The organism is Ruegeria sp. YTSC003, assembly GCF_059609785.1.
Genome location: NZ_JBXWMK010000005.1, coordinates 54,142 through 275,847, shown reverse-complemented (window position 1 = coordinate 275,847; position 221,706 = coordinate 54,142). Strand labels below are relative to the sequence as shown.

The following is a 221,706-nucleotide window of genomic DNA, read 5'->3' as shown; positions in this document are numbered from 1 at the left end:
TAGGGCAGCAGATCAGCAGAATCGATGCCAATCTTAGCGCCGATTTCCTGAATAGGCTTCTTCTGCGCCTCGCGCGCGATTTCAATGTCCGATTTATAGCTCATTGGGCAAAACCCCCGGTTGAATTCCCTGCTAACCGGCGCAGCTGGGCCGGTGCTGGTCAATCCATACCGTTGTGTACAATCCCGATGGATAGAGATTCCGACATATTCAAGCCATGAAACGGCGTAGCGTCATTTCACCGGTTTCAAATCAAAAACGCTTGACGCTTAGGGCGCCCAAGCCCGCTGATCTGGCACGAACAGGCTCATCTGGTCCCCCAACAGCAGCTGTCCGGGTCGTTCCACCCACGCAGTCACACCCCTTCGGCCCTTTGCCGCAGGCTTGAAGGACGCCCCGTACCCGGGTTGATCGGCTTCGATCTCACGCCCGGGAATGACACAGGGGCGGTTTTCCATATCCACGGTTATCGTGACACCGTCGCGGACCTGCAAACGCGAGGATGGCGGAAGGTATGTAAAGTCCGGAATGCCGCGCAACAGGATGCTGACGCCCAGAAACGAAGGGTCCAGCCGATCCAGCCCCATCTCTTTAGCAGTGGCGTCCATTTCCTCGGCGGACAGAACAGACAATTGGCGCACGTTGCGGATTTCAGTGCCTTGCGGATACAGATTCTTGACCCTGACACATGAGGCCCGGTTGAGACCCTCGTGCCGCTCGCCTTTGTCTCCTGAGAAATCCAGTTTCAAAGCATCGACCGCTTTGGCCCGGATCGAGCCACCCGCGGGCACATGACCCAGCCAAACAACTTCACCCGTGAATTCTGTCTCTCGCAATACCGGCATTTGAAATCCCCTTCGGCTGCGGGCCGTCAAAATCGTACTAAAAGTCAAACCAGCCCATTTGAAAAGCTGAAAAGAAAAGACCCGGGACTTGGCCCGGGTCTGATTTCTTTATGCCGAAGGTTCCGGCTCCATCCCACCGTCGGGCGGGGTCTTTTTGACCTTGGTCTTGGGAATGGCCGTAACGCTGGGCGCGCTGCCCTCATCCGGCTTGTCACCCTCGTCATCACCATCGGTCGGCGATTCGCCATTCATGACACGCTTGATCTCATCCCCGGTCAGGGTTTCGTATTCCAGCAAGCCTTGCGCCAGACGTTCCCATTCCTCGTTCTTGTCGGACAGGATCTTGTGCGCGCGCTCATAACCCTGCTGGATCAGGCGTTTCACCTCTTCCTCGATCAGCTCTTTGGTATGCGCTGAAACCGAGAAGCCAGCAGTGTTGCCCGAATAGCCATCATGCGCCTCGGCATAATCAATGTTACCGACTTTGTCAGACATACCCCAGCGCATCACCATGGCACGCGCCAACTGGCTGGCCTGCATGATGTCACCGGCGGGACCGTTCGAGACGTGATCTTCGCCGTATTTGATCACCTCGGCGGCTTTGCCTGCCATGGTCATGGCCAGCTTTTGCTCGCATTCGTCGCGGTGATAGTTCAGACGGTCCATTTCCGGCAACGACACCACCATACCCAACGCGCCACCGCGCGGAATGATGGTCGCCTTGTAAACCGGATCGCACAGCGGCAGCGACAGTCCGACGACCGCGTGACCAGATTCGTGATAGGCGGTCTTTTCCTTTTGGTCTTGCGTCAGCACCATCGAACGGCGCTCGGCACCCATCATCACCTTGTCCTTGGCGTTCTCGAAGTCTTCCATTGTGACAAAGCGACGGCCAACGCGCGCCGCCATCAATGCGGCCTCGTTCACGAGGTTCGCCAGATCAGCGCCCGAGAAGCCCGGAGTACCACGCGCGATGATGCGCAGGTCGACATCGGGACCCAGAGGTGTCTTGCGCGCGTGCACACCCAGGATCTTCTCGCGGCCTTTGATGTCGGGGTTGCCGACGGTCACGTTGCGGTCAAAACGGCCGGGGCGCAGCAGCGCAGGGTCCAGAACGTCCTTACGGTTGGTGGCCGCCAGAATGATCACACCCTCATTGGATTCGAACCCGTCCATCTCAACCAGCAACTGGTTGAGCGTCTGTTCGCGTTCGTCGTTCCCGCCGCCATACCCGGCACCACGATGACGCCCCACGGCGTCGATTTCATCGATGAACACAATACAGGGCGCATTCTTTTTGGCCTGTTCGAACATGTCACGCACACGGGATGCACCGACACCCACGAACATCTCAACAAAGTCAGAACCTGAGATTGTGAAGAACGGAACACCCGCCTCACCCGCAATCGCACGGGCCAGCAGCGTTTTACCGGTGCCCGGAGGGCCAACCAGCAGCGCGCCTTTCGGGATCTTGCCGCCAAGACGGCTGAACTTCTGCGGGTTGCGCAGGAATTCCACGATCTCTTCCAGCTCTTCCTTGGCCTCGTCAATGCCTGCGACATCGTCAAATGTCACGCGGCCATGCTTTTCGGTCAGCATCTTGGCCTTAGACTTGCCAAAGCCCATCGCGCCACCTTTGCCACCGCCCTGCATCCGGTTCATGAAATAGACCCAGACACCAATCAGCAGCAGGAACGGCAGCAGCGTGATCAGGAACGACTGGAAACCGGATTGCTGCTGTTTCTCGGCGCGAACGGGAATGTTCTCGTCGATCAGCAGTTTGGTGACCTCGGCATCGCCGGGTTTGATGGTGACATAGCTGGCACCGCTTTGCGTGGTATAGCGAATCTGTTCGCCATCCAGAGTCACATTCTTGACTTCGTCGGCTTGAACGGCCGTTACGAAATCAGAATAAGTTCTTTCATTGCTCTGAAGTGTCCCGCCTGGTCCGCTGAACAAATTGAACAGTGCAAGGATCAGCAAAAACAGAACGACCCAGAAGGCGATGTTACGAGCGTTGCCCAAGGAAAGTCTCCCAAAAGATTTCGGCAGATGGGGGTCTGCCGGGTTGCTCTATAAAATAGAGATGATTCAAGGAGGTTCAATGCGATAAAAAAGAAGAATGAAACTCGGGCGTTCCGGGGGCCAATTCAGCCGTCCATCCATTCAACAATCTGGCGGTTGGAGCTGACACCAGTTCATCCCCCAGCCAAACAGCGGGTGAAGCCAACAAGACCTGACGTGGTTTACCCAAGTCCCGCCAATCTGGAACCCTAGGCAGGCCTTGCTCGCCTAACGGTCGGATTTGTACACCAGCGGTCGAAGGCCCTGACAGAATCCAGCGTTTGTCCCACGGCTCGCCGGGGCGCGCGATTTCGCCCTGAACGGCGTTTAGCTCTCTGCAAATCCACGTTTTATTGACCTTTGGGACAAACAAACAGCCATTGACCGACGTAGCGATACCCTCTTTAACAGCCTTCACAGCCTGATCCACCGACGTTTGGCGTGGTGGATACCCCGCTCCGGCAATCCATGCGATGCAGCCGATCACAAGCCGGCGCTGGATTTCCTGAGGCAAAGACTGAAAGGCGGTGCGATCCAAGCATACATCACCGGTTTCCACCACGGCGATTTTTCGGGCGGATTCCTGCGTAAAACGCTCCAACGCCTCACGCGCCTGCGCAAGGTTTTCTGCGACTCGGGTCAAAGAACTGGCCGTGATCCCCAAATCCTTGAGGTCAGACAAGGCCTGCCGTGCCTTGATCCGGTCAAACCGGAGGTCCTGATTCGAGGGATCTTCGATCCAGCCAACTCCCTCACCAGACAGATAGCCACGCAATGCTTGCCTTGTTATACCAAGCATCGGCCGCAACATCGTCACGCCATCCAAAACCCGGTCAACCGGCATGCCCGACAGACCCGTAACACCAGCTGCGCGGCCTAGCCGCATCAGGAAGGTTTCGGCCTGATCATCCGCGGTGTGGCCTAACGCAATCGCGCTGATCGCATTGCGTGTGGCCCATTCGGTCAACAGCCGATAACGCGCCTGTCTGGCCTGATCCTGAAGGTTCCCCTGACCGGCCCACCCTGTCCATTTCAACGTTTGATGCGTGATACCCAAACGCGCGGCAAGCTCGCTTACTTTCTGCGCTTCGGCTTGGGATTCGGGGCGCAAACCGTGGTCAACGGTCGCCGCGAACAACTTAACCTGCTCGTTTTGGGCAATATCATTCAACAGCAAAAGCAGGGCGATTGAATCGCCCCCGCCAGAGACAGCCACACCCATGCGCGGTGGAAGGGTTCGCGGCAAACGCGCCCGAATCCCGGCGCGCAGTTCTTCAGCGTTTTCTGTCAAGAACAGCCCAGGCTTGCCATTTCCTGTGTGGCATTCGTGGCCGAGGTCGACGACGGGAACCGCACGCCCACCTCGCCCAGAGTGATGCAAGCCTGATCGGTCTGCCCTAGACGCCCCAGCGCCGAGCCCAACTCAAACAGCGCCTCGGGTGCGAATGCACCTTCGGAATCGCCGGTAAAGCTGGCCAGAAAGGCCCGCGCGGCCTCACGCGTGTCACCGATCCCAACAAGCGCCCGCCCTCGTTTCAAGTTGGCTTCGGGGGCCAGCGGACTGCCGGGATACGAGGTTTCGAATGTGGCGAATTGCTCCGCTGCGGTCTGATAGTTGCCATCCGCCAGCGCCTGTGATGCGGCATCAAAGTCCGCGCGCTCACCCACGGCAAGTTCACCTTGATCCGTCGGGGCCGGTGCCGTCGGGGTAGTAGGTGTTGTCGGTGCCGCAGCGGTGATTTCGGTTTCGCCACCCAGGGTCGAGGTCTCGCCAAGCGTGCTGAGATCGCCACCTTCCAACTCAACCAAGCGGAATTCCAGATCGCCGATCCGGTTGGTTCCGTCAGTAACAATGTTCTGCACACGTTGGTTCAACTGCTCGGTCTGACGGGTCAGGCGCTGCAATTCAGCCTCAATGGCGTCAACACGTTCCAGAACGGAACTGCCAGCAAGATTGGGTGCCGGAGATCCGGTGGTTGAAAACTCGCGCTTGAGGCGCTGAACCTCGACGTGCAGCACAGTAAGCTCCTGACGGATATCCGCCAGGGTTTGCTGATCCTGTGCACTTGCCACGCCCGCAGTCGCCACGACCGCAGCCAGAACCCATCCTGCAATTCGCATCATCTTACCCCAAAGTTGAACCGGTCAGGACCGTCACCGAACGACGGTTTTTGGAATAGCATTCCTCGGTGCTGCAAATCTCGATCGGGCGTTCCTTTCCGAAACTGACGGTGGTCAACCGGTTGCCCGCGACCCCACGTGAAATGAGGTATTCACGCGCCGCATTGGCGCGACGCGCGCCCAGAGCGAGGTTATACTCGCGAGTACCCTGTTCGTCCGCGTGACCCTCGATCGTGGCGACGAAATCCGTATTGGCCAGCAGCCAGTCTGCCTGTCCCTGCAATATCGTCTGCGCCTGCCCGGTCAGGGTCGACTGATCGACCTCAAACAACACGCGGTCGCCAACAGTTTGCTGGAAATAGGCCGGTGACTGGGGGTCGCTGGGCGAACCCGGCAGGATCGAGCCACTACCGCCCGCGCCACCGCCCAGTGCCGAAGGATCGTTGTTGGTACAGGCGGCCATTACACTTAGCACGCCCAATGCTATGACTTTGCTCAATACATTCATTTCAGGTGCCTCGTCGTTTTATTGCTTTATTGCTGTCTCTGTTATCACAGTGCAGGAAATTTGTGAACTTTTCCAACCCCCTGCCCCGATCACTTCTGCAGTGGGCCCCAGGATGGATCGCTGCCACCATCCGGTGTACGTACCGGGCGCAGGTTCCGACCCGAGATATCCACCGAATACAGTGTCGCCCGACCGCTTGCGCCCTGCGATTCACGGGTGAACATGATGACGCGGCCATTCGGCGACCATGTTGGCCCCTCATCCAGGAAGGACGACGTCAGCAGGCGTTCCTCGCTGCCGTCTGTCCGCATGACGCCGATATGGAACCGACCCTTGTTCTGTTTGGTAAAGGCGATCAGGTCACCACGCGGCGACCAGACCGGTGTACCATACCGCCCCTGTTTAAAGCTGATGCGGGTCGCCTCTCCGCCATTTGCGGGCATGATGTACAGTTGAGGTGTGCCAGAGCGGTCGCTTTCGAACACGATCTGCGACCCGTCCGGCGAATAGCTGGGCGCGGTCTCAATGGCAGGTGTGTTCGTCAAGCGCACGCTCTGGCCCGAGGCCAGATCCATTTTCCAAAGGTCCGTGTTGCCGCCCTGAATCAGCGAATAGACGATGGAGCGGCCATCCGGCGAAAAGCGCGGCGAAAAGCTCATGGTGCCGTCTTGTGTCTTCAATTCAGTCCGTTTGACCCGATCAACGTCCAAAACATAAATGCGCGGCTGACCGGTTTCATAGCTGGTGTACAACAGCCGATCTCCCGAAGGCGAAAAGCGTGGGGCCAGAACAATCGCGGCGCTGTCGGTCAGGTACTGAACGTTCGCGCCATCGTAATCCATGATTGCCAGACGCTTCAGACGCTGGTTCTTGGGACCGCTTTCAGACACAAACGCGACGCGGCTGTCAAAGTAACCGCTTTCGCCGGTCACTCGGGTATAAACCTGATCGGCCACTTTGTGTGCCATGCGCCGCCAGCCATCTGTAGTGCCGGAAAACTGCAGACCATTGCCCAATTCCTGGCCCGAAAATACGTCCCAAACGCGAAATCGCACGGTCAGGCGTTTGCCCGAGACATTGACCGCCCCTGTCACCAAGGCCTCAGCATTGATGGCCTTCCAATCGGCAAATTGCACAGGGGCTTCGAAACTGCTGACCCGGCTGATGAATGCGTCAGAAGAAATCTCTCGGAACAGTCCGGTTCCCGTCAGGTCCGCCGCCACGACGCGCGATATGTCGTTTGCGTATTGTGTGGCCGCTGGCCCGTCGGGCACGAAATTCGGCACCGCAAAAGGCAAGGGTTCGATAATCCCCTGATCCAGCTCAAGACGCAGCGGTCCGCTTTGTGCATACACAGGCGCCGCCAAAATTGTCAGGCCAAGCAACAGGCTGGTCAGAAATCTCATCATTTGATCCGCATCCTCTCGGGATTGAATGTAATCTCAATATCCCGCCATTGTTCGTATTTGTCAGCAGGCAGGGTGTATCCTTTGGCCCCGCAGCGCAAAATCGCTCGCCGGGCGGCCTCATAAGCTTGTCTTGCAGACGCATCGGTACCGCCGGAACTATCCAACATGCTCAGGCTACCGCCGAGCACCTTGCCATCCGGTGTCAGCGAGAACCCGACCACAACGACCGTTTGCAGTGCGTCCGTGGACAGGGAACCAACGTTCCAGCACTTCGACACAGCCAGTCGCATAGCATCCTTCTCACCCGCAGTCAGGGGTGGACCAGACGGTTCGCTGCTCTGCCCCAGCGCCTCGGCCAGTGCGTCGTTGATCGCGGTTTCATCACTTGGCGCGGGCTCTGGTTCGGTCGGTTCTTCGGTCTCGGCCACTTCGGGCTGCGCCGGCGGCGTCGGCCGGTTCGGTCGCACCAGCGGGCGCGGAGAGCTGCGCGGCGCATATTCCTTGGCTTCTTCCGCCTCGGTCACGATTTCATCCGTGGCCTCTTCGGGTGCCGTTTGATCCTGCTGTTCTTGCTGAGTTTCAGCTCCCTCGTCCAGCGATACAGCCGGGGATTCAATATCATCTGGCGCGGCTTCAGGCGGCGGCGGTGCAACAGGTTCAGGCGCTACTTTATCCGCAGGCCGCGGCTGTGCCTCGGGCCCTGGCGGGGCGGGCAAAACGACGGCCTCGGGTTCTGGGGGGGCCAATTCGGGGGGCTGTTCGATCACGACCGGTTCGGGTGGGGGGGCCAGCGGTTCCGGTTCCAGCTCTGGCTCTGGTTCATTTGGCTCAGACACTTCAGGTGTCGGAGGTTCCTGCTCCACCGGTTCAGGGGTGGGGATTTCCTGTTCGGGCGCATCGGGCTGTTGCAGGGCAGTTGGCGTAGGCAGCTCAGGCGCCTCACTTTGAGCCGTCATTGCTGCGAACTGTTCAGCCGAGATCACCGAGATATCCTGCACGGGCATAGGCAATGGTTCGGACCGAAAGGTGCCGCCAAACAGAGCCCACGAAATCAAACTGACATGGGCAATTGCCGAGATCTTGGTGCCGGTATCCACCGCGCGGCCTCACTCTCCACCATCGTCCAGCGCGGGGCCGCCGGTGTCGGTCACCAGCCCCACATTGGAAAACCCACCTGCATTCAGCGCACCCATAACCTGCATCACCTGCGCGTATGGAATTGCACCATCCGCCCGCAGGAACACCCGGTCGCTGCTGCGTTCTGCCGCAATGGCGCGCAGCTTGCCGATCAACTCTTCGCGCGCCACATCCGTGGTTTGAATCTGAACGCGCCCTTCTGCAGTCATCGTGACTGTCAGCGGCTCTTCGTTATCGCCCGGCAAGGCGCTTGCCGCGGTTTTGGGCAGGTCCACCGGCACGCCGACAGTCAACAGCGGTGCCGCCACCATAAAGATAATCAGCAACACCAGCATAACGTCTACAAATGGAGTCACGTTGATCTCGGCCATCGGCTGCGCTCGACCGCGTCGACGGCCGCGTCTGCGCCCGTTCCCGCCTCCGTTCTGCTGAACCGCCGCACCCATTTTAGCTGTCCAACTGACGCGACAGGATGGTGGCGAACTCGTCGGCAAAAGCCTCGTAGCCACCCACGATCCGGTCACTATCAGAACTGAGCTTGTTGTAGAAAATCACCGCCGGGATGGCAGCCAACAGACCCAGGCCCGTGGCCAAAAGCGCCTCGGCAATGCCGGGTGCCACAACGGCCAGGTTGGTGTTTTGCTGCTCGGCAATTTCGATAAACGCGTTCATGATGCCCCAAACGGTCCCGAACAGGCCAATAAACGGCGCGGTCGAGCCCACCGTCGCCAAAATCGGCAATCCTTTTTGCAGTGTCTCGGACTCTTTGGCGATCGCGACATCCATCGAACGGTCAATCCGCGCAGTGGCCCCCGCAATCAGCCCGCCATCCGTTCGGTGCGACCTGCGCCATTCGATCATTCCAGCGGCGAAAATCTTCTCGGAACTGCCGTCGGGCTGCGATCCGATATGTTCGAACAACTCATCCAGCGGGTTGCCGGACCAAAAGGCCTCGTCAAACACCTGCGCTTCGCGACGGGCGGCGCGGTAGTTGATCAATTTCTGAATGATAATCGCCCAAGACCAGATGGATGCAGCGATCAGCATCAACATCACCAGTTTGACGACAAAGGTCGCGCGGGCATACAGCCCCCACATGGAGAAATCGATCTCCTGCGCCAGCGCCAGCGTTTCAGCTTCCATGAACCTGCTCTTTGTTTTTTTGCCTGACGGCCGTTCGTTTGGCCTTGTTTTGCCAAACGCTATCGCAGTTGGTTATGAAAAGCCAACATAACCACCCCTGACCGACAAATTGTTACATTAATGCGCGAATCTCTGCCGGAAGGCGGACCGGCTTGCCCTGCGCGTTCATGCAAACAGCAGTCACCGAGGCGCGGAAGATCTCGGTCTCCCCCCTCTTGACCAACTGACCCATGGTCAGCCGCACACCAGAGATTGACGACAACCAAGTTTCAACGATCAACTCATCATCGAACTTCGCGGGCGCGACGTAATCGGCCTCGATCCGGCGCACGACCCAGACGATCCCACCATCGCGCATCGCGTTCTGATCGTTGCCCAGACGGCGCACATAGTCAGATCGCGCGCGTTCGATAAATTTGAGGTAGTTCGCGTGGTATACGACCCCGCCCATATCGGTGTCTTCATAGTAGACCCGGATCGGAAAGATATGCTTGTGGGGCGCATCAGCTTCATTGGCCATGATATCAGGTCCGGTCTCTCAAATATGTAACGCGCGGGGCAAATCCTGCTCTGAAACAGATGCATGGTTGCCGCGGTTCCTGCAATCCCTTGCGGGGACAAAGTTCCCACCTTCCCAAGTCCGCTATCGAAATTCGAAGATTTGCCCTCTAGGCTTTCATACATACCAAGTGAATCCGACAGGAGTTTCAATGACTAAAGGACCAAAAGAAGAGAGGATGTTCTTTCTTCCAGTCCTTCAGGGCATCTTGCCGTTCAAACGCGCGACCTTGCCTGCGGAAATTTTGGCAGGCCTGACCTTTGCCTGCCTCGCGATCCCCGAGGTCATGGGCTTCACCAAAATCGCAGGCACGCCGGTTGTGACGGGATTGTACACTATCCTTATCCCAATGGCGCTGTTCGCGCTGTTCGGTTCGTCCCGTCATCTTGTGGTGGGGGCGGATTCTGCCACGGCGGCGATTACGGCTTCGGCTCTGGCTGGCATGGCAGCGTCGGGTTCGTCCGAGTATCTGGCGTTGGCGTCCCTGTTGGCGCTGATGGCTGCTGTTCTTCTGATTGCCGCACGCCTCATCGGCTTGGGGTTTCTGGCTGATTTCCTATCCCGAACAGTTCTTGTCGGGTTCTTGACAGGCGTGGGCATTCAGGTCGCAACCGGTGAAATCCCCGGACTGTTAGGGATCGAAAGCGACGGTCACGGGACCATCGCCAAGCTTCAGGCAACCATTCAGAACATCGACCAGACAAGCTGGCCCACATTGGCGGTAGCGGCGGCAGTTCTGCTGATCGTCGTCGGATGCCGGCAGCTGTCACCGAAACTACCCGGCCCGTTATTCGCCATACTTGGGGTAATCCTATGCAGTTGGGCGTTCCAATTCGCCGCATCCGGCATCGCGGTACTGGGCTCGGTCCCCAGCGGCTTGCCTGCGCTCTCTGTCCCGAACGTGGATTGGAGCTGGACCCTGTTCAAACAATTGCTGCCAACCGCGCTGTCCATCTTCGTTGTGATCTTGGCCCAAAGCGCCGCAACTTCGCGGGCCTATGCGGCGCGTTACGAAGAGAAGTTCAGCGAGAACACTGACCTTGTCGGGCTGGGCCTGGCCAATCTTGGGGCAGCCTTCACGGGCACATTCGTTGTAAATGGCAGCCCGACAAAAACCGAGATGGTGGCCAGCGCCGGTGGCCGCAGTCAGGTGGCACAACTGACGACCGCCTTGATCGTCTTGGTGGTCATACTGTTCCTGACCGGCCCACTGGCCTACCTGCCGAATGCGGCACTGTCTGCAGTCGTGTTCCTGATCGGCCTGAAAATGATCGACCTGAAAGGCCTGATTGCAATTTACAGGCAAGCCCGATCAGAATTCTGGATTGCAGTCGCCACGGCTGCGGTTGTCGTCATCGTTGGGGTCGAACAAGGCATCATCTTTGCGATGGTGCTGTCATTGATCGACCATACCCGCCGCGGCTACCGCCCCAAAAATTCAGTGATCGTCAAAACCAAAGACGGTGGTTGGCATTCAAAACCCATTTCCGTGCCAAACCAATTCGAACCCGGGCTCGTCATCTATCGCTTCTCGCACAGCCTTTACTACGCGAATGCACAGCGGCTTTCGGATGAGATCGCGACAATCACCCATGAATCAGATAACAAAGTACGTTGGTTCTGCATCGAAGCCTCGGCCATCGATGACATCGACTTCACCGCGGGCTACACGCTGCGCAATGTCCTCAAGCTCCTGCAGGCAAAGAACATCCGGCTGGTATTCCTCCTGATCGAACCGCATGTCCGGTCAGAGTTGGACAGGTACGGCGTGACCGATTTGGTGGGCGACGACGCATTTTTTGACACGGGAAGCGACTTGTTAAGCGCTTTTCAACACCGCAACACATCCAAATCGTAGATGATCTCAGCTTAAATCACTGCGACTGCTGCATCCGTGCAAACAATCGCAGGCCGTGCGCCGGGTCCTGCGCTGCCCTCGGCAAAACCGGATCATAGGCTGCCCGGATCAGCCCGGCGATATCGGGGCGCAGGACTGTCACCCCCTCGGCGACCGCCAGCGGCGATTGCGTTCTAAACGCAGTGTCCGACCACAGCAAAATGGTCTGCACCACCTGGCTGAGCGCCAGTGTCTCGGCCGGAATCTTGGACAGCTCTTTGTCCATGCGCAGGAAAACAAACGCGGCTCGAATCGCACCGTCCTCTTCAAAGCGGAACACCCGATACTGATTTGCATCCGCCGCGATCAGCCGGTCCACCAGCGGGGCAAGATCGGGAACCAACCGATCCAGATCTGGAACTTCTAGCAGCTCCTTCCAGTCGCGGAAAAAGAACACCATGCAGTTCGCACCAAGTTCCGGATCCGTTTCGGCCATCTTATGATCGGCCAGGCTAACCACGGCCTCAAACGCGCCCTTGACGGTGTTCAGGGTTTCATCCTCGACCCCAAAGACGATAGGCACGATGGGCCGACCCCAACGCGCGAACAGAAACTCTCCGTTTTCACGGGTGAACAACGACTGAATGTCTTCGGGGGTCACGCCCAATCCTTCATCTTTTCGAAAGTACTCTTGCCGAAGGCATAAAATCTAAAGGCCTCAGCTTCAACCAAACAGATCGCTCTGGCCCTTTGGTGCCGCCATTCCCAGATGCGTCCAAGCCTTCTGCGCCAACATCCGACCGCGTGGCGTGCGCTGGATTAGACCTTGCTGCAACAAATAGGGCTCGATCACGTCCTCCAGCGAATCGCGACTTTCCGACAACGCAGCCGACAGGGTCTCAATCCCGACCGGACCACCGGCATAGTTCTCAGCGATGAGCTTGAGGTATCGCCGGTCGGCACCATCCAAGCCCAGATTATCCACACCCAACCGCGTCAGCGCGCCATCCGCCAGATCCAGGGTGATACGTCCATCGCCCTCGACGATGGCGAAATCCACCACCCGTCGCAGCAATCGCCCCGCGATCCGCGGGGTCCCGCGCGATCGGCGCGCAATTTCTCTGGCGCCCGCATCATCAGCAGGCGCGCCCAGTTTGCGGGCATTGCGCGTAACGATCTCGTGCAACTCGTCCACTGTGTAGAACTGCAACCGCGTCGGAATGCCAAATCGGTCGCGCAATGGGGTGGTCAGCAAGCCCATCCGCGTCGTTGCTCCGACCAAAGTAAACGGCTGCAGCTCAATCCGCACAGTCCGCGCTGCCGGGCCTTCGCCGATCACCAGATCCAGCTCGAAATCCTCCATCGCCGGATACAGAACCTCTTCGACGGCCGGGTTCAGACGGTGGATTTCGTCGATGAACAGCACATCGCGGGATTCCAGATTGGTCAGGATCGCCGCCAGATCACCCGCCTTGGCCAGAACCGGCCCCGAGGTCATGCGGAAATTCACCCCCAACTCGCGCGCCATGATTTGCGCCAGCGTTGTTTTACCCAGACCCGGAGGGCCATGAAACAGCGTGTGATCCATCGCCTCGCTCCGCATACGCGCGGATTGGATAAAGATGCGCAGATTGGCCCGCGCCTCGGCCTGACCGATGAATTCGTCCAGCCCCTGCGGACGCAGGGCGCGGTCGTTATCCTCGGGCAAGGGATCGGGGCGCAATGTGGGATCGGCGTCTACCATTCAGTTACCCTTTCGGTGCCAGCAACTTAAGCGCCGCCCGGATCAATTCAGCTTCGCCTGCTTCCGGCAGACTGGCGGCCGCTTCAGCCACAGCCGAGGCCGCCTCAGACGGTCCGTACCCCAAATTGCCAAGAGCTGACAGTGCCCCCGCCGAAGCTGCGGCAGACCCCGAGGCGGGTTTTGCCACCTGTTTGGGCACTGGTGCTGGTTCAGACAACTCAACGACTTCCAATCCGGGGCCGTCCATCGCTTCGGTCACGGTCCCACCCATCGCCATCACACCCGGCGCTTTGTCTTTTAGATCCAGCACGATCCGCTGTGCCGTCTTTGGGCCCACGCCTTTCGCCGCTTTGACGGCACCCCAATCCCCAAGCGCAATGGCCCGGCTGACCCCATCCGGACCCAACGCGGACAGAATGGCGAGCGAGACCTTGGCCCCAACGCCCTGAACCGAACACAGCAGGCGATGCCATTCCTTTTCGACAAGGGACAAAAACCCAAAAAGCTGCATCAGGTCCTCGCGCACCACCATATCGGTGTAAATCGAGACAGCCTCGCCAACGCCCGGCAGCGCGGCCATGGTCCGGTCCGAGCAGTAAACGAGGTATCCAACCCCACGCACGTCGATCAACACGTGATCCACTGCGCGATAGTCCAATCGTCCGGTCAGTTTCCCGATCATGCCCGCACCTCTTTCACGCGCGCCTGCGGCGCTGCGCCGTAATATGAATGACAGATGGCAATCGCCAGCGCATCCGCGGCATCCGCCCCTTTGGGCTTACAGCCCGGCAGTTGCAATTTGACCATATGAAGAACCTGCTCTTTCTCGGCATGCCCAACGCCCACAACCGTTTTCTTAACCCGGTTGGGCGCGTATTCCCCCACGGGCAGCCCTGCTTGCGCCAGCGTCAACAACGCCACACCACGCGCCTGACCCAGCTTCAGCGTACCAGCCCCATCCTTGTTGACGAAGGTCTGTTCGATGGCCGCCTGATCGGGCTGATGTTCTGCAATGACTTCGACGATTTGATTGTAGAGAGACAGCAAGCGCTCGCCCAAATCGTCCCCGTCAGACTTGCACAGTCCGTTGGCGACGTGGCTCAAGCGGCTGCCATGCGATTCGATGACGCCCCATCCCAGGGTCCTAAGCCCCGGATCAATGCCCAAAATCCGCATATTTCGCCTCGGCCTGCTCGAGTTTTTGTGATCTTTTTTACGGATTAGCACGAAGCGTGAACATTTTCCAAGCGAATTGACAGAGAGCGCAAAAACGACAGACCTGTTTCACAGGCGACAAAACGGCCAGTTTGCGACAGTCAAAAGTCTGAAATCGACACGTTTCATGAAGCAAAAATGGCCAATAAATTAAGGGGTTCTAATGAATCTTGAGCTCTGCAAAAAACGCATAGGACAGTTGCAATTTCCGCACTTGCACAGCCGATTTGGCGGCACTAGATGCCGCTCAGATCGAACGATCAAAACGTAAACTTAAACCAGAAGGAAACAGGATATGGCTGCACTGGACACCACCCGCACCACCATCGGCTCATTCGGCCTCGTCGGCCGTATCGGCGCATATTTCGCATCGGTCGTGAACGCCGCTGTCGAATGGAATGACGCCCGCGTTACTCGTAACACGCTGAGCGGTCTGACAGATCGCGAGCTGGAAGATATCGGACTGTGCCGTGGCGATATTGACGTCGTGGCCGATGGTCGTCGTTAAGATTTAACACACCCACTCATATGTCCCTTCCCTCCCTCGGGGGCAAAGCAGAACGCCGCGCATGCAGAATGCGCGGCGTTTCCGATTCTTTGGCCGGACGTCAGGGCAGCAGCCGTGCCAGCTGTTCCGAAAGCATCAGCGATACCGGGTCGATTTGCATCACCCAGGCACCGGCTTGTTCAACCGAGGTGCCCTCGTTCAATGCGTCAACCCTGTATTGATAGCCCGAAGGCCCAAGGCTGGTGAGCAAGAAGGTCTTGAATGCAAACAACCCAAGCAGACACATCAGTAGAACCTTAAGGGGTAAAGCTGACTTCACCCTCTGCGGTTTCATCACAACCAACCCGTCCTTGCGCATCGTCGCGCGATAGCCACGGCTTAGTTTTGCGTGTTTCTTGCTCAGGCGATTTACGCGCTGATCAAATTCTAGTTGTTTTCCCGTCATGGCAGCCTCCAAAACCGCCCCCCGATTCCACGTTAAGACGGTAGAAACAGAATGCGACAAAATCGAGGCAAAACTCCAGAAAGCTCCAGTAAATGGCCCAAATTTAGCCCTGTTTGCTTAATATTAGCGTCGTCCACTCACCAATTTGGTCATTTTTCTCTAAATTGAAACCGTTTTGTACATAAACAGAAACCACATCATCGGCTTGTTCGTTAAGGATTCCAGATAAAATTGCGTATCCACCGACGCGCAGATTCGCTGCGATTTCGGGGGCCAGAGCAACCAGTGGCCCCTTGAGGATATTTGCGAAAATCAGATCGTAAGGTGCGATCGCGCCCAGATCGGGATGGTCAAAGCCCGCCGCTTCCACGCAACGGACCTTGCCTGCCATTCCATTGGCCTTCAGGTTGGCCTCGGCGACATCAACAGCCACTTCGTCGATATCGCTGGCGATGATCTCACCTTCCCAGACCCGCGCTGCCGCCATGGCCAGCACGGCAGTGCCACAGCCGATATCGGCCACTTTGGTCGCCGTGAACCCTTGGCTCAGAAGATGGTCCAGCGCCTTTAGGCATCCCAAAGTGGTGCCGTGATGGCCAGTGCCAAAGGCCATTGCGGCCTCGATCAGTAGCGGGATGCGTCCCTCAGGCAGTTTGTCAGCGTCGTGGCTGCCATAAACAAAGAACCGTCCAGCATCGACCGGTGCCAGTTCCCGGCGCACATGGGCCACCCAATCGGTATCGGGCAATTCTGACACAACAAACGGCTTGGCCTCAAACGCGGCGGCCAAGACGGCCAAAGCGGTTTCGTCCGGAGTTTCGGTGAAATACCCACCAACTTCCCAAAGTCCCGAACCATCCTCGACTTCGAATACACCAACGCCGGTTGGTTCCGGATCCAGACGCTCCATCGCTTCGCCCAGCCCTTCGGCAGCTTTTTTACCGGTCAGTGTAGTCAGCGCAGTGAATGTGGGCATGAGGGCCTCCTGTATCAATTGACACAGCGCCTATGGCGATGGCCCGCCAAGGTCAAGCATTGGCGCTTATTCGGCAGGTGCCGGCGCGTATTTCGACAAGATCGTTTCATTGCCCGGTTCCGGGTGGCGCGGGATCAGTAAGGACAATCCCAACGAGATCATCGCCATCGCAGCGGCCAGTGTAAAGACTGCACCAGGTGAGATGACCCACAGCAGGCCCAGAAGCGCAGGAAGGAACACAGCGGCGATATGATTGATCGTGAACGCCACAGCCGCCGTCGGTGCGATATCTGCAGGATCGGCGATTTTCTGAAAGTAGGTCTTCAGAGCAAGCGCCAAAGCGAACAGAACATGGTCGATCACATATAGGGTTGCAGCCAGTACCACGCCCCAACCAAACCAGTAGATACCACCATAGGCCGCAAAAACGATCGCCAAGCCGGTGTATTCGAAGACCAGCGTGCGGCGTTCGCCAAACATCGATACGGCCTTGCCCAACATCGGGGCCGCCGCCATGTTGATCACCAGATTGATCAGATAGAGGCTGGTCAATTCGTGAACTTCAAACCCGAACTTCTCGACCATCATGAAGCCCGCGAAGACAACAAAGATCTGCCGCCGCGCGCCGGCCATGAACTGTAGCGCGTAATACAGCCAGTACCGACGACGCAGGATCAGTTTTTTGGTCTGCGGAGTTGGGGCATCGAATTGCGGAAATGCGAACAGGCAGAACAGCGCCAGCAGGGCAGTCACACCACCAGCGGCCATGAATACAATGTTGTAGGACAGATCAAACCGGTCCCAGGTCAAAACGATCAAGCCATAGACCACTGCAGTCGCGGCAGACCCCATGGCCACCAGCCACCCCAGAACCTGCGGCGCGCGATCTATGGGCAGCCATTGCAGCTGCAGCGATTGGTTCACCGTTTCGTAGTAGTGAAAGCCGATCGAGCTGAAGAGCGTAACAAACAACAACCCGCCGAGGCTGGGAAACCATGCAGTCACCGCAGTCGCCACACCCAACATCATTAGCGAGATCATCGCCAGCACCTGCTCACGCACGAAAATGATCACCGCAATCACGCCAACAGCAAGAAAACCAGGGATCTCCCGCACAGTGTGCAGTAACCCAATGTCGGCCCCGTCAAAATTCGCCACCTCAATGACGAAATTGTTCAACAGCGCGCTCCACGCGTTGAAGGCAATCGGCATCGTCAGCGCCATGACGAACAAGAGCGTCACAGGGCGGCGCCAGAACGGAAGGCTCTGCGCCTCGGACAGGGGCATCGGTTTCAACATGGGACTCCTCTACGCCCATTTTCAGATTTTGGCGAGGCCGAAGCAGTGCGCGCACAATCGATCTGCGCTGATGCAGAGGTCAGTAGAAACTCTGCGGATCGATATCCACGGTCAAACGCAGGTCACCCTTCAGGCGCAAGGGTGCGATCCAGCGTGCTATCGCGTCCTGAATCGGTGCGCCCTTGGGTGCCTTGACCAGCAATCGCACGCGGTGTCTGCCGCGAATCCTCGCAATAGGCGCCGGTGCCGGGCCAAATACCTGTGCCCCGATATCACGCAGTGGCGCATCGTTTCGGGCCATTGCATTTCCAATATCAAAAACTGGTCCAACCTCAGGTCCGGACAGGACGATCCCGGCCATACGGCCGTATGGCGGCACACCTGCTGCCTGCCGTCCGGCGGCCTCGGCCTTCCAAAATCCTTCTTCGTCACCTGAAAGAATAGCGCGGATTACAGGATGCTCGGGCTGGAATGTCTGCAACAGGGCCTGCCCTGGCTTGTCCGCCCGGCCTGCCCGACCTGCGACTTGCCGCATCAACTGGAATGTCCGCTCAGCGGCGCGCAGGTCCGCCCCGTGCAGACTAAGGTCGGCATCGATTACCCCGACCAAAGTCAGATTGGGAAAGTTGTGCCCCTTCGCGACCAGCTGCGTACCGATGACGATATCGGCATCGCCCTCGGCAATCTCTTCGATCTTGGCTTTCAGGGCGCGGGCCGAGCCAAACAAATCGGAACTCAGCATCGCGATCTTGGCATCGGGAAACGTCGCCTCAGCCTCCTCGGCCAGCCGCTCGATCCCCGGGCCGACCGGGGCCAACTTGCCCTCGACGCCGCATGAGGGACATTCCTCGGGCATCGGCTTGGTCTCACCGCATTGGTGACACATCAGCCGTTTCAGAAACCGGTGCTCGACCATTCGGGCGTCACAGTGATCACAGGCAATCTGTTCCCCGCAAGCGCGGCACAGGGTCACCGGCGCATACCCACGGCGGTTGATGAACAGCAGCGATTGCTCGCCCTTCTCGATCCGCTGCATCACCGCCTGCCGCAAAAACGGAGAAATCCATGTCCCCGGTTGCATCTGTTCGGCCCGCATGTCGATGGGCTTCATCTCCGGCAACACCGCCGCCCCAAACCGCGAGGTCAGATCAACCCGTTCGTACTTTCCCGCCTCGGCGTTGGCCCAGCTTTCCAGCGAAGGTGTTGCGCTGGCCAGAATCACCCGCCCGCCACAAATGGCGGACCGCAGAACAGCCATGTCCCGCGCGCTGTAATGCACGCCGTCCTCTTGTTTGTACGAGGTGTCGTGTTCCTCATCGACCACCACCAGGCCAAGGTTACGGAATGGCAGGAACAACGCTGAGCGCGCGCCAATTACCATTTGCGCATCCCCCTGCCCGACCATCCGCCAGACCCGGCGGCGTTCGGTCATGGTCGCGCCGGAATGCCACTCGGCTGGGCGTGCACCGAACCGCGCCTCAACCCGCGTCAGGAATTCCGCTGTCAGAGCGATCTCGGGCAGCAGAACCAAGGCTTGTCGGCCCATCCGCAGCGCCTCTGCGACCGCCTCCAGATACACCTCGGTCTTGCCCGAACCCGTCACGCCCTTAAGCAGCGTGGTTCCATATTCCCCAGACCGCTGGCCCTTCTGCAACTTCTCAACCGCCGCCGCCTGATCGTCGGTCAACGCTTTGCCCGGCAAATCCGGATCCAGATGCGGATAGGGCAAATCGCGCGGGCTATCTTCTTCCCGTACAGCGCCCTGCTTGACCAACCCTTTGACGACCGAAGACGTCACTCCGGCCTGTTCGGCGAGTTCTTTCAGGGTGAACGCCAGCCCGCCATAGTTGCGGAGTACCTCCAGCACACGGGTGCGTGCGTCGGTCATCCGGTCCGGCTCGCCATTACCCAACCGATAAACCTTACGCATCGACGGCGGATCACCCAAACCCGGCGCTCGGGTTGCCAGCCGCAACATCGCGGACATCGGTGTCAGGGTGTAATCGGCAACCTTCCCCAGAAACAGCCGCATTTCTTCGCGCATCGGCGCGACCTCAAGCACCCGGATCACGGATCGCGCCTTGTTCAGGTCGAACCCGCCCTGTCCCGGCCCCCAGACGACACCCAGTACTTTGCGCGGCCCCAGCGGAACCTCTACGAACGCCCCCAGAAAACAGCCCCCCTCGGGCGCCTTGTAATCCAGCGTCCGGTCCAGCGGTTGTGCGGTCAGAACCGCAACCAGCTCTCCGTGGTCGAAATACTCCTGAGTGCTCAACGCATATCCTTGGGCTCGGGGGTTCCAGCATGGGTCTCTTTGAGGTAAAGCCATCCGCGACCAAGGCCAACCCATCAAAGGACTGCCCGCATGAAATTCTTCGTAGACACAGCCGAGATCGACGCCATTGCCGAACTGAACGATCTGGGCATGGTGGACGGCGTGACCACCAACCCCTCGCTGATCCTGAAATCAGGTCGTGACATTCTGGAAGTGACCAAGGAAATCTGTGATCTGGTCGACGGCCCGGTTTCAGCCGAAGTTGTGGCCACCGAAGCAGACGACATGATCGCCGAGGGCCGCAAGCTGGCCAAGATCGCGCCGAATATCGCCGTGAAAGTTCCGCTGACATGGGCCGGTCTGAAAACCTGCAAGACGCTCAGCGACGAAGGCCAGATGGTCAACGTCACACTCTGCTTCTCGACCAACCAGGCGCTTTTGGCCGCAAAGGCGGGCGCAACCTTCATCTCGCCCTTCATCGGTCGCCTGGATGACATCAACCTTGATGGCATGGATCTGATCGCGGATATCCGTCAGGTCTATGACAATTTCGGTTTTGAAACCGAAATTCTGGCCGCTTCAATCCGCACCGTGAACCACGTGACCGACAGCGCCCGCATCGGTGCTGACGTGATCACCGCACCGCCTGCCGTGATCAAGAAACTGGCCGATCACCCGTTGACGGACAAAGGTCTGGAAACCTTCCTGGCCGACTGGGCCAAGACAGGTCAGAAAATCCTCTGACTCTTTGCGCGACCGCGCGGCACCGTCAGGTGCCGCGCCCGGCACAACTGCCAAGCCTTGATCTTTGATCAAGGTTTCGCAGGCGGGAGCCGTAGGTCACAGTGGGAATGAAATGCACCGCCAATGCATTTTTTCCAAGGAAACCGCCATAACTCATGTTATAAGCCCCTCAACAAAAAAAGACCGAGCGGGACATGAGCAGCAACACCAAACTCCAGGACAACTTGCGCGCCGCGATTCTGGCTAAACCAGACGCCGTGCTGGACGACAAGGACCTGATGCAGGCACTTGTGACAGCCAACGAACAGGCGCGCGGGGACAACGTCATCGACCTGCGCGGCATCGCCATGCAACGGCTCGAGGAACGGCTGGACAGGCTGGAAGACACCCACCGGTCCGTTATCGCCGCAGCATATGAAAACCTTGCAGGCACAAATCAGGTGCATCGTGCCGTTATCCGCATGCTGGAACCGGCCGAATTCGAAGATTTCCTGCGCACGCTCGGCTCGGATGTGGTCGAAATCTTGCGCGTTGATCGTATCAAGCTGATTCTGGAATCCACAGCCACACAGGAAGACCCCGCCATCGACACTCTGGGCGGTGTTTTGTCCGTAGTCGAACCCGGTTTCGTGGACAATTACCTGACCTTCGACCGCGGCGGCCCCGCTCGCGACGTGGTTCTGCGCGAGATCCTCCACCCGACGCACAGGATTTTTGGACCCAACGCAGATCACCTGCGGTCCGAGGCTTGCCTGCGGTTGGATCTGGGCGAGGGTCGGTTGCCCGGCATGATCGTGATGAGCGCAAGGGACCGCAACCACTTCTCGCCGCAGCTGGGCACTGATCTTCTGTCGTTCTTCGCTGGCGTATTCGAACGCTCGATGCGCCACTGGTTGTCGTGAGCCTGATCTCACCTGCCTGCCGCGACGCGTTACAGTACTGGCTGGACAGCCTGAGCGCGCTGGCAGGGCGATCGGAAAACACCCAAGCCGCCTATCGTGGTGATGTCACCGACTTCCTGTCTTTCATGACACTACACCACAGTGAACGGCAGGGATTGGCAGCGCTGGCCCGCATCACCGTGTCCGACATGCGCGCCTGGATGGCCGATCAGCGCAGCGCAGGTGTTGGCGCGCGATCCTTAGCGCGCAAGCTGTCGGCGGTCAAAAGCTTCTACCGATGGCTGGCTGAACGCGAAGGGTTCGAACCCACCGCCGTTCTGTCCACACGCGCGCCAAAGTTTACTCAAAAACTCCCCCGCCCGCTGGCCGAAGATGCGGCCCGCGCGATGATCGACACGGTCGAACTTCAGTCGTCAAACGACTGGATCTCGGCGCGCGATGTTGCTGTCGTCACATTGCTCTATGGCTGCGGTTTACGCATCTCTGAGGCGCTGTCTTTGACAGGAAGCGACGCACCTGTGCCGGGTAGCTTGCGTATTGTGGGAAAGGGCGGAAAAGAACGCATCGTTCCGGTGATTCCGGCCGCCCGCACCGCCGTTGACCGTTACCTGCAGCTTTGCCCGCATCCACAATCCCAGGAAAAGGCTTTGTTCCGTGGGGCGCGGGGCGGTGCGCTCAATCCCCGTGCAATTCAGGGCGTGATGGCCAAGGCGCGCATGCAGCTTGGTCTGCCCGCAACCGCCACGCCGCACGCTTTAAGGCACAGTTTTGCCACCCACCTGCTGTCCGCAGGGGGCGATCTGCGCGCCATTCAGGAATTGTTGGGCCATGCCTCGCTTTCCACCACGCAGGCCTATACGGCCGTAGATACGGCCCGATTGATGGAAGTCTACAACCGCGCGCACCCCAAGGCCTGATCGCAGGTCCCACGATAACGCCTGGGCTGTACCCTTACCCGGCTTTTAGTTTGCATCTGCAGCGCGCATCGTCCAAGAGACACAAATGACAATAAAACTCAAAGCCCTTTCCGTACATCTGTTCACCGCGACCGGTGCCGTCTTTGCAATGTTGGCCATGCTGGCCGCGGTCGAAGAAAAGTGGAGCCTTATGTATCTGTGGCTTGTGATCTCGTTCATCGTGGACGGAATCGACGGCCCGCTTGCGCGCCACTACCATGTCAAAAAGAACGCACCGGAATTTGACGGTGTTCTTCTGGACCTGATCATCGACTATCTGACCTACGTGTTCATTCCGGCCTTTGCGCTGTTCAAATCGGGGCTGATGGACGGTTGGACAGGCTGGTTTGCGATCATCGTGATCACCTTTGCCAGCGCCATGTATTTCGCGGACACGCGGATGAAAACCAAGGACAATTCGTTCTCTGGGTTTCCGGGTTGCTGGAACATGTTTGTCATCGTGATCTTCGCGCTTGAGCCCAATTTCTGGGTGATCCTGCTGCTGGTTTCACTGTTGTCGCTGGCGATGTTCCTACCGTTGAAGTTCATTCACCCGGTGCGGACGGAACGCTGGCGCAACGTGTCACTGCCCATCGCGTTCGCCTGGACGTTCTTCGCCGGTTGGGCTGCCTGGGTCGATTTCCATCCCGAAAGCTGGGCGCATTGGGGGTTGGTGATTACAAGCCTCTACCTGGTTTCAGCTGGTATTGCGCAGCAAATTATCCCGCTGCGCAACAACTGAACGCTACAGGATTTCCTCAACCTCGAACTCGGTGCCGTTATGGGTGAACACATCACCCTCTTGCAGACCGGTCATGGTCAGGTAGATCGGGCTCTGGGTTGAAATACCCATATAGGTTTTGCCGTCCACCTCGAACCGTGTAGTCGAAACACAGACCACGAAACGGCGGTTGTTGAACTTGACAACAGCGCCTGGCTGAACCCGGTCCGTCAGGCTGAAATCCGTGTTCTCGATCACATCAATCTTGGCGTGGTGCGCATGAACGGGTGCATCGAACGCCGCCGCCAGATCCGCATTCTCGCGCGAGGCGGCAATGTCATCCTTGTCATGCCCTTCGCGGTCGTCCAGCTGCGAGTCTTTTAGAAATGCGTCGTAATGCGCCTGCGCAGTTGCCAGTTCCTGTTCTTCCAGCGACATCAGGCGGTCTATGATGGCCTTTTTGCGAGCGGCCGGGTCTGTATGGGCGGTCATGCAATACGGTCCTTCAAATTCAGTAACTGATATAGGTTGGGCCGCGAACTCTGGGATTGCAACTGATTTTCGCGCCTCAGATCAGAAGGCCCGCCGCTCGTTCATGACGCAGCAAGGCCACTTTGGTTTCGACACCACCATCGCCCGAGAACCCGCCCAGACCGTTGGCAGACAGCACCCGATGGCAAGGTATAATCACCGGTATGGGGTTCGCACCGCAGGCCTGCCCCACCGGTTGGGGTGGCTGCCCAAGCTCTTTCGCGATGTCCCCGTACGTTCGGGTCTCGCCCAGCGGAATGGCATACATCAGGTCGCAGACATTGCGCTGAAAGTCTGACCCGGCAACACGATACGGCAGATCGAACCGCTCGAGACGCCCCTCGTTATATGCGGTTAACTGTGCGGCGGCTTCCTGCAACAGGGGTGTGTCCGGCCCGTCGTCCTGCCCATCCCACACAAGGCGTGTGATGGCGCCATCTGTTTCTTCAATGCCAAGGCGGCCAAACTGCGTATCAACGGAAATCATCGGCATGGACACAGCGTTTCAGATCGCCGGGGCCAGCGCAAGCGGGGAAAGAAAAACCCCCGGCGGGTGACGCCGGGGGTTCGAATGTTTAGCCCAGCGCTTCGTCGCAGCGCCCACACACACCCGCGTGGGAATGCCGACCAACATCCGGCAGGATCTTCCAGCAACGCTGACATTTCTCGCCATCTGCTTTTTCGAACACGACGCCAACGCCTTCGATTTCCGGCACACGGAACGCCTCGGCAGGGGCCGGGTCGCCCGAAACGGTCAGGCCAGACGTGATGCACATGTCGTCCACGTCGAAAGTGGCCAGCAGATCGCGGGTGTCATTGTCTTCGACATGCACGATTGGTGCGGCCTCAAGGCTGGATCCGATGACCTTGTCCTGACGCTGGATTTCTAACGCTGCAGTCACCGCGCGGCGAACACGGCGAATCTTGACCATAGCAGCCTCAAGTTCTGAATTGCGCCAGTCGGCAGGGGTTTCGGGGAAATCCACCAGATGGACCGAGCTGTCATCGCCGGGGAACCGCTCCAACCAGACCTCTTCCATGGTGAAGACCAGAACCGGGGCCAGCCATGTGGTCAGTCGGTGGAACAGGATATCCAGCACGGTGCGCGCAGAACGGCGACGCAGGTTGTCGCCGTCGCAGTACAGCGCATCCTTGCGGACGTCGAAATAGAAGGAAGACAGATCGACCGTGGCAAAGGTGAACACGGCGCTGAACACGCCCTGGAAGTCGAAGGATGCATAACCTTTGCGCACCTGTTCATCCAGATCGGCCAGACGGCTGAGAACCCAGCGTTCCAGACGCGGCATATCCTCAGGCGCGACACGATCCGCTTCGGTGAAGTCCGCCAGCGAACCCAGCATGAACCGCATGGTATTACGCAGGCGACGATAGCTGTCGGCGGTACCTTTCAGAATCTCCGGCCCGATCCGCTGATCCGCGGTGTAGTCGGTCTGAGCCACCCAAAGGCGCAGGATATCGGCACCATATTGCTTGATAACCTCTTCCGGCACGATAGTGTTGCCCAGAGATTTGGACATCTTGTTGCCCTTGGCATCCAGCGTGAAGCCATGGGTTACCACGTTGCGATACGGCGCACGCCCCTTGGTGCCGCAAGCCTGCAGCATGGACGAATGGAACCATCCGCGGTGCTGGTCGGTGCCTTCCATGTAGACGTCCGCGATGCCGTCTTCAGTGCCATCCTCACGGTCGCGTAGTACGAAGGCATGGGTCGAACCAGAGTCGAACCACACGTCCAGAACGTCAAACACCTGATCGTAGTCATCCGGGTTGGCGATGCCGTCGAGGATCTGTTCTTTGAAGCCGTCAGTGTACCAGATATCCGCGCCGTCTTTCTCGAACGCCGCCTTGATGCGGGCGTTGAGTTCCTCGTTGCGCAGCAGGTAATCCGCGTCGGTGGGCAGAGCGCCCTTCTTGGTAAAGCATGTCAGCGGCACACCCCAGGCGCGTTGGCGGGACAAGACCCAGTCCGGGCGCGCTTCGATCATCGAGTACAGGCGGTTACGGCCTGTCTGCGGCGTCCATTTCACCAGCTCGTCGATAGACCGCAGCGCGCGTTCGCGGATGGTGTCACCCATCTCACCCATGCCGTCGTCCAGTTTGCGATCAACAGACGCAAACCACTGCGGCGTGTTACGGTAGATGATCGGAGCCTTCGAGCGCCACGAATGCGGATAGCTGTGCTTGATCTTGCCACGCGCCAGCAGCCCGCCAACCTCGACCAGCTTGTCGATGACGGCTTTGTTCGCATCACCCTCACCGCCCTTACGGGACAGGATGAACTTACCGCCAAAGAACGGCAGGTCAGCGCGGAACGAGCCATCGTCCATCACGTTGTAGGTGATGACTTGCTCGAGCATGCCTAGATCACGGTACAGTTCGAATTCCTCCATACCATGCGACGGCGCACAGTGGACAAAACCGGTTCCTTCGGTGTCAGTTACAAACTCAGCGGCGCGGAAGTCGCGGATGTCGTCCCATTCGCCATTGCCACCTTCGGCCCCGGCCAGCGGGTGGGTCAACTGGACACCGGCCAATTCATCGGTGGTTACGTCACGCACGCGAGTCCACTGGTCGTCGTTCAGGCGTGCACGGCCCAGCACGTCGGCGGCCAGATTGTCGGCCAGCAGGAACTTGTCTCCGGCACTAGCCCAGCATTCTTCTGGTGCTCCGGTGACTTCGTAGAGGCCGTAAGAGATGTCCTTACCGTAGACGACAGCCTTGTTCGACGGCATCGTCCATGGCGTCGTTGTCCAGATTACAACAAACGCGTCATCCAGATCGCCAGCATTTACGACTTTGAATTTCACCCAGATAGTGAAGCTTTCCTTGTCATGATACTCGACCTCGGCTTCGGCCAGCGCGGTTTTCTCAATGGGCGACCACATCACGGGCTTCGAGCCCTGATAGAGCGTGCCGTTCATCAGGAACTTCATGAACTCGTCGGCGATCACAGCCTCGGCGTGATAGTCCATTGTGATGTAGGGATCGGGCCAGTTGCCGGTGATACCAAGGCGCTTGAATTCTTCGCGCTGGACGTCGATCCAGCCTTCGGCAAACTTGCGGCATTCCTGACGGAAGTCGACGATGTTCACCTCGTCCTTGTTCTTGCCCTTCTTGCGGTACTGTTCCTCGATCTTCCATTCGATTGGCAGGCCGTGACAGTCCCAGCCGGGCACATAGCGCGCATCATGACCCATCATCTGATGGGACCGCACGATCATGTCCTTGATGGTTTTGTTCAGCGCGTGGCCGATATGCAGGTGGCCGTTGGCGTACGGAGGGCCATCATGCAGGGTAAAGGCCGTGCGGTTCTCTTTTTCACGCAGGCGGTCATAGACACCGATTTTCCCCCACCGTTCCAACCACGCGGGCTCGCGCTTGGGCAGGCCAGCGCGCATGGGGAAGTCGGTTTTGGGCAGGTTCAGCGTGTCTTTGTAATCAGGTGTTTGGGTCGTGTCGGCGCACATTTGGGGCGTCCTCAGGATGATCTTGTCGTGTTTGGATCGAAGCGGTCAGTGCGAATTCTCAAGCACCTTTGCCCGGCGTCTCGCGAAATCAGAGCGCCGGGGATATAATTCGAATAATGATGGCCATCCGGTCATACATGCCGGGCTTATAGGACGCCCGCGCCTAATGGTCCAGAGGTTCCGCCCCATGCGGCGAATGGCGCAGCGTGGCCCACCGGTTCAACCACGCCAAACCGGCCAGCGCAAGGCCCAGCGCCAGCAGTGAGAACACCCGGATCAGCCCCCCCAAACCAGCGATATCGACCAGGAACACCTTGGCCACGGCAAGCCCAATGACGACCAACCCCGCCTTGCGCATCATGTCCGATCGACGGGCGAGTGACTGATAAAACAGCCCCGCACCGATCAGCAGTAGGGCCATGGTGTAGGTGTATAGCTCGGGCTGGGTGACACCGTTGCCTTCGTACATACCGCTGGCCCCCTGCCAAACATGGCGAATGGTCAGGCCCAGCCAGACGGCACCCAAGGCTGTTGCCAGACCGAAGCACCCTTGTTTCCATCGCGGGTGCAGTGCAGGCAGCCAAGCAGCCGACAGAGCCAAAACAATGGCGGGCAACAGGTAAGCCACGGCGAGGGTATTCAGTATTGGCACCCCAAGAACCGGATCAGCTTGCGCATTCAGCAATGGGTTCGCCTCGGTCAGCGCCTGCGCCAGGCGAACAACACCATGTGCCGCAAAGAACAACGCCAGCCCGTAGCGCGCATAATTCAGTTTTCCGCCCAGTTCGAACCGCCGCACCTGCGCGCAGGCCAGCAGCAGCCAGATCAAGGACAAAAGCCCCAGCCCCCAGTGGCTGTCATGGGCACCGCCGTTGCCAAACCCTTCGAGCCAGCGCAGCAACAGCAAGGACAGCAAGATGCCCGCCGTCGCCCAGGCGGCGCTTTCCAGAAGCAGCGCGATGACCGGACGGTTCAATGGGCGCAGGATGGCCCAGGCCGCCAGAAATCCAACAGCAGCTGTGGCATAGACAAGCGCCATTTCTGCGACCGGTGCCGAGTTTGCCCAATCCAGACCGGGATTCAGTACAAGCCGGAGCGTGACAGTGAAGACGCCAGCCCAGATGAACCAACCCATAGGTGGAAGATCAAAGCGCCGATCCAGCACCGCCGCGGCCACGATCACGGCCACAAAAGCAATTGTCAGGGCAGCCGAACTTAGGACAATCACGCAGGCAAAGGTCAGGCAAGACAAAGCCGACAAGGTCACCAAAGCCGCCCGCAGCCGGTTTTCGCCGTCGACGCGCGCGAAACGCCCGGCCAGAACAACCATCATCACCGCCAATGCAACCGCATGCAGCGCCCACGGATAGGCTCCGATAACTTCATCGGGATGCCATCCAAGCTCCAGCGCGATTGCCAACAACGGTGCAAATACTGCGGCACCGCCCGCCCATACAGCCCGGTACTCGGTTGCGCGAAACGATCGCCAAGCTGAAAGGCCTGAGATCAATGCACCCAGTGCCACCAACAGGGTAACCGCCCACGGGAAATCCGCCTCGGCGGTTTCGGCATAGGTTTCAGCGAAGCGGCGCGCGACAGAGCCGTTGTCCCACCCTTGGATCAGTACGAACCAAGTTAGACCAGCGGCTGGCAGTATGGTCAGGTCTTGCAGGGCCCGCGCCTGGCTTGCCCAGGTCAGCAAACCCAGCGTCAGGCCTGCCAACAGCATGATTCCCAGCCAAAATTCGGCCGCTGAGTCTGGCCAGTGTATCGCCAGGATTACTGCGCTGACGCTCACCGCGCCAAAGGCAAGGCGTGTCGGAAACTCTGGCCACTGGAGGCCCTTTTGAATCGTAACGATTTCGCTGATCATGCGCCCCTCGTGTTCCGGCCAGATCCGCCGCACGGGGATCGCGATCGCGATGATCGCCAATGCAGTTACGCCGACAAGATACCCCGACTCGGTCGCGGGTGCCGAAAGCACCAGCAGCAGGCACGCGGAATAAGCCCCGACTAGCGTCAGAACGGATATCCACGCCCAGCGCCGCACGGTGTCGATACCCAACCCAAGGACGGCGATCACAAAGAAATAGCCGTACAACCAGCCGGGATCGGTCGAGGTCCCGCCCACCACGAAGGGTGACGCAAACGCACCAATCAAACCGACGGCCGCCAGCAAGGGGCCGTGGAACCAGCCCAAAACAAGCCCCACAAGCGCAACAGCAATCATGGCAATCAAGGCCGCTTCGGGACCAAGCAGATCGTACAACTGCCTTGCAGCCAGCAAGCCACCGAACAGCGTCACCAGCCCGGCCCCAGAAAAGACCGATGGCAGATAAGCTGTGGCTGAAGACTCGTCATCGCCATACTTCCGGCGGATCACCTCACCCGCGCCGATCAGCGTCGCGCCGAACATCAGGGCCGCAATGACGCGCATCGTTGGCGACAACAACCCGCTTTCGACCCCGTATTGGACCAGAAAAACGCCAGCCAGCGCCAAAGACAGGGCGGATACCGCATAGAACCAGTTCTCGCGCAGCCAAGCGCTCAGTGCGGCGATTCGATCGTCCTTCGCCGTTTCGGGGAGGGGTATCTTTTGTGGCTCAGGTGCTGAGGTGCCTTCTTTCGTTTCGACCTCGGGTGGTTCTGTTTTGATTGCCGGCCACGGAGAGCTCTTTTTATCCCTCGCTTGCGTCGATTCAGGTACTGTTTCTGGCGCTGGCAGGTCGCCACCAAGTGTGCGAATCTGCTGTTCAAGTTGCTCCACCCGGCGGCGCAGTCGAACCTGGGATACCAACAGAACAAGGATGGCCACCGGGACGGCCAGAACGATCAATCCAACGAGTACGAGCAGCGATTCCAACAGAGGCCTCCGGGCAAATGTGCCGTCAACCTAGCCGGGTGTCGATCTGCGCAACAGTCCGAAAAACCGTGTTTTTTGCGGGCTACGCAGTTCAGAACGCCTTATCCCCAGCCAAGGGACAGTCCGGCAACCATCAACCAGATGATGACCAACACAGCGGCAATCGAACCAGATGAGAAACAGGCGTCGACAAGTTTTACCGTCGCCGGATCAGATCAGGGTCCATCATCGACTTTGAAAAATTGACAATCTACACCGCGTGCCCAGCGGTACTTCTTATAACTAGGGATGGAACAACGAGCCAACAAAATACGCCATCAGTGCGGCGGCGCCGCCGATCGCAAAAGTCTCTAGACCTGACCGCCACCATGGAGCCAGTGACCACCTGCTTTTCAGAGCTCCGATGATAAAGAAGACCGCCATGGTCATGGTAATCGAGAGCTGAAAAGCCCGATCGAACGACAGCAGAAACGGCAGCAGCGGGACCATGCCGGCCACAAGAAACGCCAAAAACGTTGCCATCGCGGCTTTGAACGGGTTCGGATCGACGCTGCCCAATCCGTATTCACCCTCGATCATCAGATTGATCCAATTGTCGCGGTTGGCTGTGATGGCGTCCGTGGCCTCATCCAGCACGCGCCCCGACAGGCCCTTTTGCGACAAGATCGCATGCACTTCATCCCGCTCGCCTTCCGGGTATAGTCTGATGTGACGTTCTTCGATGGACCGGATGCGGCGGATATTGTCCAGCTCGGCCTTGGTGCCCGAGTAATTACCCGCCGCCATGGAAAACCCGTCCGCCAATACATTGGCCAGTCCCAGCGCAACGATAATAAAGGGTGACAGGCCCGCCCCGGCTACACCCGCCACAATGGCAAAGGTGGTTACGGACCCATCGATCCCACCATAGACCACATCCCGCAAAACACCGCGCCCCGGTGGCGCGTTGATGCGTTCTGCAATCTCTTGCTGGCTGTGTCCGTGATCGGTCATGGCTGGCTCTGACACTGTTATGCACGACAGCCAACCACTGTACCTTGCGTCAGGTCAAGTTTTGGAAAACAAGCCAGCCAGAGCACGTTTGATGATGCCGCGGGTCGATGGCTTGTGCCGATCCGAGAAGGGCAGCGGACGGCAGACCTCCATCGCGGCGACCCCGACTCGCGCACTCAACGCGCCGTTGACCAGCCCCTCGCCGAACCGGCGCGACAGTTTGCTAAGGATTGATCCCCCAAGCACAGGTTCCAGCAGGTCGTCTCCCACGGCCACCGCCCCGGTGGCCACAAGGTGCACGAACACGGCCCGCGTCAGTCGCCAACTGCCCAAAAACCCTGCGCGCCCGCCATAGATTTCCGCGATACGCCGGATCATCCGCAAAGAAGCGGCCAGCGCGGTCGCAACATCCGCAAGCGCCAAAGGCACCAACGCCGTCACCGTTGCAACCTGACGCGCGGCAGCCTCGACTTCGCGACTGGCAGCGACATCCAGCGGGGCCAGCAGCTCGTCCTCGGCCAGGGTCAGCAGACCAGACGCGTCAAATTGTTCGTCGATCCGTTCGGACAGCCGATCGCGCCCCCAACGGGTTTCGTCTCGGCCTTTGTAAAACGAGATCAATCGGTTCGTGACTGCGCGCGCCTGCGCAAGATCATCCTCAGCCAACGCAGTATCGGCCGCGTGACGCATCCCGTCCACGCGGGACAACCGTCCGATTGCGGCCAGCTCGCGCACAGCGATGATCAATGCGACCAACACCAGCGCTGCAAACAAACCCGTAATCACCCATCCTATGATCGGCGCGCGGAGAATCAGGGAATTCACAAAGTCCCAAGCCGCCACTGAAACAACAGCCCCAAGCGCGGCAAGCGCCAAACCCCAGAACCACCGCGACAGGGTCGAAGGTTTGTGCGCCGCCAAACGCGCCGCACCTTGCATCGCCTGACCCTGAGGTTGTGCGATATCCGGGACCGGAGGTGCTTGCGACACATCAGCCGCGGGTTCATCACCCTCCAGATCAATCAGAACCGGCCCCTTAGCCATTGGATGCTCCTTCACTGTTCCAGACATACTTTATGTCCGGAAGGTTCTCGTCATTGTCAGCGCCGCTGCTGCGTGCAACCTCGGTAAAGCCGTTGCGCTCATAGAACTGGCGCGCTGGATGGTTGGCCTGAAACGCAAACAATGACAATTCGGACCGGCACGATTTGGCATGTTCAAGCAATTGCTGACCGATCCCCTGCCTCCGCACCCCAGGTGCCAGGTACAGTGAGTGGATTTCGGCACCGTTGAGCGCCAAAAACCCGATCACACCGTCACCGGTTTCGGCCACGGTCACCCAATCCAATTCAATCATACGGCCACAAAACGCGATGGTTTCCGCCTGCGAGTGCAGTTCCGGCATCCAATCGTTTTCACGGGCGAAGCCATGCAAAATCTCTCCGGCGGCACCGGCATCCGTGCTGCGGGCGGGGCGAAGAATGAAATTCACAGCCGGTCTCCGATCAGGAACTGGGCTGCGCGGTCCAGCCGTATGTGTGGCGGGCCATCCCCGGGCCGCAGTGTCAGGTGTGCCGGCGCGAATGCCATGAACTCATAATCCCCGCCCAGCCAGCCTTCTGACCCGTTGCGCGCCGGGCCAAGCAAATGCGTCGGGTCTTCCGGCAGATCACCGGGATAGAAAGCGGCCTGCTTGCCGCTGCCCAGCAAGGTTCCACGCACGCAGGGCAGCTCGGCTCCGTTATGGGTGCGGATTTCCTCGGTCGTTGCCCTTAACGAGGCCAGCGACAGCGCCGCCGTCTCGGCCCCGGCGAAGCTCGCGCGATCGCGCGCCTCGCGGGTCAGGGCCTCCATGATATTGGTCAGGCGGTGGTGTTGAAGATGGTGCAAATGGTCCGCCTTGGTGGCCGCAAACAGGATACGCTCGACCCGTTTGCCGAGCAACAACTGGCTAAGCCACGCATTTCGTCCGGGCCGAAACGCCGACAGGATATCGGCCATCGCGCGACGCATATCCTCGACTGCCTGTGGCCCGTTATGGATCGCGCCCAGCGCGTCCACCAAAACCACCTGACGGTCGATCCGGGAAAAATGATCGCGGAAAAACGGTTTCACGACCTGAGATTTATAGGCCTCGTATCGCCGGGCCATCTCGCGGTGCAGACTGCGTCGCGGGCCGTGACCCTCGACCGGCAAGGGTGCAAATGTCAGCACCGGCGAGCCTGCCAGATCGCCCGGCAGCAAGAACCGCCCCGGCGTACAGTCGTAGAACCCGGCATCGCGGGCTGCGTTCAGATAAGAGGCGAATTCTTTGGCCAGTGATTGGGCCTTTGGTTCGTCGTGGCTGACAGAAGGGTCAACCGCCTTTGCCTGCGCCAGAAAGGTCGTCGCCTCATTGCGATTGGCGATGCGCTCCAGTGTTTCCTGCGACCAGACCTCATAGGTTTTGTCCAGCAACGCAAGATCCAGCAGCCATTCGCCGGGGTAATCCACGATATCCAGATGGATAGTGCGTGGTCCCTGCAACCCTGACAAAAGCCCGGCGGGACGGGCTTTGAACGATAAACGCAGTTCTGACACTGCGCGCGTACTTTCGGGCCAGTGCGGCTGAGGCCCGGTCAGCGCCGCCAGGTGATTTTCGTAGTCGAACCGGGGCACGGTGTCGTCTGGTTGCGGCTGCAGGTAAGCCGCGTTGATCCGCCCTTCTTGCTGCGCCACGAGGCCCGGCATCCGCCCCCGGTCCAGCAAGTTCGCGACCAGAGACGTGATGAATACTGTCTTTCCTGAACGCGCCAGCCCGGTGACACCCAGTCGGATCACCGGCTCAAACAATGCCTCAGACACGCGGTCACCCACGGATTCGACGCCGCGCGTCAGACTGTCTGCCAGAGATGAGATGACCAAACCGTCGCCCCGCTTTTTTCGTTTTTCCCAAGATAGGTAGCGGCTGTCGGACATACCAGCGCTTTCCCACTCTTGCCCGTAGCGGCACGGCGCGTTACCAGCAGGCCATGCCTAGATACGCGCTGAAAGTCGAATACCAGGGGGAGCCGTTTGCCGGATGGCAGCGGCAAAAGGAATTGCCGTCTGTTCAAGGGGCAATCGAACAGGCCTTGTCATGTATTCAACCCGGCGATCACACAATTGCCGCGGCCGGGCGTACAGACGCGGGTGTGCACGCACTGGGACAGGTTGCGCATAGTGATCTGATCAAGGACTGGGATCCGTTCCGCCTGTCTGAGGCGCTGAACTATCACCTTAAACCGCAGCCTGTTGCCATCGTTAAAGCAGCACGGGTAGACGATGACTGGCATGCGCGGTTTTCAGCGCTCGAACGGCAATACCTGTTCCGCATCCTGATGCGCCGCGCACCTGCTACGCATGACGCTGGGCAGGTCTGGCGGATCAACCATCAACTGGACGTAGACGCGATGCAGGCGGGCGCGGACATGCTGATCGGGCGGCATGATTTTACCACGTTCCGGTCTTCGATTTGTCAGGCTGCAAGCCCGGTCAAAACCTTGGATGAGCTGCGGGTCGAACAGGTTGAAGGCTTTTCCGGACCAGAGGTTCATTTTCACGTTCGCGCCCGGTCTTTCCTGCACAATCAAGTGCGCAGCTTTGTTGGAACGCTTGAACGTGTTGGTGCCGGAACATGGTCGCCCGAAGATGTACGGGATGCGTTGGAGGCCACCGACCGCGCCGCTTGCGGGCCGGTATGTCCGCCGCAAGGGCTGTATCTGGCGCGGGTCAGGTACCCGGAGTCCGTGTTCGGTTAAATCGCGCGCAACAGCAGACCGCTTGCAATCACGGCGATCAGCAGCCCTGCCACCAGTTCAATCGTCGGAGCCAGAACCGAGGCAAATCGCGTCGCCGAAGCCGAGGCCAGAAGCCCTCCGCGCAGTCCGAACGACGTCCAACCGACCAGAGTTGTGACGGTCGCCGTGCCCAGCGCCATTGCGAAAGCGCCAGCAATGCCGACCATCGCGATACCCATCTGCCACGTCAGGATTAGAACAAAGAGAGCTCCGGTACAGGGGCGCGCGGCAATTCCTGCGATCAACACCACCGCTTCGCGCAGGCTACCGACTTGGGCCACTTCGTCGGCAGTAGGACCATGGCGATGCCCACAATCAGAACAGACACCATGGTCATGGTCGTGATGTTCGTGACCATCCTCGTGCGAGTGGTCGTGCGAGTGGTCGTGGCCATGATGATGCACGTTTTGGCTGCGATGGCGTCGCGCAAAACTGCGAATGGACCGAAAAATCAACCACAAACCGATCGCTGCAATGGCACCATAGCTGATCGGGGCCATAACCTTTTCAGTCGTGTCGACAAGGCTTGCCCGAGACATCTGGAACACCAGTACCCCGGCATAGACCAGAACCACTGCCGTCACCGCCTGCCCCAAGCTGGACAACAAGCTGATCGCGGACAGGCGCAGAAAGGCCACGTTGCGACCCAACCCATAACCGCCGATCAGTACTTTGCCGTGGCCAGGACCGACGGCGTGAAAAAAGCCGTAAGCAAAACAGACTGTCAGCAGTGTTGCCACGGCCTCGGGTTGTTCCGCACGCGCGGCGCGCAAAGCGCGGGCGATCTGGTTCTGAAACTCCCGCTGCTCACCAGCGGCCCAAGCGGCCAAATGGTCAAAACCACCGCTGCCCCAAAACCACAGCAACAGACCAACGGCGATGGCTACAGGAACAATCAGGTACTTGGACATGAAAGACGGACCTCGGTCGCAAAGCTTTCCCCAACCAGGGGGATATCGTTTTCTTCAAGGTCATAGTCGGCGTCCAAGGTCTGTAGGAACGCCTGCATCTGCGCCAGTTGCCCGTCAATATCCGCGTCAATCCGGCTGATCTGACAAGAGGTGGGTCCAGATACCGATACCGGGCGGGTCACTTCATAAGCCGTGTAGTAAGATTCATCATATGCTTTTGCGACGACTGCGGTTGCCGGCACTCCACCGCCTTCCACCGCGCGCAAGTGGGTTGTCACGATACGGCCATCCTCGGTGGTCGCTTTGGCCTCCATCGGCCCTGACAAATCGACCGGCGCACCATCGGCGAACACCACGAGATCGCCATTATATCCTTCGACCCACTGGGCATCAAAGCCGGACAGAAACTTTTCTTCGCTCTCGGTCAGAATGCCATCGGAATCCTGATCCAGCTTCATATCTTCAAGCTGAAACAAAGAGAAAAGCTCATCATACGCCCAAGTTACCCTGACATGGGTCAACTGGCCGCTATCATCCACAATAAATTCCAGCCCGGTGTCGATAAAGACATGCGGGTGGGCCAATACCGGAACCGGCAGGCAACAGGAGAAAAGGGTTATGAGCCATCGCATAGGCAAAAGATAGGGGCTTGGCCCGTGCCCGGCAACGTGTTTCGACAGACCCGTGCAGGAACCGGCCAAACCGGTCACTTCGGCGGGAACAAAACCAACGTCTGCAGGGCTGTTCCGACCGGGCCTTCGGTGTCGAACAGAACCGATTGTGACATTCCTATTCCCGACGATTGCCAATGGGATAAGGACTGTGAGGCCAACCAGTCCGACGTGGGTTCGCGTTGAATCTGCACCGTCAGGTCCGTGTTCATGAACCCCATCTCAGATGTTGGTGCATTCCACGAGATCCCGTTCCCGCAATCCGCCAGAGGGCATAGCGCCTGAATCAGCGATTGCGCCTCGCCCTCCAACAGCTTCGGGGTGCGCATCCAGACCGTCTTTGGACCGGCGTTCTGGTTACCATCCTTGGGGTAGAGAATATCCGAATGGTTTGCGAATCCCGGCAGGTCGTGGAGGGTTTCGCCAATCGGGAACGGGCCAGTCACTGCGTCGTCAAGATTGGGCGGCGGCATCGTGATGTTTGGAACCGGCCCCAAATCACGCCGTACTATGTGCATTGTCGTAGCCGTGGCACACAGCGTGTCATCCAGATCGTGCACCGTGACACGCGTCGTCGCTAACGTTTTGGTATGGCGCGTCGTTTCTGCCGCCACACGCAAACCTGCCAACGGTAGCGGGCGCAGCAGATCCACCGTCAGCCGTGTCAACATCTTTTCCGGCCCAACCTCTGTTTCAGCTGCACGAACGATCAGCCCCGCGACCGGGCCCGCATGACAATGATCCGCAGACCACGGCCCGCGTGCGGGATCATTGCCGACAAAAGCTCCGTCAGTCCGAACGTGGAAATAGGATTGTTCCTTCAGATCCGGTTTCAGCACCATCTAGAACCTCAGACTTTTTCCTGCGTGTGCTTTTTCAACTCGGCCCGCGCCACCTGACGGCGGTGTACCGCATCCGGCCCATCGGCCAGCCGCAAAGTACGCACATGGGTCCAGGCCGTCGCCAGGGGCGTGTCCTGACTGACCCCCTGCCCGCCGAACATCTGAACGGCCTCATCGATGACTTTGAGTGCGACACGCGGGGCAACGACCTTGATCTGGCTAATCCAGGGTGCCGCCGCACGGGCATCGCCCTGATCCATGTACCAGGCAGCCTTCAAGCACAGCAAGCGCGCCATTTCAATCTCCATCCGGCATTCGGCAATAATATCGAAATTGGCCCCCAGCTGCGCCAGTTTCTTGCCGAAGGCTTCGCGCTGCAGCGACCGTTTGCACATCTGTTCCAGCGCCGTTTCAGCCTGACCAATTGCGCGCATACAATGGTGTATACGGCCGGGCCCAAGGCGACCTTGCGCGATCTCGAACCCGCGGCCTTCGCCCAGCAGGATATTCTCGGCGGGAACCCGAACGTTGGTAAAGCGAATGTGCATGTGGCCGTGCGGGGCATCATCGTGGCCGTAAACCTGCATCGGTCGCAGAACCTCGATCCCTGGCGCATCGGCAGGCACAACAATCATCGACTGCCGCTTGTGTTTGGGTTGCTCGTCACCTGCCGTCTTGACCATGACGATATAGACCTTGCACCGTGGATCACCCGCCCCCGATGACCACCATTTTTCACCATTCAGTACATAGTCGTCCCCGTCCCGCACACAGGACATCGATACATTCGTAGCATCCGATGACGCCACGCCCGGCTCTGTCATCAAATACGCGGACCGGATATCGCCGTTCAGCAGGGGTTTCAGCCACTGCTCTTTCATCTCGTCCGTGCCATAGCGCTCGAACACTTCCATATTACCGGTATCGGGGGCCGAACAGTTGAACACCTCGGCCCCAAGAGGCGTTTTGCCCATCTCTTCGGCGAAGTAAGCATACTCGACCGTGGTCAAGCCAAAGCCCCTGTCGCTGTCTGTCAACCAAAAGTTCCAAAGTCCGGCAGCCTTGGCTTTGGCTTTCAACCCTTCGAGGATTTCAGCCTGACGTTCGGTGTATTGCCAGCGGTCGCCCTTATCGATTTCGGCCTGGTATTCTTCTTCCAGCGGCATGATCTCATCCCGGATCATATCTGCCACACGTTGTAGCAGTGCGCGATTTTCTTCGCGCAGACCGAATGACATGTTCATGAGCTTTCCTCCTCAGGCCCAAAGAGCGGGCTTTACCTTTGAACAGAGAATGACTTAGCTGCCGATAGAATGTCTAGCTGTGTGACGGAACGTCAACTCAATCAAAATGAAATTGCGAGGGTGATTCATGGCGCTACTGATCGAAACCGGTCTGACCGACTGGATAAGCGATGATGACATCGCCAAAACGATCCGAAACATAAACCCCGGCGCGGATGTGCGAACCCGGGAAACGATTGGAGATGCAAGCGAAATCACCATGGTCGCTGTTGTCGGCCTGAACAACGACCACCCCAAACGGCTGCCGAACCTGCAACTGGTCCAGAAACTGGGCGCGGGCGTAGAAACGATTGTTGGCAACCCGAGCTTGCCCGATCACGTCCGTATCGCACGGCTCAAGCCCGATGCGCCCGCGCAAGGTATTGCCGAGTGGTTCGTCGCTTATGTCCTTCACCATCAACGGAACATGGCATTTCACGAAGCTGCCCAGCGCAAGGCAGAATGGGTGCCCAAAGCCCCGATATTCACGCCGGACACCGTAGTGGGCGTTCTGGGCCTGGGCCATATCGGCACCCGCAGCGCCAGGATGCTGCGCGCCATCGGATTTCAGGTCATGGGATGGAGTCGATCCCCGAAAGAAATCGAAGGCGTGACCTGCCTGCATGGCGAGGATGCGCTGCCGACGTTGCTTGGCCAATGCGACCACGTTTGCGCCATTCTGCCGTCCACGCCGCAAACTGTCGGCTTGTTCGATGCGCAGATGTTGGCCGCCATGAAGCCCGGCAGTCAGCTGTTGAATGCAGGGCGTGGTGATCTGATTGACGAAATTGCGCTGATCGAAGCCTTGGACCGTGGAACGCCCGGCCACGCCGTTCTGGACGTAACCAGTACAGAACCCTTGCCCTCAGACAGTCCGCTCTGGGCACACCTTGGCGTCACAATCACTCCGCATGTTTCTGGCTGGCACTTAGGCGAAGCATTGGCGGACGTTGCAGAGAATTTCCAACGGTTGTCCGCAGGGAAGCCCTTACTGCACGAAGTCGACCGCACACGCGGCTACTGAGTCGAAATCAGGGCGTCAGAACCCAGTTTCCGCCGGCGTCCCGGCAGTTGCGGGTTCTGACTTCGCGTGATTGTTCGGCCCCGGCAGGCACAATGAAATGCTGAAGATGCACGCAATTGTCCCGAACCTCGCGCACCCGGACAGTACCTTTTGATCCGGTGTCGTCGTTCGACCAGTTACGTTCGGTTCCGACCTGAGGCGTTCCATCTGCCAACATCGCATTGGTCGTGGCGTTGACGACACTGTAGTCTTCGGGGCTCAACCCCATTTCAGCGATGATTCTCGAAAGTGGCTTGGCCTGTGCCAGTGAAACCGCGCCGATCACAACGGCTGCTGCAAAAAAGTGTGAAATCCAGGCTTTCATGATCTTCTCGCCTTGCTAAAATAAGTTTGGTCACAAGACTATACCGCCGGGGCACGGGGGCCAAGCCCCGCTGGCCGACCTTCAAATAATACCGAACAAACCTATCGCGACTCGGGTGCTAGGACCGCCGCGCCAATCGCCTCATAGTGCTTCAAACACGAACCAGAGGCATGAAATGGCACAGCCCACCTATTACGCGCCCACAGGCGGACACCCCGGACAAGACCAGCTGTTGACCGACCGCGCCATGTTTACCGACGCCTATGCGGTTATCCCCAAAGGCACCATGCGCGACATCGTCACCAGCAACCTACCGTTCTGGGAATGCACCCGGCTTTGGGTTCTGTCCCGCCCCCTCAGCGGATTTGCCGAGACGTTTTCGCAATACATCATGGAAGTTCAGCCCGGCGGCGGCAGCGACCACCCTGAAACTGACCCTCAGGCGCAGGGCGTTCTTTTTGTTGTCGAAGGTGAGGTGACCCTGACATTAGGCGGTGCTGTCCATGTCCTCGAAACCGGCGGATACGCCTATATCCCGCCCGGATCGGATTGGACACTGCACAACAGCGCCGAAAAAACCGCCCGATTCCACTGGGTTCGCAAAGCCTATGAAGCCGTTCCCGGCCTGCCTCCTCCAGATCCGATCATCACCAACGAACGTGATGTGTCGCCCGTCGAGATGCCCGGAACTGAGGGGCGCTGGTCCACGACCCGATTCACCGATCCGCAGGATCTGCGTCATGACATGCACGTCAACATCGTCAACTTCGAACCTGGCGGCGTGATTCCCTTTGCCGAAACCCATGTCATGGAACACGGGTTGTACGTGCTGGAAGGCAAGGCGGTCTATCGGCTGAACCAGGATTGGGTCGAGGTAGAGGCCGGCGATTACATGTGGTTGCGCGCCTTTTGCCCGCAGGCCTGCTATGCAGGCGGACCTGGGCGCTTTCGCTATCTGCTTTACAAGGATGTGAACCGGCACATGCCGCTTATGTTGTCCAAACGCTAGGCTATTAAACGCTTTTTTCGGTCAGGGGTTCACAGAAGCGCGTGAATCTGGTGAAATGATAGCGGATTTTAGCACTGGAGATTGTTCAATGGTACTGCGTGTAACGATGCTGGCACTGGCTGCTGCGATTGGTTTGACAGCATTTGATGCAACGCCTGTCGCCGCAAAGGAAGAAACCAAGCAGGTTTTTGTCATGAGCCGCACCTGGGCGGTGACACAGGTCTCGGACGCTCCGGTCGTGTACCGCGCGACGCGCGACAACAACAACCTGAACCCCTTTGGCCCACCGCCGCGCTTGCGCACCATTCAGGCCATAGCCGCCTTTCAGCAAGCGACTGGGTGCAGACCGATCGTGGCCAGCATGTACCAGAACATTTCGGGTCAGTTCTTTTCGCAGGTCAGCTGCAACTGACCATAGGTCACAACGGGCATTGAGCTATTGGCAGCGCGCTGCCATAGCTTGCGCATGAAACTTGCAATCAACGGATTCGGCCGTATTGGCCGCACAATCCTGCGGCAGCTGCTGGCTTTGCCGCAGGACACGGATATTGAGCTGGTTCTGATCAACGACATCGCCCCGCTTGAGACTTGCGCATACCTGTTCAAATATGACAGCACCTTTGGCCCCTACCCCGGCACAGTAGAACAGGGCGACGCGGCGATCGTCGTCGATGGGCGCACAATCCCCATGACGCACAGCCCCAATCTGGCACATGTCGATCTGGCCGGTGTCGACGTTCTGATGGATTGCACCGGCGTTGCCCGTACCTCGGATGTGGCCAGTCAGGGCCTGACCGCCGGGGCTCGCAAGGTGCTGATCTCTGGCCCCTCGCCCGCGACCGAAATCACAATCGTTCTGGGGGCCAACGAAGATCAGTTGGGCAACGCTCGCATCGTGTCCAACGCGTCTTGCACAACCAACGGGCTTGCGCCCTTGGTCAAAGTGTTGGACCAGATTGGCGGGATCGCGTCAGCCCATATGACAACGATTCACTGCTATACGAACAGCCAACCAATGGTGGACGCACCACGCGGCGATCTGGCCCGTTCGCGCGCCGGCGCGCTGTCTATGGTGCCCACCACATCCAGCGCCACCCACCTGATCGACGACGTCATGCCGCATCTGGCCGGGCGCATCTCGGGCGCTGCTGTTCGGGTCCCGACGGCCAGTGTATCCGCCATTGATCTGGTGGTGACGCTGGATCGCGGAATGTCACCCGACTTGTTCGAAGCCGAACTGCGCGCAGCCGTCCAGACATCGCCCGTGCTGGGTTGGACAGATCACCCTCTGGTCTCGTCAGACCTGCGTACACGCCCAGAGTCACTGGTTATCGCAGGACCCGAGACACGTATGGTCGGTGAACATCAGATCCGTGTTTTCGGCTGGTATGACAACGAATGGGGATTTTCGGCACGCATGTTGGATGTTGCCCGCCTTATGACAGATGGCTGAATGTGCGCGGGCGCAGCGGGCGGGCTTGCCCGCGCGCTGCTTGGCCCAACGGGTCACAAGCATCTTTGATGCGCATTGACCGGGCGGGAGTTCCCTATCCGCCTATTATCTCAAACGGCGCGTCAAACCAGAACTCCTCCAGATTAGCCCCCCCACCAATCCGATCGATCACAGCGAATAAGCCGGGCCCGTGCAATGGGGTCAGCACCCCATGCCATGTGCCGCGAAAATAGTTTACACCCTGTCCAGGATTGGTCACAAATGCCTGCGGATGCCCGGGCCGCCCGCCCTCATCCGGGGCCACGACAACCAGAAAAGGCTGATGTGTCATTGGGATGAACGCCTGACTACCCTCGGGGTGACGCTCAACCATATCCAGTTGATAGGGCAAGGATCGTGGGTTGGCGTTAAACAGGCTGATCCCGGCGCGTCCGTCTGTGAAATCCAGTCGTGCCAGATCATGGTACCGGCCACATTGCCCCTGATTGATGATCTTATCCGGATCACCGGTCACTTCGATGACATCACCAAACGGGGCAAATGCCTTGGCCGTCAATGGCGCAGTCCTGACTTGCTCGCTCATGAGGGTAAAACGTCCCGCAACCGGAATTCGGCGATCCGCTCGACCTGACGGCAAGCCTCGGCGAATTCGGTGTCCTTATCCTGATCGATGCGCCGTTGAAACGCCTGAAGGATAGACGTTTTGTCGTGATCACGTACGGCGATGATAAACGGAAAGCCGAATTTCTCAGTGTATTTCTGGTTCAACTCGGTGAACGTCGCACGCTCTTCATCTGTCAGGGCATCCAACCCGGCCGAAGCCTGCTCGGACGTGCTTTCCTGCGTCAGCCGTTTGGCCTGCGCCAGCTTTCCGGCAAGATCCGGGTGCGCGGTCAGGACACCCATCCTTTCGTCCGCAGAGGCGGAACGGAACATGCGGGTCAATGCACTGTGCAGCCCTCCGGCCGTGTCATGAGCCGGTCCCAATTCCAGCTCATAAGCCCGTTCAGCGATCCAGGCGGAATGCTCGAAGATGCCGCCATACGTGGCGACAAACGCGTCCCGGTCCATTTGAGTAGGCTTCGGACGCCGCACCGCAGGATGGTGTTCCGCCCAGTGTTCGGCGATCTGCAACCGTGTCGCAAACCAGACATCGGAAAAGCCGCGCGCGTATTCCAGGAAACGTTTCAACGCCATCACCCGGCCAGGTCGTCCGATCAGGCGGCAGTGCAACCCAATCGACAGCATCTTGGGCGCTCCGGCCTCGCCCTCGGCGTATAGCGCATCAAAGCTGTCCTTGAGGTAGGAATAGAACTGGTCACCCGAGTTGAAGCCCTGCGGCGTGGCAAAGCGCATGTCGTTGCAATCCAGTGTATAGGGCACGATCAACTGATCCCGGCCACCGGTCTGCATCCAGTACGGCAAGTCGTCCGCATATGTGTCGGCCACATAGGCAAAGCCACCTTCTTCTGCCACCAGACGAGCCGTGTTTTCCGAACATCGCCCCGTGTACCAACCGCGCGGGCGTTCACCGACGACCTCGGTGTGAAGACGGATAGCCTCGGCGATTTGTGCGCGCTCTTCATCCGCCGGCATGTCTTTATGTTCGACCCATTTCAAACCATGGCTGGCAATCTCCCACCCGGCGGCCTTCATCGCTGCCATCTGATCCGGCGAACGGGCCAGGGCTGTTGCAACGCCATAGACTGTTATTGGCAAGTCCTGCATCAACCGGTGCAGTCGCCAGAAACCAGCGCGAGAGCCGTACTCATAGATCGACTCCATGTTCCAATGGCGCTGGTCCGGCCATTGGGCGGCCCCCACGATTTCGGACAGAAACGCCTCGGACGCGGCATCGCCGTGCAGCACGCAATTTTCACCGCCCTCTTCGTAGTTCAGTACGATCTGAACGGCCAGCTTCGCGCCGCCCGGCCATTTGGCATCTGGCGGGTTGGCACCATATCCGATCATGTCACGAGGATAGCGAGGGGGCTGCATGGCATCTTCCATTCTTGATCTTTTGAATAGCCTTACCCCAGAAACACGTCGATGATTATCAAATCAATCCGAACGCTGTTTCCGGTTCTTTCGGCATTTCCACTGTTTCAAACTTTGCGTCAGACTGTGACAAAGCAAAAGACAAATCAAAGGAGAGACCCGTGGCTGGCTATCTGACGACCCATGTTCTGGACACTGCACGCGGCTGCCCGGCTGAAGGATTGAAAATCGCACTCTATCGGGTGTCGGGGAATTCCCATCGCAAAATCGCCGAGATGGAGACCAATTCGGACGGGCGCACTGACAGCCCAATCTTGCCACAAGACTCTTTCAAAACTGGTACTTACGAGCTGGTTTTCTTCGCAGGAGACTATCTGCGCGCATCGGGCCAGGCTGCTGATGACCCGCTGTTTCTGGATCAGGTGCCGCTCCGGTTTGGCATGTCTGATGCCGAGGCACATTATCATGTACCTCTGCTGCTGTCCCCTTACGGCTATTCGACCTACCGGGGCAGTTGAACCGCGGGATGGGGTTGCCGCTAAACGGCAGCTTTATGTGTCAGCAGTTTCCGACCCACGCACGACCTTGCCGATCCGCGCAATCATGAAATCCATGAACAAACGCGCCTTGGGGTCCTGATGGCGGCGATGTGTGTATAGGCAGGCCATTTGAACAGGCACCGGCGGCGTTTCGACCGCAACGGGGACCAGACGCCCCGAACTGAGGTGTTCGGCCACTTCAAAAACCGGTTTCATCGCGATCCCCTGCCCCGACAGCGCCCAGTCAGTCAGCACGTCACCGTCGTCACATTCGAACCGGCCAGAAACTGCGAACCGCTTGGGACCGTCAGGTGTCTCCAACTGCCACTGAAACTCGGTCGCGCCGGGAAACCTCAGGTTCAGGCATTCATGGCGCTGGGAAACCAGGTCCGCGCCCGTTGCAGGCATGCCCCTGCGTTCAACATAGGCAGGAGCGGCACAAAGCACGCGCTGGCAGTCGGCGATCTTTCGAATACGCAGAGTACTATCTTCAGGCTGGCCGATGAAAAAGGCAAGATCCAAACCTTCGGTCGTCAGATCAACGGATCTGTCCGTCAACCGCAAGCGCACATCGATCTCGGGGTATTCTGCAAGAAAATCGGGCACATGCGGTGCCAAAACCCTGCGCCCCACCCCTAGCGGAGCGGCAACGAACAACGATCCACGCGGCGCTTCGGTCAGATGGACGACCTGCGCTTCGGCATCGTCCACCGCATCCAAAACAGCCACGGCACCGGGATAGAATGCCCGCCCCTGCTCTGTCGGGCTGAGATTGCGCGTTGTTCTTTGAAACAGACGCACGCCCAGATGATCTTCAAGCTGAGATATCCGCGCCGACGTCACCGCAGGCGAGATTCGCAGGTCTCGCCCGGCAGCGGACATGCTGCCAAGGTCGTAAACCCTGACAAAGGTGCGGATGTTGTCTAGATAGGACATCTTTTCGTTTTTTTTGATACAGTTTGACAATATCAGGGAATACCGAAGAAAGTGCCCTTTGCCTAGTGTGACGGCAACCAATCGGAGAGCTTTCTCATGTACGACTTCGCCGTTTTCTGGGACTGGATGGCATTTGCCGTGCGCTGGCTGCACGTTATTACCGCCATTGCCTGGATCGGATCCTCATTTTATTTCATCGCACTGGACCTTGGTCTGAACCGCGACATCCCCGGCCCGGCGGATGGCGAGGAATGGCAGGTTCATGGCGGCGGTTTCTACCACATCCAGAAATACCTGGTCGCGCCCGAACGGATGCCGGAACACCTGGTTTGGTTCAAATGGGAAAGCTACGCGACCTGGCTCAGCGGGGCCGGGTTGCTGATGATCGTGTACTGGGTGGGCGGAGAGCTTTATCTGATCGACGCACAAAAAGCCGATCTGGCGCTGTGGCAAGGCATTCTGATCTCGGCCGCCTCGCTGACAGTTGGTTGGCTGATCTATGATTTCCTGTGCAAATCGGGTTTGGGCGAACGTCCGACCCTGCTGATGGTGCTGCTGTTCGTCCTACTGGTGGTGATGGGCTGGGGGTACAATCAGGTTTTCACCGGTCGCGCCATGATGCTGCATCTGGGTGCCTTCACGGCCACGATCATGACAGCCAACGTGTTTTTCATCATCATGCCGAACCAACGCATCGTGGTAGACGATCTGAAGAACGGCCGTACACCTGACCCAAAGTACGGCAAAATCGCCAAGCTGCGCTCGACGCATAACAACTACCTGACGTTGCCGGTCGTGTTCCTGATGTTGTCGAACCACTACCCACTGGCATTTGCGACAGAATACAACTGGATCATCGCGGCTCTGGTCTTCCTGATGGGCGTGACCATCCGACACTACTTCAACACGCGCCACGCTCGGGCAGGCGATCCAACCTGGACATGGCTGGTCACTGCGTTGCTGTTCATCGCAATAATGTGGTTGTCTACTGCCCCTATGTACAAACCTCTGGAAGAGGCCGAAGCACAGCCACTGACACCGTTTGAACAGAAATATGCTGCCGCCGATGGCTTTGAAGAGGCCCATGACGTCGTTCTTGGACGCTGTTCGATGTGCCACGCACGCGAACCGGTGTGGGAGGGCATTTTGTGGGCGCCAAAGGGCGTATTGCTGGAAACTGAAGGCGACATTGCCCGCAACGCCCAGCAAATCTATCTGCAGGCGGGGGTCAGCCATGCGATGCCCCCCGCAAACGTCACCTACATGGAGCCCGAGGACCGAGAAGCAATCATCCGCTGGTTCCGCAACGCCGGTTCCTGATCCCGAGACCGATCAATCACACAGGCCGCAAAATTCAGGCGACGTAGGATTTAGTCTTTTCCTGCAAGGACTCTGATGCTCTAACATGAAAACAATCAGCCGTTGCTTTGCACAAAACGGCAAATGTGATTTCGAGTTGGGGCAGTTGGAGCTATCAGATGCCGGGGAGCAGGCCGCGCGCCTTTTTGAAGAGATGCCTTCTCGGCGCGATTGCAATGACCCTGCCGACCGCATTGGCCGCGTTGGAAACCACCCTGACGGCCCCGGGTGCCTCGAAAGAACTTGTAGAGCGGATGGAGGAAACCTCCTCGGTTACGACAGCCGAATCCCGCGGGCTGGACACGCCGCTTGAGATCTTGTCGGCCGCGCTTTCGGATTATCGCACTCTCGTCCAGATTCTTTATGACGAAGGGTATTTCAGCCCAGTCGTAAGCATCAAACTGGACGGAAAAGAAGCAGCTGAGATCAGCTCGCTCAGCGTACCGGCGCAGATCAATCGCGCGGTAATCACGGTCAACACCGGCCCCAAGTTCACCTTTGGCGAAGCCATCGTACAACCGATCACGCCCGAAACAGTTCTGCCCGAGGAGTTTGCGGTCGGCAAACTCGCGACCACCGGCGCGATCCAACAAGCCGCGTCAGCTGGCGTGCAGGGTTGGCGCAACGCGGGTCATGCCAAGGCCGAAGTCGAAGGCCAGAAAGTCATTGCCCGCCATGCCGAGGCCAAGCTGGATGCCGAGATCGACCTTACCCCCGGCCCGCGCCTGAGATTTGGCAAAATGATCATCAAGGGCGACACCGATGTGCGCCACCGGTCAATAGAAAAGATCGCCGGGTTTCCGGCAGGCGAAGTATATTCGCCCGAGAAAATCCAGAAGGTCGGCACACGGTTGCGGCGGACCGGGACCTTCAACGTTGTTTCGATTGAAGAGAGGGAGACTCCGAACCCGGACGGCACATTGGATTTCGACGCAACGTTTGAAGATTTACCCAAGCGCCGACTGACCTTTGGCGCCGAGATCGCTTCGCGCGACGGGGTAGACGTGACCGCGACCTGGACGCACCGCAACGTATTCCGGCGTGCCGAACGTCTGCGGTTCGAGGCGGCAGTCCGTAATATCGGCGGTGCCGAGGATATCGACGGCCGGATCGGCTTGCGTCTGGATCAGCCCGACCGGCTTGGTCCCGATGACAACACTTTCTGGAACGCGCTTCTGGAACGGCGCAACACAGAAAACTACAACGTCACCGTTGCGTCGCTGGCCTACGGTGCCCGGCGCACGTTCTCTGATCGCCTATATGCCGAAGCCTCAGCCGGGTTTCAGTGGTCCAGCGCGGACGACGCCTATGGCGATGACCGCAGGTTCCGATATTTCATCCTTCCCTTGCGTTCGGAATGGGACGAGCGCGACAGTAAGGTCAGCGCAACGCGCGGCTTTTATCTGGACGCGCAGATCACGCCCTTTGCTGGTCTGTCCGAAACCGAAAGCGGCATACGCATGTTTTTTGATGGACGCGGCTATACCAGCCTCGGCACCGGCGGACGGCTGGTTCTGGCCGGTCGCGTACAGCTGGGATCAGTGCTCGGGCCATCACCGGACGGTGTAACACCAGACTTCCTGTTTTTCTCGGGCGGTGCCGGAACGGTTCGCGGCCAACCTTACGAGAGTCTTGGCATCCCTGTCGGCACTGGTATTGCAGGGGGCAAATCTTTCCTTGGTCTTTCTGCCGAGGTGCGTGGCAAAGTCACCGAAGCCATATCTCTGGTCGGGTTTTATGACTACGGTACGGTGGACACATCCTCATTCATCGGCAGCGGCGCAGAATATCACGCCGGTGCCGGGCTTGGGGTTCGGTATGATCTGGGCGGATTTGGTCCGTTGCGGCTGGATCTGGCCGTTCCAGTGCAGGGTGACACCGGCGACGGCTTGCAGTTTTATATCGGGATCGGACAGGCATTTTGATTGGACGTCGCGCATATCCGTTATTGTTTTCGGGGCTGATGCTGTCTGCCCCTCTGCCACTTGCCGCGCAGGAGGAAGGCGGCAGCATGCTGGAGAACTTCCTGCAGGATACGCTCTCTGGCGACGACCAAAACGTGACCGTTAAGGGCCTGCAAGGCGCGCTGAGCGCGCGCGCGACGATTGAAGAGATCACAGTTGCCGATGATGAAGGTGTTTGGCTGACCATCAAGGACGCCGAACTCGACTGGAACCGTCTGGCGCTGATCCGCGGCCGATTTTCGGTCAACTCACTGACCGCGCAGGAAATCGATATTTCCCGTGCGCCGGGCACAACGACCAAGGAAGAACCACCTGCTTCGGCGGAAACGCAACCGTTTCAACTGCCCGAACTGCCGGTTTCCATCGAAATCGGTGAAATCCGGGTGGATGAGCTGTCTCTTGGTGAGCCATTGATCGGTGTCGCCGCTGATCTGAGCGTGACAGGCAACCTGTCGCTGGCAGATGGGGCGCTGGACACCAATCTAGACGTGATCCGACTGGACCGCGCAGGGGATGAGATCAAGCTGGCGGCCGGGTTCCAGAACTCTACAAGTGAGATCAACCTGGATTTACAGGTGAACGAAGCCTCTGGTGGTCTGATTTCAACCGCGCTGAAGATCCCCGACAGCCCGCCGATCGGCCTGGCAGCCAAGGGCGCGGGTCCTCTGACGGATTTTACCGCCGATATTGGGCTGAGCAGCGACAACCAGATGCGCGTCACTGGGCAGGTTCAGCTGCAGGCGGCCGAGGGTGGCGCAGCGGACGGCATTGCGTTCACCGCTGATCTGAACGGCGATCTGACACCCTTTCTGGGGGAGGACATCGATCCGTTCTTCGGCCCAAAATCACGGCTTTATGTCGATGGCCAGACCAAGCCCGAGGGCGCGCTGGACATCTCGGATTTGGAACTCACCACGCAGGCACTGGATCTGAAGGGTGAGCTTCAATTGGCCGAAGGTGGTGAATTGCAACTGGCGGCTCTGCAAGGGCGCATCACTCCGCCGGATGGGGAAGCCGTCGTTCTTCCGGTCGCGGGGGGCGATACCTCTATCAAGGCGGCGCAGGTGTCGGCACTGTTTGACCGCCAGAACGGCAACCTTTGGGACCTAAGCCTGACTGCCAATGAATTCGCGTCCCCTCAGGCCAAGCTGGGTGATGCCCGGATCACCGCGCAAGGCACCCTGGATCAGGGCGAGGTTCTGACTGTCGATGGCGACGTACAAATCGCGGTCGGCGGAATAGAGATGGCCGATGACGCGCTGACCACAGCTTTGGGCGATCGCATCACACTTGATGGCCAGTTCGACTATAGCAGCGACCAGTCACTGAACCTATCGGGGTTCGAGCTTGTGGGCTCTGACTACACGCTGGCGCTGGACGCGCTGATCTCAGGTCTGACCAGCGGCTTGACGGTCGACGGTACGGCCAAGCTGGACGCAACTGACCTGTCGCGCTTTTCGGATCTTGCCAAGCTGGACCTTGGCGGGCAGGTCTCGGCCAGCGTGACCGGAAAAGGTTCACCGCTGGAACGCAGCTTTGACGGCAAAGTCATGGTTCAGGGCCGCGACTTGTCTACTGGCCGTGACGATATCGACCCGGTTATCACCGGAGAGACCACGATCACTCTGGACGCAAGCCGCGGCACAGACGGCATAACTATCCGTGAATTCGATCTGGACAGTAAGGCCGCCAAAGCCGTGGCCAGCGGTGTTGTGACGACGCCCGACGGCAACCTGACCATTGATGGGCAGGCCCGGGTCAACGCATCGGATTTGTCGGTCTTCTCTGGCTTGGCAAAACGCGACCTTGGCGGTTCCCTACAGGCGACCGTGAACGGTACAGGCACGGTACAAACGCTGGAATTTGACGGCACGGCCAGCGTGATAGGTCAGAACATCAAGACTGGTATGGCCGATATCGACCCTCTGCTGACCGGCAGAACCGAGATCGAATGGGACGGCGCCAGAACCGCAGACAGTATCGACATCCGCAGCGCCTCGGTGAATGGCCGCGCCCTTAGCGCACAAGTTCAGGCGACCGTAGACGACCCCGCCGGAGATCTGTCGGCAGATGGCCAAGCGAAATTGAATGTGCCGAACCTGTCCCTGTTTTCCGGGTTGGCCGGGCGTGATCTTGCCGGTTCGGTCGCAGCAAACGTGCAAGGCAACGGTACCCTGTCCACCCGGGCATTCGATGTTCAGGGCAACCTCGATGCCAACAACATCCAAACCGGCATTGAGGCCGTGGACATACTGATTCAGGGCCAGACGACCCTGTCCGTAGATGCCCAGAATGGGGAAGATGGCCTTAGCATTGAAACGTTCCGCCTGAACGGCACGGCCATCACCGCAACGGCTTCGGGTAAGCTGGACCGTCAAGCGGGCGGGCTGGATTTCTCGGTCAAACTGGACGATCTGGCGCGGGTGTTGAACACGATGTCCGGTCCACTGACGTTGGATGGAAACGTTGCCCCGACATCCAAGGGCGTGGAAGGTACGGTCAACCTGAATGGCCCCGACAGCTCATACGCCAAGCTAGCCGGGACGGTGGACAGCGACGGGTCGGCGGATCTGGATTTTGACGCCAAGTTCAACCGGATCGAGCGTTTTGTACCTGAGTTTCCGGGTACAGTGGCCGCCAATGGCAGCGCTAAGCGCAACAACGGTGTCTGGACAATCGACGCCCAAGCCGACGGGCCTGCGGAGATTAGCGGCAAAGTCTCTGGTACCTTCGACGAAAGCACCGGAGAAGCGGACATGAAAGCCGTTGGCGGCGTCAATCTTGGCATTGCCAATATCTTTATCACGCCCAACAAGATCGAAGGCAGCGCCCGTTATGACCTGACATTGTCGGGTAAACCCGCGCTGGAATCCCTGTCCGGTTCGATCACCACTTCCGGTACGTCGCTGGCAATTCCCGGCGCGGGACAAACGATCACAGGCATCAGCGGATCGGTCCAACTTGCAAACAGCCGCGCCACTATTTCCCTGAGTGGCGGACCACGAGCAGGCGGCAATTTTACCGTCAGTGGGCCAGTAGACCTTACGCCACCATTCAATGCCAATATCACGACTGCCCTTAACAGCCTCGTACTGACCGATCAGTTGCTGTATGAAACCACGCTGAACGGACAAATTGCTATGACCGGGGCGCTGGCGGGTAACAGCTCGATCGCTGGACAGATCACGTTTGGCGAAACCAATATCAACCTCGCGGCTGCATCAGGTGCCGTGGGGGCGGCACCCATTCCGGACATCGTGCACGTAAACGAAAGTCAGGCGGGCTATGTCACCCGTGAGCGCGCTGGTCTGGTCGAAAAAGAAGGCGCAGGCAAAAGCGCTTCACGTATCGCGCTGGACGTCAGTCTTTTGGCGCCCAAGGCCGTGTTTGTCCGCGGGCGTGGTGTCAACGCAGAGCTGGGAGGAAAAATCCACATCGGCGGCACCACTACCTCGGTCATTCCATCCGGTCAGATCGAGCTGATCCGTGGTAATTTTGACATTCTTGGCCGCAGACTGGCACTGACCAAAGGCATTGTTACGCTGCAGGGGGACCTGACGCCCTATATCGAGTTCGAGTCCTCGACCAGCACCTCTGACGGCACCGCAACGATCGAGATCGCCGGGCCACTGGATTCGCCCGAGGTCAACGTCTTTTCCGACCCCGAGCGCCCGGCGGAGGAAGCGCTGGCAATGCTGTTGTTCGGTAATCGCTTCTCAGAGTTGTCACCGTTCGTAATCGCTCAGATGGCGGCCTCGCTGGCGCAACTCAGCGGCGCTGGCGGCGACGCGACCAAAGGCCTGCGCGAGTCAACGGGCGTCGACACCGTGGACATCGGCGTGTCCGACGGTGGCGCGGGCCGGCTCGGCGCCGGAGCGTATCTGAGCGACAACCTCTACACCGATTTCACCGTCAACACAGAAGGCGACACCGAGGTGAACCTGAACCTGGACGTTACCGACAGTTTCACTGTGAAAGGCACTGTAGATGGACGGGGTGAGACTGGTGTTGGGGTCTTTTTTTCGCGCGACTACTAAGCAGGCCTCAGTTCACTTTCTGCGGATGCCGATCGGGTGTCCGACCTCTGGGGCCGGGTCGATCGCCGCATGATCCCTCACCATGCTCTGAAGACGCGCGACGGCCCAGTCCGGATAGGGAACCGACCGGCCGGTCGTATGGCTGACATTCATGAACAACGCTTCCTGAGTGGCGCAGATATCACCGTCTTTTTCAGACACCATCTGTGCGAAATAGTGGCCGCGTTTGTGATCTGCGTCCAGCATCCGAAACCGGATGCTGAAGGCCTCACCTTCCAGTACTTCGCGCAGGAAATTCATGTGGGATTGCAAAATATAGGGCCCCTGCCCCATCGCATTGACCTGTGCCTCACCCAGCCCAAGATGATCCACCATCAACAACTCTAGCGCATTGTCAAAGGCGACGCCGTAATAGCCCACGTTCATGTGACCATTATAATCGATCCACTCGGGGCGCGCCTTGAACCCGCGGAATACAAGCGGGGCATCATAGGGTCCGTCATGTCCGGCCAGCGTTTCAGGCGTCAGTTGCATCAAGTGCTCCTTCTTGGGTCTCAAAGATCGCAACCGCGCGGATGAATCCAGCTGAAGCCCCTTTGATCTTGAACGGGAAACAGGAAATCTCGAACCCAGTTGGCGGCAAGGTTTCAAGGTTCGTCAGTTTTTCCATGTGACAATAGCCAACCTCCATCGAGGCCCGGTGCCCTTCCCAAATAATCGATGCATCTTGCGTTTCAGCATATTCCTGCGCGGTCAATGGAAACGGTGCGTCCCAGCTCCAGGCGTCAGTTCCTGTCACGCGAACCCCGCGTTTGGTCAGGTACAGCGTTGCCTCGCGCCCTATGCCGCACCCTTTGGCCAGATAGTCCCGATGCCCATACCGTGTGCCAGCCGAGGTATTCACGACGACGATATCCAGCGGCTGCAATTCGTGGCCAATCCGTTTCAATTCAGCTTCGACATCGGCGGCGGTCGCCACATAACCATCGTCGAAATGGCGAAAATCCAGTTTCACACCGGGGTTCATGCACCATTCCAGCGGCACCTCGTCAATGGTGATCGCGCGCTCGCCTTTGTTCATGGTCGAGTGATGATGGTAGGGCGCGTCCAGATGGGTGCCATTGTGCGTGGCGATCTGAAGGCGTTCGATGGCCCAGCCCTCGCCGCCGGGCAGATCATCTTTCTGTAGGCCCGGAAAGAAGGACATGACTTGTTCGGCGGTCTGGTCATGGGCCAGATATTCGATTTCGGGTAACATGATCGGCGGGTCCGACACGATGCCGGTTTCCAACGGAACTGACAGATCGACGAAGCGGCGCGCCATGTAAAACTCCTCCACCAAGAACGGTGACAGGGTTGGCCGCAGGTAAGCTGCTGTCAAGGAAAGAAAAAGGCGACCCAATAGGCCGCCTTTCCAAGACTGTATGTGACGGATTTACTCCGCCGCGATGGCGTCTTCGATCTTTTCGACGCGAATGGCCGAGAACTTGAACTCAGGGATTTTACCGTACGGGTCGATGGCCGAGTTGGTCAGGATATTCGCCGCCGCCTCGACATAGGCGAACGGAATGAACACCATATCTTCGGCGATCGCCCGGTCGGCTCGAACCATAATTTCGATCGAGCCGCGCCGCGTGGTGAGACGGATCATTTCGCCCGGCTCGATCCCCATCAGTTTCAGCTGGCGCGGGTTCATCGAACAGTTTGCTTCCGGTTCCACAGCATCCAGAACGTTGGACCGGCGGGTCATCGACCCGGTGTGCCAGTGTTCCAGCTGACGGCCGGTTGTGGCAATCATCGGGTATTCCTCATCCGGCGCTTCATCCGGCGGGATGACACTGGCCGGGGTGAACTTGGCCCGTCCGTCTGTCCGCGGGAAGCCGTCACCGAACACGATCGCCTGACCCGGATCGGTCTCACTGAGCGATGGATAGGTGATCGTCTCGGTCTCAAGCCGCTCCCAGGTGATGTTGTCGAGTGACGCCATGGTCAGCTTCATCTCGGCAAAGACCTGAGACACATCCGTGTAGTCCCAGTTCAGCCCGATGCGCTGCGCAAGCTCGACGGTGATTTTCCAGTCCTCACGCGCCTCGCCCGGAGGTGCCACAGCCGGACGCACACGCTGAACCTGACGGTTGGTGTTCGACACGGTGCCGTTCTTTTCATACAGCGCCGAGGCGGGCAGGATGATGTCGGCATAGTTGGCCGTTTCGGTCAGGAAGATATCCTGCACGATCATCAGCTCCAGCTTGGCCAATGCTTCCCGTGCGTGACCAACATCCGGGTCGGACATGGCCGGGTTTTCGCCCTGAATATACATGCCCTTGATGTTGCCCGCATAGGCCTGATCGATGATCTCGGTGACGGTCAGGCCCTTCTCGTTAGAGAAGTCGTCCGAGTCCCAGACATTGTTGAACTTGGCCCGAATGCCGTCATCCATAACCGACTGATAATCCGGCAGGAACATCGGGATCAGACCCGCGTCAGACGCGCCTTGCACGTTGTTCTGGCCACGCAGCGGGTGCAGACCCGCGCCGGGTTTACCAACATTGCCGGTCATCAATGCCAGCGAGATCAGGCAGCGGGAATTATCGGTGCCGTGAATGTGCTGGCTGACGCCCATACCCCAGAAGATCAGACCAGCCTTGGCCTGCGCGAAGGTACGCGCGACACGGCGCAGTTGATCCGGTTCAATGCCGCAGATCGGCGCCATCGCCTCGGGTGTGAAGGCGCGCAGATGCTCTTTTTCGGCTTCCCAGTTCTCGGTCCAGCGGTGGATGTACTGGCTGTCGTACAGTTCCTCTTCGACGATCACGTTCATGATCGCGTTGAGCATCGAGACATCCGCCCCCGGACGGAACTGCAGCATTTCGTCTGCGAACTTGCGCATACCGACGCCGCGCGGGTCCATCACGATCAGCTTGCCACCGCGCTTGGTGAACTGCTTGAAGTAGGTTGCCGCCACGGGGTGGTTTTCGATTGGGTTGGCCCCGATGATGATAACCACATCCGAGTTCTCGACCTCGTTAAAGGTGGCCGTCACCGCGCCCGAGCCCACGTTCTCGATCAGCGCCGCCACGGACGAGGCATGGCACAGACGGGTGCAGTGGTCGACGTTGTTGTGCTTGAAGCCCTGACGAATGAATTTCTGGAACAGATAGGCTTCTTCGTTGGTGCATTTGGCCGAACCAAAGCCAGCGACGTTGCGCGGATCTTCATCACGCAGCGCTTTCAGCTTGGTGGCCGCCAGATCCATTGCTTCTTCCCAGGTCGCCTCGCGGAAATGAGTGCCCAGATTGCCCGGATCGACATTCAACCCCTTTGCAGGCGCATCCTCACGCCGGATCAGAGGTTTGGTCAGGCGGTGTGGGTGGTGGATATAGTCAAAGCCAAAGCGACCTTTGACACACAAGCGGCCTTCGTTTGCTGGGCCGTTAATGCCTTCGACATACTTGACCTTGCCGTCCTTGACCTTCAGCGAAACCTTACAGCCGACGCCGCAGAACGGACAGACGCTTTCGGTTTCGCTATCGTAATCCTTGCTGTCCCCCTGCTGCTGATCGTCCAGCACAGTGGCTGGCATCAACGCACCTGTCGGGCAGGCCTGAACACATTCACCACAGGCGACACAGGTCGAATCCCCCATCGGGTCGTTCTGGTCAAACACCACCTGCGCGGTATGCCCGCGTCCAGCCATGCCAATCACGTCGTTGACCTGCACGTCGCGACAAGCACGGACACAGAGGTTGCAGTTGATGCAGGCGTCCAGATTGACGCGCATTGCAACGTGGCTGTCATCCAGCAGAGGGATTTTCTCGGCTTCTTTCGCCGGGAAGCGACTGTCGCTGACATCGTTCAGCTTGGCCATATCCCAGAAGTGGCTGGATTTATCGTGCGCCTCTTCGGGTTGGTCGGCGACCAGCAATTCCATGACCATTGCGCGCGATTTCTCGGCCCTGTCGCTATCGGTTTTTACCACCATTCCGTCCGCAGCCGGACGGATGCACGAGGCGACCAGAGTGCGCTCGCCTTCCACCTCGACCATACAGGCGCGGCAATTGCCGTCGGGTTTATAGCCCGGTTGCGGCTTGTGGCAGAGGTGCGGAATGGTAAATCCCTGCCCCTTGGCCGCCTCCCAGATGGTCCAGCCCTCGGGCACGGTGACGTCATCGCCGTTCAGGTTGAAGGTGACGGTCTTGGTTGGGCTTGCATCAAGCATGGCTCTGTCTCCCTCAGATTTCGTCAGCGAAATGTTTCATGACCAGGCGGATCGGGTTCGGGGCCGCCTGCCCCAGACCGCAGATCGAGGCATCGCCCATAACCTGGCACAGATCTTCCAGAAGATCCTGATCCCACTTGTCAGCCTGCATCAGCTTCACGGCCTTTTCGCAGCCCGCCCGGCATGGCGTGCACTGGCCACAGCTTTCATCCTCAAAGAAGCGCAGCATGTTCAGCGCGGCATCGCGTGCGGTGTCCTGATCGGACAGAACCACCACAGCGGCTGATCCAATAAAGGTGCCATGTGGCTGCAGCGTGTCAAAATCCAATGGGATATCATCCATCGACGCAGGCAGCAGGCCCGAGGATGGACCACCCGGCTGATACGCTTTGAAGGTCTGACCTTCGATCATGCCACCAGCGGCCTCAATCACGTCCAAAATGGTCGAACCCGCCGGCAGCAGGTAAACACCCGGCTTGGCCACCCGCCCCGAGATTGAATAGCTGCGCAGGCCCTTACGACCATTTTTTTCGACAGAGTTCAGAATCTGCGGCCCTTCGCGGCAGATCTTTGAGACCCAATACAGCGTCTCGACGTTGTGCACCAAGGTCGGACGATTAAAGACCCCAACCTGCGCCACAAACGGAGGACGGTGGCGCGGCAGGCCCTTCTTACCCTCGATCGACTCGATCATCGCGGATTCTTCACCGCAGATGTAAGCACCAGCACCCCGGCGCAAGTCAATGTAACCCTTTTCGACGATCCCGGCCTCTTCCAACGCGGCAATCTCGCGGGCGAGGATTTCCAGCACCGCAGGGTATTCATCACGCATGTAGATGAAGCACGTCTCTGCCTCGACCGCCCAAGCAGCGATCAGCATACCCTCAAGGAAAACATGCGGCGCACGCTCTAGATAATAACGGTCTTTGAAGGTACCGGGTTCGCCCTCGTCACCGTTCACGGCCAGATAGCGGGTGCCTTCGTTCATGCGAACAAAGCCCCATTTCTTGCCGGACGGGAAGCCAGCACCACCCAGACCGCGCAGGCCTGAGGACAGAACGTCTTCTTGTACTTTCTCCCAGTCGCCGCTCTCGCGCAGCTCTTTCAGCTTGGCGTAACCGCCGTTTGCCTCATGGGCGGCAAAGGTTTCGTAATCGGGCAGATGGGCGTGAGTATCACCGGCGGCAATTGCGGCCTGCACCTTTTCCGGGGTCGCATGGTCGATGTGGTTGTGACCAATCTCAAGCACCGGGGCCGTATCGCAACGCCCCATGCAGGGCGCGCGCACCACACGCACTTCGGATGCGTCCAAGCCATCTTCCAGGGCCTTTTGCAACTGCTGGGCACCGGCCATTTCGCAGGAGAGAGAATCACAGACACGGATCGTCAGCGCGGGCGGAGGCACCTCGCCTTCTTTCACCACGTCGAAATGGGCGTAAAACGTCGCGGTCTCATAGATCTCTGCCTGACCGATCCGCATCTCAATCGCCAGCGCGGCGATGTGATCAGCGCTGATATGGCCGTGCTCATCCTGAATCAAATGCAGAAATTCGATCAGCAGGTCGCGGCGGCGCGGGCGGTCGCCCAACAGGCGCGCAATCTCGGTCTGCGCCTCATCCGTGAACTGACGGCCTTTGGGCGTGTGCCGCCCTTTGCCTTTACCTGACTTCCAGACGCCCTTGGGTGCGCCTGATGGCTTGGTATCTAATGGTGCCATGATGCCCTCCGATTGAGGCTCCGTGTCTCATCAGAATAGCATATCGTCAAATCTCTTATCGCTATCGCACGATAACGACACCTTATCACCGTAAAGACGTCACCACAGCGCGCAAAGCACCAACCGTTGGCAATTCCGGGTCTCGGCTTAAGGTGGCCAGACAAATCGGTTTACTTACAACAGGATCGACCAGAGGCAGCACACGCGTCCCCTTAAGATCACCCAGCGCACGCACCAGAACGCGGGGGACAACTGTGGCTGCCAGCCCTTCACGCGCCATGACCATTGAGGCAGTAAAGCCACTGGTTTCAGCGACCACTTGGGGGTGGAGACCCTGCTCAGCGAAGATGCGGTCCAGAATGCGACGGTTCTGCATCTGCGGCTCAAGCAGGCTGAGTGGAAACTCGGCGACCTGTGTCCACGGGATCGGCCCGGTTTCTTCGGTCATATGCGACGGGATCAACAGCACGTAAGTCTCTTCGTACAACGGCTGAACCTGCCGCAGGTCGGTGCCAATGCTGTCGCCATAGGTGATACCCGCATCCAGACTACCTTCGTCCAACCGGTGCTGAATGGACGAGGCCGACATGGTTTCGATCCGTGTGACAACGCGCGGATGCGCCTGATGCAGCCGCTTGATCAGCCGTCCGGTAAAGGCAATCGCGGTTGGGATTACACCCAGTTTGAGTGTCCCGGTAATCTCTCCCTTCGAGGCCAGAACCTGCTGTTCCAGCGCCTTTGTCTCATCCAGAATGCGCCGCGCGCGCTGGACGATCATCTCGCCTTCTTCAGTCAGGCCCTGAAACCTGTTGGCGCGGCGCACGATTGAGATACCCAGCCGGTCCTCGAGATTCCGAATACGCATGGAAAACGCTGGCTGAGAAATTCCGCATTCCTCGGCCGCTTTGGCAAAATGGCGATGCCGGGCCAAGGCGCTAAGCAATTGCAGGTCGCGGATTTCGATCATGTTTCGGTATCCCAAGGTGAGGCCAGAAACCCAGATTAGCGGCTTTTACGTTGGGGGAAAGCGATGTGTTCAGGTCAAAGACAAGGCATAGACATTGTTGAGATAGCCCTGGTCTGCAATCCGGAACTGGGTCTCGCCAATCTGTACAAACCCATTTGCCAGATAGAAGGCGATGGCCGGATCGTTTTCTGCATTGGTGGTCAACCAGACGGAATCGGTCCCTTGCTCTCGGCAATGCGACAGCGCTGCCGCAAGCAGGCGCGTGCCGATCCCTTTGCCGTGATGACGCGGCTGAACATAGAACGTCGAAATTTCCATACCCGACCACCCCGCGATAGGGGCATCACAGACCGGAGAGACGCGAATGAACCCGTCGATCCCCTGTGAATTATTCGACACCAGAATGAACTCTTCCGGATCGCTGATCAGGGCACCGATACGCGCTGGCGTGAACTCGGTCAGCGCGTAATCCGCAAAAAAACCGCTAACCCCGCGTTTGAGATAGGTGCCAATCCAGACTTCAATCGAAATCGCAGCGATGCTCGACGCATCTGAATGGTCCGCTTCACGCAGGGTCAATCGGCGCTCAGGTATTGAACAAAAAGTGCATCACATCGCCGTCTTTGACGATGTAGCCCTTACCCTCGGCCCGCATCTTGCCCGCCTCTTTCGCGCCCTGTTCGCCATTGGCGGCGATATAGTCGTCATAGGCGATCGTCTCAGCGCGAATGAAACCTTTTTCGAAATCGCCATGGATCACACCAGCGGCCTGTGGCGCAGCGGTGCCGGTGCGGATGGTCCAGGCGCGGGCCTCTTTCGGGCCGACTGTGAAATAGGTTTCCAGCTTGAGCAGGTCATAGCCGGCACGGATCAGACGGTCGAGGCCTGGCTCTTCCAGACCCATTTCCTCTAGGAACATCTGCGCCTCGTCTTCTTCCAGCAGGCTAATCTCTTCTTCGATCTTGGCGCTGATGATGACGTGGGAATTGCCCTGCGCTGCGGCCATTTCAGCCACGCGGGCGGAATATTCGTTACCCTCGGCGGCTTCTTCCTCGGACACGTTGCAGACATAGAGAACCGGTTTTGTGGTCAGCAGCTGCAGCATCGTCCATGCTTTGGCGTCTTCGTCGGAAACTTCGACCAGACGCGCGGGTTTGCCGTTTTCCAGCATCGCTTGCGCCTCGGCCAGCAAGCGTTCCTGCTGCTGCGCCTCTTTGTCATTGCCTTTCAGCTTGCGCACCAGATTGGCGCGGCGCTTTTCGATGCTCTCCAGATCGGCCAGCATCAGTTCGGTCTCGATGGTGTCGGCATCGGCCACAGGATCAACGCGGCCGTCCACGTGGGTCACATCGCCATCTTCGAAACAGCGCAGCACGTGGGCAATGGCGTCGGTTTCACGGATGTTCGCCAGAAACTGGTTGCCCAGCCCTTCACCTTTCGAGGCACCCTTCACCAGACCCGCAATATCCACAAAGGTCATGCGCGTCGGAATGATTTGCTTGGAGCTTGCGATGGTGGCCAACTGGTCTAGCCGGTCGTCGGGGACGGCCACATCGCCCACATTGGGTTCGATCGTGCAGAACGGGAAATTCGCCGCCTGCGCAGCTGCGGTTTTGGTCAGCGCATTGAAGAGGGTCGACTTACCCACATTCGGCAGACCCACGATTCCCATTTTAAAGCCCATGACGGCCTCCTGCATAGCATTCGAGCGCAGCTTCTATGCAGGTCGGGCACAATGCGCAAGCCAGCGGGCGCATTAGGTACGCAAGAGCGTTTTGACAACACAATTGATTGTCACGGCTTTGTGCGCTTGCGCACATTGAAACGAGAGCACTAGAATCACCAATTAGCCATTTAGAAAAATTGAATAGTGAATGCTGACATGAGATCTTTCGTTCTTGCCCTTGGGGTTCTTTTCGCCACGACCTCCGCACACGCACAATCAGTTGTCTTCGGTGCCGGATATGCAGATTTTTCCGAAAGTGACGCAAAAGACCAGGCCGCCTTTTCGGTCGAATACCATCATCGCCCTTTCTACGAGGCAACGCGCCTGTCCGCGACATGGGGTGGTGCGCTGACCGTGGACGAAGCCGGTGACGTTCATGTGGGTGCTGGCCTGATCGGTACATACACTTTCGCTGAACGCTGGTTCGTAGAGGGCAGCGTCATGCCCGGCTATTTCTCTGAATCAGAGGAATTGAACGACCTGGGCGGCAGTTTCCAGATCCGCAGCCTGTTGGGCGTCGGTTATACGCTGAACAACGGCAACAAAGTCTCTGTTGCGATTACGCATAAATCGAATGCAAGCACGCAACAGGAAAACCCGGGCGTCAATTCCGTGCTGCTGCGATACCACCTTGCGTTCTAGGGGCTGCGCTGCGAACCGGGATTGATTTCTTTTCAAAGTTTCTGCACATCAGGTCTGAACCTGATTGCAAGGACAGCTTATGACCCGTATCGACGCCAAGTTCGCCTCTCTGAAAGAACAGGGAAAGAAGGCGTTCGTCGCCTACATCATGGCCGGAGACCCAGATTTTGAGACTTCGCTTGAGATCGTGAAGGGCCTGCCCGGCGCAGGTGTCGATGTCATCGAACTGGGCCTGCCCTTTACCGATCCAATGGCAGACGGCCCGACGATCCAGGCCGCCGGTCAGCGCGCACTGGACGGTGGAATGACCTTGCAGCGAACCTTGGATCTGGCCCGCGCCTTCCGCGAGACCGACGATACCACTCCGATTGTGCTGATGGGCTACTACAACCCGATCTATAACCGCGGCGTCGATAAGTTCCTTGCAGATGCCAAGGAGGTCGGAATTGACGGTCTGATCGTCGTCGACCTGCCACCAGAAGAAGATGAAGAGCTATGCCTGCCCGCACAAGCCGCAGGTCTGAACTTTATCCGTCTGGCCACGCCGACCACCGATGACAAGCGCTTGCCCCGCGTTCTGCAGAACACATCGGGCTTTGTGTATTACGTGTCAATCACCGGCATTACCGGTGCGGCCGAAGCCCAAGCTACAAATGTTGGCCCCGAGGTCGCCCGCATCAAATCTGCAACCGATTTACCAGTGATCGTCGGGTTCGGAATCAATACACCTGAAAAATCACAGGCAATCGCAACTGTTGCTGATGGTGCAGTGGTCGGCTCTGCTATCGTCAGCCAGATCGCTGCGGGCAAGCCCACCGGCGAAGTATTGGATTTCGTAAAATCTCTGGCTGACGGCGCACACTCAGCCTGATTGAGACCTGATCAATTTTCAACGCGGTCGGCCCTGTCCGGCCGCATTTTTTGTTGCCCCGGGATACGTGACGTTGCCTCACAACGTCCCAACGTTGCGAGGGCCTCAAATGGTTGGTAACAAACATCACCAATACTGCGAAGGCCGAACCTCATGCCCGTCATTACCAATATCGACGATCTGAAACGTATCTACGAACGCCGCGTGCCGCGCATGTTTTTCGACTATGCCGAAAGCGGCAGTTGGACAGAACAAACCTTCCGCGAGAACAGCTCGGATTTCGAAGATATCAGGCTGCGCCAGCGGGTCGCCGTGGATATGGACGGGCGCTCGACTGCAACGCAGATGATCGGACAGGATGTTGCGATGCCGGTGGCTCTGGCCCCAGTTGGCCTGACAGGCATGCAGCACGCGGACGGTGAGATGAAGGCCGCAAAGGCTGCCGAGGAGTTCGGCGTGCCTTTCACCCTGTCGACCATGTCGATCAACTCGATCGAGGATGTCGCAGGGCATACAAGCAAACCCTTTTGGTTCCAGCTTTATGCAATGAAGGATCAGGATTACGTCGGTCGCCTGATCCAGCGCGCCAAGGATGCCAAATGTTCCGCATTGGTGATCACCCTGGACCTGCAAATTCTGGGGCAGCGCCACAAAGATTTGAAAAATGGCTTGTCCGCGCCGCCGAAACTGACCGCCAAGACAATTGCAAACCTCATGACCAAATGGGCTTGGGGGATAGAAATGCTGGGCGCACATCGGCGCGAGTTTGGCAATATCGTTGGTCATGCCGAAGGCGTTTCTGATGCCTCATCGCTGGGCGCGTGGACGGCCGAGCAATTCGACCCCAGCCTCGATTGGAAAAAGGTCGAAAAGTTGATGGAGCAGTGGGGCGGCAAGGTGATCCTGAAAGGTATTCTGGATGCCGAGGACGCCAGGATGGCAGCTAAACTGGGCGCAGATGCCATCGTTGTTTCAAACCACGGCGGGCGGCAGTTGGATGGAGCGCTCAGTTCGATCCGTGTCTTGCCTGAAATCATGGACGCAGTTGGTGATGACGTCGAAGTCCATCTGGACAGTGGCATCCGGTCCGGGCAGGACGTTCTCAAAGCGCTGGCACTTGGGGCCAAGGGTACTTACATCGGTCGCGCTTTTGTCTATGGGCTGGGTGCGATGGGCCAACAAGGTGTCACGACTGCGCTGGATATCATCCACAAAGAGCTGGACACCACGATGGCCCTGTGCGGCGAGCGGAATGTGAGCAGTCTGGGTCGTCACAACCTGCTGATCCCCGAGGGTTTCGGCGGCCGATGGCAAGCCTGATCTCGCAAAACCTTCCAGCAAACCATTTCAAAGGGGGCTCTGCCCCACCGCAGCAAGCTGCGATTCCCCCGAGATATTTTCTGCCAGATGAAGCACGGGATCCGATCTTCATCTGGCCCCAAATATCCCGGAGCGCGAGGCAGAGCCTCGCAAAGTATGAAGACCGCGAAAAACCCCTTTTCAAACCTGACAATTCAAGCTAAGGACGCGGCTTCACGCGGGCATACAGCCTTGGAGGATGCCCGCCCTAACATTGGAGAATTATCATGGCTGGAGAGATTCCTGATCTCGTAGCTCTGGAACGGACGGGGACAGGCAAGGGCGCCGCTCGTCAGGCACGCCGCGACGGCATGGTTCCGGGCATCGTATTTGGTGGCGACAAAGAACCGCTGCCGATCCAGATCCCGTTCAACGAACTGTTCAAGCGCCTGAAAGCTGGCCGGTTCAAGTCGACCCTGTGGAACCTGAAGGTTGAAGGCCAGGAAGACGTTCGCGTCATCTGCCGCGACGTTCAACGTGACGTCGTCAAAGACTTGCCGACCCACCTGGACCTGATGCGCCTGCGTCGCACCACCAAAATCGCGCTGTTCATCCCGGTTGAGTTCATCAACGAGGAAGAAGCACCCGGCATCAAGAAGGGCGGCGTTCTGACCGTTGTCCGTCCAGAGGTCGAACTGATGTGCACCGCAGGTGATATTCCTGAGAAAATCACCGTTGACGTGACCGGCATGAACATCAACGACGTTGTCACCATTTCGTCGGTCGATCTGCCCGAAGGCACCAAGCCGACTATCGACCGTGACTTCGTGATCGCGAACATCTCGGCACCGACTGGTTTGTCGACAAGCGACGACGAAGAGGGTGAAGAAGGTGAAGTGGCCGCAGACGAAGTTGAAGTCGTCGGTCAGGAAGCCGAAGAGTAAGTTCAGGCTTAACTGTACTGAAAATGAAACGGGGTTCCATCGGAGCCCCGTTTTTTTCAAATGCACATTTTCGCATTTGATCGCAGACTGTGCTAAGTTCGCTGCCAGTGGCCCAATTGGAATGCCACCAGCTCATCGAATAGTTCAGCGTAGCACGCGATCATGAGACCCCAATCAAATTTTCTACCAGCCCTAATTTCAATGGCCGTCAGCGTCGGTTTCGGATCTTCGGTCACTGCGCAAGTGCAGGACACTCTGCCCAGTAAGGATGACGTTGCTGAACGTTTCACGTCTGATCATTTCTCGCCATATGCCGGTAGAAACTTTCCGACCCGACCGCTTTGGGGTGACACACATCTTCATACCCAGGTGTCCGTTGACGCCGGAACCATGACCCGTCTTAGCCAAGAGGACGCGTTTCGGTTCGCGCGAGGCCACGAAGTCACTACGACGCATGGATTGCAGGCAAAGCTTTCCCAACCACTGGATTGGCTTGTAGTCTCGGACCATGCCGAAATGTATGGGCTAATGCCCCAGTTACTTGGCGGGGATCAGAATGTTCTGTCGACCCCGCAAGGCAAAGCCTGGTACGACGCGCTTACCAGCAACGACAACGACATTGTCTTTGCCACCGCTATGGAAATCGTGGCGTCGTTGTCCGGGAATGAGCCCCCGATCGACAATCCCAAAGCCATCAAGGACGCTTGGCAGAACTATACGGCCCTTGCGGACCAGTACAACGAGCCCGGCGTCTTTACCGCTCTAATCGGTTACGAGTGGACGTCTGAGGGCGGAGACAACATCCACCGCAACGTGATCTTCCGGGATGCTGCGGCCAACGCCAATCAGGTACTTCCGTTCTCGCAATTCGACAGTAAGAACCCTGAAGACCTATGGGCACACCTGGCCGACTATGAGGATCGGACAGGCGGTGACGTGCTTGCAATTCCCCATAATGGCAACCTGTCCAATGGTCGCTTGTTTTCAGTTTCGAACTTTGACGGGACGCCCTTATCGGAAGAAAACGCGCGCCTGCGTGCACGGTTCGAACCGGTCATCGAAACTACGCAGATCAAAGGTGACAGTGAAGCGCATCCGTTTCTCAGCCCCGATGACGAATTCGCGGATTTTGACACGTGGGACGCGTCAAACCTGAACGGGACCGAAGCCAAAACTCAGGACATGTTGCAATACGAGTATTCCCGCGAGGCTTACAAAACCGGTCTGATGCTGGAAGAACAACTGGGCATCAACCCCTACAAGGTCGGTCAGATTGGTTCGACTGACGCGCATACTGGCATGGCAGCCGTGGAAGAGGAGAACTTCTTTGGCAAGCATTCCGGCGTGGAACCGGAGCCAAACCGCTGGGAACATTTGGTTATCGAAGCCCCCGACCCCGAGTTCTCAATCTATGGCTGGAAACAGGCCTCGGGTGGATATGCTGCTGTTTGGGCCATGGAGAATACCCGCGAGGCGATCTTTGACGCGCTCGAGCGGCGCGAAGTCTACGGCACCACCGGTTCGCGTATGCTGGTGCGGTTCTTCGGCGGCTGGGATTTTGCAGAAGAAGATGCTCTGTCTCGCCTGCCTGCCGATCTTGGCTACGCTAAGGGCGTACCGATGGGTTCGGATCTACCCGCCAGAACCGGCGACGGTGCACCGAATTTCCTGATCGCAGCGCTGAAAGACCCCTATAGCGGCAATCTCGACCGTGTACAGGTCATCAAAGGGTGGCTGAACGCAGACGGGACGCGCGGAGAAAAGGTCTATGACGTGGCATGGGGCGGAGATCGTGTGCCCGACGCAGACGGAAAATTGCCTTTGGTCGGGAACACGGTCGATGTGGGAAACGCGACTTGGACCAACACAATTGGTGCACCGGAATTGATCACCTATTGGCAGGACCCGGATTTCGACCCGTCGCAGCGGGCCTTCTACTATGTCCGCGTCATCGAAATCCCGACGCCGCGCTGGACGGCCTATGAGGCCAAAAGGTTCAACGTCCAGATGGATGCCGACGTGCCGATGACCACAACCGAACGCGCCTATACCTCTCCGATCTGGTACACGCCCAAAGGCTGAAGCTCGTCTTTTGCACCTTGCCATCACTGGATTTTCGATCCATTTCGGGGCATGAGGGGCAAGTCCTACTAGGAGGCGCAGAGCAGAGTCATGAAACTTTTTGTCGGACTGGGAAATCCGGGGCAGAAATACGCCCGGAACCGGCACAATATCGGGTTCATGGCACTGGACAGGATTGCCGACGATCACGGTTTCGGCCCGTGGAAATCAAAGTTCCAGGCAGAAATCGCCGAGGGGCGGTTGGGCTCGGAAAAGGTGCTGCTGATCAAGCCACAAACCTTCATGAACCGCTCGGGTCAATCCGTGGGTGAGGCCATGCGCTTCTATAAGCTGGACTCGACAGATGTGACCGTTTTTCACGACGAGCTGGATCTTGCGCCCGGTAAGGTGCGTGCGAAAGCAGGTGGAGGTCACGCCGGGCATAACGGTCTGCGGTCGATCCATGACCATATCAGCCCGGCCTATGATCGAGTTCGTCTGGGCATTGGGCATCCGGGCCGCAAAGAACTGGTCTCGCCTTATGTCCTGAGTGACTTTGCCAAGGCAGATTCGGATTGGCTGGAAGACGTCTTGCGGGGGGTTTCCGACGGTGCCGGTCATTTGGCAGATGGCGATGGTGGCAGATTCATGAACGCGGTCGCATTGCGCACCGCACCGCCACGGTCATCAAAAACCGCTGCGGCCTCCTCGAAATCGGTCGCTGCAGCTACGCCTGAACCCGAGGCGGACACCAGGTCCGCCATGCAAAAACTGATGGACAAGTTCAAGTAAGGCCAACGATGGTGCCGCTACGTCTCAATTGCGAACTGCGCCAGTCCGCGCTCCAATGCACACCAAAAGCGGGAGGTAACATATGCGAACCCTGATGAAATGGGTGCTGCGCATCGTTTTGATGTTGGTGCTGGCAGCGGTGGTCGTTGGCGTTTGGAAGCGCGAAGAGATTCAGCGCCTGATGGCAGTGAACTCTTTGTTTTCCGAAGGAAAGATCATTTACAACTTCTCTCACATGGATGACGCCTTCCTGACTGTCGACCTGCTAAGGGGGGAAGGTGCGACATTCGAACTGCCCTACGGCCCCGGTTTTGACCTGCCCGAGGGCACGGACAAATGGGTCGAAGACCGGGCCGTAACCTCTTTGCTGGTGATGCAGGACGGGCAGATCAGGTTCGAAGAATACTATTTGGGGACCGCCCCCGAGGATCGCCGGATATCCTGGTCGGTCGCCAAAAGCTATCTGTCCGCCCTGTTCGGCATCCTGATGGCCGAAGGCGCCATCGACTCGCTGGACGATCCGGTGGTCAAATACGCCCCGAAACTGCAGGGCACCGCTTATGACGGCGCAACGATCCGCAATGTTCTGAACATGGCCAGCGGTGTGACCTTCGACGAGGACTATCTGGACTACAACTCCGACATCAACCGAATGGGTCGCGTCGTCGCCCTGGGTGGAGAGCTGGATGACTTTGCCGCCTCGCTGAACGAAACGTTCGTCGAGCCCGGCGAGACATGGCAATATGTCTCGATCGACACCCACGTTATCGGCATGATTGTTCGCGGTGCGACGGACCGATCTGTGGCTGATTTGCTGACCGAAAAGATCATTGAACCTTTGGGCCTTGAACGCGACGGCTACTATGTCACCGACGGTGCTGGCGTGGCTTTCGTCTTGGGCGGGTTGAACTTCACTACTCGCGACTTTGCCCGGTTTGGACAGATGATCCTGCAAAACGGCGAGCATAATGGCCAGCAGATCGTGCCCGCTGAGTGGATTGCGGAATCCGTTTTTCCCAGCGCCCCCACCAAGGCCGGAGAGATCGGCTATGGCTATCAGTGGTGGATCCCCCTTGGCGCGCATGAAGGTGAGTTTCTGGCCCGTGGCGTATATGGCCAGTACATCTATTTCGACCAACCGCGCGGTGTTGTTATCGTCGCAACCGGGGCTGATCGCAATTTCCGCGACGATGGTGTCAACGAGGCGAACATAGAAATGTTCCGCACGATCGCTCAAAGCCTGTAAGGTGTGCTCATGCAAAAACTGGACAGCATAAACGTTCTGGGGGGCGTCCTTGCCCCCTGCTCCCGCGATCCACAGACCGGGTTCTTTCGGGACGGGGCCTGTAACACCTGCGCCGAAGATCAGGGCAGTCACACGGTCTGCGCGGTCATGACGGCCGAGTTTTTGGCCTATTCCAAATATGTCGGCAATGACCTGAGCACACCGCGCCCTGAATTCGACTTTCCCGGTCTCAAACCCGGTGACAAATGGTGCCTTTGTGCCGGGCGTTTCCTGCAGGCCCATGACGAGGGCTGCGCGCCCAAGGCCGACCTTGAGGCCACGCATCAGCGGGCGCTGGACATCGTCCCTATTGGAATCTTACGCGAATACGCCGCGAAACCCGATTGACCTCGGGGACAAAACCACATCAAAGAAACCCGCCAGCCGACACTTTGTTTAGCAAGCGCAAAACCGTTAAAAACGAGGTAGGCTATGAGCTTTGTCGCGATGAACCGCTTCAAAGTCCGTCTGGGCAACGAAGCCGATTTCGAATCCGTTTGGAAAGACCGCGAAAGCCGCTTGAAAGAACTGCAAGGGTTTCAGGAGTTTCGCCTTCTGAAAGGCCCCGAAGACGACGGATATCGGCTGTATTCCAGCCATGTGATCTGGGACAATCGCAGCGATTTCGAAGCCTGGACCAAGTCCCAACAATTCCGGGATGCGCACAAAAACGCTGGCAACGGCAAGACGCAGTCGGCTCTGGTGGGACCACCTCAGTTCGAGGGGTTCGAAACGGTTTTGCATCAGAACTGATCAATCCATGTCGCCAACACCGGATTGATGTTTACACGGCGCGCGCCAGATAGCCACGCGATGTGCGCGAGGGCGGACCAGTTGGAAAACTGTGCTCCGCCTCCAGCAGCCACCCCGCATCCTTTAGCATCTTGGCCACCTGTTGCGGCCTGTAGGACCGGTGACGCCATTGAAGCCAGATAATCGCGTTGCACCAGTGCGGTTTGCTAACGACCAGCCATAGCTTTGCCGCTGGCGTGGCCTGCCTGCGCATGTGGTGTAGGGCATCGGTGGGGTCGCTGCAATGTTCAAGGACATGGGCGGCGAGAATGCAATCAAAGGGCTCGGCTGGGTGAAATTTCTCCAACCGTGATCGGGCAGTCTGGGTCGTAACGCCCCTTTGGGCCAATGCACCCTCGGCCTGTTTCAGCATTTTCCCGGATGGCTCGAGCAGAGTGACCCGACCTTTGGGTTGAATGACTGCACGTGCCTCGGCAAAAGCGCCGGTCCCGCACCCGACATCCAGCCCGTTCCGGCCTAAATCATCTGCTGAACCAGTCGACAGAAACCCCAGATAGGCGTCAAAATAGCCCAGCAGACGCATCTTATCCGCCCAGCCGGGTGCCGCGGCATCGTATTTTTGAGCGAGTTTATCTGAACTGGACGCGTCCTGCATGCCCACCAGCGTGGCATGAAAGACCCGGGACGCAAAGCCCCGGGTAGTCGTTAGCCAGCAGTACGTCCTTCGGTATCGGACATGTCGAAGTTCAGGTATTTGGCCACAGTCTGAACGTCCTTATCGCCGCGCCCGCACATGTTCATGCAGATCAGGTGATCCTTGGGCAGCTCTGGCGCGATCTTCATAACATGTGCCAGCGCGTGGCTGGGTTCCAACGCGGGGATAATGCCTTCGGTTGCACAGCACAGCTGGAACGCTTCCAGCGCCTCTTTGTCGGTGATCGAGACATAGTTCGCGCGACCGATGTCATTCAGCCAGGAATGCTCAGGCCCGATGCCGGGGTAATCCAGACCGGCCGAGATCGAATAGCCTTCAAGGATCTGGCCGTCATTATCCTGCAGCAGGTACGTGCGATTACCGTGCAGCACACCAGGGCGACCGCCGGTCAGCGAAGCGCAATGCTCCATCTTTTCGTTCACACCTTTGCCGCCCGCCTCAACACCGATGATGTTGACGCTCTTGTCGTCAAGGAACGGGTAGAACAGACCCATCGCATTCGACCCACCGCCGATGGCGGCGATAAGCGTATCGGGCAAACGGCCTTCGGCCTTTTGCATCTGCTCCTTAGCTTCCTTGCCGATGATTGACTGGAAGTCACGCACCATCGCCGGATACGGGTGCGGGCCCGCCACAGTGCCGATGCAGTAGAACGTGTCGCGCACATTGGTCACCCAGTCGCGTAGCGCGTCGTTCATCGCGTCTTTCAGCGTGCCTCTGCCGCTCGTCACCGGAATCACTTCGGCACCCAGCAAACGCATACGGAACACGTTGGGCGCTTGACGCTGTACGTCATGCGCGCCCATGTAGACGACACACTTAAGGCCAAACTTGGCGCAGACGGTGGCGGTGGCCACGCCGTGTTGCCCTGCCCCGGTTTCCGCAATAATTCGGGTTTTACCCATGCGCCGCGCCAGAATGATCTGGCCCAGAACATTGTTGATCTTGTGTGCGCCGGTGTGGTTCAGCTCATCGCGCTTGAGATAGATCTTCGCGCCGCCCAGGTGCTCAGTCAGGCGTTCCGCGTAGTACAGCGGCGAGGGGCGACCCACGTAGTTCGCCCACAGATCGTCCATTTCAGCCCAGAAAGTCGGATCATCCTTGGCCTTCTCATATTCCTCTTCCAGCGACAGAATCAGCGGCATCAGCGTTTCGCTGACAAACCGTCCGCCGAAGATGCCAAAGCGGCCCTGTTCGTCGGGACCGGACATGAAGGAATTGAATAGATCGTTGGCCATGGGTGTCTCCCTCGTCGTACCCGTTGTTCATAGGAGGTGCTGACAGGTTTTGCCATGGCAAAACGTATCATTCTGTGGGCCTGTATCGATGCTTCCAGATCCGCAGGGCCTGTTCTTCGGTTGGAACAGCAATGCATGAGAAATGGTGGAACTCGTGCGTGATGGACAACCGGTCTGACACCGCAAGAACGCGCCTGTGTGGTCCCGAATGGGCAAATGTCAGCATGGCCTCGGCGTCTTGCCAAACACTGAGTGAAAAGTAGAGCCCACCGTGAGGGAACATCTGCGCATGCTCGCATAATGGGTCTCCGCGCGCCTGCTTCAATGCCTGTCCTGCACGCCAAAAGAACTCTGGCGCGTTGTACCAATGGTTCAGGGTAACCCCGCCAATCGCTGCAAGCATCTTTGTTCCTCCCCGACGTTATATACGGGGGAGGTCAGCAAGCAGATCAATGGGCGGCGGAAACGAATTCAGAAATCTTAATGGAGTCTTTAACTCCGGGCGAACTTTCGACGCCGGAAGACACATCAACCTGTTTTGCGCCGGTCATACGGATCGCCTCGGCGACGTTGTCCGGAGTAAGTCCCCCGGCCAGCATCCACGGCTTTCGCCAGTATTTCCGGCCTGCCAGCAATCTCCAGTCAAAGGCAAGCCCGTTGCCACCCGGCAGTTCGGAGGTGCGCGGCGGCTTCGCGTCGATCAGCAATTGATCAGCCACTTCAGAATACAGATCAATCGCGCTCAGATCCTCAGCCTCGGCGATGCCGATTGCCTTCATCACCGGCAGGCCAAACCTGTCGCGTACTTCTGAAACCCGCTGGGGTGTTTCCTTGCCATGCAATTGCAACATGTCCAAGGGCACGCGTGCGATGATACGGTCCAGTTCTTCGTCCGTCGCATTCACGGTCAGCGCGACCTTGGCCACGCCTGCAGGAACAAGCTGCGACAGCCCTGCCGCGGCATCAAGGTCCAGATGCCGTGGCGATTTTGAGAAAAAGACAAAGCCGACGTAGCGTGCACCGGCATCAGCCGCAGCGCGCACGTGATCGGGTGCGGTTAGCCCGCAGATTTTTACAGCTACATCGGTCATATAAAGGTGCCTTAGCTGGCTTCGTCCAGCAGAGCCAGAACGTCGTCTTTGCCCTCATTCTGCTTTTTCTTGAGCTTTTTGACCTCACGCTCAAGCTTGCGCACTTCTCCGGTCTTGGTCGAGACATCGCGGCGGTGTTTATGCTCGCGCAGCCATTCCCACAGGAAGCCGATGATCAGACCGGCCACGACGCCGCCCAGCACCACGATGAACAGTGGCAAAGACGTTGAGAAATTGAGCCCCAGCAACTCGGCCAGGGCATCCGGCATCAGCTTCAACTCGACGATCTGGCGATTGGCCAGCGAGATTGACACAAGAACGATCCCGAGGATCGCCAGGAAAGCATATCGAAGGTAACGCATCATGGTGTCAGGCTTTACCGTTCAATCGGTCCCTTAGCAACTTGCCAGTTTTGAAGAATGGAACACATTTTTCTTCGACCTGCACGGTCTCACCCGTACGAGGATTGCGGCCAACACGCGCGTCACGTTGTTTGACCGAGAAGGCACCGAAGCCGCGCAGTTCAACACGGTCGCCACGCGCCATAGCATCTGTCACTTCTTCGAACACGGTATTCACAATCCGCTCGACATCACGCTGATAGAGATGTGGGTTTTCGTCGGCGATTTTCTGAATCAGTTCTGAACGGATCATGAGTGTTACCCTCCCAGGCGACCGGTTAACCATGTCTATACTTCTGGACAGTATAGGAAAAAACCGTGATCGGGGGAACGTAAACTCTGTGTGCAAAGCATTCATTTTACAGCAAAGTCGCGCGATTTTTTGCTTGTTCAGGCAAAATCCGCTCTTAAAGCGTGAACGACGGCCGCAATAAGCCCAAATTTTGGAACATATTGATTCGCAACAAAAACGGCCCCGCGCGTCTGCACGGGGCCGTAAACTCGGCTGAAAATCCAACCTGAGCTTAGTCGCCGGATTTCAGCGCTGCACCCAGGATATCGCCCAGCGATGCGCCCGAGTCGGAAGAACCGTACTGTTCCACGGCCTCTTTCTCTTCGGCGATCTCACGTGCCTTGATCGACAGACCCAGACGGCGAGTCTTGCTGTCGACATTAGTGACGCGGACATCGATCTTGTCGTTAACCGAGAAACGCTCGGGGCGCTGCTCTGCACGATCACGCGACAGGTCGGAACGACGGATGAAGGACTTCATGCCTTCGTATTCCACCTCGATGCCGCCATCTTCGATCGCAGTGACTTCTACAGTGATGATCGAACCGCGCTTCACGCCGCCAACGGCTTCTGCGAACTTGTCACCACCCAGGGCTTTGATCGACAGCGAGATACGCTCTTTTTCCACGTCAACTTCCGAGACAACGGCCGAAACCATGTCGCCTTTGCGGTAGTTCTGGATCGCATCTTCGCCACGTTCGTCCCACGACAGGTCGGACAGGTGAACCATGCCATCGATGTCGCCTTCGAGGCCAATGAACAGACCAAATTCGGTGATGTTCTTGACTTCGCCTTCGACTTCGGTGCCCTCGGGGTGTGTTTCTGCAAACACTTCCCACGGGTTGCGCATGGTCTGCTTCAGGCCCAGAGATACGCGACGCTTGGCACCGTCGATTTCCAGAACCATGACGTCGACTTCCTGGCTGGTCGAAACGATCTTGCCGGGGTGGACGTTTTTCTTGGTCCAGGACATCTCGGACACGTGCACCAGACCTTCGACACCGGCTTCCAGCTCGACGAACGCGCCGTAGTCGGTGATGTTGGTGACGCGACCCTGATGGACCGAGCCCAGCGGGTATTTCGCAGCAACCAGATCCCATGGATCTTCCTGCAGCTGCTTCATGCCCAAGCTGATGCGGTGGGTCTCTTTGTTGATCTTGATGACCTGAACCTTGATGGTTTCGCCGATCGTCAGGATCTCGGACGGGTGGTTCACACGGCGCCATGCCATGTCGGTGACGTGCAGCAGGCCGTCAACGCCGCCCAGGTCAACAAACGCACCGTATTCGGTGATGTTCTTGACCACGCCTTCGACGGTCTGACCTTCGGTCAGGTTGCCAATGACTTCGGCACGCTGTTCGGCACGCGATTCTTCCAGGATAGCGCGGCGCGACACAACGATGTTGCCACGGCGGCGGTCCATTTTCAGAATCTGGAACGGCTGCTTCAGACCCATCAGCGGGCCAGCGTCGCGCACGGGGCGAACGTCAACCTGCGAGCCGGGCAGGAACGCAACTGCGCCACCCAGATCGACGGTGAAGCCACCTTTGACGCGACCAAAGATTGCACCTTCGACGCGCTGGTCGTCGGCATATGCTTTTTCCAGACGGTCCCATGCCTCTTCACGGCGGGCCATCTCGCGCGAGATGACAGCTTCGCCACGGGCGTTCTCTGCGGCGCGCAGGTAGACTTCTACCTCGTCACCAACAGCGATTTCAGGAGCTTCGCCGGGATTCGCGAATTCTTTCAGATCAACGCGGCCTTCCATTTTGTAGCCAACGTCGATGATGGCTTGGCCGGCTTCGATCGCCAGAACCTTGCCTTTGACAACAGAACCCTCTTCGGGCGTGTCCATTTCGAAGCTTTCGTTCAGGAGGGCTTCGAATTCCTCCATGGTTGTATCAGCCATCTGGCAGTGTTTTCCTTTACATACGTTTTTACTGGCCGAGCGGTTGTCTCCGCCGGTCTTGTTTCATGGTGTCATCGGACGTGATCCGGTGCGCCCCTGAGCAAACAAACACAAAGGGCCGAGGTGACCCGGCCCTGCTCAGTAACGTCATCCGGACGTTGACCGCCCTTGTGTTGACAGCGCGCGTATAAGCCGAATTCTCGACATGTGCAAGAGGAAAGCCTTGATATACAGGGCATCGGCCGCCGTCACACTCGGCGCGCCATGTCCCAAACGCACCCGTCCCGTTGCAACATGGACTGCTCAATCGCATTCAATCGCGAATAGGCATCATCGGGACTATGCGCGCCGCCTTCTTTATGCCAAATGCGCAGCGCCGAGGCCGGGCTCCACGGCAAACAAGCCGAGGCAAGCCACAATCGCAATTCGGCAGGCAACGCGTCATAGGCCTGCATTGGCAATCCCGTCCGCCGGCGGCGTTTGATCCGGCTGCGCAGGTTTCGGTTCTTTCTGCGGTCAGTCATTGTGCGCTCCGTTCATCGGCGCGCACGTACCTAGACTGTCGGGTGTCAACGGATATCGTCATGCTCGCTCGATAGTTTTGCTATGTTATTACATTAGAATAAACCATGTGCAACCACTCTCGTTAGGCGCAACTCCCGATTCCTGCGAAGAATGTCGTGTTTCGAACAGCAAAGTCTGCGCCACTTGCGAAGCTTTGAAAAAGTTGGAGGATCTCATGCGTCAAGACCTGAACTTTCTCGTCATCATTTCAGACGAACACCGCAAAGACGCAATGGGATGCGCTGGCCATCCGATTGTCAAAACGCCCAATCTGGATGCACTGGCCGCGCGCGGAACGATGTTTGAGTCCGCCTACACGCCTTCGCCCATGTGCGTACCCACACGGGCGGCGCTAGCGACCGGAGACTGGGTTCACACGACAGGAAACTGGGACAGCGCAACACCCTATGACGGACATCCGCGCAGCTGGATGAGGCAGGTGCGCGACGCCGGGCGCGAGGTCGTCTCTATTGGAAAACTGCATTTCAGGTCCAACCAAGACGACAATGGCTTCTCGGAGGAAATCCTGCCGATGCACGTGGTTGGAGGTGTCGGCTGGGCCGTTGGGCTTTTGCGCGAAAACCCACCAGACTATGATTCGGCCTCCGAGCTGGCGGGCGATGTGGGCGTCGGGTCCAGCACCTATACCGATTATGATCTGGACATTACCGCAGCAGCCGAGGCCTGGCTGGCCGATCCCGCGCGCCAAGCCAAACCCTGGGCTGCATTTGTGTCGCTGGTCAGCCCACACTACCCCCTGACCTGTCCCAAGGAATGGTACGATCTTTACGATCCAGCCCAGATGGATCTGCCCGTCGGGTATGGCAAAGGGCTGCCCGATCATGAAGAGCTGCGCAACATCGCCGCGTTCTTCAACTACGAAGATTACTTCGACGAACAGAAAATGCGCGAAGCCAAGGCGGCTTATTATGGCCTGACCTCATTGATGGATGATTGCGTGGGGCGCGTCCTGAAAGCCCTGTCCGACAGTGATCAGGCCGAAAATACGGTGGTGATCTATGTATCCGACCACGGTGACATGATGGGGGATCAGGGGTTTTGGACCAAACAGGTGATGTATGAGGCCAGTGCAGGAATTCCGATGATCGCGGCCGGCCCGGGTATCCCGTCGGAGCGACGTGTTACCACATGTACCAACCTGACCGATATCGCTGCAACCGCCCGGGATGTCTGCGGCGTCGAAGACGACGACGGCAACGCGGGTCAACCCGGCTTGTCTCTGATCGGATTGGCTAATGCGCCGGACGACCTCGATCGGACCGGTTTCAGCGAATACCACGATGGTGGGTCAAAAACCGGCAGTTTCATGGTGCGATGGGGCGAATGGAAATACGTCTATTATGTCGGACAGCCCCCGCAATTGTTCGACCTGTCAACCGATCCTCAAGAACAGACCAACCGCGCGCTGGATCGGGTAAATGACCCGCAGGTTCAGACTGCGCTGGTCGAAGGGGAACGCCGCCTGCGCGAAATCTGTGACCCCGAAGAGGTAAACGCCCGCGCCTTTGCCGACCAGCGAAAGAAAATCGAAGACCTGGGCGGAGAAGAAGCCTGCCGCACGGCCTTTGTCTTCAATCACACGCCGGCCCCGTCCGAGCAGGAAAAGCTGCGTAAAGGACCCGCGCTTTAACGCAGGTATTTTGCATTTCTCCAGTGGGTCCTCGGTCCGCGCAGCGCAGTTCAATGCTGCCACCACCGCAAAGCTGCGCGGAGCGCTAGGACCTTCTAGAACAGTTGCAGGTCCTTCTTGCCGCTTTGGATTTCGGCAAGGTTCGGCATGTTCTGGATTGCCACGGGTGCAAGTTGTTCGCCCGGCATCGCGACGGTCGGTTGCATCGCAGCCGCCATACCAAAGGCTGGCGGTTGCTCCAGCTCTCCTCGGATATCGCGCAGCAGTGTTTTGTGATCCGGCATCGCCTTGAGGATCTGCGCAAGATCCACCTTCGCGCCCTTCCACCACTGGAACCAAATCGGTTTCTTCAACGGCCGCAGACGATCACGGATGCCAGTCCCATAGCCGGTCTCATAGACCTGCTTGCCCAAAAGAACCGTCTGATAAACGCGGAAATTAAACAGTGTGGCAAATTCGACATCGTGTTCCATGGGCAGGCGGTGCTGCCACAATTCCAGGTTTTCGGCCAAACGATCCGGTATCTTCATCTCTGTGCGCGCATCGATCCAATATTGATCATCCGTGCGGTTGCCCAGGCGATAGTGCAGACAGATGAAATCCAGGACCTCGTCATACATCTTGTTCATTTGCCGGTTATATCTTGCCCGCAGCGATGGTTCGATATCGCGTGTAGGTAGGTGTTCTGCGAACCAGCGCACCGCATGATCAACCATATGGATTGCAGTACTTTCCAACGGTTCAATGAACCCGCCGGACAAACCGATGGCCAGACAGTTCTTGACCCAGGCATTGCGCACGCGCCCGATGCGCATTGGAATCACACGCGGTGTCAAACCTTTTCCGCTGTCGCCTAGCCATTCAAGATATTCATCGGCCGCCTGATCATCCGTGCGATGCGCCGATGAATACACATAGCCTGTGCCCACACGGTTGTAGAGCGGAACCCGCCACGTCCACCCCGCACCCAGTGCGGTAGAGCGTGTGACGCTTTCGATTTTCTCTGGGTCGGGATGTTCGATCTGCAACGCCATGGCACGGTCGTTGGGCAGGTAATCCGAGTAATCCATAAACGGCTCACCCAGTGCTTTGTTGATGATCAAACCTCGGAACCCGGTGCAATCTATGACCATCTCGATGTCGTGGCGGCCCTTACGCTCTAACATCAGATGGCTGACATTGCCCTGTTCATCCAGCTCAACCGTCTGCACCTCATCCTGAATGTGCTCCACCCCGCGCTTGGTGCAGACCTTGGTCAGCATGCCTGCAAACTTCACAGCGTCCAGATGATATGCATAGCCAAACCGTTGCTCGAACTCGGGTTGACCCAGCGGTCGTCCGCCCTTGCACAGGCGGGCCAGATCGTCATGCGGCGAGATGGACTGTGTAAAATCCCTATCGCCGTTGCCAAAGCGTAAGAAATACTCGGCGGCTTCCAATCCTTCCAACAACTGACCGTGGGCAAAAGGGTTCACGTAATCGATGCGATTGCCTTTTGCGTCCTTGTTCCAATTGCAGAACTTCACACCCAGCTTGAACGACGCATTGGTCTCGCGGAAGAAATCCCGCTCGGAAATGCCCGCTTGGCGCAGCGTGACCGGCATGCGCGGCACCGTGGCCTCACCTACGCCAACCGTGGCGATATTGGGGCTTTCGATCAGGCAGATGCGCGGACGATCCTTGGGGGCCGAGGTGCGTGAAAACACCATGTCCAGTATCAGCGCGGTCATCCAACCCGCCGTGCCACCACCCACGATAGTGATCTTACGCAAACGATTATTCATATTGTTCTGTCCCTGTTGGCTTGAGGGATTTTTTGGCTGCTTCCCCTTTTTGTTTTTGAGGATTGTATGGCAGCCTTCCCTTCTGGCATGGGCAAAGCATAGCAGGTTTCCTGCGTCCAGCTAGGGTCTAGCGCGCCCTGACCTGAATGTACTTTCCTTCTTTCGGCAAAGCGACGCTCGGTCACGGCACGCTGCCCCGGCCAGTACACATAACCGCGATGCGTTAAAGGCAAACCGGGCCGCCGATGGACCGCAGCTTCTGCGCGGCAACTTGAAATCAGAGCAAACGCAATTCCCGGGCGCGTGTCAGATTTCCTCACCTTTTTTCAGAAGCTCTTCGATCAGATCGCGCTGCAAATCCTGGCTGTCGCCCCCTCCGAATTCCGCCGCGCCACCGGTGTAGAAGGTGCCATAAGTCTTGGCGATATTCACTGTCTGGGCCAGCCCCGAGATCAGTTGGTTCTTGTCCAGCCGGGATAGCGGATGGATGTACGCAGCCCACAAGATACCATTCGCGAGCGCGTAACGCGCGTCTAGCGTACTGTCAAAATTCGCCTGCATCACGCGTTCAAGGTCAGCGGGCGACAAATCTTCGGCGCTGCCAATCGCGACCATGGCCCGCATCCGATCCGCATTGATATCCGTAACGACCAGCACCGTTACGTCCCCAACCTTCAGCTCAAACCCCGGTCCAAACGGTTTCGCGTCAGGATCGAGCGCAAAGATGATCTTTCCCAACCGCTCATACGTCATCGGGGGTTCCGGCTCAGCCGTCTCTTGAGCGAATGCACTTCCGGCAAGGAAAATCATCAATAAGGCTAGTCGGATCATGGCATCACTCCTGCAGGCTATAGGCCGACAATAGGGTCGAGGCACAGACCTGACCAAACAAAGCTTGGTGAACAGTATTTCGAAGGCACCGACAGCTTTGAACGATCTGCAAGATACTCAGGGCTTTCTGCGATAGCTCGTTCAGAACCTAGTTCCTAGCTTTGGTTCAGCGGCTGGCAGACCTGCTGGCCGGACGCTGAACCGGAAAGGAAACACAAATGAAATCTCTCGTTCTTATCACCCTGATCGCCACATTGCCCCTGATCGCAGCCCCGGCCTTTGCTGCGGATGAGATCAACGTATCAAACGGTATTTCTGCCGCCGGTGCGCCGCTTGCCGCGCATGGGGTCGATCTGGTGACTCTCGTTAACGACGGCAACCCGGTCGATGGCTTTGCCACCCACTCGGCCACTTATGACGGCGCATCTTATTACTTCACCAGCGCCGCCAACCGCGAAGCGTTCGAGGCCAACCCGGCGGCCTACCTGCCACAACATGGCGGGTTCTGTTCGTTCGGCGTTTCTGTCGGCAAAAAATTCGACGGCGATCCGGATCAATACCTTGTGGCTGACGGAAAGCTGTATCTGTTCCTGAACGCAGATACTCGCGCGGCGTTCCTTGAAGATGTCTCTGCCACATCTGAAACCGCGGACAATCAGTGGTCCAAGATCAAAAGCATCGCGGTCGGAGAGCTGTAATCTAATAGCCAAAGGCCCGCGAAGTTACGATTTTGCGGGCCTTGCCTTCTCGATGATCTCGACAGCCTTTGCTAAGGCAGCTTCGATGCTCAGATCTGACGTGTCCAGCAAGACTGCATCCTCTGCTGGCTTCATGGGCGCGGTGCTGCGTTCCGTATCCCGCGCGTCGCGTTCTTTTACGTCCGACAGCACCTGTTCGCGCGTGATATCACTGCCCTTCGCGCTGAGCTCAAGAAAACGACGCTCAGCCCGAACTTCGGGGCTGGCGGTGACGAACAGTTTCACCTCGGCCTCGGGACAAATTACCGTACCGATGTCGCGACCGTCCAGCACAGCGCCCCCACTGCGGCGTGCGAAAGCGCGCTGGAAGTCAACCAACGCGGCCCGAACCTCGGGGATTACAGCTACTTTTGAGGCCGCCTGCGCGATCTCGGCCGTGCGCAAATCGCCCTGCTCCAACTCTTCGGGGGTCAGAGCTTGTGCTGCCGCAATCGGCTCCAGTCCCTGCAAAGTCCGCCTGCCGACCGCGCGGTACAAAAGCCCGGTGTCCAGATGCGCGAACCCAAATTGCGCCGCAACCGCCTTTGAGATCGTGCCCTTCCCTGCCGCAGCTGGTCCATCAATGGCGATAGTGAATTGTGAATCCGACATCAAACCTACCGATTATTTCGTTGCAGTTTCGCACCCAACTTGGCCATCAAAGGTTCAAAAATCGGGAACGACGTCGCGATCGGGCCCGCGTCGTCGACGGTTACACCCTTTTTGGCCCCCATCCCCAAAATCATGAACGACATGGCGATCCGGTGGTCCAGAAAGCTTTCGCAGGTGCCGCCACCGGGGACGTTGCCGATGCCCAGCCCTTCAACCGACCACCATTCATCACCTTCTTCGACAGTTACACCATTGGCGCGCAGGCCCCGAGCCATTGCGTCGATCCGGTCGCTTTCCTTTACGCGCAGTTCTTTTACGCCGCCCATCATCGTGACGCCGGTGGCATTTGCCGCAATCACGGACAAAACCGGGTATTCATCAATCATCGAGGCCGCGCGTTCGGGTGGAACATCGATCCCCTTCATATTCGGCGAGTACTTTGCGCGCAGATCGGCGACAGGTTCGCCGCCCTCTTCGCGCTCATTCTCATAGGCCAGGTCTGCACCCATCTCGCGCAGCGTGGTGAACAACCCCGCACGGGTGGGGTTCAGGCCGATGCCCGGCACCAAAACGTCCGACCCCGGCGTGAGCAACGCAGCGCAGACCGGAAAGGCCGCGCTGGACGGATCGCGCGGAACGGCGATGACCTGCGGTTTCAACTCGGGGCGACCGGTCAGAGTGATCACCCGGCCCTCATCAGTGTCCTCAACGGTGATTTCCGCGCCAAAGCCTGCCAGCATACGCTCGGAATGGTCACGTGTGGCTTCTTTCTCGATCACAACGGTTTTGCCGGGAGCATTGAGGCCAGCCAGAAGCACTGCAGATTTCACCTGGGCCGAAGGCACGGGCACCTCGTAGCGCACCGGAGTGGAGTCAGCCGCGCCAACGATCGTCATGGGCAAGCGCCCCCCTGAACGGCCCACCGATTGCGTTCCGAACAAAGCCAGCGGATCTGTGACCCGCGCCATGGGGCGTTTGTTCAGGCTCGCGTCGCCCGTAAAAGTCGCCGAAATCGGACAGGTCGCCATCGCGCCCATAATCAAGCGAACACCGGTGCCCGAGTTGCCGCAATCGATCACCTGATCGGGTTCGGCAAAGCCACCGACGCCCACACCATGCACAGTCCATTCACCGCCGCCATGGTCAGTAACCTCGGCCCCGAAGGCGCGCATGGCCTTGGCGGTGTCCAGAACATCTTCGCCTTCCAACAGGCCCGAGATCCGGGTCTCGCCCACGGCCATCGCGCCCAGAATCAACGACCGATGCGAGATTGACTTGTCACCGGGCACCTCTGCCGTTCCGGTCAGCGGGCCGCAAGGATGCGAGGTCATCGGGATGGGCGTGCCGTGTCCGGACATGGGGGCTCCTGTTTTCGCTATCAGTTCAAGGCGGATTAGCGAATTGGGGCCGGTTGGTCCAGCCGCAATCAGTCTTTGCGGCGGAAGGTCAGGTAGTGTGGCGTACGGCCTTCACGCAGGGCTTTTTGTTCATAGCGGGTGGAAATCCAGTCATCCCACGGCTCGCGCCAGTCGGCAGGGCGCTCGGCCAGCCATTCGAACCCGGCGCGTGGCACCTCTTCCAACGTCTGGCGCACATAGTCGGGAATGTCGGTAGCAACGCGGAAAATAGACCCCGGCTTCAGGGCGCGGGCCAAAGGCTCCAGATGTTCCTGCGTCACGAAACGGCGACGGTGGTGCCGCGTTTTGGGCCAAGGGTCGGGATAAAGTAAAAAAGCGCGTGAGATGCTGGCCTCGGGCAGAACATCGAACAGATCGCGCACATCGCCTGGATGCACCGCCAGATTTTCGACCCCGGCCTGACGAATCTTACCCAACAGCATAGCGACTCCGTTGATATACGGTTCGGCCCCAATAATGCCGGTATCGGGGTTGCTGGCAGCCTGGTGCACAAGATGCTCACCCCCACCAAAGCCGACCTCAAGCCAGACGTCCCTGCCATCGAACAGAGCGTTCAGATCCAGCGGATGGCGTTCGGGATTGGTTTCCCAATCCACCGCACCCGGTGACAGTGCATCAAGGTCTTCGTTCAGATACGTCTTTTGGCTGGGCTTCAGGGTTTTCCCTTTGAAGCGGCCATAGAAGTTTCTGCGCGGGCGTTGTGGGGTCTGGGTGCTCATGGCGGTGGCCATACTGCGACACCGAGGTTGGTTCAAGAGGGGCGTAGTAATCACCGGCCAACAAAAAAAAGCGCGCCGATGTCGGCGCGCTTTGATAATTCGGATCAGACGGCCGCTTTCAGCGCATCGGCCAGATCGGTCCGTTCCCAGCTAAAACCGCCATCCGCCTCGGGTTCGCGGCCAAAGTGGCCGTAAGCCGCCGTGCGCTGATAGATAGGTTTGTTCATCTGCAGGTGCTGCCGGATGCCGCGCGGGGTCAGATCCATGACCTGACCGACAGCCTTTTCGATTTCTGCGTCCGGGATTTCACCAGTGCCGTGAGTGTCGGCGTAGATCGACAGCGGCTTGGAAACGCCGATCGCATAGCTTAGTTGGATCGTGCAGCGTTCTGCCATTCCGGCAGCCACAACGTTCTTGGCCAGATAACGCGCGGCATACGCAGCCGAACGGTCCACCTTGGTCGGATCCTTGCCCGAGAACGCGCCACCGCCGTGCGGCGCTGCGCCACCATAGGTGTCTACGATGATTTTGCGCCCAGTCAGACCTGCGTCACCATCCGGGCCACCGATCACGAATTTGCCCGTGGGATTCACGTGCCACTCGGTATCGTTGCTCAACCAACCTTCAGGCAGGGTTTCACGGATATAGGGCTCTACAATCGCGCGAATGTCGGCCGAAGTCAGCGCTTCGTCCAGGTGCTGTGTCGACAACACGATCGAGCTGACACCCACAGGTTTGCCGTCACGGTAAATGACCGACAATTGCGACTTGGCATCAGGGCCCAATGCGGGCTCGCTGCCATTCTTGCGCACTTCGGCAAGACGGCGCAGGATCGCGTGCGAATACTGGATTGGGGCCGGCATCAGCGCAGGCGTTTCAGTGGTCGCATAACCGAACATGATGCCCTGGTCACCGGCACCTTCGTCCTTGTCTGCCGCTGCATCCACACCTTGGGCGATGTGCGCGGACTGTTCGTGCAGCAGGTTCGTCACCTCGACGGTTTCGTGGTGAAATTTGTCCTGCTCGTATCCGATGTCTTTGATACAGGCGCGCGCAATCTCGTCGATGCGGCCCATGTAATCGTGCAGCTTTTCCTGATCAGACAGACCAACTTCGCCACCGATGACGACCCGGTCGGTCGTAGCAAAGGTTTCGCACGCCACGCGCGCTTCGGGTTCTTCATTCAGAAATGCGTCAAGTACGGCATCGGAAATCCGGTCGCAAACCTTGTCCGGGTGCCCTTCGGAAACAGACTCCGAAGTAAATGTGTAGTTCTGTCGGGACATGAAAGTGCTCCATTAAGATTATCCCATCACGTCAGGAAGCCGTTGTAATGAGCATGCAACGGGATACGCATCAAGAAACACAGCGTCAATCCGAAAATACTATTGCTGTTCTCTGGCGTTGCGCCAAAACAGCGCGAAAAACGCCAACAGCGCGACAAATACCGGTGCATCACCCAACCGGGCGTACACAGTCGGGGCCAGCGCCTTGGGCAATGTCGCATCGAGAAAACCGGCCTGCCCCAGAGGTAAGGCCCTGGTAATACGACCCAGCGGGTCAATCATCGCTGACACTCCGGTATTGGCCGACCGCATCATCGGCAACCCTTGCTCGATGGCGCGCATCTGAGCTTGTGCCAGATGCTGATACGGCCCCGAGCGCGTTCCGAACCATGCATCATTGGTGATCTGCAGCAAAAAATCGGCACGACCCGGTGCAGACAAGACGTCCTGAGTAAAGACTGCCTCATAGCAGATAAGTGGCAGGGCTTTCCCAAGCTTGCCAGCGTCCATCAGCGAAGCACCCGGTCCGGCACTAAAGCCATTGCCAGTAGTGGCAGCCATTCCGTAAACTCCGAACTGGGCCAACATGTCGCCAAATGGCACATATTCGCCAAAGGGTGCCAGATGATGCTTGTCATAAAGCCCCTGCTGCCGGCCATCTTCATCCAGATAGATCATCGAATTGTAGATGCGCGGGCCGTCTCCTCTCTGAATTCCCAGAAATACGGGCGTCCCCTGCGCGGCGTCGGCGATTGCGGTCAGATAAGGCTGCGCGCTTCCCAGCCATGCAGGAATCGAGGTTTCCGGCCAGACAATCAAATCCGGTCGCGGGGCCGCCGCTGTGAACTCTAGTTGACGGGCAAAAAACAGCGGGGCGTAATCCGGATCCCATTTCTGATGCTGGGGCGCATTTGGTTGAATGAGGCGAACAGCATTGTCAGTGTCCGTAACAACCGGGCGCGACATGGCATAAATCAATGCGAAACACGCGGTTCCAACGGTCAGGACTGACGGAACCACATAGCCATCGCGCCGCGACAGCGCGGCCCCGAGCGGCAAAGTCGCCAGCAAAGTCACCGCGCCCAGCCCATATGGCCCGAACAGAGACAATAGCTGCGCGACCTGTGTATTCACCCAGACCTGCGCCAGCCCCGCCCAGGGAAACCCCGTCAGGACATACCCTCGGGCAAATTCCAGCAGTGAGATTGAAATCGCCAGAAACACGGCCTGTGATACGCCATCGCTGTCGGGACGCCGCACCAGCCAAAAAGCAAGCGCCCAAAACAACGCGAGGCCGCCTGCCATGAATGTCAGGGCAAAGGGCGCCATCCATCCGTGACGCTGGACATCAACTAGGAACGGCTCGACAATCCAACTGAGCGCATGCGCAAAATACCCGGTCGCAAAGGCCCAGCCCAACCACGCCGCCCTCGCCCGCGTCTCAGTCGTAAGAAACAGAGGCGACAGCAGGATCAGTGCGATCACTGTTGCCGGCCAAATGCCGAACGGAGCAAGCCCAAACGCCGCGACCGCGCCCAGCAGAGCTGCGGATATTAACCGCAACCAAAACGGCCAGCCCTGTGCAGGGTTCATTCAACGCGATCCGGCAACATGACACGCAGACGTTTGATCCGGCGCGGGTCGGCGTCAATCACCTCGAACTCAGGACCTTCGGGATGCAATACGACCTCGCCCCGTGCTGGGACGCGACCAGATAGCATGAAGACCAATCCGCCCAAGGTGTCGATCTCTTCCTCGTCCACGTCTTCGTGACTTGTCAGAGAACGCCCGATCTCGGCCTCGAACTCTTCCAACGGAACGCGGGCTTGCACGACGTAGTAGCCGGGCTTTTCCTGTATCCAAAGTTGGCCTTCGTCGGCATCGTGCTCATCCGCAATCTCACCGACCACCTGTTCGATCAGATCCTCGATCGACACCAGACCATCAACACCGCCGTATTCGTCAATCACCAGCGCCATATGGCGGCGTTCGGTCTGCATCTTCGTCAACAACACGCCAATAGGCATCGACGGCGGCACAAACAGCAAAGTGCGCAGCATCGAGACCAGATCAAACTCTGACCCCGTGCCGTTAAATCCGTGCGTAAGCGCAAAATCCTTCAGGTGTACAAACCCCAAAGGCGTATCAAGCGTTCCCTCATAGACGGGGATACGGGACAGGCCGCTGTCGCGGAAAACCTGAGCCAGTTCATCCTTGCTGATTGTCGAGGGCACGGACACGATTTCCGCCGTGGGAATAGCCACATCTTCGACCCGCATTCGCCGCAGGTTGATCATGCCGCGAGGCTGAACCATGTCGACCTCATGTCCATTGGTTGCGCTGACCTCTTCGTCGCTCTGCGGCGAGAACGCGTCCACTATTCGAGAAAAGAAGCCAGCTTTTTCGCTGGCATTTTCACCGCTGTCCTTCGGTTGCGCGCTCTGCGCCGCCATAGAACTGCCGTCTGTATCGCCCATAATCCTGTTCCAAATGATCGGCCAATGCGGCCACTATTACATACTATATGGGTCATCTATACCCATTTTGCCAAGTATCTCGACCTCGACCCCTTCCATCAAAGTGGCGTCGGGGTCACGGATGTGGTCATAGCCCAGCAAGTGCAACACTCCGTGAATGATCAGATGCGTGACGTGATCGTCCATGGTTTTGCTGGCGTCGGCTGCTTCACGGGCGCAAGTATCGAAAGATATCGCAATGTCGCCCAGCGCGATTTCGCCTGTAAAGTCTGGCGTGGGTCGGGCAGGCCTCTGCCCCGCTTCATCAGCGGCCAGATCTTCGGCTGGCCAACTCAGCACATTGGTCGGCGTGGGCTTATCCCTAAATTCCGCGTTCAGGTCAGCAATTCGCGCATCATCGCAGGCCAGCAGACTGATTTCGCACAGCTCGGCGTCCAGATCGCAAAAGTCCAAAACTGCCTTTATCGCGCGCGCGGCCAACGGTTCAAGCTGTTGCCAGCGCGCATCTTCGATCGTCACTTCCAGGTTCATCTCACCGTGTCCAAAGCCTTGTGGCCGCAACCGGGACGACTATGCTTTCTCGCGGCCCGAGTCGGCCTCATACGCTTCGATAATGGCGGCCACAAGCGGGTGGCGCACAACATCCTTGGACGTGAAGTAGTTGAAGCTGATGTTTGGTATCGTATTCAACAAACGCTCGGCATCGGCCAGCCCTGACTGAACACCGCGCGGCAGGTCAACCTGCGAGCGGTCACCGGTGATCACCATTCGGCTTCCTTCACCCAGACGCGTCAGGAACATTTTCATCTGCATCGTCGTGGCGTTCTGAGCTTCATCCAGCACAACAAACGCATTCGCCAGCGTACGCCCCCGCATGAAGGCCAGCGGCGCGATTTCGATTCGCTTTTCTTCGATCAGCTTGGCCAGCTGCTTTCCCGGAAGAAAGTCATTCAATGCGTCGTAAAGCGGCTGCATGTAAGGATCGACTTTGTCTTTCATGTCACCGGGCAGATAGCCCAGCTTTTCGCCAGCTTCGACTGCAGGCCGGCTGAGAATGATCCGATCTACGTGGCCACCGATAAACATCGATACGCCAGCGGCTACGGCCAGATAGGTCTTGCCTGTACCAGCAGGGCCAATCCCAAAGGCAAGCTCGTTCTGGAACAGGGACTGGACATATGCCTTTTGCGCATCCGTGCGCGGCTCGACCAGTTTCTTGCGCGTTTTGATTTCGACCGTGCCGCCTCTGAACATCTCAAGCTGATCACCGTCGCGGCTGCCGGTTCCCGTCTCGGAGCCACCCATCCGCAGCTCGCGGTCCACATCGGCCGCTTCGACGTCACGTCCGCCTTCCAAGCGCGTGTATAGCGCCTGCAAAACCTCAATGGCCTGATTCTGGGCGTCTTCGTCACCCATCACGGCCAGCTGATTCCCGCGACGTACAATTTGAACAGATAACTTTTGCTCAATATCTGTCAGATTGCGGTCATATTCCCCGCACAGGTCAATTAATAATCGGTTGTCTGGAAACTCAACAAACGCTTCGCGCTGAGGCATTTCATCTTGCGGTGGGTTTAGGGCACCGATGGCCAATCCGCTCTCCTGTCTTGGCGTTTCACCTTGAGCGTAGACAGGAAGTCTTGGTGGGCGCAAGCCACAGTTTCATTTTTTCCGCCCAAATGGCAAAACCGCCAATGCGCCCGGCCCGTGCGCGGCTCCTGTTGGTGCCGCTGTTTCAGTCGGCGTGTCAGAACCGATAATTCAAACCCAACTTCAGACCGCGATACTTCGGCGTCGATCTGGTCGACGTTCCATTGCCGAAATCCACGTTTTCCGCGCTGAATTGAACGTATTCGAACTCACCCGTGATCGACCATTGGTCGGTCAGGTTATGTTCGGCCCCGATGCTGGCGGTAAAGCCGCTGCGTCGGCCGCCACTTTCGAAGAATTGAGACCCCCCCTGGACGGCCTGTCTGCTTGTTGTGTTGATGTCGCCATTCACATATCCAGCCGACACAAAATACAACACTGTACCGCTTTTGTTGGTCAGACCATTGCGCAGCCGAATCGAGAACACGTCAGATATTTCAGACCCGCCCGTGACTGTCTGGCCGTTGATCTGGTTGGAGGCGTCATCGCTAAGCGAGCCGAACTCGTATCCAAGCTCAAACCCATACACATAGTCGCGCCCACCGCGCGCTGGCAAAACGCCGCGCCACCCGGCCCGTACGCCACCCAACGAACCGCTCAGGTCCAGGTCACCTACTGCCGAGGTTCCGCCGGGTCCAGTCAGTCCAAATCGATCGTCGCCTCCGAAAGCGTACGCGCCCGTAGCACCCAGGTAAAAGGCGCTGACGTCACTGCCGAACCGTTTGGGGTTGACGACAGGAGGGTCAGAGAGACCTTGATCCAGATTGCCTGCAGCGGTCACACCGGGAAGCGCCGTAATAGCGATCGCGGTGGTAAGAGCGGATTTCAACAGCCGCCCTGATAAACGTTTCAAAGTCTTCACTCGTACCCTTTCCATTCACCGACCTGCTCATCCCGCCGGCAAGAGATGAGGTTTCCCAAAGGCGCAAAACACTCGCCCCCCAAGCGACCTGATTTTTCTCGGAACATAATTCCGAGTAATAAATCAAGGGTAAATTTGGAATTAACAAAACCGTATGGTTTCCAAAATCCAAATAACGGACGCGTTACCGCAACGCACCCGCCAGTGAATTTGCACCCGAGGACATAATCCGGACATCGCGCAATTCGCCCACCGCGGCATCAGCGTCAGACACGTGAACCGAATGAAGATACTCGGATTTTCCGACCATCTGACCTGGCAGACGACCCGGTTTTTCAAACAGCACTTTCACGTCCCGGCCAACCATCGCGTCCTGAATCTCGCGCTGGTGACGGGTAATCAGCCCCTGAAGCCGCTGCAGACGGTCGTCCGCAGCCTTAGGATCAACCTGAGACCGCTCAGCCGCCGGTGTTCCGGGGCGGGTCGAGTATTTGAACGAATACGCATATCCGTATTTGACCTCTTCCACCAAATCCATGGTGGCCTGAAAATCCTCTTCGGTCTCTTCAGGGAAGCCGACGATGAAGTCGCCGGACATCACGATATCCGGGCGCGCGGCGCGAATACGTTCGATCAGGCGCAGATAGCTCTCGGCGGTGTGACTGCGGTTCATTCGCTTGAGGATGCGATCCGAACCCGACTGAACCGGCAAATGCAGATAAGGCATCAGCTTGTCGCACGTCCCGTGCGCCTCGATCAGATCATCGGCCATGTCGTTGGGGTGTGAGGTGGTGAACCGGATCCGCTCTAGCCCGTCGACCTTGTTCAGCTCCCAGATCAGACCGGCCAGCGTCATGTCACCATTAGGACCAGCGCCGTGATAGGCGTTGACGTTCTGCCCCAGCAGAGTGATTTCGCGCACCCCGCGTTCGACCAGATCGTTCGCCTCGCGCAGGATACGATCGGCGGGACGGCTGACTTCGGCACCGCGCGTATACGGCACCACGCAGAAGGCACAGAACTTGTCGCAGCCCTCTTGCACCGTCAGAAACGCAGTCGGACCACGTTTGGCCTTTGGTCGGCCTTTGAGTTTCTCAAACTTGTCCTCTTCGGGGAAATCCGTGTCCAGTGCCTTGGCACCGGTTTGCGTCTTCGCCTCCATCTCGGGCAGGCGGTGATAGCTTTGCGGGCCAACAACAAGGTCGACCATCGGCTGACGACGCATGATCTCTTCGCCTTCCGCCTGCGCAACACATCCCGCAACACCGATCTTGAGGTCGGGCTTTTCAGTCTTCAAACCTTTGAACCGGCCAAGCTCGGAATAGATTTTTTCCGCGGCTTTTTCCCGAATATGGCAGGTGTTCAGCAGGATCATATCCGCATCATCGGGGCTTTTGGTTTCCACGTAACCCTGACCGCCCAGCGTTTCCGCCATACGCTCGCTGTCGTATACGTTCATCTGGCAACCATAGGTCTTGATGTACAGCTTTTTGGGTTCTGACATGAAAACGGCCTTTGCATTCGCGGGATCGGCGTCGTCTATACCCAACGAACGCCGCTTGCAATGGCGACGCGATTACCTGATTTTGACCCGAAACTCCAGCAAGGCGGCAGCGGACAGGCAATGCAATACGAATCTCTCGACTCTTTTTTGCAAACGGGCAAGGCCGCTTTGGCAAAGGGACCCCTCGCGTTGGTTTTCGTCGAAGATGACGTCGAAATTGATAGCACCATCCGTCACCATCTGAATCTGGGCTTTGAGTCTTTGATCGTATTCATGCCGCAGGAATTTGTGCTGGACCCCGAACTTGGGGATCAAGTTCACCGCGTCACTCTCAGCTGCGTTCCCCGCACCATCGTGTTTGAGACGATCAACAAGATCATTCAGGCGGCACCAGGTTTGTGGATGTATTACTGCTTTAACGCCGAGTACCTCTTCTTTCCCTTTTGCGAGACGCGTTCAATCGGAGAGATGCTGGCGTTTCACACTGAAGAGCGCCGCGACTCGATGCTGAGCCATGTTGTCGATCTGTATGCCGAGGATCTGAACGAATTCCCGAATGGCGTCGCACCTCAACGCGCGATGATGGATCGCACAGGGTATTTTGCCCAGGCGCGTCTGGATTCAATGAAGCACCCGAAGGAGCGCCAGCTGGATATGTCTGGTGGTTTACGATGGCGGTTCGAAGAACACGTTCCCGCACAAAACCGCCGAATTGACCGGATCGCCCTGTTCAAATCCGAAAGTGGATTGTTATTGCGGCCGGATCACACGTTTAACGACGAAGAATACAATACGTATTCTTGCCCGTGGCACCACAATTTGACTGCTGCGGTGTGCTCGTTCCGGGCAGCCAAAGCCTTGAAAACCAACGCAGGATCTACCTTCGACATTCCAACATTCCGCTGGCGCAATTCGATCCCGTTCGAATGGTCGTCAAACCAGTTGCTTGAGATGGGGTTGATCGAAACGGGCCAGTGGTTCTGACCCGCCTCTTTGACCTCTTCGGTGTCTGATCACCGCCGCAGCAACATCGGAAACCAATCCTCGCGCAAGCGCTGGCCTGGAATCATGTCATGCCCCGGAAACGGCGGCGATGTCCGGCCTGGCCGCTCGACATATCGCGCATCGTCACCAACCAAACGCAGTGAAAATGCGCGGCGGCGGCTGTCGGATTGATTTCCTCGCGCGCCGTGAAGCGTGCGATAGTTGAAAGCAACCGCGTCGCCCGGCTCCATCTCGAACTCGACAACCCGCATCCCTTCGGCATCCGGGTCCGGGGCCGGGATGTACTGGCCTTCGTCGGGAAAGAACCCGTCTTCCGAAACCCAGCGGGTCGGCAAGACCTCTTTCTCCCACCGGTGCGAGCCTGCCACACAGCGCAGTGTGGCTTGCGTGACCGGATCAAGCGGCGACCAAAAGCTGATCGTTTGCTGCCCTTCAACAAAGTAATAGGGCCCATCCTGATGCCACGGCGTCGCCATCGAGGTTCCGGGCTCTTTGACCAAAACGTGGTCGTGGAACATCTGCACTGTATCCGACTGCATCAAATCTGCCGCGACTTCTGCCGCCGGGGATTCGTGAATGACCGTCTGAAATTGTTCAATGCGCGACCAGTTGCAATAATCGTCGAAAAACCGACCCGTCTGGCCTTCTTTCTTGTTCTCGGAAGCATACGGCCCGGGATCCGCCATATTCGCTGCCACCCCTTCGCGCAGGGCCTCAACGTGATCGGCAAATAGCCCTTTGATCAGGACAACGCCGTCCCGTTGATAGGTGTCGATCATTTCGTGAGTAACCAAGGGGTGCGTCATGTCTGTCTCCGTGCCGGCGGTAGGACGATCTGCGCATGGATGCCCCCTCTGTTCAAATAATATCTTTCTAAGTTAGGTTTAATTTCATGTTATATATTTCACTTCGCCAATACGAATATGTCTGTGCTATCGGCCGCTTCGGCAGCTTGTCTGCCGCGGCGCAACAGCTGAATGTCTCACAACCTGCGCTGTCCACCGCTCTGACGCGCGTCGAATCGCATCTTGGTCATCCGTTATTTTCGCGAAAACGCGGGGCCGCGCTGGCGCTGACCCCGCAAGGACGCAGATTTATCGAAGACGCGGAAAACTTGCTGACCAATGCGGCCCGGCTTGAGAAAGCGGATCAGGTCAGTGCAACCTGGGCACAGTTGCGATTGGGGTGTTTCGTGGATTTGGCCCCGTTTTTGCTGGCCAAGGCGCTGCACCCGCTTCGCGTGGCACTGCCGGACTTGACCGTTTCGTACAAGGTGGACGGGTTCGAAGGGCTGATATCTGGCCTGATTGACGGGCGTATAGATTTGGCGCTGACATACGGCATGAGCATGGATGCCGGATTTCAACAGCAGACCCTTTTCCCCAGCAGGCCAAATGCCATCATGGCCCCGGATCACCCATTGGCGCACGTGCCGTCTGTTTCGCTGAGCGAGCTGGCCGCCCATCCGCTAATCCTGTCAAACGAAGGCCTCTCATCACAGCACGTGCTTGGACTGTTTCGGCAGATCGGATTGCGACCTTCAGTGGCACACCGGGCGGCAACGCTGGAAATCCAGCGCAGTCTTGCCGCTCATCATGAGGGGGTCGCGATCAGCTATGCCACCCCGCCCTCGAACGTCAGCTATGACGGAATCCCCCTGGTCAGTCGCCGAATCCTGGATGACATCGCTGCGGAACCTGTGGTTCTGGCCCGCCACGGCATCGGCCCTACAGAGCCGCACATCGCGCAGGCGGAACAGATTCTGATGGAGTTGTTGGCCTGAGTTACTTTTTCCGCAGACGGATCACTACGTCGACCGACGCGATTTCAACGCCCTCGGGCGCTTCGGGCAGGCGTTGAATCACCAATTGATCCGACGGCGCATCACTCAGGCGGCTTTCGTCTTCCCAGAAAAAATGCGGATGATCGTGGGTATTGGTATCGAAATAGCTTTTCGAGCCATCAACCGTGATCTCCTGCAGAACCCCGGCCTCACAAAACGCGCGCAGCGTGTTGTAGACCGTTGCCAGAGATACGGCGTCCCCATTCTTTTTGGCCGCCTCAAACAGGCTTTCGGCAGTGACATGCCGATGGCGACCATCGCCGACTAAAAGCTCGGCCAAAGCGACACGCTGGCGCGTTGGGCGCAGCCCCGCGTCAACCAACCAATCTGTGGCTCTGTTCTGGCTCTGAGGTGTCATCAATCCGAAACCCAATTGTTGCTGAACCATATATAGGTGCTGTGTTCGGGTAATTTCAAATGAAATTCATTCGCAAAGAATGCCGTCTGCACAACAGGATGTGACGTGCTGCTCTTGCAGGACCTTGCATACGGGTGCTAGACGAGGCCAGATATAACGAACGGACCCCTGGCAGGAGAGGCGGCAGAATGGCCCAATTCCCGAGCAGCTTTGACAAGGACGATCTGCTGAAATGCGCCCGTGGCGAATTATTCGGCCCCGGTAATGCGCAATTGCCTGCACCTCCGATGCTGATGATGGATCGGATCACCGACGTCTCGGCCGATGGTGGCGCGCATGGCAAAGGCCACATACTGGCCGAATTCGACATCACCCCTGACCTGTGGTTCTTTGATTGCCACTTCCCCGGCAACCCCATCATGCCCGGCTGTCTGGGACTGGACGGCCTATGGCAGTTGACTGGTTTCAACCTGGGCTGGCGTGGCTGGCAGGGACGCGGCATGGCCGTAGGCGTCGGCGAGGTCAAGCTGACCGGCATGGTCCGCCCGGACCGCAAGATGCTGACCTACAAGATCGACTTCAAAAAAGCGATCCAGACCCGCCGCCTGACCATGGGTGTGGCGGATGGTATCGTCGAAGCGGATGGTGAAATGATTTACGATGTCAAAGACATGAAAGTCGTTCTGTCCGAAGCCTGAGCCTGACCGGCCCGAAATAAGGAGCACGCACATGCGTCGAGTAGTTGTCACCGGTTTGGGGGTCGTGTCCTCCATCGGGAACAATGCCCAGGAAGTATTGGCCTCTCTCAAGGCCGGAAAGTCCGGCATCGAGGCCAACGAGCAGATGGTCGAACACGGCTTTCGCAGTCAGATCGCCGGAACGCTCAAGATCGATCCGGCTGAGCATGTAGACAAGCGTACCCTTCGCTTCATGGGTCCCGGTGCAGCATACGCGCATATCGCCATGAATCAGGCAATCGCCGATGCTGGCCTGACAGAAGACCAGGTCGTGAACCCGCGCACCGGTTTGGTCGCCGGTTCCGGCGGTCCGTCGACCAGCGCAATGCTGACGGCGCATCAGACTGTTCTGAAAACCGGCGCGACCAAGCGTATCGGCCCCTTCGCCGTGCCGAAATGCATGTGTTCGACGATCTCGGCCAACCTTGCGACCGCGTTCAAGATCAAGGGCATCAATTATTCAATCACCTCGGCCTGCTCGACCTCGCTGCATTGCATCGGCAACGCGGCGGAACAGATCATGCTGGGCAAACAGGATGTCATGTTCGCCGGTGGCGGAGAAGAACTGGACTGGACCCTGTCCTGCCTGTTCGACGCGATGGGTGCCATGTCCTCCAAGTACAACGACACTCCGGAAAAAGCATCCCGGGCATTCGACCAGGATCGCGACGGATTCGTCATCTCCGGCGGCGGCGGGATCGTCGTTCTTGAGGATCTGGAACACGCGCTGGCCCGCGGCGCAAAAATTTATGCCGAAGTGACTGGGTATGCGGCCACGTCGGATGGCCACGACATGGTGGCACCATCCGGTGAAGGTGGCGAACGCGCGATGCGTCTGGCTCTGTCGACCATGCCCGAAGGGCGCAAAGTCGGCTACATCAACGCCCACGGCACCTCGACCCCGGTTGGAGACGTTGGCGAAGTTGAAGCCGTGCGCCGAATCTTTGGTGAAGGCAATGTGCCCCCGATCTCATCGACCAAGTCGATGACCGGACACGCACAGGGTGCGGCAGGCGCGCTGGAGACGATCTTCTGCCTGTTAATGCTGGACAATGATTTTATTACGCCGTCGATCAATGTCGACACGCTTGCCGAAGGCATCTTGCCCGGTGAAATTGCAACTCAAGTAGTTGAAAACGCAGGATTGGATAGTGTGATGACCAACAGCTTCGGCTTTGGCGGCACCAACGGGTCCATGATCCTGTCGAAGTATAACGGGTGAATGTAATGTCGGATCTTCTAAAAGGTAAACGCGGCCTGATCATGGGCGTGGCCAATGACCGCTCGATTGCGTGGGGCATTGCCAAGGCCATGCATGAGGCCGGTGCCGAACTGGCATTCACATATCAGGGCGAGGCGTTCGGTAAACGTCTTGAGCCATTGGCCCAAAGCCTGGGCAGTGATTTCATGGTGGACGCGGACGTCACGGATGACACCTCGCTGGATCGCGCATTCGAAGAGCTTGGCGCGCGCTGGCCCACCATCGACTTCGTGGTTCATGCGATTGCCTTTTCGGATAAATCCGAACTGACGGGACGTTTTCTGAACACCACGCGTGCCAACTTCAAGCACTCGCTGGACGTGTCGGCGTATTCCTTCATCGAGGTCGCGCGCCGCGCTTATCCGCTGATGCAAGAGAATGGCGGCACGCTGCTGACCCTGACGTATCAGGGATCGAACAAGGTTGTTCCGAACTATAACGTCATGGGTGTGGCCAAAGCCGCACTGGAATCGGCGACCCGCTATCTGGCCAACGATCTGGGTCCAGAAGGCATTCGAGTCAATGCGATCTCGCCCGGCCCGATGAAGACGCTGGCAGGTGCTGCAATCGGCGGTGCCCGCAAGACTTACAAATTCTGCGATCAGAACGCGCCCATGCGCTCGAACGCAACGCTCGAGGCTGTTGGCGGCACGGCCGTTTACCTCACTTCAGATGCGGGAGCATGCACGTCGGGTGAGATCATTCGCGTCGATGGCGGCTTCCACGTTCTGGGCATGCCGCAACCTGATCACATGTGACCCGATCTTTCCCTGCCGGTGCCAAGATTTCACCATCTTTCACGGGCAGGGATATCGGCATGAGCAAAGCCGAACATATCCTTTCCAGCAACACTCGCAGCATCCGGTCGCGCCGCAGATCCGGATTTCTGGGCACGCGTGGCATTGTCGCGTTATTGGCCCTGACCACCCTATTGTTGTTTGTGTTTTTCACACAGCCGCAGATGCGGGAAACCGTCAAAGCCTGGATCAGCCTCATAACAGGCTGATCCAACTCGTTTCATTGGTCAGTTAATTGAAACGACCTCGATATCGAAAATCAGATCCTGACCAGCCAATGGATGGTTAGCATCCAGCGTGACGGTTGCTTCGTCGACCTCGATCACCGTCACCGGAACCGCCTGTCCGTCTGGCGTTTGCATTTGCAATTGGGTGCCAGGATCCAGCGGAATATCGTCCGGAATGCCTTCACGCGGGATCTGCTGGCGCGCTGCGGGGTTGATCGGGCCATAGGCGTCCACGCAGGCGATCTCGACCAGCTTTTTGTCCCCAATGTTCAAACCCGGCATCGCCGAATCCAAACCCGGGATAATCTGGCCCGTGCCAACGACGAATTCCAGCGGGTCACGTCCTTCGGAACTGTCAAAGACGTTTCCGTCCAACAGCGTTCCTGTGTAATGGATGCGAACCGTGTCGCCTTGTTTGATTTCCGTCATATTGGTCTCCGGCCTCTTTTGGGGTTTAGCGGCCAAGCCTAGGAGGTAACACGACATTGTAAACCCCACCCTCTTTCATGCCCGTTATTGTTGTGCAAACCTGCGCCGGACGATCAGGAGGGGACCGGATGCCAATCACAACCTGCATTTTCGATGCGTATGGAACGCTGTTCGACGTGGCCGCCGCCGCACGACAAGCAGCCGGGGAACCGGGCTTTGAGAAACTGCAACATAAGTGGCCCGAACTCGCCAATCATTGGCGCCTGAAACAGCTGCAATACACCTGGCTGCGCGCGGTCACGGATGCTCATGCGGATTTCTGGGATGTTACACAGGATGGCCTCGACTGGGCGCTTGAGGCGACCGGCCTGGACGGCGACGCAACACTGCGGCAACGGCTTCTGGATCTGTACTGGGAATTGCAGGCCTATTCCGAAGTTCCAGAAATGCTGCGCGCACTAAAAGCGGGTGAGTTGCAAACAGCGATCTTGTCAAATGGCTCGCCACCGATGCTTGATGGCGCGGTTCAGTCAGCGGGTATCGGGGACGTTTTGGACGACGTGTTGTCCGTGGAAAGCGTCGGAGTCTTCAAGCCGGATTCGCGGGTCTATGACCTTGTGCAGGAACGGTTCTGCTGTGCCCGAAACGAGGTTCTGTTCGTCAGCTCGAATGGCTGGGATGCGGCTGGGGCCAGCGGGTACGGCTTTGTCACCGCCTGGGTCAATCGCGCCGGGGAACCGATGGACCGCTTGCCATGGAAGCCTGCGCATGTACTGTCCGACCTAACGACGATTCCGCAACTGGCTGGACTTTAATGGCATTTTTCACTTCGTCTGATGACAGGCGTCTTTTTTTCGAGGACACCGGCTCTGGTGCGCCTGTGCTTTGCCTTGCCGGGTTGACCCGCAACAGCAAGGATTTTTCGTTCCTCGCGCCGCATCTGGGTGACATGCGGGTAATTGCGATGGATTACCGCGGGCGCGGTCGCTCGAACCATGACCCGGACTTTATGAACTACAACGTCCTTCGCGAATCTCAAGACGCGATCGAGCTGCTGGACCATCTTGGTCTGGACCGTGTGAATGTCATCGGCACCTCGCGTGGGGGGCTGATTGCCATGGCGCTAGCCGCCAGCCATCCCGAACGGTTGTTGAGCGTTGTTTTGAACGACGTCGGTCCGGTGCTGGAACCATCGGGTATCGCCAAGATCATGGAATTTGTCGGCAAGCAGCCCGTTTCCAAAACATATGATTTGGCGGCCCGGGCGTTGCAGCACGTCTTGGGGCCCCAATTTCCCGGCGTGTCACTAGCGCGTTGGCGGCAGCAGGCGGAAGTCCAATTCGACGAAACGCCTGATGGTCTGACCCTCAGCTATGATCCTGCGCTGCGTACAGCGCTTCTGGAACAGGCCGCTGCAGGGCCCGCCCCTGATCTGTGGCCCCTGTTTGAAGCACTGCAGAGCATTCCAACCGGCGTCATTCGCGGCACAAATTCGGATATTTTGGGCAAAGACACGCTGACTGAAATGCACAACCGCCACCCTGATCTTATATCGACAGAAATACCCGACCGTGGTCATCCCCCGTTTCTGGATGAACCACAGTCGGTAGAACTCATTCGCAAGGTACTGGTCACCGCATGAGCACACTTGAAATGATCGAGGCCGCCGCCGAGCGCCTCAGAGGGCATGTTCGCGAGACACCGATTCTAACCTCGCCGTTTCTGGACAAAATCGCGGGCCGCCGCGTGCTGGTGAAACCCGAGTGTTTGCAACATACCGGCAGCTTCAAGTTTCGCGGGGCCTGGTCGGCGATATCGGCCCTTGGTGATGCGGACCGGCAGCGCGGTGTCATCGCCTATTCCTCGGGCAATCATGCGCAGGGCGTGGCCTATGCGGCCGCGCAGCACGGGATTTCCTCGGTCATCGTCATGCCCTCTGACGCACCGCAGCTAAAGATCAACAACACCCGCGCGTTGGGGGGTGAGGTTGTCTTGTACGACCGCGCGAACGAAAGCCGCGAAGAGATTGGAGAGGCGTTGGCGTCCCAACGCGGCCTGACCCTGATCCGGCCTTACGACGAACCTTTGGTCATCGCAGGTCAAGGCACCGTCGGGCTGGAACTGGCGCGGCAGACGGCCGATTTAGGTATCGAGAAGGCGGATGTTCTGGTGTGCTGCGGCGGCGGCGGGTTGACTTCGGGCATTGCGCTGGCGCTGGAAGGCCACGCGCCGGGGCTGCGCGCCCGCCCGTGCGAACCTCAGGGGTTCGACGACGTCAAACGGTCTTTGGCCATGGGGCATATCCAAAGCAACATCGCCGCATCGGGCAATATTTGCGATGCGATTCTGACGCCGCAACCGGGCCAGATCACATTTCCGATTCTGAACCGGCTGTGCGGCCCGGGCTTTTCGGTGTCCGAGGAAGACGCGCTGCGCGCCATGGCGCATGCGTTTTTGCGCCTAAAGATCGTGCTGGAACCGGGCGGGGCGGTGTCGCTTGCCTCGGCCCTGTACCGCGCGGACGAAATCGAAGGCGATGCAGTGATCGTGGTGGCATCGGGTGGCAACGCCGACCCCGAAGTCTTTGGAAAAGCGCTGGAATACCTGACCTGACAAGTCGTTTAGGCTGGGGCACCCTAACATGTGGGCGTATGACGCCAGGGGATTGAGTCGTGCAGATCGCAGACATTGGAAACGTTCAAATCCACTATCGTATCGATGGTGATCCAGCCGGCGCGCCAATTGTGTTTGCCAATTCTTTGGGAACCGATCTGCGGCTTTGGGACCATGTTTTGCCGCACCTGCCCGCAGGGCTGCGTGTGATCCGCTTTGACAAACGCGGGCACGGCCTGTCCTCTCAACCCCCGGCACCTTATTCTATGGGTGCCCTCGTGCGCGATACGGAAGGTCTGCTTGATTTCCTGAAGGTGCGCGATTGCGTGTTTGTCGGCCTGTCCATCGGCGGGCTAATCGGACAAGGGCTGGCCGTCAAACGGATGGATCAGGTGCGCGCGTTAGTGCTGTCCAATACAGCGGCCAAAATCGGCATACCCTCGATCTGGCAGGACCGTATGGACGCTGTACGAAGAGGTGGGGTCGAGGCCTTGGCCGATGCGACCATGGAACGCTGGTTCTCAAAGGCGTTCCGCGCGTCAACCGAACATCTACTGTGGCGAAACATGATGGTGCGACAGCCGGTTGACGGCTATTTGGGCTGCTGCGCGGCAATCTCAGGTACGGACTTCTACACCCCCACCAGCGGCCTGCGTCTGCCGACACTCGGCATCGCCGGCAGCGAGGACGGATCGACCCCACCGGATCTTGTGCGGGAAACCGTTGACCTGATCCCCGGTTCCCGATTCGAACTGATGCGGCGCGTTGGGCACTTGCCTTGTGTGGAACAACCGGCAGAATACGCGGCACTACTCCACAGCTTTCTGACTGATATCGGACATGTGTGAAGGAGAATTGGTTTGGCCGATCTTCTGTTAGTCCACGGATCCTGTCACGGTGCCTGGTGTTGGCGCGACCTCATCCCGGCGTTGGAAGCGCTGGGGCACGAGGTACGCGCCATTGACATGCCCAGCCACGGATCAGATCCGACGCCCGTTGCCGATGTGACTCTGGACAGCTGTCGCAACACAATTTTGGATGCGACCTCGCCCAATACAATCATTGTCGGGCATTCCTGGGGTGGGTACCCGATCAGTGCTGCGGCCGAAGCCGCGCCGGATGCCATGCGCGCCCTTATCTACCTTGCCGCCTACGTCCCGCAGGATGGTCTTTCGATGGTGGAAATGCGCAAACGATCGCCCCGGCAGACAATCCATGATGCGGTCGAAAAATCAACTGACGGCCTCTCGTATACGGTTGTACCAAGCAAGGTGCATGATCTGTTCTACCACGACTGCCCACCCGAAACCGTGCCATTTGCATTTGCGCGCTTGTGCCCGCAAGCCATCGCACCACAGGACACCCCCGTGCCCTTGACCGGCAATTTCGACCGGGTTCCCAAGGCCTACATCCGGACAACCGATGACCGGACCATCCCGACCGAATACCAGGAACAAATGAGCCGCAGCGCCCCCGAAGCGATGCGGCATACGATTGCCACGTCGCATTCCCCGTTTTTTGCGCAACCCCAAAAACTCGCTGATTTGTTGGACAAAATCGCAAAAGACCTGCCAGGGTCACAAGTCTGAGCACATCCCTTTCAACCCGCATCGTCTGCGGATAAGGTCCGCCCAAATTCTCATCCTTGCGGTTCAAATGCGTCTTCCCTTTTTCTTCGTCCTTCTCACGGTCATGATCGACGCCATGGGCATCGGCCTTGTCCTGCCTATCATGCCGGAACTGATCGTCGAAGTTCAGGGTGGCACATTGGCGACAGCTGCGATCTGGGGTGGCATCCTCAGCACCGCGTTTGCCGCCATGCAATTTGTGTTCGGACCGGTTCTGGGTAACCTTTCGGATGCTTACGGGCGACGGGTGGTATTGCTGGTCTCGCTGTTCGTCATGTCACTGGACTATGTTGTCATGGCGCTTGCGGGCAACATCTGGTTGCTGTTGGCCGGACGCATCGTCGGAGGCATTACGGCTGCCACGCATGCAACGGCGGCGGCCTTCATGGCGGATGTGTCGAAACCCCACCAAAAGGCTGCAAACTTTGGTCTATTGGGCGCAGCATTTGGCGTCGGGTTTGTCTTTGGCCCAGTACTTGGTGGGCTGCTGAGCGAATATGGCACACGTGCACCATTTTGGGCTGCGGCGGGTTTGTCTGCCCTGGCCTTCGTCATCGGTGTATGTGTCATGCCCGAGACGGTCACCGACAAGACGCGCCGGGCCTTCAGCCTGCGGCGCGCAAACCCAGTGAACTCGCTGCGCGCGATTGCGTCGTTGCCCGGTATCCGGCCGATGCTGTGGGTCTATCTCCTGTACTCCATCTCGATCTATGTCTACCCGGCAATTTGGGCGTATTTCACAACCGAACGGTTCGGCTGGTCACCACAAATGATCGGCCTGTCATTGGGCGTCTACGGGATCGGCATGGCGGCCGTTCAGGGCGGCCTGATCCGTCCCGCAACCAAGTATTTGGGGGAACGCGTTACAATCATCTACGGCATGGGCTTCGAGCTGTTTAGCTTTTTTCTTCTGGCCTTTCTGACCAACGGGATCATTGCCCTGATGCTAATCCCAATCACTGCGATCGGAGCGGTTGTGACCCCTGCCCTGCAGGCCCTGATGTCGCGTAAGACGCCCGATTCGCAACAGGGTGAACTGCAGGGGGTGCTGACATCCTTGCACGCTTTGTCGATGGTCATCGCACCGTTGCTCATGACCAGCGTGTTCGCCCAGTTCATTAAACCCGACGCGGTGATCTACTTGCCGGGCGCACCATTCCTCTTGGCATTCGTCATGATGGTGATCTGTCTTCTTGTGTTTTCCCGTTCACGTGGGGTCATGGCATAACTACGACATCCCTTTGACGGATTCCGCCTTGCAGCGTCCCGATAAGCGCGCCACCGTAGCGCAAAGCGAGAGAGGGACAGCATGCAAACCATCAAAGCCGCCGTTTGCCGGGCGTTCGGTGAACCTCTGGTCATCGAAGATATTCAGATCGCACCGCCCAAGTCAGATGAGGTCGAGGTGACACTGGATGCGGTGGCAATTTGCCATTCAGACATTTCATTTGCCGGTGGTGCGTGGGGCGGGCATCTTCCTGCCGTCTACGGGCACGAAGCAGCGGGTATTATCACTGCGGTCGGCGACTCGGCAGGTGAATTTCAGGTTGGGGACCCGGTTGTCGTTACCCTGATCCGGGCATGTGGCTCGTGCCCCTCTTGCGCGGGGGGGAAACCAACTGTTTGCGAAACGCCTTATGACAAGGTCAACGGGCCGTTGCGCACAGCAGATGGTGGACCACTGGAGCAGGCTATGGCCTGTGGTGCCTTTGCCGAAAAGGTTGTGGTCAGCCACCGACAGATCGTCAAAATTCCGCCGTCGATGCCCAAAGACGTCGCCAGCCTGCTGTCCTGCGGAGTGATCACGGGCGTCGGCGCCGCCGTCAATGCCGCCGGGCTGCGGCCCGGACAGGACGTGGTGGTGATCGGTGCCGGAGGTGTCGGGCTGAACGCAATTCAGGGCGCCCGCATCGCCGGTGCACGCCGTATTGTGGCCGTGGACATGACCGAAGAGAAGCTGAACATTGCCAAGGAATTCGGCGCGACCCACGGCGTTTTAGCAGATCAGAAAGCCCCCTGGAAGGCCGCCTACAAGGCGCTTGGGGGGCGCGGCGCAGATGCCGTTTTGATCACCGTCGGCGCGATTCCTGCCTACGACCAAGCCCCTCGTTACTTGGGTCCGGGTGGTAAGGCGGTAATGATCGGGATGCCGCACTCCGGGGATATGGCAAGCTACGAGCCGGTAGTTCTGGCCGCGCTGGGTCAGGGTTTGATCGGATCAAAAATGGGCGATGTTGTCATTCAGCGGGATATTCCGTGGATGATCGACCTTTATGATCAGGGACGCCTGAAACTGGATGAACTGATCTCAGGCCGATGGTCGCTGTCGCAGATCAACGAAGCGATCGAGAACACCAAAACCGGATCCGCCAAGCGTAACGTGATCGTTTTCGACAGGGATTAACCCGGCAGGGCAGGAGACCACCTGATGAAACTGCAAGACCTCGACATCATTGTCACTGCCCCTCCTGCGCCCGGATGGGGCGGGCGGTATTGGATTCTGGTCAAAGTCACGACCGATACCGGGATCACGGGCTGGGGTGAATGCTATGCATCCTCGGTTGGCCCCGAGGCGATGTGCCATGTCATTCGGGACGTGTTTGAACGGCACATGCTGGGAGAGAACCCCGAAAACGTTGAGCTGATGTTCCGCCGAGCATACTCCAGCGGATTTACACAGCGTCCCGATCTGACGGTCATGGGCGCCTTTTCAGGACTGGAAATCGCGTGTTGGGATATTCTTGGTAAAGATCGCGATCGCCCGGTCTATGCCTTGCTGGGGGGATTGGTGAACGAACGCATAAGGGCCTACACCTATCTGTACCCCCTGCCCCAACATAACCTGAACGATTTCTGGACGTCGCCTGAACAAGCTGGCGAATGTGCCGCCGAAATGGTCCGGCGCGGGTTCACAGCCGTCAAGTTTGACCCCGCCGGGCCTTACACTGTTCGGGGCGGGCACATGCCTGCGATGTCTGATATCTCGATGTCTGTGGCGTTCTGCAAAGCGATCCGAGAGGCCGTGGGTGACAAAGCCGATCTACTGTTCGGCACCCACGGCCAGTTCAACACCGCGGGCGCAATCCGATTGGGTCAGGCGCTTGAACCCTATTCACCGCTTTGGTTCGAAGAACCGACACCACCGGACATGATTGAAGATATGGCTCGTGTCGCGCGGAACGTTCGGATCCCGGTCGCGACCGGTGAACGCATGACCACCAAAGCCGAATTCGCGGCCGTTTTGCGGGCTGGGGCGGCGGAAATCCTCCAACCGGCGCTGGGTCGTGCCGGCGGAATTTGGGAAATGAAGAAAGTCGCGGCCATCGCTGAAGTCTTCAACGCCCAGATGGCCCCACATTTGTACGCGGGTCCGGTTGAATGGGCCGCAAATATCCATCTGGCCGCGTCCATCCCCAACCTGCTGCTGCTTGAGACCATAGACACGCCGTTTCACGATCAACTCATCAACGGCTCATTGCAGGTTGAGGCCGGATTTGTCCCCGCGCCGACCGCACCGGGCCTGGGGATTGAGGTGAACGAAGACCTTGCACGGGCGCACCCTTTCAACGGTGATGGCCTGCATCTGCAGATGCAGGAAGAGCCCTGTGATTACGTGAACGGAAACGCCTTTCAAGGTGGTGCCCCTGCAACCGAGGGGTGACAACCCAATAGGTCTTGGGGCACATTGACCCAACCAATAGGTGTTAAACAGGCCACACGTGACACTTGAAGACGACCAAACCGAAGAAACCGAAGCCGCGCTATCTGAAATGAAAGAAAGCGCGGCTCGGGCCTCTGCATTTCTGAAAACGCTCGCGCATGAGGGGCGGTTGATGATCCTGTGCCATCTGGCCGACGGCGAAAAATCCGTGGGTGAGCTGGAGGCCTTGTTGCGTATCCGTCAGGCTGCGGTCAGTCAGATGCTGGCGCGCCTGCGCGCTGAGAACATTGTTGCGACGCGCAGGGACGGAAAGTCTATCTATTACTCGCTGAACAACGACGGCGCGGCGCAGGTGATCGCCGTTCTTTACGATATGTTCTGCGGCCCCGACAGCGAATAACCCTTAGTTCGATACATAGCCCGCTATCACCTGCAACAGTTTGAACGCGGTTGCGGCATCATTTTCGACCACGGCCAGGAATTCCTCTTCACCAATACGCAGGCACGACAGTTCCGTCTCGGCGATCATGCTCAGCGCCCTAGGTTCCTTGCGGATCAGGCCCAACTCTCCGACCAGGGCACCGGGGCCGACCGTGGCAATCAACTGATCCACTCCGTCGGTTTGCGGAAGGTACAGCCCGGCTTCCCCGTCCAGCACCACATAGGCGCCGTCGGTTGGCTGATCGTCCTTAAGGAAAACAACCTCTCCTGCTTTGGCATCGAACCAGCGCGCACCAAAGGCCAGCAGGCGCAGCTGTCGACGGTCCAGCCCGGAAAACAGCGGTGTCTGTTCCAGCGCGCGCAGCTTGCGCGAAAGGTCAGCTGAGGCGGCACTGTCTTCTTCCACGTCCGCAGGTCCTTCGTCCGAGACGACCCGACCTTGCCTGATTTCCACATACATGTCGAACACGCTCGGGTTTTCGAACTGGTCGTTCAGGTAGATCACCGTGGTATCCGGCAGCAAAGCGCGCAGATTTTTGTACACGGCCACTTTCGAGGCCATGTCATAACTGGCCAGCGCATCCTCAAGGATCAGGATATCCGGTTTCTTGATCGTCGCGCGCGTAAATGACAGAGGTTCAGCAAAAACCGCGGGCAGGTTTTGACCGCCAAGCGCCACCGGCACGTCATAGATCAGTTCGACCACCAACGGGCGCGCACCGTTTTCGTTCAATACATCCACGATCAGTTTGCGCGCCTCGTCCGAACGGGCGCCGCCGATCTGACTGACCTTTCCGAACAAAGCGTTTTCCAGAACCGTCAAGCCAGGCGCGAACTTCGTTTTGTCTAACGGGACAAATACATCGAGCAACCGTTCCAACAACTTTTCGGAATGGCTATGCCGCAACTCAAGAATGCGGTCTTTGAGGTCGTCGGTGAAGGCTGGTCCAATCTGCTCCGCCGAAATCACGAACGGAACGGCCAGCAGGTTTGCCAGCTGTTCATCATTCAGCCCCGATACGCCCTCGTTCCGGGTCTTTTCGACCAGCTCGACCGCAGCCTCGTACGTTTGCGCCTCTAGTCCCAGTTTGCGAAACAGCGGGTGATCGGTGCCGTCCAGGCCGAAAATCTGGCGCAGCATCTCAATCACATCGCGTGTCAGGCTCACCAGAGTCTCATCCAGACCAAATTCGCGCAATTGCTCAAGGAACACGGTCTGCTGCGCCAAAAGCTCCTGCGTGACCGGCACTTTGGGCGTGGCGAACAGCAAGTTCTCCGCAACCGGCAAGGCAGGATTATAGCTGTCGCGATCAAAGATCAGGGCCTGTTGCTCCAGCCCTGATGCTTTCACCGCATCCTGAACCAAAGGTCGCAGTTCGACCAGTTTGTCGGCCAGCTCGGGATGCTCGGCGGCATCGAAGACCTGTTCGGCCCCGCGCAAAAACAGCGCCGCGCCGGAACCCATCCCGTCAATCAGTTTCAACCACCAGTCGCGTACCTCTTCGGCGCTGTCCAATCCCGCAGTCGTCGGGTCCAGCCAATTTGCCCTGAAGGGGTCCGGGCTATTGCCGGCCCGCAACGTCTCATCATATCCGGGGTCGTTTGTTTCGGTTGTTTGCGGCTTGAACCGCATCGGCATCATGACGTTGTCGCCCAGCGTGCCCTGGAACATCACAGGCCGTGACGAAGCATACCCAATACGGGCGGCCACGACGCTTTGATGCAGCTCTGACAAACGGATATCACCTATCTGCACCCGGCCCGAGCTGGGCAGAATTTCCCGCGTCAGCAACTCTGCCAAAGCGCGGCGATCTTCTTCGCTGGGGGCCGCGATCCCGATGATTTTCCCGCTGGGAAAGGACAGGTCCAAATCATCCAGAACCTGGTTACCGTCCATATCGCGAACCGAGACATGGTCGAGCACTATGTCGCCGTTCAGCCTTGGCGTGGTCTCGGGTTCGCCATCGAACAGTTTTTCGTCATGCATTCCGGAAGGTGCAAACCGTTCCGTCACCACGTCCCAGCGCAGCGACATATCCTGTGTCTGGTTATAATAGGTCAGCAGTTCCTTCCACGGCGAGCTGAGGTCCTTATACGCAGCCAGGGCCGCAACCAATGCACCCAGCGAAACCGAACCCTGCAGGACCAGAAGACCACCAACCAGATAGAACAGGAACGGCGTTAGCTGCGAAATGAAGTTGTTGAGGAACTTCATAAAGAACTTTTTCTGGTAGATCTCGAACCGGATACCAAACAGGCGGCCCAGTTGATCGGACACCATCGCCCGGCGGTATCGCCACCCGCCATTGGCACGCAACGTGGACGCGCCCGCCGCGTTCTCGCCGATTTGGGCGGCCAGCAACCGAACCTCTTGAATGCGTTTTTTGTTCAGAAGGTTGATCTGTCGCTGCAGTTTCGGAATCAGCCAAGCTTGCAGCGGGATCAGCGCAACTGCCGCCAACCCGAACCAGAAACTTTGCAGAAACAGGAAGGACAGGATGGTGATCATCTGGCCCGCCTGCAAAACTGGTTGGCTGATCGCATCACCCATAAGCCCACCCATCGGCTCGCTTTCGGCAGTGACCATCGACACCAGCTCGCCTTGGCTGACGCGTTCGAAATAGGGTTGAGGGAAACGCAACGCGCGGCTGATCAGCACGTACCGGAACCGGCGCAACATACGCTCGCTCAGCACGCCTTTCATGGTGTTGATGCGCATTTTCATCAGGCCATGCGCCAGCACCGCAATCAGGAACCCGATGCACAGAACAATCAGAAATGTGGTCTGCGGCAGGCTATAGCCCCAAACATCCACAATCGGACTGGCAGCACCGATTGCATCGTTGATGATGCGTTTGGGAAGTTCGAGTGTCAGATAGAGTAGTGGAAACAACGTGGACGTCACGGCCAGCAGAATCAACTGGTCGCGCTTCGAGTATTTCCAAATAAACTGGAAAATTGAACGTTCTATGGAACCTGCCCCTACTACGGATCACTGAAACAGTCTTGACGAAAGTGCAGTAAATCCAACACTGTGAATTTACGTTAGTCCAGCCAAAAGAGGCAAATAGTTTCCAGTTTGAACAGTTAATTGCCAAGTGTGAACAAGTTCATTTGCGCAACCACAGATTAGTGCCTAGAGTCTGTTCTGGGACGATATTGGGAGGACTCATTTGACTGCCAGTTTAGGCGCAGTGCTATTGATGCTCTGCTTGTTGCAGATCAAACATATGTTTGCGGATTTTTTTCTCCAGACTCCTAAAATGTTGGCAGGGCGCGGTGAGTATTTTCACGCGGGCCGCGCGCAGCATGCCGGTGTGCATGTTATCGGGTCAGTGATTGTCTTTTTGCTGTTTGGCGCGCCGTGGTCGTTTATTTTGATCATTGCGGCGCTGGAATGGATTGTTCACTTCAATATTGATTTCGCCAAGGCCAGCTATTCGGACAAAAAGCAACTGATACCGACACAGGCCGCGTTTTGGCGAGCTGCCGGTCTGGACCAGTGCCTGCACAACCTGACCTACATTGCCATGGTATGGGCCTGGGCTACATTCGCGACCTGATCAGCGTTAGACTCAGGCGACGTTTTCCAGGGATTGCGGGCAATACGCGTCCAGCCACATTCGATCCAAATGGTCAATTCTAGCGGCATCGAAACGTTCCGCTTCTTTCCAGTAGCGACCAGACGGAACGAAGTAATTCAGCTGTTCCTCCGCCTGCAGTGCCGCTTGCATACTTTTTGTCGACGGCAGCGCGGCAGACATTAAGGTGTCAGTCGTCACCGAAGGAAAGACCAGCCGACTTTCACCCTGCGACAGTCGAACCACGCGGCAGTTCTGCGCGGCACCGAACAACGCTAACCGGGCGGATTTCGCCTCAAGCGATCGCAGCGTCACATCAGCGCGCAAAGGATCGGCTGTTCCGTTGCCGTAAAAATGGGTCTGGCCGAAATTTGGGTAAATCATATCACAGCCCAAAAATGCCAAAACGGCAGGTTGAAGCGCGGCCAAGGCCCAGTAACCGGCCGTGAACGCCATAGTCCCACCAGCATAAACAAACCCTCCAAACTGGTTTTGAAGGGGAACGTATTCATCGGCTTCGACAATGCGTTGGCCGTGGGCCAGTTTGTCTGGACGATTGCGGACAGGGAAATCCTCGGGGTGAATAAGGACATCCCAATCATCACGAATTCGCCATGCGTTGTTGATGGCAACGATGTGGGTGAACGGATCCCGAGGCCACTCGCGCGCGGCCACAGCGGCCGGCGCACTGCCTAGTATCAGAACGCGATGTGTCAGCTCGGCCATCCTGGGTCCTGCGCTTTTTCAGTTCCCCGGAAGGATAGGGCGATTTTTTTCCTTAACTACCCCAGTACAGAAAAACTGCTTTCTTCGTTGATGGGTCGCTTGCGGGAATAGAACCCGACATCAATGCTCCGCCCGATATAGGGAAGTTCATATTGCAGCGGCTGCGCGTCGTGATCCGCGCCCCCTTCACAATACGCGATCAGGGCCGTCATCATCTTGCCTGCGATCGGCGCGTTCTTGTACTGGTTCCCACTGGTCCCGCAGGCCATGTAGAACCCCGGCAGGCTGGATTTGTCATAGATCGGAATCCAGTCTGTGGATGCGTCATACAGGTCCACGACTCCGCGCGTTTTGGACGGGATGCCAAGACTTGGGACGCGCTGCGCGTATCGCATGGCCTGCGTTGTCCACTGGTCGGTGAAATCGTGATTATAGTCCACGTCATCCTCGCACCATTGATGCGGGTCGCACTCAGGGTCCTCGGAACCGATCAGAATGTGGTTGCCGTGCTCGGGGCGACAGTAGCAGGCGATATCGCTGTCCGAGACAATCGTTCCGTCGTTTTCAAAATCAAACCCCTCTGGTGCGGGGACGTGCACAACCTCTTGCCGCAAGGGGCGGGTTTCGATCGTCATGTCATCCAGAACGCCCGCCATCTTGTTTACGATCGCTGAGCCGGGGCCCGCGACGTTCACGACGACTTTTGCGTGGATTTCTTCGCCCGAGACAAGTTTGACACCCGAAACCCGACCGTCGCTGGACAATATCTCGACCACTTCGGCACCAGTACGCACTTCTGCGCCATGCAGCTTGGCAGCATCCATCAAGTTCTGCGCGGACAAAGCCGGGTCCGTGACATATCCCGCCTGCGGCCAGAACACGCCGCCCTGCATCTTGCGCCCGTTCGGGTGCCCGAATTCTGGATCATCCATCCGGCGCGCTGGCGCGAAACTGTCCTGCGAGTAGATCGGCAAGCGCTCACCGACTTTGTCAGATGACCATTCTTCGAACGGGCAATCCAAATCGGCGCTGTTCTTCATGTGCTTTTCAAGCAAGCCATTGGCATCGGTCTTCATCACCAGACAGCCGGTCTCGCGGAATTGCGCCAGATTAGCATCCTCGGGCAGGCCGAGGTAGTCCGCCCAATCGCGCCAATAGTGGTAACCTTCCCACGCAAACGCCGTTCCATCGAAGGTCGAATAGTGCATCCGAATAATAGCACATGACCCCGCGGTCGAACCGTGGCCAACCTGACTGTTTCGGTCCAGCGACAAGGTTTTCCAGCCTGCCTTGGCCATTTCAAAGGCGATGGCCGCGCCGATCACACCTGTTCCGATGATGATTGCGTCAGGTTGACTCATGAGGCTTCTCCCTTCCAATAGCGCATTGAATAGGCGCTGAATTCTTCGACTTCTTCGGGCTTGGGCTCAACCCCGGTGAAGACATAAAGGTAATGCGGAACCATTGCGATCCGCGTGGACATTGGCTCGTTCAGCTGCGCCAGATCATAACCGATTTGCATATAATACAGCACGCGGGCACGCGTTTCGGCCTCGACTTCGGAATAGCCATAGCGCGCGAACATGGCGTGAAGCGCTTCGAGCCTGCGCGCATCCGACTGATCGAGCGCCCGGCGTACTTTCCCCGATTTGCGCGCCCAATCCCGGACGGCAAAATCCAGCGCGGTATCGAATAATTCGGTGTTCACCACGCAACGATGCACGTTGCAGACGGCTGCGGTTATCGTATCCGCTGGGGCCTTGGCCTGCGCAACCAAAGCCGCTGTATTCGTCGCATGCCAGCGCGCCAGCAGGGCATCCAAAAGCTCTTGCCGGGATTTGAAGTACCAATAGAAGGACGACCGCGACACGGCCATCCGTTCAGCCAGGTTCAGGACCTTGATCTGGTCCACACCGTCTGAGATCAGCACATCCATAGCCACGTTCAGCCAGTCGTCACGCGTGACTTTGATGTTCCCAACCAAGGGTTCAGCTTCGGGGTCATCCCGGTGCAGGATGGGTTTTGTGCTCATTCAACTCTCCGGCGGTGCGCCGCCCTCAGCCGTACGGCGGGTAATATAGTCTCGCAAGGCACCAATGCGGTCACTGTCTGTGGGCGGGGCCTTAAAGTCATTCACAATGCCTTTCCAAACCCTGGTTGCGCGATGATTGGCATCCACTGATCCGCGTTCCGTCCAGGTTCCGAAATTTGCGTAATCGTGCAAATGCGGTTCATAGAATTCGGTGTTGTAGCGCTCCATCGTCTGGCTCGAGGCAAAGAAGTGCCCGCTGGGTTCGACCTCGCTTAGCGCTGTATCGAAACCGATCTCAGCTTTGCCCGCATGCGCCCCCGCGCACAGTTCGGCGACCATGTTCAGGACCTCGGCGTCACAGATCATTTTCTCAAAAGAAACGGTCAAGCCACCCTCGAGCCAACCGGCCGAGTGAATGATTACCGTCGCCCCTGCCATTAGACAGCCCCAAAGACCAAACTGGTTTTCATTCGCTGCCTGTACATCGTTGATGTTCGACGCTGATCCGGCAGCTGACCGCCAAGGCAGCCCAAGGTGCCGCGCCAACTGGCCTGCGGCAAGCGAAGCCTGGAAATGTGAGGGTGTTCCAAATGCGGGCGCACCCGATTTCATATCTACGTTGCTGGTGAACGTGCCATAACACACCGGCGCACCCGGTTTGGTCAGCTGTGTCAGCGTCAGCGCCGCCAACGCCTCAGCATGTGAAAGCGTTATTGCCCCGGCCACTGTAATCGGGGCCATCGCGCCCATCAGGGTGAACGGCGTGATGATCGACATCTGTCCATTGCGAGCGAAATCAATCAGCCCCTGCGCCATCGGAATATCCAGCGTGCGCGGGCTGTTCGTATTGATGATCGTATAGCAATGTGCGCCCGCCTGAAACTCATCGTCCGACAGCCCCCGCGCGATAGACAGCATTTCAAAGCAATCCATCACCTGCGGCGTCCCGCGTGAGAAAAAGAACGGGAACTTGTCGGTCAGCTCCATCTGCGCCTGCGTCGTGAAGTAGTGGCGCAGGTTTGTTGGAACGTCTTGCGGTTCGACCTGAGGCGAGATCATCTGGAACACATCAAAATGGTGCGTTAGCTTGAGGAACTCCAGATAGTCCTGCCCCGATGCCGGGCGGCGGCCGCGTTCAAGATCTGTCGCGTTCGGTGCCCCTGCCCCCGGCTGAAACACCAAACTACCTAGCTCAAGTGTGAAGTCTCTGTGTCGCGCGCCTGCATGGCACGCAATCGACTTTGGCGCTGATGCAACAGCGGCCTCAACAATGTCGCGGCCGATAAACACCATCTCGGTATCTTCATCCACACGCGCGCCTGCTTTCGCAAAGAGACGCCGGGCTTCCGGAAGCAGGCATTTGACGCCCAACTCCTGAAGTGTTCGCAAGGCCGTTTCGTGCATGTCCGCAATCTGATCCGCCGGGAACACCTCCATCAACGGGAAGGGATTCTTCAACTGGCGATAATTCACGTTCCGACTCGGCGCAGGGGCTGCCTCGGCGCTTCGTCCGCGCCTTCGTCGCCCGCGTTCAGGTGTTTGCGACATCATCGTCAGCCCCTCATCGCTTTGCCTTGAGGATCGTAAGGCGAAGGTGCGATGACCCGCGCCGAGCGCTCAACGCCAACTACGTGCACCGACAATTCTGTCCCCGGCTCGGCCTTTTCGCGGTTGACTAACGCCATTGCCAGCGACTTTCCAGTGTAGTGTCCATACCCGCCCGAAGTGACGAAGCCCACGCGCTCATCGCCTGCCCAAACGGGTTCGTATCCGCTGGCGTCCGCGTCTGCGGCGTCCACTTCCAGTGTTACCTGAACCTGCGCCGGACCATTGCCGTCACGTTCTGCGACTGCCGCATCCTTTCCGACAAAATCCTTGCCCCAGTCGATCCAGCGATCCATTCCGGTCATGCCCGGAGTGTAGAGCTGCGTGAATTCTGCAGACCAGATGCCAAAACTCTTTTCCAGCCGCGTCGACAGCATCGCGTTGAAGCCACATTCGCGAACACCTTCATCTGCCCCGGCCTCCAGCAACATACGGCGTAGCTTGATGTGGTCTCCGTAGCGGCAGTTGATCTCGTATCCTTTCTCGCCGGTCACAGACATGCGGGCAACACGTGCGCGAACGAGCCCGATGTCGAAATCACCGCAGCCCATGAATTTGAGGTCCGAGATGTCCTGTTCGGCCAGTTTTTCCACAACCGCTTGCGATTTGGGACCGACTACGGCGAAACCGCAATATTCCTCGCCCAGATCCCGGACAGTAACGCCGTCGATCATGTGATAGTCAAACCAGCGCATGTGCCAAGCCCGCAGGTAATAGCTGCCCATGATCCACCAGGTACCATCGCCCCAGTTCAGAACGGTCAAGTCCCCCTTGAGCCGCCCATTTTCACCCAGCATAGGCGCCAGCTTTGCGCGACCCGGCGCAGGTAGTTTCGAGGCCATGACTTTGTCGAGCCACACTTCTGCATTTGGTCCCGAGACCTCGAACCGCGAAAAGCCCGAAATGTCCAGCAATCCCGCGCCTTCGCGGATTGTCTTGCATTCCGCGGCGACGATGTCATGCGCGTTCGAGCGCTTGAGCGTCGGTGTTTCCTCGAACCCTTTCGGCGCGAAATACAGCGGCACTTCAAGATCCCAACTGACGCCCCATTTGCAACCCGCATCCGTCATCGCGTCGTGCGCCGGGGCCATCTTTAGCGGTCGGCCCGCGGGCAATTGCTCGTTCGGGTAGGTCATAACAAAGCGCCGGGAATAAAACTGGCCCGTAGTTTCACGGATGTATCGCTTGTTCTGCGCAAAATCACCAAAGCGCGCCACGTCCATTGGCCAGGCATCCGCCTCGGGCTCGCCATGGATCATCCATTCAGCCAGCGTTTTGCCGACGCCCCCGCCCTGCAGGAAACCTGCCATAACCGCGCAGGCCGACCAGTAGCCGCGCTTGCCCGGCACCGGACCGACCAGCGGATTGCCATCGGGGGCAAAGGTGAAGGCACCGTTTACCCAAGTCTTGATGCCTACGTTCTGGATCGACGGATAGCGTTCAAAGCCAAGCGTCAGCTCGTTCTCGATCCGATCAAGCTGTTCCTGAAACAGCTCCTCACCATAATTCCAAGGCGCGCCGTCCATGGCCCAGTGTTCGTGATCCACCTCATAAATCCCGACCAGAACGCCTTTCTGGTCCTGCCGCATATAGGTGAACCCCTCGAGGTCCACCGTCATCGGCATTTCGAATTCGGCTTCAGCGACCTCGGGGACTGTATCGGTGATCAGATAGTGGTGTTTCAGAGGAGACACCGGCAGCTCCACCCCGGCCATACGCCCTACTTGCTTGGCCCAAAGGCCAGCGGCGTTAACCACGTGTTCACAAGTGATTGTGCCCTTGTCGGTGATGACCTGCCAGCCATCATCGGTCTGGATCAGCTCCTCGACCTTGGTTTCCTCATAATACTCAGCACCGCGTTTTTTGGCAGCCGTCGCATAAGCCTGCACCGTGCCGGTTGTATCGATATAGCCCTCGCGATCAGCCCACATCGCGCCCAATACGCCGTCGGTGGACATGATGGGGCAACGTCTTTGCGCCTCTTCCGGAGAAAGCAACTCGCAGTCGTCAATGCCGATGGATTGGAAAATGCGATAGTTCGCCTGCAGCCATTCCCACCGTTCTGGCGTACCCGCCAATGTCAGACCACCGGTCATGTGCAACCCGATATTCTGACCAGACTCCTTTTCGATCTCGCTGAGCAGATCGATTGTATAGGCCTGAAGCGACGCCATGTTTGGGTCCGCATTCAGAGCGTGAATGCCGCCAGCCGCATGCCAGGACGAGCCGGACGCCAGCCGCCGCCGTTCCAGCATGACCACATCTGTCCAGCCAAACTTGGCCAGATGATACAGAACCGAGGCGCCCACAACGCCGCCCCCGATGACCACAACGCGATACTGAGATTTCATACTGCGCTCCCCTGTATGACTAAGGAAGGACGCTAGTGGCACTGTTCACTTCTGTCTAGACATTTCTGTACAGTTCCGCGCAAGCGAAGAACCGGCCTCGGGCCAGCAGTTTCTAGAGCTGAGCGCTGGGACGGGATGCGACCTTGTCGAACCATGCCAAAGTGGCTGTATTTTCTTGTGGAATCCGTTTCTTGATCACGCGGGCAAAGTCCACAAAGACAAAGGTGGAAATGTCCGCGAGGGTGAAGTCGGCACCTGCGATAAACGCACTTTCGCCCAGCCGCTGTTCGAGCAGCGAAAAGAAATGATCAACCCGCGCGGACCCTCGCTGAGCCAATTCCGGAATTTGCCGGTGATTCACCGGACCCGGAATCGCCCTGTCCGCAAAGGCCGGATGCGTGTTGCGCAAGGCCTCGGCAACAGGCATGCCGCCCTGTTGTTCGACAATGCTGTTCCACATCAGAACCTGTCCCTTTTCATCGGGTGTGCGCCCCAATAGCGATGGCTCGGGAAACCGCGCCTCAAGGTAAGCGGCGATCCCAAGATTCTCGGTTAGCGTGCTGCCCTCATCCGTCACCAACACGGGGACAGTTGCATTCGGGTTCACCGCGCGAAATTCGTCGCTGAGTTGCTCACCTTTGCCGATCGAGATTTCTCGGGTTTCGATATCCAAACCCTTTTCGGCAATGAACATGCGCGCGCGCCGCGGGTTGGGGGCCGTGGAACAATCATAGAAAAGCATTGAGGTTCCCTTCCAGGTCAGCGGCGGTAGATAAAACAGCGACCTTTGACGGCCCCTTCGGGAAGGGAAACTTCGGTCAAGGTATCGAAATACATCCGGTCGCTGGACACCATCAAACCACCCTCGGCTAATAGCGGCTCGATCAATGGTGAGACAAATCTGGCGAAGTCGTCGTTCTTTTTGCGGTTGTGGCCGCCCAAGTCCGCGTGGATCAGACTGGCCGTGGCTCCGAACCGATCCACCGAGGCCGGTAGTGTTTCTCGCACATCCCCCAAAATCACCCGATCTGCGGGCGGCGTGGAATCCGGATGCGACGCCACGGCGCGCTCGAACACATAAACAGGTCGACCTGAAATATACTGCACCATGTGATGATAGGTGCGCCCGTTGCCCAACCCCAGTTCGAACACTGGCCCAGGCATTCCTTTGGTTTCAGAGATGGCGAAATCCAGACAGGCCCGTTGGGACACCATACGGTCGATGAACAGATCCAGGCGGCTTTGGTTGTCGGGCACGGGGAAATCTCTCCTTGATATCAGTCAGCTCATGATTTGGGGCCGACACCGCATGTGATGACAAATCCTCAAGGATTTGTGTAGGTAAATTGGCCTAAGTTTCACATTTTCGCGACAATTCGGCCCAAGAACGGGTTTGACTACACAGGCACAACCGCGCGAGACTAAGTCAAAAAACACAGGGAGTTGAATACGCCGATGTCGAACCACGGACGAACGGGTGGAAAACCCGCATGACTGCGTTGTTGTCCGTCAGAGACCTCAGCATCGGTTTTGGTGCGGGCGACTCAGTTGTCAAAGGTGTCAACTTTGATGTCGAGGCTGGGCAGACATTGGCTCTGGTCGGTGAATCCGGATCGGGAAAAACCATCTCGTGCCGGGCGGCCTTGCGTATTCTGCCACGTGCCGCGCAAATCCGCAGTGGCACGATAACCCTGAACGATTCAAAAGGCTTCGAGGATCTGACCAAGATCAGCGAACGCCAGATGCGCGACATTCGCGGCAATCGGGTTTCGATGATTTTTCAAGAACCGATGCGATCACTATCCCCGTTGCACAAGATCGGCAATCAGGTCAGCGAGGTCTTGTGGCTGCATCGGAGCGCGTCCGAGGCGCAAGCCCGCAAAGAGGTCCTGACCCAATTCGAACGCGTGGGCTTTCCTGATCCGCAGCGTGCGTATGATTCTTACCCGTTCGAGTTGTCGGGCGGCATGCGCCAGCGCGCCATGATTGCGATGGCAATGGTTTCCAAGCCGGAACTGCTGATCGCAGATGAGCCGACGACCGCGCTGGACGTAACGACACAAGCGCAGGTCCTGGGGCTGATTAAGGAGTTGCAGCGCGAGACGGGCATGGCCCTGATCCTTGTGACACACGACCTTGGGGTTGTTGCCAATATGGCGGAACAGGTTGTCGTCATGCACAAAGGCCGGGTGATGGAAGCTGGTGCCGCCGCGCCAATCCTCAGCGCCCCAGCGCACCCCTACACACAACAATTGTTCAACGCGGCCCCTGCGATTCCAGACGAAGATTCGGTCGGGCTGCCGATGCCGGATGAGGACCTCATTCTACAGATGAAGGGGGTGTCCAAGACCTACACTATGCGGTCCAGCAGGGGCTGGCAGGGGGACAAGCTGATCTATGCCTGCCGAGGTGTGGACCTGAATCTGGCCCGCGGCAAAACACTGGCAATCGTCGGCGAAAGTGGCTCGGGCAAAACAACGGCGGCGCGGATCGCCCTTGGCGCGGAACTGCCCGATCCGGGTGGCGAGGTTCTGTTTCGCACCTCGCCAGGCGAAGACCCGATCACCGTGCACCACATGAACCGCTCTCAGCGCACGGCCTTTCAACGCAAGGCGCAGATGGTGTTTCAGGACCCGTACAGCTCGCTCAGTCCGCGGATGCGCATTCAAGACGCGCTGACCGAGCCTTTGGAAATCCACTCCATTGGTTCGACCGCCGAACAGCGGGACAAAGCGGTCGAGATGCTGCAGCGTGTGGGACTGAATGGTGATATGCTCAAACGCTACCCACACGCCTTTTCCGGCGGACAACGGCAACGCCTGTCGATTGCGCGGGCGATGATGCTGGACCCGCAGCTGATTGTCTGTGACGAACCGACATCGGCACTGGATGTATCGGTTCAGGAACAGATCCTGACCTTGCTGGAAAACCTGCAGGACCGGTTGAACCTGTCCTACCTGTTCATCTCGCACGACCTTGCGGTTGTGGCGCGCATTGCCGACGAAGTGGCCGTGATGCGCCGGGGTCTTGTCGTCGAACAGGCCCCGCCCGAGACACTGTTTTATAACCCCCGACACCCTTACACCAAGGCGCTGATTGCCGCCCAACCAGAACCCGACATCAACCGGCCCATCGACCTTAAACTGGTTGCGTTGGGCGCTGGTTCACCAGACAGTTGGGATGACACCTTCCGATTTACGGACTCCGTGATACCCTCACTGGTAGAGATGGAGCCCGGCCATAAGGTACGATGCCATGTTTAAAACCACTCGCCCGCTTATTCTGGCTGCCACGTTGGCTGCCACTTTGGTCCTGCCCGCCACGGCAGGAACACCGACCCCTCAAGAAAGCGAATTCTGGAAAGCCGAAGTAAACGCCGGGAACCTGCCACCGGTCGCAGAGCGCCTGCCAGCCGAACCTCTGGTCGTGGATCTGGCCGCCAAAGGCCGCGAGTTTGGTGCCCCCGGTGGTACCCTGCGCACCATGGTGACCCGGTCAAAAGACATCCGCCAGATGGTTGTCTATGGGTATGCGCGACTGGTTGGGTTTGACGAAAACTACGAGATTGTCCCCGATCTGTTGGAATCCTATGAAAATGATGGGAACCGGAAATTCACACTGCATCTGCGTGACGGGCACAAGTGGTCCGATGGATCGCCGTTCACATCCGAAGACTTTCGTTATTGGTGGGAAGACGTTGCCAACAATGAAATGCTCAGTCCTTCTGGCCCACCTGACTTCCTGATTGTTGAAGGTAAAACGCCAACCGTGACCTTCCCGGATGAGACAACTATTGTCTTTGAGTGGGAAAACCCAAATCCTGATTTCCTGCAATCGCTGGCCCAAGCGCGCCCGCCATTCATCTACCGGCCGTCTGAATTCCTCAAACAGTATCACGAGAAATTCGCAGATGCTGAAGACCTCGCCTTTCAGGTCGAAGACGCACGGGTCAAAAGCTGGGCGGCGCTGCACAACAAACTGGACAACCTCTACAAGTTCGACAACCACGAACTCCCGACGCTGCAGCCTTGGCTGAATGCAAGTTCGGGCAAGAAGATCCGCCACAATTTCGTTCGCAACCCATATTACCACCGCATCGATTCCAACGGCGTTCAGTTGCCTTATATCGACGTCGTCGAGATGGAAATCGTCGCTGCTGGCTTAGTCGCGGCCAAGACCAATGCTGGCGAGACTGATCTGCAGGGGCGCGGTCTGGCGTTTCGCGATGCATCTATCCTGAAAAAAGGTGAAGCAGGCGGAGACTACAAAACCTTGTTGTGGAAGACCGGTGTCGCATCACAAATCGCGATCTACCCGAACCTGAACTACTCGGATGAGGTTTGGCGCGACGTTCTGCGCGATGTTCGTGTTCGGCGGGCGCTGTCCTTGGCTATCGACCGCAAAACCATCAATCAAGCGCTCTATTTCAAGCTGGCCCATCCCGGTGCGATGTCCGTTTTACCCGCGTCTCCGTTCTATGACGAGGAAAACGCAAAAGCCTGGGCGCAGTATGACGTTGAGATGGCCAACGCCCTACTGGACGAAGCTGGCCTGGCCGAGCGCGATAAAAACGGCATTCGCCTGCTGCCGGATGGCCGCCCGATGGAATTGATCATCGAAACCGCCGGTGAAAGGCAAGAAGTTGAGAACGCGCTTCAGATCGTCACCGATACATGGCGTGAAATCGGTGTGGACCTGATCATGCGCCCACTGGACCGGGACATTCTGCGCAACCGCGTATTTTCAGGCAACACCATGGCCTCAGTTTGGTTCGGCTGGGATGACGGTATACCGCAGGCGCACACATCCCCTGCTTATTTGGCCCCCACGGATCAGGTGTTTCTGGCCTGGCCCAAATGGGGACAATTTTATCAGACCGGCGGCGACGTTGGTGAAGCGCCTGACATGCCCGAAGCCGAGCGTTTGATGCAACTGGCACATGATTGGGAGGTTGCCACCACCGACGAAGAGCGCAAGGCAGTCTGGACCGAGATGTTGAAAATCCACGCTGACCAGCTTTTCGCCATCGGAATTCTGAACGGCGCACCGCAGCCTATCGTAGTGTCCAACCGTCTGCGCAACGTGCCCGAGCAAGGCATGTGGGCATGGGAGCCCGGCGCACATTTTGGCATTCACCGCCCCGACGAATTCTTTTTCGCCGACTAATCAGGAGCAGCTAAATGGTAATGCTGCGCTATGCGGTGTATCGCTTTTTTACGATGCTGCTGACTTTGCTGGTGGTGTCGGTTCTGATCTTCGTGATCATCAACCTTCCACCCGGCGATTATCTGAGCAATCAGATCGCGGAATTGCAGGCATCTGGCCAGTCCGCCGGGGTGGCCAAGGCCGAGTTCCTGCGCGCGGAGTACGCTCTGGATCGTCCCGTATGGGAGCAATACTTGATCTGGATGGGCTTCTGGCCCGGTCCGCACGGGTTCGAAGGCCTGCTGCAAGGCAACTACGGCTGGTCCTTTGAATTCGACCGCCCCGTGGCCGAAATCGTTGGTGATACTTTGTGGCTGACGGTTGTGGTCAATCTGGCCGCTATCCTGTTTGTTTACGCCGTTGCCCTGCCGCTGGGTGTCCTCGCTGCAGCAAAATCGCGGACCTGGATCGACTATACGTCGGCCTTTGTTGGCTATCTTGGTCTGGCGACGCCCAATTTCCTGCTGGCGTTGATCCTCTTCTACTACGGCCACCGTTACTTCAACCTGCCTATCGGCGGCCTGATGGACCCATCGTTCGAAGGCCAGCCCATGAGCTGGGAAAAGTTGAAGTCCATTCTTGTCCACCTGATCGTGCCGACCTTTGTCATTGGCACATCTGGCGCATCAGCCATGATGCAGCGCCTGCGTGCGAACATGCTGGATGAACTGGGCAAACCTTATGTGGAAACGGCCATTGCCAAGGGTATGGCGCCATCGCGAATGCTGACAAAGTATCCGCTGCGCGTGGCGTTCAACCCTTTTGTTGCAGATATCGGGAACCTGCTGCCGTCGATGGTATCCGGATCGGTTCTGGTGTCGGTCGTGCTTGGCCTGCAAACCATCGGCCCGACCTTGCTGACCGCACTCAAAACCCAGGACCAATTTCTGTCTGCCTTCATTTTGATGTTCGTGGCCTTGCTGACACTGATCGGCACCATGATCTCTGATATCTTGCTGGTCATGCTGGACCCGCGTATTCGATACGAGGGGCGTGAAGCGTGACCAAACACACCGACGGTCGCTTTGTCGACGATGCACCTTTCGACGCGGATGCCGCCCTGCAACAGTTAGAGCGCGCCGATCTGGACGCACCCAACTGGGTTCTGGTCTGGCGGAAATTCAAAACCCATAAGCTGGGTTTGATTTCAGGCGTCTTCCTGCTGTTCTGCTACCTGATGCTGCCCTTCGCTGGATTCATCGCCCCCTACGGTCCGAATGAACGAAACGGCGAACACCTTTACGCCCCACCACAAAGCATCAATTGGTTCCACGATGGCTCCTTCATCGGCCCGCATGTCTATCCGATCGTGGCCGAAGCTGATCTTGAGACCTTTCAGTGGAAATTCGTGCCCGACACAGAAGACCCTCGCCCGATCCGCTTTTTCTGCGAGGGGACCGAGTACAGGCTTGCTGGGCTTGTAAAATCGGACACCCACCTGTTCTGCGCGCCAGAGGGCGCGACACTGTTCCTTTGGGGATCCGATCGTCTGGGCCGCGATGTGTTCAGCCGCATTCTATACGGTGCGCAGCTGTCGCTGACTGTCGGCTTGATCGGCATTTCGGTATCGTTCACCCTTGGCATCTTTTTTGGATCAATCGCGGGGTATTTCGGCGGCAAGATCGATTGGGTCATCAACCGCGTGATCGAGGTTTTGCGCTCGCTACCTGAACTGCCGCTGTGGCTTGCTCTATCGGCAGCGGTGCCCTCAAACTGGAGCCCGGTTGCTGTTTTCTTCATCATCTCGATCATCCTCGGGATTCTCGATTGGCCCGGCCTCGCCCGTTCGGTACGCGCAAAATTCCTGTCCCTCAGGGAAGAAGAATACGTCCGCGCCGCCGAGATGATGGGTGCAAGCTCGGGCCGTGTCATCCGTAAGCACTTGCTGCCGAACTTTATGTCTCACCTGATTGCCTCGGCCACATTGTCAATACCGGCCATGATCCTCGGGGAAACCGCGCTCAGCTTCCTGGGTCTTGGCCTGCGGGCCCCGGCCGTCAGTTGGGGTGTGATGTTGAACGATGCGCAGAACCTGGCCTCGATCGAGATATACCCCTGGACGGCAATCCCGATGCTACCGATTATCGTGATCGTGCTGGCCTTCAATTTCCTGGGTGACGGGCTGCGTGACAGTCTGGATCCATACCAGCAATGAGCTTGATTTCAGCCCTTCCTGCAACTGACGGATACCGCAAAACGGGCGCCGGGGCTTGGTCCAGCGTCTACGCGGTATCTGAATTGGCGACGGCAACCTTCGGCGCGGTGGGTCAGGAACTGGCTCGTCTGATGACGGCGCTGAACCTGTCGCCCAGTGCCCCGGATGTGTCTGTGGATCACCGGCTGGCCTCGCTTTGGTACCAATATTCCTTCAAGCCCAATGGTTGGGAGATGCCCAACCTCTGGGATGCGGTCGCGGGCGATTACCAGACTGCGGATGGTTGGATCAGGTTGCACACCAATCTGCCCCGCCACCGGGTGGCGGCACTTAAGGTCCTTGAGGTCAAAGCAGATCGAGACGCGGTCTCTCAGGCGGTGCGGCAATGGTCCGCCAGCGAGCTGGAATCGGCAATCGTGGCCCAGGGTGGCGTTTCCGCAGCCATGCGCAGCCGAGCAGTGTGGTTAGAGCATCCGCAAGGTAGGGCCGTGTCACGCGATCCACTAATCGGTTGGCACAGCCCGCGACAGATCAAACTGCGACACCGATCCGAGGCCACGGCTGAGCGCCCTTTGGCAGGACTGCGCGTCCTCGACCTGACACGCGTGCTGGCTGGGCCCGTCTCAACGCGAACCCTCGCCGGTTTTGGCGCTGACGTTCTGCGTGTCGACCCACCCTGTTGGGACGAGCCCGGTGTCATACCCGATATCTCTTTGGGTAAATCCTGCACTTACCTCGATCTGAAATCGCCCTCAGGTTTGGAAAAGCTGTACGAGTTGCTGTCTCAGGCCGATGTGTTCGTCCACGGGTATCGCCCCGGTGCTTTGGATGCGCTCGGCCTGACTAGGGCCAAGCGCGATGAACTGGCCCCTAACCGGGTCGAAGTCACTCTCGACGCTTATGGCTGGCAAGGTCCTTGGGCTGCGCGGCGCGGGTTCGACAGCCTTGTCCAGATGAGCGCAGGCATCGCGGATGCAGGCCGTGACTGGGCGAATGCGGACAAACCAACTCCGTTGCCGGTTCAGGCGCTGGATCATGCAACCGGCTATCTGATGGCCGCCGCTGTGCTATCCGCCTTGGCTGAGGCCGCCTCGGGGAATGCGATCATGCTGGGCCAGCTCTCTCTCGCGCGCACGGCCGAGTTGTTGGCCATTCTCGGCAAGTCCGACACGAAAGAGGTCATCACCGGTGCCAGTCCGTCAGACTACAGCCAAGCTCTCGAAGAATCTGGCTGGGGCGCCGGTCACCGCCTGAAACCTGCTCTGACCGTTGGCGAGGCCAAGATGTTCTGGGACAAGCCTGCACCTAAACTAGGCACGTCGGCTCCGGTCTGGGCCACGGCCATCACCTGAGCCAACCGCCGCGCGGTACGCGCGGCCCGGCCCAACGCTTTGGGTCACGTCTCGCCAGAGACGTTACCCAAAGGGGCGGGAGACCCCCTCAGCGATCATCACCACCCGGGCCGATATCGTCCAAATAGTCCTCGTCAATCGCAGCCTGCACAGCACCAGTGACAGCCTCTCGCTGCTTCGGCGTCAGATCTTCCGACTCCTTGCCCTCGGCCAACCGTACCGTGACTTCACGGTGCGCGAACTTGATGCCTTCGCGGGCGAACAATTCCCGGATGTCCTGATAGACTTTCTTGCGCACAAGCCATTGATCGCCCGGTTTGGTCATGAACTTGACCCGAATGATCATCGCAGAGTCTTGCATTTCGATCACGCCCTGCGACTTCAGCGGTTGGATAAAGTTGTCGCCGATCACCGGGTCGCTCAACAACTCTTGACCCAACTTCTTGATCAGCTTGCGCACCTTCTCGACATCGGTGTCATACGTCACCCGTAACGGCAGTTTCATGATCACCCAGTCGCGTGAATAGTTGGTCAGAACCTTGATCTCACCAAAGGGGATGGTGTTCAGCGCGCCCAGATGGTGACGCAGTTGGAACGACCGAACCGAGATCTTTTCCACCGTTCCCTTCACGTCGCCGATGTCGATGTATTCACCCTTGCGGAACGCGTCATCCATCAGGAAGAACGCCCCCGAAAAGATATCGCGGACCAATGTCTGCGACCCAAAGCCCACGGCCAGGCCCACGACACCAGCACCCGCGAATAGCGGACTGACATTGATACCCAATTCCATCAGGGCAATCAGCGCTATGGTCACAACAACTACGGCCAGAATGGCCCCGCGGAACAAGGGCAACAATGTTGCAAGGCGGCTTTGCCCACCTTCTCCGCCTTCATCGCCCAGCTCAGCCTCACCACCGCCGTCGTCAATCTCCTGCGCGATCTTCGAGTCGATCCCGATGCGGAAGAAATGGAACAGGATGTAACCCATGAAGAGGATCACCATCACGTCCAGCGCCCGCTCGATCGGCAGGTCCTCGCTCCAGCTGGCATCCGGATTCCAGATGACAACCAACGCATACAGACCGACAACAAAAGCCAGAATACCGGCAACCCGCCGCGCCAGATCTTCGTAGGTCAGGATCGAGTGCTTGCGCATCTCGGCCTGCGGCGTTTCGATCGCTTCAACCTCGGCATCCGCCTCATCAGCATCGGCATTCATTGCGTCCAGCTGGCTGTTGCGATTGAAGTACCGTTCCAGAAGATAGTTCATGGCCCCATAGGCAACCACGACCGACATGAAGATAGCATAGCTGCTGGCCACGATCGGGATCGAGTTTTGATTTTCCAGCACCAGGTCGACGGCCAGTTTGAACCAGCTGAACACCATGTAAAGGATCAGCACCGGCGCCCATGCGAACGAGATTAGGCGCAGAATCCACGACACCTGATCCGGTGATCGCCCGCCGCGGATAGCGTTCGAGATGGCGCGGGCGTTGAACAGGATCATCAGGACATTGCCGATCGCACCAAACATGGTCAGGCCGCCATAGACCAAGGCGTAGACGTTATAGTTCAGCCCAAAATCAGCGACCCAAGTGGCAAAAAGCACCACGGTAATGTCGTAGGTCGCCAGCGCCGAAGCCCAGATATACAGGCGTTTGGCGTCACGATCCGAGAAAGGCGGCAAGCGATATTGGCTCAGATACGGGGATAGAACCATGCGCCACAGATCAGACACGGTACGCGACAGGAAGAAGGCGGTAAAAATTGCTGTGACCGTGAACTGGATCGAGATGTCCTCAGCCTCACCGAAAAACACGAAACCGACGATAAGCGCCATCACCATGGCGAAAATCGTGGCGCCTATCCCCATCAGGAATCGGAACACCAAAAACGGCATCTTCTCGCGATAGCCTTGCGGATCTTCCTTGGATCGCGCCACGACGATTCGCTTTGCGATACGCTTGCCGTAGATTTCAATCGACAACCATCGTCCGATCAAAAGGAAGAGAACGTTCCAGAACAGGACCTCGACATAGGTCTGTATTCGACCATCCGGGCTGGTCTGACGCAGGATGTATTGCACCTCGAAGATCGAATAAGGCAGCGCCTGAAGCCGTGAATTCATCGAGTCGCGAAATCTCGAAAACCGCTCCTGCGCTTTCATGAGCTGCGAACCGTCGCCCATCGGATCCCCGGGTGCAGCCTCGGGGGTGGCGCTGTTTTGCTGGCCGGAAGACACGATTTGCCCGGCGCTGTCGATGACGATCACACTGGCCCCGGCTTCGGTCGCGGAACGGATCGCCGTAGCCAGATCGCTTTCGCTGGCTGTTTCCGAACTGCTGCCCCCGGCTGAGGGATACCCCGGTATCAGAGAGGTCTGCGCAACTGCACCAGTGACCAGCGCCAGAGTAAGGGACCAGATTACAAACGTTAATCCAGCCAGCAATGTTCGTGTCATCGGATATTTTTCCAGTTCGCCATTCGTAACACAGGTTATCGAAGCCCGGTGGCGGGTTCAAATATTCAACCCCCGCAGCCTCAACATCTTATCAAGCCGTGTTCCCCGCACCATGCTATGAACAGAAGTGTTTGCAACCCGGAAAAAACTGAATATGACCAACCTGACGCTGTCATCATGACGGATGGGCAGGAAATTTGATATAGAACAGGGCGCAGATGCGAAACCCACGGCTAAAATCGAAACAAGCCGGTAACGACTGGTGGGGTCAGTGATTTTGCACGCGGCCAAAAAAAATATATACGATACGGGTGCAAGCGCGCGGAGTTGCACCGGAACACTGAATTGGGCAAAGGCATGAGCCTAGGAAGACAAAACGATACAACCGGCCGTGCGCCGCGCATCTTGTTCTACAGCCACGATACGTTCGGGTTGGGTCACTTGCGCCGATCCCGTGCACTGGCTGGTGCGATGACGCAGGCTGACTCATCGGCATCGGCGCTGATCCTGACCGGGTCACCCGTGGCTGGGCGGTTCACCTTTCCGCGTCGCGTCGACCACGTGCGTTTGCCAGGAGTGACCAAACGCGCCGATGGATCTTATGCATCCCAGACAATTGGAATGGGCATCGAGGAAGTGACTGAGCTGCGGGCGGGTCTTATCCAGACGGCGGTTCAGCAATTCGATCCTGACGTCCTTATCGTCGACAAGGAACCAACCGGTTTCCGCAGCGAGCTGTTGCCCACCCTGGAAAATTTGCTGCGGTCCCGCCGCACCAAAATGGTCCTGGGCCTGCGTGACGTTTTGGATGAACCCGAAGTGTTGGCCGCCGAGTGGGAGCGGAAAGAAGCCATTGCAGCAACCGAAAGATTCTACGACGAAATCTGGGTGTACGGGCTGCGCTCGATTTATGATCCGACCGAGGGCCTGCCGCTCAGCCCTGCCGCGCAGTCGCGTATCCATTGGACTGGTTATTTGCGCCGCGATCTTGGGCCGATAGGCGATCCGCCGGAACAACCCTACATCCTGATTACGCCCGGTGGCGGCGGCGACGGCAAAGCCATGGTGAACCAGGTTTTGTGCGCCTATGAAAAAGACCCCAACCTGTCACCGCGCGCTGTCCTTGTCTACGGCCCCTTCCTGTCGGGCGAGCTGCGCGACGATTTCGAAACCCGCGTTGCTGCGCTGAATGGTCGGGTCACGGCTGTTGGCTTTGAATCGCAGATCGAAACGCTGTTTGCCGGCGCTGCAGGTGTGGTCTGCATGGGCGGCTACAATACGTTCTGCGAGGTGCTCTCGTTCGACAAACGCGCCGTCATCGTTCCGCGCACGACTCCGCGGCTGGAGCAGTGGATCCGCGCCTCACGCGCCGAAGGTCTGGGACTTGTCAGAATGCTGGACGAAAATCGTGACGGGTTAACTGCGGACGCGATGATTGAGGCTATTCGCAATCTGCCCGATCAGCCCTTGCCTTCACAGGCAATCCGTGACGGCCTGCTTGATGGTCTGGACTATGTCACAAGCCGCATCGACGCGCTGCTTGGTGGGGAACGGGAACGAGCCACCGGATGACGTCAGGAAAACCCAAGCTCGCGGTGCTGGTCAAAGGATGGCCGCGCCTTTCAGAGACGTTTATCGCACAGGAACTGGTCGCCTTGCAGGACGCGGGCCACAGCTTTGACATCTGGTCCCTGCGCCACCCGACCGACATCAAACGCCACCCGCTGCATGACCGGTTTAAGGGGCAGGTTCACTACCTGCCCGAGTACCTGTACGAAGAACCTGATCGCGTCTGGGCCGCGCGCCACCTCGCGCAGACCCTACCCGGCTATACCGAGGCTTATAAGGTCTGGCGCTCTGATCTGCGGCGCGACCCGACACATAACCGCATCCGGCGTTTCGGGCAGGCCTGTGTTCTGGCCGCCGAGTTGCCTGGGGAAACGCAGGTGATGTATGCGCATTTCATGCACACGCCGTCGTCGGTCGCACGCTACGCCGCCATCATGCGCGGCCTGCCCTGGAGCTTTTCGGCACACGCCAAAGACATCTGGACGTCACCCGACTGGGAGAAAGCCGAAAAACTGCAGGCCACCACGAATGGGGCCGCTTTTGGCGCAACCTGTACTGCCATCGGGGCCGAACACTTGCGAAGTTTGGCCGATGATCCGGCTCGGGTCGATTTGATCTATCATGGCTTGGACCTGAGCCGTTTTCCCGATCCGCCGACCCGCGCAGCTCGGGCACCGGATGGGCCGTTTCACATGCTCTCCGTCGGTCGTCTGGTCGAGAAGAAGGGCTTTGATCGCCTGATCGATGCGTTCGCCATGCTACCCAATTCGCTGGACTGGCACTGGACACATATTGGCGGCGGTGCGCTTGGTGATGCGCTGCGCGAACGGGCTGAGGCCCAAGGTATCGCAGACCGGATCACCTGGAAGGGGGCCTGTGACCAGCCCGAAGTGATCGAGGCGATGCGCACATCTGATCTGTTCGTGCTGCCCAGCCGGATCGCGGCTGACGGAGATCGCGACGGGTTGCCAAATGTTCTGATGGAGGCTGCGTCGCAGCTGTTGCCGATCCTGTCGACACCGGTTTCCGCCATTCCGGAATTCATAGAAACCGGGACGCATGGCGTTTTGTCCGATGACAACCCGGCCGCACTTGCCAGCGCGATCACCGAATTGGCCGCCGCTCCTGAGCGTACTGCATCTATGGCCAACGCTGCCTATTCCCGCTTGATCGCCGAGTTCCGTATGGACCCCGGCATAGCCCTGTTGTCCAAAAGGCTCAGCGCGTTGGGCGCGGGCAAAGACTGATGGCCCGCGTCGCCTTTTTCTCACCGATGAAATCACCGGACAGCCCGGTGCCGTCGGGAGACAGGGAAATGGCGCGCAATCTGATCAGGGCGATCGGGGCACAGGGCGATGAGGTCAATCTCGTCTCGGAATTGCGCATTTATGACAAAACGGGCGATCCGGCGGTTCAACAACGTCTCTGCTCTGACGCCGATGCCGAATCCCGGCGACTGATCGCGGACATGATCCACGACACGGATTTGTGGGTGACCTATCACAACTACTACAAGGCCCCCGATCTGCTGGGCCCTAAAGTGTGCGCCGCTCGAGGCATCCCTTATGTGCAATTGGAAAGTACCCGTGCAACCAGCAGGTTACGCGGCCCATGGTCCGGCTTTGCACAAGCCGCACATGAAGCCTGCGACGCGGCGAACGTCATTTTTTACCACACGGCCAACGATCTAATCACGCTGGAACGTGAAAAATTCGAGGATCAGCGTCTGGTCGAATTGCCGCCCTTTTTGCCAATCTCGAGCCTGCCGCCCGCTTCCTCATGTGACGGGCCAATGCTGGCGGTGGGAATGATGCGGCATGGCGACAAACTGGCGTCGTACCAACTGCTGGCGCAGGCCCTGTCGCATTTAAACGGGGATTGGGCTTTGGATATTGCAGGGGATGGACCTGCGCGGGCTGAGATCAAAGACCTAATGGTGCCGTTTGGCTCGAAGGTGCGGATTCTGGGGCAACTGGATCGCGACGCCTTGCAAAACATATACGCAAATGCATCCATCTTGGTGTGGCCCGGCGTGAATGAGGCATATGGCATGATTTACCTTGAGGCGCAGGCCAGCGGAGTTCCGGTTGTTGCGCAGAACAGGCCCGGTGTCCGCGATGTTCTGGCGCCGGCCAACTATCCCGAGGTCGAAGCAGGACCTGAAGCGCTTGCCGCCAGGCTACAGACGCTGATTGGCGACCCTGCCCTGCGTCGTTCGCTTGGTACGACAGCCCAGGGATACGTGTCCAACCGCCACCTGATGCCCTCCGCAACCGAACGGTTCTGGCAGGCTGCGCGGCCTTTGATCGGAGGCACCGCATGAGCCAACTTGCTCTTTTGCGTCACGGCCACACCCATTGGAATCGCGCAGGCCGTATTCAGGGCCGCAGTGACATTCCGCTGGACGAGGACGCGCGCACTGAACTGGCCGGTTATGAGCTTCCCGATCCGTGGAACAAGGCCGCGCTCTGGTCCAGCCCCCTGCAGCGCGCCAGCGAAACCGCCGCATTGGTCGCGGGGCGCGAGCCTATCGTGTCCGAAGCCCTGACCGAGATGAACTGGGGCGATTGGGAAGGCAAGCGCGGCGTTGACCTGATTGCAGAAGCAGACAGCGGATATCGCCATATCGAGGATTGGGGCTGGGACTATTGCCCACCAAACGGCGAAAGCCCGGCGGACGTGCGGGCGCGATTGCAACCCTGGCTGGGCAGTTTGCAGGGCGACACCGTCGCCGTGTGTCACATTGGGATCATGCGCGTCATTCTGGCCTCGGCCTGGGGATGGGACTTTGACGGCACCGCCCCATTCAAGATCAAGCGCAACCGCCTTTATGTCATTGATCTGGAGTGTTTTCAGCCTCAGCCCGAACCGGTTCGCCTGCTGCGACAGGGGCCCCGCGAATGAAGGTCATGATTGTTGTCACCCACCTGCTGGGCACCGGGCACCTGAGTCGCGCGTTGACGCTGGGCCGAGCCTTTGTCGCGGATGGGCATGATACCTTCGTGGTCTCTGGCGGGATGCCTGCTCCTCAATTGGACACGTCCGGAATGACGTTGTTGGGACTGCCCCCTTTGCGCTCGGATGGCACTGATTTCACCCGTCTTTTGACACAAGCCGGAACGGTGGCGGATGAGGGGTATTTCGCGGCGCGCAAGACTGCGCTGGTTGAAGCAATTCGCAGCTTTGCACCGGATGTTCTGATCACCGAGCTTTATCCGTTTGGCCGCAGGTCTCTGGCAGGTGAATTTTCAGCCGCGTTGGAGACCGCTCGTGAAATACGCCCGCGCCCGATAATTCTGGGATCGATCCGTGACATTCTGGCACCGCCGTCAAAACCCTCAAAGGCAGAGCGGGCGGAGCAGATTATCGCAGAGCATTACGACGGCATCCTTGTCCATTCGGACCAGAGCGTTGTCCCGTTGAACGTCAGTTGGCCTGTGTCTGAGCAACTGGAGGGCCGCCTGTTTTACACGGGTTTCGTGGCTCCACTGGCCCCAGCACCGCACAAGGATGCAACCGGCAAAGGCGAGGTGCTTGTCAGCGCAGGCGGCGGTTCGGTTGGGCAGCCGATCTTTCGCGCGGCCATCGAGGCCGCCCGAAAGATGTCCAACAGGCACTGGCGCCTGTTGGTCGGCGGACAGGATGCAAAGGCACGCATTACCGAACTGCGGAAGCAAGTGACGGATGCCCCTGTCACTTTGGAACCGGTGCGGCCCGATTTTCGCCAGATGCTGCCCCACGCGGCGGCTTCGGTCAGCATGTGCGGCTACAATACAGCATTGGATATTCTGCAAGCAGGAACCCCTGCAGTGTTCATTCCATTTGATGATGGCAATGAGGTCGAGCAGAGCCTCCGCGCCCGCACCCTTGCGGAAATGCCCGCCATAGATATCATCTCAAGCAAAGAATTGAACGGAGATCTACTGGCCCAGGCCGTGGGCCGCGTGATTTCATCGGAAACTCGTCCGGTCTCAGATCAGGGGTTCGATGGCGCAGCGCAATCCGTACGCATCGCCAAAGGACTTTTGGAGCGCCGCAGATGAGTGTTGACTGGCGCAGTTTGTCGGATGAGTTGGATATCTGGCTTCAACAAGGACTGGCACTGCCTTTGTGGTGGCGCGACGATGATGCGGTTTCCACAACGCCGCAGCTTGATCGCTTGACCGCGATGTCAGACCACCTTGAGGTGCCCGTTCATCTGGCGATCATCCCCCGCGATGCCCAAGACACGCTGATCGAGTATGTAACTGCCCAGCCAAACTTGATCCCGGTCGTGCACGGTTGGGCCCATCAGAACCACGCACCACCGGATGAAAAGAAATCCGAATTCCGCCTGCACCGGCCCATGGACGATATCACTGGGGATATCGGTTCAGGGATATCGCGGCTGCGCACCCTGTTTGCAGATCGATTGTGCCCGATGTTCGTGCCGCCATGGAACCGCATAGCGCCAGAGGTGGTTCAGGAATTGCCCGCAGCGGGGTATCGTATCTTATCGACCGCCACGCCACGGTCCAGCCCGCAGGCAGCGCCCGGATTGGCCCAGATCAACACGCATCTGGATCCAATCGACTGGCGCGGATCACGCGGACTGGCCGACCCGGACATGTTGATCGCCAAAACCACTCTGCTGCTGCAAGATCGCCGCGAGGGTCGCGCGGACAACGCCGAGCCCTTTGGCATCTTGACCCACCATCTGGTTCATGATGAGGACATCTGGGCCTTTACCCACGACCTGCTGCACCGGCTGCTGAACGGGCCGGGCTTTGTCTGGTCAGCCCCCCAAGCCGATTGAAAACGGAGATCTGAATGAGCCGACTGGATTCCATGCTGCGCCGCCTGACCGCACAACGTGACGGTTTGAATTGGGCGGTAGATCAGATCTCGGGTATGGCAGGCGACGTGCTGGATATGGGCCTTGGAAACGGGCGCACTTATGATCACCTGCGGGAAATTCTGCCGGATCGGAGGATCTGGGTCATGGACCGCGTGCTGCAGTGCCATCCGTCCAGCACACCGCCAGCGGAAGATTTTTTGCAAGGTGAGGCCGAGCTGATGCTGCAGAAGCTGGCAGAAGGTGGACCCAGGATCGCTTTCGGTCACTACGATTTCGGGCGGGGTGTCAAGGAAGAAGACGTTGCCGAAGCCGCGCGCCTCAGCCCTCTGATTGCGCAGGTGATGTTGCCCGGTGGTCTGCTAATCTCGGGCCAACCTTTGGTTGGCTTTGAACAGATAAGCGGCCCGGACACCATCGCGCCGGACCGTTACTTGTTCTACAGGGCCTGATCAGGCTACGCGCCGTCCGCGCGACCAAACGCCATTCAACGCAGGAGTGCCTTCGCGCATCCGGAACCGGATGACGTCCGCCCGGGTGCCCGCCCGCAACTCACCACGATCATCCAGCCCAACGACCTCTGCCGGTGTCTTTGTCACGGTTTTCAAACCGCGGGCAAAATCACCCCACATCTCGCCCAGTTTCACAGCGGACAGCAACAATGCGGAGGGCACATAGTCCGAGGACAGTATGTCGAGATGGCCCAACTGTGCCAGTTCATGCGCAGCGACATTGCCGGAATGCGACCCGCCCCGGATCACATTGGGTGCGCCCATCATCACCTTGATACCGTGGTCTTGGCAGGATCGCGCGGCCTCGACCGTGGTCGGGAACTCGGCAAGGGTGATCCCGTGACCGGCCGATACGCGCACCTGTTCGTCCGTCGTGTCATCATGGCTGGCCAGCATTGCACCAAACCGTTTGGCTGCTTTTACCGTCTCAACCTCGTGCAGATCACCATAGCGGTCGCGCATCGCCTTGAGGTCGGCCACGTGTTGCAGAAATCCATCGCCCTCAAGCCCCAGTTTGCCTTTCAGATACGCTTCCAGTTTCGACATATCGCGGAACTGTCGTTGTCCGGGCGTGTGGTCCATGAGTGAGACTAGGCCAACACGGTCTTCGGGCCCAAATTCGTTTAATTCTTCGGCCAGGGTTTCCGAGCAGACCTCGGCCCGCAAATGCAGAAAATGGCTGATCTTCAATGCATCCTGTTCCCGTAACTGCCACAGCTCATGCGACAGACCGCGCGCGTATTTGACATAGCGTTGCCCGGACGGGATCGAGCCTATCCGCATCGCGTCGAACACGGTCGTGATCCCGGTACTGGCCAGTTCGGCATCATGGGCCAGAATAGCGGCGGCATGAGGCCAGTCGACCTTGGGCCGCGGCTGAATGTGGCGCTCAAGATTATCGGTGTGCAGTTCGACCAGACCGGGGCAGACATAATCGCCTTCGCAGTCAATTGCACCAGCGGGAACAGTTGCGCCGGTCGCAACCTCAGCAATCGTATCCCCCACAAACCGAAGGCTGCCCACGACCGTCTCATCGGGAAGAACAAGCGTGGCATTGGCAAGTATCATTTCTTCTGTCATCTGAACTTCACAAGGTTTGAGCTATTGGAAAGGCCACGCATAGGAGGCCAATGTGACATTCACGCGATACGCGATCTATTTTGCGCCACCGGCTCAGGCCGAATGGACAAGCTTTGCGACCCAATGGTTGGGCTGGGACATGGAAGCCGGAACGGAAGTTGCGCATCCTGTCATTGACGGCGTGGACGTCGGAGCCGCGACCGATGTTCCGCGCAAATACGGTCTTCACGCGACGTTGAAGCCGCCGTTTCGCCTGAACAAGGGGCAATCTCTGACCGACTTGCAAGATGTCTGCAAACGGTTGGCCGGAACGCAACCGCCCGTCACGCTGGACGGGTTCGAGATCGCCCGGCTGGGTCGTTTTCTGGCCCTGCGGCCGGTAGGTTATACCGACGCGCTGAACGCGCTTGCAGCGGCTTGCGTCCGCGAACTTGACAGCTTCCGCGCCCCCGCATCCGCCGCGGAACTGGACCGCCGACGTGCCTCGGGCCTGACGCCTGAACAGGACGCCAACCTGCAGCGTTGGGGTTACCCTTACGTGATGGACACGTTCCGCTTTCACATCACCCTCAGCGGAAAACTGGACAAACCCACGCTGAAAACCGTTCAGGCCGCATTGGAGGACCAGCTGGTCCCCCTGCTGCCCGCCCCCTGTCAGATCAAGGATCTGGCGCTTATGGGCGAAGCCGAAGATGGGAGGTTTCATCTGATACATCGCTACGCCCTTTCCGGTTGAAGCCCGGAAAGGATCGCATCAATCGTGCCTTCCAGCGGCCCGGAATTATCAACTTCGATCACACGGTTCAGCCCGTCGGGCAAGGGCATACCAGCCCGTCCCAAACGACGCGCCTGATCAGAGGCGCTTTCCCGCCCGCGTATAAAGAGGCGCTGCGCCAGCACCTCAGGGTCCGCTGTCAGCGAAATCACGATCAGGTCGCCAAAAACCGCCTTCGCGTTCAACAAAACCGAACGGGACAGATTGACCAACAGAGCATTCGCCGTTTGCCGTTGGTCTTCGATTTCAATCGGGATGCCATAGTGCAATCCATACGCGCTCCAGTGCAACGCAAAGGCTCCGTCCAGAGCCATCTGCTCGAAGATTTCGACCGACACGCGATCAAAATCTTCGCCTTCTTCGCCCTCGGGGCGGGTAATCACCCGGCGAACCCGCAAGGTACCTGGCGACGCCGCCACCAACGCCTCCATGACGCTGTCTTTGCCGACACCTGACGGACCAACAACGGCTATGACCGGCGCAAGGCTCACGCGACCATCCCCGGGGTGAATTCAGACACGTTGATCTCGCGATCACAGACCCGGCTGCGCGCTTCGATATCGTGGAAAATGCCAACAATCGCCGCGCCGCGTTCTTTGGCCTCTTCGATCAAAGACAGTACCGTTTCGCGATTTTGCGCATCCAGTGAGGCAGTCGGTTCGTCCAACAGCATCGCAGGGTAATCATGCGCAAATCCACGTGCGATGTTCACCCGCTGCTGCTCACCACCCGAAAAAGTGGTCGGACTCAGGCTCCACAGTCTTTCGGGAATGTTCAACCGCCGCAACAAATCCGCCGCCTTATCCAGCGCCGCTTGCTTGTCGCACCCAACGGCCAACAGCGGCTCGGCCACCACCTCAAGCGTCGGCACTCTGGGGACCACACGCAAGAACTGACTGACATAGCCGAGCGTCTCACGCCGCAAAGCCAGAATTTCGCGCGGTTCGGCCTTGGCGACGTCCAGACCACCGACAAGGACCCGGCCTGATGCGGCCAGATAATTTCCATAGACCACCCGCATCAGTGTTGATTTCCCTGCGCCTGAAGCCCCGGTCAGGGCGACGCATTCACCTGCGGCGACATTCAGAGATGCACCCTGCATCACCGGAATTACGGCACTACCCTGATTGTGCAGGGTAAAGCTCTTGCTGACATTGATAAGCTCAATCATAGCACTTCATCTTTTTCCAAATACTCAAACCTGCAGAACGCTGGACACGAGCAACTGCGTGTAGGCATGTTGCGGATCGTCCAGAACCTGATCGGTCAACCCGGCCTCAACCACTTGACCGCTTTTCATCACCATCAGTCGATCCGCCAGCAGGCGTACGACGGCGAGGTCATGGGTGACGATGATCGCGCTCAACCCCATCTCACGCACCAACCCGCGCAGCAGATCCAGCAGACGCGCCTGAACGGAAACATCCAGCCCGCCCGTTGGTTCATCCATGAACACGAGGCGCGGCCCTGTGACCAGATTGCGGGCAATCTGTAATCGCTGCTGCATCCCGCCAGAAAAGGCGGACGGACGGTCATCCACACGAGATTCCTCAATCTCAACCCGGCCCAGCCAGTCGATCGCACGGTCCCGGATGTCGCCATAGTGGCGATCCCCCACCGCCATCAGACGCTCACCAATATTGCCGCCAGCACTGACCGACATCCGCAGGCCATCGCGCGCATGCTGATGTACAAAGGCCCAGTCCGTACGGCTTAGCATCCGACGTTCCGGTTCGGACATGGTGACCGTATCCACTGGACCATCAGCGCGTGTGTCAAAAATCACCTGCCCCGCATCGGGTTCCAGATGACCGGCCATGCAATTCAACAGCGTCGACTTGCCCGATCCGCTTTCACCCACGATCCCCATCACTTCTCCAGGGAAGAGATCAAAACTCACATCCGAGCACCCGATCCGCGCGCCATAGCGCTTTTCGATGCCTTTGACCTGCAATAAGGGGGTCATGCCGCATTCTCCTCGGCCAGTTGGCCAACATGGCCCGCCTCGCGGCGTGACCGGCAATAATCCGTGTCGGAACAGACGAACATCCGGTTGCCTGCATCATCCATGATCACTTCGTCGAGATAGCTATCCTCTGCCCCGCACAGATCGCATGGGTGATCGGCCTTGGTGGCCTCAAACGGGTAATCCTCGAAATCCAGACTGACTACCTTGGTATGCGGCGGAACCGCGTAAATCCGCTGTTCACGTCCCGCACCAAACAGCTGGATCGCGTCCATCTCAAGTTTTGGGTTGTCGAATTTCGGGATCGGCGACGGATCCATCACGTAGCGGTCCGACACTTTCACCGGATAGGCATATGCGGTCGAAATCGCCCCGTGCTGGCTGATGTCCTCGTACAGCTTCACATGCATCAGCCCATATTCTTCGAGGCTGTGCATCTTGCGGGTCTCGGTCTCACGCGGTTCCAGAAAGCGCAGAGGTTCCGGGATCGGCACCTGATAAACGATGATCTGGTCCTTGCGCAGCTTCGCCTCGGGGATGCGGTGGCGGGTCTGGATGACTGTGGCCTTTTCGGTTTCCTCGGTCGTTTCCACACCTGCCGTGTTCTCAAAAAACTTGCGGATCGACACAGCATTGGTGGTGTCATCGGCACCCTGATCGATCACTTTAAACGTGTCTTCGGGTGTTAATGTAGCGGCTGAAACCTGCACTCCACCGGTGCCCCAGCCATATGGCATCGGCATTTCACGGCTGGCGAATGGCACCTGATAACCGGGCACAGCCAGACCTTTCAGAATGGCGCGCCGGATCATTCGCTTGGTTTGTTCGTCCAAATATGCGAAGTTATACTCATTCATTTTGATGTATCACTTTGTTTTTGGTGTTTTTGTGGACGTATTTCTGTTGGGCGCACTGTTATTGGCGCTATTGGTGTATATTTTCTTTCACTCTCGTCATGCGAAGCGACGACGTCGTGCGCAAAAGCGGGATCCAAATGGCGAATGGAGTTCGGTTGGCGCGCGCACGGACTCGCCACCCGGTAGAAACCTGCGACGCCAATAAGGCGGGTTGGTAAAATCCCCAGCTTGGCTTGCCGCCGCGCATATGCGGGCGCTATCCAGTTCATTGATGCCCCCTTTCCCTTGGTTCGACTTTCATTCCGCAGCTTCTTTCGGCTGCATCCGTTCTTCGGCTTCGCGTCGTAGTTTGCGAACCAGTTCCAGCTCGGACTGGAAATCCACGTAGTGCGGCAGCTTGATATGCTCGAGGAAACCCGTCGCCTGAATGTTGTCCGCGTGGCTGAGCACGAATTCCTCGTCCTGCGCGGGTGCGCCCAGATTGTCTTCGCCCAACTCTTCCCAACGCAGGGCGCGATCCACCAAAGCCATCGCGATGGATTTCCGTTCAGAATGACCAAACACCAAACCATAGCCACGGGTGAATTGCGGGGGTTCCGTCTTGGAACCTTTGAACTGGTTGACCGTCTCACATTCGGTCAATTCGATTTCGCCGATGTCGATGGCGAAACCCAGTTCCGGGATGTCCATTTCCACTGCAACCTTACCGATCCGCAACTCACCGACGAATGCGTGGTTACGGGCGTAACCGCGTTGCGTTGAATAGGCCATGCCCAGTACAAACCCCTCATCCCCGCGGGTCAGGGATTGCAGACGCAGGGGGCGGTTCGACGGAAACTCCATCGGTTCGCGGGTCAAATCACCCGGGGTGGTGTCACTGGCGGGTTCATCCTGAATGATGTCCTCGCCCTTCAGGAACTCAGTGATATGCGGCGTCGCCTCGGTGCGGGGTTGCGCCGTAGGCGCAGCCGGAACCTCTCCTTCTGCGGCCAGTTTGAAGTCCAGCAAGCGGTGTGTGTAATCAAAGGTTGGCCCCAGCACCTGCCCGCCCGGCGCATCCTTGAACGTGGCCGAAATCCGGCGATCACACGCCATCTCATCAGTCTTAACCGGGTTCGAATAGCCAAATCGCGGCAATGTCGTCCGGTAGGCTCGGATAAGAAAGATCGCCTCGATCAGATCGCCGCGCGACTGTTTGATTGCCAAGGCTGCCAGATCGGGGTCGTAAAGGGACCCCTCGGCCATCACCCGGTTGACCGCAAGGCTCAGCTGTTCGCGGATTTGGGCGATACTCAGTTCGGCAATGTCGGATGCGCCGCGCCGCTCTTCTGCCAACCAAGAATGCGCGTTTTCGATGGCTTTTTCGCCACCCTTGACTGCAACATACATAGCTTAGGTCTCCGTGCTGATCTGAGTACTGCGAGGCAGGGCCGCAACCCGGTCACCGCACGTGAAAAAGAAATCACATCCAAGCGGGTACAGAGCTGCGTTGGCCTGCAACGCCGAATCATCCGGCAAGGACAGGCACGCGGTGTCTTTGATTCCCGGGCCGCTCAGTGTGACACCCGCCTGTTGCAGCGCGTCACATTCAACAATCAAGGTGGTCGAGCGATCCGGGTACTCTGCTGTTCCGATGCGGTATGTGCCCAATGGCCCAAGCTGGGTCCATGTCCCAACAGCAAAATCCGCGTCAGCTGCCTGTGACAGGGGCGCTCCGGTGTGAAAGGTCAGCCATGCGCGCACCGCATCGGTGTTGAAGGCGCCAGCCAGATGGACCTTTGTCTCGGGGTCACTCAACGTCAGCAAAAGCGTTCCTGCTGCGATCGACAAGGGGTTCGGCGGCTGCACGCCTTTCAATTCACGGATTTCGCCGGGCCGGGCCATCACGGTCATCGCGGCACGGAACGCATGTGCAGCCTGCACTGGTGCGTTCTGAAATCCACCGGAATACTGGAGCTGTGCCGTCATCAATCTTCTCCCCTTACCAATGTAAAGAACTCGACCTTTGTCGCGGCGGCTTTGGCAGCGCGGTCTGTTCTGGCGGCTTGCATCTGCTTTTTGAGCGGCGCAATCACCTGATCCTGGATCGCATCCGCAGCAGGGGTCTGCATCAGCGCATCAATCAAGGCGGCCGTTTCGGCCTTGGGCTTGGACCGGCCCTGCACGTATCCATGCCCAATCGTTCCGTCCTGCAACACCAGCGAACACCGCGTGACGGTCATTTCGCCAAGATTGAACCGGGCACCCGTGCCACCCGTGCGCCCGCGCACCATGACACCGCCTACTTCGGGGCTGCGCAGCCATTCAAAGTCCGGGCGGTCTTCGTAGCCACCCCAAAGCTTCATCAATGCGCCTTCAGGGGCCCGCGCCAACAGGCTCATCCAATCCTGCCGCGCCGCATTCGAAATATTTGTTTGATCTGCCATCAAAGCCTCTTGGCCGGGTTGTCTATCTGAACTATACAACTAGACAAATATTACATCCCGCCACCACGTCTGGCAATCCGCAACCTTGTGAAGTTTTGGTGACATGAGAAAAACACCCGTTTGGAAAGGCATCGCGCTGAATCTCACATCGGACATTGCAGAGGGTCGGTACGACACCGGCGACCGCCTGCCGACCGAGGCACAACTGGCAGCAAAACACGGGGTCAACCGCCACACGGTACGGCGTGCACTGTCGGATCTGGCGGACCAAGGTCTGGTGCATGCCCGTCGCGGCGCCGGTGTCTTTGTGGCGGCACGTCCGACCGATTATGCCATCGGCAAGCGCGTCCGATACCACAAGAGCATCTCGGCCAGCGGTAAAATCCCCGGCAAAAAGATCCTGACACTCACAACGCGCGCCGCAGATGAAACAGAAGCAGAGGCCCTGGAGATCGCTTCAGGCGATCAGGTGCACGTTTATGATGGGCTGTCTCTGGCGGATGGGCAGCCGATCGGGCTATTCCAAAGTGTCTTTCCCGCGGACCGCTTGCCCGGCATTCTTGAGGCGCTGTCCGAAACACAATCAGTAACGAAAGCTCTTCAGCACTGCGGTGTTAAGGATTACACCCGCGTCTCGACACGCCTGACAGCGCGCGCGGCGACGGCAACACAGGCCCTGCATCTGCGACTGACAGAAGGTGCGCCTGTTCTGTTTTCCGTCGGTATTAACGCAGATCCCAATGGTCTGCCGGTTGAATTCGGGCGAACCGTATTTGCCGGAGATCGGGTCACCCTGACCCTGAACGAGGACTAGGCCGCAGCGCCCTCCCGCCCGTCTTCGACCTCCTGACGGCGGTCATATCCTGTTGGGCATAGCGCCGCGTGAAACGCGGTGCCGCGCCCAAGGCCGCCAGCCTGTATCGGCAAAGCCGATGCAGGTGCGGGCGCGGGAGATTTCAGCTCTTGCCTATTCAAATCGGTTCGTATTTTTCCAGAAATGCCTCGGCGCTCAATGTGCGGAAATCCGGCAGGGCCGCGCGCAGACGGGCATTGTCCCAATCCCACCAGGCCAGGTTCATCATGCGCTCGGCCACGCCAACCGGATACCGGGTACGGATCGGTTTGGCCGTCACACCGCCTACAATTGTATAAGGCGCTACATCCTTGGTGACGACAGACCCCGAGGCAACCACCGCGCCGTGCCCAATGGTCACTTCAGGTTTGATAATCGCCGCATGCCCAATCCAGGTATCATGGCCGATCCGGGCGATGCGGCTGGCGCGATGTTTGAACCAATCCGCGTCATCCTCGGCATCATCCCAGTAATCTGCTGAGCGATACAGGAAGTGATGCAATGACGCCTTTTCCATCGGATGATCTGTCGCACCGATCCGTGTGAAACTGGCGATATTGGCAAACTTGCCGATCTCAGCATTGGCAATGTCACAGGTCCGGTCGCAATACGAATAGTCGCCGAAAGCAGAGTTTACAACGCGGCTTCCCGCACCAATTTCGACAAATTCACCGAAGGAACTACCCGAGATTTGGCAATCAGGATGGATAAACGGTTGGTCAGAACGCAGTCGTGCCATGGTTTTGTGGTCCTTGGTCATGAGTCACGGCAAAAAGAACGACTTTGCCTTTGTGTCCCGAGCTTTGCGTATCTTGCTTGTCTCTCCCTGGATAAGCCGTCGGCGCAGCCAGCCCGAGAACCAGTCCATCAGCATCACCATCAGGATGATCAGAACGATGTAATAGGCGACCTCTTCCCAATCCTTCTGGGTGATGATCGCTTGCGTCAACAACAGACCGATACCACCACCGGTGATCGCACCGACCACCGTGGCGCTGCGGGTGTTGGATTCAAGGAAGTAGAGCAACTGACTTAGCAGCACCGGCGTCACCTGTGGGATCACACCATAACGATAGCGTTGCGGTGCATTGGCCCCTGTGGACTGCACGCCCTCGATCTGTTTCTGGTCCACATTTTCCAGCGCTTCCGAGAAGATTTTGCCGAAGGTTCCGGTATCGGTCACCAGAATGGCCAGCGCGCCGGTGAGTGGACCAGGTCCAAAGGCACGCGCCAACACAACCGTCCAGATCAGCGCGTCCACACCGCGCACAAAGTCAAACACACGGCGCGTCAGGAACCGAATGGATTTTAGCGGGTTGAAATTGCGCGTGGCGAAAAACGCCAAAGGCAATGCGATCATACCCGCGCCTAACGTGCCGAGAAATGCCATCAGGATGGTTTCAAAAATGGCCCAGGCCACGTCCTGATGCCGCCACATCTTGTTGGTCCAGAAGTCATTCAGGATTGCCCCGCCCTCACCCTTTGCGGCGAGGCCCGCCAGTTCCGGGAGGGATTTGCCGTAATAAGGGCTGTCGAGCGTGAACCAGAACAGCTCCCACCCATTGAAATAGCGGAAGACCTCGGACCGGTTGCGTGTCACGGTCAGACGCCCCGCATCCGTTGTAATCGCCATGCGGTTTTTTGAGACGTTGATCCAATCCGGCACCTCGCCTGCGGGCAGTTCAGCCTGAACACCGGCAGAGCGGGTCGGTGTCGCGCGGACGGTGCCATAGCCGGGGATATCGTATTCCACCGTCTCGGGACCAAAGCGGACGATGTGGCCGTCTTCCAGATCAATGACTGTAGTTTCGCCTAAACTCACCCAGCCCGGAGCCTCACCGTCGGGGTAGCGGCCCTTGCGTTCACCTTCGATGGCGGTTGAAACCTCGCCGGTGCGATTGTCACGCGAAACATGCGTTTTGTAGCTGTAGCTGTCTGCAATCAGCGTTTTGCCGTTCTCCCAGTTCGCACGCTCGGCCATTCCAGACACGTCGAAAGCAAAGAACACGTAAATCAGATAGACAAAAACAAGCGCGGGCAATCCAAAGTTGGTCAGCCGTTTGCGGTTGAACAAACGGGCAGCCTCAGCCTTCAACTCATCGGCGGTCAGGTCGGTGGCAAAAGTGCTCATGCCCGTGCTCCTTTCTCGGAACCGTGGGTCAGGCGCTCACGCAGCAGACCCGATATCTGATCGACAACAACAATCGTGACGAACAGCAGAAGGAAGATGGCGGCAGCTTCGTCATAACGCCCCTGCCCCCAGGACATCGCGTTGCGCAGCTCATAACCCAGCCCGCCGGCGCCAACAAAACCCAGAATGGCCGAGGCGCGAATGTTGATCTCGAACCGAAGCAGCGCATAGCTGACATAGTTCGGTCCAACCTGTGGGATCACGCCAAGATACATCCGCTGAGACCAGTTCGCGCCGACCGAATGAAGCCCCTCGACCGGTTTCAGCGAGGCATTTTCGTTCACTTCCGAGAAAAGCTTCCCCAACGCGCCTGCCGTATGGATTGCGATGGCAATCATTGCGGGCACCGGACCACCGCCCAGCACAAAGATCAAAACCAAAGCGATAACGATTTCAGGCACCGCGCGAAAAATATCAGCGATGCGGCGAAACAGCGGGATAAGCGAGGGCCACAATGCCATGCCACGCGTGGACATCAGCGCCAGAAACGTCCCAGCGATGGCCCCTATCAGCGTCGAAGCCGCAGCGATATTGAGTGTCTCGACCAGAGCCGGGAAAAACTTCACAAGGTTCTCCGGCATCGCGCCGATCTTTTCCCATGCTTCCGACAGAACCTCGGTCGGGTAGTCGAGGATACGGTGCCAGCCGTCGACAAAGCTGCCGGCATTGCGGTCGTCTGCAGTACGGAAACCCGCGGCCATCATCGCCACGAATACGATCAGAAGGATACCACCATAGACCCTCTTGCGTCGTGTCATCTCGGAATAGTCGGCCCGGATCTGGTCGACGCTGGGGGACCCTACGGTCAGGTCTGTCATGGAATGCTCCTGAGTGGCAAAAAGAGGTCCGGTTTGCCACTGGACCCCGATCATTGGAGGTGCAGGATTAGTTGGACTTCAGCTTGCGCGCTTCGATGATGATTTCGTAGGCGTCGTGGGTGATCGGCATAAGGCCTTTGGATTCACCGCCCAGAACGTTGTACATGCAGTCTGGATCAATCGAATTCATCGAGGCCAGCATGCCGGTCATCTTGATTTTAACGTCTTCGGGTAGCTCGGTGCGCAGAACGAATGGGCCTTCGGGGATCGGAGCCGATTTCCAGATTTCGATCAGATCGTTCATGTCGACCAGACCGGCATCCACGGCACGACGCAGCGCGCCGGACTGATAACCGTCTTCCCAATCTCCCAGACCGTCGGCCCATGTCACGCCGCCGTCAACGTCACCGTTGTTTACTGCCACGATGGTCTGCTCATGGCCGCCGGTGAATTTTACTTCACCAAAATAGTCACCCGAAGTCATGGTCGCGCCGGTGGCCTGCGGAATTTCGATTGACGGGATCAGGAAGCCCGAGGTCGAATTGGGATCGCCGAAACCAAAGGTCTTGTCCTTCATGTCTTCCAACGAGGCAATGCCGCTGTCCTTGCGGGCAAATCCGATCGAATAGTAGCCATAGCTGCCATCGGTGTTGACCTTGACCAGAACAGGCTCAACCGCTTCAGGATCGCTCAGGTAGGTTTTGGCGTAACCGGATGCACCCAGCCAAGCCATGTCGATGGTGCCGCCAAGCAGCCCCTGAATTACGCCGTTGTAATCGGCGGGCGCGAACAGCTTGGTCTCGACGCCCAGCAGGTCCTCAGTCTGCTCGCGCAAGCATTCCTGCTTGCTCAGACGGTCCTGTGCGTTTTCTCCGCCCAGAATACCAATGCGGAATTCGGAAATCTCTTGCGCCATGGCTGGCGCGGCCATCGCAGTTGTGGCCACCAGGGCGGCAATCAGTTTTTTCATCTGTCTCTCTCCGGTTTGATGCGCCGGCCTTTCATCGGCCGGTCGATGAAAGGGTTGGGTCTGGCCTAGATGGTCGCCTCGGCTTCCATCAGCGCTTTTTGGGTCGCGTCGAGTGTTTCGATCTGGGTCGAAGTTGCCTCTTCCGAGAAGCTGGCGTCGGCGCCATAAATTTCGCGGGCCACGCCAGTTGTCAGTTGCTCGGGCAACCCGTCGAAAACGATACGTCCATCGCGCATACCGACGACGCGGTCACAATAGCGGCGGGCGGTATCCAGCGTATGCAGGTTAGCGATGACGGTGCGGCCGTCCTCTTCGTGGATGCGGCGCAGCGCCTGCATCACCACCTGCGCGTTCATCGGGTCCAGCGAGGCGATGGGTTCGTCGGCCAGAATGATCTTAGGGTCCTGCATCAGGGCGCGCGCGATGGCGACGCGCTGTTGCTGACCGCCCGAAAGCGCCTCGGCGCGTTTGGGCGCGTGCGCGGCGATGCCGAGGCGGTCCAGAATATCAATCGCCCGGTGGATGTCTTCCATCGGGAACAAGTTGAACATGGTCGCCAGAGTCGAGTGGCGATTCAATGTGCCATGCAGCACATTCGAAACAACATCCATACGCGGCACCAGGTTGAATTGCTGAAAGATCATCGCGCAATCAGCCTGCCATGCGCGCTTGTCACGGCCTTTCAGCTTGGTGACTTCACGGCCTTGAAACAGGATCTCGCCGTCGCTTGCATCCGTCAGACGGTTGATCATCCGCAACAACGTCGACTTGCCCGCGCCGGACCGCCCGATGATGCCAATCATGCAAGGCTTGTCTACGTCCAGCGTCGCGGCATCAACGGCCACGTTGTCGCCAAAGCGTTTAGTCAGTTTTTCTATCCGCAGCACGTGCCACCCCCAATTCGTGTTGGCGACCAACTACAGGCGGGATTCAACGGCTTTGTGTCGGCACAGTGAAAGTTTTGTAAACGCCCCCGCGTACCGAGGGCCTACCCATTGGCGCATATCGCCGCTATACGCTGTGCCAACACGCTATCCATATGAGGCCATTCATGAGCTTTGACCGCAGCATCAAGATCGCCCCGTCGATCCTGTCCGCAGATTTCGCCAATTTTGGTGCCGAGATTCAGGCCATCGAAGCCCAGGGGGCGGATTGGGTCCATATCGACGTAATGGACGGCCATTTTGTGCCCAACCTGACCTTTGGCCCGCCCGCCGTCAAAGCGTTCCGCCCCCATGTCAAAACGGTCATGGACGTGCATCTGATGATCACGCCGGTTGATCCCTACATTCAGGCCTACGCGGATGCAGGCGCCGATATCCTGACTGCACATGTCGAGGCCGGTGCCCATACCCACCGTACTTTGCAGGCGATTCGCGCCGCTGGCATGAAGGCGGGCGTTGCGTTGAACCCCGGCACCCCGGCCGACGCGGTTGAACACTTGCTAGACCTGACCGATCTGGTTTGCGTCATGACAGTGAACCCCGGTTTTGGCGGCCAGAAATTCATCGACATGACCAACAAGATTCGCAAACTGCGGTCGATGATCGGAGACCGTCCGATCCATATCGAGATTGACGGTGGCGTCGACCCCAAGACGGCCCCGTTGGTGGCCGCAGCTGGTGCGGATGTGCTGGTCGCAGGTTCAGCCGTATTCAAGGGCGGTTCGGTCGATAACCCGGACGTCTACGGCGCAAACATCAAAGCGGTGCGTAGCGCGGCGGAATCGGCGACCTCGTAAACATCACTGCATTAGAAGTGACGCGCTAGTTCGAACGTTGCGCGTCACTTGTCGCATCCGGTTGGCGGTTTTTGTACCGAGCACGCATCTTGATCGCTTGCATGAACCGCCCCTCGGCCACCAAAGCGGCCAGAAAGTCGCCAAGGTAGTCCTGGTGCAGGCCTGCGGCGGTGGCAGAATCGAACATGCTTTCTGCTGCATCGAACCTGTCCTCGGCCAGCAGCACCAGCGCATTCGAATACTGCTCAAACTCTCCATCGGGATAGAGACCAAGCGCCTGATCAATGGCATCACGGGCTTCATCCGTGTACCCCAGCCCTAACGCGATATCCGCATGCAGGCGGTGGTCAAAGCGGTCGGCACCCTCAAGCGCGACACTGCGTCGAATGTGGAAAAGAGCGGCTTCATACTCGAGGTCGTCCGCCAACAGGCTGGCCCGCCAATAAAGCAGATAACTACCCGGTCCCACCCGGCTTTCCGCCAGCTCCAACACCTCATGCGCCTGTGATCTTTGGCCTAAGTCTGACAGCGCCCGCGCCTTTCGCACGTAGCCGTCCGTGTCATCAGGTTCGGCCTCAATCACCGCTTCGGCATCTTTCAATGCCTGTTTGGGCCGATCCAGCATCAGCAGGATAAGGGACCGGCGCGATAATGCGGTCACGAAATCCGGCTTCAGTTCCAATGCCCGACTTACGTGGTCAAACGCAGCTTCCCAATCGTTCTGCTCGGACAACAGAAAGGCGACGCCGTATTCCGCATATGGATCATATGGATCCAGTTCGCTGGCGGTTCTGAACAGGCTCAGCGCTTCGTCCTGCCGGTGATGGTCCACCAATTTCCAGGCCAGTTCCCGCATCGCCCAAGTGTATTCCGGGTTCAAGGCCAGAGCGGTTTGCATCATCTCTTCGAAATCGGCAAAATCCATCTGCCCGGCCCGGCGCGCGCTGGCGGCCAGACCAGCCATGTTGCTTGCATTGGGCTTGCGCGATACGGCTTGCCTAAACAACGCACTCGCAGCCGCGTAATAATCGCGATTGTAATGCACCCACGCCCGCCCCTGCAGCCCAAGCTCGGCATCGGGATTCAAGGCCAGAATTTCGGCAAACGCGTCATCGGCCTGATCCATATCATCGAGATCATAATAGGCCCATGCCAGCTTATCCAACATCTCAATACGCTGCCGATCAGACGCACCGACACCACCCAGCCCGTGTTGGCAGATTTCGATGATACGCTCTGGCGTGTCACTCTGATCCAGGCAGGCGGAAACATAGGTTTCCTGTGAATTCGTAAGCAAAGGCTTGGCCTGCCCTACGCCAGCGACTGCGATCATTGCTGTTAGGGAAAACCCGGTGAATTTAGTTAACGATTTTATCATGTTACCGAAAATCTGAATGTCTGCCGCCAGAATACTGACAATTGTGAAAAGAAAAAGGCCGCCCCGGTTGACGCGGCCAAATACTTCGCCTGTGTGCCGAAAGTAATCGCCTGCAGATTTTCAGAGAACATACGGAAGGGCTGCGGGGTTGGCGCTGGCAATTTTGTTTTCGGTATCAACGGCTTCTACAATCCACGCCGAGGCCACTCAGCGCCGGGATGGAAAAGCCTGTGCGCGTTTGAACGGAAGGTGGCAAAGACAAGCACTCGAGGCGGCACGAATGCGAGATAGGTCCACGCGCTTTCTGATCACGTTTTTTTCTGCGTATTAAATTTCTCTGAAACGCACTCAAACGGTTTCCGTTTGCCATACAGGGTGGATTGTGACCATGAACGACCGTATCCGACACTAAAAAACGAGAATACCCCCATGATTGAACGCATCGACACCGGCGAACGGTCCTCAAAAATTGTGAAACACAACGGAGTGGCCTACCTGACCGGGCAAGTCGCCGAGGGCGAGACTATTCAGGAACAAGTCCGGATTTGCCTCGAGAAGATTGACGCCCTTCTCGAACAGGCTGGCTCATCGCGCGAAAAGATGCTGCGCGTGACGATCTGGCTGGCGGACATGAAAGATTTTGCCGGATTGAACGAGGTCTGGAATGCCTGGGTTCCAAAGGGCCACGCCCCCGCGCGGGCTTGCGGCGAGGCCAAATTGGCCCGCGCCGAGCTAAAGGTGGAATTCATCGTCGACGCGGCCTACGACTAATTCCTTTCCGCGCAAGGCGCGCTGACCATAGCAGGAATGCAAAAAAAGGGCGTCCCGAGGGACGCCCTTTCTTTGGATATTCGCTGGTGCGACTTACTCGATGATTTTCGAGACGACGCCGGCACCGACGGTGCGGCCGCCTTCGCGGATGGCGAAACGCAGACCGTCTTCCATCGCGATCGGTGCGATCAGCTCGACGGTGAAGCCAACGTTGTCGCCGGGCATAACCATCTCAGTGCCAGCTGCCAGGGTCACAGTGCCGGTCACGTCAGTTGTACGGAAGTAGAACTGCGGACGGTAGTTCGCGAAGAACGGAGTGTGACGACCGCCTTCTTCCTTGGTCAGGATGTAGGCTTCGGCTTCGAACTTGGTGTGCGGTGTAACCGAACCCGGCTTACACAGAACCTGACCACGCTCAACGCCTTCACGGTCGATACCGCGCAGCAGGGCGCCGATGTTGTCGCCCGCTTCACCGCGATCCAGCAGCTTGCGGAACATTTCAACACCGGTACAGGTGGTTTTCTGAGTGTCGCGGATGCCGACGATTTCGATCTCGTCGCCAACGTTGATCACGCCACGCTCGACACGACCCGTAACAACGGTACCACGACCCGAGATCGAGAACACGTCCTCGACCGGCATCAGGAACGGCTTGTCAACTTCACGCTCAGGGGTGTCGATGTAATCATCAACAGCCGCCATCAGTTCGCGGATCTTCTCTTCGCCGATTTCCGGCTTGTTGCCTTCCATCGCCGCCAGAGCCGAACCTGCGATGATCGGAATGTCGTCGCCGGGGTATTCGTAGCTGGACAGCAGTTCGCGAACTTCCATCTCAACCAGTTCCAGCAGCTCTTCGTCGTCAACCTGGTCAACTTTGTTCATGAACACGACCATCTTCGGGATGCCAACCTGGCGGCCCAGCAGGATGTGCTCGCGGGTCTGCGGCATCGGGCCGTCAGCTGCGTTCACAACCAGGATCGCGCCGTCCATCTGAGCGGCACCGGTGATCATGTTCTTGACGTAGTCGGCGTGGCCGGGGCAGTCGACGTGCGCGTAGTGGCGGTTGTCGGTCTCGTATTCCACGTGGGCGGTCGAGATGGTGATGCCACGTGCTTTTTCTTCAGGCGCGCCGTCAATCTGGTCATACGCTTTGAAGTCACCGAAATACTTGGTGATTGCTGCGGTCAGCGTGGTCTTGCCGTGGTCAACGTGGCCAATCGTGCCGATGTTGACGTGCGGCTTATTACGCTCAAACTTTTCCTTTGCCATTCCTCAGGCGCCCTTTTGCGATTTGGGGGACCCTTAGTCCCGTGGTTACATCTGCGCGCGCGAGATATTTGGTTCAAAGGGGAAAATCAAGCACATCCTGCGTGAAAAGCTGGTTAAGACGCCGGATTTTGGGTGACCTCGACGGAATCCAGCGGCTGGATCAAGTCCGGGCGCCGGTCAAACCAGCCATTGTCCTTGTGTTCCTCGGCAAGCCATTCCTCGACACGATCGGCAACCTTGAGCGCCAGGCCATCCATTTGCTCTTCTCTGGTGCGCGAGTGACCAGATCCCGTGAGTGCACTTTCACCGGTCGTGTCTTCTAGCACCTGAAACTGTTTTCCTTTGGCCAGGAACTCTTTTTTGCGCACGTCATAGACGTTAACCAGGACAATTGCCGTGCTTTTGGGATTGTAGATCACGGGCACACCCGGAGGTGCCAACATGTAGCCTTCCAGGCTGATCCCAATGTCGTATTCCTGAGCGCCCTCATATCGGCCAAGCCGAATATTCACGGCGTTCTGAATGGCGTCTTCCCACTCTTTGGGCGTCGCATCCCGCGACACCGGCCCCTGCCGGGCCTTTTCGGCAAATGCGTAGTTGACGCGCAGTTTGAATTCGCCCAGCGATTCAGGCTCTTCGTAAACCTGTGTCTGCGTGCACGCGCCCATCAGGGCCAGTCCGGTAATCAGGGTCAAAGCTCGCAACATTTTCTCGTCTCGATATGCCTGTTTTTCTTTGATCTAGCGCAACGATACCGCTTGTGCCATGCCGTATCGGCAGAAATCCACTTGCAAGCGCGCTTACTCACGAAAATTTATAGTCGCGTGGGAAACCATAAGGCGCTTTTTTCCCAACGCTGGCCCGTTTGGCCAGCCACTGTGACATGTCCGCCTCGTGCCGGGTCTTGTCGCCACCCATGGACCATTTCAGGCCCTCTTCCCAATTGAAGGTGGTGATGTCGGACAGGCCACCATCCAGTTCCAGTGTGCCCTGCCGACCGCGCGCCATGTTGTATTTCTGCAGACGTACGCCCTTACCGCGACCCATTTCGGGCAGCTCTTCCACTGGGAACACCAAGAACTTGCCGTTCTGCGACACAACCGCGACGTGATCGCCCGATACGGGCTTACAGATCATCGCCGTCTCGTCAGCTTTGACGTTCAGCACCTGCTTACCGTTGCGGGTCTGGGCCAACACGTCATCTTCGGGCACCATGAAACCGTTACCCGCGTCTGACGCCACCAACAGCTTGCGCCCTGGCTTGTGGATCAGGATGTCGATGATCTGTGCCTCATTCGGCAGATCGACCATCAGGCGCAGCGGTTCGCCCATACCGCGCCCACCCGGCAGATTGGCGGCGCTGAGCGTGTAGAATCGTCCGTTCGAGGCAAACACCAACAAGCGGTCAGTCGTCTCAGCGTGGAATATGAAACGCGGGCCGTCGCCGTCCTTGAACTTTAACTCGCGCTTAAGGTCGATGTGACCGGTCATAGCGCGAATCCAGCCCATCTGAGAGCAGACAACCGTGATCGGTTCTTTGTCGATCATTGCCTCAAGCGGCACTTCTTCAACCTGCCCGGCTTCGGCGAATTGGGTTCGGCGCGCGCCACCTTCATAGTCTTTGCCAAAGGTCTTCTTGGTCTCTTTCAACTGCTCGGCGATTTTGGCCCATTGCAGGGCCGGGTCGGCCAGCAGGTCTTCGAGATTGGCGCGTTCCAACATCAATGCGTCGCGCTCACGAACCAGTTCCATCTCTTCCAGACGGCGCAAGCTGCGTAGGCGCATGTTGAGGATCGCATCGACCTGAACCTCGGACAATTCGCCCTCGCCCGGCTTGGGCGACACATAGTCCGCCTCGCTGGTGGCGCGGATATGGTCGATGCCCCAATCCTCGCGCATCAACGCGGCTTTGGGGTCGTCGTCGTAGCGGATGATGTCGATCAACCGATCCAGGTTCAGGAAAGCGACGATAAAGCCTTCCAACACCTCCAACCGGTGGTCGATCTTGGCCATACGGTGACGCGAGCGGCGCAGCAACACTTCTTGCCGGTGATCAAGGAAAGCGCGCAGCACTTCCTTCATCGAGCAGACCTTGGGCGTCACCCCGTCGATCAGCACGTTCATGTTCAGGCTAAACCGAACCTCAAGATCAGAGTTGCGATAGAGCATCCCCATCAACACCTCGGGGTCCACATTCTTGGACCGTGGTTCAAGGATCAGGCGGATATCATCGGCGGATTCGTCGCGCACATCGGCGAGGATCGGGATTTTCTTGGTCTGGATCAGCTCGGCGATCTTTTCGATCAGCTTGGATTTCTGAACCTGATACGGAATCTCGGTGACAACGATCTGCCATTGACCCCGACCCAGATCTTCAACCTCGAACTTACAGCGAAGACGGAACGATCCTCGTCCGGTGCGGTAGGCCTGCGCGATGTTCTCGGGTGGCTCAACGATCACACCTCCGGTCGGAAAATCCGGACCGGGAACATAGTTCAATAGTGTGTCATCGCGCGCATCCGGCGTCTTGATCAGATGCAGACAGGCGTCGCAGAGCTCTGAGATGTTATGCGGCGGAATATTCGTCGCCATGCCAACCGCGATGCCGCTGGAGCCATTAGCCAACAGATTCGGGAACTGCGCAGGCAGCACGACCGGTTCGCTTAGCGTGCCATCATAGTTGTCGCGGAAATCGACCGCGTCTTCGTTCAACCCTTCCAGCAGGGCTTCGGCCACGATGGTCATCCGCGCTTCGGTGTATCGCGAGGCCGCCGGGTTATCACCGTCGATGTTGCCGAAGTTCCCCTGGCCATCGACCAGTGGGTAACGGACGTTGAAATCCTGCGCCAGACGCGCCATCGCGTCGTAGATCGCGGCATCGCCATGCGGGTGATAGTTACCCATCACGTCGCCGGAAATCTTGGCGGATTTGCGGAACCCGCCCGTTGCACTGAGTCGAAGCTCGCGCATCGCATAGAGGATTCGCCTGTGCACAGGCTTCAGCCCATCGCGCGCATCAGGCAATGCCCGGTGCATGATGGTGGACAGCGCATAGGTCAGATAGCGTTCGCCGATCGCGCGGCGCAGCGGTTCAGCTACCTCGCCCCCATTGTCGGGGGCCTCCATATTGGGGTCGTCGATCGTATCGTTCATATATGATGTGATACGCCGCAAGCGCGCGCGGGTAAAGCAATCAGCTTAGATTTTGCTGGGGACAAGTCGCGCTTTTTGCAACAGGGGGAGACAAGTCCCGGAATTCCCCCGGTTTTCGACTCGGACCCCGAAATATGGTAGGCTGTCTTCATTAGCCTGCTGCCGATTTCTTGTACCTAACGATTGACCTGGGGGATGCGCCATGACGCGCCTTATTATTCTGACTTTCACTGCACTTGGCTGGTGTTTTTACGTTATGAGCGGTGGACCAAATTTCGAACCGCGCGGCTTGCGGAGCGATCAACCTGTGCGCGTTGCCTCTGTATCCCAACCTGCAGCAGTAGCACCCGCTCGGGTTGAAGAGCTTGTGACCGAAGAGCTTGTGACCAATGTGGCCGTTCGGGCACCGACGGTGCGCGCACAACCCCAACCTGAAACCGAAGAGATCGTGCAGATCGTGGCCGAACCAGCCAGCCTTCAGTCTTTGTCCGGCATTTCGGTGTTCGATGATCAGAGCGCAAACATCACGCTTGCTTCGCTGGAAGACGGCGTAGCGGGTTTGCGTCAGATCGATGAAGCGCCCCTGCCGGAAACATCAGAGGCTGCGGCGATTCCCGAACCTGAAAAAGACATCCGCGAAATCTCGGGAACGCGGGTGAACATGCGCGATGGACCCGGTACCATTTACCCAATTGTCGGCAAAGCGGCCATCGGACAGAAAGTCGAGGTGCTGAGCGATTCCGGAACCGGCTGGCTGCGCCTGCGCGTGTTACCCGCGCAACAGGTCGGTTGGATTTCAGCCTCACTGGTTCGAAAAATTCAAAACTGACGCTGCACCGTCATTGTCCTGACCCTCACCTCGCAATAGCTTTGGCCTGAATTGAAGGTCAGGAAGATCATGCAGAAAACCATTCTTATCACCGGCTGCTCGTCCGGCATCGGCCTGGACGCGGCACACGGTATGCGTGCGCGCGGCTGGCGTGTCTTTGCATCCTGCCGCCAGCAGCGTGATTGCGACCGGCTGCGCGCGCAAGGCTTTGAAAGCCCGCGCATCGACTATACCGACGCCGCAAGTATCGCATCAGGCCTGACCGAAGTGCTTGAGGCCACCGGAGGTACGCTGGATGCGCTGTTCAACAACGGAGCGCACGGCTTGCCCGGCGCAGTTGAAGATCTGCCGACCGAAGGGCTCCGTGTGATATTCGAGGCCAACTTTTTTGGCTGGCATGAACTGACACGGCTGGTGATTCCAGTCATGCGCGCGCAAGGACATGGGCGAATCGTTCAGAATTCGTCGGTTCTGGGCCTGGTGGCCTTTCCATGGCGCGGCGCATATGTCGCCACAAAATATGCCATTGAAGGCCTTACCGACACGCTGCGTCTGGAACTTGCCGGAACGAACATCAAGGCCATTCTGATCGAACCCGGCCCAATCACGTCGAAAATCCGCGAGAATTCGATCCCCTTCTTTGAACGTTTCATCAACTGGGAGAACTCGGCCCTGCGCGAAAAATACGAGGCTTCTCTGTTGAAAAGACTGTACGAATCCTCAGGCCCGGATCGTTTCGAACTGCCTGCATCAGCGGTGACCGACAAGCTGGCCCATGCGGTTGGATCAAAAAGGCCGCGCGCGCGCTACTATGTCACCACGCCAACCTACATCGCCGGGTATCTGCGCCGCCTTTTGCCCACCCGCACCATCGACCGCATTCTGTCGGACGTCTGAGGCGAAATTACCCGTTCGCTTTTCATGTACATGAGGCTAGATGATAGCCTAACGAAACAAGAAACGCGGACGGTGTGCTTATGGACCTTTTGATGGTCATTTTGCTGTTGGCCATGGCGGCGGTCGTCGTCGTGCTGGCGATCGGCATCTCCAATTTCGGCAAAAGCGGCAAAGCTGCTGCGATGAAAAGCAACAAGATGATGCGCCTTCGCATCCTGTTCCAGTTCATTGCCGTGGTGCTGATCGTGCTCTACGTCTACCTGCGCGGACAAGGAGTTTAATAAATGGTCGTTCTGAACAAGATTTACACCCGCACCGGCGATGATGGAAAAACTGCGCTGGGCAACGGCGAACGGGTCGCCAAGTATTCTGGTCGCGTGGCCGCGTATGGGACCGTTGACGAACTGAACGCTTTTGTTGGCGTTGCTCGGACCGAGGCGGAAGGCGACGTCGATGCCGCCCTGGCGCGCATTCAAAACGACCTGTTCGATCTGGGCGCAGATTTCTGTCGCCCCGACATGGAAAAAGACGCCGAGGCGGACTACCCGCCCCTGCGCATCGTTGCATCTCAGATCGATCGGTTGGAGGCGGAGATTGACGTGATGAACGAAACGCTAGAGCCGCTGCGCAGCTTCATCTTGCCCGGCGGGTCGCGTCTGGCAGCGAATCTGCATGTCTGCAGAACCGTATCCCGCCGCGCCGAACGTCTGGCGGTCGAGCTGACCAACATGGAACCCGTGAATGCAGTCGCGGTAAAATACCTCAACCGTCTGAGTGACTGGTTTTTTGTCGCCGCCCGCTGCGCCAACGAAAACGGCACTGCGGACGTTTTGTGGGTACCAGGCGCGAACCGCTGAAGGCGACGCGGGATCCGGCGAACCCTGCACCGACCAACAAAGCAAATCTCCAGCCAAACGGGTGGGGCCCAAAGCTCTGGCACCGGCCACCAAAGCAATAAAATTTCACGCCGTTGCGTCAAAATACATGAAACGCGACGTCTCAAGTTCATGACGTGACGATTTTGCCCTGTTGCAGCGTGAACTGAGACGCTATTCAGTCCCCCGAGAGCATTGGTGGAGTCGCTTCGCGGCTTACCGTTTTTTGTGAGGAGCAAGCGCAAAATGAAGGTACTCGTGCCTGTCAAACGCGTGATTGACTATAATGTGAAAGTTCGCGTGAAAGCGGACGGTAGCGGTGTTGATCTCGCCAATGTCAAAATGTCGATGAACCCGTTCGACGAAATCGCTGTGGAAGAAGCGATTCGCCTGAAAGAAGCAGGCAAGGCTGACGAAATCGTTGCGGTTTCGATTGGCGTCAAGCAATCGCAGGAAACCCTGCGCACCGCACTGGCCATGGGCGCTGACCGCGCCATTCTGGTTGTTGCCGCCGATGACGTCCATCAAGACATCGAACCGCTGGCCGTTGCCAAGATCCTGGCCAAAGTGGTCGAGGAAGAGCAACCCGGCATCGTTTTGGCTGGTAAGCAAGCGATCGACAACGACATGAACGCTACCGGTCAGATGCTGTCGGCCCTGCTGGGCTGGTCGCAAGGCACCTTCGCGTCCGAGCTGGACATCGAAGGCGACAGCGCCAAGATCACCCGTGAAGTAGACGGCGGCCTGCAGACCATCAGCGTCAAGATGCCGACCATCGTCACTGTTGACCTGCGCTTGAACGAGCCGCGCTATGCGTCTCTGCCGAACATTATGAAGGCGAAGAAAAAGCCGCTGGACGAGAAAACCGCCGCCGATTACGGCGTCGACGTCACACCGCGTTTGGAAGTTGTCAAAACCGAAGAGCCGCCGGCACGTGCTGCTGGTATCGTCGTCGGCTCGGTTGATGAGCTGGTCGAGAAACTCAAAGAAGCGGGGGCTGTGTAATGGCTGTTCTTCTTCTCGCAGAAGTCAACAACGGCGAACTGGCGATGGACGCCACCGCCAAGGCTGTCACTGCCGCAAAGGCACTGGGTGACATCACCGTTCTGGCCGCGGGCGGTTCTGCCGCTGCTGCCGGTGAGGCCGCCGCCAAGATCGACGGTGTGTCCAAGGTACTGGTTGCCGAAGACGCGTCGCTGGGTCACCGCCTGGCTGAATCGACCGCGGCCCTGATCGTGGGTCTGGCTGATGGTTACGAGCACATCGTTGCGCCTGCCACCACCGACGCCAAGAACGTGATGCCGCGCGTTGCAGCCCTGCTGGACGCGATGGTGATCTCGGATGCATCCGGCGTGGTTGACGGCTCGACTTTTGAGCGTCCGATCTACGCGGGCAACGCGATCCAGACCGTCAAATCGAACGACGCCAAGAAAGTCGTCACCTTCCGTACCGCGTCCTTTGACGCGGCTGGCGAAGGCGGCTCGGCCGCTGTCGAGACCATCTCAGTCGGCGAAAACCCGGGCCTGTCTTCGTGGGTCGAGGACAAGGTTGCCGCAAGCGACCGTCCGGAACTGACTTCGGCTGGCGTTGTTGTCTCGGGCGGCCGTGGTGTCGGCTCGGAAGAGGACTTCAAACTGATTGAAGGTCTTGCTGACAAGCTAGGCGCCGCTGTTGGCGCATCGCGCGCCGCCGTGGACTCGGGCTATGCACCGAACGACTGGCAGGTCGGTCAGACCGGTAAGGTTGTTGCACCCGATCTGTATGTCGCGATCGGCATCTCGGGCGCGATTCAACACTTGGCTGGTATGAAAGACTCGAAAGTCATCGTTGCGATCAACAAGGACGAAGAAGCGCCGATCTTCCAGGTTGCGGATTTCGGACTGGTTGCAGATCTGTTCCAGGCCGTGCCTGAACTGACCGAGAAACTCGGCTAACCGCTGGTCTAGCTTTTTCATCGCGAATTTTGGAAAGGCCCGCCAATTGGCGGGCCTTTTTTAATGCAAATTGCGTATAGGCCCCATCAAAGCTGCCGCAATCGCCCGATGGGCAGCTGGGCCAATCATGTGCTCTGCCATTGTCTGTTGCAGTGTGCCGAACAACATATCCTCGATCTCATCAGACTGGCCGCACACATGTGTTTTGACGTCGACGATATCCGCGCAGGGTTTGCCAACGGTTTTGATCATCTGATCCGTTACGCCGACATTAGCGCTGTCAATATGATGCGCGCCCAGTTCTCCTCGAAGGACGTGTAGGCGCAAGAGGATCACCGGAATTTCCAGGCTTTGAAGAAATTTACCGATCTTCCGAACCCAGTTTCGGCGCAATTCGTCCAGAACAACTTCGATGCGTGCGTCGCGAACCTTTTCCAGGCAGCTCATCAGGTGGCGCACGAAATGAACCTCGGTGAAGTCGATTTCGGGATACAGACTGATCAAATCCTTCGTTGGCGCCAGAAATCGGTCATTGCGCCTGGAATGAACGCGATAGAAATGGTTGGACTGTCCAAGAAGCCTTGGCGCCTGCATGACGCACAGATCTGCGCCTCTTAGCAAATCGCATAACCCCCTATCATCGCACAGCGCATCGACGCCGCTGAACAGGCATCCAAAGTTCAGAACGCGTCTTTCAAGCCCGTCTTCGAGAATAGCTGAGAATGGTCGGTCGACGAATCGCCCAAATGTCTCATCCCCGCCGACGCAGGCCGCGTAAGGTTGATCCAGAACACGCCGAGCGCCACGAAACCACAGCCGCGATCCGTCATATTGGCATACCTCATGCCCAGGTCCCCCCGAGCCTGTTTGATAATAGCTCATATCACTCACCCATTTTTTACCCGGTTGCCATCTTGCAGCCGCAAGTCTTGAGAAAATCCTAATGTGCGCATTTGAAGCAAAATCGAACAGTCGGATCCCCTTGCCGCCCGCCCCGATCTGTCGATACTGTCGCCGTATCCCGAGACACAAAGGCACCTGAACATGGATGTAAAATCGGTCGGAGTGATTGGCGCAGGTCAGATGGGCAATGGCATTGCTCATGTTCTGGCGCTGGCGGAGTATGACGTTCTGCTGAACGATGTCTCGCAGGACGCGCTGGACAGCGCCGTGGCGACGATTGAAGGCAATCTGGCCCGTCAGGCCTCAAAAGGCAAAATCTCGGACGAAATGATGCAAGCCACGCTGAGCCGGATCAACACGACGTTGGAGCTGCCCCAGTTGGGTCAGACCGATCTGGTGATCGAAGCCGCAACCGAGCGGGAAGCAATCAAACAGGCGATTTTCGAAGACCTGCAGCCGCATCTTCTGCCCCATACGATTCTGACATCCAATACGTCCTCAATCTCGATTACCCGCCTGGCCAGCCGAACGGATCGGCCGGAACGCTTCATGGGGTTCCACTTTATGAACCCGGTGCCCGTGATGCAGCTGGTCGAGCTGATCCGGGGGATTGCCACGGATGAAGAGACGTTCAAATCGTGTAAGGCGGTTGTGGACCGGCTTGGCAAAACCGCAGCAAGCGCGGAAGACTTCCCAGCCTTCATCGTGAACCGCATTCTGATGCCGATGATCAATGAGGCTGTCTACACCCTCTACGAAGGGGTCGGCAGCGTGCAGTCGATTGACCAATCGATGCGGCTGGGTGCAAACCACCCGATGGGGCCACTGGAACTGGCTGATTTCATCGGGCTGGACACTTGCCTGGCGATCATGAACGTGTTGCATGACGGATTGGCAGACACCAAGTACCGGCCTTGTCCACTGTTGACGAAATACGTCGAAGCCGGCTGGTTGGGCCGCAAGACCGAACGCGGGTTTTATGACTACAGAGGTGAAACTCCGGTCCCAACGCGCTAGAGGGGCCAGCCCCCTCGACCGGCTTTCATCCGGGTTCACCCCCGGGATTTTTTCAGCCAGATGAAGAGCGGATCAGGGATTGCGTGATTTACCAAGCGCCATTGTGCGCTTTCTTAGCCACGCCATGAAACCGCGCGGATCACTTTCCAACAGCTTCATTTCCTCGTCCGAAATCGGTTCGCCAATCACCGGAGATTGCGGTTTGTTGCAAGAGCGGACGATCTCATGCAACAGCAGCCCCTGCCGTAAGATCGGCGACAGCTTGTTGGCAATCTGATAGGCGCGCGAATTGCTGCCGGGGAAGAAAATCGGAACCACCTGCGCGCCAGATCGGCGGATCATCTTGGCGGTAAACACATTCCATTCCTGCTCTTGCGCAGGACCGAACCAGTCGTCCGAGGACATCACCACACCTGACGGGAACAGAGCAACAACGCCACCTTCCTTCAGGTGTTCCATCGCCTTGCCGCGCATCTCAAGCATTTTGGTTTGCGCTTCGGGGTCGTGTGGAAAGGGAACCGGGATCATGAACGAGGTCGCCGCCTCGTCCAACCCGGTCAGGACAGAACGGGTCAAGATACGATAGTCATTGCGAACCTGTCCGATCAGTTCCGCCAGAATCATACCGTCGACCATGCCATGCGGGTGGTTGGCCACGACAACTACGGGTCCGGTTTTCGGGATATTTGCAAACTGTTCCTTCGGAGTAGTGAGGTTGATGCCCATAACCTCAAGCGCGCCGCCCCAGAACCGCTGGCCGCGATAGTATTCGTTCTTCTTCTCGAACTTGTTGACCATCCGCAGGATAGTCAGCTTACCCGTACACCATTCAATGGCGCGGATGGCTGTAGACGTCCAGACATCGTCGAAGGAGTTCGCGTAGGTCAGGGTTCTGCGATCATAGATTTCGCCCTGATCTTCTGCCCCGTCCACCACCGGGCCTGTCTTGGTCTCGTGCGTCGTTTGCGCCAATTCCTGGTTTTCCCGTTCTTCGTATCGCGACTGGCAGGATCAGAACCCTTCCCCGAACTTTCCGTTCACAAGGGTTTCTAATGCATCCGCCAACGCCTCAGCATCCGGTCCGGACGTCTCGACGTCAATAGTCGTTCCGCGAGACGCTGCCAACATCAAAAGACCCATGATGCTGTCCCCTGATGCAGAAAGCCCGTCTTTGGACACCTCTGCCTGGGCGTCAAACCCCTCGACCACTTCGACCAGCTTAGCCGAGGCGCGGGCGTGCAGGCCTTTTTCATTGATTATTTTCAAGCTTCGGTTGGTCATTCTTAATCAATCCGGTCTTAATCCAACGTCACGTTTTGGGCATTGATATACTTGCGTCCAGCCTCCATAGCCCGCCGAACCGCATCCCCGATCGGCAGGTGGCGACTTTTGGCCAATTTTATCAGCATAGGCAGATTTGCACCGTAGAGGATACGGCGGTCCTGCGGGGTGCAGGCCTTCAGACTCAGATTCGACGGGCTGCCGCCAAACAGATCCGTGACAACAACCACGCCGTCGCCGACATCCACACCGTCAGCGGCGGTGCAGATTTCCGACTGCTTGGCTTCCCGGTCGTGGTCAGCCTCGATCGAGATTGCGGCCAGGCCCGGTTGCTTTCCGACAACATGCTGCATTGCGGCCAGATATTCCTGAGCCAGCCCGCCATGTGCTACGAGTACGATCCCGATCAATCCGGCCTCTCATTCAACGATCGACGTTCCATTTCGCGGTGCCTAATTGCCACTTGCTGCCCCTCCTGTGCAAGGGCCTTTGCGACCGCTTCTGCGGTTGCGACCGATCTGTGTTGCCCTCCGGTACACCCAAATGCCACCGAAAGGTGCGCTTTGCCTTCGGCGCGGTAAGCGGGCAACAACAATTTCAGCAGATCGACAACGCGGTCGAAAAACGGCGCGTAATTCGCGTCAGACTGTACATAGCGCGCCACGTCCGGGTTTCGACCATCTTCGGCCCGCAATTCCGGACGCCAATAGGGGTTGGCCAGAAACCTGCAGTCAAAAACCATGTCCAACCCATGCGGCAAGCCGCGTTTGTACGAAAAAGACTCGATGGATACCGCCAGATGTCGGCCGCCTTCTGGAGCGAACCAATGCTCGACCTCCTTGCGCAACTGGTGAACGTTGATCTGGCTGGTGTCGATCAGAATGTCGGCAATTTCACGGATCGGGGCCAACAGCTCTTTTTCCTGCAGCACACCGGCTTCAGGACCTGCGTTGGCCGCAACGGGATGGCGTCTTCGGGTTTCCGAGAACCGCTGCAGCAGCACTTCGTTTCGGCAATCAAGATAGAGAACCGTAAGCTCGACCTGCTCGGTCCGCCGCAGCCGCATAACAAGATCAATGAACCCAATGGTCGAGAAATCGCGATTTCGGGCATCGATGCCCAATGCCATGGGCCGATCGTTTTCCGGACCGTCCAACAAGCGCATCAAAAGGCCCATCGGCAAATTGTCGATGGCCTCGAACCCCAAATCTTCAAGCACACGGATCGCCGTCGTCCGCCCAGCGCCCGAAGGACCGGTGATCAAAACGATCCGCCGCTGTTGTTTCATTTGCTGGGCCATTCCGGGTTTACGCGCCCCATTTTCATCAGTTGCATCAATGCTGAAGCCAAATTGGGGACGCCGCTACCGCGAAGCAAGAGGATTGTTTGCCTCAGGGCTCGGATCGAGATCGGATCTGGCAAACGTGCTTCTTCCCTTTGGTCCAGATCCACCACATATCGCAAATCCACGGGTCCTACGGGTGGCGCGCGCAACAATCCGATACCGCGGGCCTCAACAACGCCGCGGATATTCGGGGCCGCATCAGCGGTCACTTCACCGCCGCTATTGTGTAAAGCCACGCGGTCATCACCGACAAGTTCGGCACCCAGCGCCATCATCTGCAAGACCAGCGCGGATTTTCCCGCCCCTGCCGCGCCAACAATCAGCAGACCGCGCCCGCCGACAGCCACACAACTGGCGTGGAGTATGGCACTGTCCTGTTCTTCCAAATCATAAATTGACGGGGCGTTCATAATTTACACAGGCAACCCGACAACAAATCGCGCACCCAGCGGGTCCGAGGTGATATCGGCGTCGGTTGGTCGGATGTTTTCAGCCCAGATCACACCACCATGTGCTTCGACAATCTGCTTTGATATTGCCAGCCCCAAGCCCGAGTTGTTTCCGAAGTGTTCAGCGGGACGCTCGGAATAGAACCTTTTGAAGACCTTTGTCAGGGCCTGTTCAGGAATTCCGGGGCCGGTGTCTTCGACCACGACCAGCACCCTGTTTTCGCGCCGTCGGACCCAGACACGGATCGCATCGCTGTCCTCGCAGAACGAGGTGGCATTGGTAATCAGGTTGACAAAGACCTGCGCCAGTCGCGCCTCCAGCCCGTTGATTATGATCGGATTGGACGGCAGATCGGTTATATAGTCGATGCCCTTAGCCCGCGCATCTTCACCCAGATACTGGCTGATATTGCCAACCAGCTTCACCAGATCAAACGGCTGTTCTTCTTCCTTGACCAGTTCGGCATCCAGACGGGACGCGTTCGAGATATCGCTGACCAGACGGTCCAGACGGCGAACATCATGTTCGATCACACCCATCAGCTTTTCACGTTGGTCATCGCGTTTGACCATTCGTAACGTGCCCACGGCAGACTGAAGGCTGGCCAGAGGGTTCTTGATCTCATGCGCGACATCAGCGGCGAACTGTTCGTTCGCGTCAATTCGGTTATAAAGCGCGGTGACCATACCCCGCAGCGCGCGGCTGAGCAGACCGATTTCATCCGGACGCGCGGTCAGGTCTGGGATGCGGATACGGCCGGGGTTCACTCCGGCGCCCCGGTCCTTACCCAGTTCGGCGGCCGCCGCAAGATCCGCCAACGGGTTTGCGATGGTTGAGGCGAGAACAAGGCTTAGTCCGATCGACACAAGAAGCGCGACAACAAACATCTGAAGGATGCGCTCCTGCTCGCGACGGGCGAGGGCGTCAATCTCTCCGGATGGCCCGGCCATGGCAACGGCCCCTACCGCGACGCCATCTTGCAGGATCGGGGCGGCTGCAACAATGACCGTTTCGCCAAAGTCATCCTTGACGGCCTGCACCTGCATCTGCCCCTGCAGCGCGCCGGGAACTATGGTCTGTACCCGTTGCGCCAGGGTAGGCGCTTCGCTGGGTTCTGTGGCGGAGAACACACGCGACAAGCCCGTCCACACGGCGTTCAAGGCGTCGCTGATCAAGGTACTGCCGGTCTGAACCTCGGACTCGGACGCCAACAGCGCCTGCTCGGATGCTGCGCCACGCGCCCATCCAATCAGAGTTCCCCGTTCGTCATAGACAAAGACCTCGCCCCCTTGGGGCAATGTAAGGCCCTCCAGCGTGTCCTTTACGTCCAGTGTGCCGGCATCCTGTGACAGGCCGGATGCTGTCTGGCGCAACTGTGCTTCGAACACGTTGCTGACCAACTGCGCATCCCCGATCAGATTGCGCGCGGTCTGCTGAACCTGCTCATCACGGGAATCGTCCAGATACAGCAACCCGGTGACAAGGATCACCAAGGCGATCAGGTTGAGCGTGATGATCTTGCGCGCAAGCGGCGAGCCGCGCATTGCAAACAAGCCGCGGCGGCGGCGCGCGTGCCGAAGTTCGGCTGACTCGGGATCCTGCGGGATGACCCAATCATCCCCCAGAACGACATCACCGTCCCGCAATTCGCTGGCTTGTTCCGTATCGCGCACGAGACTTGGTTACCCCTAGTTTTTGGCCACGCCTATTCTTCGTTGTACCTGTACCCAATTCCGTACAGTGTTTCGATCGCCGAAAACTCAGGATCTGCGGCGCGCATTTTCTTGCGCAGTCGCTTGATGTGGCTGTCGATCGTGCGATCATCCACATAGACCTGATCATCATAGGCTACATCCATCAGCTGATCGCGGCTTTTGACAAAGCCCGGTCGCTGAGCCAACGCTTGCAACAACAGAAACTCGGTTACGGTCAAAGAAACGTCCGAGCCCTTCCAGCTGACCGCATGGCGCAGAGGATCCATCCGCAGATCGCCGCGTTCCATAACCTTGGCGTCACCTGTGTTGGCGGTTGCCACATCGCCAGTTGTCGCCTCTTGCCGGCGCAGCAGCGCGCGGATGCGTTCAACCAGAAGACGCTGGGAAAAGGGTTTCTTGACGTAGTCGTCCGCGCCCATGCGCAGGCCAAGAACCTCATCTATTTCGTCATCTTTGGAGGTAAGGAATATCACCGGCATCTGAGTTTTCTGCCGCAGCCGCTGCAACAGATCCATCCCATCCATCCGCGGCATCTTAATATCCAGAACAGCCATATCAGGCAGTTTCTTGTTGAAAGCGTCCAGCGCCGCCTGCCCATCATTATAAGTTTCAACCTCGAACCCTTCGGCTTCGAGTGTCATGGATACGGACGTCAGAATATTTCTGTCGTCGTCCACCAATGCAATCTTCGACATCGGGTTAACCCCTATTCCTGCTCACTCACGCAATAATTCGCTTATTAGTAGGGCATCTTTGTCGTTTTTATGGCCGCGAATCAATCCGTATCTGCGAATCGTGAGATTGTTGTCACACAGATGCGGCAAAAAAGCCGTTAATGCGCGCGGAAAAACGCCTTGTTTTCCGACAGGAAATTAGTGGTGGCGCTAAACTTTAACTTGGTTGCGCTAACTGCGCCAAACCGTCCTGTTCATGCCCCAAACGACCATGTTAAGACCCGCCCATCCGCCGGTTTTTCCCGGTATACTGCCCCAAGTGCGCCCCCCGGCCCAACCGCCGACGCGCCGCCACAGGAGAAGAAACGCATGACATCTGGACGGGTTAACCCGCAATTCCGCCTCGAAGATCAGGGCATCGAGGGTCTGGGCAATGTCTATTACAACTTCATGGAACCGGCGCTGATCGAAGAAGCGCTGAAGCGCGGCGAAGGCACTCTTGGCAATGGCGGCGCATTCCTGGTCACCACCGGCAAATTCACCGGCCGTTCGCCCAAGGACAAACACGTCGTCAAAACCGACAGTGTTGCCGACACAATCTGGTGGGAAAACAACGCCGCGATGACCCCCGAAGGGTTTGACGCGCTGTATGCCGATATGATCGAGCATATGAAGGGCCGTGACTACTTTGTGCAGGATCTTGTCGGCGGCGCCGATCCCGCCTATTCGATCAATGTGCGCATGGTCACCGAACTGGCATGGCACAACCTGTTCATCCGCCACTTGCTGCGCCGTCCGGATCGCGAAGATCTGGAAGAGTTCATTGCAGATTTCACCGTCATCAACTGCCCCAGCTTCCAGGCCGACCCGGCCAAGCATGGCTGCCACAGTGAGACCGTGATTGCGCTGAACTTCGACCGCAAGCTGATCCTGATTGGCGGCACCGAGTACGCGGGGGAGAACAAAAAGTCTGTCTTCACCCTGCTGAACTACATGCTGCCCGAAAAAGGCGTAATGCCGATGCATTGCTCGGCCAACCACGCCGTTGGCAACCCGGTCGACACCGCGGTGTTCTTTGGCCTGTCCGGCACTGGCAAGACCACCCTGTCGGCAGACCCTGCCCGCACGTTGATCGGCGATGACGAGCATGGCTGGTCGGATCGCGGCACCTTCAACTTCGAAGGCGGTTGCTATGCCAAGACCATCAATCTGAACGCCGAAGCCGAGCCGGAGATCTACGCGACCACCAGCAAATTCGGTACTGTGATCGAGAACATGGTCTTTGACCCCGAAACCAAGGAATTGGATTTCGAGGATGACTCGCTGACTGCAAACATGCGCTGCGCCTATCCGCTGGAGTATATCTCGAACGCCTCGAGCAGCGCGCTGGGTGGGCATCCCAAGAACATCATCATGCTGACTTGTGACGCATTTGGTGTCCTTCCTCCGATCGCGCGGCTGACCCCAGCACAGGCGATGTATCACTTTCTGTCGGGCTTCACCTCGAAAGTAGCGGGTACAGAGCGTGGCGTCACCGAGCCTCAGCCCACCTTCTCAACCTGCTTCGGCGCGCCCTTCATGCCGCGTCGCCCGGAAGAATACGGCAACCTGTTGCGCGACAAGATCGCCCAGCATGGTGCGACTTGCTGGCTGGTGAACACTGGCTGGACAGGTGGTGCCTATGGTGTCGGCAGCCGTATGCCAATCCGCGCGACCCGCGCGTTGCTGACAGCTGCCTTGGAAGGATCGCTGCGCGACGCCGAATTCCGCAAGGACGCCAATTTCGGATTTGACGTCCCGGTCTCCGTGCCCGGTGTGGCCGAAGTTCTGCTGGATCCGCGCCGCACCTGGGATGATCAGGCCGCATTCGACAAGCAAGCGGAAAAACTGGTGCAGATGTTTGCAGAGAACTTTGAGCAGTACCTGCCCTTTATTGATGATGACATCAAAGCCGTAGCAATCGGTTGATATCCAAAGGGGGCGGTTTTCGCCCCTTTTCTTTTCTCCGGGCGAGTAACCTTTCTGCAATCTTCCTGTGGTTGTATAATGCACCAAGCATATACAAATTCATTGCCCGCTGCAGCAGATTGCAGTACTTCACTGTGTCATTATGACGTAAAAGCCCGGCGCTTGCGCACCGGGCGGGAAGTAAAAAGACCTTGGGGACACTCAATAAGCGCGCACTCACATTCGCGATTTGAGCAACCTAATCAGGTATCTAGTTTAATCCATCGGGGATGGGTGTCAATATGAGACATGCTGGAAAAATTCTGTTTCAGCGAGTTTCTAACTTTCGCTCCAGCGCGAAAGGCGGCAAGGAAAACAACAGGTAGGCAAATGACGGAAATCTCGAAACTGACCGAACTTCGCAAACTGATGCAAAGTATGGAACGGACCCTTGGACTGGAACAACTCTCTCCGGTTGAGCGTGACATTTACTACGCGGCCGAAGAATTGTCGAAAGCCGATCAAGAAGTCCGCACCTTCGGTCTGATCGAGCACACCCTTGTTCAGAGCGTCTCGCGCCCGACATTCTTCCGCGCGCTGAAATCGCTGGTTCAAAAGGGCTATCTGTCCCAAAGCGGCAATGCCAACCGGGGGCGGTATATCGTACATGCGCCCAGGTGACACCGCCAACCTGCGTGTTGATGGCTAATCATCGTGCGCAGATGGGCCTCTGACACTTTCTTCGCCTCACTGGCTTACATAGTTGCATCATTCCTCACCTTTGAGGTCTTGATGCCGCTGCAAAACGTGTTCTTTCCGGAATATCCAAGCCGGGCCAGCCTGCTGTTCCTACCTCACGGGGTTCGGGTCCTGGCGGCGTGGCTATTAGGGTGGCGTGCGATTTTCGCATTGTTGCCGGGCGTCTTTGCAGTCTTTGCATTCCTGGGGGGTGCGGATGTCTTTTTGCCCAGCCGCTTGTTGGCAATTGTCATCGCGGTCACAACGGTTCCCACCGTGTTCTACTTGCTCAAGTGGGCAGGTTGGGACTTGTTCCCCAGACCCGATCGCAAACCCTGCTGGTTGTGCGTCATGGGTGTCGGCGTGATCACGTCGTTCTTGGCATCCGCTATGACAAACATGAGTTTTGGCAGCGCAGGGGTAGAGTACATCGCCTTTCTGATCGGCGATATCTCAGGGCTGTTTTTCCTGATGCTGGGGCTTTACTTCGCGTTTCGGTATATGGACCGCAGAACTTAACCCATCAGACCGCGGCGCAGCAGGTTCAATCCAGCGGCCAACAGCACAACCAAAGTTACTTTGCGAAACAACGCCTGATCGATTCTCGATTGCAACTGCATACCCACCCACATCCCGATCACTGCTGGAGCGATCAGAGCAGCCGAGAACGGCGCCGTGTCGGCCCGCAGGATACCTGATCCCATATGGGCGACCATCAAGGCAATTGCGCCCAGCCCATAGATAACCCCCTGTACCCGCATTTGCACGGCTTTCGGTGTGTTCAGGGCCGTCAGGTACGCCACCGTTGGCGGCCCCCAAATACCAGACATACCGCCCACAAATCCTGCGACGGCCCCAATGAGAACCTCAACACGGGCCGATGGTTCTTTCAGCACCAGTTTCACACCCAGGACCTGGATCAAAGCAAAGAAGGTGATTGGAACGCCGATCATCAACAGGAAGGTCGATGTCGGCACCAAAGTGACCAGCTTGGCTCCGGCCAGAAGGAACACCAAGCCCACAATCAGAAATATACGAAACTCCCTGACCGACGACACGGCCGCGGAAACACCCTGTCCCAAAGCCTGAAAGACATTAGTTACCAGTGTCGGAAGGATCAGACCCGCGATGGCCAACTCGGGCGGCAGAAAGACACTCAACCCTGAAACCATAACCATCGGCATGGCAAAACCGACGATACCTTTGACCCACCCTGCCAGAAACGCAACGCTCAGAGCCAGCAGAAGATCCTGTGGAGGTAATAAAGAAAACAATGTCATGGCCCCCTGATATCATTCCTGACGGGCGCTGCACTGCAAAAACGTTCGAGAAATATTAGAACTTTTTCGCAACGTAATACGTATTTTTGTTGCGCTGCACGTGCAGCATGATATGACCAGACGACACGAGAAAAGGACACGATTCATGGCCCATGACGGACAGGATATGACCCAGATGACAACACCTGCGATTTTGCCCGATCTTCTGACGCTGACCCGTGCGGCCGCACCCGCCGTTGAAACAGTGTTCGAGCGTGCGCGCGAGTCGGTGCGCGGTATGGTTTCCGCCGATGGCCGTGTTTCCGGTGCCTTGATCGAAGCCAATCAAACTGCCGCCCATGGCTTGTCATGGCTGGCCACATATTCTCAGTCCCTGAAACAGATGCAACGCTGGGCCGAAACGCTGGAGGCCGAAGGCAAGTTCGGTGAAATCGAACAGTTGCTGCTCCAAATCGCCTTTGGCGAATACCTGCACCAGGTTGCGGGCGGCATTCCGATGAACCAGGGCGAAGTCGTGCGCCTGCAGGACATGGGTCTTGGCTGGGACGCGCTTTCCGGTTTTCAGATCCCCGAAATTCAAACGTTGATGGCGCAGGCCAATTCTCAGGCCGCCCGCAGCCGTCTGGTCAAGCTGATGGAAGATCAGGCAGGTGCCACCATGTTCGGTGCCTCGGGTCTGGACGAAGAGCTTGAGATGATCCGTGACCAGTTCCGCCGCTATGCGGTCGAAAAGGTCGAGCCCCACGCTCATGACTGGCACCTCAAAGACGAACTGATCCCGATGGAAGTCATCGAGGAACTGGCGGAAATGGGTGTCTTTGGCCTGACCATCCCCGAAGAATTTGGCGGCTTCGGCTTGTCCAAAGCCTCGATGTGCGTCGTGTCCGAGGAACTGTCACGCGGCTATATCGGCGTGGGCTCTCTTGGTACGCGCTCCGAAATCGCGGCCGAGCTGATAATCGCGGGCGGCACCGATGAACAAAAAGCCAACTGGCTGCCAAAACTGGCCAGCGCCGAAATTCTGCCGACCGCAGTTTTCACCGAACCAAACACCGGCTCGGATCTGGGCAGCCTGCGTGCACGTGCGGTCAAGAACGCGGACGGTGACTATGAAATCACCGGCAACAAAACCTGGATCACCCACGCGGCGCGGACCCATGTGATGACGCTGCTGGCCCGGACCAACCCGGACACCACCGATCACCGCGGTCTGTCCATGTTCCTTGCGGAGAAGACGCCGGGCACAGATGAGAACCCTTTCCCCACCCCCGGCATGACCGGCGGTGAGATCGAAGTTTTGGGCTATCGCGGCATGAAGGAATACGAGCTGGGCTTTGACGGTTTCAAAGTCAAAGGTGAAAACCTGCTGGGCGGTGAAGAAGGCAAAGGCTTTAAACAGCTTATGGAAACCTTCGAAAGCGCACGCATTCAGACCGCCGCCCGCGCCATTGGGGTCGCCCAAAGCGCGCTGGATATCGCGATGCAATACGCGCAGGATCGTAAGCAATTTGGCAAGTCGCTGATCAACTTCCCCCGCGTGTCCGGCAAACTGGCCATGATGGCGGTCGAAATCATGATCGCACGTCAGCTGACATATTTCTCGGCCTGGGAAAAAGACCACGGTCATCGCTGCGACCTTGAGGCCGGTATGGCCAAGCTGCTTGGCGCTCGTGTGGCCTGGGCTGCGGCTGACAACGGCCTGCAGATCCATGGCGGCAACGGGTTCGCTCTGGAATACAAAATCAGCCGCGTTCTGTGTGACGCGCGCATTCTAAATATTTTTGAAGGGGCTGCCGAAATTCAGGCACAGGTTATTGCACGGCGTTTGCTGGGCTAACCGGAATTAGGTATCCCGTTTCCCCAACTAGACCCGGCCTTGCGCCGGGTCATTTTCTTTATTCCGTACCCCAGTTTGAAATTCATGCCATCCGATCTGTGACCAGATAGAGACCTTTTCTGATCCTTGACCGAAAAAACTTCCCCCTTTGCTTTTTGTTGAAACCCCTTTAGGGCACGCTGCGACCCAGACCGGGCCCAAGGATGGTGATGACAGAATGACCCGACTATTATTTGCGCTTTGGGCGACCGTTGCAGCCCTGATACTGGGCGGATGCGCCACAACCCAACCTGTGGCGGGCTACACCGAGATGGACGAGCTGGCACTGGCGATCGAAAACCTTGGCCCCCAAGTCGATCCCGCCGAGGCGCAAAAGGCCGCCAACATCGCCTACACCTATTCGCAGCAACTGAAGCGGGATTGGAACGTCACAGACCCGGCGATTATCCACAACGCCAAGGTCATCAACGGGTTCCGGGAAAAGGGGTTGTGCAACGACTGGGCGCAGGCGATGAGCCGCCGCCTGCAGAAGGAAAACTTCCGCACTTTGGACATCCACTGGGCCACCTCGCCGCCAACCGCATTCCGGATCATCCACCACTCGGCAGCAATAAGCGCCAAGGGCGATACGATGAAGGACGGCATCATCCTCGACCCATGGCGCAACAGCGGTGCGTTGTTTTGGGATCAGGTAAGCGAGGACACCAGATACAACTGGAGGCCACGCCTGGACGTTCGCGAAGAACTTATCAGCGGCGAGATCCCGTACTGAGCTGGCTTCGCCGGTTCCCTCGGCACCGGTAAGAAAGTAAGACACCCGTATGATACGCCTGATCCTGACACTGCCCCTGATTGCTCTGTTTCAATGCGACAGGGACGAATCTGTTGCCGCCTACGGCGCCGCGGACCAGACTTGGGTGCTGCAGGAAATCGACGGACAGCCTTTCGAGGCCATCGCCATGTTGCGGTTCCCCGAAGAGGGCAAGATCGCGGGTAACGCCCCTTGCAACAGCTATAGCGGAACCCTGAACGCGCCCTACCCCTGGTTCGAGATTATGGACCTGACCGCAACACGTGCGGCCTGTGCCGGGCTTGAGGCCGAAGGCTTCTATTTCGCTGCGCTGATTGCGATGACGCAGTCCGAAGTATCCGGCGACCTGTTGATACTGCGCAATGATGACGGGCACGAAATGGTGTTCAAAGCCGCCGAGTGAACTGATCCACAAATCTTGCCCGCGCATCCGGCAAGGGGTTATGCCCCAGGGACGGGGCAAGATGGTGTTCCAGAAAGTAACCGGTGGTTTTCAACCCTGCGGCAATCTCAGCGTCCGGCGCTTGCCCCTCACCGCGCAAACAGGGTGGCAGGGGCAACAGCTTATCCGCCCATTCGCCAGCACCATCGGCGCTAACGGCTCGACCAGTCTTGGGGGAGACATAGACCAACCCATCCGCCGCCCCTGTCACAGCACAGGCCGACAGGTCCAGGCCAAAGCCCAGTTCTTCAAGCAACGCCAATTCCCAGCGCAGGTAAGCTAGCGGCCAGATTTCGTCCTGCCCCAGCAGATCCAACAACTGTTCGGTCTGTTTGTAGATCGCTGGATGCGGTTCACGCTCGGGCAGGCAAAAGGACAACAGCGCAACGGACGCGTTCAATCCTGCCAACGCCATCCGACCCGAAAATGCCGCTGCTGCACGTGAACGCAAAGGTTCAACCTGAAATGTGCCAAGGTGTTCTTCTAACCGCGCGCGCCATAAAACATCTATTTGCGCGCCGGGCTGCAGGATGGGGGCAATTTTGCGGCTGGTGCCACCGCGTACGACGCCTGCATGACGACCGTGGCCTTCGGTGAAGACCTCGATTATCGCCGCTGTCTCGCCATGACCGCGAGAGGTCAGAAGTATGCCGTGATCACGCCAGTCCAATTGGGCCTCGCACTGTTTGCCTTGCTCAACTTGACCCGGCATTGCGGGAAGCCGCAACCGCGAATACTTGACTCGCGGGCATTCCTATACTTAATTAACAATATTGTTAAACAAGAGGCCAGATCATGCGAGGCATCACAATCTCATACCGTTATGACGGTGATGAAGCCGAATGGCAGACCACTATCCGCACCTTTATCGAGGCGATCGACGCCGATCCTGAGGCGGCCGGAAAATTCACCTATCAGGTTGCGGTCGCTGATGACGGAAAGTCCCGGGTTCATTGGGGCCGCTGGGACAGCGCTGAGACATTGGCCCACGTGCAGTCGCAACCCTATTTTCAGGCCTTCGCACCCAAAGTAAAGCAATTCGCCGGTGAGACATTGACCACCACCGGGCACGATATCACGCTTAAAAGCAGCGGTTGGTGACGTCTTGGCACCGGACTGTGGCGGCCGGTCAAAACGTTAAACCGGCGTGGATCAGGATGCCCAGAACCATCAGGAGGTTCAGCACCATCGATATACCGTTGCCCAAATAGATGGGCAACTTACCGACCGCCAGCCCGTAGGCGAACCAAAGGAATGACAGCGCAGCATAGAGCGACCAAGACAGCAGAGACTGGCCGGTCGCGTGTTGCGAATGCGTGAAGTACAGCTTGATCAGCTGCGGCAACGTGGCAAAAGGGCCGACAACGCCAATGAAGACCATGAAGCCCTCAAACCGCTGCATCCAATGCCCAAATTCTGATTTTTCAAGCTTTTCAGCGAGTGTTTCGGCCACACACACCCCCATAATTTGTTCAAACGGTACGGCGATCCTCACCGACATAGTATAGGGTAAAATAGACGTTTTGACCCGAGTGACCAAGACCCGTTGAACCGCGGGCTAGTCCAACCCCTCTTCACCCAACAGATGCCGGCCTTGCCGGTCTTCGACTTCAATCACCCAGAGGTCCGGATCAAAACTGCGTTGCCGGGTGATGGCGTCGTCAACCTCTGCTTCGACGCCGGAGGAAAGCTCGACCCATTTGCGTTCACCGCTCATCAGATCAAAGCTGCGTTGGAACGCCACGGCGTGCCCGTCCAGAGTGTTCAATTTGACAAGCACTGCACCCGCCGTATCGTCGCCATGGGCTACGACAAACGCCGGGATTTCCTGAAAACGCAGCCGCGCCAGATAGGCGTGGACCCAGAAATCAGCCGTCAGGCGAGTCATGCATTACCGTCTTTGAAATCCAGACCCATTTCCGAGTAACGCTCGGATTCCTCGAGCCAGTTCGGACGCACTTTGACCTGCAGAAACAGATGTATCTTACGGTCCAGGAACTCTTCCAGTTCCGCCCGCGCGGCCTGGCTGACCGCTTTGATCGTCTCGCCCTTTTTGCCTAGCACGATGCCCTTGTGACCATCGCGCATGACATAGATGATCTGGTCGATCTTGGCAGAGCCGTCTTTGCGCTCTTCCCAGTTTTCGGTCTCGACCGTCAGCTGATAGGGCAACTCCTGATGCAGGCGCAGGGTCAGTTTCTCGCGCGTCATCTCAGCCGCGATCATGCGCAGGGGCAGATCGGCGATCTGATCTTCGGGATACAGCCACGGGCTTTCGGGCAATTCCGCAGCCAGCCATTTGCGTAGATCCTCAACGCCATAGCCCTTTTCGGCGGAAATCATAAAGGTTTCGGAAAACGGGTAGCGTGCGTTCAGGTCACTTGTTAGGGCCAGCAGCACCTCAGACTGGACCTTGTCGATCTTGTTGATCGCCAGCGCAACCTTTCGGCCCTGCCCGATCTCTTCCAGACCTTCGAGGATACGTTCTACCCCTTCGGTGATGCCGCGATGCGCCTCGATCATCAGAACGACGACATCTGCATCCGCCGCTCCGCCCCAGGCCGCGGCAACCATGGCGCGATCCAAACGACGACGCGGTTTGAACAGGCCGGGTGTGTCTACAAAGACCAGCTGCGCATCGCCTTCCATTGCCACACCGCGAATGCGGGTACGGGTCGTCTGAACCTTATGCGTCACGATCGAAACCTTGGCCCCGACCATGCGGTTCAGCAGGGTGGATTTGCCTGCGTTGGGCTCTCCGATCAGGGCGATAAATCCGGCGCGTGTGGTCATGTGTCTGGCGTTCCTGGTTGCAAGTGCGCACCCCTATAGCAGAAAGGCCGCGCGGGCCAGAGGGATTTGTCGCATTGCGGTCATGCAAAATCGGTGGCACGCCTAATCCAGGCCGCGCCAAATCCAGCCAGGCGACCATCGGAAAATGAGGCAAGACATGAAACGTCGCGAGTTTCTTTTGGGCAGCGGGGCCGCTGCCGGCGCGCTGGGTCTGGGCGGTTTCGGGTTGGCGCAAGGCACGCCGGAGTTGACCATTCAACCAGCAAGCTTTGCCCTGCGGGATACGGTGACGACCGGAATGGTCAGCCTGTCCTCTAACGCACCGCCGCCGGTATTGTACGGCAAGCAAGGGGAAGTGATGTGGCTGCCCGTGCGCAATACCCTGTCGGAATACACGGCAATGCACTGGCACGGGATGCGGATCGCGAACAACATGGACGGGGTGCCTTACCTGACCCAAATGCCATTGGGTGAAGGTGAGGCCTTCACCTATGAATTCACTCCGCCCGATGCAGGCACCTACTGGTATCATCCACATTGCATGACGATGGAGCAGATGACCCACGGCCTGACGGGCGTCATGGTCATTGCCGAACCCGAAAACCCCGGTTTTGACAGCGAACAGGTGATCAACCTGCGCGATTTTCGGCTGGACGATGATGGTGCGTTTTTACCCGCCTATACCCAGCGCGGCGCCGCACGGGCCGGGACCTTTGGCAATGTCCACACTGCCAATTGGCTGCAAGGGCCTATCTACGATCACGCCGCAGGCAGTCTGGTGCGACTGCGGGTGGTGAATACGGACACAACGCGCATCTACAAATTACATCTTGAGGGTGGCGATGCGCGGATCATCGCGTGGGATGGCCATCCGCTTGAGATCAGCATTCCAATGCCCAGCGCAGATGAGCCACTTCTGGTGGGACCAGGTCAGCGCGTGGATTTTGCGGTTGCAATGCCCGGCGACGAAGGGAGCAACGTTGCGCTGATGGCCAAACTGCCCGGTCAGCCGCACAGACCTATGGCACAGCTGCGCGCGATTGGATCATCGGCGGCACGGGACCTGCAAGAATTGCGCCCTCTGCCATTAAACCCGGTGTCCAAACCCGATCTGACCAACGCCGAGCTGCACGAGTTTGTTTTTGGTTGGACCCCCGAAGGAGGTCAGCCCAACAATGGATCCTGCGGCTCGCTGGGGTATAACTTCTGGTCCATCAATCGCAAACCATGGCCCGGTGACGCGGCAAAGGGTGTCGGTCCGCTCGCAACGCTGGAAATGGGCAAAACCTATGTCTTGCGACTGCGAAATGAATCCCCGAACCTGCACCCGATCCACCTGCACGGGCTGGCGTTTGTCCCGCTACGGTCGAACCTGCGACAACTGCCGCCCCTGATGACCGACACGATGCTGCTGCTGAAGGACGAGGTGGCCGAGATCGCGCTGGTCGCCGATAACCCGGGCGACTGGGCATTTCACTGTCATGTCATAGAGCACCAGAAGACCGGGCTAACAGGATTTATCCGAGTGGTATGAGGGGCGCACTAGACGCCCCCCTTTGACTCATCCGTTCTGACGTTCGATCAGGCGCAGAACGGCAACCATGACGATCCCGTAAAAAACATGCCCGATCAACGCGACCCAGGTGATCGCCGAGAAGTTCAGGAAAGTCGGCAATCCGGACAAGGTGGTGATCCCGCCCAGGGCAAAAACCCAAAGGCCAAACCCATAGATGGCCGAGGCGACGAACATATGAACCGGGCCAAGGACCTTAACCCAGATCGGCTTGAAGATCAGAAACCACCCCATCGGGTAGGCAATCAGACCCACAAGGTAGAAATGCACGAAGAAACCAAGGAAGGCATTGCTGGGCAAGCCGAGACTGGCCAGCAGGCTTTGGGCCAGTCCTTCGGGCGACAGATTGGCCCAGCCGATGCCGGGGCTGACAACCTGCCCCCAGAAATCGAAGGCGATCGTGGCGATAAAACCGGCGATGAACAAAAAGCCGATATTCACGGTAGTCAGTTTTGCGTTTTGCATGGAAATGCCTCAACTCATTGTATCAATTTCGCTTTGCTCGCTTGTTCTTAGACATGCGCCAAAGCGGATGATGTTCAGATACGACTGCGACCCGAGGTCTGCCATAGGCCTCAAGTTAGATTGAGAATTGTGACATGTTCGGGCTGTCGAGGGTTGCTATTTCAACTGATCCAGTAGCGCCTTTGCGGCGGCTTGTTCCGCCTGACGTTTCGACCCCGCCGTTGCCTGCGCTTCGGTCCCGTCCTGCAACCGAGCCGCAATAGTAAACACCGGGGCGTGATCGGGGCCGCTGCGCTTGACCTCGACGTAAGCGGGCGGCTTTTGCCCGCGCGCCTGCGCCCATTCCTGAAGCGAGGTTTTGGCGTCGCGCGCATCCGCTTCAACGTTGTGGACGCGATCCCCCCACAGTCGCAGGATGACGTCGCGCGCGGCCTCGAAACCGGCATCGCGATAGATTGCGGCGATTACAGCCTCCATCGCATCACCCAGCAAGGCCTGTTTGCGGCGCCCGCCTGACAGCATCTCGGACCGGCCCAGTTTCAGCACCACGCCAAGATCGATCTGCCGGGCCACATCAGCGCAGGCCTCTTTGCGGACCAACGCGTTGAACCGAGGAGCCAACTGCCCTTCTGATGCTTTTTTGTCGGCCTCCAACAGCGCGGTGGCCATGACAAGACCCAAAACCCGATCGCCCAGAAACTCCAACCGCTGATTGTCAGGTCGTGTCGAGGACGAGACCGATCCATGGGTCAGGGCGCGCACCAGCAGTTCAGGGTTCGAGAATTCGTACCCCAGACGCTGCTGGAACGCCTTTATCTCGGTCGAAAGCTTCAATTGACCGCCTTGAAGAAGCGATCCCCGCGCCACGTCCAGAAGAACAGCATCGACCGGCCAGCGGATGAGAACAGGATGCGATCAGCCCGCCCGATCAGGTCTTCGTAAGGCACATAGCCGACGCCGCCTGCGGATTGCGGCACGCGACTGTCGCTGGAGTTGTCGCGGTTGTCACCCATGAAAAAGTAATGGCCTTCGGGAACCGTGTAGATGCCGGTATTGTCAGCCGCCTGATTGCCGATGTTCAGCACTTCGTAAGACACATCGTTTGGCAGTGTTTCGATCATACGCGATTTTTCGCAGACACCGCCAAAGCCGACAGGACCGTTTTCGCAGCGCGGGCGCAGACCTTGCGAGCCTTGTGGTTCGGCGACTTCGGTGAATACACCATCGGGTTCTTGTTGCACTGGCGTACCGTTCAGAATGATCTGACCGTCCCGTACTTGAATACGGTCCCCGGGCAGACCGATCAGACGTTTGATGTAATCGCGGCCGCTGACCGGGTGGCGGAAAACAATGACGTCACCGCGTTCGGGGTCGCCGCCCCAGATACGAGTGTTTTCATCGCTCTGCATCCAGCCGCAGAGATCTTCGGCGTCAACATTCAGGCCGACGCTTGGGATGATCAGGCTGGGGCAAGACGCGTAGGAATAACCGTAAGACATTTTGTTGACGAACAGGAAATCCCCGATCAACAAGGTGGGCTTCATCGAACCCGACGGAATCCAGAATGGCTGGAACAGGATCGTGCGGAAGACGCCCGCGATCAGCAGGGCATAGACGATGGTTTTGATCGTCTCCCAAACGGCGTTACCTGTTTTGGCTTCCTCGGCCATACTGCTCTCCGGTCGTTTATTCGTTGGGGTGCTACATGCGGGTCGGTTGGGGGCAAGTCAAGACTGCGCAGGCGCATCGTGAAGCGGACGCGCCTCGATCACCACGAATGCCTGTGCCCAAGGGTGATCGTCGGTCAGGGTGACGTGGATAATCGCCTCATACCCTTCGGGCGTCATCTCTTTCAGCCGATCTGCCGCCCACCCCGTGACATGCATCACAGGCTGACCCGTGCGCAGATTGGTCACCGACATGTCCTTCCAGGCGATGCCCATGGCCAAACCGGTGCCCAGCGCCTTGGAACAAGCCTCTTTCGCGGCCCAGCGTTTGGCGTATGTTCCCGCAACATCAGCGCGACGTTCCGCTTTGCTCTGTTCGATTTCGGTGAAGACACGATTGCGGAACCGATCTCCGAACCGATCCAATGTGCCCTGAATGCGGTCGATATTTGCAAGATCTGTGCCGATGCCGAGTATCATGACAGCCGCACAGTCAAAATCTTGTAACTCGCGACCCCAAAGAACCCGGCAAAGGCGAAGTCGAACCACCGGCGAGCGCGGCGGTAGGCCTGCACCATACGCTCGGAGGAAAAGAGGAAGGCGTAGCCGATGAAGATCAACAACGATCCTGCGTAAAGCATGGCGAAATAGCCCAGCAACATCGAAAGGCTGGCATCATTCGGGGCGACGATGGCATAGATCGAGCCCCAGCTCAGGATCGCCTTGGGGTTGGTCAGGTGGATAGCTGCGCCCTTTGCAAAGATTGTGCGTAGTGAGCCGGCCACCGGGTTGCCGATAGCAACTTCATCAGACGTCAGTGCCCGGCGCAGCGCTTTGAACGCCAACCAACCCAGATAGGCCACACCAACATAGCGGATGACCTCGAACACCCAGACATTGGCCAGCATGATTGCTGATAGGCCCAGCGCTGCGGCGATGCCCCAAGCGGCAGAGCCTGCGCAAATGCCCAAGGCAAAGACCAGGCCGGCGCGGCGACCTTCGTTCATTGCCGTTCCGGCAATCCCCATTGTTGCAGGCCCCGGAGAGCCACCGGCCATCAGCCAGGCAAACCAGATCGCAACAAATCCGGGTGTGATCATCCGCGCGCCTCATCCATTAGACGCCGCATCTCGGCCATGGCAGGCGTGAGGCCGCGAAAGATCGCCTCGCCAATAAGGAAGTGGCCGATATTCAGCTCGCGCACTTCGGGGAATGCCGCGATCGGTTGTACGGTGTCATAGGTCAGGCCGTGACCCGCGTGCACCTCAAGGCCCAATGAATGGGCAAAAGCGGACATTTCGCGCAGAGCTTCCAACTCACTGTTGGCCTTGTCCGCGTGGCCCTCAGCCATGGCATCGCAATAGGCACCGGTGTGCAGCTCGATCACTTCAGCGCCGATACGATGCGCCGCCTCGATCTGGCGCTGATCAGCAGCGATAAAGATCGATACACGACACCCGGCATCGCGCAGCGGAGCGATAAAATGAGCCAGTTTGTTTTCCTCGCGCGCGACTTCCAGCCCGCCTTCGGTGGTTCGTTCTTCGCGCTTTTCAGGGACGATGCAAACGGCATGCGGCTTATACCGCAAGGCAATTTTCTGCATCTCGGGCGTCGCGGCCATCTCAAAGTTTAACGGCACCGACAGGACCTCCATCAGGCCATCGATATCAGCGTCCGAGATATGGCGACGGTCTTCGCGCAGATGCGCGGTAATGCCGTCAGCCCCGGCCTCTTCCGCCAGCTTGGCGGCACGCAGCGGATCAGGATAGGCCCCGCCCCGCGCGTTGCGAACCGTGGCCACGTGGTCGATATTTACGCCAAGACGCGTGTGGTTGTCAGACATCGCTCGAATCCTTCTTAAGGCCCTGGTCAGAACCTAGGGCATTCATCAATGGAACGGCAGGCTTAGTTTCGGCCAAGCGTTTGATTTCGTCAAACTTTGCCTTGATCTTGTCGCGACGGCGCTGCTGATAGGTGCGGATCAGCGGCAAGCTGAGATAGGAGCAAATTACACCCGCCAAAATGCCCGGAAGAACGCCGCCAATCATGTAGGGAAAGAACACTTCGTTATAGAAGATGCTGAGCCCATGCCAGTCCGCGACACGATCGGTGAACATGGCAATAAAATTGTTCTTCAGATCACCCATTGCATCTGTGAACTTGCCCATCAGCCCATGTGTATCACCCTTGTGGAATTTGGTTCCCAGCAGGAAATGCCCGGTCTGCAGGCAAACCACGCCGATTGGCACATAGGTGAGTGGGTTGCCAAAGAATGTTCCACTCAGAGCCGCCAGAATATTGCCGTTCAGCAGGCGCGCCACCACGGCAGCGACAAGAAAATGCAATCCGTAGAACGGAGTGAATGAGGCAAAGACGCCTGCACCGATGCCACGCGCAATGCGCTCGGGGGAATCCGGCAGCCTACGAACACGATGCTTGACGTAGTGAAAGGCCCGCGTCCATCCACCACGGGGATAGACGAATTCAGACGCGATCTGGACAGGCGAGCGTCGGTCTCGGCGCTTAAATACCACTCCTGATCACCCCTTCTCAGCCAGCCGCAACTGCGGTTTTTGCCCTGTCCCGATACCGCTCCACTGCCGCCACGTCGCTTTCGGCCTCGAGCATCAGCATGAGCGAATGCAGCTGCTCCAGGTCACGCAGTTCGACATTGATCAGCAAGCGGTAAAAATCCGGTTTGCGGTCGACGAATTCGAGGTTCGAGATATTGGCCTTTTTCTCGCCGATCAACGTGCAAATGCGTCCCAGAACACCGGCATCGTTGCCAATGGTCATATCCAGCGTCGCACCATAGACAGCCGGGTGCGTTCCCGAGTGCCAGTGCAAATCGACCCAGCGATCAGGTTCGCTTTCGAATTCGGATAGGCGGTCGCAGTCGATCGCATGCACGACAACACCTTTGCCGCGATAGGTTATGCCGACGATGCGTTCGCCCGGCAAAGGCTGGCAACAGGGGGCGCGGTCGAATTTTTGGCCGGGCTCAAGGCCGATCACCGCGCGGCGCGGAGAAATGGCATCACCGTCATCCTGGGTCAGTTCAGGGTAAACGGCGCTGACCACATCATGCGCCGTCAGCTCGGCGCTGCCGAGACGCGCTAACAATTCGTGACGATCCTTCAGGCGCAGGTGTTTCGCCGCGGTATCAAGCGCCTTGTCGGTTGCCTTTCGACCGACATGTTCGAAACCGGAACGCGCAAGTTCCTTGCCCAGCTTGATGAACCGCTCGCGGTCGACCTCGCGCAGCGCACGCCGAATGGCGGTCCGGGCCTTGCCGGTCACCGCAATCTCAAGCCACGTTACCTGAGGCGTCTGGCCGTCAGCGGTAATTACATCCACCGACTGACCATTCTTGATCCGCGTCCACAGTGGCACACGGATGCCGTCCACCTTGGCGCCAACACAGGCATGTCCAATGCGCGTATGGATCGCATAGGCGAAATCAATCGGCGTAGCCCCGCGCGGCAGCTTGACAACATCGCCCTTGGGCGTGAAGCAAAACACCTGGTCCGAGTACATTTCCAGTTTGACCGCTTCGAGGAAATCTTCGTGATCTTCCTCACTGTCGAACTGTTCAGTCAGGTTCGCAATCCACTTGGCCGGATCAACGGCAAATGGGTTTTCCGAGCGGACACCGTCGCGGTACGACCAATGCGCTGCAACGCCGGTTTCTGCCACATCATGCATCTGACGGGTGCGGATCTGAACCTCGACCCGTTTCCCGTCGCGACCGGAAACTGTTGTGTGGATCGAGCGATAACCGTTCGATTTCGGCTGCGAAATATAATCCTTGAACCGACCCGGCACCGCGCGCCAGCGCTGGTGGATCGCACCTAGCGTCCGGTAACAATCTTCCTCGGACCGGGTAATGATGCGAAAGCCGTAGATGTCGGACAGGCGCGAAAAGCCCTGATCCTTTTCCTGCATCTTACGCCAGATCGAATAAGGCTTTTTGGCGCGACCAAACACTTCGGCTTCGATGCCCGCCTTTTCCAGCTCGTGCCGCATGTCGCCGGTGATCCGGTGAATCACGTCGCCGGTTTCACGTTGCAAGGTGATAAAGCGGCGAATGATCGACTGGCGACCTTCGGAATTCAGAACGCGGAAAGCAAGATCCTCAAGCTCTTCGCGCATCCACTGCATACCCATGCGACCCGCGAGCGGCGCATAAATATCCATCGTCTCGCGTGCCTTCTGCACCTGCTTTTCCGGACGCATTGCCTTGATCGTGCGCATGTTGTGCAGACGGTCAGCGAGCTTGACCAGAATAACCCGCAGATCCTTGGACATGGCCATGAACAGCTTACGGAAGTTCTCGGCCTGTTTGGTTTCGCGGCTGGACAGTTGCAGGTTGGTCAGTTTGGTGACGCCGTCGACCAGCTTGGCAACCTCTTCCCCGAACAGTTCGGACACTTTGCCAAAATTGGCTTTGGTGTCTTCGATCGTGTCATGCAGCAACGCTGTAATGATCGTCGCATCATCCAGGCGCTGTTCGGTCAGGATGGCGGCCACGGCAACGGGATGTGTGAAATAGGGTTCGCCTGAATGGCGGAACTGACCGTCATGCATCTGCTTTCCGAACTCATATGCCCGGGCGATGCGGTCAGCATTTGTCTTGGGGTTGTAGTTGCGGACCAGCGCAATCAGGTCGTCTGCAGAAATCATCCGGTCCGCACCTTCATCTTTGGGGCTTACCCCTGGCCTTGAGCCTCCATCAGAGCGCGCAGCAGCTTCTCTTCCGACATATCGTCATCGGCAGGTTTGTCCGATTCCGCACCCATCAGCAGAGCCATCTGATCTTCTTCCGGCTCATCGACCTCAATCTGGGTCTGGTTGGCCTCGATCAGGCGCTCGCGCAGTTCATCCGCGCTTTGAGTTTCGTCCGCAATCTCGCGCAGCGACACGACGGGATTCTTGTCATTGTCACGGTCGACGGTGATCGGGCCGCCGGCAGAAATCTCGCGCGCACGATGGGCGGCAAGCATCACCAGTTCAAACCGGTTAGGAACCTTGTCTACGCAATCTTCAACCGTCACGCGGGCCATGGGGCGCTCTCCGTTACTGAATCCATGTCAGGAAGAGGTTTATCTAAGGGCGAATCCCCGCCTTGACAAGCAAGAAATGCTGCAAATGCACCGTTCACACAGCCGTGACTGCCGCAATATCCGACGCGGGCAGGTCTGCCAGCATTTCGGTTACCGTCCGGCCCAGCACAGGATGCCGCCAATCCGGGGCGACGTCCGCCATCGGAACAAGGACGAAAGCACGATCCTGCAGGCGCGGATGTGGAATAATCAGCCGGTCCGGCGCCTTTTGCGTCTGCTCCTGTGCTGGCAGGGTCAGCCAGCTGTCAAATTCGGTGCGATCTGGCAGAACCAGATCATCATAGCAGACCAGATCCAGATCCAGCGTTCGCATACCCCATCGCTGCACCCTTTCGCGCCCAAACTGATGCTCAATCTGGTGAAGCAGGTGCAACAAATCGGTCGGTGTCCTGTCCGTTTCGATCAAAGCAGCCGCATTGACGTAGTCAGGCCCGGCACCTGCCGGGAAGCACGGGGTCTCAAAAAAACGGCTGACGGCACGAATCACCACCCCATGACGCAAGATCGCGTCAAGGGCGCTTTGAAGTGTCACCTTGGGGCCAATACCTCTCAATTTGAGATTTGCGCCCAGCGCGATAACCGCTTTTGACATAGATTTGTACGTTCCATTCACTATATTCGGCGAATTGCATACTTGCGATACGACCGAAATGGCCTAATTATAGAAGATCAGCGCGCCGCCTATTTTTCAAACACCCACTCACGTAACACCACGGCGCTTTGTATTGTACCGGAAGGACCTATTTATGTTCTATAAAGACGAACGGCTAGCGCTGTTCATCGACGGCTCGAATCTTTATGCAGCCGCAAAAGCACTGGGGTTTGACATCGACTACAAATTGCTGCGCCAGGAGTTTATGCGCCGCGGCAAGATGCTTCGGGCTTTTTACTATACGGCGCTATTGGAAAACGACGAGTATTCCCCGATCCGCCCCTTGGTTGACTGGCTGCATTACAACGGCTTCACCATGGTGACAAAACCGGCGAAGGAATACACCGACAGCATGGGGCGTCGGAAAGTCAAAGGTAACATGGACATCGAACTGACAGTCGACGCTATGGAACTGGCACCACGTGTCGATCATATTGTGCTGTTTTCGGGCGATGGGGATTTTCGCCCGTTGATTGCCAGCCTGCAGCGTCAGGGCGTGCGCGTTTCGGTGGTTTCGACCATCCGCAGCCAGCCGCCGATGATCTCGGACGAGTTGCGCCGCCAGGCCGACAACTTCATCGAGCTTGAGGACCTGCGCGACGTGATCGGGCGGCCTCCGCGTGAAATGCCCATGGAGCCACGCAGCGTTGCTGCGGGTGGACAGTAAGACCGGGCCACTCACCAAACCCGGGGGAAGAAATTAGCGCGGTCAGGCTGTACCAACCTGACCGCGCTTCTTTAACTAAAAGCAGGTACTGAAACACCTGCTGGCTAGCAGTGATTCATGTCATATCAATGACAATGTCCTGTCTGGACCATAGCCGGGAAAAGACTTACCTGTGGCCTATGGAGACCAAGACATGACCAAGCCGCCCCTTACCCTATACCTCGCCGCGCCGCGCGGGTTCTGCGCCGGTGTCGACCGGGCGATCAAGATCGTTGAAATGGCGCTGCAGAAATGGGGTGCTCCGGTGTATGTGCGGCATGAAATTGTGCACAACAAATTCGTCGTAGATGGTCTGCGCGCCAAGGGGGCCGTTTTTGTCGAAGAGCTGGACGAGTGTCCTAACGACCGACCCGTTATTTTTTCAGCGCATGGCGTACCGAAATCCGTTCCCGCGTCGGCGGCCCAGCGCGAGATGATCTATGTCGATGCCACCTGCCCGCTGGTCTCCAAGGTTCATGTGGAGGCTCAGCGCCATGCTGAGGCCGGATTGCAGATGATCATGATCGGGCACAAGGGCCATCCGGAAACCATCGGCACCATGGGCCAGTTGCCCGACGGCGAAGTGCTGCTGGTTGAAACCGTCGATGACGTGGCCTCGGTTCAGGTACGCAATCCGGAAAAGCTGGCATTTGTCACCCAGACGACGCTTTCGGTGGATGACACCAAGGATATTATCGCAGCCCTCCAAGTCCGGTTCCCGGCCATCGTTGGCCCGCATAAGGAAGACATCTGCTACGCCACCACCAACCGGCAAGAGGCCGTCAAAGCCGTGGCTCCAAAATCGGATGCCCTGCTTGTTGTCGGCGCGCCGAACTCGTCGAACTCACGCCGACTGGTCGAGGTTGCGGCCCGCGCCGGGTGCAACTATGCGCAATTGGTGCAGCGCGCCCACGATATCGACTGGCGGGCGCTGGAAGGCATCTCAACCATCGCCATTACCGCAGGCGCTTCAGCACCCGAAGTGCTGGTGAATGAGGTGATTGACGCTTTCGACACCCACTATGACGTGACGGTTGAACTGGTCGAAACCGCCGTCGAAAATGTCGAATTCAAAGTGCCCCGCGTCCTGAGGCAAACCGCATGAGAGGCGTCCCCAGGGCGCCGTTGGTTCTGGCGCTGGCGGGGTTGATCCCGTTCATTTGGGGCGCGCTGACCTCCTTGAACGGCGATTTGCAGGATTGGGGCAGGCAAGAGCTTGGGTCGCGGTTCGTCGGACCGTATATTCAACTGTTCTACGGCTCTGTGATTTTAAGTTTTATGTCCGGTGTTCTGTGGGGGTTCGCCACCAAGACCTCGGGCAGTAAGGCAGCGACATGCTATGTGCTGTCAGTCCTCCCGGCGCTTTGGGCGTTTTTCATGACCGGCGGTGGACCTGTTGAGGCGGGCATCAACCTAATGTACGGCTTCGCCGGTTTGCTGATGTTGGATGCGATATTTGCATATTGGCGGCTGACCCCAACATGGTGGCTGAGGCTGCGCGTTCTGCTGACAGCCATCGTCCTGATATGCCTTGCCGTAGGAGTGTACCTGTGACCGACCGTCAGACAATTGACGCCTACACCACGCGTGTTGCCGAGTACCTGAGCGTCCCATTGCCGCCCGAACAGATCGAGGCCCGCATGGCCTTTGCCGAAGCGGTTGCGCCGGGCGGCTATGTGCTTGACCTCGGCTCAGGCCCCGGGGCGGACAGTATGTTCTTCATGCGTGAGGGGCTGCGGGTTCGGGCATTGGATGCGACGCCGGCCTTTGTGGAACACGCCCGCGAAAATGGCGTAGATGCGCATGTCGGTACATTTGACGATGTGACCGAAACGGCCACGTTTGACGGCATCTATGCCAGCTTTTCGCTGCTACATGCGCCGCGCAAGGATTTCCCGCGCCATTTGGCGGCCATCCACCGGGCACTCAAGCCTGAGGGTATCTTTTTCCTTGGTCTGAAACTGGGAACCGGTGAACACCGCGACGACATTGATCGCTATTACACCTATTTCTCACAGACCGAGATCGAAGAGGCTCTGGCGAAGGCGGGGTTCACAATTGACCGGATCACAACTGGCGTGGGCAAAGGCCTGGCTGGATCTTATGACGGTTTTATTCTGGTGATCGCCCATGCCTGAGTTGTTTGCCTATACCGATGGTGCCTGTTCGGGCAATCCTGGTCCCGGGGGCTGGGGTGTGTTGATGCGCGCAATGGATGGCGAGAAAGTCCTGAAAGAACGCGAGCTGAACGGCGGCGAAGCTGAGACCACCAACAATCGTATGGAATTGCTGGCCGCGATCAGCGCGCTGGAAACCCTGGAGCGGGCCTCGAAGATCACTGTGGTGACCGACAGCGCCTATGTAAAAAATGGCGTGACCGGCTGGATTTTCGGCTGGAAACGCAACGGCTGGAAGACCTCGAACAAGAAACCGGTCAAGAATGTCGATCTGTGGCAGCGACTGGATGAGGCACAGGCCCGCCATGACGTGACCTGGGAATGGGTCAAAGGCCATGCTGGCCATCCCGAAAACGAAAAAGCCGACGAGCTGGCCCGCGCGGGCATGGCCCCGTTCAAACCAAAAAAGGCGCAAACGTGAGCGGTCTGGCACTGCTCGACTATGCCTCAGTTCTGGTTTTTGCCCTGACAGGCGCATTGGTGGCCAGCCGGGCACAGCTGGATTTGGTAGGCTTCGCCTTTATGGCCTGCCTGACTGCTGTGGGCGGCGGAACCGTCCGCGACCTGCTGCTGGACCGGCATCCGGTATTCTGGGTCGGCCAGCCAGACTATATCCTGATCGCCACAGCAGCCGCCGTGGTGGTGTTTTTCACTGCCCATTTGGTGGAAAGCCGATACAACTTGCTGGTCTGGCTGGACAGTTTCGCCCTGTCGATTGCCGCGGCAGCAGGTGCTGGCGCAGCCTTGTCTCTGAACCAATCCGGTGTCATCGTTGTGCTGATGGGCGTCACAACGGGCTGCCTTGGCGGCCTGATGCGGGACGTGGTCTGCAACGAAGTGCCACTGGTCCTGAAACAGGGTGAGCTCTACGTCTCTTGCGCGTTTGCCGGGGCTTTTGCCGCTGTGATCGCGACCCGACTTGGTTTCGACGAGTTGGCCACACTAGCCGCATGTGCGTTGATCTGCTGGGCATTGCGGGCAGGATCATTGGTGTTTGGCTGGCGGCTTCCGGTTTACAAGGCGCGCCCGCCGCGGCAATAAATGGGTGCAAAATGTTCGATCTGCATTTCCTGTGCCACAGAAGTGAGAACTGAAATGAAATTCACTTTCCCCATTTTTGTCGCCTCACTGGCTCTTCTGGGTGCGTGTGCGGAGCGATACGACGCGGTCAGCTTCGTTGTACAGGGCGACGAAATCGTTGCTTCGGGGGCTATTGATCACACGACACTCAGCGCTTTTGAAGAAATCACTGCGGCCAATCCCGAGATCAAGACACTTGTACTGCAGAACATCGAAGGCTCGGTCGATGATGATGCAAATGTCGTTTTCAGCCGCGTTGTTCGGGACGAAGGGTTCGATACTGTGGTGCCCTCAAACGGCTTGGTCGCCTCTGGTGGCACCGATCTGTTCCTGGCAGGCAATCGTCGCACTCTGGAACCTGGCGCATGTGTCGGGGTTCATAGCTGGGGCGGCGGCGGATATGTGGCTGCCAACCTGCCCGAAAACCACCCCGAGCACGATCGCTATCTCGACTATTTCAATGACATTGGTGTCGACCCGGCCTTTTATTGGTTCACGCTTGATGCAGCGTCCGAGGACGAAATGCACTGGATGTCAGCAGAGGAAGCCAATCGCTTCAAAATGGCGACGCGCAATTCGAAATCGTTGGGATCAACAGTGATTTGCGACGAGCGGTAGCCCCGCTCAACGCCGCAGATAGGTCTGCCATATCCAGATTACCAGCAGCGCGCCCAGAATCGCGCCTACAAATCCGGACAACCACCCTGCCACGGTGATCAAGGCCCGCAACAGAAATCCGCCAACCAGTGCACCAACGATGCCAATCAACATGGTTGTGGGGATGTTGGCCTCGATCCGCATTAAACGGGTGGCCAGGAACCCTGCGGCGGCTCCGATGACGATCAGGGCGATGACAGGCATGTCACTTCCTCCAATGGGTCGGCACGATGATCAGCGCGCCGACGGATGACACAATAGCGTTCAATCCCGGGGACCCAAAAGCAAGGTTAAACCCGAACATCCTGCCAAACATGATCTGAGCAAAGAAAAACAGAAAGGCACCGCCGATACAAATGATGATAGATTGCAGATAGCCGTTTCGGGTAAACCCGGTTTTTTCCGCAAGGCTTCCAACGACGGCTGCAATCAACACCGTCCCCATCAAAGTCATGTACAAGTCTGTTATTCCTTCTAAATCCGACTTCCCTTGGCCACAGGCCAGCCCCGCAGAAAGGTTTCCTTATCCTGTGCGCCTTTGCCCGCCCGTTGCAGGCGCAACAGATCAACGGCACCCTCGCCGCAAGCTACTGTCAAGGCATCGTCCAGAGCTTCGCCGGGTACGCCCTGCCCCTCGGCCAGACGCGACGCCAGTAGTTTCACGCGGTCTCCGTCAATCTCGGTCCAGGCACCTGGGAACGGGGACAGACCGCGGATCTGCCGGTCCACCTCTGCTGCGGGCCGCGACCAGTCAATCCGTGCCTCTGATTTGTCGATCTTGGCGGCATAGGTCACACCGACCTCGGGCTGCGGCTCGGGCGTCAGATTCGGCAGGTCATGCAAAGCCCCAACGATCAGTTTGGAGCCCATTATCGACAGCCGGTCATGCAACTGGTCGGTGGTTTCCTCGATCCCGATATCGGTTGCTTCGCGCATAAGAACCGGGCCTGTGTCCAGACCGGCCTCCATCTGCATGATGCAGATACCGGTTTGCGCATCGCCGGACATGATGGCGCGATGGATCGGGGCCGCCCCGCGCCAGCGCGGCAACAGGCTGGCATGGATATTCAGACATCCCTGGGCAGGCGCGTCCAGAATGGGCTGCGGTAGGATCAGGCCATAAGCGACCACCACAGCCACATCTGCGTTCAGTGCAGCAAAGGCATCCTGTTCATCTGACGATTTCAGAGACACCGGATGGCGGACAGTCAGGCCTAACGCTTCGGCCCGTGCGTGAACCGGTGTCGGTCGATCCTTTTTGCCCCGACCAGCCGGGCGCGGGGGCTGGCAATATACGGCGACGATATCATGACCCGCCTCAACCAGCGCATCCAGCACAGGAACCGAAAAGTCGGGTGTACCCATGAAAGTGACGCGCATCTCTACCCCTGCTTTTTGGCTTTGCGCAGCAGCATGTCCCGTTTGACCTTGCTGAGCCGGTCGAAATACATCTTCCCGTTCAGATGATCGATCTGGTGCTGTACGCTTGTGGCCTCGATCCCGACAAAGTCGCGGCGATCCACCATGCCCTGTTCGTTCAGAAACTTGACCGTCACCGCGCGCGGGCGTTTCACCTTGGCCGAGACACCGGGCAGGTTCGGGCTGGCCTCATCATGTTCGCGCAATTCGATTGAGCTGTGCAGGATTTCTGGGTTCGCCAAACGCACAGCCTTACCGCGTTCGACCGAGCCGTCCACCACAGCCAGCCGCAACATGACACCGATCTGCGGCGCGGCAAGGCCAACACCGGGCATAGCTTCCATCGTGTCGATCATGTCGTCCCAGATGGCTCGGATTTCATCGGTGATCTCGGCGACGTCCTCCGCCTTGGTGCGCAGGCGTTTATCGGGCCATGGCAGGCAGGTGCGAGCGGTCATGCGCGGGCCTGCTCGCGCTTTAGTTTTTGCATCTTCCGCGTGATCATCTGCCGTTTCAGCGGCTTGAGATAGTCGATGAACAGCTTGCCGTTCAAATGGTCGATCTCATGCTGAACACAGGTCGCCCACAGGCCGTCGAATGTTTCCTGTTGCAAGTTCCCATCCTGGTCAATCCACGTGACATCAACCACTTTGGGGCGCGTGACTTCGGCGAATTGCTCGGGGATCGACAAGCAGCCTTCTTCGTAGACATTGGTCTCATCGGACGAGGCGATAACCTCGGGATTGAACATGATCAACGGACGCGGGGCTTCGCCCTCTTCCTTAATGCAGTCCAACACGATCAACCGATCCAGCACGCCGATCTGAGGCGCGGCCAGACCAACGCCAGGCGCGTCATACATCGTCTCCAGCATGTCGTCTGCCAGCTTGCGCAGCTCGTCGCTGATATCTGCCACAGGCGCGCAGACCTTTTTCAGGCGGGGGTCGGGATGGATCAGGATATTACGTTTCATGGGGTTGATTTAGGCCATCCCGCACTGCACCGCAACGCCCCCCTTGCACCCGCTGGAATTGTAGCTAGCTTTCGTCCGGACAGATGGAGCAGACATGACTTTCAACGACCTGATCGACCGCCGGGGAACCAACAGTTCAAAATGGGATAAGATGGAGCAAATCTACGGTGTGCCCCCGCAGGACGGGCTGGCCATGTGGACGGCAGATTCCGATTACCCAACAGCGCCTTGCGTAATTGATGCGGTTCGAAAAACGGCTGTCCATGGGGTCTTTGGGTATTCGTGGATTCACCCGGAATATCTGGCATCGATTCAGTGGTGGATGAAGAACCGCCATAGTTGGGACATCGACACCGATTGGGTGCTGACTTCACAGGGGTTAGGCAATGCGATCGCCCTGTCTCTGGATGTCTGGAGCGAACCCGGCGACGGCGTCGTCATCTTCAGCCCCGTCTACCATGAGTTTGCCCACAAGGTGAACAAATCGGGACGTCGCGTTGTCGAGTGCCCGCTAGTTCGCCAAGGCGAAACCTATGGCCTGGATCTGGACGACGCTCAGTCGCGTCTGGACGGGTCGGAAAAGCTGTTGCTGTGGTGCTCGCCGCAAAACCCCTCGGGCCGGGTGTGGACACCGGATGAACTGCGTGCCGTGGCCGCATTCGCCGAACGTAATGGGTTGATTTTGGTCTCGGATGAGATCCACCACGATCTGGTTTATCCTGGCAATACGTTCGTGCCGATGGATGTGGCTGCGCTGGATGCGCGGCCGTGGACCGTGACCCTGACTGCGGCGTCCAAGACATTTAACATCGCCGGTCAACGCACCGGTAACATGATCATTCCGGACCCCAAACTGCGCGCGGCCATGCGGCACCGCATTCAGACGCTGGACTATGACCCCAGCGCGTTGGGCGTGGCGATGATAACTGCCGCCTATTCGCCCGAGGGTGCGGCATGGGTTGACGAACAGGTCGCGCATCTGGCGGGCAACTGCCAGGTCTTTGACGCAGCAATCGCCGAGATTCCTGGTCTGAGGTCCATGCCGTTGCAGGCTACTTATCTGGCTTGGGTAGAATTCTCAGGAACCGGCATGACCCATGAAGAGTTTGTCCGCCGCCTGCGCGAAGATGCCAAAATCGCAACGTCCTCAGGCCCCGGTTTCGGCGCAGGGGGTGAGACCTTCGAACGGTTCAACCTGGCTACTCAGCGTGCGCGGGTCGAAGAGGCATGCGAACGGCTAAAGCATGCATTTGCTGATTTGCAGTGAACGAGGCGGCCAACGGCAATGTCGTTGGCCTTGCCCTCAATCCTTGTGCCCAAGCAACGCAATCGGCGCGTCCGGCGCGCGGTAGAAATCCAGCGGAGCCTTGTCGGCAGCGGCCGTGCTGCGCTTGAATTCGTATCGCATTTCGCCTGCTTCATCCTCATCCGCGATGATCAGACATTGGTACAGGTGGTTGGCGCCATCATAGATGTCGACGAGCCCGCGCAGTCGCGGCGTGGTTTCAGCTTCAACCGTAAAGCCGTCTTTCCACAATCGAAGAATTTTATAGGAATTGTCGCCAATTTCGACACGCAGGCGGCTGGTTTTCTTCAAACCGGCGATTCGGGCCGCATCCAATTCGGCAGTAATTTCCTTTGAAATATACGTACTCATAAAAATTTCCCCCAACAGAGTAGTCTATTGTGAGGCGCAAATTGTAAAAATCCAGTGAACCCGGTCACAGTCAGCGCCGAGAAATCAATTTGTTGCACAGAAATCCCAATCCATCCTGTGCGTATGCGCAGGAAGGATGCGCGCGCCCTCGCATAGGAACGGCACTTGCGACCGCCTATGTTTGGCGAAATCGCTTTTCGGAGGGCATGAGATGGGCCTGTTGGTCGACGGTAAATGGCACGACACTTGGTATGACACCAAATCCACTGGCGGCGCGTTCAAACGCAGCGCCGCGCAGTTTCGCAATTGGCTGACGGCAGATGGCAGCGCCGGACCATCGGGCAAGGGCGGGTTTAACGCTGAATCCGGGCGCTATCATCTTTACGTAAGCCATGCCTGCCCCTGGGCACACCGAACTCTGATCTTCCGGGAACTGAAGGGTTTGACCAGTCACATCTCTGTTTCTGTTGTGCATTCCGACATGCTGGATAAGGGCTGGACCTTTGAGACTGATGGCAATGGGGCAACCGGGGACACTCTCTATGGTCTGGACTTTGCCCACCAGATTTACACCAAGGCCGACACTTCTTATTCGGGCCGGGTCACAGTGCCGATCCTGTGGGACAAGAAACAGCAGACGATCGTTTCGAACGAAAGCTCGGAAATCATCCGCATGTTCAACTCGGCCTTTGACGGGATCACCGGCAACACCGACGATTACTGGCCCGAAGCGATGCGCGATGAGATCGAAGAGGTGAATGCGCGCATCTATTCCAACGTCAACAACGGCGTCTACAAATCCGGCTTTGCCACGAGCCAACAGGCCTATGACACCGCCGTGGACCCGCTGTTTGAAACACTGGACTGGCTGGAAGACCGTTTGACTTTAAACCGTTATCTGATGGGTGATCGCCTGACCGAGGCTGACTGGCGGTTGTTCACGACGCTGATCCGGTTCGATCCCGTCTATCATCTGCATTTCAAATGCAATCGGCGGCGGCTGATCGATTATCCGAATCTTTGGGCTTATACGCGCGAGTTGTATCAATGGCCGGGCGTCGCTTCGACGGTGAACATGCACCACATCGTGCGCCACTATCACTATAGCCACGAAAGCATCAACCCGCATCGGATCATCCCGACCAACCCGGTTTTGGACTACATGGAACCGCACGGGCGCGGTCAGCGGCCCGCCGCGTAATGCTCGACCATCGCCGCCAGATCTTCTGGCGGCGTGCCGCTTTGCACATAAGCGCACGCGTTTGGGCTGTGTGCAAAGATCGATCCGTCTGAAAAAAAGGTGGTGTTGGTGACAAAGATCACCCGCGCCTCGGGGCGGCGATAGCTGGCGAAATCAGCCACTGCCAACGCGCTGCCATTTTCCAGCACCAGATCCAGCACGATGATATCGAAATCCGTGCCGTACAGCGCAAGGATCGCAGCCTCTTGCCCGGCAACAAGCGTCACTTCGGCGCCTTGCCGTTCCAGATGTCTTTTCCAGACCCGACCAAGGTCGGGGTTACTCTCAACAATCAGTACATTCATTTGCAACAACCTCGGCACTTGGTAGAGTGTGCGGTGCCGACCCCCGTGGTTTGTGATCACGCTTATTCCTTAACAAAGTGTTAATGGTGCCGGTCATCCGGGCCGATCACGCGGATTTGCTTGTGTAAGCGGCGAAAATCCGCTTGAAGCACAACAAACGCGCAATTCCGGCGAGAACATCGATGGCAAGCCCAAACGCAGATTTGAACCCCCGTGCCGCGCGCGACCATGGCGGCGGACTGGACGGTGCTATCGCCCGGTTCGGCGGGGCACGCGACAACTGGCTGGACCTGTCCACCGGCATCAACCCACACCCGTATCCGGTGTCGGGACTGACCCCATCGGATTGGGCCGCGCTGCCGGATCACGGTGCGTTCGAACGGCTGTCTGCCGCAGCACGCCAGTTCTGGTCCGTTCCCAAAGGTGCAGCGATTCTGCCCGCGCCCGGCGCTTCAGCAGTAATCGCCCGCATGCCTGCACTTGCTGCGACGGGTCGGGTTCAGATCACAGCACCTACCTACAACGAACACGCGGCAGCTTTCTCCGCGCAAGGTTGGACAGTTCAATCGAACGGTCCAGCCGAGGCGCGCGTCCTTGTGCACCCGAATAATCCGGATGGACGTATCTGGTCCGAACAGAACGCCGATGCCCCGCTGACCGTGATTGATGAGAGTTTTTGTGACGTTTGCCCTGAAGCATCCCTAATTCATCTGGCCGAGCAGCCCGGTGTGATCGTGTTGAAAAGTTTCGGCAAGTTCTGGGGCTTGGCCGGGCTACGGCTGGGATTTGCAATTGGCCACCCGGACCTGATCACAAAGCTGAACGATTTGACCGGGCCGTGGTCTGTCTCTGGCCCTGCCCTTCGGATCGGGGAACGGGCGCTGCGGGACACGGGCTGGGCCAAAGCAACCCGTCAGCAGTTGGCGGCAGCGACAGAACAGCTAGACCGGATCGTGACCGGCAAGGGGGCAAAACTGGTCGGGGGCACTACGTTGTTCCGCCTTTATGACGTCGACGATGCCGCCGCTTGGCAGGCCAATCTCGCCCGCGCCCATATCTGGAGCCGCATATTCCCCTACTCAAACACCTATCTCCGCCTTGGCTTGCCGCCCGCAGACGGGTGGAGTCAGCTTGAGGACGCGTCGTGAGCACAGCTTTCCTGCTGGTTTGCTCCATGTGTCTGGACGCGGCGCTTGGAGAGCCGGATTGGCTCTGGTCCCGCATTCGTCATCCGGCAGTGATAATTGGAACCGCCATCGGCTGGCTGGACCAGCGCCTGAACCGCGGAACGAATAGGCGCCTGAAAGGCGTGGCAGTCGTGGTGGTGCTGGTCTTTGGCGCATTGTTTCTGGGCCGCGCGCTGACCTTGTTTGGGCCGGTGATCGAAATCATCCTTGCCGCAATTCTACTGGCACAAAAGTCACTGGTGATCCATGTCCGCGACGTCGGTGACGGGCTGCGCATCTCATTGGCCGAGGGCTGCGCCAAAGTCGGCATGATCGTTTCGCGCGATACGCGGGACATGACCGAGGCGCAGGTCGCGCGATCTGCGATTGAGAGCGCTGCCGAAAACCTCAGCGATGGAGTGATTGCGCCCGCGTTTTGGTTTCTGGTTGCGGGCCTGCCTGGATTGCTGATCTACAAGGCGGTCAACACGGCCGACAGCATGATCGGCTACCGATCAGAAAAGTACCGCGATTTCGGCTGGGCCGCTGCGCGTCTGGACGATGTGTTGAACCTTATCCCCGCCCGTTTGACCTGCGTGATGATCGTTGCGCTATCCGGTCAATGGACGCGCTGGCCCGAAATGGTAGCGGATGCGCGCCGCCATATCTCACCCAATGCCGGTTGGCCCGAGGCCGCCATGGCGCGCGCACTGAACGTCGCCCTTGCCGGGCCGCGCAGCTATGATGGTCAGGTCCGCGATCTGGCTTGGGTCAACGGTGATGCGCGACGTGACATCGGCGCGCCGGAGGTTTTCCGCGCATGTGACATGCTTTGGCGGGTTTGGGGGCTTGCGCTGGGGCTCGTGTCGGTGTGGGTTGGGGCAAGCTTCATTTTCTGACGGACCTAAAAATGCGTTTTCTCTCCGGCATCATTGCCGCCACCCTGCTCGCCGCTCCCGCCTTGGCCCAATGTGGCGGTGGGTTCAATTCCTTCGTGAAGGGCCTGAAGGCCGAGGCCGTACAACAAGGGTTCGACAAATCCACGGTGAACAGCTTTTTCAAAGGTGTTCAGCAGGACAGCGCGGTTCTAAGGGCGGATCGGGCGCAAGGCGTATTCCAAATACCGTTCATCGATTTTTCACGCCGTCTGATCTCTCAGAACCGGATAGATCGCGGCAAATCCATGTCTCGCAAATACGATACGGTGTTTGACCGGATTGAGCGGGAATATGGCGTGTCGCGCGGTGTACTGCTGGCATTCTGGGCGTTCGAGACCGACTATGGCGCGGTACAAGGTGACTTCAACACCCGCAACGCTCTGGTCACTCTGGCGCATGACTGCCGCCGACCTGAGTTGTTCCGACCACAGGTTTTTGCGGCCATCGAGCTCTATAGCCAAGGGGATTTTGACCCCAACCGCACAACTGGTGCCTGGGCAGGTGAGATCGGCATGGTGCAGATGTTGCCCCGCGACATTCTGGAAAACGGCGTAGACGGGGATGGCGACGGCAAGGTCTCGCTAAAAACCTCAGCCCCGGATGCGCTGATGTCGGGCGGCAAGATGCTGTCGCATCTGGGCTGGCGTCCGGGTGAACCCTGGCTGCAGGAGGTAACTGTTCCCGCCCAGATGGACTGGTCCCTGTCTGGCCCCGGCAAGTCGCGGTCCGTATCTGAGTGGCAGGCGATGGGCGTTCAAGCGCGCAGCGGATCTCTGGCCAATCTGCCCGCGTCGCTGATCCTACCACAGGGTCGCAACGGCCCTGCATTTTTGGCCTACCCAAACTTTGACGTCTATTTCGAATGGAACCAGAGCTTTGTTTATGTCCTGACCGCCGCCTATTTCGGTACGCGGTTGGAGGGCGGCCAAATCTATGACGCAGGTTCCCCGCCACAAGGCCTGTCGGGCGCGCAGATGAAGCAGTTGCAGACCAAGCTACAAGCAAGCGGTTATGATGTTGGCAAGATCGACGGCATTCTGGGCGCGGGCACACGGGCTGCCGTTCAGGCCGAACAGGCACGGCTGGGGTTGCCCGCGGATGCGTGGCCAACAGCTGATTTGCTCAACCAGTTATGAGCCCCGATGCGTCCCGCACAGACGGGACGCATCCGGACGCAACACCACAGAGTTATGCAACCTCGACGTGGTGATGCGGCGCTTTTGGTTCAAACGCGTGTGAAGTCAACGCCTTTCCCCGCGTTTCAATCGCCGTATTGGCAGGGATTTCAGTCCATTCGCCGCTATTCGCGTCCAAGGGTTCGGACGAAATAATGAACCCATCCTTACACGCCTTGTAGTGGAGGCTTGGGGCAAAGCGGTCCGAAGCATATCGGGCGGCAAAAAGGCGATCGCCGTCCGACCAACAAGCGGCAAAGCGAAGATATGGCATCGTACCTCGGCGTCGTGACAGATCTTCGACACGTTGGACTGCCCGCTCCATGGCGCCGATCGGATCGATATCCAGACCTTCGCCATGGGCAATCAGGAAAATCGCTTCGCTTTCGGTTGCGCCAAGCCGGTGGCTGTAGAGGTCAGGTGGTATCATCCCGTCCAACTCCTGCCGGATACGGTCATGCCCTCCGGCCTGCCCATTATGCATAAAACTCCATTTTCCAACCCCAAACGGGTGGCAGTTGTTCCGCGACGTTGCAGTACCAGTTGATGCCCGCACATGGGCCAGAAAGAGATGCGACCGGGTGTGATGCGTTAGCTGTTTAAGATTGGCATCCGACCAGGCGGGGTTAGTGTCCTTGTAAAAACAAGGCGTCTCACGTTCGGAATACCAGGCAAGGCCAAATCCATCTGCGTTGATCGGCGTCTTTCCGATCAGAGCATTTCGGCTCTGAATGACAAGCGATTGCTCTTGGTTCAGAACCAATTCATCTAGATAACGCTTTGCGCCTGCCCAAGCCAGAAATCGGCACATCTGTTAGCCCCATTGAGTATGAATTTTTTGAGAGCATACCACCGTCTCAGATAGGAAAACTCACCATTCTTCGCGAGCATTCGGCAATATTTCGATCAAATGACAACGCAGAACGCGAATCTTAAATCAACTAATGCCCTACTTGGATTCGATGCCTGATCGTCAAGGCGGCTACCAAACTCATTCAGGCCGGACCGGGTATCTGTCGCCTTTCTCGTCAATCAGAACTAGGCGCTTACCGCTGCGTACATAGAGATCGCAGCGGCTGAACCCGTTACGATACGTGATGCAGACACTGCCGTCGTCGGCAATGGAATATGTCCCAAACGCGGAATCCCCGCTGGCGTAGGTAAAGGAATAAGCCCCACCAGCCGAAAACTTAGACTGTCCGTCGTCATAGAAGGTCAGCGTTCGCCCCGCGAGGGCGTCCAGCTCGGCAGATGAAAGCGGGACATCTCCGGGTTTTGTTGGCCATTCCGCCGCCACAACCGGGCTGGCAGTCAACAGGGCAAGGATCAGATATCGGGTCATACGGCCACCTTAACCCGCCACCGGGCGATTGGGGCATAACGTTGCGGTGAACGATCAGGCGACCATCTGTTCGGCCTTTTTCAGATCGACCGAAACCAATTGACTGACGCCCTGTTCCTGCATGGTTACGCCAAACAACCGATCCATCCGCGCCATGGTCACCGCGTGGTGGGTGATGATCAGGAACCGAGTGTCCGTCTGGCGGCACATTTCGTCCAGCAAATCACAAAAGCGGGTGACGTTGGCATCGTCCAGCGGCGCGTCGACCTCATCCAGCACACAGATCGGCGCGGGGTTGGCGAGGAAGACGCCAAAGATCAGCGCCGTGGCGGTCAGGGTCTGTTCCCCGCCCGACAGCAGACTAAGCGTCGACAGCTTCTTGCCTGGCGGTTGGCACATGATTTCGAGCCCGGCATCCAATGGATCATCGCTTTCGACCATGACCAGATTGGCCTCACCACCGCCGAACAAATGCTTGAACAACATGGCGAAGTTGGAATTCACCTGCTCGAACGCAGTCAGCAGACGCTCACGACCCTCGCGGTTAAGACTGGCGATGCCGCTGCGCAGGGCCTTGATCGCCTCTTCCAGATCGGCCTTTTCGCTGTTCAGTGTGTCAAACTCTTCCTGAACTTCTTTGCTGTCTTCTTCGGCGCGCAGGTTCACCGCACCCATTGCGTCTCGTTGACGCTTGTGGCGGTTTACTTCGGCCTCCAGCGCGTCGGCGGCAGGCATCTGGTCGGGGTTTACATCCAGTTGGTTCAGCAACTGGTTCGGCGTCAGCTGCTGGTCTTCAGCGATCCGCTCAGCGGCGGCCACGACGCCTTCCTTGGCTGCGTCACAGCGCGCCTCGGCCGCCGCGCGGGATTCGCGGGCTTCCGATGCCAAACGTTCAGCCTCACGCTCGGCCAACACAACCTCGCGCTGCTGCGTCTCAGCCTCGGCAAGCTTGTCGGCGGCCTCGGCGCGCCGGGCCTCGGCTGTCTCGATCAACTCGTTCAGTTCTTCACGCGCCTCGGCGATCTCACCCGGGGCGGCCATCGCCTCAGACAGTTCCCCCTCAGAGCTTTCCTTGCGCTCGACCAATTCCGAGATACGTTTTTCTGCTGACTCCAACCGGTGCCGCCACCCACTGAGGTCCTTTGTCACTTCTTGAGCCCGCCGCGTCCGCGCCTCGCCTTCGCGGCGCAGCTCATCATGGGATGAGCGATGGGTCAGCATGGTGATCCTTGCGGCCTCAACCGTTTGCTTGATGTCCTCGACCTGCGCGCGCGCGCTGTCGACATCACCCAGACCATCCAGCGCTCCCTCGGCCTCGCGCAGTTGCGCGCGGGCTGACATGGCATCTTCCTTGTGCCGGTCAACAGCAAGGGCGAGAGTTTCCAGCTTACCCTGCGCCAGATTGCGGTCGGCCTCGGCCCGGCTCAGCTGACGCGCGGTTTCCGCCATCCGCTGGTCGGCTGCTCGGCGGGCTTCGCGGGCCCGGCGGTCTGCTTCGGTGACGTCCGCCAATTGCTGCGACAGCGCTTCATGCGCGGCGCGGGCACCATCAGCCTGCGCTTCGGCGCGGGTAAGTTCCTGTTTCAGAGCTTCAAGCTTGTTGAGCTGCTCCAACCGCAAGGCTGCAGCGCTTGGCGCATCCTCGGCCCATGCCCGAAATCCATCCCAACGCCACAAGTCACCTGAACGGGACACCAGACGCTGCCCCGGCTTCAATGAGGCTTGCAGCTGCGCGCCCTGATCCGCATCAACCAACCCGATCTGAGCGATCCGGCGGCTCAGACGGTCTGGGCCCGAGACATGCAACGCCAATGGTTCGGCCCCGTCGGGCAAGGGCTGATCTGCATCATAGCCAGAAACTTGGACCCAGCCGGACGGTCCGTCGGCATCGACCAACGGTGTACGCAGGTCGTCAGCCAGTGCCGCCCCCAGCGCCTTTTCATAACCGGGCTCGACCCGCAGCAGATCCAAAACCTGCCCGCCTTCGGCCGTATCCCGTTCGACCAGCTTGGCCAGGGCGGATGTCTCGGCACGGATTGCACCCAGTTCACCCTCGGCCTCGGACCGCTGCGCGCGCGCCTCGGCCTCGCGCGCCTGCGTTTCGTTGCGCAATTCATCTGCCGCGGCCAGCGCTTCTTCGGCGGCTTCTGCAGCCTCTCGCGCTTCTTCCTCGCCTTCCTGCGCTTGTTCGTATGCTTCGCTGGCGCGGGTCAAAGCATCTCGGGCTTCGTCTACTGCACCACGGGCTTTCTCTTCCTCACCCTCGGACCGGGCCAGTGTCTTACGGCTGTCTTCGACCAATCGTTGCGCCGACTGGTGACGGGCTACAAGACGCGCCATATCCTCGGTTTCCTGCGACAAGTGATCTTCACGATCCTGCAGCACAGATGCGGCTTCGCGCGCGATCTCGGCGGCCTTAGCCACTTTGTCGTCATGCCCTTCTGCCGCTTTGGCCAGTTCGCGTGCTTCCCATTCCAGACGCTCGATCATCTGGCCCGCGTCCCTGTTCAGGCCGGTTTCGCGTTCGATATCGTTGGCCAACTGCTGAATTCGGTTGGCCAGCGTCTCGATCGTCTGACGCGCGCGGGTTTCTTGATCAGCCAGCTGATCACGCTGCACCTGCTGACGTTGCAAGACGGCGGCGGCGATTGCCTCCTCCTCGCGCAACGGTGGCAGAGTTTCCTCGATTTCAGACCGCTTGGCGCTGGCTGCGCGCGCTTCGGCCTCGGCACGGGAAGCTTCGGTGATCCGCTCGCGCAGCACGTCCTCGGCTTGCTGGCGGGCCATGTCGGCCTCTTTCCAGCGGCGATAGAGCAGCATGCCTTCAGCCTGCCGTAGTTGCTCCCCAATCTCACGGTACCGCGAGGCCTGACGGGCCTGACGCGCAAGCTGCGCCAATTGGGTGCCAAGCTGTTCAAGAACGTCATCCACACGGGTCAGGTTGGATTCGGTGCCCTTCAGCTTAAGCTCCGCCTCGTGGCGGCGCTGATAAAGGCCCGAGATACCGGCCGCCTCTTCCAGAATGCTGCGACGCGCGCGGGGCTTGGCGTTGATCAGCTCGGCAATGCGGTTCTGCCCCACCAGTGCAGGTGAATGCGCGCCGGTCGAGGCATCGGCAAAAAGCATCTGGACATCGCGCGCCCGAACATCTTTGCCGTTGGTCTTGTAAGCGCTGCCGACATCGCGGGTGATGCGACGCACAATTTCCAACTGATCGCTGTCATTGAACCCCGAAGGCGCCAAACGTTCCGAGTTATCCATCGTCAGGACAACTTCGGCAAAATTTCGGGCCGGACGCGTTGCGGCCCCGGCAAAGATCACATCCTCCATCGCGCCACCGCGCATGGATTTGGGGCGGTTTTCGCCCATTACCCAACGCAACGCTTCCAGAAGATTGGACTTGCCGCAGCCATTTGGGCCCACCACACCGGTCAACCCATCCGCGATAATCAGATCGGTCGGGTCAACAAAGCTTTTGAAGCCGGTGAGTTTAAGTTTGCTGAACCGCAAAGGCCGCTCGTCCCATGATTCCTATATCTGGAAGTCTGCGCAACCCATTGGGGGTGAGTCAACGGAGTAACGCAGGATATGGGATTTCACGCCAAGTTATCCACAATATCTTGCCAAAATACGCAAAAAAGCGCGTATCTCAGTAAGAAGCGCACTCAAAAACCTGATAGCCATAGTCTTCGTAGTAGCCATAGTCGATACATTCATAGGGACCGCGAAGAAGGCTGCCGAGAATCAGCTTTTCCCCCAATTCCCGGTCACAACCTAGAATGCCCACGGTGACCGCAGCGTCGCCCAGAACATCCAACAACGGGCAACCCGACACCTGTGCCATAGCCAGTGCGGCCCGGTCTCGAATGGGGTCAAGACGCGGAGCATATTGAGAGTTGATGCGTACAGCCTCGGCCAGTTGATCGCGGACCCGCACGTCAAACACACTGCCATTCACCGCAACGCGGGTCGCAGGCACATCGCGAAAGTGGGGCGTGCCAGCCGAACAAGCGGCCAGCACTAGGAGGGACAGATACCGGATCATGCCCGCAGCATTGCAGCATCAAGGTTAACAAAACCTTTCCGCCGATCAGGCGCGCAAAACCTCACCCAATCGGCGAATACCTTCGCGGATCGTATCCTCATCCGAGTTCGAGAAACTCAACCGGATCGTGTTGGTCCCGCTGCCGTCCGGGAAAAAGGCTCCACCCGGGACAAAGGCGACTTTGACCGTGTCCAACGCCCGGGCCAACAGTTCGGCCCCGTTTGTACCGACCGGCAATGTCAACCACACGAACATGCCACCTTCCGGCTTGGTCCACTGCACGCCATCGGGCATATGGTCCTGCAACGCCTGCAACATGGCGTCGCGACGGGCACCGTAGACACGACGCAACATCGGGATATGCGTGTCGAAACAAACCCGTGCCACCTGGTCAATGGCCATCTGGTTGATGGTTGCCGAATGCAGATCGGCAGCCTGTTTCATCAACACCAATTGAGAAATCACTGGCTTTGCCGCCACGACCCAACCAACCCGCAACCCCGGAGACAAGGTTTTCGAAAAGCTTCCACAATAGATCGTGCGGCAATCCTCAATCGACCCTTTGCACGCCAATTCCAGTGCCAGAACCGGGGGGATGGCATTACCGTCATAACGCAGGGCCTGATAGGCGCCATCCTCGATCACCGCACAGTTCAACTCATCCGCCAGATCCAGCAGCGCTTCCCGCCCCCGCAGATCCACGGTTTCGCCTGTCGGGTTGGCGAAATCGGGCGAGAGATAGGCAAATTTGACCGCGCCTTCGCCCGCTAACGCCGCGTATTCTGCCGCGCCCCGGTTGCCATTGATGCTGAGCCGGTCAAAACGTGGTTCATAAGCATTGAATGCAGCCAATGCGCCCAGGTAGGTCGGCCATCCGACCAGCGCAGTATCGCCCGGCGACAGATAGAGTTTACCCAGATAATCCAATGCCTGCTGCGAGCCTGACGTGATCAGGATGTTCTCAAGCCCGCATTCCACTCCGATTGAACGCATGTGGTCGACGAGCCATTCCCGCAGCGGGACGTAACCTTCGCTGACGGAATATTGTAGCGCCTGAGCCTGCTGGTCAGGCCCCAACGCAGCTTGAAAGGCGGCCGCGAACCCTTCGGCTGGAAACAACGCGGGATCGGGGATGCCGCCTGCAAAAGAGATGATCCCCGGCTGATCCAACAGCTTTAACAATTCGCGTATCTCAGACGCTTTCATCCGGGATGCCCGCGTGGCGAACAATTCGTGCGTAGACATGAGTCTCCTCCGCTCTCAGTCACGGCCAGCGTAGAGAGGAACATCATAAAGTCAACAATGCTGACCTAATATTATAGACCACGTGACCCCGCATTCTTGAACCTCGCCGCCATCCGTGGTCATATCATTTGACCAATTTCCGGAATGACGCCCGCATGCCTTTTCAAAAAGTTCAGACCGAAAAGCTTTCAATCGCGGTAGTTCGCCAGATTGAACTGCTGATACTGCGCGGCATACTGCGCCCCGGCGAACGTCTGCCCGCCGAACGCGAATTGGCCGAGCGGCTGGGCGTATCCCGGCCGTCCCTGCGCGACGCGATCGCAGACCTGCAAAGCCAAGGGTTGCTGACAGCAAAAGCAGGATCCGGGATCTATGTGGCCGAGGTTCTGGGCTCAGCCTTCTCCCCGGCGCTGATCCGGCTGTTCGGCAGCCATGACGAGGCGGTGTTCGATTACCTCTCATTCCGGCGCGACATGGAAGGGTTGGCCGCCGAGCGCGCGGCCCGGTTGGGGTCGGACAGCGACCTGAAGGTGGTACAGACGATTTTTGCAAAGATGGAAGCCGCCCATACCAGCAATGCGACCGAAGATGAGGCGCAGCTGGACGCGCAATTCCACATGGCTATCATCGAGGCCAGCCATAATGTGGTCATGTTGCATATGATGCGGTCAATGTTCGATCTGTTGCGGCAAGGCGTGTTCTATAACCGCCAGATGATGTTCCACCAGCAAACAACGCGCGAAGCAATTCTGGACCAGCACCGCGCCATCAACACGGCGCTTCAGACACGCGACCCGGCTGCGGCCAGACATGCGGTTCAAGAACATCTAAGCTTTGTTGAACGCTGCATGGCCGATCAGCAAAAAGCAGAAAGAAACGAAGAAATCGCTCAGCAACGCCTTCAGCACGAGGCAGGCACACTATGATCGTCAACGTTTGAGTTGCATCGACTTTACGCGTTGCTTCATGTCTTCATAGTCCTGTTGCGTCAGGCTGGCGCGGCGGAACGCTTTTAGAATTCTCCATTGCTGCCACCGGCTGGGCCACGTGAGGCTGTCCAGCGCAGTGAAGGCATAAAGGTCTCCTCGGAGGTGGACTTTCCGCATCTCCAACTGCTCAGCCATATAATCCAGGCTTTGCTCTGAGAAAAAGCTGATGTGCTGGCCCGTCTCAAAAGCCCAGTACCACCAGTCGCGCGGCGGTAGATCCCTTGGATCGAAGCAAGTCGCCGAAAAAAAGAGCGTTTCGAAACCAAATTTCTTGCGCGCCTCTTTTAAGTGCGAAAGCGGATCCGGCAAATGTTCAAGAACTTCAAAGGCCGTCGCAACTGCATATGTTCCATCATCCGCGTCGAACCCACGCGCCAACAGGTTTTCTGCATAGGGGTCGGACCAGTGAAAATTCAGTCCAATGTCCCTTAGGCCGCGAACAAACAGCCCATAGCCTCCGCCGATGTCGATCCCACGGGCATCTGCAAGACCATTCGCACGCATGGCTGTTGAAACACGGCGCAGGTTCGACAGGTTTCGGGCGACGATCCCTGTATCCGTCAACGCGATGGCATCGCTATACGCTTCTTCCAGCCATGTCGGGTTTTCCACCCAGATAAAACCGCAGCTTTCATCCAGAAAGTACTTTGCCGGGTGCCGCCCGATCACTTCGCTTTCAAAAAGCAACACTCCAAGTTGCCCGGTGATTGGAGAATAGGGCATTGATCACGTTGCTCCGCTCGAAAGGTCTTGTAGGTTCGGTGGAAATGGTGCTCCGCTGCCTTCACCAAGATGTTCTTGCGGCGCGATAGTCATCAACGCCGGGTCGATATAGAGCCTGGCACCTCGTGTACGCATTTCCTGATGAAACAGGACATGTTCACAGACCAGCCGGTCCTCCTCATCTCGGCATTTATATCTCAAGCCTCGTAACGCCTGAGTTTTATAAAGGCCGGCGCCCGCAAATGCGCTGTCGACAGGTATAAGTTGGCAATCTTCTGGAATATGAAACTGACGGTCATGGATCATAGTCTTCAATAGGTTTCGACGCCATTTTCGTTTACCAAACAGAGGTTTACGCGCGTTGTGTATCTGTTGCCAGACATCCTGTTCGCACCACCCCCGGCAGCGCAAGGCATATAGGTCGTAGTAGGCAGGCCTCGAGTTTGCAAAAACCGCTTCCCACTGAATATCCGAACGCTTGGCCGCTGCTAAAACAGCTTCGGGATTCAGACAGATGTTCGGCCCGTCTAAATCCAGTATCAGAGTCAGGTGGTTGTCACGACCATTCTTTTCGAGAGTTTCAAGTATAGAATTTCGAGCAGCGGTGATACGCTCGACACGTTCAGAAATGTCCGAGATCACACCATCCAGCCGAATGATCTGAACCTCGGTAATCTGGTTCGCGTATTCAGACAGGATCTGATCGGTGTCATCGGTATTGTCATTGGTGGCAATGATGACCGAGTATTGCCCTACCCGTTTCGACAGGTCTTCGATCCGATGGATCGTTTCTTTCAGAGCCGAACCCCCGTTACGCACCGCGCCGACAATGTTCATGGAAACTGTGTTGTCTGTGGCTGGCACGGTCACTCTTTTCCTGTTTCCGGATTTCAGTTTTCTACTTCATCCGACCTTGTTCTGTGCAATCCCAGAGCCTCCGGAAAGGAAGGTAGACGCACTATGGCTCTGTCATAAAACGCCCAAACAACGCCTTCGCATCCGTCAAATCACAATTCGGATCCGCTGCACAAGTGACTAGACTAGGATCGCGCGTCGTCCCTGTAGAAAACAAATGACCCGAAAGCATGCGGCTTCCGGGTCACTTCTGTTACTCGTCTGCTATCTGTCGGTGTCAGTGCAGTTTGTCACCAACATCCGCAATCGCTGCGTCGATCAGTTTGTTCGCCTGTGCGGCCGTCATCTGCTTGGCCAGAACTGCGTTGGCAGCCGATACCGCAACGGTGATGGCCTGATCACGGACTTCCTTGACAGCTGACGCCTCAGCAGAAGCGATCTGGTCCTGAGCTGCTGCCAGACGGCGGGCGATGGATTTCTCCAAATCGACCTTTGCCTGTTCTGCCGCCAGAATAGCATCTTCTTTGGCTGCAGCCACGATGGCATCCGCTTGGGTCTGCACTTCACGCTGCTTGCGCTCGTACGAGGCCAACAGGCTGCGTGCCTCTTCATGCAGGGCGCGGGCTTCATCCAGTTCGGATTTGATGCCGTCGGCGCGGTTGTCCAGCGCGCCACCAATCATGCCTGGAACCTTGAAGTAGAACAGGACCGCGATGAAAACGATGAAGCCCAGAAGGACCACAAAGTCGGTGTTGCCAAGCGAGAAGAACGGGCCACTTGCGGCCAGCGCGGGGCTGGCGGTGCCGACGGTCAGGATAAGGGCAAGAGTATTCCGCATGTCACTTATCCTTTCGTCTGCGCGTCAATTGCACTGTCGATGGCTTTGGCATCCGCCTCGCCGCCCAGAGCTGTGACCAGTTCAGCTGCCGTGTCCTTGGCAACCACTTGAATGCTTTCCAGCGCGCCGGCTCGGATATCGGCAATTGCCTTTTCCGATTCAGCCGCCTTTGCAGCGATTTCCGCGTCTGCCTTGGCAATCGCGTCATCCAGACCAGACTGAATTTCAGCGCGGGCTTCCGCTGCGATACGCTGTGCCTCAGAACGGGCATCGGCCAGCGCCTTGTTGTAGGCCTCTTCAGCCTCGACCGCTTTGGCCTTCAGATCTTCGGCCGCAGCCAGGTCATTTGTAATGGTCCCCTGACGTTCCGCCAGGATTGCCGCGATGCGGGGCAAGGCCACGCGAGACAGGACCAGAAAGATGACGACCAGCGTGATGACCAGCCAGAAAATCTGGTTGGGAAACCAATCGAAGCAGAGCTGCGGCATACCGATGGCCGAGCCGTAGGCGTCGACGCAGGTGCCAGCTACTTCTTTGGCAAGGGGTTCAGTCGCCATGATGTCCTCCGTCGGAACGTTGTCTTTACAACAGGTGGGCCGCTATGGCTTGGACCCACCTGCGCGTAAGGATCAGGTTCCGCAGATTAGACGGCGAACATCAGCAGCAGCGAGACCAGGAATGCAAAGATCCCCAGGGCTTCTGCGAATGCGATACCGATGAACAGGGTTGCGGTCTGCGAAGCAGCCGCCGAAGGGTTGCGCAGGGCGCCGGCCAGGAAGTTGCCTGCTACGTTGCCCACCCCGATTGCGGCTGCGCCGGAACCGATTGCTGCCAGGCCTGCGCCGATGTGTGCGAGATCGCCTTCCATGATGTTTCTCCTTACGAATTGGAAGTTTCGATGTTTGGGTATCGGACCTTAGTGCGAAGGATGCAGCGCATCTTTCAGGTAAACACAGGTCAGAATGGTGAATACGTAGGCCTGAATAAAGGACACGAGGACCTCGAGGCCGTACATTGCGGTGATCGCCAGAACGGACACCGGTGAGATCACGGCAATCGCGGCAAAGCCTGCGAAAACCTTGATAACCGCGTGGCCTGCCATGACGTTACCGGCAAGACGAATGGAGTGGCTGACCGGACGCACGAAGTACGAGATCAGCTCGATGATCGCCAGGACAGGGCGCAGTGCCAGCGGTGCGCTGGACACCCAGAACAGACCTAGGAAGCTTGCGCCGTTCTTGACGAAACCCAGAACGGTTACGGTCAGGAACACAGCCAGCGCCAGCGGGATGGTCACGGCGAAATGCGACGTGGTGGTGAAAGACATGGGCAACATGCCCAGGAAGTTCGCGCAGACGATGAACATGAACAGGGTCATGACATAGGGGAAGTACTTCACGCCTTCTTTACCGCAAATGTCTTCCAGCATCTTGTAGATGAAGCCATAGGCCAACTCAGCAACAGACTGCATTCGGGTCGGAACAATGGCACGTTTCGAGGTGCTGAGAACCAGCAGGGCAAAGATCGCCGCAATAGCCAGAAACAACCACAGAGTCACGTTGGTCGGCGTGTACCACGCAATCGCACCGTCACCGAAAAGCGGTTTAACGATGAACTGATCCATCGGATGGAAAACCAGGCTGCTGCCTTCTGCTGCGGTGGTCTCAGTTGCCACGTTCAGTCCCTCTCGTCCTTATCGGCCGCCTCAGCAGCCGCTTGTTTCTCCTGAACCTCTTTCGCGCTGCGGAGCATAACCTTCACGCCCGCGACAAGGCCCAGCAATGTGAACAGCACCAGAAAGATCGGGATTGTCCCGAGCAGGCTGTCCAGCCCGTATCCGATGCCAAATCCGATCCCAAGACCGGAAACCATTTCGATGACCATCCTCCAGGCAAGCTCGCCCCCGGACACGTCAGCATCCGCACGAGGCTTTGGCGCTTTGGCCTTTTTCGCCGCTGTGATCTTGGCCTCCAGCTGCGCCATACGCTGCTTTTGGTCATCATCGGTCACGGGCAATTCCCTCGCACAGTCTTGGGTAGGGTGCTAAGGGGCGCAAGGCACAGAGTCAACGGTGTTAAATGTCTGACTTTCCGCAGGTTAAGTAATTGAATTTACGCAATTTATTCATGTAATTGAAGCACCATTAAAATGTCCCGATCCATCGGCGTGCGTAAAAACCACTCAATTCGTATATTCAACCAAATGGTTGACCAAAACCGGGCGCTGTGATTGAGCGATAGCATGTCCAATGACCTCGATACCGTTTTCGCGGCCCTCGCCGACCCGACCCGCCGCGCCATCCTTGCGATGCTGCTTGAGGATGACATGGCCGTCACCGACGTCGCCGACCCGTTCGAGATGTCGCTGGCCGCGATCTCGAAACATCTGATCATCCTGACCAAGGCCGGGTTGATCAGCCAGGAAAAGCGCGGGCGGGTGAAGTGGTGTAAGCTGGAACCGGATGCGCTGCGCGCGGCATCCGTCTGGATGCAGGGGTTCGGTCAGTTCGAACCGGTCAATCTGGATGCGTTTGAACGATTTTTGGAAGTCGAACTGCCCGCAACAGACGATCCCTAGATCTATCTAACTACAAACACCGATACTTTGGCGTGTTTGGCCAGATATCCGGCATGGCTGGAAAAGATGTGGTCCGTGATGCGCGGTGCGTGCGTCCCAACGACGATTAGGTCGGCCCCAATCTCTTCAGCGGCGCGGGTCAAATCACCGTCGACCTCTGCAGCTACATCTACCGAGTGGATGTTGCGCGCTGAAACCTCGGAGCCACTCTGCTCGGTAAGTTGATCCACAATGGCTTGCAGCTCGACGCTGATCTCCGCGTCTGAATGCGTGACGTCGCCCGGCTGGGTTCCGGTCACGCTGACGATCGTGATCCGGGCGTTTTGCCATCTCGCCATTTGCGCCGCGACATCCAGAGCTTTGCGAATTTCCGGCGGCAGATGAATATCGACCGGGATCATAATGTGATTAAACATGGCATCTTCCTCCTGCCGCCGATGTTAGCGGGCTCAGGAATAGAGCACTTTGATCTGTCTCATGTAGATGACTCCGACCATTTCATCCGGTTCGGCCGGTTCCCAGCTAGCCTTCCTGACTATACTCGACGCCGATGATCACACCCGTTGCATCCGCAAGACACAACCACGGTGCCTGAGCGCCAGTGACCTCAATTGTCGTGATTGTTCCGGTCGGTACCGATTCAGTCGAAATCGCGTTGACGTCAGCGGCCTGAACACCCGTCTCAGCCGATACCAGCGCCTCACAACTGCCTTGAAGGTCGGTCTCCGACGACCCCTGCCCCCCTCCTTGCGTACAGGCGGATAACATCGCACCGACGACAAATAGAATAGCTTGCTTCATCATTCCCTCCGGGATGGTTCATCAGACCCGAGGGTTGTTAGATTACGGCCAAAAGACAAGGGTCATTCCGAGACCGGCGCAGTGTCTTTCGCAGGTTGCTCTTCGCTTTTGAGCAGCAGAACAAGCGCGATCGCGGTTAAAACGACACCGACCAGCACCATGACGGTTGGCGCAGGCCGCCCAAGCGCGATCTCCCACAGGATCACCCAGCTGGGGATCAGATAAGTGTAGGCCATAACCTTGGCCGACGGCAGGCGTAGCGCTGCAAACTGGACCAGAACGAAACTGGAGGCCGTTGCGAAGATAGAAAGATACAGCAGACTGACCCAGACGATCAGCGGCAGGTTCGCCCAATCGGTTGCACGGATGTCTGACCAGCCGACCACCGTCAGGATCACACAACCAGCAACCAGTGTTCCAAATGTAAACACGACTGCGGGCTCGCCCCGGTTCAATTTACGCACCATCGGCGTGTAGATTGCATGCGCCATGCAGCCCCAGAAAAAGATGATCTCTCCGCCACCGATCTCGAAGGCGCGAAAGGACTGCCAATCGGCGCGAAAGATAACCCACAAAGCCCCGGTAGCCCCCACCGTCAGGGCAAAAGCCATGCGCGGCGTGGTGATCTGGCGCAGCAGAACCCATCCGGCGATGGCCGACATGATCGGCGTCAGGGTGAAGACCGCGGATGTGCTGACCGGATCGGCGGTTTTCAGGCCGTAGAACATAAGAACAAAGTAAGTGGCGAACAGCCCGCCCAAAACAGCGTATCGCCACGGCGCGTGCGCAGCGCTGCGCGGCAACCCGGTGGTGGCAAGCGCCGCAATGCCGATGATGACGGCCGCAATCAGAAACCGCCCGGCTGTAATCGCCAACGGTGCAATCTGGTTGGCAACAATCGATCCCAACGAGAAACTACCCGCCACCAGCAGAGTGAATGTGATCATTGCCAAATGACCACGCCCCTGCGGTGTCACGAGAGCCAACCTTTGGATTCTTTCTTAAGGAACGATAGGAAGGCCTGCACTTTGGTCGTGCGATGCAGATCGACATGGGTCACCAGCCAAAGTTTGCCGAACCATTCGGGCAATGGCTCAATAACTTCGACCAACTCCGGATCGCGCGATGCCTCCCACCGCGCCATGAAACCAATCCCTGCCCCGGCCAGAACCGCCTCGCGCAAGCAGAAATTGTTGGTACAGCGGAATGCGATGGCCTCGGCCGGGACAGTGGCACGCAACCACTTGGAAAACGGAGCGCGGCTGTTTTCATCGTCCGTGCCGACAAACAAGTGGTCTGCAAATTCGTCAATGCTCGCTGGTTTGCCTCGGCGTTCGATATATGACTTGCTGGCAAACAAGCCGACCTCCTGTTCGATAAACGGCTGCACAACATTGTCAGGTTGGTCCGGGGCGGCACCCGCACGGATGGCCACATGCGCCTCGCCGTATTCCAGGCGGAACAAGCGGTCCCCGGTCAGGTAACGTACAATCAGACCCGGGTGCATTGATTGAAACTCGGACAGGGCGGGAACGACCAAGGGCGCCAGCGAGGCCAGAGACGTCACAACCAATTCGCCCGACACATCATCGCCACGCCCTTTCATTCGGCCCACCAACTGATTGAACTGATCTTCGGTGGCCTGAGCCACGCGCAGAAGGTCCTCTCCGGCATCGGTTGGGGTATAGCCACGGGCGTGGCGCTGGAACAGCTTAACGCCCAGCCGCGCTTCGATCGCGTCGATATGGCGGATCACGGTGGCATGGTGAACGCCCAAGATTTCGGCCGCGCCGCTGACGGTGCCCATCCGAGCGACCTGATACGCGGTTTTGACTTCGTCCCAATTATCCATGCTCAAGCCTACTGTGCAAAATCCAACAATACCTGTTGGTATATCTGCGTTTCGTTCGCTGACGCAACACTCATATTGGGACCGGAAGCAGATTCCCCGCCAAAAAGGAAACCCTGACATGACCAAGACCATCCTGCATATCGACGCCTCGGCCCGCCGCACCGGATCCGCCACCCGTGACCTTTCCGGCCAGATTATCGGGCACCTTGGCGCCGGACGCATTATCCGCCGCGATCTTGCCAGCCCCCTGCCCCTGCTGACCGAAGACTGGATCAACGCCAACTTCACCCCCGCCGATCAACGTGACGAGGTTCAACGCGATCTGTTGGCCCTGTCCGACGAGTTGGTTGGCGAGCTGCAAAACGCCGACACCATTGTCATCGGGCTGCCGATCTACAATTTCTCGGTGCCTGCGGCCTTCAAGGCCTGGATCGACCTTGTCGCCCGCGTGGGTCTGACCTTTGCCTATTCGGAAACCGGCCCCAAAGGCCTGCTGGAAGGTAAGCGCGCCGTGCTGGCGATCGCGTCCGGCGGCACCGAGGTAGGGTCTGAGATCGACTTTGCCACCAACTATGCCAAGCACGTTCTAGGATTCATCGGCATCCACGACGTCGACGTGATTGCGGCTGACAAGATGGCGCTGGATGCGGACGCCGCGTTGGCGAATGCCCAAAAAGCGGTAACTCAACTCGCCGCTTGATCCACCTCTGGCCTTTACCTTGTGAAACGTCCAGTCTGCCTTAAGCGAGATTTGCAGACTGGGCGTTCATCATGAAGAAAATCGGCATTCTGGGCGGTGTGGGCTGGGCCTCGACCGTGGATTATTACCGAGCGATCGCAGAAGGGGCCAGCAGGCACTTTGCCAATCGCGGCCACAGCTCGCCCCTGCCGATCCCGCCCATGACAATCGAATCCGTTACGCAGGCCAAAACACGCGCCCTGCGGGGAACCGCCGGAGACGAGGCCAGTTGGTCCGGGTTCGACGCGGTGTTTCGCGAGGCGCTGTTAACACTTGAAAACGCGGGCTGCGACTTTGGCATCATCGCCTCGAACACTCCGCACGCGCGGCTGCATGCGATCCGGCAAGGTATCACCATGCCCATTCTCAGCATTTTCGATGCAACGGCTGAGGCCACGGCATCTGCCAAGGCGTCCACAGCCCTGGTTCTGGGAACGACAGTGACCATGCAGGCCAGCAATTATTCAGACCGATTGGCCGCTGAAGGGATCACTGCAAATGATCGCTTGCCCGAAACGGAAATTGCCGAGATGCAGGCTATGATCGACAGTGACTTCTACGGCGGCGCATCAGACACGGCGCGCGCTCGTTTACTAACATTCTGCGACAGGCACGCAAAGCCGGGAACCGCGATCTTGCTGGCGTGCACCGAACTGCCGCTGGCCTTTCCCGACCACCTGGATGACCCTGTTTTTGAAGCTGACGGCCACCTGTTCGTCAATCCGTCCGCCGCCCATGTCGCCGCAACCCTCGAAGAGGCGCTGAGCGATTGATCACGGCAGCCAGGTGATCTCGCATCCGATCTGATCGAAGAATGCCATCAGGTCATCGCGTGTCATGGCGACAGTCCGGTCATTTACCAATGGATGCATATAGATGACGTCCGCCGTTTGCGCGGCGGCGTCCATGAAGAACCGCACATCGTTTGACGCCCCGTTGATCATGGCCAGCGGACTGACCGCGCCGGGGCGGATGCCAAGGTTCTGAAACAGCCGATCCGCCGATCCAAACGACAGATTACCGATCCCCAGCTCTGTGCCCAACGCCTTAAGATCAATCTCGCGGCTTTGTTCCAGCGTCACCAGATAGTTTCGCTTTTTCTTGTCGCGCAGGTACAGGTTCTTGAGGCGCAAGGTGTTTTCGCCTGGTACCAGGAATTGCTCTTCAACGCCTTTGGCATCCTCAACCGTGCGCAGGGGGATATGCGTGTGCAGACGATAGCTCAGCCCCCCGTCATCCAGCCGCTGCAACAGCGCGTCTGAACTGATCGGCAGCGTGTCTTGAAAAGCGGATGACGCATCCATGGGTACCTCCTCGTTTGAGGCGCTAATCGCGCAATGCGCTGACAGATTCAAGCCACGACAGGCCTGAAAATCGATGCTAGCGTGCCGCCATGAAAGTCACGCGCAATTCTCCGAACCAACTGATCTTGTCCGATACGCCATGGTTTATCGGCATCACGCTGGTCTTCTTCATTCTGGCTTTTGTCGGCGCGGGCCTGTTCATGGTCAGTGAGGGCGGTGAGGGCATCTTGTTCGGCATCTTCTTTGCCCTATTCGGCGGTGGGATGGGTCTTGGGGCCTTCTGCGCCTTTGTGCGCCGCGTTCAGGTTATCTTGGACCGGAACAAAGACAAAATAATGATCCGCAGGCAGTCCGTCTTTGGCTATGATACCGTCGAGCATTTGCTTGCAAACTTGTCCCATGCGGAGATCGAAAGCACGGCATCGAGAAGCAATAAGGGGACATCCACCCGATATCGGCCTGTGCTAATATTGGACAAGGGAATGAGCGAGGGCCGGCATCCCATCGTCGAGGCATTCTCAAATGGTCGGGGTGCGCATCGGCTGGTTGATGCGGTCAATGACTGGCTTCCTGCGCGCAAGGTTGACTCTGCCAGCCGATCGGCCTAAAGCCCAACCCAACATCCGGAAGCGTCTGATCTTCCGGTCCCTTGAGTCGTTCAGGGATCGCCCCCCACCAGCGTGTTACGCCCGTGGGGGCGTTTGTGCATTTAACCGGCGCATCCTATCTAGGGCACGCCACCAGATAACCGGCATAGGAGGCCGAAGGCATGTTTGAAAATCTATCCGAACGCCTTTCTGGCGTCTTTGACCGGCTGACCAAACAGGGTGCCCTGTCCGAAGAGGACGTCAAAACCGCTCTGCGTGAGGTTCGGGTTGCGCTGCTTGAGGCAGATGTCTCGCTGCCGGTAGCTCGAGAATTCGTCAAGAAAGTGCAGGATCAGGCCACGGGTCAGGCGGTGACCAAGTCGATTACCCCCGGACAGCAGGTCGTCAAGATCGTGCATGACGCGTTGGTCGACACCCTGCGCGGTGAAGAAGATCCAGGTGCGCTGAAGATCGACAACCCTCCTGCCCCGATCCTGATGGTCGGCCTCCAGGGCTCGGGTAAGACGACCACAACCGGTAAGCTGGCGAAGCGCCTGAAAGAGAAAGAGGGCAAAAAGGTCCTGATGGCCTCGCTCGACGTCTATCGCCCGGCCGCGATGGATCAGTTGGCCGTTCTGGGCACGCAGGTTGGCGTTGACACCCTGCCGATTGTGCCGGGCCAGAAGCCCGTTGATATCGCCAAGCGCGCAAAGCAGCAGGCCACGCTGGGCGGCTATGACGTCTACATGCTGGATACCGCTGGCCGTCTGCATATCGACGAAGTCCTGATGGACGAGGTCGAGCAGGTCCGAAACGCGGTTGATCCGCGCGAGACCCTGCTGGTCGTCGACGGCCTGACCGGTCAGGTCGCTGTTGAAGTCGCCGAAGAGTTCGACGCCAAAGTCGGCATCTCCGGCGTGGTCCTGACCCGGATGGACGGCGACGGGCGCGGTGGTGCGGCGCTGTCGATGCGTGCGGTCACTGGCAAGCCGATCCGCTTTGTCGGTCTGGGTGAGAAGATGGACGCGCTCGAAACCTTCGAGCCGGACCGTATCGCCGGTCGTATTCTGGGCATGGGCGACATCGTTGCCCTGGTCGAAAAAGCCCAGGAAACGATGGAGATGGAACAGACCGAGCGCATGATGAAGCGCATGGTCAAAGGTCAGTTCAACATGAACGACCTGAAAATGCAGCTGGAACAGATGATCCAGATGGGCGGCATGCAGGGCATGATGGGCATGATGCCCGGCATGGGCAAAATGGCCAAGCAAGTCGAAGAAGCAGGCATGGATGACAAGGTGCTCAAACGCCAGATCGCCATGATCCAGTCCATGACCAAACGCGAACGCGCCAACCCGCAACTGCTGCAAGCGAGCCGTAAGAAACGCATCGCCGCCGGTTCGGGCATAGAGGTCAGCGACCTCAACAAGCTGCTCAAGATGCACCGGCAGATGTCCGACATGATGAAGAAGATGGGCAAAATGGGCAAAGGCAAGATGCTGAAACAGGCCATGAAAGGCATGTTCGGCAAAGGCGGACCCTCGCCCGAGGACATGGCCGCGGGTATGGATCCCAAAGCGCTGGAACAGGCCGCCAAGGCGATGGGCGGCAAGATGCCCGGTATGCCTGGCATGGGCGGCGGCATGGCTCTGCCTCCGGGTCTGAGCGGTTTCGGAAAGAAAAAGTGACGCCAGCACGCTGCACCCAGCCCCCGTCCGGAAAGGCGGCGATGGCAGCAGCGCAATATCGCGCGGCCTTGCCGGTCATTCAGACCCGGCGGCTGGTCCTGCGTGCGCCCACTTTGGACGACCTGCCGGTGTGGACGTCAGTCTGTGCAGAAAGCTTTGGCGACACTGAGCAAGAAGCCTGGACCGAGTTTTCCTACTATACCTCCGGCTGGCTTCTGCATGGTCATGGCCTGTTCTCGGTCACCCTGAAAGATGGCGGTCAGGTCATTGGCTTCGTCATTCTGGGCTTGGAATGGGACGATCAAGAACCCGAGCTTGGCTATGTTTTCAGCACCGAATACCGCAAGCAAGGCTACGCCATTGAGGCCTGCACTGCCGTTCGCGACTTCGGTTTTGACCTGCTCGGGTCCGGCCAGTTCGTCAGCTATGTATCGGCATCCAACGTCCGCTCGAATGCGCTGGCTCAACGCCTTGGTGCGTCCCGTGACGCCATGGCTGAGAGCGCCTTTGGCGCAGACCAACATGTCTGGCGCTATGGCGAGGTGCAGGCATGACACTTTCCATGGCGATCCCGACGCTGGAAACCGAGCGCCTGATCATGCGTGCCCCCTGCGAAGCTGACTTCGCAGCCGAGGCCGAGTTCTTTGCCAGCGATGCCTCAAAATTCGTCGGCGGCCCAAAACGCCCGGACGAAACTTGGCGCGCAATGGCGATGCTGCTGGGTCACTGGGCCATGCGCGGATATGGGTTCTGGGGCGTCGAAGAAAAGGGCACCGGCACCTATGTCGGCCATGTGGGCCTGTGGTTCCCACACAGTTGGCCCGAGCCCGAAATCGGCTGGACGTTGATGAATAACGCCACCGGCAAAGGTTACGCGACCGAGGCCGCTCTGGCCGCGCGTGCGCATGCCTATGATGTGCTGGGGTGGGAAACGGCGATTTCTCTGATCGATCCGGACAATCTGGGCAGCAAGGCCGTGGCCGAAAGGCTGGGCGCGCAGTTTGATTATACCTACGAACACCCGGGTTTCGGTACAATGCAGGTCTGGCGGCACCCTGCGCCGGCCGATCTGGTGAATGGCGGGATCGAGGCCTACGCATGACGTCGTACACCATCCCCACCGTTGAAACAGAAAACCTGATCCTGCGGGCACCACAAGAGGGTGATCTGCCCGCGATGACAACCTTCTTCGCGTCGGACCGCAGCCGTATGGTCGGTGGACCAAAAACGCCGCTGGA

232 protein-coding genes and 1 riboswitch (1 of these 233 only partly in view) are annotated in these 221,706 nt (G+C 58.1%); of the genes, 94 read left to right on the top strand and 138 right to left on the bottom strand.

Going from position 1 to position 221,706, the window contains the following annotated elements; translation table 11 throughout:
• Positions 1-269: 269 nt before the first annotated feature.
• The 10 genes from AC2FFH_RS12330 to ybgC all read right to left on the bottom strand — a co-directional run bounded on the left by AC2FFH_RS12330 (position 270) and on the right by ybgC (position 9,747).
• The gene (locus tag AC2FFH_RS12330) at positions 270-845 is read right to left on the bottom strand and encodes an MOSC domain-containing protein (protein ID WP_496844495.1); all 576 of its coding nucleotides are present in this window, start codon (positions 843-845) and stop codon (positions 270-272) included.
• A gap of 108 nt (positions 846-953) precedes the next feature.
• Entirely contained in the window at positions 954-2,870 is a 1,917-nt protein-coding gene (ftsH, locus tag AC2FFH_RS12325) for an ATP-dependent zinc metalloprotease FtsH (RefSeq protein WP_496844494.1), read from the bottom strand.
• 76 nt (positions 2,871-2,946) lie between these two features.
• Complete coding sequence (gene tilS / locus AC2FFH_RS12320) at positions 2,947-4,200, bottom strand: tRNA lysidine(34) synthetase TilS (protein WP_496844493.1); 1,254 nt, start codon at positions 4,198-4,200, stop codon at positions 2,947-2,949.
• Positions 4,197-5,030, bottom strand: coding sequence for a tol-pal system protein YbgF (gene ybgF / locus AC2FFH_RS12315; RefSeq protein WP_496726874.1), 834 nt, complete (start codon positions 5,028-5,030; stop codon positions 4,197-4,199). The genes tilS and ybgF overlap by 4 nt, the downstream gene beginning before the upstream one ends.
• Positions 5,031-5,034: 4 nt before the next feature.
• Positions 5,035-5,538, bottom strand: a complete 504-nt coding sequence (gene pal, locus AC2FFH_RS12310; RefSeq protein WP_496726873.1) for a peptidoglycan-associated lipoprotein Pal — start codon at positions 5,536-5,538, stop codon at positions 5,035-5,037.
• Between the two features lie 89 nt (positions 5,539-5,627).
• Positions 5,628-6,947: a Tol-Pal system beta propeller repeat protein TolB gene (tolB, locus tag AC2FFH_RS12305; protein ID WP_496767058.1), complete on the bottom strand. Its 1,320-nt coding sequence runs from the start codon at positions 6,945-6,947 to the stop codon at positions 5,628-5,630.
• Positions 6,944-8,044: a cell envelope integrity protein TolA gene (gene tolA, locus AC2FFH_RS12300; RefSeq protein ID WP_496767059.1), complete on the bottom strand. Its 1,101-nt coding sequence runs from the start codon at positions 8,042-8,044 to the stop codon at positions 6,944-6,946. Before tolA ends, tolB begins: the two co-directional genes overlap by 4 nt.
• Before the next feature lie 9 nt (positions 8,045-8,053).
• Positions 8,054-8,530: a protein TolR gene (tolR, locus tag AC2FFH_RS12295; RefSeq protein ID WP_109312607.1), complete on the bottom strand. Its 477-nt coding sequence runs from the start codon at positions 8,528-8,530 to the stop codon at positions 8,054-8,056.
• A 1-nt stretch (position 8,531) separates the two neighbouring features.
• Entirely contained in the window at positions 8,532-9,227 is a 696-nt protein-coding gene (gene tolQ / locus AC2FFH_RS12290) for a protein TolQ (RefSeq protein WP_058273221.1), read from the bottom strand.
• Positions 9,228-9,339: 112 nt separating this feature from the next.
• Positions 9,340-9,747, bottom strand: a complete 408-nt coding sequence (gene ybgC, locus AC2FFH_RS12285) for a tol-pal system-associated acyl-CoA thioesterase (protein WP_058273220.1) — start codon at positions 9,745-9,747, stop codon at positions 9,340-9,342.
• A 190-nt stretch (positions 9,748-9,937) separates the two neighbouring features.
• Between ybgC and AC2FFH_RS12280 the strand changes: the two genes are divergently transcribed.
• Positions 9,938-11,644, top strand: a complete 1,707-nt coding sequence (locus AC2FFH_RS12280) for a SulP family inorganic anion transporter (RefSeq protein WP_496844492.1) — start codon at positions 9,938-9,940, stop codon at positions 11,642-11,644.
• Positions 11,645-11,660: 16 nt separating this feature from the next.
• On the opposite strand, the gene AC2FFH_RS12275 is transcribed toward AC2FFH_RS12280, so the two are convergent.
• The 4 genes from AC2FFH_RS12275 to ruvC form a co-directional block, all read right to left on the bottom strand.
• Positions 11,661-12,284 carry a hypothetical protein gene (locus tag AC2FFH_RS12275; RefSeq protein ID WP_496844491.1) on the bottom strand — a complete coding sequence of 208 codons (624 nt, stop codon included), beginning with the start codon at positions 12,282-12,284 and terminating at the stop codon, positions 11,661-11,663.
• 63 nt (positions 12,285-12,347) lie between these two features.
• Positions 12,348-13,367, bottom strand: coding sequence for a Holliday junction branch migration DNA helicase RuvB (gene ruvB, locus AC2FFH_RS12270; protein WP_109312604.1), 1,020 nt, complete (start codon positions 13,365-13,367; stop codon positions 12,348-12,350).
• A gap of 4 nt (positions 13,368-13,371) precedes the next feature.
• Positions 13,372-14,049, bottom strand: coding sequence for a Holliday junction branch migration protein RuvA (gene ruvA / locus AC2FFH_RS12265; RefSeq protein ID WP_496740205.1), 678 nt, complete (start codon positions 14,047-14,049; stop codon positions 13,372-13,374).
• A complete protein-coding gene (gene ruvC / locus AC2FFH_RS12260) occupies positions 14,046-14,543 on the bottom strand; it encodes a crossover junction endodeoxyribonuclease RuvC (protein ID WP_058273216.1) in 498 nt (165 codons plus the stop codon). Before ruvC ends, ruvA begins: the two co-directional genes overlap by 4 nt.
• A 334-nt stretch (positions 14,544-14,877) precedes the next feature.
• Between ruvC and AC2FFH_RS12255 the strand changes: the two genes are divergently transcribed.
• Positions 14,878-15,090 (top strand): DUF1127 domain-containing protein, encoded by a 213-nt coding sequence (locus AC2FFH_RS12255; protein WP_496767062.1) that lies wholly within the window; start codon positions 14,878-14,880, stop codon positions 15,088-15,090.
• Positions 15,091-15,190: 100 nt separating this feature from the next.
• On the opposite strand, the gene AC2FFH_RS12250 is transcribed toward AC2FFH_RS12255, so the two are convergent.
• The 4 genes from AC2FFH_RS12250 to AC2FFH_RS12235 form a co-directional block, all read right to left on the bottom strand.
• Positions 15,191-15,535, bottom strand: coding sequence for a hypothetical protein (locus AC2FFH_RS12250; RefSeq protein ID WP_109312601.1), 345 nt, complete (start codon positions 15,533-15,535; stop codon positions 15,191-15,193).
• A 103-nt stretch (positions 15,536-15,638) separates the two neighbouring features.
• Positions 15,639-16,511: a 50S ribosomal protein L11 methyltransferase gene (locus tag AC2FFH_RS12245; RefSeq protein ID WP_496767063.1), complete on the bottom strand. Its 873-nt coding sequence runs from the start codon at positions 16,509-16,511 to the stop codon at positions 15,639-15,641.
• A gap of 66 nt (positions 16,512-16,577) precedes the next feature.
• Positions 16,578-17,810 carry an MFS transporter gene (locus AC2FFH_RS12240; RefSeq protein ID WP_496767064.1) on the bottom strand — a complete coding sequence of 411 codons (1,233 nt, stop codon included), beginning with the start codon at positions 17,808-17,810 and terminating at the stop codon, positions 16,578-16,580.
• A gap of 79 nt (positions 17,811-17,889) precedes the next feature.
• A complete protein-coding gene (locus AC2FFH_RS12235; RefSeq protein ID WP_496767065.1) occupies positions 17,890-20,085 on the bottom strand; it encodes a primosomal protein N' in 2,196 nt (731 codons plus the stop codon).
• A gap of 90 nt (positions 20,086-20,175) precedes the next feature.
• Between AC2FFH_RS12235 and fsa the strand changes: the two genes are divergently transcribed.
• From fsa to AC2FFH_RS12215, 4 genes are all read left to right on the top strand, one after another.
• Positions 20,176-20,829 (top strand): fructose-6-phosphate aldolase, encoded by a 654-nt coding sequence (fsa, locus tag AC2FFH_RS12230; protein WP_496767066.1) that lies wholly within the window; start codon positions 20,176-20,178, stop codon positions 20,827-20,829.
• A gap of 194 nt (positions 20,830-21,023) precedes the next feature.
• Complete coding sequence (locus AC2FFH_RS12225; RefSeq protein WP_058273210.1) at positions 21,024-21,731, top strand: DUF484 family protein; 708 nt, start codon at positions 21,024-21,026, stop codon at positions 21,729-21,731.
• Entirely contained in the window at positions 21,728-22,648 is a 921-nt protein-coding gene (locus AC2FFH_RS12220; RefSeq protein WP_496844490.1) for a tyrosine recombinase XerC, read from the top strand. Before AC2FFH_RS12225 ends, AC2FFH_RS12220 begins: the two co-directional genes overlap by 4 nt.
• 85 nt (positions 22,649-22,733) lie before the next feature.
• On the top strand, positions 22,734-23,429 hold the full coding sequence (locus AC2FFH_RS12215) for a CDP-alcohol phosphatidyltransferase family protein (RefSeq protein WP_496740199.1): 696 nt from the start codon (positions 22,734-22,736) through the stop codon (positions 23,427-23,429).
• A gap of 3 nt (positions 23,430-23,432) precedes the next feature.
• Here AC2FFH_RS12215 and AC2FFH_RS12210 read toward each other — a convergent pair whose 3' ends face one another.
• The 8 genes from AC2FFH_RS12210 to AC2FFH_RS12175 form a co-directional block, all read right to left on the bottom strand.
• Positions 23,433-23,900, bottom strand: a complete 468-nt coding sequence (locus tag AC2FFH_RS12210) for a hypothetical protein (protein WP_058273207.1) — start codon at positions 23,898-23,900, stop codon at positions 23,433-23,435.
• 76 nt (positions 23,901-23,976) lie between these two features.
• Positions 23,977-24,432, bottom strand: a complete 456-nt coding sequence (locus tag AC2FFH_RS12205) for a methylated-DNA--[protein]-cysteine S-methyltransferase (RefSeq protein WP_282120675.1) — start codon at positions 24,430-24,432, stop codon at positions 23,977-23,979.
• Between the two features lie 82 nt (positions 24,433-24,514).
• Positions 24,515-27,427: an isoleucine--tRNA ligase gene (gene ileS / locus AC2FFH_RS12200; RefSeq protein WP_496767068.1), complete on the bottom strand. Its 2,913-nt coding sequence runs from the start codon at positions 27,425-27,427 to the stop codon at positions 24,515-24,517.
• A gap of 163 nt (positions 27,428-27,590) precedes the next feature.
• A complete protein-coding gene (locus AC2FFH_RS12195) occupies positions 27,591-30,290 on the bottom strand; it encodes a DUF2339 domain-containing protein (RefSeq protein ID WP_496844489.1) in 2,700 nt (899 codons plus the stop codon).
• A 282-nt stretch (positions 30,291-30,572) separates the two neighbouring features.
• Positions 30,573-31,283, bottom strand: a complete 711-nt coding sequence (locus AC2FFH_RS12190) for a VIT1/CCC1 transporter family protein (protein ID WP_496767070.1) — start codon at positions 31,281-31,283, stop codon at positions 30,573-30,575.
• Between the two features lie 54 nt (positions 31,284-31,337).
• Positions 31,338-32,327 carry a YcjF family protein gene (locus AC2FFH_RS12185; protein ID WP_496726854.1) on the bottom strand — a complete coding sequence of 330 codons (990 nt, stop codon included), beginning with the start codon at positions 32,325-32,327 and terminating at the stop codon, positions 31,338-31,340.
• Positions 32,320-32,775, bottom strand: a complete 456-nt coding sequence (locus tag AC2FFH_RS12180; protein WP_496767071.1) for a GNAT family N-acetyltransferase — start codon at positions 32,773-32,775, stop codon at positions 32,320-32,322. The genes AC2FFH_RS12185 and AC2FFH_RS12180 overlap by 8 nt, the downstream gene beginning before the upstream one ends.
• Positions 32,772-34,187, bottom strand: a complete 1,416-nt coding sequence (locus AC2FFH_RS12175) for a YcjX family GTP-binding protein (protein ID WP_496844497.1) — start codon at positions 34,185-34,187, stop codon at positions 32,772-32,774. The genes AC2FFH_RS12180 and AC2FFH_RS12175 overlap by 4 nt, the downstream gene beginning before the upstream one ends.
• Positions 34,188-34,294: 107 nt before the next feature.
• Between AC2FFH_RS12175 and truA the strand changes: the two genes are divergently transcribed.
• Complete coding sequence (gene truA / locus AC2FFH_RS12170) at positions 34,295-35,062, top strand: tRNA pseudouridine(38-40) synthase TruA (RefSeq protein WP_496767072.1); 768 nt, start codon at positions 34,295-34,297, stop codon at positions 35,060-35,062.
• Here truA and AC2FFH_RS12165 read toward each other — a convergent pair.
• The 4 genes from AC2FFH_RS12165 to AC2FFH_RS12150 all read right to left on the bottom strand — a co-directional run bounded on the left by AC2FFH_RS12165 (position 35,059) and on the right by AC2FFH_RS12150 (position 38,769).
• Positions 35,059-36,012 carry a nickel/cobalt transporter gene (locus AC2FFH_RS12165; RefSeq protein ID WP_496779522.1) on the bottom strand — a complete coding sequence of 318 codons (954 nt, stop codon included), beginning with the start codon at positions 36,010-36,012 and terminating at the stop codon, positions 35,059-35,061. The genes truA and AC2FFH_RS12165 overlap by 4 nt on opposite strands.
• Positions 35,997-36,644, bottom strand: coding sequence for a DUF1007 family protein (locus tag AC2FFH_RS12160; protein WP_496726849.1), 648 nt, complete (start codon positions 36,642-36,644; stop codon positions 35,997-35,999). Before AC2FFH_RS12160 ends, AC2FFH_RS12165 begins: the two co-directional genes overlap by 16 nt.
• Before the next feature lie 74 nt (positions 36,645-36,718).
• Complete coding sequence (locus AC2FFH_RS12155) at positions 36,719-37,525, bottom strand: thioesterase family protein (RefSeq protein WP_496779526.1); 807 nt, start codon at positions 37,523-37,525, stop codon at positions 36,719-36,721.
• A gap of 8 nt (positions 37,526-37,533) precedes the next feature.
• Positions 37,534-38,769, bottom strand: a complete 1,236-nt coding sequence (locus AC2FFH_RS12150; protein ID WP_496844488.1) for an acyl-CoA dehydrogenase family protein — start codon at positions 38,767-38,769, stop codon at positions 37,534-37,536.
• A 127-nt stretch (positions 38,770-38,896) separates the two neighbouring features.
• Here AC2FFH_RS12150 and AC2FFH_RS12145 point away from each other — a divergent pair, with 127 nt between their 5' ends.
• Positions 38,897-39,832: a 2-hydroxyacid dehydrogenase gene (locus tag AC2FFH_RS12145; protein WP_496767077.1), complete on the top strand. Its 936-nt coding sequence runs from the start codon at positions 38,897-38,899 to the stop codon at positions 39,830-39,832.
• A 7-nt stretch (positions 39,833-39,839) separates the two neighbouring features.
• Here the strand turns inward: AC2FFH_RS12145 and AC2FFH_RS12140 are convergent, their stop codons facing one another.
• Positions 39,840-40,196: a hypothetical protein gene (locus AC2FFH_RS12140; RefSeq protein ID WP_496767078.1), complete on the bottom strand. Its 357-nt coding sequence runs from the start codon at positions 40,194-40,196 to the stop codon at positions 39,840-39,842.
• A 175-nt stretch (positions 40,197-40,371) separates the two neighbouring features.
• On the opposite strand from AC2FFH_RS12140, the gene AC2FFH_RS12135 reads away from it, so the two are divergent.
• The 3 genes from AC2FFH_RS12135 (at position 40,372) to AC2FFH_RS12125 (ending at position 42,658) form a co-directional block, all read left to right on the top strand.
• On the top strand, positions 40,372-41,205 hold the full coding sequence (locus AC2FFH_RS12135; RefSeq protein WP_496844487.1) for a bifunctional allantoicase/(S)-ureidoglycine aminohydrolase: 834 nt from the start codon (positions 40,372-40,374) through the stop codon (positions 41,203-41,205).
• An 88-nt stretch (positions 41,206-41,293) separates the two neighbouring features.
• Positions 41,294-41,617: a hypothetical protein gene (locus AC2FFH_RS12130; RefSeq protein ID WP_108860986.1), complete on the top strand. Its 324-nt coding sequence runs from the start codon at positions 41,294-41,296 to the stop codon at positions 41,615-41,617.
• A 54-nt stretch (positions 41,618-41,671) separates the two neighbouring features.
• The gene (locus AC2FFH_RS12125) at positions 41,672-42,658 is read left to right on the top strand and encodes a type I glyceraldehyde-3-phosphate dehydrogenase (RefSeq protein ID WP_496844486.1); all 987 of its coding nucleotides are present in this window, start codon (positions 41,672-41,674) and stop codon (positions 42,656-42,658) included.
• 94 nt (positions 42,659-42,752) lie between these two features.
• Here the strand turns inward: AC2FFH_RS12125 and AC2FFH_RS12120 are convergent, their stop codons facing one another.
• Complete coding sequence (locus AC2FFH_RS12120) at positions 42,753-43,241, bottom strand: ureidoglycolate lyase (RefSeq protein ID WP_496844485.1); 489 nt, start codon at positions 43,239-43,241, stop codon at positions 42,753-42,755.
• Positions 43,238-44,656 (bottom strand): allantoinase PuuE, encoded by a 1,419-nt coding sequence (puuE, locus tag AC2FFH_RS12115; RefSeq protein WP_496844484.1) that lies wholly within the window; start codon positions 44,654-44,656, stop codon positions 43,238-43,240. The genes AC2FFH_RS12120 and puuE overlap by 4 nt, the downstream gene beginning before the upstream one ends.
• 161 nt (positions 44,657-44,817) lie before the next feature.
• Between puuE and uraH the strand changes: the two genes are divergently transcribed.
• Positions 44,818-45,174 (top strand): hydroxyisourate hydrolase, encoded by a 357-nt coding sequence (gene uraH, locus AC2FFH_RS12110; RefSeq protein WP_058273190.1) that lies wholly within the window; start codon positions 44,818-44,820, stop codon positions 45,172-45,174.
• Positions 45,175-45,207: 33 nt separating this feature from the next.
• Here uraH and AC2FFH_RS12105 read toward each other — a convergent pair whose 3' ends face one another.
• On the bottom strand, positions 45,208-46,131 hold the full coding sequence (locus tag AC2FFH_RS12105) for a LysR family transcriptional regulator (RefSeq protein ID WP_496844483.1): 924 nt from the start codon (positions 46,129-46,131) through the stop codon (positions 45,208-45,210).
• 96 nt (positions 46,132-46,227) lie between these two features.
• On the opposite strand from AC2FFH_RS12105, the gene AC2FFH_RS12100 reads away from it, so the two are divergent.
• The 3 genes from AC2FFH_RS12100 (at position 46,228) to AC2FFH_RS12090 (ending at position 53,491) form a co-directional block, all read left to right on the top strand.
• Positions 46,228-47,451 carry a urate hydroxylase PuuD gene (locus tag AC2FFH_RS12100; RefSeq protein ID WP_113791601.1) on the top strand — a complete coding sequence of 408 codons (1,224 nt, stop codon included), beginning with the start codon at positions 46,228-46,230 and terminating at the stop codon, positions 47,449-47,451.
• A 215-nt stretch (positions 47,452-47,666) separates the two neighbouring features.
• Positions 47,667-49,415 carry an autotransporter assembly complex protein TamA gene (locus AC2FFH_RS12095; RefSeq protein ID WP_496844481.1) on the top strand — a complete coding sequence of 583 codons (1,749 nt, stop codon included), beginning with the start codon at positions 47,667-47,669 and terminating at the stop codon, positions 49,413-49,415.
• Between the two features lie 38 nt (positions 49,416-49,453).
• Entirely contained in the window at positions 49,454-53,491 is a 4,038-nt protein-coding gene (locus tag AC2FFH_RS12090) for a translocation/assembly module TamB domain-containing protein (protein WP_496844480.1), read from the top strand.
• Between the two features lie 12 nt (positions 53,492-53,503).
• Here the strand turns inward: AC2FFH_RS12090 and AC2FFH_RS12085 are convergent, their stop codons facing one another.
• The 7 genes from AC2FFH_RS12085 to ychF all read right to left on the bottom strand — a co-directional run bounded on the left by AC2FFH_RS12085 (position 53,504) and on the right by ychF (position 62,078).
• Positions 53,504-54,025, bottom strand: a complete 522-nt coding sequence (locus AC2FFH_RS12085) for a thioesterase family protein (protein WP_496844479.1) — start codon at positions 54,023-54,025, stop codon at positions 53,504-53,506.
• Positions 54,009-54,815 (bottom strand): cyclase family protein, encoded by an 807-nt coding sequence (locus AC2FFH_RS12080; protein ID WP_496699698.1) that lies wholly within the window; start codon positions 54,813-54,815, stop codon positions 54,009-54,011. Before AC2FFH_RS12080 ends, AC2FFH_RS12085 begins: the two co-directional genes overlap by 17 nt.
• Positions 54,816-54,926: 111 nt before the next feature.
• Positions 54,927-57,710 carry a formate dehydrogenase subunit alpha gene (fdhF, locus tag AC2FFH_RS12075; protein WP_496767089.1) on the bottom strand — a complete coding sequence of 928 codons (2,784 nt, stop codon included), beginning with the start codon at positions 57,708-57,710 and terminating at the stop codon, positions 54,927-54,929.
• Between the two features lie 13 nt (positions 57,711-57,723).
• The gene (locus AC2FFH_RS12070) at positions 57,724-59,427 is read right to left on the bottom strand and encodes an NAD(P)H-dependent oxidoreductase subunit E (RefSeq protein ID WP_496767090.1); all 1,704 of its coding nucleotides are present in this window, start codon (positions 59,425-59,427) and stop codon (positions 57,724-57,726) included.
• A gap of 85 nt (positions 59,428-59,512) precedes the next feature.
• On the bottom strand, positions 59,513-60,394 hold the full coding sequence (locus tag AC2FFH_RS12065) for a LysR family transcriptional regulator (protein ID WP_496844478.1): 882 nt from the start codon (positions 60,392-60,394) through the stop codon (positions 59,513-59,515).
• A 69-nt stretch (positions 60,395-60,463) separates the two neighbouring features.
• The gene (locus tag AC2FFH_RS12060; RefSeq protein ID WP_496844476.1) at positions 60,464-60,973 is read right to left on the bottom strand and encodes a GNAT family N-acetyltransferase; all 510 of its coding nucleotides are present in this window, start codon (positions 60,971-60,973) and stop codon (positions 60,464-60,466) included.
• 7 nt (positions 60,974-60,980) lie between these two features.
• Complete coding sequence (gene ychF, locus AC2FFH_RS12055; RefSeq protein WP_496844475.1) at positions 60,981-62,078, bottom strand: redox-regulated ATPase YchF; 1,098 nt, start codon at positions 62,076-62,078, stop codon at positions 60,981-60,983.
• 198 nt (positions 62,079-62,276) lie between these two features.
• On the opposite strand from ychF, the gene AC2FFH_RS12050 reads away from it, so the two are divergent.
• The 9 genes from AC2FFH_RS12050 (at position 62,277) to hmuQ (ending at position 70,767) form a co-directional block, all read left to right on the top strand.
• Positions 62,277-62,762, top strand: coding sequence for an acyloxyacyl hydrolase (locus tag AC2FFH_RS12050; protein WP_496779541.1), 486 nt, complete (start codon positions 62,277-62,279; stop codon positions 62,760-62,762).
• Between the two features lie 79 nt (positions 62,763-62,841).
• Positions 62,842-63,633, top strand: a complete 792-nt coding sequence (trpA, locus tag AC2FFH_RS12045) for a tryptophan synthase subunit alpha (protein ID WP_496726827.1) — start codon at positions 62,842-62,844, stop codon at positions 63,631-63,633.
• Between the two features lie 153 nt (positions 63,634-63,786).
• Positions 63,787-64,953: an alpha-hydroxy acid oxidase gene (locus tag AC2FFH_RS12040; RefSeq protein WP_496740172.1), complete on the top strand. Its 1,167-nt coding sequence runs from the start codon at positions 63,787-63,789 to the stop codon at positions 64,951-64,953.
• A gap of 266 nt (positions 64,954-65,219) precedes the next feature.
• Entirely contained in the window at positions 65,220-65,876 is a 657-nt protein-coding gene (locus tag AC2FFH_RS12035) for a 50S ribosomal protein L25/general stress protein Ctc (protein WP_496767097.1), read from the top strand.
• A 201-nt stretch (positions 65,877-66,077) separates the two neighbouring features.
• Entirely contained in the window at positions 66,078-67,958 is a 1,881-nt protein-coding gene (locus AC2FFH_RS12030) for a DUF3604 domain-containing protein (RefSeq protein ID WP_496767098.1), read from the top strand.
• A gap of 90 nt (positions 67,959-68,048) precedes the next feature.
• Entirely contained in the window at positions 68,049-68,729 is a 681-nt protein-coding gene (gene pth, locus AC2FFH_RS12025) for an aminoacyl-tRNA hydrolase (RefSeq protein ID WP_496726824.1), read from the top strand.
• 82 nt (positions 68,730-68,811) lie between these two features.
• Positions 68,812-69,975 (top strand): serine hydrolase domain-containing protein, encoded by a 1,164-nt coding sequence (locus tag AC2FFH_RS12020; protein WP_496844474.1) that lies wholly within the window; start codon positions 68,812-68,814, stop codon positions 69,973-69,975.
• A 9-nt stretch (positions 69,976-69,984) separates the two neighbouring features.
• Complete coding sequence (locus AC2FFH_RS12015) at positions 69,985-70,362, top strand: DUF2237 family protein (RefSeq protein WP_496767100.1); 378 nt, start codon at positions 69,985-69,987, stop codon at positions 70,360-70,362.
• Positions 70,363-70,446: 84 nt separating this feature from the next.
• Positions 70,447-70,767 carry a heme-degrading protein HmuQ gene (hmuQ, locus tag AC2FFH_RS12010; protein WP_496844473.1) on the top strand — a complete coding sequence of 107 codons (321 nt, stop codon included), beginning with the start codon at positions 70,447-70,449 and terminating at the stop codon, positions 70,765-70,767.
• Between the two features lie 31 nt (positions 70,768-70,798).
• On the opposite strand, the gene AC2FFH_RS12005 is transcribed toward hmuQ, so the two are convergent.
• The 8 genes from AC2FFH_RS12005 to AC2FFH_RS11970 all read right to left on the bottom strand — a co-directional run bounded on the left by AC2FFH_RS12005 (position 70,799) and on the right by AC2FFH_RS11970 (position 76,937).
• On the bottom strand, positions 70,799-71,422 hold the full coding sequence (locus tag AC2FFH_RS12005) for a class I SAM-dependent methyltransferase (RefSeq protein ID WP_496767102.1): 624 nt from the start codon (positions 71,420-71,422) through the stop codon (positions 70,799-70,801).
• A gap of 50 nt (positions 71,423-71,472) precedes the next feature.
• Complete coding sequence (trpB, locus tag AC2FFH_RS12000) at positions 71,473-72,720, bottom strand: tryptophan synthase subunit beta (RefSeq protein ID WP_496767103.1); 1,248 nt, start codon at positions 72,718-72,720, stop codon at positions 71,473-71,475.
• Positions 72,721-72,787: 67 nt separating this feature from the next.
• Positions 72,788-73,123, bottom strand: coding sequence for a hypothetical protein (locus tag AC2FFH_RS11995; protein WP_496767104.1), 336 nt, complete (start codon positions 73,121-73,123; stop codon positions 72,788-72,790).
• Between the two features lie 46 nt (positions 73,124-73,169).
• Positions 73,170-73,811: a phosphoribosylanthranilate isomerase gene (locus AC2FFH_RS11990; protein WP_496767105.1), complete on the bottom strand. Its 642-nt coding sequence runs from the start codon at positions 73,809-73,811 to the stop codon at positions 73,170-73,172.
• 11 nt (positions 73,812-73,822) lie between these two features.
• Entirely contained in the window at positions 73,823-74,173 is a 351-nt protein-coding gene (locus tag AC2FFH_RS11985) for a lipopolysaccharide assembly protein LapA domain-containing protein (RefSeq protein ID WP_496735491.1), read from the bottom strand.
• Positions 74,174-74,180: 7 nt separating this feature from the next.
• On the bottom strand, positions 74,181-74,465 hold the full coding sequence (ihfB, locus tag AC2FFH_RS11980; RefSeq protein ID WP_037310872.1) for an integration host factor subunit beta: 285 nt from the start codon (positions 74,463-74,465) through the stop codon (positions 74,181-74,183).
• A gap of 271 nt (positions 74,466-74,736) precedes the next feature.
• Entirely contained in the window at positions 74,737-76,413 is a 1,677-nt protein-coding gene (gene rpsA, locus AC2FFH_RS11975; protein WP_496844471.1) for a 30S ribosomal protein S1, read from the bottom strand.
• 248 nt (positions 76,414-76,661) lie between these two features.
• Positions 76,662-76,937, bottom strand: a complete 276-nt coding sequence (locus AC2FFH_RS11970; protein WP_496844470.1) for a DUF6525 family protein — start codon at positions 76,935-76,937, stop codon at positions 76,662-76,664.
• A gap of 215 nt (positions 76,938-77,152) precedes the next feature.
• Between AC2FFH_RS11970 and AC2FFH_RS11965 the strand changes: the two genes are divergently transcribed.
• Positions 77,153-78,628: a sulfatase family protein gene (locus AC2FFH_RS11965; RefSeq protein ID WP_496844469.1), complete on the top strand. Its 1,476-nt coding sequence runs from the start codon at positions 77,153-77,155 to the stop codon at positions 78,626-78,628.
• Positions 78,629-78,723: 95 nt separating this feature from the next.
• Here the strand turns inward: AC2FFH_RS11965 and AC2FFH_RS11960 are convergent, their stop codons facing one another.
• Together AC2FFH_RS11960 and AC2FFH_RS11955 are read right to left on the bottom strand one after the other, a co-directional pair.
• Positions 78,724-80,412, bottom strand: coding sequence for a tryptophan halogenase family protein (locus tag AC2FFH_RS11960; protein WP_496844468.1), 1,689 nt, complete (start codon positions 80,410-80,412; stop codon positions 78,724-78,726).
• Between the two features lie 306 nt (positions 80,413-80,718).
• On the bottom strand, positions 80,719-81,243 hold the full coding sequence (locus tag AC2FFH_RS11955; protein ID WP_496844467.1) for a hypothetical protein: 525 nt from the start codon (positions 81,241-81,243) through the stop codon (positions 80,719-80,721).
• A 218-nt stretch (positions 81,244-81,461) separates the two neighbouring features.
• On the opposite strand from AC2FFH_RS11955, the gene AC2FFH_RS11950 reads away from it, so the two are divergent.
• Complete coding sequence (locus AC2FFH_RS11950) at positions 81,462-81,941, top strand: YHS domain-containing (seleno)protein (protein ID WP_496844466.1); 480 nt, start codon at positions 81,462-81,464, stop codon at positions 81,939-81,941.
• Between the two features lie 24 nt (positions 81,942-81,965).
• Here the strand turns inward: AC2FFH_RS11950 and cmk are convergent, their stop codons facing one another.
• The 10 genes from cmk to miaB form a co-directional block, all read right to left on the bottom strand.
• Positions 81,966-82,592, bottom strand: coding sequence for a (d)CMP kinase (gene cmk / locus AC2FFH_RS11945; RefSeq protein WP_496844465.1), 627 nt, complete (start codon positions 82,590-82,592; stop codon positions 81,966-81,968).
• A gap of 5 nt (positions 82,593-82,597) precedes the next feature.
• Positions 82,598-83,950, bottom strand: a complete 1,353-nt coding sequence (aroA, locus tag AC2FFH_RS11940; protein ID WP_496844464.1) for a 3-phosphoshikimate 1-carboxyvinyltransferase — start codon at positions 83,948-83,950, stop codon at positions 82,598-82,600.
• 68 nt (positions 83,951-84,018) lie between these two features.
• Entirely contained in the window at positions 84,019-84,729 is a 711-nt protein-coding gene (gene trmB, locus AC2FFH_RS11935; RefSeq protein WP_496767110.1) for a tRNA (guanine(46)-N(7))-methyltransferase TrmB, read from the bottom strand.
• Between the two features lie 104 nt (positions 84,730-84,833).
• A complete protein-coding gene (gene metK / locus AC2FFH_RS11930) occupies positions 84,834-86,015 on the bottom strand; it encodes a methionine adenosyltransferase (protein ID WP_496767111.1) in 1,182 nt (393 codons plus the stop codon).
• Positions 86,016-86,020: 5 nt separating this feature from the next.
• Positions 86,021-86,069: riboswitch (SAM-SAH riboswitch) on the bottom strand.
• A 45-nt stretch (positions 86,070-86,114) separates the two neighbouring features.
• A complete protein-coding gene (gene lnt, locus AC2FFH_RS11925) occupies positions 86,115-87,608 on the bottom strand; it encodes an apolipoprotein N-acyltransferase (protein ID WP_496844463.1) in 1,494 nt (497 codons plus the stop codon).
• Positions 87,605-88,492 carry a hemolysin family protein gene (locus AC2FFH_RS11920; protein ID WP_496767113.1) on the bottom strand — a complete coding sequence of 296 codons (888 nt, stop codon included), beginning with the start codon at positions 88,490-88,492 and terminating at the stop codon, positions 87,605-87,607. Before AC2FFH_RS11920 ends, lnt begins: the two co-directional genes overlap by 4 nt.
• Before the next feature lie 36 nt (positions 88,493-88,528).
• Positions 88,529-89,023 (bottom strand): rRNA maturation RNase YbeY, encoded by a 495-nt coding sequence (gene ybeY / locus AC2FFH_RS11915; protein ID WP_496767114.1) that lies wholly within the window; start codon positions 89,021-89,023, stop codon positions 88,529-88,531.
• Positions 89,024-89,062: 39 nt separating this feature from the next.
• Complete coding sequence (locus AC2FFH_RS11910; RefSeq protein ID WP_496844462.1) at positions 89,063-90,085, bottom strand: PhoH family protein; 1,023 nt, start codon at positions 90,083-90,085, stop codon at positions 89,063-89,065.
• A 154-nt stretch (positions 90,086-90,239) separates the two neighbouring features.
• Positions 90,240-90,971, bottom strand: a complete 732-nt coding sequence (locus AC2FFH_RS11905; RefSeq protein WP_496740153.1) for an outer membrane protein — start codon at positions 90,969-90,971, stop codon at positions 90,240-90,242.
• 217 nt (positions 90,972-91,188) lie between these two features.
• Positions 91,189-92,508, bottom strand: coding sequence for a tRNA (N6-isopentenyl adenosine(37)-C2)-methylthiotransferase MiaB (gene miaB, locus AC2FFH_RS11900; protein ID WP_496844461.1), 1,320 nt, complete (start codon positions 92,506-92,508; stop codon positions 91,189-91,191).
• A gap of 120 nt (positions 92,509-92,628) precedes the next feature.
• Between miaB and AC2FFH_RS11895 the strand changes: the two genes are divergently transcribed.
• Positions 92,629-93,492 (top strand): hypothetical protein, encoded by an 864-nt coding sequence (locus AC2FFH_RS11895; protein WP_496844460.1) that lies wholly within the window; start codon positions 92,629-92,631, stop codon positions 93,490-93,492.
• 29 nt (positions 93,493-93,521) lie between these two features.
• On the opposite strand, the gene AC2FFH_RS11890 is transcribed toward AC2FFH_RS11895, so the two are convergent.
• A complete protein-coding gene (locus tag AC2FFH_RS11890; protein WP_496726800.1) occupies positions 93,522-94,319 on the bottom strand; it encodes a phytanoyl-CoA dioxygenase family protein in 798 nt (265 codons plus the stop codon).
• A gap of 86 nt (positions 94,320-94,405) precedes the next feature.
• On the opposite strand from AC2FFH_RS11890, the gene AC2FFH_RS11885 reads away from it, so the two are divergent.
• Positions 94,406-95,296 (top strand): LysR family transcriptional regulator, encoded by an 891-nt coding sequence (locus AC2FFH_RS11885; protein ID WP_496767118.1) that lies wholly within the window; start codon positions 94,406-94,408, stop codon positions 95,294-95,296.
• Between the two features lies 1 nt (position 95,297).
• On the opposite strand, the gene irrA is transcribed toward AC2FFH_RS11885, so the two are convergent.
• The gene (irrA, locus tag AC2FFH_RS11880) at positions 95,298-95,714 is read right to left on the bottom strand and encodes an iron response transcriptional regulator IrrA (protein ID WP_109312620.1); all 417 of its coding nucleotides are present in this window, start codon (positions 95,712-95,714) and stop codon (positions 95,298-95,300) included.
• Between the two features lie 188 nt (positions 95,715-95,902).
• On the opposite strand from irrA, the gene fabA reads away from it, so the two are divergent.
• From fabA to AC2FFH_RS11860, 4 genes are read left to right on the top strand one after another with little or no spacing between them, the layout of a single operon-like run.
• Positions 95,903-96,412 (top strand): bifunctional 3-hydroxydecanoyl-ACP dehydratase/trans-2-decenoyl-ACP isomerase, encoded by a 510-nt coding sequence (fabA, locus tag AC2FFH_RS11875; protein WP_282152633.1) that lies wholly within the window; start codon positions 95,903-95,905, stop codon positions 96,410-96,412.
• A 31-nt stretch (positions 96,413-96,443) separates the two neighbouring features.
• Entirely contained in the window at positions 96,444-97,673 is a 1,230-nt protein-coding gene (gene fabB / locus AC2FFH_RS11870; protein WP_496767119.1) for a beta-ketoacyl-ACP synthase I, read from the top strand.
• 5 nt (positions 97,674-97,678) lie between these two features.
• Entirely contained in the window at positions 97,679-98,470 is a 792-nt protein-coding gene (locus AC2FFH_RS11865) for an enoyl-ACP reductase FabI (protein ID WP_496735389.1), read from the top strand.
• Positions 98,471-98,529: 59 nt separating this feature from the next.
• Positions 98,530-98,718 (top strand): hypothetical protein, encoded by a 189-nt coding sequence (locus AC2FFH_RS11860; RefSeq protein WP_058273151.1) that lies wholly within the window; start codon positions 98,530-98,532, stop codon positions 98,716-98,718.
• Positions 98,719-98,736: 18 nt separating this feature from the next.
• Here the strand turns inward: AC2FFH_RS11860 and AC2FFH_RS11855 are convergent, their stop codons facing one another.
• The gene (locus AC2FFH_RS11855) at positions 98,737-99,165 is read right to left on the bottom strand and encodes an FKBP-type peptidyl-prolyl cis-trans isomerase (RefSeq protein WP_496767120.1); all 429 of its coding nucleotides are present in this window, start codon (positions 99,163-99,165) and stop codon (positions 98,737-98,739) included.
• A 128-nt stretch (positions 99,166-99,293) separates the two neighbouring features.
• Between AC2FFH_RS11855 and AC2FFH_RS11850 the strand changes: the two genes are divergently transcribed.
• The 9 genes from AC2FFH_RS11850 (at position 99,294) to AC2FFH_RS11810 (ending at position 107,467) form a co-directional block, all read left to right on the top strand.
• Positions 99,294-99,980 (top strand): haloacid dehalogenase type II, encoded by a 687-nt coding sequence (locus AC2FFH_RS11850; RefSeq protein ID WP_496735383.1) that lies wholly within the window; start codon positions 99,294-99,296, stop codon positions 99,978-99,980.
• On the top strand, positions 99,980-100,807 hold the full coding sequence (locus AC2FFH_RS11845) for an alpha/beta fold hydrolase (protein WP_496735382.1): 828 nt from the start codon (positions 99,980-99,982) through the stop codon (positions 100,805-100,807). The genes AC2FFH_RS11850 and AC2FFH_RS11845 overlap by 1 nt, the downstream gene beginning before the upstream one ends.
• The gene (locus AC2FFH_RS11840; RefSeq protein ID WP_496844458.1) at positions 100,804-101,778 is read left to right on the top strand and encodes a threonine ammonia-lyase; all 975 of its coding nucleotides are present in this window, start codon (positions 100,804-100,806) and stop codon (positions 101,776-101,778) included. The genes AC2FFH_RS11845 and AC2FFH_RS11840 overlap by 4 nt, the downstream gene beginning before the upstream one ends.
• Before the next feature lie 59 nt (positions 101,779-101,837).
• Entirely contained in the window at positions 101,838-102,626 is a 789-nt protein-coding gene (gene pcaD / locus AC2FFH_RS11835; protein ID WP_496844457.1) for a 3-oxoadipate enol-lactonase, read from the top strand.
• A 12-nt stretch (positions 102,627-102,638) separates the two neighbouring features.
• The gene (locus AC2FFH_RS11830; RefSeq protein ID WP_496844456.1) at positions 102,639-103,367 is read left to right on the top strand and encodes an alpha/beta fold hydrolase; all 729 of its coding nucleotides are present in this window, start codon (positions 102,639-102,641) and stop codon (positions 103,365-103,367) included.
• A 67-nt stretch (positions 103,368-103,434) separates the two neighbouring features.
• The gene (locus tag AC2FFH_RS11825) at positions 103,435-104,634 is read left to right on the top strand and encodes a TCR/Tet family MFS transporter (protein ID WP_496844455.1); all 1,200 of its coding nucleotides are present in this window, start codon (positions 103,435-103,437) and stop codon (positions 104,632-104,634) included.
• An 81-nt stretch (positions 104,635-104,715) separates the two neighbouring features.
• A complete protein-coding gene (locus tag AC2FFH_RS11820) occupies positions 104,716-105,810 on the top strand; it encodes a Zn-dependent alcohol dehydrogenase (RefSeq protein WP_496767125.1) in 1,095 nt (364 codons plus the stop codon).
• 24 nt (positions 105,811-105,834) lie between these two features.
• Entirely contained in the window at positions 105,835-107,067 is a 1,233-nt protein-coding gene (locus AC2FFH_RS11815; RefSeq protein WP_496767126.1) for a mandelate racemase/muconate lactonizing enzyme family protein, read from the top strand.
• 109 nt (positions 107,068-107,176) lie between these two features.
• Positions 107,177-107,467 carry an ArsR/SmtB family transcription factor gene (locus AC2FFH_RS11810; RefSeq protein WP_496767308.1) on the top strand — a complete coding sequence of 97 codons (291 nt, stop codon included), beginning with the start codon at positions 107,177-107,179 and terminating at the stop codon, positions 107,465-107,467.
• Positions 107,468-107,470: 3 nt separating this feature from the next.
• Here the strand turns inward: AC2FFH_RS11810 and AC2FFH_RS11805 are convergent, their stop codons facing one another.
• Positions 107,471-110,467, bottom strand: coding sequence for a cyclic nucleotide-binding domain-containing protein (locus AC2FFH_RS11805; protein ID WP_496844496.1), 2,997 nt, complete (start codon positions 110,465-110,467; stop codon positions 107,471-107,473).
• 244 nt (positions 110,468-110,711) lie between these two features.
• Here AC2FFH_RS11805 and AC2FFH_RS11800 point away from each other — a divergent pair, with 244 nt between their 5' ends.
• Entirely contained in the window at positions 110,712-111,071 is a 360-nt protein-coding gene (locus tag AC2FFH_RS11800) for a DUF3307 domain-containing protein (protein WP_496779658.1), read from the top strand.
• 12 nt (positions 111,072-111,083) lie between these two features.
• Here the strand turns inward: AC2FFH_RS11800 and AC2FFH_RS11795 are convergent, their stop codons facing one another.
• From AC2FFH_RS11795 to AC2FFH_RS11765, 7 genes are all read right to left on the bottom strand, one after another.
• Entirely contained in the window at positions 111,084-111,815 is a 732-nt protein-coding gene (locus tag AC2FFH_RS11795; RefSeq protein WP_496767127.1) for a hypothetical protein, read from the bottom strand.
• A 56-nt stretch (positions 111,816-111,871) separates the two neighbouring features.
• Entirely contained in the window at positions 111,872-113,176 is a 1,305-nt protein-coding gene (locus AC2FFH_RS11790) for an NAD(P)/FAD-dependent oxidoreductase (protein WP_496844454.1), read from the bottom strand.
• Complete coding sequence (locus AC2FFH_RS11785) at positions 113,173-113,847, bottom strand: TetR/AcrR family transcriptional regulator (RefSeq protein WP_108860933.1); 675 nt, start codon at positions 113,845-113,847, stop codon at positions 113,173-113,175. Before AC2FFH_RS11785 ends, AC2FFH_RS11790 begins: the two co-directional genes overlap by 4 nt.
• Entirely contained in the window at positions 113,848-115,398 is a 1,551-nt protein-coding gene (locus tag AC2FFH_RS11780) for a trimethylamine methyltransferase family protein (RefSeq protein WP_496844453.1), read from the bottom strand.
• 2 nt (positions 115,399-115,400) lie between these two features.
• Positions 115,401-117,803: a GcvT family protein gene (locus AC2FFH_RS11775; RefSeq protein WP_496844452.1), complete on the bottom strand. Its 2,403-nt coding sequence runs from the start codon at positions 117,801-117,803 to the stop codon at positions 115,401-115,403.
• Between the two features lie 112 nt (positions 117,804-117,915).
• Positions 117,916-118,545, bottom strand: a complete 630-nt coding sequence (locus AC2FFH_RS11770) for a glutathione S-transferase family protein (protein ID WP_496767132.1) — start codon at positions 118,543-118,545, stop codon at positions 117,916-117,918.
• Between the two features lie 17 nt (positions 118,546-118,562).
• Positions 118,563-119,060 (bottom strand): class I SAM-dependent methyltransferase, encoded by a 498-nt coding sequence (locus tag AC2FFH_RS11765; protein WP_496767133.1) that lies wholly within the window; start codon positions 119,058-119,060, stop codon positions 118,563-118,565.
• Positions 119,061-119,293: 233 nt separating this feature from the next.
• On the opposite strand from AC2FFH_RS11765, the gene AC2FFH_RS11760 reads away from it, so the two are divergent.
• Genes AC2FFH_RS11760 through AC2FFH_RS11740 form a run of 5 tightly spaced genes read left to right on the top strand, consistent with a single transcriptional unit; the run spans position 119,294 to position 126,515 of the window.
• Positions 119,294-121,066, top strand: a complete 1,773-nt coding sequence (locus AC2FFH_RS11760) for an ABC transporter ATP-binding protein (RefSeq protein ID WP_496726786.1) — start codon at positions 119,294-119,296, stop codon at positions 121,064-121,066.
• The gene (locus AC2FFH_RS11755) at positions 121,059-122,969 is read left to right on the top strand and encodes an ABC transporter substrate-binding protein (protein ID WP_496779611.1); all 1,911 of its coding nucleotides are present in this window, start codon (positions 121,059-121,061) and stop codon (positions 122,967-122,969) included. The genes AC2FFH_RS11760 and AC2FFH_RS11755 overlap by 8 nt, the downstream gene beginning before the upstream one ends.
• A gap of 14 nt (positions 122,970-122,983) precedes the next feature.
• Complete coding sequence (locus AC2FFH_RS11750) at positions 122,984-124,012, top strand: ABC transporter permease (protein ID WP_170561146.1); 1,029 nt, start codon at positions 122,984-122,986, stop codon at positions 124,010-124,012.
• Positions 124,009-125,163 (top strand): ABC transporter permease, encoded by a 1,155-nt coding sequence (locus AC2FFH_RS11745; RefSeq protein ID WP_496767134.1) that lies wholly within the window; start codon positions 124,009-124,011, stop codon positions 125,161-125,163. Before AC2FFH_RS11750 ends, AC2FFH_RS11745 begins: the two co-directional genes overlap by 4 nt.
• Complete coding sequence (locus AC2FFH_RS11740) at positions 125,160-126,515, top strand: CoA transferase (RefSeq protein WP_496767135.1); 1,356 nt, start codon at positions 125,160-125,162, stop codon at positions 126,513-126,515. The genes AC2FFH_RS11745 and AC2FFH_RS11740 overlap by 4 nt, the downstream gene beginning before the upstream one ends.
• Before the next feature lie 88 nt (positions 126,516-126,603).
• Here the strand turns inward: AC2FFH_RS11740 and AC2FFH_RS11735 are convergent, their stop codons facing one another.
• Complete coding sequence (locus AC2FFH_RS11735) at positions 126,604-128,979, bottom strand: mechanosensitive ion channel domain-containing protein (RefSeq protein WP_496844451.1); 2,376 nt, start codon at positions 128,977-128,979, stop codon at positions 126,604-126,606.
• Positions 128,980-129,336: 357 nt separating this feature from the next.
• Between AC2FFH_RS11735 and AC2FFH_RS11730 the strand changes: the two genes are divergently transcribed.
• The 7 genes from AC2FFH_RS11730 to AC2FFH_RS11700 are packed head-to-tail and all read left to right on the top strand — an operon-like array spanning position 129,337 to position 135,834.
• The gene (locus tag AC2FFH_RS11730) at positions 129,337-130,551 is read left to right on the top strand and encodes a glycosyltransferase family protein (protein ID WP_496844450.1); all 1,215 of its coding nucleotides are present in this window, start codon (positions 129,337-129,339) and stop codon (positions 130,549-130,551) included.
• The gene (locus AC2FFH_RS11725; protein ID WP_496844449.1) at positions 130,548-131,795 is read left to right on the top strand and encodes a glycosyltransferase family 4 protein; all 1,248 of its coding nucleotides are present in this window, start codon (positions 130,548-130,550) and stop codon (positions 131,793-131,795) included. The genes AC2FFH_RS11730 and AC2FFH_RS11725 overlap by 4 nt, the downstream gene beginning before the upstream one ends.
• Entirely contained in the window at positions 131,795-132,871 is a 1,077-nt protein-coding gene (locus AC2FFH_RS11720) for a glycosyltransferase family 4 protein (protein WP_496844448.1), read from the top strand. Before AC2FFH_RS11725 ends, AC2FFH_RS11720 begins: the two co-directional genes overlap by 1 nt.
• Positions 132,868-133,452, top strand: coding sequence for a histidine phosphatase family protein (locus tag AC2FFH_RS11715; protein WP_496767139.1), 585 nt, complete (start codon positions 132,868-132,870; stop codon positions 133,450-133,452). Before AC2FFH_RS11720 ends, AC2FFH_RS11715 begins: the two co-directional genes overlap by 4 nt.
• Positions 133,449-134,591 (top strand): glycosyltransferase family protein, encoded by a 1,143-nt coding sequence (locus tag AC2FFH_RS11710; RefSeq protein WP_496767140.1) that lies wholly within the window; start codon positions 133,449-133,451, stop codon positions 134,589-134,591. The genes AC2FFH_RS11715 and AC2FFH_RS11710 overlap by 4 nt, the downstream gene beginning before the upstream one ends.
• Positions 134,588-135,343, top strand: a complete 756-nt coding sequence (locus AC2FFH_RS11705) for a polysaccharide deacetylase family protein (protein WP_496767141.1) — start codon at positions 134,588-134,590, stop codon at positions 135,341-135,343. Before AC2FFH_RS11710 ends, AC2FFH_RS11705 begins: the two co-directional genes overlap by 4 nt.
• 14 nt (positions 135,344-135,357) lie before the next feature.
• A complete protein-coding gene (locus AC2FFH_RS11700) occupies positions 135,358-135,834 on the top strand; it encodes a class I SAM-dependent methyltransferase (protein WP_496767142.1) in 477 nt (158 codons plus the stop codon).
• Here AC2FFH_RS11700 and AC2FFH_RS11695 read toward each other — a convergent pair whose 3' ends face one another.
• Positions 135,835-136,974 (bottom strand): alpha-D-ribose 1-methylphosphonate 5-triphosphate diphosphatase, encoded by a 1,140-nt coding sequence (locus AC2FFH_RS11695; RefSeq protein WP_496779628.1) that lies wholly within the window; start codon positions 136,972-136,974, stop codon positions 135,835-135,837.
• A gap of 52 nt (positions 136,975-137,026) precedes the next feature.
• Between AC2FFH_RS11695 and AC2FFH_RS11690 the strand changes: the two genes are divergently transcribed.
• A complete protein-coding gene (locus AC2FFH_RS11690) occupies positions 137,027-137,710 on the top strand; it encodes a DUF1045 domain-containing protein (protein ID WP_496844447.1) in 684 nt (227 codons plus the stop codon).
• On the opposite strand, the gene AC2FFH_RS11685 is transcribed toward AC2FFH_RS11690, so the two are convergent.
• Genes AC2FFH_RS11685 through phnG form a run of 8 tightly spaced genes read right to left on the bottom strand, consistent with a single transcriptional unit; the run spans position 137,692 to position 142,998 of the window.
• On the bottom strand, positions 137,692-138,240 hold the full coding sequence (locus AC2FFH_RS11685; protein WP_496844446.1) for a ribose 1,5-bisphosphate phosphokinase PhnN: 549 nt from the start codon (positions 138,238-138,240) through the stop codon (positions 137,692-137,694). The two genes, AC2FFH_RS11690 and AC2FFH_RS11685, sit on opposite strands and share 19 nt — an antisense overlap.
• A complete protein-coding gene (gene phnL / locus AC2FFH_RS11680; protein ID WP_282170707.1) occupies positions 138,237-138,920 on the bottom strand; it encodes a phosphonate C-P lyase system protein PhnL in 684 nt (227 codons plus the stop codon). The genes AC2FFH_RS11685 and phnL overlap by 4 nt, the downstream gene beginning before the upstream one ends.
• A gap of 24 nt (positions 138,921-138,944) precedes the next feature.
• The gene (gene phnK / locus AC2FFH_RS11675) at positions 138,945-139,715 is read right to left on the bottom strand and encodes a phosphonate C-P lyase system protein PhnK (RefSeq protein WP_496706870.1); all 771 of its coding nucleotides are present in this window, start codon (positions 139,713-139,715) and stop codon (positions 138,945-138,947) included.
• Positions 139,712-140,572 carry an alpha-D-ribose 1-methylphosphonate 5-phosphate C-P-lyase PhnJ gene (locus AC2FFH_RS11670; protein WP_282170705.1) on the bottom strand — a complete coding sequence of 287 codons (861 nt, stop codon included), beginning with the start codon at positions 140,570-140,572 and terminating at the stop codon, positions 139,712-139,714. Before AC2FFH_RS11670 ends, phnK begins: the two co-directional genes overlap by 4 nt.
• Entirely contained in the window at positions 140,569-140,841 is a 273-nt protein-coding gene (locus AC2FFH_RS11665; protein ID WP_282120760.1) for a hypothetical protein, read from the bottom strand. Before AC2FFH_RS11665 ends, AC2FFH_RS11670 begins: the two co-directional genes overlap by 4 nt.
• Before the next feature lie 28 nt (positions 140,842-140,869).
• Complete coding sequence (locus AC2FFH_RS11660; protein WP_496844445.1) at positions 140,870-141,961, bottom strand: carbon-phosphorus lyase complex subunit; 1,092 nt, start codon at positions 141,959-141,961, stop codon at positions 140,870-140,872.
• 3 nt (positions 141,962-141,964) lie between these two features.
• Positions 141,965-142,540, bottom strand: coding sequence for a phosphonate C-P lyase system protein PhnH (gene phnH, locus AC2FFH_RS11655; RefSeq protein ID WP_496844444.1), 576 nt, complete (start codon positions 142,538-142,540; stop codon positions 141,965-141,967).
• The gene (gene phnG, locus AC2FFH_RS11650) at positions 142,540-142,998 is read right to left on the bottom strand and encodes a phosphonate C-P lyase system protein PhnG (RefSeq protein WP_496767151.1); all 459 of its coding nucleotides are present in this window, start codon (positions 142,996-142,998) and stop codon (positions 142,540-142,542) included. The genes phnH and phnG overlap by 1 nt, the downstream gene beginning before the upstream one ends.
• Before the next feature lie 103 nt (positions 142,999-143,101).
• On the opposite strand from phnG, the gene phnF reads away from it, so the two are divergent.
• A complete protein-coding gene (phnF, locus tag AC2FFH_RS11645; RefSeq protein WP_496767152.1) occupies positions 143,102-143,812 on the top strand; it encodes a phosphonate metabolism transcriptional regulator PhnF in 711 nt (236 codons plus the stop codon).
• A gap of 157 nt (positions 143,813-143,969) precedes the next feature.
• Here the strand turns inward: phnF and AC2FFH_RS11640 are convergent, their stop codons facing one another.
• From AC2FFH_RS11640 to phnC, 5 genes are all read right to left on the bottom strand, one after another.
• Positions 143,970-144,590 carry an LbetaH domain-containing protein gene (locus tag AC2FFH_RS11640; protein ID WP_496779643.1) on the bottom strand — a complete coding sequence of 207 codons (621 nt, stop codon included), beginning with the start codon at positions 144,588-144,590 and terminating at the stop codon, positions 143,970-143,972.
• Between the two features lie 24 nt (positions 144,591-144,614).
• Positions 144,615-145,982 (bottom strand): phosphonate ABC transporter, permease protein PhnE, encoded by a 1,368-nt coding sequence (gene phnE / locus AC2FFH_RS11635; RefSeq protein ID WP_496767155.1) that lies wholly within the window; start codon positions 145,980-145,982, stop codon positions 144,615-144,617.
• Positions 145,979-146,860, bottom strand: coding sequence for a phosphonate ABC transporter, permease protein PhnE (gene phnE / locus AC2FFH_RS11630; RefSeq protein WP_496767156.1), 882 nt, complete (start codon positions 146,858-146,860; stop codon positions 145,979-145,981). Before phnE (AC2FFH_RS11630) ends, phnE (AC2FFH_RS11635) begins: the two co-directional genes overlap by 4 nt.
• A gap of 67 nt (positions 146,861-146,927) precedes the next feature.
• On the bottom strand, positions 146,928-147,830 hold the full coding sequence (gene phnD / locus AC2FFH_RS11625; protein WP_496767157.1) for a phosphonate ABC transporter substrate-binding protein: 903 nt from the start codon (positions 147,828-147,830) through the stop codon (positions 146,928-146,930).
• A gap of 65 nt (positions 147,831-147,895) precedes the next feature.
• Positions 147,896-148,717: a phosphonate ABC transporter ATP-binding protein gene (gene phnC, locus AC2FFH_RS11620; RefSeq protein WP_496767158.1), complete on the bottom strand. Its 822-nt coding sequence runs from the start codon at positions 148,715-148,717 to the stop codon at positions 147,896-147,898.
• Between the two features lie 164 nt (positions 148,718-148,881).
• On the opposite strand from phnC, the gene rpe reads away from it, so the two are divergent.
• Positions 148,882-149,571, top strand: coding sequence for a ribulose-phosphate 3-epimerase (gene rpe, locus AC2FFH_RS11615; RefSeq protein ID WP_282151891.1), 690 nt, complete (start codon positions 148,882-148,884; stop codon positions 149,569-149,571).
• Between the two features lie 25 nt (positions 149,572-149,596).
• On the opposite strand, the gene AC2FFH_RS11610 is transcribed toward rpe, so the two are convergent.
• Entirely contained in the window at positions 149,597-150,904 is a 1,308-nt protein-coding gene (locus AC2FFH_RS11610; RefSeq protein WP_496767159.1) for a tetratricopeptide repeat protein, read from the bottom strand.
• 474 nt (positions 150,905-151,378) lie between these two features.
• Between AC2FFH_RS11610 and AC2FFH_RS11605 the strand changes: the two genes are divergently transcribed.
• Positions 151,379-151,720, top strand: coding sequence for a RidA family protein (locus AC2FFH_RS11605; protein WP_282120772.1), 342 nt, complete (start codon positions 151,379-151,381; stop codon positions 151,718-151,720).
• A 93-nt stretch (positions 151,721-151,813) separates the two neighbouring features.
• Here the strand turns inward: AC2FFH_RS11605 and tuf are convergent, their stop codons facing one another.
• The 3 genes from tuf to AC2FFH_RS11590 all read right to left on the bottom strand — a co-directional run bounded on the left by tuf (position 151,814) and on the right by AC2FFH_RS11590 (position 156,142).
• A complete protein-coding gene (tuf, locus tag AC2FFH_RS11600; RefSeq protein WP_496767160.1) occupies positions 151,814-152,989 on the bottom strand; it encodes an elongation factor Tu in 1,176 nt (391 codons plus the stop codon).
• 113 nt (positions 152,990-153,102) lie between these two features.
• Complete coding sequence (locus AC2FFH_RS11595; protein WP_496740310.1) at positions 153,103-153,696, bottom strand: hypothetical protein; 594 nt, start codon at positions 153,694-153,696, stop codon at positions 153,103-153,105.
• A 97-nt stretch (positions 153,697-153,793) separates the two neighbouring features.
• Positions 153,794-156,142: a DNA topoisomerase IV subunit A gene (locus AC2FFH_RS11590; protein WP_496767161.1), complete on the bottom strand. Its 2,349-nt coding sequence runs from the start codon at positions 156,140-156,142 to the stop codon at positions 153,794-153,796.
• 202 nt (positions 156,143-156,344) lie between these two features.
• Between AC2FFH_RS11590 and AC2FFH_RS11585 the strand changes: the two genes are divergently transcribed.
• The 6 genes from AC2FFH_RS11585 to AC2FFH_RS11560 all read left to right on the top strand — a co-directional run bounded on the left by AC2FFH_RS11585 (position 156,345) and on the right by AC2FFH_RS11560 (position 160,677).
• Complete coding sequence (locus AC2FFH_RS11585) at positions 156,345-156,971, top strand: SH3 domain-containing protein (protein WP_496844443.1); 627 nt, start codon at positions 156,345-156,347, stop codon at positions 156,969-156,971.
• Between the two features lie 69 nt (positions 156,972-157,040).
• Positions 157,041-157,868: an SDR family NAD(P)-dependent oxidoreductase gene (locus AC2FFH_RS11580; RefSeq protein WP_496767163.1), complete on the top strand. Its 828-nt coding sequence runs from the start codon at positions 157,041-157,043 to the stop codon at positions 157,866-157,868.
• An 80-nt stretch (positions 157,869-157,948) separates the two neighbouring features.
• Positions 157,949-158,149, top strand: a complete 201-nt coding sequence (locus AC2FFH_RS11575; RefSeq protein WP_496740307.1) for a twin transmembrane helix small protein — start codon at positions 157,949-157,951, stop codon at positions 158,147-158,149.
• A gap of 3 nt (positions 158,150-158,152) precedes the next feature.
• The gene (locus AC2FFH_RS11570) at positions 158,153-158,725 is read left to right on the top strand and encodes a cob(I)yrinic acid a,c-diamide adenosyltransferase (protein ID WP_058278922.1); all 573 of its coding nucleotides are present in this window, start codon (positions 158,153-158,155) and stop codon (positions 158,723-158,725) included.
• 264 nt (positions 158,726-158,989) lie between these two features.
• Positions 158,990-159,748: an electron transfer flavoprotein subunit beta/FixA family protein gene (locus tag AC2FFH_RS11565; protein WP_058278923.1), complete on the top strand. Its 759-nt coding sequence runs from the start codon at positions 158,990-158,992 to the stop codon at positions 159,746-159,748.
• The gene (locus AC2FFH_RS11560; protein ID WP_496737205.1) at positions 159,748-160,677 is read left to right on the top strand and encodes an electron transfer flavoprotein subunit alpha/FixB family protein; all 930 of its coding nucleotides are present in this window, start codon (positions 159,748-159,750) and stop codon (positions 160,675-160,677) included. The genes AC2FFH_RS11565 and AC2FFH_RS11560 overlap by 1 nt, the downstream gene beginning before the upstream one ends.
• A 60-nt stretch (positions 160,678-160,737) precedes the next feature.
• Here AC2FFH_RS11560 and AC2FFH_RS11555 read toward each other — a convergent pair whose 3' ends face one another.
• Positions 160,738-161,559 carry a DUF6473 family protein gene (locus AC2FFH_RS11555; protein WP_496844442.1) on the bottom strand — a complete coding sequence of 274 codons (822 nt, stop codon included), beginning with the start codon at positions 161,557-161,559 and terminating at the stop codon, positions 160,738-160,740.
• 162 nt (positions 161,560-161,721) lie between these two features.
• Here AC2FFH_RS11555 and AC2FFH_RS11550 point away from each other — a divergent pair, with 162 nt between their 5' ends.
• A complete protein-coding gene (locus AC2FFH_RS11550; RefSeq protein WP_058273257.1) occupies positions 161,722-162,597 on the top strand; it encodes a 3-hydroxybutyryl-CoA dehydrogenase in 876 nt (291 codons plus the stop codon).
• 72 nt (positions 162,598-162,669) lie between these two features.
• On the opposite strand, the gene AC2FFH_RS11545 is transcribed toward AC2FFH_RS11550, so the two are convergent.
• Genes AC2FFH_RS11545 through AC2FFH_RS11515 form a run of 7 tightly spaced genes read right to left on the bottom strand, consistent with a single transcriptional unit; the run spans position 162,670 to position 168,083 of the window.
• Entirely contained in the window at positions 162,670-163,569 is a 900-nt protein-coding gene (locus tag AC2FFH_RS11545) for a lysophospholipid acyltransferase family protein (protein ID WP_496727082.1), read from the bottom strand.
• 39 nt (positions 163,570-163,608) lie between these two features.
• A complete protein-coding gene (locus AC2FFH_RS11540; RefSeq protein ID WP_058273259.1) occupies positions 163,609-163,878 on the bottom strand; it encodes an HPr family phosphocarrier protein in 270 nt (89 codons plus the stop codon).
• A 17-nt stretch (positions 163,879-163,895) separates the two neighbouring features.
• A complete protein-coding gene (locus tag AC2FFH_RS11535) occupies positions 163,896-164,288 on the bottom strand; it encodes a PTS sugar transporter subunit IIA (RefSeq protein ID WP_170561187.1) in 393 nt (130 codons plus the stop codon).
• Positions 164,285-165,178: an RNase adapter RapZ gene (gene rapZ, locus AC2FFH_RS11530; protein ID WP_496844441.1), complete on the bottom strand. Its 894-nt coding sequence runs from the start codon at positions 165,176-165,178 to the stop codon at positions 164,285-164,287. Before rapZ ends, AC2FFH_RS11535 begins: the two co-directional genes overlap by 4 nt.
• Entirely contained in the window at positions 165,163-165,633 is a 471-nt protein-coding gene (locus AC2FFH_RS11525; protein WP_496844440.1) for an HPr kinase/phosphorylase, read from the bottom strand. The genes rapZ and AC2FFH_RS11525 overlap by 16 nt, the downstream gene beginning before the upstream one ends.
• Positions 165,634-165,636: 3 nt before the next feature.
• Entirely contained in the window at positions 165,637-167,346 is a 1,710-nt protein-coding gene (locus AC2FFH_RS11520; protein ID WP_496780119.1) for a sensor histidine kinase, read from the bottom strand.
• A gap of 32 nt (positions 167,347-167,378) precedes the next feature.
• The gene (locus tag AC2FFH_RS11515) at positions 167,379-168,083 is read right to left on the bottom strand and encodes a response regulator transcription factor (protein ID WP_496727077.1); all 705 of its coding nucleotides are present in this window, start codon (positions 168,081-168,083) and stop codon (positions 167,379-167,381) included.
• Between the two features lie 348 nt (positions 168,084-168,431).
• Here AC2FFH_RS11515 and AC2FFH_RS11510 point away from each other — a divergent pair, with 348 nt between their 5' ends.
• From AC2FFH_RS11510 to AC2FFH_RS11500, 3 genes are all read left to right on the top strand, one after another.
• A complete protein-coding gene (locus tag AC2FFH_RS11510) occupies positions 168,432-170,030 on the top strand; it encodes a phosphoenolpyruvate carboxykinase (RefSeq protein WP_496767165.1) in 1,599 nt (532 codons plus the stop codon).
• 369 nt (positions 170,031-170,399) lie between these two features.
• Positions 170,400-170,690 carry a hypothetical protein gene (locus tag AC2FFH_RS11505; protein ID WP_058273655.1) on the top strand — a complete coding sequence of 97 codons (291 nt, stop codon included), beginning with the start codon at positions 170,400-170,402 and terminating at the stop codon, positions 170,688-170,690.
• Between the two features lie 111 nt (positions 170,691-170,801).
• Positions 170,802-171,266 (top strand): hypothetical protein, encoded by a 465-nt coding sequence (locus AC2FFH_RS11500; RefSeq protein ID WP_496727075.1) that lies wholly within the window; start codon positions 170,802-170,804, stop codon positions 171,264-171,266.
• On the opposite strand, the gene AC2FFH_RS11495 is transcribed toward AC2FFH_RS11500, so the two are convergent.
• Positions 171,263-172,027 carry a sulfite exporter TauE/SafE family protein gene (locus AC2FFH_RS11495; protein WP_496727074.1) on the bottom strand — a complete coding sequence of 255 codons (765 nt, stop codon included), beginning with the start codon at positions 172,025-172,027 and terminating at the stop codon, positions 171,263-171,265. The two genes, AC2FFH_RS11500 and AC2FFH_RS11495, sit on opposite strands and share 4 nt — an antisense overlap.
• A 145-nt stretch (positions 172,028-172,172) precedes the next feature.
• On the opposite strand from AC2FFH_RS11495, the gene AC2FFH_RS11490 reads away from it, so the two are divergent.
• From AC2FFH_RS11490 to AC2FFH_RS11480, 3 genes are all read left to right on the top strand, one after another.
• Positions 172,173-173,864 (top strand): acyl-CoA dehydrogenase family protein, encoded by a 1,692-nt coding sequence (locus AC2FFH_RS11490; protein WP_496767166.1) that lies wholly within the window; start codon positions 172,173-172,175, stop codon positions 173,862-173,864.
• A gap of 217 nt (positions 173,865-174,081) precedes the next feature.
• Positions 174,082-174,636: a hypothetical protein gene (locus AC2FFH_RS11485; RefSeq protein WP_496780121.1), complete on the top strand. Its 555-nt coding sequence runs from the start codon at positions 174,082-174,084 to the stop codon at positions 174,634-174,636.
• A 49-nt stretch (positions 174,637-174,685) separates the two neighbouring features.
• Positions 174,686-175,078, top strand: coding sequence for an META domain-containing protein (locus tag AC2FFH_RS11480; RefSeq protein WP_496780123.1), 393 nt, complete (start codon positions 174,686-174,688; stop codon positions 175,076-175,078).
• On the opposite strand, the gene recO is transcribed toward AC2FFH_RS11480, so the two are convergent.
• Positions 175,062-175,787: a DNA repair protein RecO gene (gene recO, locus AC2FFH_RS11475; RefSeq protein WP_496780220.1), complete on the bottom strand. Its 726-nt coding sequence runs from the start codon at positions 175,785-175,787 to the stop codon at positions 175,062-175,064. The genes AC2FFH_RS11480 and recO overlap by 17 nt on opposite strands.
• Before the next feature lie 125 nt (positions 175,788-175,912).
• On the opposite strand from recO, the gene AC2FFH_RS11470 reads away from it, so the two are divergent.
• Positions 175,913-176,218, top strand: a complete 306-nt coding sequence (locus tag AC2FFH_RS11470; protein WP_496727070.1) for a hypothetical protein — start codon at positions 175,913-175,915, stop codon at positions 176,216-176,218.
• A 28-nt stretch (positions 176,219-176,246) separates the two neighbouring features.
• On the opposite strand, the gene AC2FFH_RS11465 is transcribed toward AC2FFH_RS11470, so the two are convergent.
• The 3 genes from AC2FFH_RS11465 to era form a co-directional block, all read right to left on the bottom strand.
• A complete protein-coding gene (locus AC2FFH_RS11465) occupies positions 176,247-176,570 on the bottom strand; it encodes a SemiSWEET transporter (protein WP_496780125.1) in 324 nt (107 codons plus the stop codon).
• 105 nt (positions 176,571-176,675) lie between these two features.
• A complete protein-coding gene (locus AC2FFH_RS11460) occupies positions 176,676-177,005 on the bottom strand; it encodes a DUF1491 family protein (RefSeq protein WP_496740295.1) in 330 nt (109 codons plus the stop codon).
• Positions 177,002-177,910, bottom strand: a complete 909-nt coding sequence (gene era, locus AC2FFH_RS11455; RefSeq protein WP_058273275.1) for a GTPase Era — start codon at positions 177,908-177,910, stop codon at positions 177,002-177,004. Before era ends, AC2FFH_RS11460 begins: the two co-directional genes overlap by 4 nt.
• Positions 177,911-178,067: 157 nt before the next feature.
• Between era and AC2FFH_RS11450 the strand changes: the two genes are divergently transcribed.
• Positions 178,068-179,444, top strand: a complete 1,377-nt coding sequence (locus tag AC2FFH_RS11450) for a multicopper oxidase family protein (protein WP_496767174.1) — start codon at positions 178,068-178,070, stop codon at positions 179,442-179,444.
• Between the two features lie 27 nt (positions 179,445-179,471).
• Here the strand turns inward: AC2FFH_RS11450 and AC2FFH_RS11445 are convergent, their stop codons facing one another.
• The 10 genes from AC2FFH_RS11445 to folK all read right to left on the bottom strand — a co-directional run bounded on the left by AC2FFH_RS11445 (position 179,472) and on the right by folK (position 187,330).
• Entirely contained in the window at positions 179,472-179,948 is a 477-nt protein-coding gene (locus AC2FFH_RS11445) for a hypothetical protein (protein ID WP_496727065.1), read from the bottom strand.
• A gap of 156 nt (positions 179,949-180,104) precedes the next feature.
• Positions 180,105-180,782 (bottom strand): ribonuclease III, encoded by a 678-nt coding sequence (gene rnc / locus AC2FFH_RS11440; protein WP_058273658.1) that lies wholly within the window; start codon positions 180,780-180,782, stop codon positions 180,105-180,107.
• The gene (gene lepB / locus AC2FFH_RS11435) at positions 180,779-181,618 is read right to left on the bottom strand and encodes a signal peptidase I (protein ID WP_496844439.1); all 840 of its coding nucleotides are present in this window, start codon (positions 181,616-181,618) and stop codon (positions 180,779-180,781) included. Before lepB ends, rnc begins: the two co-directional genes overlap by 4 nt.
• Before the next feature lie 57 nt (positions 181,619-181,675).
• A complete protein-coding gene (gene acpS, locus AC2FFH_RS11430) occupies positions 181,676-182,095 on the bottom strand; it encodes a holo-ACP synthase (protein ID WP_496727062.1) in 420 nt (139 codons plus the stop codon).
• Positions 182,092-182,715, bottom strand: coding sequence for a LysE family translocator (locus AC2FFH_RS11425; protein WP_496767180.1), 624 nt, complete (start codon positions 182,713-182,715; stop codon positions 182,092-182,094). Before AC2FFH_RS11425 ends, acpS begins: the two co-directional genes overlap by 4 nt.
• Complete coding sequence (locus tag AC2FFH_RS11420; protein WP_496844438.1) at positions 182,712-183,458, bottom strand: pyridoxine 5'-phosphate synthase; 747 nt, start codon at positions 183,456-183,458, stop codon at positions 182,712-182,714. The genes AC2FFH_RS11425 and AC2FFH_RS11420 overlap by 4 nt, the downstream gene beginning before the upstream one ends.
• The gene (locus AC2FFH_RS11415) at positions 183,451-184,149 is read right to left on the bottom strand and encodes a DUF2062 domain-containing protein (protein WP_058273282.1); all 699 of its coding nucleotides are present in this window, start codon (positions 184,147-184,149) and stop codon (positions 183,451-183,453) included. The genes AC2FFH_RS11420 and AC2FFH_RS11415 overlap by 8 nt, the downstream gene beginning before the upstream one ends.
• 16 nt (positions 184,150-184,165) lie before the next feature.
• Positions 184,166-186,298 (bottom strand): RelA/SpoT family protein, encoded by a 2,133-nt coding sequence (locus AC2FFH_RS11410; RefSeq protein ID WP_496844437.1) that lies wholly within the window; start codon positions 186,296-186,298, stop codon positions 184,166-184,168.
• Positions 186,299-186,324: 26 nt separating this feature from the next.
• On the bottom strand, positions 186,325-186,678 hold the full coding sequence (gene rpoZ / locus AC2FFH_RS11405; protein ID WP_010437681.1) for a DNA-directed RNA polymerase subunit omega: 354 nt from the start codon (positions 186,676-186,678) through the stop codon (positions 186,325-186,327).
• A 94-nt stretch (positions 186,679-186,772) separates the two neighbouring features.
• A complete protein-coding gene (gene folK / locus AC2FFH_RS11400; protein ID WP_496740284.1) occupies positions 186,773-187,330 on the bottom strand; it encodes a 2-amino-4-hydroxy-6-hydroxymethyldihydropteridine diphosphokinase in 558 nt (185 codons plus the stop codon).
• A 154-nt stretch (positions 187,331-187,484) separates the two neighbouring features.
• Between folK and AC2FFH_RS11395 the strand changes: the two genes are divergently transcribed.
• The 7 genes from AC2FFH_RS11395 to AC2FFH_RS11365 all read left to right on the top strand — a co-directional run bounded on the left by AC2FFH_RS11395 (position 187,485) and on the right by AC2FFH_RS11365 (position 191,971).
• A complete protein-coding gene (locus tag AC2FFH_RS11395; RefSeq protein ID WP_058278950.1) occupies positions 187,485-188,057 on the top strand; it encodes a LabA-like NYN domain-containing protein in 573 nt (190 codons plus the stop codon).
• A 193-nt stretch (positions 188,058-188,250) separates the two neighbouring features.
• Entirely contained in the window at positions 188,251-189,201 is a 951-nt protein-coding gene (gene ispH, locus AC2FFH_RS11390) for a 4-hydroxy-3-methylbut-2-enyl diphosphate reductase (RefSeq protein ID WP_496723282.1), read from the top strand.
• On the top strand, positions 189,198-189,650 hold the full coding sequence (locus tag AC2FFH_RS11385) for a DUF3429 domain-containing protein (protein WP_496723284.1): 453 nt from the start codon (positions 189,198-189,200) through the stop codon (positions 189,648-189,650). Before ispH ends, AC2FFH_RS11385 begins: the two co-directional genes overlap by 4 nt.
• Positions 189,647-190,234: a class I SAM-dependent methyltransferase gene (locus AC2FFH_RS11380; protein ID WP_496844435.1), complete on the top strand. Its 588-nt coding sequence runs from the start codon at positions 189,647-189,649 to the stop codon at positions 190,232-190,234. Before AC2FFH_RS11385 ends, AC2FFH_RS11380 begins: the two co-directional genes overlap by 4 nt.
• Positions 190,227-190,694 carry a ribonuclease HI gene (gene rnhA / locus AC2FFH_RS11375; RefSeq protein ID WP_108861286.1) on the top strand — a complete coding sequence of 156 codons (468 nt, stop codon included), beginning with the start codon at positions 190,227-190,229 and terminating at the stop codon, positions 190,692-190,694. The genes AC2FFH_RS11380 and rnhA overlap by 8 nt, the downstream gene beginning before the upstream one ends.
• Positions 190,691-191,314, top strand: a complete 624-nt coding sequence (locus AC2FFH_RS11370; protein WP_058273289.1) for a trimeric intracellular cation channel family protein — start codon at positions 190,691-190,693, stop codon at positions 191,312-191,314. Before rnhA ends, AC2FFH_RS11370 begins: the two co-directional genes overlap by 4 nt.
• A gap of 54 nt (positions 191,315-191,368) precedes the next feature.
• Positions 191,369-191,971, top strand: coding sequence for a COG3904 family protein (locus AC2FFH_RS11365; RefSeq protein WP_496767189.1), 603 nt, complete (start codon positions 191,369-191,371; stop codon positions 191,969-191,971).
• A 6-nt stretch (positions 191,972-191,977) separates the two neighbouring features.
• On the opposite strand, the gene AC2FFH_RS11360 is transcribed toward AC2FFH_RS11365, so the two are convergent.
• From AC2FFH_RS11360 to def (AC2FFH_RS11340), 5 genes are read right to left on the bottom strand one after another with little or no spacing between them, the layout of a single operon-like run.
• Positions 191,978-192,214: a GlsB/YeaQ/YmgE family stress response membrane protein gene (locus AC2FFH_RS11360; protein WP_496844434.1), complete on the bottom strand. Its 237-nt coding sequence runs from the start codon at positions 192,212-192,214 to the stop codon at positions 191,978-191,980.
• A 1-nt stretch (position 192,215) separates the two neighbouring features.
• Positions 192,216-192,470, bottom strand: a complete 255-nt coding sequence (locus tag AC2FFH_RS11355) for a hypothetical protein (protein ID WP_058278955.1) — start codon at positions 192,468-192,470, stop codon at positions 192,216-192,218.
• Positions 192,471-192,484: 14 nt separating this feature from the next.
• Positions 192,485-193,390 (bottom strand): methionyl-tRNA formyltransferase, encoded by a 906-nt coding sequence (gene fmt / locus AC2FFH_RS11350; protein WP_496780138.1) that lies wholly within the window; start codon positions 193,388-193,390, stop codon positions 192,485-192,487.
• Positions 193,391-193,392: 2 nt separating this feature from the next.
• Positions 193,393-193,887: a peptide deformylase gene (gene def, locus AC2FFH_RS11345; RefSeq protein WP_496780140.1), complete on the bottom strand. Its 495-nt coding sequence runs from the start codon at positions 193,885-193,887 to the stop codon at positions 193,393-193,395.
• The gene (gene def, locus AC2FFH_RS11340; RefSeq protein ID WP_058278958.1) at positions 193,884-194,402 is read right to left on the bottom strand and encodes a peptide deformylase; all 519 of its coding nucleotides are present in this window, start codon (positions 194,400-194,402) and stop codon (positions 193,884-193,886) included. Before def (AC2FFH_RS11340) ends, def (AC2FFH_RS11345) begins: the two co-directional genes overlap by 4 nt.
• Before the next feature lie 94 nt (positions 194,403-194,496).
• On the opposite strand from def (AC2FFH_RS11340), the gene AC2FFH_RS11335 reads away from it, so the two are divergent.
• Complete coding sequence (locus tag AC2FFH_RS11335; RefSeq protein WP_496844432.1) at positions 194,497-195,669, top strand: MalY/PatB family protein; 1,173 nt, start codon at positions 194,497-194,499, stop codon at positions 195,667-195,669.
• A gap of 36 nt (positions 195,670-195,705) precedes the next feature.
• Here AC2FFH_RS11335 and AC2FFH_RS11330 read toward each other — a convergent pair whose 3' ends face one another.
• Positions 195,706-196,059 (bottom strand): hypothetical protein, encoded by a 354-nt coding sequence (locus AC2FFH_RS11330; RefSeq protein WP_496844431.1) that lies wholly within the window; start codon positions 196,057-196,059, stop codon positions 195,706-195,708.
• A 211-nt stretch (positions 196,060-196,270) separates the two neighbouring features.
• Here AC2FFH_RS11330 and AC2FFH_RS11325 point away from each other — a divergent pair, with 211 nt between their 5' ends.
• Positions 196,271-197,260 (top strand): glutathione S-transferase family protein, encoded by a 990-nt coding sequence (locus tag AC2FFH_RS11325; protein ID WP_496767197.1) that lies wholly within the window; start codon positions 196,271-196,273, stop codon positions 197,258-197,260.
• Here the strand turns inward: AC2FFH_RS11325 and AC2FFH_RS11320 are convergent.
• On the bottom strand, positions 197,242-197,604 hold the full coding sequence (locus AC2FFH_RS11320) for a response regulator transcription factor (protein WP_108861296.1): 363 nt from the start codon (positions 197,602-197,604) through the stop codon (positions 197,242-197,244). The genes AC2FFH_RS11325 and AC2FFH_RS11320 overlap by 19 nt on opposite strands.
• A 182-nt stretch (positions 197,605-197,786) precedes the next feature.
• On the opposite strand from AC2FFH_RS11320, the gene AC2FFH_RS11315 reads away from it, so the two are divergent.
• Genes AC2FFH_RS11315 through AC2FFH_RS11305 form a run of 3 tightly spaced genes read left to right on the top strand, consistent with a single transcriptional unit; the run spans position 197,787 to position 200,844 of the window.
• Positions 197,787-198,752 carry a threonine-phosphate decarboxylase gene (locus AC2FFH_RS11315; protein ID WP_496844430.1) on the top strand — a complete coding sequence of 322 codons (966 nt, stop codon included), beginning with the start codon at positions 197,787-197,789 and terminating at the stop codon, positions 198,750-198,752.
• Entirely contained in the window at positions 198,749-199,669 is a 921-nt protein-coding gene (gene cbiB / locus AC2FFH_RS11310; protein WP_496844429.1) for an adenosylcobinamide-phosphate synthase CbiB, read from the top strand. The genes AC2FFH_RS11315 and cbiB overlap by 4 nt, the downstream gene beginning before the upstream one ends.
• Positions 199,670-199,680: 11 nt before the next feature.
• Positions 199,681-200,844 carry a lytic murein transglycosylase gene (locus AC2FFH_RS11305; protein ID WP_496844428.1) on the top strand — a complete coding sequence of 388 codons (1,164 nt, stop codon included), beginning with the start codon at positions 199,681-199,683 and terminating at the stop codon, positions 200,842-200,844.
• A 52-nt stretch (positions 200,845-200,896) separates the two neighbouring features.
• Here AC2FFH_RS11305 and AC2FFH_RS11300 read toward each other — a convergent pair whose 3' ends face one another.
• The 5 genes from AC2FFH_RS11300 to AC2FFH_RS11280 all read right to left on the bottom strand — a co-directional run bounded on the left by AC2FFH_RS11300 (position 200,897) and on the right by AC2FFH_RS11280 (position 207,515).
• On the bottom strand, positions 200,897-201,694 hold the full coding sequence (locus AC2FFH_RS11300) for a class II glutamine amidotransferase (RefSeq protein ID WP_496844427.1): 798 nt from the start codon (positions 201,692-201,694) through the stop codon (positions 200,897-200,899).
• Between the two features lie 180 nt (positions 201,695-201,874).
• Positions 201,875-202,225: a hypothetical protein gene (locus AC2FFH_RS11295; protein ID WP_496844426.1), complete on the bottom strand. Its 351-nt coding sequence runs from the start codon at positions 202,223-202,225 to the stop codon at positions 201,875-201,877.
• 54 nt (positions 202,226-202,279) lie between these two features.
• The gene (locus AC2FFH_RS11290) at positions 202,280-205,735 is read right to left on the bottom strand and encodes a chromosome segregation SMC family protein (protein WP_496844425.1); all 3,456 of its coding nucleotides are present in this window, start codon (positions 205,733-205,735) and stop codon (positions 202,280-202,282) included.
• A 139-nt stretch (positions 205,736-205,874) separates the two neighbouring features.
• Positions 205,875-206,270, bottom strand: a complete 396-nt coding sequence (locus AC2FFH_RS11285; RefSeq protein WP_282153166.1) for a hypothetical protein — start codon at positions 206,268-206,270, stop codon at positions 205,875-205,877.
• 45 nt (positions 206,271-206,315) lie between these two features.
• Positions 206,316-207,515, bottom strand: a complete 1,200-nt coding sequence (locus AC2FFH_RS11280) for an aminotransferase-like domain-containing protein (RefSeq protein ID WP_282153165.1) — start codon at positions 207,513-207,515, stop codon at positions 206,316-206,318.
• A 155-nt stretch (positions 207,516-207,670) separates the two neighbouring features.
• Here AC2FFH_RS11280 and AC2FFH_RS11275 point away from each other — a divergent pair, with 155 nt between their 5' ends.
• The gene (locus AC2FFH_RS11275) at positions 207,671-208,441 is read left to right on the top strand and encodes an FCD domain-containing protein (RefSeq protein WP_496844424.1); all 771 of its coding nucleotides are present in this window, start codon (positions 207,671-207,673) and stop codon (positions 208,439-208,441) included.
• 3 nt (positions 208,442-208,444) lie between these two features.
• On the opposite strand, the gene AC2FFH_RS11270 is transcribed toward AC2FFH_RS11275, so the two are convergent.
• From AC2FFH_RS11270 to AC2FFH_RS11240, 7 genes are all read right to left on the bottom strand, one after another.
• Positions 208,445-209,227, bottom strand: coding sequence for a class I SAM-dependent methyltransferase (locus AC2FFH_RS11270; RefSeq protein ID WP_496767217.1), 783 nt, complete (start codon positions 209,225-209,227; stop codon positions 208,445-208,447).
• A gap of 3 nt (positions 209,228-209,230) precedes the next feature.
• The gene (locus tag AC2FFH_RS11265; protein ID WP_496844423.1) at positions 209,231-210,091 is read right to left on the bottom strand and encodes a hypothetical protein; all 861 of its coding nucleotides are present in this window, start codon (positions 210,089-210,091) and stop codon (positions 209,231-209,233) included.
• A gap of 268 nt (positions 210,092-210,359) precedes the next feature.
• Positions 210,360-210,920 (bottom strand): F0F1 ATP synthase subunit B, encoded by a 561-nt coding sequence (locus tag AC2FFH_RS11260; protein WP_496767220.1) that lies wholly within the window; start codon positions 210,918-210,920, stop codon positions 210,360-210,362.
• A 5-nt stretch (positions 210,921-210,925) separates the two neighbouring features.
• Positions 210,926-211,477 carry a F0F1 ATP synthase subunit B' gene (locus AC2FFH_RS11255; protein WP_496767222.1) on the bottom strand — a complete coding sequence of 184 codons (552 nt, stop codon included), beginning with the start codon at positions 211,475-211,477 and terminating at the stop codon, positions 210,926-210,928.
• 86 nt (positions 211,478-211,563) lie between these two features.
• On the bottom strand, positions 211,564-211,788 hold the full coding sequence (locus AC2FFH_RS11250; protein WP_005981269.1) for a F0F1 ATP synthase subunit C: 225 nt from the start codon (positions 211,786-211,788) through the stop codon (positions 211,564-211,566).
• A gap of 48 nt (positions 211,789-211,836) precedes the next feature.
• Positions 211,837-212,595, bottom strand: a complete 759-nt coding sequence (locus AC2FFH_RS11245) for a F0F1 ATP synthase subunit A (RefSeq protein ID WP_058278975.1) — start codon at positions 212,593-212,595, stop codon at positions 211,837-211,839.
• 2 nt (positions 212,596-212,597) lie between these two features.
• Positions 212,598-212,930: an AtpZ/AtpI family protein gene (locus tag AC2FFH_RS11240; RefSeq protein ID WP_058273313.1), complete on the bottom strand. Its 333-nt coding sequence runs from the start codon at positions 212,928-212,930 to the stop codon at positions 212,598-212,600.
• A 231-nt stretch (positions 212,931-213,161) separates the two neighbouring features.
• Between AC2FFH_RS11240 and AC2FFH_RS11235 the strand changes: the two genes are divergently transcribed.
• Positions 213,162-213,497 carry an ArsR/SmtB family transcription factor gene (locus tag AC2FFH_RS11235; RefSeq protein WP_058273314.1) on the top strand — a complete coding sequence of 112 codons (336 nt, stop codon included), beginning with the start codon at positions 213,162-213,164 and terminating at the stop codon, positions 213,495-213,497.
• Positions 213,498-213,499: 2 nt separating this feature from the next.
• Here the strand turns inward: AC2FFH_RS11235 and AC2FFH_RS11230 are convergent, their stop codons facing one another.
• From AC2FFH_RS11230 to AC2FFH_RS11215, 4 genes are all read right to left on the bottom strand, one after another.
• Complete coding sequence (locus AC2FFH_RS11230; RefSeq protein WP_496767225.1) at positions 213,500-213,913, bottom strand: universal stress protein; 414 nt, start codon at positions 213,911-213,913, stop codon at positions 213,500-213,502.
• Between the two features lie 106 nt (positions 213,914-214,019).
• The gene (locus AC2FFH_RS11225; protein ID WP_496767227.1) at positions 214,020-214,298 is read right to left on the bottom strand and encodes a hypothetical protein; all 279 of its coding nucleotides are present in this window, start codon (positions 214,296-214,298) and stop codon (positions 214,020-214,022) included.
• Between the two features lie 62 nt (positions 214,299-214,360).
• A complete protein-coding gene (locus AC2FFH_RS11220; protein WP_496780162.1) occupies positions 214,361-215,275 on the bottom strand; it encodes a DMT family transporter in 915 nt (304 codons plus the stop codon).
• On the bottom strand, positions 215,272-216,150 hold the full coding sequence (locus tag AC2FFH_RS11215; protein WP_058273318.1) for a LysR family transcriptional regulator: 879 nt from the start codon (positions 216,148-216,150) through the stop codon (positions 215,272-215,274). Before AC2FFH_RS11215 ends, AC2FFH_RS11220 begins: the two co-directional genes overlap by 4 nt.
• Before the next feature lie 118 nt (positions 216,151-216,268).
• Between AC2FFH_RS11215 and AC2FFH_RS11210 the strand changes: the two genes are divergently transcribed.
• Positions 216,269-216,850: an FMN-dependent NADH-azoreductase gene (locus AC2FFH_RS11210; protein WP_496767230.1), complete on the top strand. Its 582-nt coding sequence runs from the start codon at positions 216,269-216,271 to the stop codon at positions 216,848-216,850.
• Positions 216,851-216,921: 71 nt separating this feature from the next.
• Entirely contained in the window at positions 216,922-217,662 is a 741-nt protein-coding gene (locus tag AC2FFH_RS11205) for an aspartate/glutamate racemase family protein (protein ID WP_496780166.1), read from the top strand.
• Here the strand turns inward: AC2FFH_RS11205 and AC2FFH_RS11200 are convergent, their stop codons facing one another.
• Positions 217,663-218,193: a prolyl-tRNA synthetase associated domain-containing protein gene (locus tag AC2FFH_RS11200; RefSeq protein WP_496767234.1), complete on the bottom strand. Its 531-nt coding sequence runs from the start codon at positions 218,191-218,193 to the stop codon at positions 217,663-217,665.
• Positions 218,194-218,282: 89 nt separating this feature from the next.
• On the opposite strand from AC2FFH_RS11200, the gene AC2FFH_RS11195 reads away from it, so the two are divergent.
• From AC2FFH_RS11195 to AC2FFH_RS11175, 5 genes are all read left to right on the top strand, one after another.
• Positions 218,283-218,801, top strand: coding sequence for a hypothetical protein (locus AC2FFH_RS11195; protein ID WP_496767236.1), 519 nt, complete (start codon positions 218,283-218,285; stop codon positions 218,799-218,801).
• A gap of 161 nt (positions 218,802-218,962) precedes the next feature.
• A complete protein-coding gene (gene ffh, locus AC2FFH_RS11190) occupies positions 218,963-220,468 on the top strand; it encodes a signal recognition particle protein (RefSeq protein ID WP_496767238.1) in 1,506 nt (501 codons plus the stop codon).
• 41 nt (positions 220,469-220,509) lie between these two features.
• Positions 220,510-221,022 (top strand): GNAT family N-acetyltransferase, encoded by a 513-nt coding sequence (locus AC2FFH_RS11185; protein WP_496844422.1) that lies wholly within the window; start codon positions 220,510-220,512, stop codon positions 221,020-221,022.
• Positions 221,019-221,570 carry a GNAT family N-acetyltransferase gene (locus AC2FFH_RS11180; protein ID WP_496767241.1) on the top strand — a complete coding sequence of 184 codons (552 nt, stop codon included), beginning with the start codon at positions 221,019-221,021 and terminating at the stop codon, positions 221,568-221,570. Before AC2FFH_RS11185 ends, AC2FFH_RS11180 begins: the two co-directional genes overlap by 4 nt.
• A protein-coding gene (locus AC2FFH_RS11175; protein WP_496767243.1) for a GNAT family N-acetyltransferase crosses the window boundary here: on the top strand, positions 221,567-221,706 show its 5' portion. It continues 412 nt past the right edge of the window; 140 of the gene's 552 nt are visible here — the first part of the coding sequence; its start codon is at positions 221,567-221,569; the stop codon falls past the right edge of the window. The genes AC2FFH_RS11180 and AC2FFH_RS11175 overlap by 4 nt, the downstream gene beginning before the upstream one ends.

What these genes read in the sequence shown, in the direction of transcription:
- AC2FFH_RS11730 (WP_496844450.1), top strand. Translation starts at nt 129,337, where the DNA reads ATGAGCCTAGGAAGACAAAACGATACAACCGGCCGTGCGCCGCGCATC.
- AC2FFH_RS11255 (WP_496767222.1), bottom strand. Translation starts at nt 211,477, where the DNA reads ATGGCGACTGAACCCCTTGCCAAAGAAGTAGCTGGCACCTGCGTCGAC.
- AC2FFH_RS11960 (WP_496844468.1), bottom strand. Translation starts at nt 80,412, where the DNA reads ATGAATAATCGTTTGCGTAAGATCACTATCGTGGGTGGTGGCACGGCG.
- AC2FFH_RS11525 (WP_496844440.1), bottom strand. Translation starts at nt 165,633, where the DNA reads ATGAACGCCCCGTCAATTTATGATTTGGAAGAACAGGACAGTGCCATA.
- def (WP_496780140.1), bottom strand. Translation starts at nt 193,887, where the DNA reads ATGACCGCTCGCACCTGCCTGCCATGGCCCGATAAACGCCTGCGCACC.
- AC2FFH_RS11700 (WP_496767142.1), top strand. Translation starts at nt 135,358, where the DNA reads ATGAGCCGACTGGATTCCATGCTGCGCCGCCTGACCGCACAACGTGAC.
- AC2FFH_RS11815 (WP_496767126.1), top strand. Translation starts at nt 105,835, where the DNA reads ATGAAACTGCAAGACCTCGACATCATTGTCACTGCCCCTCCTGCGCCC.
- AC2FFH_RS12050 (WP_496779541.1), top strand. Translation starts at nt 62,277, where the DNA reads ATGAGATCTTTCGTTCTTGCCCTTGGGGTTCTTTTCGCCACGACCTCC.
- irrA (WP_109312620.1), bottom strand. Translation starts at nt 95,714, where the DNA reads ATGACACCTCAGAGCCAGAACAGAGCCACAGATTGGTTGGTTGACGCG.
- phnL (WP_282170707.1), bottom strand. Translation starts at nt 138,920, where the DNA reads ATGATTGAGCTTATCAATGTCAGCAAGAGCTTTACCCTGCACAATCAG.
- AC2FFH_RS11285 (WP_282153166.1), bottom strand. Translation starts at nt 206,270, where the DNA reads ATGATCCGGTATCTGTCCCTCCTAGTGCTGGCCGCTTGTTCGGCTGGC.
- hmuQ (WP_496844473.1), top strand. Translation starts at nt 70,447, where the DNA reads ATGAGCTTTGTCGCGATGAACCGCTTCAAAGTCCGTCTGGGCAACGAA.
- fdhF (WP_496767089.1), bottom strand. Translation starts at nt 57,710, where the DNA reads ATGCTTGATGCAAGCCCAACCAAGACCGTCACCTTCAACCTGAACGGC.
- trpA (WP_496726827.1), top strand. Translation starts at nt 62,842, where the DNA reads ATGACCCGTATCGACGCCAAGTTCGCCTCTCTGAAAGAACAGGGAAAG.
- AC2FFH_RS12040 (WP_496740172.1), top strand. Translation starts at nt 63,787, where the DNA reads ATGCCCGTCATTACCAATATCGACGATCTGAAACGTATCTACGAACGC.
- AC2FFH_RS11850 (WP_496735383.1), top strand. Translation starts at nt 99,294, where the DNA reads ATGCCAATCACAACCTGCATTTTCGATGCGTATGGAACGCTGTTCGAC.
- AC2FFH_RS12250 (WP_109312601.1), bottom strand. Translation starts at nt 15,535, where the DNA reads ATGACGGGAAAACAACTAGAATTTGATCAGCGCGTAAATCGCCTGAGC.
- AC2FFH_RS11750 (WP_170561146.1), top strand. Translation starts at nt 122,984, where the DNA reads ATGGTAATGCTGCGCTATGCGGTGTATCGCTTTTTTACGATGCTGCTG.
- AC2FFH_RS11800 (WP_496779658.1), top strand. Translation starts at nt 110,712, where the DNA reads ATGCTCTGCTTGTTGCAGATCAAACATATGTTTGCGGATTTTTTTCTC.
- AC2FFH_RS11795 (WP_496767127.1), bottom strand. Translation starts at nt 111,815, where the DNA reads ATGGCCGAGCTGACACATCGCGTTCTGATACTAGGCAGTGCGCCGGCC.
- AC2FFH_RS11205 (WP_496780166.1), top strand. Translation starts at nt 216,922, where the DNA reads ATGAAGAAAATCGGCATTCTGGGCGGTGTGGGCTGGGCCTCGACCGTG.
- AC2FFH_RS12150 (WP_496844488.1), bottom strand. Translation starts at nt 38,769, where the DNA reads ATGAACATGTCATTCGGTCTGCGCGAAGAAAATCGCGCACTGCTACAA.
- AC2FFH_RS11710 (WP_496767140.1), top strand. Translation starts at nt 133,449, where the DNA reads ATGAAGGTCATGATTGTTGTCACCCACCTGCTGGGCACCGGGCACCTG.
- AC2FFH_RS11970 (WP_496844470.1), bottom strand. Translation starts at nt 76,937, where the DNA reads ATGACTGACCGCAGAAAGAACCGAAACCTGCGCAGCCGGATCAAACGC.
- AC2FFH_RS11450 (WP_496767174.1), top strand. Translation starts at nt 178,068, where the DNA reads ATGAAACGTCGCGAGTTTCTTTTGGGCAGCGGGGCCGCTGCCGGCGCG.
- AC2FFH_RS11740 (WP_496767135.1), top strand. Translation starts at nt 125,160, where the DNA reads ATGAGCTTGATTTCAGCCCTTCCTGCAACTGACGGATACCGCAAAACG.
- AC2FFH_RS11410 (WP_496844437.1), bottom strand. Translation starts at nt 186,298, where the DNA reads ATGATTTCTGCAGACGACCTGATTGCGCTGGTCCGCAACTACAACCCC.
- aroA (WP_496844464.1), bottom strand. Translation starts at nt 83,950, where the DNA reads ATGTCCGGACACGGCACGCCCATCCCGATGACCTCGCATCCTTGCGGC.
- fabA (WP_282152633.1), top strand. Translation starts at nt 95,903, where the DNA reads ATGGCCCAATTCCCGAGCAGCTTTGACAAGGACGATCTGCTGAAATGC.
- AC2FFH_RS11770 (WP_496767132.1), bottom strand. Translation starts at nt 118,545, where the DNA reads ATGCTTTTCTATGATTGTTCCACGGCCCCCAACCCGCGGCGCGCGCGC.
- folK (WP_496740284.1), bottom strand. Translation starts at nt 187,330, where the DNA reads ATGTCAAAAGCGGTTATCGCGCTGGGCGCAAATCTCAAATTGAGAGGT.
- AC2FFH_RS11460 (WP_496740295.1), bottom strand. Translation starts at nt 177,005, where the DNA reads ATGACTCGCCTGACGGCTGATTTCTGGGTCCACGCCTATCTGGCGCGG.
- AC2FFH_RS11295 (WP_496844426.1), bottom strand. Translation starts at nt 202,225, where the DNA reads ATGACCCGATATCTGATCCTTGCCCTGTTGACTGCCAGCCCGGTTGTG.
- AC2FFH_RS12215 (WP_496740199.1), top strand. Translation starts at nt 22,734, where the DNA reads ATGACAATAAAACTCAAAGCCCTTTCCGTACATCTGTTCACCGCGACC.
- AC2FFH_RS12020 (WP_496844474.1), top strand. Translation starts at nt 68,812, where the DNA reads ATGCGAACCCTGATGAAATGGGTGCTGCGCATCGTTTTGATGTTGGTG.
- AC2FFH_RS12160 (WP_496726849.1), bottom strand. Translation starts at nt 36,644, where the DNA reads ATGCGATGGCTCATAACCCTTTTCTCCTGTTGCCTGCCGGTTCCGGTA.
- phnE (WP_496767155.1), bottom strand. Translation starts at nt 145,982, where the DNA reads ATGAGCACTTTTGCCACCGACCTGACCGCCGATGAGTTGAAGGCTGAG.
- AC2FFH_RS12095 (WP_496844481.1), top strand. Translation starts at nt 47,667, where the DNA reads ATGACCCTGCCGACCGCATTGGCCGCGTTGGAAACCACCCTGACGGCC.
- phnH (WP_496844444.1), bottom strand. Translation starts at nt 142,540, where the DNA reads ATGACGGCACAGCTCCAGTATTCCGGTGGATTTCAGAACGCACCAGTG.
- AC2FFH_RS11735 (WP_496844451.1), bottom strand. Translation starts at nt 128,979, where the DNA reads ATGACACGAACATTGCTGGCTGGATTAACGTTTGTAATCTGGTCCCTT.
- AC2FFH_RS11300 (WP_496844427.1), bottom strand. Translation starts at nt 201,694, where the DNA reads ATGTGCCGATTTCTGGCTTGGGCAGGCGCAAAGCGTTATCTAGATGAA.
- AC2FFH_RS11275 (WP_496844424.1), top strand. Translation starts at nt 207,671, where the DNA reads ATGCCTTTTCAAAAAGTTCAGACCGAAAAGCTTTCAATCGCGGTAGTT.
- AC2FFH_RS12070 (WP_496767090.1), bottom strand. Translation starts at nt 59,427, where the DNA reads ATGGCACCATTAGATACCAAGCCATCAGGCGCACCCAAGGGCGTCTGG.
- AC2FFH_RS12030 (WP_496767098.1), top strand. Translation starts at nt 66,078, where the DNA reads ATGGCCGTCAGCGTCGGTTTCGGATCTTCGGTCACTGCGCAAGTGCAG.
- ispH (WP_496723282.1), top strand. Translation starts at nt 188,251, where the DNA reads ATGACCAAGCCGCCCCTTACCCTATACCTCGCCGCGCCGCGCGGGTTC.
- AC2FFH_RS11500 (WP_496727075.1), top strand. Translation starts at nt 170,802, where the DNA reads ATGCCGCTGCAAAACGTGTTCTTTCCGGAATATCCAAGCCGGGCCAGC.
- ybgC (WP_058273220.1), bottom strand. Translation starts at nt 9,747, where the DNA reads ATGGCCAATGAAGCTGATGCGCCCCACAAGCATATCTTTCCGATCCGG.
- AC2FFH_RS11590 (WP_496767161.1), bottom strand. Translation starts at nt 156,142, where the DNA reads ATGAACGATACGATCGACGACCCCAATATGGAGGCCCCCGACAATGGG.
- AC2FFH_RS11810 (WP_496767308.1), top strand. Translation starts at nt 107,177, where the DNA reads ATGAAAGAAAGCGCGGCTCGGGCCTCTGCATTTCTGAAAACGCTCGCG.
- AC2FFH_RS11580 (WP_496767163.1), top strand. Translation starts at nt 157,041, where the DNA reads ATGCAGAAAACCATTCTTATCACCGGCTGCTCGTCCGGCATCGGCCTG.
- AC2FFH_RS11780 (WP_496844453.1), bottom strand. Translation starts at nt 115,398, where the DNA reads ATGATGTCGCAAACACCTGAACGCGGGCGACGAAGGCGCGGACGAAGC.
- AC2FFH_RS12155 (WP_496779526.1), bottom strand. Translation starts at nt 37,525, where the DNA reads ATGGTGCTGAAACCGGATCTGAAGGAACAATCCTATTTCCACGTTCGG.
- truA (WP_496767072.1), top strand. Translation starts at nt 34,295, where the DNA reads ATGCCTAGATACGCGCTGAAAGTCGAATACCAGGGGGAGCCGTTTGCC.
- rapZ (WP_496844441.1), bottom strand. Translation starts at nt 165,178, where the DNA reads ATGGCCCAGCAAATGAAACAACAGCGGCGGATCGTTTTGATCACCGGT.
- AC2FFH_RS11595 (WP_496740310.1), bottom strand. Translation starts at nt 153,696, where the DNA reads ATGTTGCGAGCTTTGACCCTGATTACCGGACTGGCCCTGATGGGCGCG.
- AC2FFH_RS11885 (WP_496767118.1), top strand. Translation starts at nt 94,406, where the DNA reads ATGTTATATATTTCACTTCGCCAATACGAATATGTCTGTGCTATCGGC.
- AC2FFH_RS11335 (WP_496844432.1), top strand. Translation starts at nt 194,497, where the DNA reads ATGACTTTCAACGACCTGATCGACCGCCGGGGAACCAACAGTTCAAAA.
- AC2FFH_RS11865 (WP_496735389.1), top strand. Translation starts at nt 97,679, where the DNA reads ATGTCGGATCTTCTAAAAGGTAAACGCGGCCTGATCATGGGCGTGGCC.
- trpB (WP_496767103.1), bottom strand. Translation starts at nt 72,720, where the DNA reads ATGGCCAACGATCTATTCAATTCCTTCATGTCCGGTCCCGACGAACAG.
- AC2FFH_RS11495 (WP_496727074.1), bottom strand. Translation starts at nt 172,027, where the DNA reads ATGACATTGTTTTCTTTATTACCTCCACAGGATCTTCTGCTGGCTCTG.
- pth (WP_496726824.1), top strand. Translation starts at nt 68,049, where the DNA reads ATGAAACTTTTTGTCGGACTGGGAAATCCGGGGCAGAAATACGCCCGG.
- AC2FFH_RS11790 (WP_496844454.1), bottom strand. Translation starts at nt 113,176, where the DNA reads ATGAGTCAACCTGACGCAATCATCATCGGAACAGGTGTGATCGGCGCG.
- AC2FFH_RS11225 (WP_496767227.1), bottom strand. Translation starts at nt 214,298, where the DNA reads ATGAAGCAAGCTATTCTATTTGTCGTCGGTGCGATGTTATCCGCCTGT.
- AC2FFH_RS11665 (WP_282120760.1), bottom strand. Translation starts at nt 140,841, where the DNA reads ATGAACTGGATAGCGCCCGCATATGCGCGGCGGCAAGCCAAGCTGGGG.
- AC2FFH_RS11570 (WP_058278922.1), top strand. Translation starts at nt 158,153, where the DNA reads ATGGTCGTTCTGAACAAGATTTACACCCGCACCGGCGATGATGGAAAA.
- AC2FFH_RS11305 (WP_496844428.1), top strand. Translation starts at nt 199,681, where the DNA reads ATGCGTTTTCTCTCCGGCATCATTGCCGCCACCCTGCTCGCCGCTCCC.
- AC2FFH_RS11760 (WP_496726786.1), top strand. Translation starts at nt 119,294, where the DNA reads ATGACTGCGTTGTTGTCCGTCAGAGACCTCAGCATCGGTTTTGGTGCG.
- AC2FFH_RS11985 (WP_496735491.1), bottom strand. Translation starts at nt 74,173, where the DNA reads ATGCGTTACCTTCGATATGCTTTCCTGGCGATCCTCGGGATCGTTCTT.
- phnG (WP_496767151.1), bottom strand. Translation starts at nt 142,998, where the DNA reads ATGGCAGATCAAACAAATATTTCGAATGCGGCGCGGCAGGATTGGATG.
- AC2FFH_RS11860 (WP_058273151.1), top strand. Translation starts at nt 98,530, where the DNA reads ATGAGCAAAGCCGAACATATCCTTTCCAGCAACACTCGCAGCATCCGG.
- AC2FFH_RS11420 (WP_496844438.1), bottom strand. Translation starts at nt 183,458, where the DNA reads ATGTCTGACAACCACACGCGTCTTGGCGTAAATATCGACCACGTGGCC.
- AC2FFH_RS11320 (WP_108861296.1), bottom strand. Translation starts at nt 197,604, where the DNA reads ATGAATGTACTGATTGTTGAGAGTAACCCCGACCTTGGTCGGGTCTGG.
- AC2FFH_RS12035 (WP_496767097.1), top strand. Translation starts at nt 65,220, where the DNA reads ATGGCTGGAGAGATTCCTGATCTCGTAGCTCTGGAACGGACGGGGACA.
- AC2FFH_RS11965 (WP_496844469.1), top strand. Translation starts at nt 77,153, where the DNA reads ATGCGTCAAGACCTGAACTTTCTCGTCATCATTTCAGACGAACACCGC.
- AC2FFH_RS11395 (WP_058278950.1), top strand. Translation starts at nt 187,485, where the DNA reads ATGTTCTATAAAGACGAACGGCTAGCGCTGTTCATCGACGGCTCGAAT.
- AC2FFH_RS11585 (WP_496844443.1), top strand. Translation starts at nt 156,345, where the DNA reads ATGACGCGCCTTATTATTCTGACTTTCACTGCACTTGGCTGGTGTTTT.
- puuE (WP_496844484.1), bottom strand. Translation starts at nt 44,656, where the DNA reads ATGCAGCCCCCTCGCTATCCTCGTGACATGATCGGATATGGTGCCAAC.
- tolR (WP_109312607.1), bottom strand. Translation starts at nt 8,530, where the DNA reads ATGGGTGCGGCGGTTCAGCAGAACGGAGGCGGGAACGGGCGCAGACGC.
- AC2FFH_RS12210 (WP_058273207.1), bottom strand. Translation starts at nt 23,900, where the DNA reads ATGACCGCCCATACAGACCCGGCCGCTCGCAAAAAGGCCATCATAGAC.
- AC2FFH_RS11610 (WP_496767159.1), bottom strand. Translation starts at nt 150,904, where the DNA reads ATGATCGCAGTCGCTGGCGTAGGGCAGGCCAAGCCTTTGCTTACGAAT.
- AC2FFH_RS11230 (WP_496767225.1), bottom strand. Translation starts at nt 213,913, where the DNA reads ATGTTTAATCACATTATGATCCCGGTCGATATTCATCTGCCGCCGGAA.
- tuf (WP_496767160.1), bottom strand. Translation starts at nt 152,989, where the DNA reads ATGGCAAAGGAAAAGTTTGAGCGTAATAAGCCGCACGTCAACATCGGC.
- tolQ (WP_058273221.1), bottom strand. Translation starts at nt 9,227, where the DNA reads ATGGAAGCTGAAACGCTGGCGCTGGCGCAGGAGATCGATTTCTCCATG.
- rpoZ (WP_010437681.1), bottom strand. Translation starts at nt 186,678, where the DNA reads ATGGCCCGCGTGACGGTTGAAGATTGCGTAGACAAGGTTCCTAACCGG.
- AC2FFH_RS11755 (WP_496779611.1), top strand. Translation starts at nt 121,059, where the DNA reads ATGTTTAAAACCACTCGCCCGCTTATTCTGGCTGCCACGTTGGCTGCC.
- AC2FFH_RS11360 (WP_496844434.1), bottom strand. Translation starts at nt 192,214, where the DNA reads ATGCCTGTCATCGCCCTGATCGTCATCGGAGCCGCCGCAGGGTTCCTG.
- AC2FFH_RS12145 (WP_496767077.1), top strand. Translation starts at nt 38,897, where the DNA reads ATGGCGCTACTGATCGAAACCGGTCTGACCGACTGGATAAGCGATGAT.
- AC2FFH_RS12130 (WP_108860986.1), top strand. Translation starts at nt 41,294, where the DNA reads ATGGTACTGCGTGTAACGATGCTGGCACTGGCTGCTGCGATTGGTTTG.
- AC2FFH_RS11260 (WP_496767220.1), bottom strand. Translation starts at nt 210,920, where the DNA reads ATGCGGAATACTCTTGCCCTTATCCTGACCGTCGGCACCGCCAGCCCC.
- AC2FFH_RS11820 (WP_496767125.1), top strand. Translation starts at nt 104,716, where the DNA reads ATGCAAACCATCAAAGCCGCCGTTTGCCGGGCGTTCGGTGAACCTCTG.
- AC2FFH_RS11480 (WP_496780123.1), top strand. Translation starts at nt 174,686, where the DNA reads ATGATACGCCTGATCCTGACACTGCCCCTGATTGCTCTGTTTCAATGC.
- ruvA (WP_496740205.1), bottom strand. Translation starts at nt 14,049, where the DNA reads ATGATCGGGAAACTGACCGGACGATTGGACTATCGCGCAGTGGATCAC.
- pal (WP_496726873.1), bottom strand. Translation starts at nt 5,538, where the DNA reads ATGAATGTATTGAGCAAAGTCATAGCATTGGGCGTGCTAAGTGTAATG.
- AC2FFH_RS11210 (WP_496767230.1), top strand. Translation starts at nt 216,269, where the DNA reads ATGACCAAGACCATCCTGCATATCGACGCCTCGGCCCGCCGCACCGGA.
- cmk (WP_496844465.1), bottom strand. Translation starts at nt 82,592, where the DNA reads ATGTCGGATTCACAATTCACTATCGCCATTGATGGACCAGCTGCGGCA.
- AC2FFH_RS11725 (WP_496844449.1), top strand. Translation starts at nt 130,548, where the DNA reads ATGACGTCAGGAAAACCCAAGCTCGCGGTGCTGGTCAAAGGATGGCCG.
- AC2FFH_RS11185 (WP_496844422.1), top strand. Translation starts at nt 220,510, where the DNA reads ATGGCAGCAGCGCAATATCGCGCGGCCTTGCCGGTCATTCAGACCCGG.
- tolB (WP_496767058.1), bottom strand. Translation starts at nt 6,947, where the DNA reads ATGATGAGATTTCTGACCAGCCTGTTGCTTGGCCTGACAATTTTGGCG.
- acpS (WP_496727062.1), bottom strand. Translation starts at nt 182,095, where the DNA reads ATGATACTCGGCATCGGCACAGATCTTGCAAATATCGACCGCATTCAG.
- AC2FFH_RS11715 (WP_496767139.1), top strand. Translation starts at nt 132,868, where the DNA reads ATGAGCCAACTTGCTCTTTTGCGTCACGGCCACACCCATTGGAATCGC.
- AC2FFH_RS11660 (WP_496844445.1), bottom strand. Translation starts at nt 141,961, where the DNA reads ATGTATGTTGCAGTCAAGGGTGGCGAAAAAGCCATCGAAAACGCGCAT.
- AC2FFH_RS12120 (WP_496844485.1), bottom strand. Translation starts at nt 43,241, where the DNA reads ATGAGCGAGCAAGTCAGGACTGCGCCATTGACGGCCAAGGCATTTGCC.
- AC2FFH_RS11540 (WP_058273259.1), bottom strand. Translation starts at nt 163,878, where the DNA reads ATGACCAACCGAAGCTTGAAAATAATCAATGAAAAAGGCCTGCACGCC.
- AC2FFH_RS12165 (WP_496779522.1), bottom strand. Translation starts at nt 36,012, where the DNA reads ATGTCCAAGTACCTGATTGTTCCTGTAGCCATCGCCGTTGGTCTGTTG.
- AC2FFH_RS11555 (WP_496844442.1), bottom strand. Translation starts at nt 161,559, where the DNA reads ATGAGCTATTATCAAACAGGCTCGGGGGGACCTGGGCATGAGGTATGC.
- AC2FFH_RS11640 (WP_496779643.1), bottom strand. Translation starts at nt 144,590, where the DNA reads ATGGCACGACTGCGTTCTGACCAACCGTTTATCCATCCTGATTGCCAA.
- AC2FFH_RS11515 (WP_496727077.1), bottom strand. Translation starts at nt 168,083, where the DNA reads ATGTCGAAGATTGCATTGGTGGACGACGACAGAAATATTCTGACGTCC.
- trmB (WP_496767110.1), bottom strand. Translation starts at nt 84,729, where the DNA reads ATGAGCACCCAGACCCCACAACGCCCGCGCAGAAACTTCTATGGCCGC.
- AC2FFH_RS12065 (WP_496844478.1), bottom strand. Translation starts at nt 60,394, where the DNA reads ATGATCGAAATCCGCGACCTGCAATTGCTTAGCGCCTTGGCCCGGCAT.
- AC2FFH_RS12280 (WP_496844492.1), top strand. Translation starts at nt 9,938, where the DNA reads ATGACTAAAGGACCAAAAGAAGAGAGGATGTTCTTTCTTCCAGTCCTT.
- ruvC (WP_058273216.1), bottom strand. Translation starts at nt 14,543, where the DNA reads ATGCGGATTTTGGGCATTGATCCGGGGCTTAGGACCCTGGGATGGGGC.
- AC2FFH_RS11510 (WP_496767165.1), top strand. Translation starts at nt 168,432, where the DNA reads ATGACATCTGGACGGGTTAACCCGCAATTCCGCCTCGAAGATCAGGGC.
- rnhA (WP_108861286.1), top strand. Translation starts at nt 190,227, where the DNA reads ATGCCTGAGTTGTTTGCCTATACCGATGGTGCCTGTTCGGGCAATCCT.
- AC2FFH_RS11270 (WP_496767217.1), bottom strand. Translation starts at nt 209,227, where the DNA reads ATGCCCTATTCTCCAATCACCGGGCAACTTGGAGTGTTGCTTTTTGAA.
- fsa (WP_496767066.1), top strand. Translation starts at nt 20,176, where the DNA reads ATGAAATTCTTCGTAGACACAGCCGAGATCGACGCCATTGCCGAACTG.
- AC2FFH_RS12190 (WP_496767070.1), bottom strand. Translation starts at nt 31,283, where the DNA reads ATGACCGATCACGGACACAGCCAGCAAGAGATTGCAGAACGCATCAAC.
- AC2FFH_RS11365 (WP_496767189.1), top strand. Translation starts at nt 191,369, where the DNA reads ATGAAATTCACTTTCCCCATTTTTGTCGCCTCACTGGCTCTTCTGGGT.
- AC2FFH_RS12255 (WP_496767062.1), top strand. Translation starts at nt 14,878, where the DNA reads ATGGCTGCACTGGACACCACCCGCACCACCATCGGCTCATTCGGCCTC.
- AC2FFH_RS11195 (WP_496767236.1), top strand. Translation starts at nt 218,283, where the DNA reads ATGAAAGTCACGCGCAATTCTCCGAACCAACTGATCTTGTCCGATACG.
- AC2FFH_RS11485 (WP_496780121.1), top strand. Translation starts at nt 174,082, where the DNA reads ATGACCCGACTATTATTTGCGCTTTGGGCGACCGTTGCAGCCCTGATA.
- phnK (WP_496706870.1), bottom strand. Translation starts at nt 139,715, where the DNA reads ATGACCCCCTTATTGCAGGTCAAAGGCATCGAAAAGCGCTATGGCGCG.
- AC2FFH_RS12205 (WP_282120675.1), bottom strand. Translation starts at nt 24,432, where the DNA reads ATGCCGATGATTTCCGTTGATACGCAGTTTGGCCGCCTTGGCATTGAA.
- AC2FFH_RS12135 (WP_496844487.1), top strand. Translation starts at nt 40,372, where the DNA reads ATGGCACAGCCCACCTATTACGCGCCCACAGGCGGACACCCCGGACAA.
- AC2FFH_RS11920 (WP_496767113.1), bottom strand. Translation starts at nt 88,492, where the DNA reads ATGGGCGATACAGACGGCAGTTCTATGGCGGCGCAGAGCGCGCAACCG.
- AC2FFH_RS12015 (WP_496767100.1), top strand. Translation starts at nt 69,985, where the DNA reads ATGCAAAAACTGGACAGCATAAACGTTCTGGGGGGCGTCCTTGCCCCC.
- AC2FFH_RS11505 (WP_058273655.1), top strand. Translation starts at nt 170,400, where the DNA reads ATGACGGAAATCTCGAAACTGACCGAACTTCGCAAACTGATGCAAAGT.
- AC2FFH_RS11565 (WP_058278923.1), top strand. Translation starts at nt 158,990, where the DNA reads ATGAAGGTACTCGTGCCTGTCAAACGCGTGATTGACTATAATGTGAAA.
- AC2FFH_RS11955 (WP_496844467.1), bottom strand. Translation starts at nt 81,243, where the DNA reads ATGATCCGACTAGCCTTATTGATGATTTTCCTTGCCGGAAGTGCATTC.
- phnF (WP_496767152.1), top strand. Translation starts at nt 143,102, where the DNA reads ATGAGAAAAACACCCGTTTGGAAAGGCATCGCGCTGAATCTCACATCG.
- ybeY (WP_496767114.1), bottom strand. Translation starts at nt 89,023, where the DNA reads ATGAACCTGGAAGTGACGATCGAAGATGCGCGCTGGCAACAGCTTGAA.
- AC2FFH_RS12080 (WP_496699698.1), bottom strand. Translation starts at nt 54,815, where the DNA reads ATGGCGCGCCGCTTCGTCGATCTGTCAGTTCCGTTGGAAACCGGCATC.
- AC2FFH_RS11470 (WP_496727070.1), top strand. Translation starts at nt 175,913, where the DNA reads ATGCGAGGCATCACAATCTCATACCGTTATGACGGTGATGAAGCCGAA.
- AC2FFH_RS11250 (WP_005981269.1), bottom strand. Translation starts at nt 211,788, where the DNA reads ATGGAAGGCGATCTCGCACACATCGGCGCAGGCCTGGCAGCAATCGGT.
- AC2FFH_RS11385 (WP_496723284.1), top strand. Translation starts at nt 189,198, where the DNA reads ATGAGAGGCGTCCCCAGGGCGCCGTTGGTTCTGGCGCTGGCGGGGTTG.
- ffh (WP_496767238.1), top strand. Translation starts at nt 218,963, where the DNA reads ATGTTTGAAAATCTATCCGAACGCCTTTCTGGCGTCTTTGACCGGCTG.
- AC2FFH_RS11425 (WP_496767180.1), bottom strand. Translation starts at nt 182,715, where the DNA reads ATGATCACACCCGGATTTGTTGCGATCTGGTTTGCCTGGCTGATGGCC.
- lnt (WP_496844463.1), bottom strand. Translation starts at nt 87,608, where the DNA reads ATGAACCCTGCACAGGGCTGGCCGTTTTGGTTGCGGTTAATATCCGCA.
- fabB (WP_496767119.1), top strand. Translation starts at nt 96,444, where the DNA reads ATGCGTCGAGTAGTTGTCACCGGTTTGGGGGTCGTGTCCTCCATCGGG.
- AC2FFH_RS12225 (WP_058273210.1), top strand. Translation starts at nt 21,024, where the DNA reads ATGAGCAGCAACACCAAACTCCAGGACAACTTGCGCGCCGCGATTCTG.
- AC2FFH_RS11280 (WP_282153165.1), bottom strand. Translation starts at nt 207,515, where the DNA reads ATGTCTACGCACGAATTGTTCGCCACGCGGGCATCCCGGATGAAAGCG.
- miaB (WP_496844461.1), bottom strand. Translation starts at nt 92,508, where the DNA reads ATGTCAGAACCCAAAAAGCTGTACATCAAGACCTATGGTTGCCAGATG.
- AC2FFH_RS11550 (WP_058273257.1), top strand. Translation starts at nt 161,722, where the DNA reads ATGGATGTAAAATCGGTCGGAGTGATTGGCGCAGGTCAGATGGGCAAT.
- rpsA (WP_496844471.1), bottom strand. Translation starts at nt 76,413, where the DNA reads ATGGCTGATACAACCATGGAGGAATTCGAAGCCCTCCTGAACGAAAGC.
- AC2FFH_RS12085 (WP_496844479.1), bottom strand. Translation starts at nt 54,025, where the DNA reads ATGCAACTGACGCCTGAAACGCTGGCCGGACATGACGGACCCTATGAT.
- AC2FFH_RS11775 (WP_496844452.1), bottom strand. Translation starts at nt 117,803, where the DNA reads ATGAAATCTCAGTATCGCGTTGTGGTCATCGGGGGCGGCGTTGTGGGC.
- AC2FFH_RS11445 (WP_496727065.1), bottom strand. Translation starts at nt 179,948, where the DNA reads ATGCAAAACGCAAAACTGACTACCGTGAATATCGGCTTTTTGTTCATC.
- fmt (WP_496780138.1), bottom strand. Translation starts at nt 193,390, where the DNA reads ATGCGCGTCACTTTCATGGGTACACCCGACTTTTCGGTTCCTGTGCTG.
- AC2FFH_RS11990 (WP_496767105.1), bottom strand. Translation starts at nt 73,811, where the DNA reads ATGACCGATGTAGCTGTAAAAATCTGCGGGCTAACCGCACCCGATCAC.
- AC2FFH_RS12090 (WP_496844480.1), top strand. Translation starts at nt 49,454, where the DNA reads ATGCTGTCTGCCCCTCTGCCACTTGCCGCGCAGGAGGAAGGCGGCAGC.
- AC2FFH_RS12245 (WP_496767063.1), bottom strand. Translation starts at nt 16,511, where the DNA reads ATGCCCACATTCACTGCGCTGACTACACTGACCGGTAAAAAAGCTGCC.
- ychF (WP_496844475.1), bottom strand. Translation starts at nt 62,078, where the DNA reads ATGGGCTTTAAAATGGGAATCGTGGGTCTGCCGAATGTGGGTAAGTCG.
- ihfB (WP_037310872.1), bottom strand. Translation starts at nt 74,465, where the DNA reads ATGATCCGTTCAGAACTGATTCAGAAAATCGCCGACGAAAACCCACAT.
- lepB (WP_496844439.1), bottom strand. Translation starts at nt 181,618, where the DNA reads ATGGCCGAGGAAGCCAAAACAGGTAACGCCGTTTGGGAGACGATCAAA.
- AC2FFH_RS11180 (WP_496767241.1), top strand. Translation starts at nt 221,019, where the DNA reads ATGACACTTTCCATGGCGATCCCGACGCTGGAAACCGAGCGCCTGATC.
- phnE (WP_496767156.1), bottom strand. Translation starts at nt 146,860, where the DNA reads ATGACAGACCTGACCGTAGGGTCCCCCAGCGTCGACCAGATCCGGGCC.
- AC2FFH_RS11720 (WP_496844448.1), top strand. Translation starts at nt 131,795, where the DNA reads ATGGCCCGCGTCGCCTTTTTCTCACCGATGAAATCACCGGACAGCCCG.
- AC2FFH_RS11695 (WP_496779628.1), bottom strand. Translation starts at nt 136,974, where the DNA reads ATGACAGAAGAAATGATACTTGCCAATGCCACGCTTGTTCTTCCCGAT.
- def (WP_058278958.1), bottom strand. Translation starts at nt 194,402, where the DNA reads ATGAAACGTAATATCCTGATCCATCCCGACCCCCGCCTGAAAAAGGTC.
- ybgF (WP_496726874.1), bottom strand. Translation starts at nt 5,030, where the DNA reads ATGCGAATTGCAGGATGGGTTCTGGCTGCGGTCGTGGCGACTGCGGGC.
- AC2FFH_RS12005 (WP_496767102.1), bottom strand. Translation starts at nt 71,422, where the DNA reads ATGCAGGACGCGTCCAGTTCAGATAAACTCGCTCAAAAATACGATGCC.
- AC2FFH_RS12100 (WP_113791601.1), top strand. Translation starts at nt 46,228, where the DNA reads ATGTACGACTTCGCCGTTTTCTGGGACTGGATGGCATTTGCCGTGCGC.
- AC2FFH_RS11605 (WP_282120772.1), top strand. Translation starts at nt 151,379, where the DNA reads ATGATTGAACGCATCGACACCGGCGAACGGTCCTCAAAAATTGTGAAA.
- AC2FFH_RS12240 (WP_496767064.1), bottom strand. Translation starts at nt 17,810, where the DNA reads ATGTTGAAACCGATGCCCCTGTCCGAGGCGCAGAGCCTTCCGTTCTGG.
- AC2FFH_RS12105 (WP_496844483.1), bottom strand. Translation starts at nt 46,131, where the DNA reads ATGTCCTATCTAGACAACATCCGCACCTTTGTCAGGGTTTACGACCTT.
- AC2FFH_RS11840 (WP_496844458.1), top strand. Translation starts at nt 100,804, where the DNA reads ATGAGCACACTTGAAATGATCGAGGCCGCCGCCGAGCGCCTCAGAGGG.
- ruvB (WP_109312604.1), bottom strand. Translation starts at nt 13,367, where the DNA reads ATGGTAGACGCCGATCCCACATTGCGCCCCGATCCCTTGCCCGAGGAT.
- AC2FFH_RS11890 (WP_496726800.1), bottom strand. Translation starts at nt 94,319, where the DNA reads ATGACGCACCCCTTGGTTACTCACGAAATGATCGACACCTATCAACGG.
- AC2FFH_RS11825 (WP_496844455.1), top strand. Translation starts at nt 103,435, where the DNA reads ATGCGTCTTCCCTTTTTCTTCGTCCTTCTCACGGTCATGATCGACGCC.
- AC2FFH_RS11490 (WP_496767166.1), top strand. Translation starts at nt 172,173, where the DNA reads ATGGCCCATGACGGACAGGATATGACCCAGATGACAACACCTGCGATT.
- ileS (WP_496767068.1), bottom strand. Translation starts at nt 27,427, where the DNA reads ATGTGCGCCGACACGACCCAAACACCTGATTACAAAGACACGCTGAAC.
- phnD (WP_496767157.1), bottom strand. Translation starts at nt 147,830, where the DNA reads ATGAAAAAACTGATTGCCGCCCTGGTGGCCACAACTGCGATGGCCGCG.
- AC2FFH_RS12125 (WP_496844486.1), top strand. Translation starts at nt 41,672, where the DNA reads ATGAAACTTGCAATCAACGGATTCGGCCGTATTGGCCGCACAATCCTG.
- AC2FFH_RS12185 (WP_496726854.1), bottom strand. Translation starts at nt 32,327, where the DNA reads ATGGCTAAGGGGCCGGTTCTGATTGATCTGGAGGGTGATGAACCCGCG.
- AC2FFH_RS11200 (WP_496767234.1), bottom strand. Translation starts at nt 218,193, where the DNA reads ATGGATGCGTCATCCGCTTTTCAAGACACGCTGCCGATCAGTTCAGAC.
- AC2FFH_RS11845 (WP_496735382.1), top strand. Translation starts at nt 99,980, where the DNA reads ATGGCATTTTTCACTTCGTCTGATGACAGGCGTCTTTTTTTCGAGGAC.
- AC2FFH_RS11895 (WP_496844460.1), top strand. Translation starts at nt 92,629, where the DNA reads ATGCAATACGAATCTCTCGACTCTTTTTTGCAAACGGGCAAGGCCGCT.
- AC2FFH_RS11560 (WP_496737205.1), top strand. Translation starts at nt 159,748, where the DNA reads ATGGCTGTTCTTCTTCTCGCAGAAGTCAACAACGGCGAACTGGCGATG.
- AC2FFH_RS11315 (WP_496844430.1), top strand. Translation starts at nt 197,787, where the DNA reads ATGGCAAGCCCAAACGCAGATTTGAACCCCCGTGCCGCGCGCGACCAT.
- AC2FFH_RS11785 (WP_108860933.1), bottom strand. Translation starts at nt 113,847, where the DNA reads ATGAGCACAAAACCCATCCTGCACCGGGATGACCCCGAAGCTGAACCC.
- AC2FFH_RS11325 (WP_496767197.1), top strand. Translation starts at nt 196,271, where the DNA reads ATGGGCCTGTTGGTCGACGGTAAATGGCACGACACTTGGTATGACACC.
- AC2FFH_RS11330 (WP_496844431.1), bottom strand. Translation starts at nt 196,059, where the DNA reads ATGAGTACGTATATTTCAAAGGAAATTACTGCCGAATTGGATGCGGCC.
- AC2FFH_RS11235 (WP_058273314.1), top strand. Translation starts at nt 213,162, where the DNA reads ATGTCCAATGACCTCGATACCGTTTTCGCGGCCCTCGCCGACCCGACC.
- AC2FFH_RS11575 (WP_496740307.1), top strand. Translation starts at nt 157,949, where the DNA reads ATGGACCTTTTGATGGTCATTTTGCTGTTGGCCATGGCGGCGGTCGTC.
- AC2FFH_RS11855 (WP_496767120.1), bottom strand. Translation starts at nt 99,165, where the DNA reads ATGACGGAAATCAAACAAGGCGACACGGTTCGCATCCATTACACAGGA.
- era (WP_058273275.1), bottom strand. Translation starts at nt 177,910, where the DNA reads ATGACCACACGCGCCGGATTTATCGCCCTGATCGGAGAGCCCAACGCA.
- AC2FFH_RS11705 (WP_496767141.1), top strand. Translation starts at nt 134,588, where the DNA reads ATGAGTGTTGACTGGCGCAGTTTGTCGGATGAGTTGGATATCTGGCTT.
- metK (WP_496767111.1), bottom strand. Translation starts at nt 86,015, where the DNA reads ATGTCCCGACAGAACTACACATTTACTTCGGAGTCTGTTTCCGAAGGG.
- rpe (WP_282151891.1), top strand. Translation starts at nt 148,882, where the DNA reads ATGAGCTTTGACCGCAGCATCAAGATCGCCCCGTCGATCCTGTCCGCA.
- AC2FFH_RS12330 (WP_496844495.1), bottom strand. Translation starts at nt 845, where the DNA reads ATGCCGGTATTGCGAGAGACAGAATTCACGGGTGAAGTTGTTTGGCTG.
- AC2FFH_RS11995 (WP_496767104.1), bottom strand. Translation starts at nt 73,123, where the DNA reads ATGCTTGCAGCGATTGGCGGGGTTACCCTGAACCATTGGTACAACGCG.
- AC2FFH_RS12140 (WP_496767078.1), bottom strand. Translation starts at nt 40,196, where the DNA reads ATGAAAGCCTGGATTTCACACTTTTTTGCAGCAGCCGTTGTGATCGGC.
- AC2FFH_RS11215 (WP_058273318.1), bottom strand. Translation starts at nt 216,150, where the DNA reads ATGGATAATTGGGACGAAGTCAAAACCGCGTATCAGGTCGCTCGGATG.
- AC2FFH_RS11670 (WP_282170705.1), bottom strand. Translation starts at nt 140,572, where the DNA reads ATGAATGAGTATAACTTCGCATATTTGGACGAACAAACCAAGCGAATG.
- AC2FFH_RS11950 (WP_496844466.1), top strand. Translation starts at nt 81,462, where the DNA reads ATGAAATCTCTCGTTCTTATCACCCTGATCGCCACATTGCCCCTGATC.